This window comes from Dietzia aurantiaca, from assembly GCF_021033825.1.
Classification (GTDB): domain Bacteria; phylum Actinomycetota; class Actinomycetes; order Mycobacteriales; family Mycobacteriaceae; genus Dietzia; species Dietzia aurantiaca.
The window spans coordinates 55966-281067 of record NZ_JAIFXZ010000003.1; the positions used below are offsets into that span (position 1 = coordinate 55966).

Consider the following 225102-nt stretch of genomic DNA (forward strand, 5'->3'; position numbering starts at 1 on the left):
GTCTCGAGCTGGAGCGAGCTCTCCACGGCGTCGAGCGCCTGTTCCGTCCGCCCCGGGTCACCGCCGGCGCGGCCGACCATGAGGTTGAGGCGTCGGTAGACCTCGAGCGCGGCGCGCTGCTGCTCCTCGAGGAGTTCCAGGCGCCTGGTCTTGGTGGCCAGGTTCGCCTGGAGTCGGCGCAGCTCGGTCATGTCCCGGCCGACGCCCTGCCGGCCGACCAGCCGGCCGTCGCGGTAGATGTTCCCGGCGTGGATCTCCAGGTCGCGGAGCTGGCCGTCCGGCTGCAGGATCCGGGTCTCGAAGTAGCGTCCCGGGTCGGCGCTGGCCATCCCCAGTCGGAAGTGCTCGACGGTCTCCGCGAGGGCGTCGGGGTCGATGACCTTGGAGAAGTGCTCGCCGATCAGATCCGCGACGTCCCAGCCGAAGATCCGCTCGCCGGCGGGGTTGATGTAGGTGAACCTGCCGTCGGTGTCGACGGCGTAGACGATATCCGCCAGGCGGGCCAGGAGGTCCCGATAGTCGAGGGACGGATCGTCGTGCATCAGCCCAGGCTACGGCAGCGTGCGTGTCCGACCCGGCCTGCCGGGGCCGGCACCCGTTCGGGTGCTCTTCCACGACCTCCGGGGGTGTCGCCGCGCCCGCGAACTGGCCGAGAATGTGAGGCAGACGACACTGCGACGACCCCGACGACCCCGACGACCCCCAGGAAACCACCGTGACCTCCACCGCCACCCCGTCCGTCTCCGCTATCGCCACCCGCCTGGCGGAGTCGGGCACCCTCGCCGACCTGTTCCTCGCCACGGCCGCCGCCCACCCGGACGCGTTCGCGCTCCGCTCCCACGAGACGGGAGCCGAGGTCACGTACGCACAGGCCCGGGCGCGGGTGGGGGCGATCGCCGGCACGCTCCGCGAGCTGGGTGTGGCCCCGGGCGAACCGGTCGCGCTGATGCTGCGCAACCGGCCGGAGTTCCACCTCGTGGACACCGCCGTGATGATGCTCGGCGCCGTGCCGTTCAGTCTCTACAACACGTCGGCGCCGGATCAGCTCGCCTACGTTCTGGCGGACGCCGGTGTGAAGACCATAGTGACCGAGTCGGCGTTCGTCGAGGTCCTCGAGGCTGCGCGGGGCAATGCCCTGACAGTGGAGCGGCTCGTCCTGGTGGACGAGAACGCGGACGACCACGACGACCTGCTGGGCGAGTTGGCCGCCGAAGAGACCGGTTTCGACTTCTCCTGCGCCGAGGCGATCCGCCCCGACGACCTGCTGACGCTCATCTACACCTCCGGCACCACGGGACCTCAGAAGGGCGTCGAGCTGACCCACGAGGGCATGCTCACGCAGCTTCGCGGGGTCCATGCCGCGGTCCCGCTGCCGGGACACGGGCGTCAGATCTCGTTCCTGCCCGCGGCCCACGTGGCCGATCGCTGGACCTCGCACTACTCCGGCTTCATGGCCTACGCCAACACGGTGACGTGCGTGGCCGACATGGCGGAGCTGCCGGCCGCGCTCGCGGCCACACGCCCGACCCTGTTCGGCGCCGTCCCGCGGGTGTGGGAGAAACTCAAGGCCGCGCTCGAGGCGGGCTACCCGGGTGACGCGGTGGCCGACTCCGTCGCGAACCCGCAGGTAGCCGAGGCGCTGCGGGTCAAGATCGGACTCGACGAGGCCCGCTGGGTCGTGACCGGGGCGGCGCCGACCCCTCGCGGTGTCCTGGAGTTCTTCACAGCTCTGGGTCTCCCACTGTGCGAGATGCTGGGCATGTCCGAGGTCTCGTGCTGCGTGGCCACCAACACCCCGGACGCCATCAAGCTCGGGAGCGTCGGAAAACCTCTCGACACCGTCGAGGTCCGGATCGCCGAGGACGGCGAGGTGGCGGTGCGCGGCCCGCAGGTCATGCGCGGGTACCGCGGTGCGCCGGAGAAGACCGCCGAGGCGATCGACGGCGACGGGTGGCTCCACACGGGCGATATCGGCCGGCTCGACGAGGACGGGTACCTGTGGATCGTCGACCGCAAGAAGGAGCTGATCATCAACGCAACCGGCAAGAATATGTCCCCGGCCAACATCGAGATGGCCGTCCGCTCGGCGGGCAACGCGATCTCCCACGTGGCCGTGATCGGCGATCAGCGCCCCTACAACGTCGCCCTGATCGTGGCGGACCCGCAGCGGGCGGGCGACCCGGGACTCGAGGAGACGATCCGGGCGCAGGTCGATCGCGCCAACGCCACGCTGTCGCGGGTCGAGCAGATCAAGAAGTACACGGTGCTGCGGCAGGACTGGCGCCCCGGTCACGAGCTCACGCCCACGATGAAGCTGCGGCGCCGGGTGGTCGACGATCTCTACGCGGCGGAGATCGAGCAACTCTTCGCCTGAGCGCGGCCTCCGGCCTCCGGTGGCGCGCCGCCGCGGCGCATCCACACAATGGGGCCATGCGTGAGAAGCAGCGAACGATCATCGACGCCCTGAGGGTCCGGCCCGAGATCGACCCGGCCGCCGAGATCGAGCGGCGGATCCGGTTCCTGGTCGACTATCTGCACGCGAGTGGGGCCCGCGGCTATGTGCTGGGCGTCTCCGGCGGCGTCGACTCCACTCTCGCCGCCCGCCTGGCGCAGCTGGCCGTGGAGCGCGTGCGCGCCGACGGCGGCGAGGCGTGGTTCGTCGGGATGCGCCTGCCCTACAAGGTGCAGCACGACGAGGCCGACGCGGCGGCCGCCGTGGAGTTCATCGGCGCCGACGAGGTGCTCACCGTCAACGTGGCGCCCGGCGTCGACGCCCTCGACACCGAGATCGCCCGGGCCGCGGGCGCAGAACTGACGGACTTCACCAAGGGCAACGCCAAGGCCCGCCACCGGATGGTCGCCCAGTACGCGCTGGCCGGGGACCGGGGGCTGCTGGTGATCGGCGCGGACCACGCGGCGGAGAACGTCACCGCGTTCTTCACCAAGTTCGGCGACGGCGCCGCGGACGTCCTGCCGCTGTCCGGCCTGGACAAGCGCCAGTGCCGAGCGCTGCTCCGGCACCTGGACGCCCCGCGCCAGCTGTGGGCCAAGGTCCCCACCGCCGACCTGCTCGATGAGAACGTCGGGCAGACCGACGAGGACGAGCTCGGCCTGCGTTACGACGACATCGACGACTACCTCGAGGGCCGCGACGTCCCGGACGCGGCGGCCGAGCGCATCGAGGCGGCGTGGGACCGGGGCCGCCACAAGCGCACCATGCCGGTCGCCGCGTCCGACACGTGGTGGCGCCCCGGGCCGCCGACCGCGCTCGCGGTGATCGACATGCAGAACTCGTATTTCGAGTTCCCGGACCTGGCGAAGGTGCGCGACGAGCTGGTCGCGCGCGTCAACGAGCTCATCGCCGCCGCCCGCGGCGCCGGCCGGCCCGTGGTGTTGGTGCGGACCGAGCACGCCCGTGACGGTTCCACGTGGACCCTCAACATGTGCGACGACGACGAGGGGTTCGCTTTCCCGGGAACGGAGCAGGCCCAATTCCTGGACGGCCTGGACACCGGCGAGCATGTGGAGGTGGTCAAGACCCGCGACAGCGCGTTCTTCAAGACCTCGCTCGCCGCCGAGTTGGCCCGGCTGGGGGTGGACCACCTGCTGCTGTGCGGCGTCTCGACGCACAGCTGCGTGTCACAGACCGCGATCGACGGGTTCGCGGAGAACGTCCACATCGCGGTGGCGCGCGACGCCATCGCCTCGGATGACGCCGCGCTGTCCGCCGCGCTGCTGGAGTTCCTGGCCGACCAGATGCGCCAGCCGATCATCGATCAGTCGGCGGCCCTGGAGCTGCTCCGGACCGGCGACTGGCCGGACTAGCTCGCGTCGGCCGGCCGCTTCTCCGTGCCGTCGGGGTAGCGGGCGAAGCGCGTCTGGCCGTGCGGGTGGACCGGCCCGTTGCTCGGCAGGTCCCACTGCCCGAACACCCCGGCGCGGTACTCGTCCATCGCGGTGATGATGTCCTCGCGGGTGTTGCCGACGAACGGCCCCTGCTGGACGACGGGCGCGCCGATGGGCCGGGCCTGGAGGATGAGGAACGCGGCGCCGTCGTCTCCGGCGGTCACCGTGACCGGCTCCGGCGCGAGGACCGCGGCGTCATAGCCGATCTCCTGCCCGTCGACGGTGACCCCGCCGCCGTAGTTGTAGAGCACCCGCCCGGCCGAGGCGTCGAACGCCGGGAGCTCGGTACTCACGCCGGGGTCGAGAGTGACGATCCAGATGGCCAGGTGGTTCTCCGGGCGGGCGGCCCACGAGTTCGGTGGCGGGTCCAGCGCGCGTACGCCGTCGAGCTCGCCGGCGATCACGCGGAACCTCGCGGCGGTGCCCTCCTCGCCGCGCACGACGACCGGGGTCTCCTCGGCCCAGAACATGTCGAAGTGCGGCTCGGCCGCCTTGTCCTCGGGGGCGAGATTGAGCCAGATCTGGAACAGCTCGAGCGGGTTGGGTGCGTCGTCGTTGAGCAGCGGCATCATCTCCGAATGGGAGATGCCGGCGCCGGCGGTGAGCCACTGGGTGTCGCCGTGGCCGAAGCGCGCGGCGGCGCCGAGCGAGTCGGAGTGGTCGACGATCCCGTCGAGCACCACGGTGACGGTCTCGAAGCCGCGATGCGGGTGCTGGGGGAAGCCCGGAACGGTGTCTCCGTGGTACATGGACCAGCCGTCCTTGCCGGAGAAGTCCTGGCCGATCGACCGCCCCTCGAGCGAGGCGGCGGGCCGCATGGTGGTGCCGTCGGCGGCCGGGAACTCGTCCCGGTGGTGAGCGGTGAACAGGAACGGGTCGATGCCCGGCCACTGGGCTCCGAGCGGAACGACCTGACGGATGGCGGACATGGGTTCCTCCTACGACGGGACACTTTTGCTGTCACATCATCCAACTAGCGGCCAAGCCGTGTTATTCCTCGGGCCGCCCGTCGGACTCCAGCCTGGCCTGCGCACGCTCCTGCAACCACCGGCGCACGAGGAACGCCACCACCAGGACGCCGATCACCGCCACCACGGCGTTGGAGAACCAGCCGGCCACCGCCTCGATCCGATGCCACTGACCACCGAGCAGGTAGCCACCCACCACGAAGATCGAGTTCCAGATCAGACTGCCGGCGAGGGTCAGCACCAGGAACAGCAGGAAATTCATGCGCGCCACCCCGGCCGGGATGGAGATGAGGCTACGCACCACCGGCACCATGCGACCGAAGAACACCGACGCGGCGCCGTGGCGGTGAAACCACCCCTCGGCCTTGTCGAAGTCCTCGACCTTCATCAGCGGGACGCGCCCGAAGACCGCGCGCACGCGGTCGGCCCCGAGCCAGAAGCCCAGGGCATAGGCGAGGATCGCGCCGAGCACCGAGCCGAGTGTGGTCCAGAAGATCGCCCCGGCAAGAGTGAAGGCCCCCTGCGCGGCGCTGAACCCGGCCAGCGGGAGGATGACCTCGCTGGGAATGGGCGGGAAGACGTTCTCCAGCCCCACGATGATGGACGCGCCCGGGCCCCCGAGCGCGTCCATCAGGCCCACGGCCCAGCCGGCGATGCCGCCGAGTTCGCCCTCGGCCGCGAGGACCGACGACGGGGAGCCGGGGACGGGTATCAGCCCCGCGCCACCACGCCGGTGACGGGGATACGACCGTCGACCGCCTGACGGAAGTTGAGGACCGCCCGGTTGAGGTGGAAGTCGTTGGTCACCACCACGGCGCCCGTGGTGCCGCGCTCACGGAAGATCTGGTCGGTGAACTGGGCGTTCTGCACCGTCGAGTTGGAGTTGCCCTCCTCGGTGATCCGCCACGGGGCGATGCCGGCACCGCGCAGCCAGTCGCCCATCGCGCGCGCCTCGGTGAGACCGTTCTTCGGCACGCCACCGGTGACGATGATCCGCGAGGTCGGGTATTGAGAGGCGAGCCGGAAGCCCGCACGCAGCCGCTCCTCGAGAATCGGCGGGATCTGCCCCTCGGGGCTCAGGCCGGCGCCGAGGATGACGATGTCGGTGGTGAACGGGTTGATCGTGAGCACCGCGGGGTCATCGGTGCCGAAATTGTCGAGATCGCCGCACGACGGCAGCAGCGCCTGGTCCACGAACTGGCACCCCAGCATCACGGCGCCGTTGTACAGCGCGGTGGTCGACGGCATCTCCGCCGACCCGGCCGACGCGGTGCCGGCCCCCAAGCTCATCGCCATGGCCGCGGTCGCGGCGACTGCAGCGATACGCTTTTGTGTCTTTCCCACGAATTCGGTCCTCTCCCAAGCAAAGTTGTGACCCATCGGTTATCGGCGCTGCCAGCCGAGGCGTTACCTCCGAACTCGGATCGATCACGAATGCGCGCGTAACGTGCACGTCATGACGAAAGGATACGACAGAGTAACGGCTGTACAACACCTCCGCCGGGCAGATTTTCTCCTTAGTGCCCATATCGATTCTGTCGGCCCCTGCACCCTCAACCCACCCCCGGATGCGGGAACCCACATGCTTTTCGACCGCTTGGCATCGTCGATCCTGTCCCAGCAACTGTCGGTCAAGGCCGCCGCGACGATCGCCGGACGCCTCCGCGACCGCGCCAGCACCACAGGCCACACTAGCCCCACCAGTGCCCGCCCGCTTCTCGCCCCGGACCTTGTCGCCGCCCTGTCCGACGAGGAACTGCGCGCGTGCGGGATCTCGCGGCCGAAGATGGCCGCCCTTCGAGACCTCGCCGACGCGGTGCAGTCGGGGCGGATCCCCACCCTCGAGGTGCTTCGCGGATATGACGACGACGCCGTCATCAACGCCCTGACCGCCGTCCGCGGGATAGGCCGCTGGACCGCCGAGATGCAATTGATCTTCCTGCTGGACAGACCCGACGTCTTCCCCCTGGCCGATGTGGGGGTCCGCCGCGGCTTCGAACAGGTGCTGGGCCTCGAGACCAAGGCCACGCCCGCCCAGATGGCCGAGCACGCACAGGCCTGGGCGCCGTACCGGTCGGTCGCGTCCTGGTATCTGTGGCGCGCGGTGGACCAGACCGGGGAATCCGTGCCGCCGGCCTGAGCCCGGCACAGCCTCCCACCTGGGGCGCCCTGCTCACCCCGTTCAGGGCACCCCAGGTCAGGACCGGGGGCACCCCGCGCCGACGGGCCACGTCCTAGTCTCGTCCCATGACCACGTCCGCCGAGGGGCCCACTCCCGAGCCGCGACCGGAACCGGAGCCAGAGCCGGAGAACCAGCCGGCACTGCCGGCCGAGCGCTGGGCCCGCGTACGTGCGGCGGCGACCCGGGTGGCCACGGGTGCCTATGACGCCAACCGGCACCCGACGTCGGTCGAGATGGCCCGGCGGGTCCGGCGGGTGCTGCCCGGGGACTCGGGGTTCGGGGACCCGCTCTCGGCGGCGGGACGCGACGGCGCCGGGACCATCGCACGGATCGCCGGCCGACTGTTCGACGAGCGCCCCACGGCCACACGCGAGGTGACGCTCGGAGGCCTGCAGCTGTGGCACGCGCTGCGGGAGCGGGCCGGCCGGGGCGTCGGCGAGCAGGAGGTGACCATCGTGTTCACCGACCTGGTGGGTTTCTCGAACTGGGCGATGCGCGCCGGCGACGAGGACGCCCTGCGACTGCTGCGGCGGGTCGCGACCGCCACCGAGCCCGAGGTCGTGGCGCACCGCGGGGCCGTGGTCAAGCGGCTGGGCGACGGGATGATGGCCGTGTTCCCGTCCCCGCAGCTCGCGCTCGACGCGGTCGCCGCGTGCCTGGACGGAGTCGCCCGGATCGAGGTCGGCGGCTGGCGGCCACGACTGCGGGTGGGGGTCCACACCGGGCATCCGCGGCGGATCGGCGACGACTACCTGGGCATGGACGTCAACATCGCCGCGCGCCTCGGCGAGAAGGCCGGAGCGGGAGAGATCCTCATCAGCGAGGCGACGCGCGCGGGCCTGGATCCGGCGCGGGTGGCGACCCGCCCCAAGCGGACGTTCCGGCTCGGCGGGGTCAAGGGAGTGCCCGACGACGTGGTGGTCCACGTGGCGACTCCCCACCGACACTGACGCCCGCCGTGCGGTAGAACGGACTCATGGCAACCACCGCATTCAAGGGCAACCCCGTCACCACGTCCGGCGAGCTTCCCGCCGTCGGCTCGACCGCGCCGGCCTTCGACCTGGTCGGCTCCGACCTGTCGGCCGTCACCTCCGAGTCGCTGGCCGGCAAGAAGGTCGTGCTCAACATCTTCCCGAGCGTCGACACCGGCGTGTGCGCGACCTCCGTCCGCACCTTCAACGAGAAGGCCGCCGGCCTGGAGAACACCGCCGTGGTCTGCGTGTCCGCCGACCTGCCGTTCGCCGCCGCGCGCTTCTGCGCCGCCGAGGGCATCGAGAACGTCTCCACGGGCTCGACCTTCCGCAGCACCTTCTCCACCGACTACGGCGTCAAGATGATCGACGGCCCGCTGGCCGGCCTCAACGCCCGCTCGGTCGTCGTACTCGACGCCGCCGGCAAGGTCCTCTACACCCAGCTCGTCGACGAGATCACCACCGAGCCGGACTACGACGCCGCGCTCGCCGCCCTGAACTGACATACACCACCGCGGCCCGCCCCCTGCACAGGGAGCGGGCCGCTGTCATGCTCGCGGCTCAGCGCTCATGCGGCGCGTCGCGCTCTCGAGCTGATCGAACACGGTCGCGATCTCCCGGGTGCGGCGCTCGTCCGGCGCCACGCCGTCGTCGTCGAACTCGGCGAACGTGCTCAGCGAAACCTGCTGGCGCACGCCGAACATGCGGAAATTGACGACGATCTGGCGCCAGTGCTCGACCGCGCGGACGCCGCCCTCGGCGCCGTAGGACACGAAGGCCACGGCCTTGTCGGCCCACTCGCCGCCGAGCGAGTCGAAGGCGTTCTTCAGGCCGCCCGGCACGCTGTGGTTGTACTCGGGGGTGACAAAGACGAAGCCGTCGTAGGAATCGATCGCGGTGCTCCAGCGGGTCACGCGCTCGTCGTCGTACTGCTTGTTCGCCGCGCCCGGCACGGTGGCCGAGGTGAGCAGCGGGACGTCGAAAGTCTTGAGGTCGACCAGCTCGTAGGTCACGCCCTCGCGCGACGCGGCCTGCTCGGCCACCCACCGCGCGACGGACTCGCCGGCGCGCCCCTCACGGATGCTGCCCAGGATGATGCCGATCTTCACGTCTCGTCCCCTCTCGTCGGTCGGTCCGGCCGACCCTACCGCCGCCCGTAGACGGTGACCGATGCCACCGCGCACACGCGACCGCGCTCGTCGAGCGTGGCGGCCCGCGCGATGCCCCAGCTCCGGCCGTCGTGAACGACCTCCGCGCGCACCGTGACCGGCTCGGCCAGGGGGACCTGCCGGACGTAGTGGACCTCGAGCGACGACGAGCTGACCTCGCGCTCGTGCGGGAACACGGCCGCACCCGCGATCTCCGCGACCGCCGCGAACACTCCCCCGTGCAGATTGCCCAGCGGATTGGCCAGCGCGGGCTCCGGGGCGATCACGGCCTCCACCGCGCGGGTGCCGCCCGGGCCGTCATCGCGCTCGTCGAGAGTCAGGCACAGCACCTCCGGCAGCGTTCCCGGCGCGAGCAGGGAGGGCCACGGGGGCTCGTCGTCGAACTCGTCCGGGTCGACGCCGATCGAGAACTCCATGGACTTGACCAGTGCGGCGGCGACCACCTCGTCGTCGTCGTCGACGATCTCACCGCGCGTGGTGAGGACACGGCCGTCCCCGCCCAGGTGGTCCGTGCGCACGCCCAGGCCGGTCGAGCCCTCGCGCGGCGGCGAGACGAGGTCGATGCGCAGCTCGGTGGTGACCGTCCACATCCCGCTCGGCCGGCGGCGGTGGTTCTCGGCGCCGAGCCCCGAGTCCACCAGGACCGCCAGTCCGCCCGTGGCGAAGCGTCCGCCGGGGCCGATGAACTGGTCACCGACCGGCTGGTGCCAGGTGATGGATCCGTCCCCGGCCTCGTCGAAGGTCACGCCCAGGCGCGGCTCGGGGCCTCTGTACTGCGATTCTCTCACCCCGCGACGCTAACACGCGTTCTAGTTCCCGCCGGGCACGCACAATGGGACCGTGCCCCTGAACCGCGACGTCCTCACGACCCCCCACCGGTGGCCGATCCGCGTCGCGACCACCGTGATCGCCACCGCGATCGTCATGCTCGTGCTGGCCGCCGCGGCCGGCGGCGCGTGGCTGATGCTGCGCTCGGCCGTGCACAGCACGATCGACACCCTGAACCGCAACCGCGCCGCCGAGGTGGCCGGGCAGCTCGCCACCCGCGGACCCCAGGCCTCGCTCGAGATCGTCGCCGAGCCACTCGCGGGCGTCGACATGGTGCGCATCATCACCCCCGACGAGACGATCCTCGCCGGTCAGGTCATGCACGGGCTGGAGAACGTCCCCGTGCTGACCTCGCCGGCGGCGGGGGAACTGGTCCGGCACCGGTTCCGGGCGCCGAACGGCGACGACGTGCGGGTCACCTCCGTCGGGGTGGACGTCCGCGGGACGACGTTCGTCGTGCAGGTCGGCGCCGGCACGGACCGCTACGACTCCCTGCTCGACACCGGCGCGATCCTGTTCCTGTCGTTCGTACCGGTCGCGGGCCTGGCCACCGCGGTGTTCGTCCACTACGCGATGGGCCGCGTGCTGCGCCCGGTCGAGGCGATCCGCTCACGGGTCGCCGAGATCTCCACGTCCGGCCACGGCGAGCGGGTCCCGGTGCCGGAGGCCGAGGACGAGATCGCCCGCCTCGCCGAGACCATGAACGCCATGCTCGCCCGCCTGGATTCCGCCCGCACCGCGCAGGTTGCGTTCATCGGCGACGCCTCCCACGAGCTGCGCAGCCCGCTGTCCACACTGTCGACGATGCTCGAGCTGTCCTCCACCTCGGGCACGCCGGTCGACGTGGAGACCGTCGACGAACTGCTGCTGCCCGAGGTCGCACGGATGCGCTCGATGGTCGAGGACCTGCTGCTGCTCGCCAAGAACGACGAGTACGGGATGCCGCTGCGCCGCGACGACGTGGATCTCGACGACATCGTGCTCTCCGAGGGCACGCGGGCGCGGGGCCTGGGCACGGCGGCCGGCGCCGGCCTGCAGGTGGCGGTGTCGGTGGAGCCGGCGCGCCTGTGCGGTGACCCCGACGCGCTGCAGCGCGTGGTGCGCAACCTGGTGGACAACGCGCGCCGGCACGCGCGCGAGCGGATGTCGCTGGGGCTCACCGTCGACCGGTCGGTCCCCGGGTCGCCACGCGCGGTGATCGTGGTCGACGACGACGGCGACGGCGTCCCCGCGGACCAGCGACATTCGGTGTTCGATCGCTTCGCCCGCCTCGATGCCGACCGCGCGCGTGGCAAGGGCGGTTCGGGGCTGGGGCTGGCGATCGTCGCGGAGATCACGCGTTCCCACGGCGGCAGCGTGCGGGTCGAGGACGCGCCCGACGGAGGCGCCCGGTTCGTGGTGGAGCTGCCGGTCGAGGAGCTCGGGGAGTTCGGGGACTAACCCGCCGTGCTGTCCACGAGCCGGTAGCCCTGGCCGCGGACCGTCTCGATCGAACGCGCCTTGAACGGCGTGTCGATCTTGCGGCGCAGATAGCCGACGTACACCTCGACGATGTTGTCGTCGCCGTCGTAGGCCGAGTCCCACACGGACCGCATGATCTGCGCCTTGGACACCACCTGGTTGCGGTTGCGGATCAGGTACTCCAGGACGGCGTACTCGCGCGAGGTCACGGTGATCCGCTCCTCGCCGCGGCGGACCTCCCGCGCGGCCGGGTCCACCACGAGGTCACCGGCCTCGAACACCGCGGGGCGCTCGGGGGCGCCCCGGCGGACCAGCGCGCGCAGGCGCGCCTCCAGCACCACGAACGAGAACGGCTTGACCAGGTAGTCGTCGGCTCCGAGGTCGAACGCGTCGGCCTCGTCGTACTCGCCGTCCTTGGCGGTGAGCACGAGCACGGGCGTCCAGATCTCGCGGCGGCGCATCTCGCGCACCACCTCATACCCGTTGCGGCGCGGCATCATGATGTCGAGCACCACGACGTCGTACTCCTCGTCTGCGGCCATCGCGAGACCGGCCTCGCCGTCACCGGCGGTGTCGACGGCCCAGCCGCCGGCGACCAGTCCGCGGCGCAGGCTCTCCCGCAGCGCAGGCTCGTCGTCGACGACCAGGACTCGCATGCGCTCTCAGGCCTCGGAGTCGATCTTGTGGTCCATCTGCTCGGCCGGGACCACCGACTCGGCGTGACGGCGCACCACCTTGGCCGGCACCCCGGCGACCGTGGTGTGCGGCGGCACCTCGTGCAGAACCACCGAGCCGCCGGCCACCCGCGCGCAGTCGCCCACGCGGACGTTGCCCAGCACGATCGAGCCGGCGGACAACAGCACGCCGGAGCCGATCTTGGGGTGGCGGTCACCGTCCTCGTTGCCGGTACCGCCGAGGGTGACGCCCTGCAGGATGGACACGCCGTCGCCGATCACGCAGGTCTCGCCCACGACGATGCCGGTGGCGTGGTCAACCAGAATGCCCGAGCCCACGCTCGCGGCAGGATGGATGTCCATCGCGAACACCTCGGAGATGCGGCTCTGCAGGAACGAGGCCGCCATGACGCGTCCGGAGTGCCACATCTCGTGGGCGACCCGGTGCACCTGCAGGCCGAGGAACCCCTTGGCGAACAGGTACGGCACCAGATAGTTGGGGTAGGCGGGGTTGCGCTCGTAGCTCACCACGAGGTCCGCCGCGACCGCCTCCAGGACGCGCGGGTTCTCCGCCAGGACGGCGCGGATCTCCTTCTCCAGCACGTGGCGGCCGATCTCCGGCGTCGCGATGCGGGAGGCGGCCAGCCGGGCCAGGGATTCACCCAGGTCATCGCAGCCGTCGATGAGGTCCAGGACGAGGCCGGCGATCAGCGGCTCGGTCCTGCTGGAGGCCGCGTCGAGCGACAACTGGTTCCAGACCGCACGCACGGAGGAGTCGGCCTCCGCCTGCGGCACGCACGGGTTCTCGATGCTCAGCTCGATGGTCACCCCACCCAGGGTAGGCCCGCGCCGTCGCGGGGGTCGAGTCGCACCGCTCGGAGAACGCGGCATCATGGGGGCATGATGCTCATCAACGTCCGTTTCGACGTCAAGCCCGAACACGCCGACTCCTGGCTCGAGATCACCCGCGAATTCACCGAGGCCACTCGCGCCGAGCCGGGCAACCTCTGGTTCGACTGGTACCGCTCCACCGAGACGCCCACCGAGTTCCTGCTGTGCGAGGCGTTCCGCGACGGCGACGCCCCCGCCGAGCACGTGGGCTCCGCCCACTTCCAGGAATTCACCGGCTCCGCGGCGCAGTACCTGCAGCGCACCCCGCGGATCATCAACACCACGCTCGAGGGCGAGGAGTGGGGGACGATGGGCGAGATCACTGTCGAGTGAGTTGCCGAGCCGCGCGGCCCGGGTCATCCTCCGCCTGCAAATAGGCCCTGACCTGGGGTGCCCTGCACGCATCGTGCAGGGCACCCCAGGTCAGATGCCTTCGTGGGTCGGTGTCGGTGGTGCCGGGTCAGCTCTGGCTGCCGAGCGCGGACTGAGCCAGGGTCAGGTAGTCGGTGGGCCACCACTGGCCGTAGTCGAGGGCGTAGACGCGGTTCAGGTCCGACACCACACCACCCACGGTCACCTGCTGCTTGACCGGCAGCTGGTGGATGGTGGCATGCGGGTTGAGTCGCCCGTTCGAGCCCCAGTCGTGCTGCCAGAAGTACTCGCCGAGGTTGCGGCCACGGCACCAGTCGATGGTGGGGGCGTTGGCGTACACGCCGAGCTTCATACCGGCGCCGCCCAGGTGGTGCCGCCACCGCTCGAGGTACGGGGCGATCTGGTTCTCGAACTGCCACCACGTCGGGTTGTCGTCGATCGCGACGTACATCGGCACACCGCCCGGGCCGCCGGCCTCCCGGTGGATCCGGATACCGACGGGCGCGTGGGTGTCCGCGCCGCCGGCCCCGCCCTTCCAGTCTGCGGTCTCGGCGCGACCGTACTGGTAGCAGGAGACCATGCTGAGGCCGTGGGCGCGGAAGTCGTCCACCTCGCGGCGCAGCAGCGGCTTCCCGCTCATCCACTCGGCGCCGGGACGACGGTTGGAGCAGTAGCGGACCGCGCCCATGTGGCCGGCCGCGCGGATCGCCGCTGCCGACGGAGGGCCCGAAGCGTAGTCGAGCAGGGTCCCGATCGGGATCCCCGCACCGGCGCCGGGGAGGCCTCCGAGCCCGGCGGGGACGGAGGACTGGGCGCCGACGGCGGGCGTGATGCCCGCCGCGAGGGCGCCGGCCCCGGCCACGCCGATACCGGCGCGACGGAGGAAGGTTCGGCGGTCGAACGTCATGGAGGTACTCCGGGTTCTCGGTCAGTGAGGGTGGCGCGTGTGGCGGATGGGGCTCGCGCCCCCGACGAGTGTGACACAAGATCATCGCGGATGATATCCCCGCGTTACCACACGGGTGGGCGCCCGCAGGCCAGGCGCGGCTGGTTGACTGACGTTCATGACCCGCTCGCGCAGATGGCACACCGCCGACATCACTGATCAGACCGGCCGCACCTTCGTCGTCACCGGCGCCAACGCGGGGATCGGTTTCGCCACCACCAGGGCCCTCGCCGAGCGGGGCGCGCGCGTGATCATGGCCTGCCGGAACACCGAGAAGGCCGAGGCCGCGCGCGCCGCCCTGCCCGCCGTCTCGCGGGCGCTCACCGAGGTCCGCCGGCTCGACCTGGCGGACCTGGACTCGGTGGCCGCGTTCGTGGCCGACGCCACCACCGGCGAGGGCGCGCTCGAGCGGATCGACGTGCTCATCAACAACGCCGGCCTGATGAACATCCCCCACGGCCTCACCGCCCAGGGCCACGAGATGCAGTTCGGCGTCAACACGCTGGCCCACCATGCGCTCACGATGGGACTGGCGCCGCTGCTGACCGACCGCGTCGTCTGGCTCGGCTCGCTGGCCCACCTGTGGGGCCGCATCGACACCGACGACCTGGACTCGGAGCGCCGCCGCTACCGCCCGCTGGGCGCGTACGGGAACTCCAAGCTGGGCTGCATCATGCTCGCCTACGAGTGGCAGCGCCGCTTCGACCGTGAGGGCCGGGGTCTGCGCTCGGTCGCCGCGCACCCCGGGTACACGGCCACCGAGCTCATCCGGCAGAGCGGCCGCCCCCTCGCCGACCGGTTCTTCGAGCTCGGCAACTCGATCCCGGGCGCAGGGCTCAGCCCGGAGCAGGGCGCGCTGCCGGTCCTGTACGCGGGCACGGTCCCGGGCATCGCCGGCGGCGCGTTCGTGGGTCCCGACCGGGCCGGGGGGCTGCGTGGCTACCCGCGGATCACCTGGTCGACGCGCCGCTCACATGACGCCGCCGTCTCGGCGGATCTGTGGCAGCGCTGCACCGATATGGCGGCGTTCCGCTAGCCGAGCAGGCCGGCGGCGGCGAGCCCGGTCCGGAGCTTCTCCTGGTGCTCGGCCGGCCCCTGGAGCAGCGGCATGCGCAGCCGATCGGAGTCGATGATGCCCTGCATCTTCAGGGCCGCCTTGACCTGGATCGCGCCCTGCGAGGTGTGCATGATCGCGTCCACGGCCGGGATTAGGCGGGCGTGGATCTCCCGGGCACGACCGAGATCACCGGCATCGACCGCGTCGACCATCGCGCGGTAGTCGTTGCCGGCCATGTGGCCGACGACCGAGACGACGCCGGTCGCCCCCAGCGCCAGGAACGCGAGGTTGAGCACGTCGTCGCCGGAGAACCACAGCAGGTCGGTCTCGGCCATGAGGCGACTGGCCTCGAACAGGTCGCACTTGGCGTCCTTGACCGCGCGCACCTGAGGGATCCTCGCGAGCTGACGGATGGTGTCCGTGGCCAGGGCGGTGCCGGTACGGCCGGGGATGTCGTACGCCATGACCGGCCGGTCGGCGGCCTCGGCGATCATCCGGAAGTGCTCGACGATCCCGTGCTGCGTGGGCTTGTTGTAGTACGGGGTCACCACGAGCAGCGAGTCGGCGCCACGGGCGACCATCTCGCGGGCCGCGCGCATCGAGTGCTCGGTGTCGTTGGTGCCGCAGCCGGCCATCACCTTGACCCGGTCCCCGACCGCCTCGACGACGGCCGCGACCGAGTCATAGTCCTCGTCGTCGGTGGTCGTCGCGGACTCGCCGGTCGTGCCGTTGACCAGCAGGCCGTCGTGGCCATGGTCGGCCAGATGGACCGCGAGCCGCTGCAGGCCGTTGAAATCGATCGAGCCGTCGTCATGCATGGGGGTCACCATCGCGGTGATGACCCGACCGAAGGGGTTGTCGGACATGCGCACCAGACTAGGCCACATCAGTGGTGATGCGCGCCCGGGCGGGGGCCGGTGCGGCGCACATCACCTCCGCGGGGGCCGCCGTACTAGCGGACCTTGTCGGGATCGGTGTTGAGGAATCGGCCGAGCGTGTTGTCCACGACGATATGGGCCACCTCGTTGGTGGTGGCGACACCCACGCGAAGGGTGGTGATCAGCGCGTTCTGCAGCATCGGACGTACCTCCTACATACTGTGACGCTCATCACCGTACGTCGCCCGGTGACACGGCATCAAATATTCGGCAAACTTTCTGGACGGACGTATTGGACGAACGTACTAGACGAGGAGGTCCCCGTGTCAGTGAAGATCCGACGCTCGCTCTCGCGCTCCCACGACGGCGGCGGCTGGCTGGACTCGCGCCACTCGTTCTCGTTCGCCCGCCACCAGGACCCGATGAACACCCACTTCGGGCGGCTGCTCGTGAACAACGACGACCGCATCGCCGCCGGCTCGGGGTTCGACACCCACGGCCACCGCGACATGGAGATCGTCACCTGGGTCCTGTCCGGCTCGCTCGTCCACCAGGACTCCGAGGGCCACAGCGGCATCATCTACCCGGGCCTGGCCCAACGCATGAGCGCCGGGAGCGGCATCCTCCACTCCGAACGCAATGACACCCCGACCGATCCGGTCCATCTGGTGCAGATGTGGGTCGTGCCGGACGAGACCGGAGGGGACCCCGGATACGAACAGCTCGAGATCGACCCCGGGGAGCTGGAGAACACCCTCGTCGTCGTCGCCGGAGGGCTCCCCGCCTACGCCGACCGGGCGGCCATCCGGATCCGCAACCGCACGTCGGCCCTGCTCGCCTCCCGCCTGGCGCCGGGCCGCTCCGTCCAACTCCCCGACGCCCCCTACCTTCACCTCTACGTGCCGGTGGGCTCCGTGGCGCTCGAGGGCGAGGGCGTGCTCGCCACCGGCGACGCCGCCCGCATGACCGCCTCAGGCGGGCGGCGCGTCACCGCCGGGGACTCCGGCGCCGAGATCCTCGTGTGGGAGATGCACGCCGGCATGACCATGCTCGACGTGCGCGGGCACTAGCTGGTCGGTAACAGCTAGGCCCCGTCGTCCTCCTCCGGGCGGGTGTCCTCGCCGTCCGGGAGGGAGTGCAGCGGATGGACCGGCTCGGGCGAGGGCGCCTCCTCGTTCTTCTCGAGCTCGTCGGCCGAGTAGGCGCGGTCCCACTGGCGGGTGACCGTGGGCAGCCGATCGCCCATGTCGTCACTGATGCCGCGCACGAGGCTGTACATCATCACGAAGCCCATCACGAAGAACGGCAGACCGATAACCGTGATGACCTGCTGCAAGGCGGTGAGGCCGCCCTCGCCGGTGCCGACGAGGATCGTGGCGCCGACCGCGCCCATGAGCACACCCCAGATGACGCGCTGGTGGGTGGGTGAGACCTGGACATCGTCGTCCTTGCCCGAGGCCATCATGTCGACGACCATCGCCGCCGAGTCGACCGACGTGGTGAAGAAGATCACCACGAGCACCACGGCGAGGCCGGAGACGAACGTCGCGAGCGGGTAGTGCGACAGGAACTCGAACAGTGCGCCCGGGATGTCGCCCTCGATGGCCACGCGTTCGGCCAGCCCGCCGTCGCCGTTGAGCTCGATGTCGAACGAGGCCATGCCGAAGATCCCGAACCACAGGACCGAGAAGGCCACGGGCAGGCCGAGGACGCCGAAGACGAACTCGCGGATCGTGCGGCCCTTGCTGATGCGGGCGATGAAGATGCCCACGAACGGCGACCAGGTGATTGTCCACGCCCAGTAGAAGACGGTCCAGGTGTTCTGCCACGAGGCCAGGTCGTCACTGGCCGGGAAGACGTTGTTCCACAGTGCCAGCTCCGGCAACGACGTGAGGTACACACCGAGCGACTCGACCGTGCCCTTGAGCAGGAACAGCGTCGGGCCCGTGATGAGGATGAAGATCAGCAGTCCGACCGCCATCGCGATGTTGAGGTTGGACAGGCGCTTGATGCCCTTCTCCAAGCCCAGCGCGACGGAGATGCACGCGATCGTGGTGACGATCGCGATGGTGAGCACCTGCACGAACGGCGAGATCGCGATGCCGAACAGCTCGTTGAGCCCGGCGTTGATCTGCAGGGTGCCCAGGCCGACCGAGGTGGCCACGCCGAACACGGTGCCGATGAGGGCCACCACGTCGATGGTCTTGCCGATGGGGCCGAAGATCTTGTCGCCCAGCACGGGCGCGAAGATCGAGCTCACCCGTGGCGGCATCTTGCGCTTGTAGATGAAGTACGCGAACGCCAGCGAGGGCAGCGCGAAGATCGTCCAGGTGTGCAGGCCGAAGTGGTACAGCGTGAAGGCCATGGCCTGGCTGGCCGCGTCCGTGCTGCCCGGTTCGACGCCGCCGCGGGGCGGGTTGGCGAAGTGGGAGATCGGCTCGGCCACGCCCCAGAACATGAGGATCGAGCCGATGCCGGCCGCGAACAGCATGCCGAACCAGGTGGCGGTGGAATGCTCGGGCTTCTCGCCGTCGGCGCCCAGGCGTACGTGGCCGAAGCGGCTCAACGCAATCCAGATCAGGAAGAACAGGAAGGCCGTGACGCCGAAGATGTAGAACCAACCCAGGTTGGTCATGATCCAGGTCGAGGCGACGCCGAAGACCTCTCCCACCCAGCCACCGAAGAGGATCGTGATGACGACGAACGCCACCATGATCCCGACCGTGGTGAGGAAGATCCCCGGGTCCGTCTTGAGCCTCAGTGCTCGTGTGATCCGTTCGGACATGGTCTCCCTCGTCGCCTACTACATCAGTACGCGAAGTTGTGTACCACGAAAACTTTCCCGGCTCCGTAGGCAATGCCCATGCCCGCCGAACGGTAATCGGGATCGAGCAGGTTCACGTTGTGGCCGGGCGAGCGCTTCCACAGGTCCACGAGACAGGCTGCGCCGCAGAAGGTCCCGGCGGAGACGATGTTCTCGCCGTGCCCGCGGTTGATCAGCGCGTCGTTGTGCACCACCACATCGCGCGCCGCGAGCCACTCCGCCCACGCCTGGGCCTCGTGGTCGAGTCCGGGGTTCGGCGCGAGCGTGCCGAGGCCGTGAGCCAGGCGGTAGCCGTTGATCTCCGCGATGATGCCCTCGCGCAGCCCGCCGGAGACGTCCTGGTAGGTCATGCCCGTCGATCCGGCCGCCGCCCACACCTCGGGGGGCAGCGCCGCGCGCACCTGGGAGAGCACCTGCTCGGCCTGGGGGACAAGGTGCGGCGGGACGAACGACGGCACCGCCTGAGCGGACGCCGTCGCCGCACCGCCACCCCCGATCAGAGCGGCGGAGGTGACGGCAACGGTCGCGAGTGACGTGATGAGCCTGGAGCGCATGGTGGTGATCATGCCGCCTCGGCGAGCCTGAAGCGAACCGTTTGACAGATGATATAGCCGATTCGGAAACGCCTGTGACCTGCAGTTATTGGTGGGGCTTGTGTGACTGGAGTGACCGCGGCACGAGGAACCGACCCGCGCCCGGCAGCACCTCGACCGTGACCGGAAGCGGCGCCACCGGATCGCCGTCGGCGAACGCCTCGACGTCCGGGGCCTCGAGCCGGACCGTCCGGCAGCGCCGCGTCACGACCCGGTCCAGGTCCACGTGCCGCCCCGAGTAGATCTTGGGGAAGTGCCACGCGAACCGGAGCTTGGGGATCCGGCCCACGTACACCACGTCGAGCAGCCCGTCCGAGCGGTCCGCGTCCGGCGCGATCCTCATGTCGCCGCCGTAGCTGCGAGTGATCGCGAAGGCACTGAGCAGCACCTCGGTCTCGACGACCTCCTCGGTCGGCAGCCCGGCGTCGAACGTCATCCGGAAGCGGCGCGGCCGGTAGAGCGGGAACTCGATCACCGACGCGAGGACGTACCGCAGCGGCCCGCCGAGCACCCGCATCTCGTTGACGCGCCGGTTGACCTTGGAGTCGAGCCCTGCGCAGAGGATCGACCCGAACACCTGCGGCTGGTCGCCGTCGGGCGTCGCCTGCCCCAGGTCCACGCACTCGACGCGCCCGCCGGCCACCACGTCCGCGGCCGCCTCGGGATCGCCGAGCGGGATGCCGTAGTCGCGGGCCAGGTCGTTGCCGGTGCCGGCGGGGATGATGCCCACCGGGACCTCGGAGTGGGCCTGCGCCTTGACCGCGAGCGAGACCATGCCGTCGCCGCCGCACACCGCCAGCGCGTCGACGCCCTCGGCCACCGCGGCCCGCGCCAGCTCGAGCGACTCCTGCGCGCTCGCGCCGATCAGCCGGGTCACCGTGATCCCGTGGTCCCGCAGCCGCGCCTCGGCCCTGTCCGCGACCTCCCCGACCTTACCCCCGCCCGCGGCCGGGTTGACCAGCAGGGCGACGGTGTGGATCTCGCGGTCGATCAGCTTCGCGCTCATGGGATGAGTGTCCCCGGGTTGCACACGCCGTGCGGGTCGACGGCGGCCTTGACCGCGCGCAGCATCCGCACGCCGACCTCACCGATCTCCGCCGCGAGGTACGGGCGGTGGTCCACGCCGACCGCGTGGTGGTGGGTGATGGTGCCGCCGTGGGCACCGATCGCCTCGGACGCGGCGCGCTTGGCGTCCATCCACTGCGCGATCGGGTCCTCGCCGCGCTGCCCGGCCACGATGGTGAAGTACAGCGACGCGCCCGTGGGATAGACGTGGCTGATGTGGCACATGACCAGCGCGGGAGTGCCGCTCGCCTCGAGGGAGGTGGTGAGGGCGACGACGACGGCGTCGCGCAGCGCCGGGATCCCCGACCAATCGGTGGCCGTCTCCAGCGTCTCCACCAGTGCGCCGTTGTCCAGCAGTGAGTCGCGCAGCACGGGGGCGCCGAAGCGGCCGTGCTCCCACGACTCGGCCGGGCCCGCGCCGAGGGACGTCCCGCCGTGGGCCAGGAGCACCGCGCGCGTCTCGGCCTGCCGCGACTCGGCGTGCTCGGGCGTGCCCTCGAACAGGCACAGGCACAGGCAGCCGCCCTGCTCCTCACCCTGCTCCTGCTGGCCGATCGACTCGGTGGCCGTGGCCAGGTTGACCATCGTCTCCGTCTCGTCGGACAGGCGGATGACGGTGGGGCCGGCGCCCTGCTGCTCGACGGCCCGCAGCGCGGCGGCGCCGGTGGCGAAATCCGGGAAGCGGAACGCCTCGTGGCGCACGACCTCCGGTACGGGGTGGATGCGCACGCGCACGCGGGTGCACACGCCGAACGCGCCCTCGGAGCCCATCAGCCACTGCCGCAGGTCCGGGCCGGCCGCCGACGCGGGCGCGCGACTGGCCTCGATCACGCCGACCGGGGTCACCACGGTCAGGCCGCGGACCATCTCGTCGAACCGTCCGTAGCCGGCCGAGCTCTGCCCCGACGAGCGGGTCATGGCGTACCCGCCCAGCGAGGCGTACGGGAAGGACTGCGGGTAGTGCCCGAGAGAGAACCCGTGCTCGGCCAGCAGCTCCTCGGCGCGGGGACCGGTGACGCCGGCGCCGAACACGGCCTCGCCGGACTCGGTGTCGATCGACTCGAGCTCGTCGAACCGGATCAGGTCGACGCTCACGACGGCCCGGTGGGCGCCGGCGTCCGGGGTGAGACCGCCGACCACCGAGGTGCCTCCGCCGAACGGGACCACCGCGACCGACTCGCGTCCGCACCACTCCAGCAGGGCCGCCACGTCGTCGTCGCTACCCGGGGCCACCACCGCGTCAGGGCAGTCCACCTCGGGGCGCAGGCGCCATGCGAGGAGGTCGGGGGTCGACTTGCCCCGGGCACGGGGCAGGCGCTGGGCGTCGTCGACGGACACGTTGCCGGCACCTACGAGGCCGGCCAGCGCGGCGATGTCGTCGTCGTCAAGCCTGGACGGCGAGGCCGTCACCGCAGCGGGGTCGAACGTGACGGCGGTCTCGGCGGTCACGCCCAGCACGTCGCTCAGCAGGCCCCGGATCCCCTCGTTCAGGTCCTTGGCCTCGGCCGCGGTGCCCCAGCGGGACAGGGCCATGGGCGGCAGTGGGAGCCCACCGCCGGCATTGTCGGGATTGTCTACAGAGGAGAAGTCGCTCATACTGGAACAGTAAAGCACAATCTGTTCCGTTTCCGCCCGCCTATCAGGAGGACCGGTGGCCGCCTCGACCTCGACCCGTGACCGCGCGCTCGACGCCGCCCACGCCGCGATCCTCGAGCTCGGCACCGAGCGCACCACGATGGTCGAGGTCGCCCGCCGCTCCGGCGTCGGCCGCACCACCCTCTACCGGCACTGGACCGACATCACCGCGCTGTTCGCCGACCTGCTCACCCGCGAGCTCACCGCGGCCGTCACGCGCGTCGGCCCGGGCCTGGCCGACCCGACCCTCCTGCGCGACGCCGACGAGATCGCCGACCAGCTGTGCGGCATCGCGGACCAGATCCGCACAGACCCGCTACTCGACGCGATGCGCCGCCACGAGGCCGGCCTGCTCGCCGAATACCTCCTGCGCCGCCTCGGCGCCTCCCAGCACGCCCTCATCGCGATGCTGACCGGCGTCCTCGCCCACTCCCCCGACCCGCGCCTGGCCGGCCGCGACCCCGAGACCGTCGCCACCATGCTCTACCTGGCCGTTCAGGGCGCCGTCCTGTCCGCACCGCTCGCCGACCCACCGCTCGACCCCGTCACCTGGCGGGCCGAGCTCCACCGACTCATCAGGGGGTACCTGATCCCATGAACGCGCCCACCACGCCCGACACCGCCCTGTCCGCCGCCCGCCGCGCCCGCGAGCTCGCCGACCTGCGCGAGCGCACGACCCCCGTCGACCTCGTCGTGATCGGCGGCGGCATCACCGGCACCGGCATCGCCCTGGACGCCGCCTCGCGCGGGCTCGAGGTGGTGTTGCTCGAGGCGCACGACCTGGCGTTCGGGACGAGTCGCTGGTCGTCCAAGCTCGCCCACGGCGGGCTGCGCTACCTGGCCACCGGCAACGTCGGGATCGCGCGCAGCTCGGCCGTCGAACGCGGCATCCTCCTCGACCGCACCGCCCCCCACCTGGTGCGCCCGCTCGCCCAGGTGGTGCCGGTGTTCCGCGACACGCCGCCGCTCGGCGCGGTGCTGCCGGGGCTGGGGTTCGTGGCGGGCACGCTGCTCTCGCGCCTGGCGGGGACCGGCGCCGACCGCCTCCCGGGCGCGAGAATCGTCGGCCCGCGGCGCGTGGCCGCCTATGTGCCGGGCGTCCGCCGCGAGGGGCTGCGATTCGGCCACGTGAACTGGGACTGCCAACTCGTCGACGACGCCCGCCTCGTCACCGCCGTCGCGCGCACCGCCGCCGGCCACGGGGCTCAGGTCATCACGCGGGCGCGGGTGGTCGAGGCGTCGGGGACACGGGTCACCGTGCGGGACGAGGCCCCGATTCACGACGACGACGCCGCCGCCGGTGCCCGCGAGTTCACCCTCTCCGCCCGGGCCGTCATCTCGGCGACCGGCGTGTGGGCCGGCGAGACCGCACCGGAGGTGAGGGTGCGCCCGTCGCGGGGTACGCACCTGGTGATCGACGCGGCCGCCCTCGGTCACCCGGAGGGCGCGCTGACCGTGCCCGTCCCGGGCGAGACCAACCGGTTCTGCTTCGCCCTGCCCGCCGGGTTCGGGCGCCTGCACGTCGGCCTGACCGACGTCGACGCCCCCGGCCCGATCCCCGACGTCCCCGAGTCCTCCGACGACGAGATCGACTTCCTCCTCGACGTCGTCAACCGTGCGCTCGCCACCGCCCTGACCCGCGACGACGTCCTGGGCACTTTCGCCGGGCTGCGACCGCTGGTCGATTCGGGGGCTTCCGGCGAGACGGCCGACCTGTCCCGCGAGCACGCCGTCCTGGAATCCGAGAACGGACTCATCACGATCACCGGCGGGAAGCTCACCGAGTACCGGCTCATGGCCGAGCAGGCGGTCGACCTCGTCGTCGACCGGACCGGACTGCCCGCCTCGCCGTGCCGCACCGCCGACCTGCCGCTCGTCGGTGCGCCCGGGCATCCCGTGGCCGTTGGGCTTGGCGGGGCCGGCGGGGCCACGTCCCCCGGCCGACTGCCCGCGTCGCTCGTGGAACGCTACGGGCAGGAGGCCGCCGCGGTGGTGGCGGCGAGCCTGCTGGACCGGCCACTCGAGCCGGTCGCGGAGGGCCTCGACGTGACGCGCGCCGAGTTCTCCTACGCCGTCACCCACGAGGGGGCGCTGACCGTGGACGACATCCTCGACCGACGCAGCCGTGTGGGGCTCGCGCCGGCCGACCGCGCGGCCGCCGAGGCCGCCGCGCAGGAGGCGGTCGGGCTGATCAGCTGACGGGCGCCGGGGCGGGGAACTCGGCCGTGAAGTTCTCGAAAGAGAACGTGGCCAGGGCCCGCGCGCGGGTCAGTCCCAGCTCGCGGACGGCCCCGGCGAACCGGGCGACGTGGGCGTCGCCGTCCCCGGCACCCGCGACGACCGAGATCGTCGCGCCACCGGCCGGTCGGATGCGTCCGCCGCCGACCTCGGCCTGCGCCCCCACCAGGACGGGCTCGCCGCCGAGGACCTGGATGCAGTTCATGCCGATCGACTGTTTTCCCGGCAGCGGGATCCCGCGGCGGGTGTCGAGCCTGATGTCGATGCCCGAGGCGCCGCCCGAGCCGACCGCACCGAGGCGGGCGTCATCGAGCGCGCCGCCGGCCGTGCCGACCATGTCGCCCTTCCACTTGGGAAAGCCCCACAGCTCGTTGCCGGCGGCCAGCGTGAAGTCCTGGTCGACCGGCAGCTCGTGGATGTGGACCCGCGTCCCGACGCCCGGGACCTTGACCTGGAACGCCAGCCCCACCTCGTGATACGCGCCCAGCACGTTGCCCGGGACGTCGTGGTAGCGGACGTGGATCACGACCACCGGCGTGCGACCGCCGGGCAGGGCGACGGGCTCGGCGCCGGCCGCGTCGAGCACCGCCGACTGGGCACCGCCGGCGATCAGTCGGCGGGCGACCGCGGCCTTACCGAGAAAGGCCGCACCCGAGATCGAGGCGGACACGACGGGAACGGGAAACGTGATCTCACGGCCCGCGACGACCTGCGAAGTGGAAGAACTCATACCCAGACGGTAGCTGGTCAGGTGACCAGTATCACTATGTTGCGAGGCTAAATTCTCGAGCGTTTCCGCTACTCCGGCAGCGCGACACCCGGAGGCGCAATGCGGCCCTTGTATTTCGGCCGCAGGAGATTGGCCGGGGACAGGATGTCGTCGAGTTCCGCCTCCGTGAGCAGACCCATTTCCAGCACCACGTCCCGCACGCCGCGACCGGACCGCGCACACTCGCGGCCCACGAGGTCGCCGTTGTGATGGCCGATGACCGGGTTGAGGTAGGTGACGATCCCGATCGAGTCCATGACGTTCCGGCGCGCGATCTCCACGTTCGCGGTGATGCCCCGCACGCACTTGTCGGTGAGGGTCTCCATGGCCGAGGTGAGAAGCGAGATGGACTCGAACATCGCCTGGGCGATCACCGGCTCCATCACGTTGAGCTGCAGCTGGCCCGCCTCGGCCGCCATCGTGACGGTGACGTCGTTGCCGATCACTTTGAAGCACACCTGGTTGACCACCTCGGGGATCACCGGGTTGACCTTGGCCGGCATGATCGACGATCCCGCCTGCAGCTCCGGCAGGTTGATCTCGTTGAGCCCGGCCCGCGGCCCGGAGGACAGCAGCCGCAGGTCGTTGCAGATCTTGGACAGCTTGGCGGCGGTCCGCTTGAGGGCGGCGTGGACGTTGACGTAGTCGCCGGTGTCGCTGGTGGCCTCGATGAGGTTCATCGCCCCGGAGACCGGCAGCCCGGTCACGGCCCGCAGATGACTGATGACGGACCGGCGGTAGTCGGGCGGGGTGTTGACCCCGGTGCCGATCGCCGTGGCGCCGAGGTTGACGGCCAGCAGCATCCGCGCGGCCGAACCCAGCACGTGTAGCTCCTCGTCGAGGGTCACGGCGAAGCCGCCGAACTCCTGGCCGAGCGACATCGGGACCGCGTCCTGCAGCTGGGTGCGGCCCATCTTGAGGACCTCGCGGAACTCCTCCGACTTGTCGTAGCAGGCCTCCCGCAGCGCGACGATCGTCGGCTCCAGCCGCTCGAGCGCGTGCCACAGCGCGATCCGGAAGCCGGTCGGGTAGGCGTCGTTGGTCGACTGCGAGCGGTTGACGTCGTCGTTCGGACTGACGAACTCGTAGGCGCCCTTCGGGTGGCCGAGCCGCTCGAGCGCCAGGTTCGCGACCACCTCGTTGGCGTTCATGTTGACTGACGTGCCCGCGCCGCCCTGGAACACGCAGGACGGGAACTGGTCCATGCAACGGCCGTCCACGAGGATCTCGTCGCACGCCCCGACGATCGCCTCCGCGACCTTCTCGTCGAGGACGCCCATCTCGAGGTTGGCCAGCGCAGCGGCCTTCTTCACCATGACCATCCCGCGGACGAAATCCGGGATGTCGCTGATCGTGGAGGAGCCGATCGGGAAGTTCTCCACGGCCCGCACCGTGTGGACGCCGTAATAGGCATCCGCCGGCACCTCCCGTGTTCCGAGCAGATCCTCTTCCACACGTGTCCGGCTCATTCGTCCTCCCTCTCTCGGATCTGGGGATCGCGGTGCGTCCCGCCAACAGTAACCGCGCCGCCGTACCTTCCGTCACGATCCACGGCGGTTCACCGCACTCGCTGCATAGTGTGGATTCATGTCGCCCCAGACGACCCACAGCCCCGGCCCCGGCCCCGGCCCCGGCCCCGGCCGGATCCTGCCCCCGGCGCGAGATCTCGTCGGCAGCATCGTCGATCGCCAGGAGGTGCCGCTCCCCCGTGGGACATGGCGGGTCTTCGGGCTCGCGTTCGCCGGATTCGCGACGCCGGTGATCGGCTTCGTCGAGCTGGCCCAGCGCATCCAGGGCGAGGCAAAACTGCCGTTTGATCGCGCACTCATGATGTGGGCCCGCCGCCGACATTCGCCGCGTCGGACCCGGATCGTCCGGGCCGTCACCGAACTCGGCGGTGTCACGGCGGTGCCGGTGGTCGCACTGTCCGCGGCCGGCTATCTCGCCGCCGTCCGGGGCAGCCGCCGACCGGCGACGCTGCTCACGGTCTCACTGGTGGGATCGACGGTCATCAACTCGATCCTCAAGGTGATGTACCGGCGGGCGCGCCCGACCTTCTTCCCCCACATCGTGCAGGAGAAGAGCTACTCGTTCCCCAGCGGGCACGCCATGGCCAGCGCCGCCCTGGCCGGCTGCGCGTGTGTTCTGGCCTGGCCGACCAGGTGGCGCGCTCCCGTCATGGCGGGCTCCGCCGTCTACGTCCCCACCATCGGCGCCACCCGCGTCTACCTGGGCGTGCACTTCCCCAGCGACATCCTGGCCGGCTGGTGCGTGAGCCTGGCCTGGGTCGGCGAGGTCGCCACCATCATGTGGCTCGCGGACCGGTTCGACCGATCCGCGAGCCACTGAGCCGGGTCCGCCGGATCAGATCCGGTCGACCAGCAGCTTGGCGAACGCCGCGGGATCGGCGAGCGTACCGCCCTCGGCCAGGACCGCCGCACCGGAGATCAGCCGCGCCGTGTCCACGAGCCCGTCCGCCGACGGATCCTCGGCGTGCTGGCGACGCAGCCGCTCGACCAGCGGGTGCGACGGGTTGAGTTCCAGAATCCGCTTGCTCGTCGGTAGCTCCATTCCGGAGGCCCGGTACATCGCCTCGAGCTGCGGGGTCATGTCGAACTCGTCTCCCACCATGCAGGCCGCGGACTCGGTGAGCCGGTGCGACAGCCGCACCTGCTTGACCTCGTCTTCCAGCTCCTCGCCGAGCCAGGTGAGCAGGTCGGTGAACTCCGCCGCGTCCGGCTGATCCTCACCGTCCTGCGTGTCCGCGCCGATTCCCGACAGGTCCACGTCGCCCTTGGCCACGGACCGCAGCCGCTTGCCCTCGACCTCGCCGACCGCGTCCACCCAGACCTCGTCGACCGGGTCGGTGAGGACCAGCACCTCGACGCCGCGCGCGCGGAACGCCTCCAGGTGCGGGGAGCTCTCCACCGCGGCGCGCGACGTTCCGGTCAGGTAATAGATCTCCTCCTGCCCGTCCACCATCCGGGAGACGTACTCGGCGATGGTGGTGCCCGCCTCGGCGTCCGCAGCACCGTCGGCACCCTCCGCACTCTCGACCGACGGCCGCGTCGAGGCGAACGTGCTGACCGCAAGCAACTGATCACGCGCGTCGACATCCGCGATCAGGCCCTCCTTGAGGACCGCGCCGAAGTTCGCCCAGAAGCTCCGGAACTCCTCTGGACGATCCCGCTTGACCTGCTCGATCGCCTGCAGCACCCGCTTGACCAGACGCTTGCGGATCGCGCGGATCTGACGGTCCTGCTGCAGGATCTCGCGGGAGACGTTCAGCGAGAGGTCCTGCGCGTCGACGATGCCCTTGACGAAGCGCAGGAACGGCGGAACCAGCTCCTCACAGTCGTCCATGATGAACACCCGACGCACGTAGAGTTGCACACCCCGCTTGACGTCCGGCGAGAACAGGTCGAACGGCACCTGCGAGGGCAGGAACAGCAGCGCCTGGTACTCGAACGTGCCCTCCGCCTTGAGCGTGATGGTCTCGAGCGGCTCATCCCAAGCGTGCGAGATATGCCGGTAGAACTCCGCGTACTCCTCGTCCGAGACCTCGGACCTGGGGCGCGTCCAGAGCGCCTTCTGCGAGTTCAGCGTGACGGTCTCGGTGATGGAGTTCTCGGCCGAGGGATCGTTGGCCTCGTCGTCATCCCCCGTATCGCCCTCCGGCTCCGGCGCGGGGCGCTCCACCTCCATCCGGATCGGCCACGCGATGAAGTCGGAGTACGTCCGGACGACACGCCGCAGCGTGTTCTCGTCGGCGTAATCCGGCAGCGCGGCGTCCCCACCGGCAGGCTTGAGCTGGAGGATCACCGACGTGCCCTGGGGCGCGTCCGCGTCCTCCTCGATCGTGTACGTGTCCTCGCCACTGGAGACCCAGCGCGTGCCGACCGACTCCCCGGCCTTGCGGGTGACGAGCGTGACCGAGTCCGAGACCATGAACGTCGAGTAGAAACCGATGCCGAACTGCCCGATCAGGTCGGCCGTGGCCTGCTCCGAGATCTCGCCCGATTCCTGCGCCGCCCGCGCGGCCGACAGCGCCTCACGCATCTGCCCGGTACCCGACTTGGCGAGGGTGCCGATGAGATCCACGACCTCCTCACGGGACATACCGATGCCGTTGTCCCTGATCACGAGGGTGCGGGTCTGCTCGTCCGGGATGAGCTCGATGTGCAGATCGGACGTGTCCACGCCCAGCGTCGAGTCCTGAAGCGCCGCCAACCGCAGCTTGTCCAGCGCGTCGGAGGAGTTGGAGATGACCTCGCGCAGGAACGTGTCCGGATTGGAATAGATCGAGTGGATCATCAGATCCAGCAACTGTCGGGTCTCCGCCTGGAACTCCCTGGTCTCGGCATTCCCGGTGTGCTGACTCATCGCGACATCCATTTCCTTCCGCGCGTAAACGCGCCGCTGTTATCGGCCACTGCACTTATCGGCCACTGCACATCCCCTGCGGGCGTGGTCTGACGAGGACAACCTATCCGGCCGGTCCGACATTCCCGGCTGGGCGGTCCTCGTCGTCGTCATCCCCCGCCCCTATTCTCCCGCCTCTCGCCCCGCCGCCCACCTGGGGCGCCCTGCGTGATGCCTGCAGGGCACCCCAGGTCAGACGCCGTTTCGAGCGACTTCGCTGCCGAGGACCGTCCCGTGCCGCGCACCGACGACCGCCCGCCTATCGCGCCAGCGGAGCCCACCCGCCCCAGGGCGTCGCACCGCCCTGACCTGCGGTGCCCTGAACACGCCGAGCAGGGCACCGCAGGTCAGGAGGACCGAGCGCGCGTGGCAACACCGACGTCGACGACCACACCATCGCACCAATGTCGTACCTCGAACATACTGTCGAGCCATGACCGCTACCCGGACCTCCTCCCGCACCGATTCCCCGTTCCCCGGCCCGCAGCCCGGCGGGCACTTCGAGGCCCCGCCCGGCTTCACCACCACGACCGGCCCGGCGGCCGATGTGCTGGTCCCCGAGGCCTACGCCAGGTGGGATCCAGGGCAGCGCCGCGGCTATCTCGCCAGGCGGCTGGTCAATGCAGCCGAGGGCGGCACGCTGCTCTACGCCTATGACTGCGTCCGTATGTCGCGCGAACGGGATGGTGTCCGCGACCCGTGGGAGACGGCGGCCACCATGATCGGGGCGTCCATGTCGATGTCGCGGCACGGGGCGACGCGGCTCATCTCCACCGCCGTGGAACTCATCGACCGGCTGCCGCGGACGGCGGCCCTGTTGCTGACCGGGTGGATCGGGCTGCTCGCGGCGCACACCATCGCCGAGGAGACCGCGTTCGTCGCGGACGAGATGATGCCCGAGATCGACCGTCGCATCTGCGAGGGGCTCGCCCCCACCCGGCGGCGCATCCACCCACCCCGGCTCGGACCGCTGCGGAAGATGCTGACCAAGACCATCAACAAATACGACCCGGTAGGCGCGGACGCCCGCGCTGAACAGGCACGACGTGGGGCGGACGTGGAAATGGTCCCGCTCGGGAACGACCGCGGGATGATCAGCGCCACGCTCAAAGCAGAGGACGCGATCGAGATCTTCCAGCGCCTGGACGGCCTCGTACGCAGCGCCGATCCTGAAGATCCGCGCACGGCCGGGCAGCTCCGCGCCGCCGGACTGCTCGCGATGAGCCGCGGCTGGACCTGCCTGCCCGATCCCGACGGCGAACATCCCGCCGACCCCGCCGCGCAGGACGCCGCGAGACGAGTGGTGATACACGCGTACGACGACGGCAGCGCCGACAATCGCGGGCTCAGTCTCTACGGGTACGGACCGATAACCCGGCATACGGCGGATCAGCTCGATCGCAGCGCCCGGCGCAGGCTCGACAAGCTCGCGCACCTCGCCGACCCGCACAGCGACTCCGCGGGCCGGTACCGCCCCTCCGAGGCGCTGGCCCGGTTCTGTCGCGGAAGGGACGGGACCTGCGTGTTCCCCGGCTGCCAGACCCTGGCCGAGCATGCGGACCTGGACCACATCATCCCGTTCGACCACGACGATCCGGCCCGGGGCGGGCGCACGACGAGTGACGATCTGGGCTGCCTGTGCCGGACCCATCACCGGCTCAAGACCGACGGCGTGTGGGCGTACTACCGCGACGTCGACGGATCGTACGTGTGGCTCCACGGGCCCAACCATCCCGAACCCGACCGCGGCACCCGCGTGATCACGGGTCCGACCGGATCCTTGGCGCACCTCTCCGCCCCGCGGCATCCCGACGCCAGCCGACGCCAGATGGCCGCCGCCGAATCCGGGCGTACCGGCGGGCGGGGCGCGGATGAGGGGCGCAGGCACCGACCGCACCTCGCGGAACGGCGTCGGGCGGACCGTCGGATCCGCCGCGAACGGGCTGAACAGCGTCGGGCGGACCGGTCGACGCCGGTGACGCCGGTGATGCCGGTGATGCCGGTGATGCCGGACGACGAGCCGCCATTCTGATCCGCGAGACCGAGGGTGCATAACCGTTGCCGACGACAGCTCCGGGGATTAGCGTCGCTGTGGAGGAGACGCCACACGACGCCCCCTGGCCCCTACCCAGCGAAAGGTGCCGTCATGGCCCTGACCACCAGCCCGTACCTCTCTTTCCCCGGCAACGCCGCGGAGGCGTTCCCGTATTACCACGAACTCTTCGGCGGAGAGCTCGAGGTGCAGACCTACGACGCGATGCCGTCCCTGGAGGGCTTCCCGTTCACCCCGCCGCCCGGGGCCGTGGCCCACGCGACGCTGACGGCGCCCGGGATCACGCTCGCCGGAGGCGACGGAATGGGCGACCATCTGCCGTCGCTGTCCAGTGATGTCTACTCGTTCCTGCTCACGTTCGACTCCGTCGACGAGGCCCGCGGGTTCATCGACAAGGTCGTCGGGGGCGGCGGCGCGGCGGGCATGCCGTTCGAGGAGGCCCCCTGGGGAGATATGTACGGACAGGTCACGGACCGGTTCGGGATCCGGTGGGACGTCAGCGTGCCGGCCCGACGGTGATTTCGCTACTTAAGAACACGTAGCCCCCGTCGCGATCAACTCTGCTTGTTACTGTGCGGTCATGGATATTTCTGGAGCAAGTGCGATCGTCACGGGCGGCGCGTCGGGCATCGGCGCCGCCGTCGTCCGTCAGCTCGCCGCGAAGGGCGCGAAGGTCGTCATCGCCGACCTGAACGCCGAGAAGGGTGAGGCCCTCGCCAAGGAGGTCGGCGGCGCGTTCGTGTCCGTCGACGTGACCAAGACCGACCAGAACGAGAAGGCCGTCGCGGCCGCTCTCGAGCTGGGCCCGCTGCGCTACCTCGTCAACTCGGCTGGCATCGGCTGGGCGCAGCGCACCATCGGCCGCGACGGCGAGTACTCCTCGGCGTTTGACTTGGACTCGTTCCGCAAGGTCATCGAGATCAACCTCATCGGCTCCTTCGACATGCTGCGTCTGGCCGCCACCAAGATGAGCCTCAACGAGGCCGACGAGGACGGGCAGAAGGGCGCCATCGTTAACATGGCCTCCGTCGCCGCGTTCGACGGCCAGATCGGCCAGGCCGCCTACTCCGCTTCCAAGGGCGGCATCGTGGGACTGACCCTGCCCGTCGCGCGTGACCTGTCGGCCGCCGGCATCCGCCTCAACACCGTGGCCCCCGGGCTGATCGACACCCCGATCTACGGCGAGGGCCCGGATTCGGAAGCGTTCAAGGCCAAGCTGGGCGAGAGCGTCCTGTTCCCCAAGCGCCTCGGCTCGGGCGACGAGCTCGCCTCCATGGTCATGGAGCTGCTCGGCAATCCGTACATGAATGCGCAGACCATCCGTGTCGACGGCGGTATCCGGATGCCACCGAAGTGACCTGACCCGGTCAGCGCACAGCGAAGGGCCCCACCGGAACGGTTTCCGGTGGGGCCCTTCGTTGTGTGGGTCCCATGGGTGTGTGGGTCCCGTGGCTGTGTGGCGTCCCGGGTCAGGACCTGGCGCGCCGCTTCTTGAGACGACCTTCGAGGTACACGGCGAGCCTGGTGAGCGAGTAGTTGATGATGATGAACAGGATGCCGGCGACGATGTACGCCGGCACGGTGTTCGCGTACGCCGATCCCAGTGTCTTGGACCAGGTCAGCAGCTCGAGGTAGGTGATGCCATAGCCGAGCGCGGAGTCCTTGAGGACCACGACCAACTGACCGACGAGCGCCGGGAGCATGGCCGTGAGCGCCTGCGGAAGCTCGATCGACCGGAGCACCTGCCCGGGCGTGAGCCCGACCGCCAGCCCCGCCTCGGTCTGGCCCTTGGGCAGACCGTGCACGCCGGAGCGCACGAGCTCGGCGATCACGGCCCCGTTGTAGAGCGTCAGCGCGGTGACTACCGCGGCGAGCGGGGCGTGCACGTTGGGCACCAGGTCGGAGGTGGCGAAGTAGCCGAAGTAGGCGAACACCATCATCAGCAGCACCGGGACCGCGCGGAAGAACTCGACGATGACGCTGCAGAACCAGCGCACCGGACCGATCGGCGAGAGCCGGCCCATGCCGAAGAGCAGTCCGAAGATCACGGCGAGAACGATCGAGATCCCCGCGGCCATGAAGGTGCCCTTGAGGCCGGGGATGAGATAGGACGTCCAGACCTCGGGGTCGGTGACGAACGGCTCCCACATCGAGGCCTTGAGCTGGCCGGCCTCGTCGAACTTCAGGTAGACGAAGTAAGCGATCGCGATGGCGATGAGCGCGCCGATCACGGTGAGGATCCGATGCCGCGCGCGAGCCTTGGGGCCGGGGGCGTCGAACAGTACGGTCTGGGTACTCATCGCTTCACCGCCAGCTTCCGGGACAGAGAGGTGGTCCCCAGGCCAATCGGCAGCGTGAGGACCACGAAGACCATGGCGAAAAAGAAGAACATCGGCAGGCTGGCGCCCTCGTTCTCGGTGATGATCTGCATCAGTCCGGCGGAGTCGCCGACGCCGATCACGGCCGCGACCGTCGAGTTCTTGATGAGCGCGATGACGACCGAGCCGATCGGGGCGACGGCCCCGCGGAACGCCTGCGGCAGGATCACCTCGCGCAGGGACTGGCCGAAGCCCAACCCGATCGAGCGGGCCGCCTCGGCCTGGCCGACCGGCACCGTGTTGATGCCCGAACGCAGGGCCTCGCAGATGTAGGCCGCGTGGTAGACCGACAGCATGATCACGGCCCACCAGAAGGCATTGCGGGCGAAGTCGTCCGACATCGACAGCTGCATGATGAAGGACAGGCCCAGGATGCTGAAGACCATCAGCAGGGTCAGCGGCACGTTTCGGAACGTGTTGACGTACGAGGTACCGATGCCCCGGAGGACCGCCACCGGGGAGACGCGGAGGATCGCGACGACCGTCCCCAGGATGAACGCGCCGATGATGCCGAGCACCGAGAGCTGGATCGTGACCCAGACGGCCCCGAGGACGTCATACTCGGCGAACATATCGCCCATGGTCAACCTTCCTTAGGAAGAGCCTCAGCCTCCACGCACCCGGGCTGGGGTCGCCGGCCGGGGTGCGTGGAAACGAGGAGTACCGGATCAGATCAGGAGCAGGTGTCCGGCTCCGGCGGGTTGCCCGGCCCCGGAACGAAACCGGCGGTGCCGAGCGTCTCGTCGAACGCGGTCTGCCAGCTGCCGTCGTCGATCATCTCGGTCAGGGCCTCGTTGATCTGCTCGCACTTGTCGACGTCACCCTTCTGGATGCCGATGCCGTACAGCTCCTCGGTGAACGAGGCGCCGACGACCTTGAGCTGGCCCTGGTACTGCGGCTGCGCGGCGTAACCGGCCAAGATCGTGTCATCGGTGGTAACGGCGTCCACGGCGTTGGACTGCAGCGCGGAGACGCACTCGGAGTAGGTGCCGAACTCCTGCAGGTTGACGCCCGGGACCTGCTCCTGGAGCGTCTGCGCCGAGGTCGAGCCGGTCACGGAGCACAGACGCTTGCCGTCGAGGGACTCCGGGCCGGTGATGGACTCGTCGTCGGCCCGGACCAAGAGGTCCTGACCTGCGATGAAGTACGGGCCGGCGAAGCTGACCTTCTCCTTACGGGAGTCGGTGATGGAGTAGGTGGCGACGATCATGTCGACCTGGCCGGTCTCCAGCAGCGTCTCGCGCTGGGCGCTCGGCGCCTGGACCCACTGGATGTCGTCCGCGGAGGTGCCCATCTTCTCGGCCACGTAGCGCGCGACCTCCACGTCGAAGCCCGTGTAGTCGTTGCCCTCCTTGAGGCCGAGGCCGGGCTGGTCGTACTTGATGCCGATCTTCAGCTTGTCGCCGCCGTCATCCGAGCCACAGGCGGCCAGGCCGAGTGCCAGAGTCACGGCCGCAGCAGCGGCACCGATCCGTCGGATTTTCATCTTTACTCCTCGTGGGGTGGGTGGATGAGTCGCGTACGGGTCCGCGTGCGGTCCCTGGGGGTCTAGTTGGTGAGGATCTTGGACAGGAAGTCCTTGGCCCGCGAGCTCTGCGGGTTGGTGAAGAACTCGTCGGGGGTCGCCTGCTCGACCAGCTCACCGTCGGCCATGAAGACGACGCGGTCGGCGGCCTTGCGGGCGAAGCCCATCTCGTGGGTCACCACGACCATGGTCATGCCGGACTTGGCGAGTCCCGTCATCACGTCGAGGACCTCGTTGATCATCTCCGGGTCCAGGGCGGAGGTCGGCTCGTCGAACAGCATGACCTTCGGGTCCATGGCCAGGGACCGGGCGATCGCCACGCGCTGTTGCTGGCCACCGGACAGCTGGGCCGGGTACTTGTCGGCCTGATGGTCAACGCCGACCCGGGCGAGCAGTTCCCTGGCCCGCTTCTCCGCCTCGTCCTTGCGCTGCTTACGGACCTTGATGGGCCCGAGCGTGACGTTCTCGAGGATCGTCTTGTGCGCGAAGAGGTTGAACGACTGGAACACCATGCCCACGTCGGCCCGGAGCTTGGCCAACGCCTTGCCTTCTTCGGGAAGCGGCTTCCCGTCGATGGTGATACCCCCCTCCTCGAAGGTCTCGAGGCGGTTGATGGTGCGGCAGAGCGTTGACTTGCCGGAGCCCGAAGGCCCGATCACCACCACGACCTCACCTTGCTCGATGGACAGGTTGATGTCCTTGAGGGCGTGGAAGTCACCGAAGTGCTTGTTGACGCCTGAGATCTCGACCAGAGCCATGAGAGGAGCATAAACGCCACATGAGCCGCAGACCTCCAACTCGCCACACAAGTATCCGGTCGACATGCATGCGTTTCGGCCGTACCGTTTTCCCATGGCGGTATCTGACGTGAAGGACTACGCCCATCTCAGCGCCGAGGACGTCGAGGCGATCGGCGCCGAACTCGACGCGATCCGCAAAGAGGTCGTCGACTCACTAGGCGCGGACGATCGCCGGTACGTGCGCAACACGATCCGGCTCCAGCGCGGACTGGTCGCCGGGGGCCGCGCTGTGCTGCTGTTCTCCGGGCACCGGCCCGCATGGGCGCTGGGCACCGGCCTGCTCGCGGCGGGCAAGATCATCGAGAACATGGAGCTCGGGCACAACGTCATGCACGGGCAGTGGGACTGGATGAATGACCCGGAGATCCACTCCACCACCTGGGAGTGGGACATCGTAGGTACCTCCGAGCACTGGAAGGCCACCCACAACCACCACCATCACACGTACACCAACATCATCGGCATGGACGACGACGTCGGCTACGGCGTCGTCCGCGTGACCCGCGACCAGCCCTGGCACCCCGCCTTCGGGCTCAACATCCTGTGGAACGCCGTACTCGCGTTCGCCTTCCAGTGGGGCGTGGGCGTGCAGCACCTGGAGATCGCGCCGGGCACCATCAACTCCTCGGGTTGGCCGGAGCAGAAGCGCCGCATCGGCCAGTTCCTTCGTAAGGCCCGGCGGCAGGTCGGCAAGGACTACGTGTGGTGGCCGATGCTCTCCGGTGACGACTGGAAGACGACCCTCACCGCGAACGCCACGGCGAACGTCATCCGCAACCTGTGGTCCAACGCGGTGATCTTCTGCGGCCACTTCCCGGACGGTGCCGACAAGTTCACGCTCGAGGACCTCGAGAAGGAGACGCAGGCCCAGTGGTACCTGCGTCAGATGCTGGGCTCGGCCAACTTCACAGGTAGTCGACTCACGCACTTCATGTCCGGCAACCTGTCGTTCCAGATCGAACACCACCTCTTCCCCACCCTGCCCTCGAACCGCTACGCCGAGCTGTCGGAGAAGGTGCAGGACGTGTGTCGGCGGTGGGATCTGCCGTACACGACGGGCCCGCTCTACCGGCAGTACTGGCAGTCCTGGCGCACGATCGCCCGGCTCTCGCTGCCGGACCGGTTCCTGCGGGCGACCGCGGATGACGCGCCCGAGACCAGGTCGGAGCGCATGTTCGCCGGGGAGCCCCGGACCTACGACGACCACATTGGTCCGCGATCCGGCCTCGTCACCGCCCTGCGGCACCACCGCGCCAGGAAGGAACACGCACTGTGAGTGACGCCTACCCGGTGCGGTGTCGGCCGGCGATCCGGTGCCGTTCGGCCTCGGTCAGGCCACCCCAGACTCCGTAGAGCTCCTTGGTCTCCAAGGCGAAGGTTCTACAGGTGTCGAAGACCGGGCAGGTCGCGCAGACCTCTTTGGCCTCGTCCTCCTTCTTTCGCCGCTCACCCTTCACCTCGTCCTCGAGACTGTAGAAGAGATCCTCGTGTCCGATACAGGCGGCGGCGTCTCGCCACGACCAGAAGTCGGCCGTGGGTTCGAGGTTCCTGTACCTGGGCATCATGCCTCCGTTTCCACGAGCCAGAAGCACCCTGTCGTGGGCGCTGGAATTCCAGCTCGAAGTCCACGCTGTCATCCTGTCAGCGTCCGTCGGACTGTCGACCGCAAAGCGGTGCGGACGGACGCATGTTGAAGGCTCGATCAGGGCGATAACCAGGGAAAACACCGCCGCCACGGGCGAAAGTGAGAATAGACCAATCTGCTCAGGAGGCGGTGCGATCAGTGCGTGACGGCGGTCCTCGTGGTCGTCGTCGTCGTCGACCTGATGACCTCTGCGGCGCGCGAGGCCGCGCCGTCCACTCCCCACCTGTCGCGGATCCCCCCGGACGCCTGATCCAGGGAGCGCGCCACCTGGTCGCACACCGCATGCGCTACAGCTGTAGGGCCGTCGCCGTAGCGCAGCACGGCCGCCCCGTCGAACGCCCCGAGTGCGTCGGCGGTGGCGTCCTGCTCGCCGTATTCGTGACGACGCGGGACCACCACCATCGGCACGTTGGAGCAGGCCGCGTCCGCGACAGACGCCTGTCCCGCGCATGTCACCACTACATCTGCAGAGGTGAGCTCGTCCCACGGGTCCTCGCGCCACACGCCGTCCGGGCCGCCCACCTCGACCCACTCGGCGACGCCCAGTCGCTGCGCCGTGGAGCGCACCGCCCGCCAGAAGCGATGGTCACCGCTCGGGCCGGCACTGTTGAGATGGACCACCCGGGGTCGACGACGACGAGGATGCTGCTCCCGGTCGCGCCGCTCGAACCGGGAGATCCCCCCGACCTCACGCACCCGTCCCCGCGTGCCCGCGACGGTCGCCGGATGCACGCCCGGCGGCCAGGCCGCCAGCAGCGTCTCGGCGGCGCGGCACCGTAGTACATGCGGCTCGTCGTCACGTAGGCCCGGCGGCAGCGTGCTCACCACTGGCGTCCCGGTCATGCGTGCGGCCAACGACATGGCGGGGGGGCCGTCCACCCAGACCGTCCTGGGGCGCATCCGGTCGATCCAGGTCACGGCGGCGCGGCGGGCGGACAGATCGATGTCGTCGGGGTCCGGCCCGACCTCTGATCGGGTCGCGGGCAGGTGAACCACACTGGAACCGCGCGGCCGGGTCCGCTCGTCGAACGGGCCGGCCAGCAGCATCGTCACCTCTTCCCCGCTGTCCCGGAGAGCGGCGACGACCGGCAGCACCCGGTTCAGGTGTCCCCGCCCACGATTGTGGACATAGACGCCGATCATCGAAAAGGCCCCCTCGCTGGTCCCTTGCCTAGTCTGCGCCCCGGATCGCGCCGAGGAGGGCGTCGCAGAACGCCGGGAGGTCGTCGGGATTGCGGCTGGTGGAGATGCCGTCGTCGGTCACGAGTTCGGCGTCGACCCACTCGGCGCCCGCGTTGGTCAGGTCGGTGCGCAGGCTCGGGTACGAGGTGATGCGGCGGCCGCGGACGACGTCGGCCTCGATGAGCACCCACGGCGCGTGGCAGATCGCGAGCACCGGCTTGCCGGCCTCGACCATCTCGCGGACGAGGGTCAGGGCGTGCTGGTCCTGCCGCAGCGCGTCCGGGTTGGCCACTCCGCCGGGCAGGACCAGGACGTCGAACTCCGCGGCGGAGACGTCGGCGGTCGTGCGGTCCACGGGGTGGGTGCCGGCTGGGCTGAGATGGTCGACGAGGCCGACCTCCCCGTCGTCGGTGCTCACCAGCACGGCCGTGTGGCCGGCGTCGGTGACGGCCTCCCACGGCTCGGTGAGTTCGACGCGCTCCACGCCTTCACCGGCGACGAGGAAGGCGACGGTACGGGTCTCGGTGGTTGCTTCCTGTGTCTCGGTCATGCCCCGAGGGTGCGGGCGGCGGGATCGTATCGCAACCGGACGACGACGGGTGGACCCCGGCGCGCGGGTCCGGCACGATACCGGCATGGGACGTGGAGCGCGGACGGGACGAGGCAACCGGGGCGGCGGGCGTGGCTGCGGCTGCTCGTTGATCCTGCTGGTGTTGGTGCTGGTCGGACTGGTGGCGGCCGCCGAGTTCGGCGCGCGGTGGTACCTGGCGGACCGCGCCGAGCGGGAGGTGTCGGCCCGGATCGACGCGCCGACGGACGTGTCCTTCGGCCGGGGGCTGCTGTTGTGGGAGCTGATCAGCTCCCGTGCCGCGGGGGAGGTCCACCTGACCTCGCCAGGCTCCGACACCGTGCCGCAGCTCGACGTGACCGCCCACTCGGTGACGCTCGTCGACGGCGCGCTGCACGCGCAGACCATTGACGGCACCGCCGTGCTCGACGAGCAGCAGATGGTGGCAGCCGCGGCTCAGGGCGGCCCGGAGGGCTCACCGATCGCGGGGCTGACCGAGGTGCGTTCGGTGCGACCCGACGCGACGGCGGGTCTCCTGCGCGCGGACCTCGGTGGAATCGCCGAAGTCGGGGTGGCGCCCAGCGTCACCGACGGGCGCCTCACGCTGCGGCCCGAGCAGACCGCGCTGCTGGGCTTCCCGCTGCCGGACGGCCTGTTCTCCGGCATCACCACGGTGGTCGACTCGGCGGTCGCGGATCTGCCACAGGGCGTCGTGATCGAGGGCACCCGGGTCGTGCCCGAGGGGCTCGAGGTGAGCCTCGGCGGACGAGACGTGGTCCTGCAGACGAACTAGGCGGTTCGCGGAACGCAGAGCTCGGTCGGCTCGTCGCGGCCCCGGACCACCTCGGAGCCCGTGGACTCCCAGCGGCGCGCCTCGGCGGGGTCGGAGGCGGAGACGGCGGCGCCGGAGGCCAGGACCAGCCCGTCGCGGTCCTTGGCCAGGTCGCACAGGCGCGAGGCCTCGTTGACCGCGTCGCCGATCACGGTGTACTCGAAGCGGTCGTCGGAGCCCACGTAGCCGGCCACCACGTCGCCGTAGGAGGCACCGATGCCGGCCCGGCAGCCCGGGACCCGCTCGGGGAGCCGCTCGGCCAGCGTGCGGGCGCACGCCACCGTGGCCGTTGCCGGGTCCGCCATCGATCTGGGCGCGCCGAACACCACGAGCGCGGCATCGCCGAGGAAGCTGTCGACGATGCCGTCGTACTCCTCCACGGTCTCCACCACCACGGCGAAGAACCGGTTGAGCACGTCGACCACCGCCGCCGCCTCGGACCGGGTGGCCATCTCGGTCGAGCCGATGAGGTCCACGAACACCACCCCGACGCGGGAGTCGCGCCCGCCCAGCTCGGGGTCGTGCAGCTCGGCGGCCTCGGCCACCTCCCGCCCCACGTGGCGGCCGAAGAGATCGCGCAGCCGCTCGCGCTCCTGCAGCCCGGCGGCCATCTGGTTGAAGCCGCGCTGCAGTTCGCCGAGCTCGGTGCCGTCGTACACCACGACGCGCCGCGACAGGCGTCCCGCGGTGACATCCTCCATCGCCCAGCGCACGCTGCGCAGCGGGCCGAGCATCGAGCCCGTCGACAGGGAGACCAGCAGGAATCCGGCCAGGAGGGAGGTGGCGGACAGGACGATGATGACGACGACGAGGCGTTCCAACGTGAGTGCCCGACCGGCCAGTGTGTAGATCGCCACGATGATCAGACCCGCGATCGGCACGCCGCTGCCCAGGGCCCACGCCACCCGGACCCGCGTCATGGCCCCGAGGAAGCGGGCCCGCGGCGCCGTTCCCGTGGACAGCGCGACCGCGGCGACCGGGCGGAGCCCGAAGTCGGTGAACAGGAACGCCGCACCGCACACGACCATCCCGGAGAAGACGATGGTGAAGCCCACCACCGGGATCGCCGCCGGGTCGATCACGCCGAAGGCCGTGGTGATGAGCGCGGCGCCGAGGATCCACAGGAAGCCCTGGATGAGCGTCACCCGTCCGGGCAGGCGCAGTGTCCGGGCCCGCTCGCGGTCGGTGGGGTCGCGGCCGTCGAGGAACCAGCGCACCCGGCGGAAGACCACCGCGCGCACCCATACCAGGCCGAGGACCGTCGCCAGCCCCACGTAGACGGGCACGATCACCGCGTTGGGCCACAGGAACCGCGAGGACAGCAGGTGGGGCCCGGGCAGCACGAACAGGATGAGGACCGCCGCGACCGCGATGCCGACCAGGTTCGAGCCCAGCAGCGTCAGGACCAGCAGGATCCGGACCCGGAGCGAGCGTAGACGGGCGGACTCGCGTTCGCGTCCGAGCAGCACCGAACCCAACTCCGGGCGGCGCAGCAGGGACAGGTCGAGGCGCATGATGACTCATCGTGCCACCGCGCGGCACGCGAGGCGACGGTCTCGTGATGCTCTCCGTCACACATGTGGGAAGCGGGGGCGCGCGACGAGTAGGGTGTGGGCAGTCGGTCCGCACCACGCTTGCCTCGGACCGAGCGGCTGGTCGACCTCCCGTGGTCGCGCACCGGGCGCATCCGTCGATACGGCGGTGCGACATCCGCGAGCGCGCCGGGCAAGACGCCCCCATCTATGTACGGAGCTTTCTCCTTGTCACGTTCTTTCGCCGATCTCGGCGTTCCCTCCCCCCTGCTCGACGTCCTCGGCGGCGCCGGCATCGTCACCCCTACGCCCATCCAGGACGCCACGCTCCCCGACGCACTAGCCGGGCGGGACGTGCTGGGCCGCGGCCGCACCGGCTCCGGCAAGACCTACGCGTTCTGCATCCCACTGGTGGCCCGCCTGGCCGCCTCCGGCGGTAAGCGCAAGAAGGGCGCCCCGCGCGGGCTGATCCTCGCGCCCACCCGCGAGCTGGCCCGCCAGATCGACGAGACGCTCGCCCCGCTGGCCGCCGCGATGGGCATGCGCACGACCGTGATCTTCGGCGGCGTCTCGCAGGGCCGTCAGGTCGATGCGCTCAACCGCGGCGTGGACATCGTCGTGGCCTGCCCCGGCCGGCTCGAGGATCTCATGGGGCAGAAGCACTGCAGCCTGGCGTCGACCGAGGTCACCGTCCTCGACGAGGCCGACCACATGGCCGACCTCGGCTTCCTGCCGGGCGTCACCCGCATCCTGTCGGCCACCCCGAAGGGTGCCCAGCGGCTGCTGTTCTCCGCGACCCTCGACGAGGGCGTGAGCAAGCTCGTCGACCGGTTCCTGGTGGACCCGGTCGACCATTCCGTCGACGACGGCTCCGCCACCCCCGGGCCGACCTCCCACTACGTGCTGCGCGTGACCTCAGACGACCGTGTCCGTGCCCTGGCCGACCTGGCCGGCGCCCACGAGCGGACCGTCATGTTCACCCGCACCAAGCACGGCGCCCGGCGGCTGGCCAAGCAGCTCACCGGCCGCGGCGTGGCGAGCGTGGACCTGCACGGCAACCTCTCGCAGAACGCCCGCGTGCGTAACCTCGACGCCTTCTCCTCCGGTGAGGCGACCGTGCTCGTGGCCACCGACATCGCCGCGCGCGGCATCCACGTCGACGACGTGGGGCTGGTCGTCCACTCCGATCCGCCGGCCGAGCACAAGGCGTACGTCCACCGCTCGGGCCGCACGGCCCGCGCCGGCGCCGTGGGCACCGTCGTGACCGTGGCGACCCAGGACCAGGTCGGCGAGGTGCGCGGCCTGCTGCGCGCTGCCGGTGTGACCGCCGGGGAGATCGTCCTACCCGAGGGTGACGACGCCGGCGTCGCGCTCGCCGACGCTCCCGAGCCGCCCCCGCACGTGCCGGGTGGCGCCGGTGGTGCCGACAGCGCGGCCGAGCCGCCGTCCCGCCGGAACCAGGCCCGGCGCAGCCGTGGCCAGAACCGGCAGCAGCAGGGCGGGGAGCGCGGCCAGGGCCGCGATCAGAATTCAGGCGGGCCGGGCGGTACGGGTGGCGCTCGTCGTCGTCCTCGTCGTCCCCAGAACGGCGGCGGCCAGGGATCGGCACGTCAGGGCTCGGGCCGTCAGGGTTCCGGCGCGCAGCAGTCCGTCGGCCAGGCCTCGGGCCAGGGCCGCGGTGGCGCCGGCGGCGGTTCAGGCAGCGGACGTCGTCGCTCCACGCGCGCGGCGGGCTGAGCCTGCGGATCGCGTGTGGTCCGCGGCTACCGCGGCCGTCAGCCGAAGATCGTGATGGACTGACGGCTGATCGCGGCGAGCTCGCCGCCGGGCAACCAGAGCATCGCGTGCGTGTGCGCGTAACCGTCGCGGGCCGAGTCGGTCGTGGCGCGGTAGGCGAAATCGGTGGTGCCGGGGACGGACTGCGGGCCGATCTCGGCGATCAGCTCGAGGGTCCAGGTGAGACTGCTGCCGGGCGCGAAGCCGTCGAGCATCTGCAGGGGCGCCGGCGGCCAGGCGTCGGCGAGCAGTACCAGATGCTCCTCGGCGAGGTGCTGCGGCTTCTCGCGCAGACCGGTCCAACCGGAGATGTCATGACTGTCCGAGCCGCTGAACGGCATCTGGCCGCCGACCTGGCGTAGCTCGACAAACTGGTAGAACTCGGGCGTGAGCTTCTCGATGTAGGGGAACGCCTCGATCGACGAGGGCTCGGGCAGCGTCGGGGCCCCATGCGTCGGTGCGACCGACAGCGCCGACTCGCGGTGCTTGCCGAACGCCGCCAGCGCGGTGGCCACCACCTCGCCGGACTGGCGCAGCGTGGCCTGGCACTGGGTCACGTTCGAGCCGACGCGCAGGACCTCGGCCGCCAAGTCGACCGGGCCGGGCGTGGCGGGGCCGACGAAGGACACGGTGATCGATCGCAGCGGCGGCACGGTGTCGGGCTTACCGGTGGTGGCGGACAGCTCGGCGATCCGGCCCTTCATCGCCGCCAGCAGCAGCGCCCCCGTGAGACCCCCGAAGATGGCCCGGCCCTGGGTCCAACCGGACTCGACCTCGATCGTCCCGCCGTGAGCGGCGGCCTCCAACATGCTCGTCAGCGACATGCGGCCCAGTCTGCCAGTGCCGACTCAGCGCGCCGCTCGGGCCCGTCGTTTACGCAGACCGGCGAGCGCCGTGGCCAGGCCCGGCATGGGCGGCCCCGGGGCGAACATCTTCTCGCTGCGGGTTTCCGGGGCGTCGTCGGCGGTGCGGCGCAGGTAGCGGTCCGGCAGGGACAGTCGCGCGATGGTCCGCCACGCCTGCAGGTACTGCTTCCACAGCGGGCCGGTCACGTACGGCAGGTCGTAGCGCTCGCACAGGTCGCGGACCTTGAGCGAGATCTCCGAGTACCGGTTGGACGGCAGGTCGGGGAACATGTGGTGTTCGATCTGGAACGACAGGTTGCCCGACATGAGGTTCATGACCGGGCCGCCGTCGAGGTTGGCGCTGCCGAGCATCTGGCGCAGGTACCACTCCGCCCGGGTCTCGGTCTCTACATCTGTCAAGGTGAACTTCTCGGCACCGTCCGGGAAGTGCCCGCAGAAGATCACCGCGTTGGTCCAGATGTTGCGAATGATGTTGGCGGTGACCGCCGCGGTGAGGGCCTGGCGGCCGCCCGGCCCGGCGAGGACGGGAAAGAGGATGTAGTCCTTGAGGATCTGCTTGCCGGCCTTCACGATGAAGCGGCGGGCGCGGCGCCGCTCCTCCGGGGCTTCGGTCGAGCCCGGCAACGCGGCGCTCAGACTCACCGCCTGCAGCCCTATGCCCCATTCGAAGCCCGCCATGAGAAGGGTGTTGACCAGCACGTTCGCGGAGTACCGCGGCTTCCACGGCACGTCGCGGGTGACGCGGAGGACGCCGTATCCCACGTCGTCGTCCATCCCGATGATGTTGGTGAACTTGTGGTGCAGGTGGTTGTGGGTGTGCTTCCAGTCGGCCGCGTTGCCGACGAGGTCCCATTCCCAGGTGGTCGAGTGGATCTCGGGGTCGTTCATCCAGTCCCACTGGCCGTGCATGATGTTGTGGCCGAGTTCCATGTTCTCGAGGATCTTGGCCACCGCCAGCACGCCGGTGCCCAGCGCCCACACGGTCCGATTCCGGGCCCCGAAGTACAGCAGCGCGCGCGAGGAGATCTCCAGCCCGCGCTGCAACCGGATGATGCTGTGGATGTACCGGTAGTCGCGATCCCCGCGGGATTCCAGGACCTCGGCGCGGATCGCGTCGAGCTCCCGTCCCAACTCCTCGATCTGTGCCTGATCGAGGTGGGCGTACTCACCTACTTCGGAGATCGCCATGACCTGAGCCTAAGCCTCCCCGGAGTCCACGGCTACTGCTATGGCCTCTGGGTGGGGCCGTTCGTGACGACCCTCACGCGGGCGGGCCACTTCAGTCACTCCAGGCCCGCCGCAGCACCTCGAGCGAGCCGTGCGCACGCTCGGGCGACGAGCCGATCGGGGCGATCATCAACTCGTCGGCGCCCGCGCGGTGCGCGAACTCGGTGAGGTAATCGCGCACAGTCGCGCCGTCGCCGCACGCGGTGTAGCTGATCATGTGGAGGATCTGGCGGCCGCCGGCCGACTCCATGACCATGTCGAGTTCCTCGTCGGTGAAGTTGCGACCCCGCCCGGCCATGAGCTTGACCCGCTGGCGGCGGTACCAGTACAGCTCCTGCTCGGCCCGCGCGGCGTCGTCGTCGGCAACTACATTGACCGCGGCGATCATGTACGGCTCCGACAGCTGCTCGCTGGGCTGGAACCGCTCACGGTAGACCGCGGACGCCTGTTCCAGGGCGTCCGGCGCGAAGTGCGAGGCGAAGGCGTACGGCAGCCCGTACGCCGCGGCGAGCTGGGCGCCGAACAGCGAGGACCCGAGGATGTAGAGGGGCACCTTGGTGCCGCGGCCGGGCACCGCCACGATCCCGCGCGTGCGGGCCATGTCGCTGGGCGAGTCGCCGAGGAAGGCCTGCAGTTCGCGCACGTCGTCGGGGAAGGTCTCGGCGGCGGACGGCTCCCGGCGCAGTGCGCGCAGGGTCTGCGGATCGGTGCCGGGCGCGCGGCCCAGGCCCAGGTCGATGCGGCCCGGGTGCAGCTCGGCGAGGGTGCCGAACTGCTCGGCGATCACGATCGGCGAGTGGTTGGGCAGCATCACGCCGCCGGAGCCCAGTCGGATGATCGAGGTCCGCGCGGCGATGTGCGCCATGAGCACCGCCGGCGCGGAGGAGGCGATCGACGGCATGTTGTGGTGCTCGGAGTACCAGACCCGCTCGTAGCCGAGCTCCTCCGCCTTCTGCGCCAGCGCGACCGAGTCCTGCAGCCCCTCCCCGACGGTCTGCCCGGGGCGGACGGACGCGAAGTCGATGACGGACAGGGGCAGGGCGCGGAAGTCAGAGGCGGGCATACCCCGTGCAACCCGCCCCCTCGGCCGGCTATTCCGGGGAGCGGTGGTGCCGCACGGCACACTGGGGGCATGCCTGATGCAACCGAGCAGAGCCCCGCCGATCCCGCCGCCACGGTCGCCCGTCTGGTGACGCTGCTGCGGGAGTCGAGTCCGCTGGTGCACTGCCTGACCAACTCGGTGGTCCGCGAGATCACGGCCGACGTGCTGCTCGCGGCGGGTGCGGCTCCGGCCATGGTCGACCACCCGGCCGAGGCCGGCGACTTCGCGTCGATCGCCTCGGGCGTGCTCGTCAACGTCGGCAACCCGACGAGCGAGCAGATCAAGGGCATGCACGCGGCCATCGCGTCGGCGCGCGAGCACTCCACGCCGTGGGTGCTGGACCCGGTCGCGGTGGGCGGCCTGACGCTGCGCACGGACCTGGCCACCGGCTGGCTCGACCACTCCCCCGCGGCCATCCGGGCCAACGCCTCGGAGATCGTGGCGCTGGCCGGGGCGGGCGCGGGCGGCCGCGGCGTGGATTCCACCGCCACCGTCTCCAGCGCGCTGCTGCCGGCGCTCGAGTTGTCCGCCCGCACGGGCGGCACTGTCGCGATCTCGGGCGACAGGGATCTCGTCATCACCCAGACCGACGGGCCCACCCGGGCGACGTGGATCGACTCCGGCCATCCGCTGCTGCAGAAGGTCATCGGCACCGGCTGCGCGCTGGGCGCGTTGACGGCCGGCTATCTCGCGGTCGCGCGCTCGGCGGACATCTCCGATCACGACGCCGTGGTGGCCGCCCACGCCCACATCGGCGCGGCGGGCACGGCCGCGGGCACTGTGGCGATGGGGCCGGGCTCGTTCGCGATGGCGTGGCTGGACGCGTTGTACTCGCTGGAGCCGGAGCAGATCGCCGAGCTCGCGGTGCTGACGATCGCCGATGCCGAGTGAGCCCGCCGGCCGCGCGCCGCCGCGCCGCCGAGGCGACCGACTGGCGCCTGTACCTGGTCACCGATCCGCATCTGGGCGGCGGGCGGGACGCGGTGCCACAGATCGTCGCCGACGCGGTGCTGGGCGGGGTGGGCGTGGTCCAGGTGCGAGATAAGGAGTGTGACGACGACGAGTTCGCCGCCCACGCCGCCGCCATCGCCGCGGCGGCGGATCGCGCCGCGTCCGAGGTGGGTCGCCACGTTCCGGTGTTCGTCAACGATCGGCTCGAGGTGGCGCGCGAGCTGGGCCTGCACCTGCACATCGGTCAGCGGGACGAGCCGTTGGCGCGGGCCCGGGCGGCGCTGCCGGGCGAGCTGATGCTGGGCTTGTCGATCGAATCGGATGTGCAGTTGGTCGAGTCGCTCGCCGATCCGTCGGTGGCCCCGGACGTGATCGGGGTGAGCCCGGTGTGGTCGACCGCCACCAAGACCGACACCGCCCCTGCGCTGGGCGTGCAGGGCGCGGACCGGATCGCGCGGGTGGCCGCGGACGCCGGGGTGCGGTCGGTGGGCATCGGCGGGGTGGGGCCGGCCAACGTCGCAGATCTCGCGACCACCGCGCTGGACGGGGTGTGCGTGGTCTCGGCCATCATGGCCGCCCCGGACCCGCGCGCGGCCGCCGCGGATCTGCTCTCCCGCTGGGAGACCGGCCGCGGAACCCGCTGACCTGCGGTGCCCTGAACGGGATGAGCAGGGCACCGCAGGTCAGGGGCCCTGCCCATCAGGCGGCCGGCCCAGGCGGTGAGCGGGACGCGCGAATCGCAGCCGCCCCACCGACGGCACCCGTAGGTTCGGCCCTATGCAGACACCGTCGCCGACAGACCTTCCCGACGAGCCGTTGCCGATCCTGTTCGGCGCGAACATCGACCCGCTGTGGACCGAGGGCGCCGATCCGGTGGGCCGGGCGCTGGACGCCGAGAACGCCGGGTTCGACTTCGTCACCATTCAGGATCACCCGTACCAGCAGCGGTTCCACGACACGTGGACGCTGCTGACGTTCATCGCGGCCCGGACCGAGCGCCTCACCGTGGTGCCGACCGTGGCGTGCCTGCCACTGCGGCCGCCGGCGATGCTGGCCAAATCCGCGTCGAGTCTCGACAAGCTCACCGGCGGGCGCGTGCAGCTGGGACTCGGTGCAGGCGCGTTCTGGACGGCGATCGCCGCGATGGGCGGGCCCGAGCGTTCGCCCAGGGAGGCGGCGGATGCGTTGACGGAGGCGGTCGACGTGATCCACGCGATGTGGTCCGGCCAACGCTCGGTGAAGGTACCGGGCGAGTACTACCGCCTCGACGGCAGCAAACCCGGCCCGCCACCGAGTGGGGATCTCGGGATCTGGACGGGCGCCTACGGGCCGCGGATGCTGCGGCTGACCGGGGCGAAGGCCCGCGGCTGGATGCCCTCGCTGGGATTCCTGCCGGTGGACGAGCTTCCGGCGGTGGTGGCCCGCCTGGACGAGGCGGCACGGGAGGCCGGCCGGGATCCTTCGCGAATCCGGAAGGTGTACAACCTCAACGGCATGATCGGCGCCGAGTCCGGGACGCCGTTCGCGGGTTCGGCCGCGCAGTGGGCGGATCAGATCGCCGGGTTGGTGTCCGAGCAGGGCATGAACGGCTTCGCCTATTGGCCCGACGACGACCACGACCGTCAACTCGCGATCTTCGCCGACGAGGTGGTGCCGCGGGTGCGGGAGTTGCTGCCGTCAGACCGGCCCTGACCCGGATCCTCACTCCGTAAGTGGCCGTGGGCCTTCCTTGTTCCCTTTTCGGATTCGAGCGAGTCCCGACCCGGCTCAGCGTATTTTCGAGGTTATGAGCCGTAAGCCACTCGAGATCACCCTGGTCGAGTTCCCCAGCACGTCCATGTCCGCCACCTCCGACTTCCTGGAGAAGGTGTGCGGGTGGACGCCCACCGTGTACGGGCCGTCGTACAGCAATCTGGTCGGCGGCGGGATCGACGTGGGGGTGCAGGGCGACGCCCACGAACAGTCTCCGGCGCCGCTCATGGTGATCCGGGTGAGCGACCTCGACGAGGCCCGCGAGCAGGTCGAGGCCGCAGGCGGCGTGGTGACGTTCGGCCCGTTCGATTTTCCCGGCGGCCGGCGCTTTCACTTCCGCGAGCCCGGCGGGAACGAGATGGCGATGTGGGTGGCGGTGACGCGACCCGACCCGCCGACCGAGTAGGGCCCGCTCACCGCTGTTCACGTTCGACCGGCAACCACAGTTCGCACGTGGCCGTGCTGAAGTCGTCGGCATGCTCGAGCACGGTGAGGATCGACGGCCCGGGCCGCAGGCGCCACGGATTGGACGGGAACCACTCCGTGGCGGTGGCCGCCCACATCCGCTGCAGCGCGGCGGGGTGCTCGCCTGAGGAGCGGAATACCGCCCAGGTGCCCTCAGGCACGTCGATGGAGTCGAGGTCGGTGGGGATCGGGGTGTCGACGACGACGGCGACGCCGTGCAGATACGTGAGTTCGGCTCCTTCCGTGTAGTCGGGATCGACGTCGGCACTGACCTGCAGGATGCCGCCGGGTTCGGTGTCGGCGAGTTCTTTGAGTCGAGCGTGTTCTGCGGGCGGGATCGACTCGACGTGTGCGCGGATGTGCGGGTTCACGCCCTCGTGAATGAGTGGCACGCGGGCGGCATGGCCGATCAGGCGGAAGGCGTGGTGGTCGATGATGCGGGCGTCCATGGGGATGCTCCCTTCAACGGTCAGGCGGAACCTGAGTACGGGTTGGCTGCGAAGGGGGCCGCCGTCCCGGCGGACCGCACCGTGGCTGACGCCGTGGACGGCGCGGAACGCCCGGCCGAACGCCTCTATCGAGCCGTAGCCGTAGCGGACCGCGATAGTGAGCAGATCCTCCTCGCCCATCACGTCCGCCGTTGCGACGGTCATCCGGCGTCTGCGCAGATACTCGGAGACGGGCATCCCCGCCAGGGACGAGAACATGCGGCGCAGGTGATAGCCAGTGGTCCCGGACGCGGTGGCGATCGCCTCCACGTCGAGTTCGCCGGCCAGGTTGTCCTCGATCTCGTCGACGAGGCGGTTGAGGATCTCGATCACGTGTGACTCCCTTCGCCGTCGACTCTGCTCGGAATCGGTCCGGGGCGCCCGACTTCTCCGGACCGGTTCAGTCGGCCGGACGGAACCCCTCCGGCAGCTCCACGCGGGTGAGCTTGTCCGGGTTGGCGTGGAACCAGACCCGCGTGACCCGGCCGTCCGTCGCACCGACCTGACCGATCCGCAGGACGCCCCGCGAGAACACGACCAGCGCCGTCTCCCCGTTGACGTCGACGGGCGCGATCATGCCGTCGGCGAGCTCGGCGGCCTTGACCAGGAAGTATGCGGTCTTGCGCGCGCCCACGATGTCGCGGCGGGCGGCATTGACCTTGCCGTCGCTGTCCGAGACCACACGGGCGTCAGCGGTGAGCGCGGCGATGGTCGCGGTCAGGTCTCCTGACATGACGGCATCGACCAGCTGGCCGATGAGCTCGTCCGAGGCCCGCTCGGGCGGACGGAGGTCGGTGTCGAGCCGGTGCCGGGCCCGGCTCACCCACTGGCGGACAGTCGGCACGGCGGTCTCGAGGATCTCCGCGATCTCGGAGTACGGCAGCTCGTAGGCCTCCCGCAGGACGAACGCCGCCCGCTCGGTGGGCACCAGTTGCTCGTAGGCCAACAGGACCGCGATCCGCAGATCGTCCCGGCGCTCGACCGCGTCCTCGGGCAGCAGCCCGGTGTCGACGGGCTCCGGCAGCCACGCGCCCGTGTAGGCCTCACGCTGACGACGGCGCAGCCGGTCCAGGCACAGTCGCGTGGTGACGGTGGTCAGCCAGGCCTCGGCGTTGTCCGGGGCCCCACCGCCCGGCATATCCCCGGAGCCCAGCGCGACCAGCCGGGCCAGGGCCTCGTCGGCGGCCTCCTCCGCGTCCGCCCACGTGCCGGTGAGGCGATACCCGATCCCGAGCAGCCGGCCCCGCACGCGGTCGAACGCGGCTTGGTCGGGCAGCGCGGTCAGCTCGGGCGCACGGGATCGATGTCGCGCTCCTCGACGCCCTTCAGCGAGCGCGGGTCCAGCCTCGTGGCCACGGCGATCCGATTCCATGCGTTGATGGTGACGATCTCCATGAGCAGCTGTCCAGCCCCGGATTCCCCGCGGTGCCGGACGACCTCGGCCCAGAGCTCGTCCGGGACGGATTCCTCGCCGTCGATGTAGGTGACGGCGTCGGCGAACCGTGCCACCACCCGCTGGTCCTCGGCCAGGTCGTCCGCGCGGGAGCTCGTGAGTTCGGCCGCGAGGATCCGCGCGTCGTCCCAGCCGTCCTTGCGGGCGTCGCGGCGGTGCATGGCCGTGCAGTAGCGGCAGCCATTGACCGCCGAGACCCGGAGCCTGATGAGGTGACTGTCCGCCCGCGAGACGCGGGCCCTCGTGTAGGCCTCCATCGCCACCATGGGCGCCATCGCACCCGCGCTGATCTTCTTGCGCTTCATCCCGCCTTGCGGGCTGCTCTCGTGTGTACTCATATCCCTTCGACGCACGAGCGCCCCGAAACGTGACAGTCGCGCACCGGGGTGAGGGCTGTGGGCGCGGCTACGCTGGGAATCCACCGCCCCGACCGAGGAGCTCCAGTCATGACCGAGCCCAGCAGCCCCGACCCCACCGGCCCGGAGCCGGTTCCCGCACCCGACCTGCTGCTCTCCGACGCCGAGCGCCTGCACGCGTTGACGGCGCTCGGCGACCACTATGCGGCGGGCCGCCTGGACGACTCGGAGTTCCACGCCCGGTCGGGCGACGTGGCCGCGGCCCGCACTCTGCGCCAGCTCCGCGGGACATTCAGCGATCTGCCCGGCGGGATGCCCCTGACCTCGGTCGACGGTATGATTGTCCGGTCGGCCACGGTCGGCGATCAGGTGGGCGCGGGCGGGGTGGTGGCGTCGTCGTCGGGCGCTTCTTCCACCCAGGTGCCGGCGCACCGGGACGTCGACGCCGAGCTGGCGGAGCTGCGTAAGCGCGGCAAGACCATCGAGGCGCTGGACGGCGTCGTGGTGGGCGTGACGCTGGTGGCATTCCTCATCCTGCAGTTCGTGGTGGGCTGGAACTTCGCGTGGATCGTGTGGCCGTCGCTGGCGCTGACGCTCGGCATCCCGCGCCTGATCCTGCGCTACAACGACGACGACGAAGCCACCTACGAGAAGCTCAAGAAGGCCGACCAGAAGGCGCGCGAGGACCGGCTGCGCGCGGCGAACGACCGGATCCGCGAGCTGGGCGACGGGCGCGAGGGCCGGGGCTGACATCCTCGTTCAGGCCTCTGACCTGGGGTGCCCTGGAGGGGGCGAGCAGGGCACCCCAAGTCAGAGGGGGTCTCAGGTGTCCTCGAGTGCGACGCCCTTGCGCTCGGGGAGGGTGAAGGCCGCCAGGGCGGCGACGACGAAGGCCGCCGCGAACACCGCGAAGACCAGCACCGTGTCGCCCGCATCGAGCAGGAACGGCACGAGCAGTGGCGCGATGATGGAGGCGATCCGCCCGAATGCCGCGGCTGCGCCGGTGCCCGCGCCGCGGGCCTGAGTGGGGTAGAGCTCCGGGCCGATCGCGTACAGCGCGCCCCACGCGCCGAGGTTGAAGAACGAGAGCGCCATACCCGCGGCAATGATCGTGGCCGGGGAGTCGGCGAGGCCGAACAGACCGGCCGCAACGGCGGAGCCGGCGAGGAAGACCGCGAGCGTGATGCGTCGGCCCCACACCTCGATGAGCCAGGCCGCGACCGCGTAGCCGGGCAGCTGGGCCAGCGTGATGATGAGCGTGTAGCCGAAGGATTTGACCAGGTCGAAGCCCTGGGCCACGAGCAGGCTCGGCAGCCAGATGAACGCGCCGTAGTAGGAGAAGTTGATCCCGAACCACACGATCCACAGTGCGCCGGTACGGCGGCGCAGGCGCGGGGACCAGATCGACTCGAGTGGCTCCTCGGCGACCGATCCAGAAGCACGCTCCCGGTCGGCCGGGGCTGCGGACTCGACCCCGGCTGCCTCCTCGAATTCGCGGACCACGCCCTCGGCCTCGGCGTGACGGCCCTTCGACTCGAGGTAGCGCACCGACTCGGGCAGCCCGAACCGCACGACCAGCGCGTAGGCGGCGGGGACGAGGCCGATGGCCAGGGCCCAGCGCCAGCCGGCGTCGCTGGCCGGCACCACGAAGTAGCCGATCACGGCGGCCATGATCCAACCGACGGCCCAGAAGCCCTCAAGGATGACCACCACGCGGCCGCGGATCTTGCGGGGCGCGAACTCGCTGACCAGCGTGGACGCGACCGGCAATTCGGCGCCCAGTCCGAGGCCTACGATGAAGCGCAGCACGATGAGCATCGCGATGCCCGTCGACAGCGCCGCGGCGCCGGTGGCGATGCCGTAGACCAGCAGTGTGGCGGCGAAGACCTGACGGCGGCCGATCCTGTCGGCGAGCAGCCCGCCGAACGCGGCGCCCAGAGCCATGCCGACGAACCCGATCGAGCCGATCCACGACAGCTCGGTGGGAGTGAGCGACCAGTGGACGGCCAGCGCCGCCATGACGAAGGAGATGAGTCCGACGTCCATGGCGTCCAGGGCCCAGCCGAGGCCCGAGCCGAGCAGCAGCCTGCGATGCTTGCGGGTGAACGGCAGGCCGTCGAGCCGCTCCGTGCGAGTGGTCATGGTCGTGACGCTACTCCGCCTCTCGCACAGGTCGGCCGACCGTCCTGACCAGTCGAAGTCGCCAACAGATTCGTCCAGACACCAGGCGCGACGATCGGCTTTTCCGATACGGGCGCGCGCCGCGGGTCGGTTCCATGTCCGACCCGTCTGCGATGCTGCGCCGCGTGGACCGGGTCGATGGGTTGCGGATGTTCCGGCGGTTGATTCCCCGCCGGTGGAAGCGCGTCGTTGGGATCGCCGTGCTCATTGGAATGCTGGCGCGTCCGGACCTCGCGGCGCAGGCGGCATCGTGGGTCTGGGAAGAGCGAGCCCAGCGGATGGGCTCGATCATGACGGACACCTTCGGTCCAGTAGCCCCGCCCGGCTTCTGAGCGGCACACTGGAGACGGCAGGGCCAGCGTCACGCTGGTCACCGGTAACCCGATAGGAGTCACCATGCCCGCCACACCCCTCGCCGACGATGTCCGCGAACTGCTCCTCAAGCCCAACCCGGCCGTGATGGCGACGATCCGCAAGGACGGCTCGCCGGTCACCGTCCCCACCTGGTACCGGCTGGTGGGAGACCGGATCCTGCTCAACCTCGACAAGAGCCGCGTCCGGCTGCAGCACATCCAGCGGGACCCGCGGGTGGCGCTGTCGGTCATGGAGGCCGGCAACTGGACGACCCACGTGAGCATCCAGGGCCGCGTGGTGGAGATCGTCGACGACCCGAACCTGGAGGGAATCGACTCGCTCGCGCAGCACTACACCGGCCAGGACTACTTCAACCGGGAGGATCCGCGCGTGGACGCCTGGGTCGAGATCGACCACGTGCACGTGTGGGGCGATCTCGCCCGCTCCTGACGCCCGAGGCCGGCATCTAGGCCCGGTCCGCGACTCCGGAGTGCTCGGCGCAGTGCGCGCAACAGTAGACGGTGCCGTCGACCTCCACACCGTGGCCCAGGATCCGGCAACTGCAGTGCGAGCAGGTCGGCGCCATCGCGTGGGCCGCGCACTCGAAGCTGTCGAACGTTCCCGACCTGTCGCCCTGGGTGAGGGTGAAGGCCTTGTCGTAGTCGTTTCCGCACGTATCGCACTTGGCCATGTCCGCCTCCTCGGCTCGTTGGTTCGGCGCTTGGCGTCAACGTAGGCGCGGCCACCGCCCCTCACAACCGGTCGGGGGGACGTGGGTCGATCCCGATCCGGGACGACGACGAGCAGCCCTACCCTGTGAGCACGCTCACTCGCCTGGGCGCCATTACGTCGGTGCCGAGTCCGGCGCCCTGAAACCTCCGGAGCCCCGCATGTCCGATCGTTATCCCCTCGCCGAGCTCGACGACCTGCCCGAGGATCTGCGCGAGCGCATCCTCGCCGAACAGGAGAAGGCCGGGTTCATCCCCGAGGTGTTCCTGATGTTCGGCCGACGCCCGGCGGAGTCGCGGGCGTTTTTCGCCTATCACGACGCGCTGATGGAGCGTGAGGGCTCGAACATGTCCAAGGCGGACAAGGAGATGATCGTCGTGACCGTCTCCGGGCAGAACAACTGCCAGTTCTGCGTGGTCGCGCACGGCGCCATCCTGCGGATCGTCAAGAAGGACCCGTACATCTCAGACCAGTTGGCCGTGAGCTACCACAAGGCGGTTTTGTCCCCGCGTGAGCGCGCGATCTGCGACTTCGCCACGAAGGTCAATCTGCGCTCGGACGAGTTGTGCGATGCCGACTACGACGCGCTCTACGAGCACGGCCTCGACTCTGAGGACGCCTGGGACATCGCCGCCATCACGGGCTTGTTCGGACTCAGCAACCGTCTGGCCAACGCCTCGGAGATGCGTCCGAACCCGGAGTTCTACGTCATGGGCCGCATCCCGCGGCAGAAGTGACCAAATGCTGACGGCCGGCGCGCGGCACAATCACGAGCGCCGTCCGTCTGCGAATGTACTACCGAATGTGGTCGGCGTCAGCCGTTCTCGGCGACGACACCGCACGCGATGCGGCTGCCGCCGTCGCCGGCCATGTGCGTATCCTCGTCCGGCCCGTCGGGCGCGTAGCGCTCCGGGATGTTGGCCAGATTGTCTGACTTCTCGTGGATCATCACGGCCGATCCGTCGTCGTCGAGAAGCTGGTCGCGGTCCAGTCGATCGGTGAACGTGACGATCTCACCGGTTCCGTCGTCGGCCACGTAGAGGGGCGGCAGATCGCCGGCGTGATTCGGGTGGACGGCCTCGTCGTCGTCGCCCTTCAGGTGGCCCCCTGCGGACAGGAATGCTCCGCGCTCGCCGGGGTCACTGGGGTTCTCGCTGTCGGGTTCACACAATCCGGTGGTATGGATGTGCAGGCCGTGGAAGCCGGGCGGCAGGTCCATCGCCTTGGCGGTGACCATGGTGCCCCCGTCCACCTCGGCGAACTCGACAGTGCCGCGCGGCTCGCCCTCCGGAGTGACCAGGTCAGCGACGGCGAACTGCTCACCCTCGTCGGAGTCGGCGACCTCAGTGGAGGTGTCGCTCTGCGGCGTGACCTCGCCCTGGGCGGCCGGCGAGTCCTCTCCGGTCCCGCAGGACGCTGCCAGAAGAGCGGCCGCGGAGAGTGCGACAAACGTTGAACTGCGGCGGACTCGTCGTGCTGTGGTCGTGGTGCGTGGAGTCATCGAAGGGCCTCCTCGTCGGCGGTGCTGCAGCGCCTTCGAGGCGCCGGTGGCGGCCACGGTACCGACCGCATGTAGCGGCGCAACCGTGAACGCGGCCGAGTGGACGGGACCTCACCAGCGAGGCGAATTGTGGGGCTACCACAAAGTAAGGAAGCCTTACCTGAAATATCCCGCAAGTCGTACGTTCGCCCGACTACTAATCGGACCCATGTCCCACTAGATGGCCGCGGCGACGTCCGCTTCCATGCGGAAATCTCTTGTGCCACGTGCTGTCTCACCTGCACGAGGTCTACACACGCGTACACATCTCCCGCAGAGTGACGTTCGTTACAGAAAGTTTTCCAAAGGCTTGCGCTTGCGTGACCGGCCCTGCATACTCTTCTCAGCGCCAACTCAGAAAGAGCGAGGCGCATCCCCTCCCCTCGAGCCGCCTCGGCTCATTCCCTCGCAAGAAAGGGTTCATCATGAACCAGGCTTACTACGCCCTGCTCACCGTCCAGGCGTTCTTCAGCGACCGCCTCGACAACCGCAAGGACCGCGGCGCTACGGCTGTTGAGTATGGACTGATGGTCGGACTGATCGCCGTCGTCATCATTGCTGCTGTCACCCTGCTGGGCGGCCAGCTCGAAGCGCTTTTCGACAAGCTCACGGACGGACTGGCGAAGTCTTCCGGAAAGACTAGCTAAGGCAGCCACGCCACCCCTGGCGCAGCGACCCCACCTAGCGCTGCGCCGGGGCCAGCAAAGTCCCTCCCCTCGTCCCGAATCCACAAAACCCCTCTAACCCCTCAGGCGCCGCAATGCTCACGCCCTCACGTGAGCGCGGGGCCACGGCCGTTGAGTTCGCGATTCTCCTGCCGATCCTGTTGTTGCTCGTCCTGGGCATCATGGAGTTCGGCAGGGCGTTTCACGTGCAGACGACGCTCTCCAATGCGGCGCGCGACGGCGTGCGTGTGATGGCACTGCAAGACAACACCACAGCCGCGCGCTCGACGGCCAAGGCCTCCGCTCATGGTCTCCCCCTCACCGACGCGATGATCAGCGTCACCCCCACCACCTGTTCCTCCGATGCCGCCGCTCCCGGCATGGCGTCGGTGACCATCAGTTATCCGTTCTCGCCGGTCTCGGGCTTCCTGCCCATCGACGACCTCACCCTCACCGGCAAGGGGACCATGCGATGCTTCGGTTAAATGACGATCGAGGCGCGGCCGCGGTCATCATCGCGATCCTGATGGTGCCTCTCCTGGGGTTCGCTGCTATCTCCATCGACGTCGCAGCGATGCACGCCGAGAAGCAGCAGCTCCAGACCGGCGCGGATGCCGCCGCACTCGCGATCGCCCAGGACTGTGCCCGTGACACCTGCGGGTCGCCCCGGGTGACGGCGCAGACTCTTGCCACGGCGAACAGTAACTCGGGCAACGCCATTGCCACGCTGCCGACAGTTCCCACCGCGACAACCGGGCGCGTCACCGTGGAGAACTCCGCGGTACGGAAGCACTGGTTCGCACCGGTCCTGGGAGTCGATGAATCCGAGATCAATGTCCGCGCCAGCGCAAGCTGGGGCGCGCCCATCGGCGGCACCGCGGCTTTGCCGCTCATTCTCACACTGTGCGAATTCAATCGCTACGCCGTCAACGGATTCCCGGCCGGAGTTGAACAAACGATCATCACGACGCCGGCGGGAAATTGCCTGCAAACCGGCGCTGGGAACCAGCCACCACACTGGGTCCCAGGCGGCTTTGGCTGGCTGTCCCCCACCGCGCACAAGAGCTGTTACACCAAGACGCAGGTTGGGCAGAAGGCCACCAGCTCGCCAGGCAACAACATGAATCAGTGCGACATCTCGGCGATCAGGGACCGGACCATCCTGCTGCCACTGTTCGACTCGAGCAACCCGCTCAATTCCGGCGGAAATGGTGCCAACGCCTGGTACCGGGTCTACGGCTATGCGGCGTTTCACGTCACCGGGTACTACTTCTCCGGACAGAGCTGGGATGGCGGCAAGAGCGCCCCGTGTCGTGGGAACGAGCGCTGCATCCGCGGCTATTTCACCACGATGGTCCACACCGACCCCAACTTCGACTACGGCCCCGGCGCACCCAACCTGGGCGCCGCAGCCGTGTTCCTTCTACCCGATTAGCGAGTTCCCCATGAGTCGTCGCCTCATCGCAGGCCTGGCCGCCGGGCTGGTGGCCCTCCTCGGCGCCGTCCTTCTCATCACCTACGTCAATGCGGCGGATGAGCGGGCGATGGCCAATCTGGATCCGGTCGAGGTCCTGGTCGCTTCGGCGCCCATCGTTCAGGGCACCCCAGCCGAGGATCTGGCCACGCTGGTCGCGGTCGAGGAGATCCCGTCCGCCGCGGTCGGCCCGGCCCCGGTGCGGTCGCTGGCCGAGCTGGAAGGAATGGTCGCGGCCACCGACATCCAGGTCGGCGAGCAGCTCCTCGCCGGGCGCTTCGCCAGCCCCCTCGACATGCAGAAATTCGGAGGCATCCCCGTCCCCGAGGGCCTGCACCAGGTCACCGTTCCTCTGGATTCTGCACGGGTAGTCGGAGGAACTATCACCCCCGGAGACCTCGTCGGCGTTTTCGCCTCGTTTGATTTTGAGCCCCCTGTGACTCACCTCGTGCTGGACAAGATCCTGGTCACCCGCGTTCAGGGCGGCCTGAACCCATCGACCAACAGCTCCTCGAGTTCAAACGGAACTGACGACGAGGCCAGCACCTCCGCAAGCGACGATCCCTCCGCCGCCCCCGTCCATGATGGCGGTGCCATGGTGACCCTCGCAGTCCCTGCCCGCGCTGCCGAGACCATCGTGTTCGGGGCTGAGCACGGAACTATCTGGCTCTCCATCGTCGATCCTGAAGCGCCCGCTGACGGAATCCGCATCGTCGACCCAGGGAACGTGTACGAATGAACCGCCTCCTCCTCATCTCCGATTCCCCGGATCTCGGCGGTCACGTCGCCGATGCGATCCAGGCGCAGATCGCGCTGATCAGCGGCCTCGAGGTCCCCACCGGCCCCTCGCAGCTGTTCCAGCAGCTGGGCCCCGGCGCGCCGATCCCCCTGGTGGTCGTGATCGACACCGCCAGCCGCGAGGACGAGGCGCTCGGGCTCTCGGCCCGCCTGTCAGCGGAGTGCCCCGGGATGGCCGTGGTGCTGCTCAGCGAGCAGCCCGACGCCTTTGCCCTGTCCGCTCTGCGGGCCGGCGCCTGCGACGTGGTGCACCCCCACACCCCCCTCGAGGAACTCGGCCGGGTACTCCACCGCGCCGCGCAGGTCGCCCAGTCCTCCGCTTCTGCCCAGCCAGTCCCCGGCGACCCCGCGATCAGCGGAAACGCCGACGCCCGCGGGCGGGTCATCAGCGTCCTGTCACCCAAGGGCGGCGTGGGCAAGACGACCGTGGCCACCAACCTCGCCGTGGGTTTGGCCCGCTCCGCGCCGCTGTCGACCGTCCTGGTGGACCTGGACGTGCAGTTCGGCGACGTGGCCAGCGCCCTCAACATGCACCCCGACCACACCCTCCTCGACGTGACCCGTGGCCCGGCCGCGCGGGACTCGATGGTCCTCAAGACCTTCCTCACCCAGCACGAGACCGGCCTCTACGCGGTATGCGGCCCGACAAACCCTGCCGACGCCGACGCCATCACCCCCGCCGACGTCGCCCGCCTGCTCGAGACCCTGGCCGCCGAGTTCCGCTACGTGGTGGTGGATACCGCCCCCGGCCTGGGCGAGCACGCCCTCGCCGCACTGGACCACACCAATGACCTCGTGATCATGACCAGCCTCGACGTGCCCGGCGTGCGCGGACTCCGCAAGGAGCTCGATATCCTGCGCGACCTCGGCCTGGGCTTCGATCGCCGCCATGTGGTGATCAACTTCGCCGACACCCACAGCGGACTCACCAAGGCAGACGTCGAGGCCACCATCAACGCCGGCGTCGACCTGGTCCTGCCCCGCAGTCGCCCCACCGCCGCGTCGGTCAACCAGGGCGTGCCCATGCTGCAGAGCGAGGTCCGCGACCCGATGACCAAGAAACTCCGCACGCTCGTCGAGCGCTTCGTCCCGGCGCCCGCGCCCGCCGGCGCACCGGGCACGCCCGCCGCCCACAGCACCGTCGCACCGGGCGGCGCCACCACGAACACCGGCCGCACCAGCCGCTTCGCCCTTCCGGGCCTGAAGTCCGGCCGCGACCAGAACCAGAGCACCGAGGGCGGCCGCCACCGCTTCCTCCGTAAGAGAGTCGAACGATGAGCCTCACCGAGCGCCTGCGTGCCGCCCGCGGCGAACACCCCGGCGACGTCGTCGTCGACGCCACCGCGCCGACCACCGCCGTGGCGCCGGACGTCGCGGCCACCGTTCCCACCGCGGCGTCCGTGCCGACCACCGCAACGATGACCACGACGACGACGCCGTCGACCGCCGCCCCCACACCGGCACCATCGCAGTCGCCGGAGGGCACAGATCCCGCCGCCACCGACGCCCTGGCCACGCTCAAGGAGAACGCCGCCCACGCCCTGTTCGAGCGGATCGGCGCCCGCCTGAACAACCCCGCGCTCACCGAGGAGCAGCTGCACACCATGGTGCGCAGCGAGCTCAACAAGGTGGTCGAGGAACAGACCGTGCCGCTGACCAGCGACCAGCGCAAGCGCCTCATGATCGACGTCCAGGCCGACGTGCTGGGCCACGGACCGCTCGAGAAGCTGCTCGAGGACCCGGACGTCACCGAAATCATGGTCAACGGGCCCGACATGATCTACGTCGAGCGCGCCGGCCAGATCACCCGCAGTCGCGAGCGCTTCACCTCCGAGGAGCACCTGCGGCAGGTCATCGAGCGGATCGTCTCCCGCATCGGCCGCCGCATCGACGAGTCCTCGCCGCTCGTGGACGCGCGCCTGGCCGACGGCTCCCGCGTCAACGCCGTGATCCCGCCGCTCGCCGTCAACGGCTCCTCGCTGACCATCCGAAAGTTCTCGCGTGACCCGTTCCAGGTCCACGACCTCATCGGCTTCGGCACGCTGACGCCCGAGATGGCCGAACTGCTGCGGGCCTGTGTGCAGGCGCGGCTGAACATCATCGTTTCTGGCGGCACGGGTACCGGTAAGACCACGCTGCTCAATGTGCTGTCCTCGTTCATCCCGGAGGGCGAGCGGATCGTGACCATCGAGGACGCGGTCGAGCTGCAGCTGCAGCAGGACCACGTGGTGCGGCTCGAGTCCCGCCCGGCGAACATCGAGGGCAAGGGCGAGATCAGTATCCGCGACCTCGTCCGCAACTCCCTGCGTATGCGGCCCGACCGCATCGTGGTGGGCGAGGTCCGCGGCGGTGAGACCCTCGACATGCTCCAGGCCATGAACACCGGCCACGACGGCTCGCTGTCCACCGTGCACGCCAACTCCCCGCGCGACGCCATCGCCCGACTCGAGACCCTCGTGCTCATGGCCGGCATGGACCTGCCGCTGCGGGCCATCCGCGAGCAGATCGCCTCCGCCGTGGACGTGATCATCCAGCTCACCCGCCTGCGCGACGGCACACGCCGCGTCACCGCCGTCACCGAGGTCCAGGGCATGGAGGGACAGACCGTCACCCTGCAGGACGCCTTCCTGTTCGACTACTCCGCGGGCATCGGGCCCGACGGCAGGTTCCTCGGAAAGCCCCTCGCCACCGGCGTGCGGCCCCGCTTCACCGACCGGTTCAACGAGCTCGGCATCACCCTCTCGCCGCGGGTGTTCGGCGCCACCACCGACAACCCGGGAGGCATCCGATGAACACCGCGTTGACCGCCGGCGGGATCGGCGTGCTCGCCCTGACCCTGGCGCTGCTGGTGGGCACCTATCTCGTGCTCTCGCCCGCGCCCGGCAACATCCCCCGCGACCGCCGCAGGCCCGGCGTCTCCGCCGGCCCGGGAGCCCTCTCCCGTCTCGCGACAGCAGCCACCGAGGCGATCGACAAGATCCTGAGCAAGCGCGGGGCCCCCGGAGCCGGCGCGCTCGAACAAGCGGGTGTCCGCATGCGGCTCCAGGACTACGTCTTTCTCGTCGTCGTCGCCACCCTCGTCGCCTTCGCGGCAGGCCTCGTGGCCTCCGGACCGCTCTTCGGCATCTTCCTCGTGATACTCACGCCGATCGGCGCGGTCGGACTGCTGAAGATCCTCGCCGCGCGGCGGCGTGCCGCCTTCGCGGACCAGCTCGACGACTCGCTGCAGCTCATGGCCTCCAGCCTGCGCGCCGGGCACAGCCTCCTCCAGGCGCTCGCCTCCGTCGCCCGCGAGGCCGAGGAGCCCACCTCCGAGGAGTTCGCGCGCATCATCAACGAAACCCGCGTCGGCCGCGACCTCGGCCCCGCACTCGAGGAGACCGCCGGCCGAATGGGCAGCCAGGACTTCGTCTGGGTCACCCAGGCCATCGCCATCAACCGCGAGGTCGGCGGCAACCTGGCCGAGGTGCTCGACGGCGTCGGCCAGACCATCCGCGAGCGCAACCAGATCCGGCGGCAGGTCAAGGCACTGGCCGCCGAGGGCAAGCTCTCGGCCTACGTACTCATGGCGCTGCCGTTCGGCATCGGCGGGTTCCTGTTCATCTCCAACCCGTCGTACATCGGCACCCTCACCGAGAGCCCGCTCGGGTGGGGGATGATCGGCGCCGGTGTGGTGATGCTGATCGTCGGCGGATTCTGGTTGTCCAAGGTCGTCAGCATCAAGTTCTAGAGGTGCCGGGCGTCCCCTCCGCCCGCCCCTCGACCGTCGTACCCCGCCCGTCCCTCGCACAGCCCCCTCCCGCCCCGCGCCCCTCGAGCGCGTCACACAGATAAGGAGCACCCCGGATGTCGCTGACCGCCGCATTCGCCGTGTTCGTCCTCACGGTCTCGGTGTTCCTACTGGCCTACGTCGTGTTCACCGGCCGCGACACCGCGCGCGCCCGCACCCTCGACAACCTGCGCAGCGGATTCGACGACGGCTACGCAGCCGCGCCCGCCCTCGACGCTGCCGATGACGACGCCTCCGGCAGCTCCGTGGTGGCGCTCGCCCGTCGGCTCACACCTGCCCGCACCGTCCAGCGGCTCGAGCGGCTCATCCTCCGCGCCGGTCGACCCGACGGCTGGACCATCGACCGGCTGCTCGTGCTCAAGATCGCCGCGCCGCTGCTCGTGGTGGTGCTCGGCCTGCTTCTGGTCAGCACCAACCCGGCGCCGCTTCTGATCCTGCTCATGCTGGGCACCGCGGTGGTCTGCTACTTCCTGCCCGAACTGCTGCTCAAGAGCCGCAGCCAGGAGCGCAACGAGGAGATCGCGCTCGAGCTCGCCGACACGCTCGACCAGATGACCATCGCCGTGGAGGCCGGACTCGGATTCGACTCCGCCATGGCCCGCGCCGGACGCAACGGCACCGGGCCGCTCGCCCAGGAGCTCATCCGGACCCTGCAGGAGATCCAGGTGGGCCAGCTGCGCCGGACCGCGTACGAGCAGCTCGCCCAGCGCACCGACGTGCCCGACCTCCGCCGCTTCGTCCGCGCCCTCATCCAGGCCGACGCCTACGGCATCTCCGTGGCCGACGTGCTGCGCACGCAGGCCGCCGAGCTGCGGCTCAAGCGGCGGCAGCGGGCCGAGGAGAAGGCGCAGCAGGTTCCGGTGAAGGTGATCTTCCCCCTCCTGGTGTGCATCCTGCCCGTACTGTTCATCGTGCTGCTCGGACCGACCGTGATCAACATGATGGAGGCGTTCTCCTGACCGTGCGTTCTCATCTCCAGCTCGTACTGCTGCCCTGCGCTGATCGGCTGCCGTCATGCTGTTCGTGATCGCCGTCGCGTCCGGGCTCGTGTGCGCGGTGACCGCGGCCGCGCTCGGCCGGTGGATGCGTGACCTCGCCGACTCCGACTCGCGCTGGCTACGTATCGGGCTGCACGTCGTACTCGCCGCCGGCGGCGGCTTCGGGGCCGCCTACATCGCGCGGGGCTGGGCTGATCTCGCGACGTTCGCCGCGCTCGCCGTGGCCTGCGCGCTGCTGGTGACGATCGACCTGGCCGTCTTCCGGCTGCCGGACAAGATCGTGCTCCCGATGTACCCGGTGGTGTTCGGCGGGCTACTCGTGGCGGCCGCGGTCTCTAACGAGTGGGGCTCTTTCGGCCGGGCCGCCGCCGCTGCCGCTGTGCTGCTGGCCTTCTACTTCATTCTGGCGCTGATCAACCCCTCCGGGATGGGGCTGGGCGACGTCAAACTGTCCGGGCTGCTGGGCGCGTTCCTCGGCTGGTTGGGCTGGCCTGCCGTGATGGCGGGCACGCTGGCCGCGTTCGTCATCAACGCCGCCGTGGCACTGGTGCTGCTGGCCGCGCGGCGGGTGGGCGCCAAGAGCGGGATCGCCTTCGGCCCGGCCATGGTGATCGGCGCGGTGCTGGGCGCCGCCTACTTCGCGGTGCGCTCCGGCGGGGCGGCCTTGCTGGGTGCGGCCTGAGCGGGGTGCCTGGCCTGGTCGCGGTGACGGGCGCTGCTGCGCCTATGCGCTCGAGCGCGAGCGCGCTGTCACGTTCGCGGCGACGGCGATGAACAGCACCACGACCACCGCGAGTACGGCGGTCCACACCAGTTCGGGCGATTCGAAGGCCCCCTCGGTGCGTCCAACCGAGACCCAGGCCAGGCCCCAGCTCGTGGCCAGGGCGGGAGCGATCCGTCCGCCGCTGAGCAGGGCGGTAGCGATGCCTATCCCGGCGGCCACCACGATGCCCACCACGCCGAGTTGGATTCGTGTGAAGATGTCGATCCCGGCGTCGGCGAGCCACGCATAAGTGTTGGCCAGGAACGCCACAGACACCCAGCCCAGGTAGAGCCCGAACGTCCAGTCGGCCACCACCTTCTCGACGATCCCGCCGGTACGCGGCGCTCCGAGGAGGAACATCAGGCGGATGATCACGGCCAGCAACACCACGATCACCAGCACGGAGACCGCCAGCCAGCCGAGCTGAACGGTCCATATCCAGAGCGGGTTGAGCACCGCGGAAGCCAACGCCCACGGTCTGACCGCCTCCTGCCGCGGCGAACGCCGGGCGGTGGGGGTGAGCTGCCAGATCGCGTAGGCGGCCAGGCCCAGGTAGATTACGCTCCAGATGCTGAATGCCGTGCCCGCCGGGGCGATCGGTGTGGCGTCGGCGGACAGCGCTCCGCCGGCGGCCTCGTTGATCGGGGTGCCGCCCAGTGCGCCACTGCCGATGAAAGCGGCCACAATCGCGGCGGCGACCCCCAGCAGGGTCACGATCGGCAGGAACCAGCCTGTTGCCGCGGAGGGGACCCCGCCGGGGTGGGTCGAGGTTCTGTCGGACGCGGGAGTGCTTCTCTGTGACCTCATGGCCCCACCAAACCACGAAGAGGCACTGGACGGAACCGTGACCAGGTGTCGAGGTCGTTCACGGTGCAGTGGCCGGGCCGAAGCCGTTGGCTCTGCCTGTGAACACAGCGGCGCTGTTACACCACCGGCCTTGCGCTACGCCCTCATGATGGACACATGACCGACACCTCCGACCGTCTAGTGCCGCCCCCGCTTCCCGACCCGGCCACCCCTCCGAGCCTCCCGGACATCGCGATCGAGCGCGACAGCGAGATAGCGATCATCCGCCTCGAGAAGCCCGACAAGCTCAACGCGGTGACCGACCGGAACCTGCGCGACCTGATCAGGGCCTTCGACGCCGTCGACGCCGATGACTCGATCCTCGCCGTGGTCCTCACCGGCACCGGTCGGGCGTTCTGCGCGGGCGCGGACCTGTCCGGTGGGGTCTCCACCTTCGTCGCCGAGGCCGGGGCCGCCGGAGAGGTCCCGGCCGACACCGGCGGGCTCGTCTCGCTGCGCATCTACCGCATGTCGAAGCCAGTCATCGCCGCGATCAACGGTCCGGCCGCCGGGGTCGGGGTAACCATGACGCTGCCGGCAGACGTCCGGATCGCCGCCGAGAACGCCCGCTTCGGATTCGTCTTCACCCGCCGCGGGCTGGTGCCGGAGGCGTGCTCGACGTGGTTCCTCCCGCGGATCGTGGGAATCTCTACCGCTGTCGAATGGACGATGGGCGCCCGCATGGTCCCGGCGGACGAAGCACTCGAACGTGGCCTGGTCCGCGAACTCGTCCCCGCCGGGAACGCGCTGGCCAGGGCCATCGAGGTGGCCCGCGACATGGTCGCCGGAACGGCGCCGGTCTCCGTGGCACTGACCCGCGCGCTGATGTGGCGCATGCTCGGCGCCGCCGGCCCCGAGGAGGCGCACGCCGCGGAGTCTGTCGGCATCTTCACCCGCGGCGCCTCGGCCGACGTCCGCGAGGGCGTCGAGGCCTTCCTGGTCAAGCGCGAGCCGGCATTCCCGGACCACATCGCCGACGGTCTGCCGGATCTCTTCGGATAGCCACCACACAGCCGAACCAGACGTCACTCCGCCGGGCCGGGTATCCGCTCAACCCACCCTGGCGGCCGCCAACCCCACGGAGTGCTGCGAGATCTAGTCGGCGAGGGTGGTCACGTGCGTCTGCCAGAGCACCGTCACCCCGCCGCGGCTTCACGCCCTCAGCCCGCGGTTGCAAGACATAGCCCCGGGGCTGCAAGACGTCTCGTGCGAGATCCGGCAAGAAATTCGCACAGTTTGTCGTGCGACCGGAGGGGAGTGTCTTGCAACCGGGGCCATCTTCTCCGCGGGCAGTTCTTCAGCGATGACAGTCCCGAGCCCCGGACCAATCCTGCGCGCGGCCACAGGTGTCGTCCGTCGTCCAGGGCCCCGACGACAATGCCGCCATCACCCGCGACCGGTTCAGTAGCCGGGTGGAGCCGAATCGTCGCGCCACAGCTCGCCGCGTAGACGCTGAGTGCGGTCACTCGCATCCGTACCCGGTGGGGCAGCTCCTCAGCTGCCCGACCGGGTACGCAGTTGCTCAGACTGCGGCGCGGAACCTCCGCAGCCGCAGGCTGTTCGCCACCACGAACACCGAGGAGAACGCCATCGCGGCGCCCGCGATCATCGGGTTGAGCAGCCCGGCCGCGGCCAGCGGGAGCGCTGCCACGTTGTAGGCGAACGCCCAGAACAGGTTGCCGCGGATCGTGCCCAGGGTCCGGCGGGACAGCCGGATGGCATCGGCCGCCGAACGAAGGTCGCCGCGGACCAGCGTGAGGTCGGAGGCCTCGATCGCGGCGTCGGTGCCGGTACCGATCGCCAGCCCTAGGTCGGCGGTGGCCAGGGCGGCCGCGTCGTTGACGCCGTCGCCGACCATCGCCACCACCCGGCCCTCGGCCTGCAGCCGGCGTACCTGCTCCACCTTGTCGGCGGGCATGACCTCGGCGATCACTGTCTCCGGCCCGGGGTCGATCCCCACCTGCTCGGCCACCGCGGCGGCCACCTTGGCGTTGTCGCCGGTCAGCAGGATCGGGGTGAGCCCCAGCTCGCGGAACCGACCGATCGCCTCGGCGGAGGTCTCCTTGATCTGGTCGGCCACCACCAGCACGCCGCGGGCCCGGCCGCCCCAGCCCACTGCAACAGCGGTCTGGCCGCGCTCGGAGGCGGCGTCCATGGCCCGCTGCAGGTTCTCTGACAGCGGCATGGCACGGTCCGCCAGCAACGCTGGCCGGCCGACGATGATCTCCTCGGCGGCGTTGTCGTCGTCGCCCCCATCACCGGGACCGGCGCCTGCGGCGACGCGACCGGAGACGCCCAGGCCCTCGTGGTTCCGGAAGCCCTCCACGGCCGGCAGGTCACCGGCCTTCTCGCGCGCACCCGCGGCGATCGCGCGGGCGATGGGGTGCTCGGAGGCGTCCTCCACCGCGCCGGCCAGACGCAATACCTGCGCCTCGTCCTCGCCGTCCGCGACAGTTGTAGAGACCAGGGCGTGCTTGCCGGTGGTGACGGTGCCGGTCTTGTCCAGCACGATCGTGTCGACCTTGCGCGTGGACTCCAGCACCTCCGGGCCCTTGATGAGGATGCCCAGCTGGGCGCCACGGCCGGTGCCGACCATCAGCGCCATCGGCGTGGCCAGACCCAGCGCACACGGGCAGGCGATGATGAGCACGGCGACCGCGGCGGTGAACGCCATGGCCGCGCCGACGCCGGTGATCATCCAGAACACGAACGTCGCCACGGCCAGCACCAGCACGACGGGCACGAAGATGCCCGAGATGCGGTCGGCCAGACGCTGCGCGGCGGCCTTGCCGGACTGGGCGTCCTCCACCATCTGCGCCATCTGCGCGAGCTGCGTGTCCGAGCCGACGCGGGTGGCGCGCACGACCAGGCGGCCGCTCGCGTTGACGGTGCCGCCGACCACGGCGTCACCCTCGGACACCTCGGCGGGCACGGACTCGCCGGTCACCATGGAGGTGTCGACAGCGGACGCGCCGTCGACGATCTCACCGTCGGTGGCGATCTTCTCACCGGGGCGGACGACGAACCCCTCGCCCACCTGCAGCGCCTCGACCGGGATACGGGTCTCGACGCCGTCCCGCAGGACCGACACCTCCTTGGCCCCCAGCTCGAGAAGCGAGCGCAGGGCGGCGCCGACGGTGCGCTTGGACCGGGCCTCGAAGTAGCGGCCGAGCAGGATGAACGTGGTGACGCCGGCCGCGGCCTCGAGGTAGATGTCGCCCGCGCCGTCACTGGGCGAGAGCGAGAACTCGAAGCCGTGCGTCATGCCCGGCATGCCGGCGTGGCCGAAGAACAGCGCGTACAGCGACCAGGCCAGCGCGGCGAGCGTGCCCATCGACACCAGCGTGTCCATGGTGAACGTGCCGTGCCGGAGGTTGATCCAGGCCGCGCGGTGGAACGGGTACGCGCCCCACACCACGACGGGCGCGGCGAGCGTGAGCGAGAGCCACTGCCAGTAGGTGAACTGCAGTGCCGGGATCATGGCCATCGCGATCACCGGGATCGACAGGACGGCCGAGATGATCACGCGCTGCTTGAGGCTCTCGACGCGGTCGACGCCGGCGGCGTCGTCGGTGGAGTTGCCCGCGTTGCCCATCGCCACTCCGGAGCCCGTGGCGCCGGGCGTCCCGTCGGCTGTCGGAGCGGCGGCGCGCGGCTTCGGCAGCCGCGCCGAGTAGCCGGCCTGCTCGACGGTGTCCAGCAACAGCTGCGGCTCGATCCCGGCGGCGATCTGCACGCGCGCCTTCTCGGTGGCGTAGTTGACCGCCGCCGAGACGTTGTCGAGCTTGTTGAGCTTGCGCTCGATGCGGTTGGCGCACGACGCGCAGGTCATGCCCTCGATCTCGAGCTCGAGTTGCGTGGTGGCGGCGTCCTCACGCGCGGTGGCGGTGTCCTCACTCGTGGTCACGGTGCACTCACTCCTCTGCTGTGACGGTGTATCCGGCCTCGTCGACCGCGGCGCGGACCGCCGCGGGATCGACCGGGTCGGGGGAGACGACGACGAGACGGCCGGACTCCAGCTCGACCTCAACGCTGGACACCCCGGGGATCTCCAGGACCTCCTCCTCAACGGACTTGACGCAGTGGCCGCAGGTCATGCCCGAGACGGTGTAGGTGGCGGTGTGGTTGTCGGCGGCAGACATGGTTTCTCCTCTGGTTTCGGGTGCCCCGCGACACGAGGCCCGGCGTGGTTTGTCAGGACTTGACCAGGCGCGCGATGGCCTCGTTGGCTTCCTTGAGCTTGGCTTCGGCCTCGGGGCCGCCGTGCTCGATGGCGCCGGCGACGCAGTGCCCGAGGTGCTCCTCCAGCAGGCTGAGCGAGACGGACTGCAGCGCCCGCGTCATGGCGGAGACCTGCGTGAGGATGTCGATGCAGTACTTGTCCTCCTCGACCATCCGCTGCAGGCCGCGGGCCTGCCCCTCGATGCGACGCAGCCGCTTGAGGTGGGCTTCCTTGTTGTGGGTGTATCCGTGCTCAACCATGGGTCATACGGTACCCCCCTAGGGTATCTAAGGCAAGGGGGTTCGCCCGCGCCCCAAACGGGCGGCACCTCAACGGGGGTCGGACCGGTTCCCGTTCCCCTCACCCCGGCTTAGGGTCGGCCTTGTACCGGGTCGCAGACGACGGAAGGAGCCACCATGCCGAAGACAGGCAAGGACGGACACGCCAAGGAGGGCGAACTGCCCTCGACGCTGCAGCGCAGCGACCAGAAGGCCAAGGACACCTTCGCGAAGGCCTACGACTCCGCGGAGGAGGAGTACAGCGACGAGTCGCGGGTGGCCCGCACCGCGTGGGGCGCCGTCAAACACACGCACGAGAAGGTCGGCGACCACTGGGAGCCCAAGGATTCCGCCGGTCCGTCCGACTCGCAGTCCGCCAGCGGCGGCCCGAATCCGTCCGGCGAGTCGAAGGGCGGCGTGGACGCCAACGCGACCAAGGAGCACCTGTACGAGCAGGCCCAGAAACTCGACATCGAGGGCCGGTCCGACATGACCAAGGACGAACTCGTCGAGGCGCTGCGCAAGGCGAACGATCGGAAGACCAAGAAGGCACGCGAGAAGAGCGACTGACGGCCCCTCTTCCGGGCGGGGCAGTCTAGAGCGAGTGGTCGGCGGGGTCGGTATCGTCCGACGCCAGGGATTCGATGCGCTGCAGGTCCTCCGGGAGCAGGTCGGTCTGATCTCCTGCCGCCTCCAGGAGCAGCCGCATCTGCTGCTCGAGGGCGCCGGCTCGCTCCGGGTGGCCTTCCTCGTTGACATGGGTGATGAGCATGCGCAGCACGCGCAGCAGCGCGGCCACCACCTCCGTCTGGTTCAGGCTCGCCTGACGCAGCTGGTCGAAGGCGTGCTCGACGTACTCGTCGTGGTCGAGATTCCACGGCTGGACCAGCACCCGGCCCGCGTCATCGCGCAGCGCCGGCGGGGCCAGTGGGCTGGTGAGGACCGTGCGCAGCACGGTGCCCAGACGCAGCAGGACCTCCACCGCGGTGGTGGGGTCGTTGATCGCCGAGCTCAGGGCCCGCAGGCCGATGTCGACGAGCTGGCGGATCGCGAAGTCCGCATCTTGGAGCATGGTCCGCATCTCGGATATCGCGACGGCACCTGCGATCTTCTGCGTGCGCGACGGAGGCGGCCACGCCGTAAACAACGGCTCCCCCTGGTGGATGTACGCCCCGACCCTGGTCTCCAGCCGCAGCACCGTACCCGGGGAGACCGCGCCGAGCAGCCGGCCCATGTGCACCTGGCTGACCCACCCACTGCGGCCGGCCGGGATCACGATGGCGTCCGCCGGGGCGGGGAAGTCCTCGGGGTCGACCGTGCTGAGGCCGGCGGGCAGTCGCCCGAGACGCGCTGCCACCACCTGCCCCTCGTCCGCGATGCTCCGCGCGAGGTTGCCGACCTGCAGGCCGCGCGCAAGGTGATCCAGGTGGACGATGATCCCCACCACGGTGACCAGTGTCAGACCTATGGCGATGGTCAGCGAGATCCGTGGCGCCGGGGCCGTGGCCTCCCCGCTGAAGCTCGGCAGGATCAGCACGCAGTAGAAGAACGTGCCCACCAGTAGTCCGATCACGCCCTGACTCAGCCGGTCGCGGATGAACGAGCGCATCACACGGGGCGAGAACTGGTTGCTGGCCAGCTGCAGACTCACCACGGTGAGCGAGAAGACCACTCCCACGGTGGTGATCATGGCCCCGGCCACGGTCGAGACCAGCCAGGTGGCGGCGTTGCTGCTCATCGCCAACGTCCACGGGATCTCGGCGTTGTGCCCCAGGCGGTTGTCGATCACGGTCGCGCCGACCGCCAGCAGGACCCCGCCCAGCATCACCAACGCCGGGAGGAGGAACAGGCTCTCCTTGAAGCGGTAGCGCGCCGCCGACAGGCGCAGCCTCCACGCCAGCCCGCCGCTCCCCGTCATCGCGCCCCTCCCACCGGCCATACCCGCAGACATTACGCGTGCGGGCCGGGCCGGGGCGGTACTCAGCTCTGGCGTGACCGGCCGGCGCGGGCCAACCATCGCCCCTGTCGGTGATCGACCTCGATCGGATACTCGAAGGCCTCCGTCACCAGCTCCGAGGTGAGCACGTCCCGGGCGGGACCGGAGGCGTGGATCCGGCCCTGGGCGATCAGCATCGCGTGGGTCGTCGACGTGGGCAGCTCCTCGAGGTGGTGCGTGACGAGCACGGTCGCCAGATCGGGCTGCGTGTCGTGCAGCTGGTCGAGGGTCAAGAGGAACTGCTCCCGGGCCGCCACGTCGAGGCCGGTCGACGGCTCGTCGAGGAGCAGCAGGGCGGGGTTCGGCAGGAGCGCCCTCGCGATGAGCGCCCGGCCGCGCTCGCCCTGCGACATGGTGGGCCACACGGCGTGCCGGAGCCCGTCCAGGCCGAGCATCTCGATGAGGTGGTCGGCCCGGTCGAGCGTGGGCTGATCCGGCTCCCACCGGCCCATCAGATCCGTCGTGCCGGTCGCGCCGGTGAGCACGACCTGCCGCACCGTCAGCGGCGAGCGCAGCGGATGCCGGGGATTGACGTGCCCGATCGACTCCCGCAGCTTGCGGATCTCGACCCGACCCAGCTGGTGGCCGAGGACGTGGACCGAGCCGCGGGTCGGGTGGGCCTCGGCGCCGCACAGGCCCATGAGCGTGCTCTTGCCCGCCCCGTTGGGGCCGATGAGCGCCCACCGCTCGCCGGCCCGGACCGTGAGGTCGATGCCGGAGAGGATCTGCTCGGTCTGGCGGACGAAGTCGACGTCGCGAAGGCGCAACACCTCGGCCGCCGCCCCGTCGGCCCGGCCGGAGCCCAGGCCAGGGCCTGCTGCCCTGCCGCCCAGGCCAGGGCCTCGCTGCCCGCTCACGACAGCGCCTCCCCGAGCTCGCCCAGGTGCGCGCGGGAAAGGCGCGACGCGGCCGCGGCGTCGCGGTCCGCGATGGCGTCGGCCAGCTCGGCGTGGGCCCGCTGGTCGGCGTCGCTGCCGAAGTCCTGACGGAGGCGGAGCATGTCGATCATGGCCGCGCGGACCCTGGGCGTGAAACTGTCGAACATCTCCACGAGGACCGGGTTGTGGGCGGCCACCACGATCGCCCGGTGGAACTGCGTGTCCACGTCCACATGGCGCTCGATGTCGGAGCGGTTCTCGGCCCGCCGGGCGAGCGCGCGCCGGATCGCCCGCAGGTCGGCGGGGGTCCGCCGTGCGGCGGCGAGCGCAGCGGCCTCGGCCTCGATAGCCACACGCGCCTCGATCACCGAGACGATGTCCGCACGCCGGAGCACGGCATCCCAGTCTTCCGGCACCTCGAGCGCGGTGACGAACACGCCCGCCCCCTGCCGGGACGTCAGCACCCCGCGGCCGGCGAGTTGGCGGATTGCCTCGCGGACGGTCGAGCGCCCCACGCCCAGCTGCGGCGCGAGCGTCGTCTCGCCGGGAAGCTTCTCACCCAGCGCCCATTCTCCGGACCGGATCCGCTCCAACAGCAGCTCGGCGGCCTGATCCGCCAGCGATGCCCGTCTCACCCGCGTCACACGTTCCATGCCGACAACTCTACTTGTCTGAGGAGTTGTGATAGTTTTCGCCCATGCGTTTTCTCGAGTGCCTTCTCCTTAGTCGCCACGGCGGGGCGTAGTCGGACCGGCTCCCGTCGTGGAGCCCGAACCTGCGCCGGTCACCCGACCCGAGAAGTGAAGGACCCGCTCAACATGACCGCATCATTTCCCCGCATCATCACGCCCGACGGGCCGGTGCCCGGCCACGCCCCCGCGTGGAACCGGCAGCGGCACTCGCGGATGCCGTCCCACCGATATTCAGACGTCCACTCCCGCGTGGACGTGCCCGTGACCCGGCCGGAGTGGCCGACCCGCCGCCTCACCGCGGCGCCCCTGTGGGTGCCGGTCGACCTGCGCGACGGCAACCAGGCGCTGGCCGAACCGATGGACCCGGCCCGCAAGCGCCGGTTCTTCGAACTCATGGTGGCGATGGGCTACAAGGAGATCGAGGTCGGTTACCCCTCGGCCTCGCAGACCGACTACGACTTCGTCCGCCTCATCGCCCAGAGTGAGATCGCCCCGGACGACGTGACCATCGTCGTGTTCACCCCGGCCCGCCGCGACCTCATCGAACGCACGGTGGCCTCGGTCCGCGGCATCACCAACCCCGTCGTCATCCACATGTACACGGCGACCGCCCCCACCTGGCGCGACACCGTGCTCGGCTACGCGCCGGACGAACTCAAGGACCTCATCGTCGCCGGAGGCCGCGACGTGCTGGAGCTCGCCGGCGACCTGCCGAACGTGCGGTTCGAGTTCTCGCCGGAGGTCTTCAACCTCACCGAGCCGGACTACGTGCTCGACCTCTGCGACACCATGACCGCACTGTGGGACGCCACGACCGATCGCCCGGTGATCCTCAACCTGCCCGCCACGGTCGAGATCGCCACCCCGAACGTGTACGCCGACCAGATCGAGTACATGCACACCAATCTCGCCCGCCGGGACGCGGTGATCCTCTCGGTGCACCCGCACAACGACCGCGGCACCGGTATCGCGTGCGCCGAACTGGCCGTGCTCGCGGGGGCGCAGCGCGTCGAGGGCTGCCTCTTCGGCAACGGCGAGCGCACCGGCAACGTGGACATCGCCACGCTCGCGCTGAACCTGCACGCGCAGGGCATCGACCCGATGATCGACTTCTCCGATATCGACGAGATCCGCCGCACGGTCGAGTACTGCAACCGGCTCGAGGTCCCCGCGCGCCACCCGTACGTCGGCGATCTCGTCCACACGGCCTTCAGCGGTACGCACCAGGACGCCATCAAGAAGGGCTTCGCCGAGCACCGCGCCCGGGCCGCCGCGCAGGGCCGCCCCGAGGGTGAGATCGCGTGGAAGGTCCCGAACCTGCCGATCGACCCCGCCGACATCGGCCGCAGCTACGACGCCGTGATCCGCGTGAACTCCCAGTCCGGCAAGGGCGGGATCGCCTACCTGCTCGAGACCGAATACGGCATCGAACTGCCCCGTAGGCTCCAGATCGCCTTCGCCCGCACCGTGCAGCAGCACACCGACTCGACCGGCCTGGAGTTCACGGCGGCACAGCTGTGGGCGGTCTTCCAGGACGCCTACCTCCGCCGGGCCCCCGGCACCGAGTCGATCGTCCTCACCGAGTTCTCCACGTCCGAGACGGGCGGGCGGGCCGACACCCGGATCGCCCTGAGGATTGACGACGACGACGAGGTCAGCGTCCACACCGAGGTCGGCCCGGTCGAGGCGCTCACCAGAGCCCTCGCGGCGGGCGGCATCGACGTGGAGGTCCTCAGCCTCCACCAGACCAGCGTGGGGGCGGGCAGTCAGAGCGAGGCGCTCACCCTGGTCGAATTCCGTACCGGCGCCGACGTCCACTGGGCGGCCGGGAGGGATCGCTCCGTCCTCACTGCCACCCTGGCCGCGGTCATGGCCGCCGCGAACGACCTCTGGCGGGCCGGCTCACCGGCAGGAGTTCAGCCTCGGCCCATCCCGTAGAACTCGGGGTTGGGGCGCAGGCTGGCGACGTTGGCGATCCTGTTGGACAGGCCGAAGAACGCGGAGATGGAGGCGATGTCCCAGGCGTCGTCCCGGGTGAAACCGTGGCCTTCGAGGATGGCGAAGTCCTCGTCGGACACGGCATAGGCCTCGGCGGAGACCTTCAGCGCGAAGTCGAGCATGGCCTTCTGCCGATCGGTGATGTCCGCCTTGCGGTAGTTCGTGGCGATCTGGTCGGACACGAGGGGGTCCTTGGCCCGGATCCGCAGGATCGCGCCGTGGGCGACAACGCAGTACTGGCACTGGTTGGGGCCCGAGGTCGCGACGACGATCATCTCCCGCTCGGCCTTGGTCAGATTCCCCGGCCTGTCCATCAGGGCGTCGTGGTAGGCGAAGAACGCGCGGAACTCGTCCGGGCGGTGGGCCAACATCAGGAAGACGTTGGGGATGAAGCCGGATTTCTCCTCGACGGCCAGGATGGCCGCCCGGATGTCCACGGGCAGGTCGTCGAGCTCGGGTACCGGGAAGCGGCTGGGGGCCTTGATGTCGCTCATGGTGTTGGTCCTTCGATCAGTTGTCGGTGAGGGGGACGATGACGCGGCCGCGCACGGTCCCGTCGAGCAGTGTGTCGGCGACCGGGATGCAGTCGTCCAGGGCGATCTTCTCCGTCATCGACTCCAGCAGGGCCGGGTCGAGGTCGGTGGCGAGCCGCCGCCAGGCTTCCCGGCGCTCGTCCGCGGGGCACATCACGCTGTCGACGCCGGCCAGGGTGACCCCACGCAGGATGAAGGGCGCGACGGTGGCGGGGAAGTCCATCCCGGCGGCGAGTCCGCACGCCGCGACCACCGATCGGTACTTCATCTGCGCGCAGACGTTGGCGAGCACTCGGCCGCCCGCCACATCGATCGCACCCGCCCACTGCTCCTTGGCGAGCGGCTTTCCGGGCTCGGTGAAGTCCGACCGGGGCAGGATCCGGGTCGCGCCGAGTCCTGTGAGGTAGTCGGCTTCGTCGGGTCGGCCGGTCACGGCGACGACCCGGTAGCCGAGCGCGGCCAGCACGGCGATGGCGACGCTCCCCACGCCGCCGGCGGCGCCGGTGACCAGGATCTCGCCGGAGTCAGGGGTCACCCCGTGGCGCTCGAGCGCCATGACGCACAGCATCGCGGTGTACCCGGCGGTGCCGATGCTCATGGCCTGCTCGAACGTGAAGGCCTCCTCGAGCGGGATCAACCATTCGCCCTTCACCCGGGCGTATTCGGCGAGCCCGCCCCAGTGGCGCTCCCCCACGCCCCAGCCGTTCAGTACGACGCGGTCACCGGGCGCGAAGTCCGGATTCGTGGACTCCTCCACGGTGCCCGCGAAGTCGATCCCGGGCACCATCGGGAAGGACCGGACCACCGAGCCCCTGCCCGTGATCGCGAGTGCGTCCTTGTAGTTGAGGGTCGAGCAGGCTACCCGCACGGTCACATCGCCCTCGGGGAGCTGCGCCGGCGACACATCGGCGACCTCCGCCGAGTGCCCGCTGACGCCTCCACTGATCAGTACTGCTCTGAAGTTCTCGCTCATCGTTGCCTCTCATGGGTGTCGTCGGCGATCATCGCCAGGAACTGTTCTGCAAACGTGTCCAGCGCGGCGGGGTCGCGTTCGAGCTTCGTGCGCAGAACGGCCCCCTCCCACCCGATCCAGAAGAACTCGGCCAGTCGGACGCAATCCGTGTCTGCCGGGATCTCGCCGGCGTCTCGCGCTGCCGTCAGACACCGCGCGGTGCGCGCTTCCCAATCACGGAGAACCGCGGTGAGGCGGTCCCGGAACGAGGGCGGCAGGGCGCCCATCTCCTGGCCGAGATTGCCGACGAGGCAACCACGCCGGAACCCGTGCCGGGCCATGCCCTGCCGTGCGTCCGCGATGAACGCGCGGAGGCGGTCCAGCGGGGCGAGTGTCTGGTCCTCGAACCAGCGATCGAGTTTGGCCGCGAAGTAGTCGGCGTACTCGTCGATCAGGGCGAAACCGAAATCTTCTTTGCTGCCGAAGTAGTAGTAGAACGACCCCTTCGGCACCTCGGCCGCGGTGAGGACCTCCTCGATCCGCACGGCGCTGAAGCCCTTCTCCGTCAGGATCGCCACGCCCCGGCGCAGCAGCCGCGCCCGAGGGGCATCCGGCTGTGACTGGTCCTTGCGCGGACGACCCCGCCGCCGCGGCGCCACGACCGTCTCTCCCGTATCCATGAATTAATTAGTAGACCGGTCGACTATTAAAAGTCAAGGGTCGAACCGCAACACCGTGGCGGGGTGAACGGACTGCAGTCCACAACGTGCGCTTACACTCCCCACAGCTAGTGATCCGAAACACAAGTCCGGGGGGACCGTGCTACTTCGTCGAACCGCGATGCGCGCAGCCGCATTCGCCGCCGCCATCACCACCACCGTCGCCGGAGGGGCCCTCGTCGCCCCTGCCGCGTCAGCGCAGGGATCGTCCAACGACCCGGCGCCCGCGTTCTATCAGCCGCCGGTCGACCTCCCCGCGGACAGCGGCGCCCTGATCAAGACGGAGGCGTTCCCGCTCGCCGGCGCCCTCCCGGACGTTCCCGGCTCGGAGGCCCTCACCGCCGGTGCCGGCCCGCTGTCGACCGACGCGCAGCGCATCATGTACACCTCCGTCGGCTCCCGGGGCCAGCAGATCGCCGTGACCGGCACCTACCTGCAGCCGCGGGCCCCGTGGGCCGGCGCCGGTTCGCGACCGCTCGCCGTGATCGCGCCGGGCACGCAGGGGCAGGCCGACCACTGCGCGCCGTCGAAGACCTTCCAGAACGTGGCCAACGTCCAGACGGATCCGCCCGGCGTCGGGTTCGGCTACGAGATCATCCAGGCCTATGCCCTGCTGGCCCGCGGGTACGCGGTGGCCGTGACCGACTTCGAGGGCCTGGGCACGCCCGGCCTCCACTCGTATGTGCACCGCGAGGCCCAGGCACGCGCCGTGCTCGACCTCGCCCGCGTCGCCCCGTCCGTGCCCGGTGCGGACACCGGCCCGAACCCGCGCACGGTGTTCTCCGGGTACTCGCAGGGTGGCGGGGCGGTGGCGGCCGCGGCCGAGCTGCATCCGCAGTACGCGCCGGAGCTCGACCTGGTCGGGACCGCCGCGGGCTCGCCGCCGGCCGACCTGCTGGCCACGCTCGAGCAGGCCGACGGCTCCGCGATCGCGGGCGTGATCGGCTACGCCCTCAACAGCCTCTCCGACGCCTACCCCGAGCTGAGGGAGCGAATGGACGTCCACCTCAGCGACGGAGGCCAGGCGATGCTGACCTCGACCGCCGACCAGTGCATCGGCGAGACCGCCGTCCAGTTCTTCCAGCACCGCACCGCCAGCTACACCAGGACCGGCCGACCCGCCGTAGAGATCGTCCGCGAGGACCCGGTGGCCATGAAGTACCTGGAGATGCAGCGGGTGGGGCGGTTGAAGCCCACCACCCCCGTGCGCGTGCTCTCGCCGGTCAACGACGACGTGGTGCCGGGGCCACAGTCGCAGCAGCTCGGCCGCGACTGGTGCGCCCTGGGCGCCGACGTCGAGATGGTCATCGATCACACGCCGCCGATCGCCCCCGGCATGGTGATCAACCACGCGACACCGATGCTCGCCGGCCTGCCCGGGACCGTGCAGTATCTGGCCGACCGGATCGACGGGGTCCCCGCGCCCACCAACTGCGGGACGTACTGACGGAGCCACCGCGCCGCCGGCCCACCTCCATCGAGAAGAGCGTTTCGCACACCCCCTCTCGGGAAACGTGTGCGGAACGCTCTTCGCGATGCCCGGGCGGGCGACTGGCGGGCGCGGGCGGGGGCGGGCGGGGGCGCCGACTCCGCAACGTAGTTGCGCAACTTGGTTGTACAGTTGGGCGGGTGACCCTCCCCTCCGACCCGGATTCGCCCGCCGACCCCGCCGCACTGGCCGCGGAACTGCGCGATGCCCTGCGCCCACTGTGGAGACGGTTCAACGCCCACCGCACCCTGTCGCTCGGCAAGGTCGGCATCCTGTCGCACCTCGCCGGCCGCGGCCCGCTGACGGCGACCGACCTGGCGGGCCTCGAGCGGATCAGCCACCAGGCGATCGCCAACGCAGTTCGCGAGCTCGAGGAGCTCGGCCTGATCCGGCGCAGCCCGGATCCGGACGACGGCCGCCGCGTCCTGGTCCAGCTCACCGACTCCGGCCGCGAACGACTTCGCGCCGAACAGACCGCCGGGCAGGACTGGCTGGCCCGCTCGGTCGCCGACCATCTCGACGACGCCGACCGCGCCACCATCGCCGCCGCGATCCCGCTGCTACGCCGGCTGGACGCGGACGCCCCCGGCGCAGCGGACGCCCCCGATGCCGCCGACTCCCCCGGCGCCCGGCGATGACCGCCGTCGACCGCCGCCCCGCGCCCCGCTGGTTCGTCCAGGCCCTGGTGTACGCCGCGCTGACCAGCTCGGTCGTCAGCTCACTCGGCATGCTGCTGGTGCCGTCGGTGGCGACCCAGTTCGACATCCCGGTCAGCCAGGCGCAGTGGATGCTCACCGTGAACCTGCTGGTCGGCGCGGTGTCGACCCCGGTCATGGGTCGCCTCGCCGACGGCCCGCACACCCGGCGACTGCTCCTGATCAGCCTGGCCGTGATCTTCGTCGGCTCCGTCGTCGCCACGGTCGCGACGAACTTCACGGTGTTCCTCCTCGGCCGCGCGCTGCAGGGGCTGCTGTACGGGACGGTGCCGGTCACCATCGCCCTGGCCCGCCGGCACATGAGCTTCGCCGACTCACAACCCGCGATCTCGACCCTGTCGGTGACCGTGTCGATCGGCCTGGGACTGGGCTATCCGCTGACCGGGGTCCTCGCGGCGACGTTCGACCATCGTGCCGCGTTCGCGTTCGCGGCCGCCTTCGTCGTCACCGCCGCGGTCGGGGTGTGGCGCTTCGTGCCCGGCGGCCCCGACCCCCTCGCGCCTCGGACACCGTTCGACCTGCGCGGCGCGATCCTGCTGGGCGTCGGGCTGGCCGCGCTGGTGCTGTGGATCTCCGAGGCGCAGGACTGGGGTTGGGCCGCGCCGGCCACGCTGGCGGTGCTCACCGTGGCGCTCGTCGCCCTGGTCGCGTGGGGCCTGCACAGCGTCCGGACCCCGCATCCGCTGGTCAACCTGCGGGTCGTGCGCACCCCGGAGGTGCTGCTGGCCAATGCCACCGCGATCGGCCTCGGGGTGGCCATGTACATCGGGTTGTCCATCGCCAGCCTCGTCGCGCAGGCGCCCACCTCCACCGGCTTCGGCCTGTCGGTGCCCCTGATGTGGGCGGGCTTCATGATGGCCCCGCTGTCGATCGGCAGCCTGACCGCCAACCGCTCGGTGCGCGTGCTCTCCCGCCGCGTGGACATGGCGGTGTTCCTGCCGGTCGGTGCCGCGGTGATGACGGCCGCGTCGGTGCTGTTGTGGCTCAACCACGACCACATCTGGTCCCTCGCCCTGGGAATGTTCCTGTTCGGCGTGGGGATCGGCTCGGGCTATGCGGCCATGCCGGCGCTGATCGCCCGCAGCGTGGCGGTGCATCAGCTCGGCAGCGCGGTGAGCTTCAACCAGGTGCTGCGCACGGTCGGCGGTGCGTTCGGCGCCGCCCTCTCCGCCGCGGTGCTCGCCGCCCACCCGTCGGATTCGACCTACTCGACCGACGAGGGCATCACCGTCGCGTTCGGCGTGGGGGTGGTGTGTTGCGTGGTGGTGACGGCAGCGCTGCTGGTCCACGCGGCTGTCGGACGACGACGAGGACGACGACGAGGACGACGACGAGCCCGCCTGTAGCCCCACGCCCCGCATCTGCGGGCGATACCGTTCACCGCATGCGTCTGCTGAGCTGGATCCCCGTCGTAGTCGTGACCCTGGCCCACCTGATCGCGCTGGTGGCCGATGCGACGACCGCGGCCGCGTGGACACAGGTCCTGCTCATGCCGGCGCTGGCGGTGGCGCTGTTGACGTTGCCTCGCGACGACCGCGGGCCCGCCTGGCCGTGGGCCCTGGGCGCGTTGGCCGGCAGCTGGGTGGGCGACTCGCTGCCGCGGGTCATGCCGGAGGACGCGACGTTCCTGGCGATGGTCGGCGGCTTCGCGGTGGCGCAGGTGCTGTGGATCGTGGCCTTCACCCGCGTCGAGCGGGGCCGCCCGCCGATGGCGTGGACGCTGCTGCTCGTGGTTGTCGCGGCCGCGCTGCTCGCGGTCACGGTGCCGTCCGCGGGGATGCTCGCCCCGGCCGTCGTGGTCTACGGACTGCTGCTGCTCGCGGTGGCGTACCTGGCGGCGAGCCACGGCTGGGTGGGCGGCCTCGGCGGCGCGCTGTTCGTGCTCTCCGACGGGCTGATCGCCCTGGGCGCCTTCCGGCCGGAACTGGTCGACTGGCCGCAGCGCGATCTGGTGGTGATGGCCACCTACGTGGCGGCGCAGGCCCTGTTCGTGGCGGTCATCCTGCTCACCCGCTCGCCCGACCGCACCGCCGGCCGCTCACCACTGCGCCGAGACCGACCCGAACCCGTCACCAGCTGACGCGCTCCGGCCGGGCGTCGGCGAGGATCTCCTCGCGGTCGTCGGCCAGCAGAAACCCCTCCGCGATCAGCCGGTCGGTGGCCTCGGCGTAGGCGGCCAGGTACTGCGCCCGGCTCTCCCACCGATCGCGCAACTCCTGCTCGTCCACCTCCAGCGTCCGGCCCAACAGCATGCACATCGGCTGCGCATCCCGATCCGGCTCGCCGGTCAGATGCTCGACCGGAGCGTCGACCACCGGGGTGCGCACGCCGCCCCGACTGTTGCCGAGCGTCCCGGTGACGGGATGGCGAGTGGTGGCGTTGTCGTCGTCGTCGATCTCTACCGGCGGCGCGGCGGGTGGGCGCGCTCCCCCGCCAGCCCACGACACGAGGTGGCGCAGCCCGGCCCGCAGGACGAACACCTGTTGGCCGGAGTTGATCGGGCCGTGGCAGTCGACGAACTGCGCGAACTCGCCCAACTGGTACAGGTCCGCGTGCGCCTGACCGGCGATCTCCCACGTGGTGACCCACTCCGAATCGGGCTGGCGCGCCGGCAGCGAGCCGATCATCCCGATGAGATCGCCCTCCGCCTGCACGAGCAGCACCGGCACGCCGACGTCCTCGCGCAGTCGCGCCGGACCCGCACTGAGCGCCGCCCGGATGTCGGCACCGCGGCCGCGGTCGTCGAACGGCAGGAAGCCGGCTCCACGGCTGTGGAGGAGGAAGGCGTCGAACACCCCGGCGCGGGCGTGCACGCCGTTGACGTACGAGGTCAGCGCGAACGCCGACTGCGACTCGCCCACCGCGATCACCCGATGCGGCCGCAGGTCGCCGAGAGGACCCGCGGGCGCGGCTCCGGCCTGCGGATCGCGCGCGTACCGGCCGACCTGCGTGATGATGTCGTAGGCGTAGGCGTCGCCGGGGTGGTGCAGGTCGCCGTACCGCTCGGGTCGGGTCGCGCGCAGCCCCTGTGTCTGGCCGCCCATCCCCACGGCGGCGTCGCCACCCTCGACCGCGATGAACTGCGCGGACACACCCACCCACGCGTGCCCGGCGCGCAGGATCTCGTCGGCGAGGTAGGTGAAATCGGGGGCGGCGTCCTGGCCGCCACTGACGTTGAGCCACTCCACCAGCACCACGCCGCTGAACGCCGCCGGGTCGGCCGGGCGGCGCACGAGAGCGCGGGTGGCATACGGCGCGGTGTCGGCATCGGTGAGCTCGAACCGGCCGTCAGCCGGAGTGACCGTCGCGTCATAGGAGGCGGCCTCGCCGGACACGGCCCACTCCGACTCGACGAAGCCGGCGGCGGCCAGGTCGGCGGGCGCCCGGCCGGTCATGGGCGGGAACGGCCTGCCCTCGGTGAGTTCGGTGAACGTCGCGCGCGCGGAGTCAGCCATACCTGCGATTGTGCCTGTTGGTGAGTCGTCCAGTCCGCGTTTGCCCGGGCCCGCTGCGTTCGGCCCGTGCGCTTCGCTGTATGTGGTTACCGTCACACCATGACTGATCGCGGATACGGTTCCTGGCTCACCCAGCACGCGCTGCGCAACGGACAGCGGACGGCACTCGTCGACGACGTCGGCGGCGCCGTGACCACCTACTCCCAGCTCGAGACGCGGACCAACCAGCTCGCCGCAGCCCTCGATGCGAACGGGGTCCAGCGCGGCGACCGCGTGGCGATGCTCCTGCTCAACAGCCCGCAGATGATGGAGATCTATTTCGCGGTGGCCAAGCTGGGCGCGATCGCGGTGCCCGTCAACTTCCGCCTCCACGCCTCGGAGGTGGCCTACGTGCTGGAGGACTCCGGGTCGTCGTTCCTGTTCCACAGCACCGCATTCGCCGAGCTTGCTGCCGGCGCTACCGCCGACAACCGGCGGATCCAACGCTCCGTGACGGTGCCGACCCTCGCAGAGCGCGCCACCACCTCGGGGGGCGGCAGCGCCGGCGACTACGAGGAGTTCCTCGCCGGTGGGTCGCCGGAGCGGGTGGAGCGCGAGATCTCCCACGACGACATCTGCGTGCTCATGTACACCTCGGGCACCACGGGCCGCCCGAAGGGCGCCATGCTCACGCACGGGAACTTCTTCTACAACGCGGTCAACGGGATGGGGTTCGACTCGGGCCTCGGTCGCACCGACATCACCATCTCCGCCGCGCCGCTGTTCCACATCGGCGCCCTCGGCGTGCACACTCTGCCATTCCTGTTCATCGGCGCCCAGGTGGTGATCACGGAAGCCTTCGCGCCCGATGCCTGGCTCGAGGCGGTCTCCCGGCACAGGGTGACCAAGGCGTTCCTCGTCCCCGCGATGTGGGCGGCCGTCGCCCAGTCCGGGGCGCTCCAGACCGCGGACCTGTCCACGCTGCGCTCCGGCATCAGCGGCGGGGCGCCGTGCCCGATCACGGTGATCACCGCCCTGCGGGAGGCCGGCATGGAGTTCACCGAAGGGTTCGGGATGACCGAGACCGCCCCCATCGCGGCCTGCCTCCAGCCGGAGGACGTCGTCGCGCACGCCGGCTCCATCGGCCGGCCCGCGCAGTTCAACGACTTCCGCATCGTCGACGAGGAGGGCGTGCAGGTACCGACCGGTGAGGTCGGCGAACTGTGCGTCCGCGGACCCAACGTGTTCATCGGCTACTGGAACAAGCCCGACGAGACCGCCAAGGCGCTGCGGAACGGCTGGTTCCACACCGGGGACCTGGCCCACGTCGACGAGGAGGGCTTCTACACCCTGGTGGACCGCAAGAAGGACATGGTCATCACCGGCGGTGAGAACGTCTACCCCATCGAGGTCGAACAGGTGATGTACCAGCATCCGGAGGTTCGCGAGGTGGCGGTCATCGGCGTGCCCGACGCGAAGTGGGGCGAACGGGTGATGGCGGTGGTCGTCCGCACCGAGGGGGCGAGCGTCGACGCCGACGGGCTGCGGCAGTGGACCCGAGGCCGCATCGCCCATTTCAAGGCGCCGTCCGAGGTCTTGCTGGTCGACGAACTCCCCAGGACCGCCACAGGCAAGCTCCTCAAGCGCAACCTGCGGCAGGAGCTGGGCGGGCCGGACGCGGCGGTCAGCCGCTGACCGCACCCTGCTCGCCTCCGGCCGGGTCCGCCGCACCGGCCTTATTCGACCTCCACGAAGCGGGACGTGGCCCCGGCGGCTGCGGTCGTTGTCGTCGTCGGGGTTGTCGTCGTCGTACTCGTCGCGCCCGTCGAACCCGCGGGGGTGGACGAGGTCGGTGGGCTGGCCGGGGGCGTCGGGATCGTCGGCCTGGTCGGACTACCGGGAGGCGGCGGCGGGGTGGGCCGCACGCTCGGGCGCGTGATCGGCGTCGGGGGGTTGAGCGACGGGCAGGTGTTCAGATGTCTGTCCGCCATCCACGCCGGCGCGCCCTTGGCGATGGCCTCGTCGGGGCAGGTCATCAAGTACATCGAGATGTCGGGGACAGTGCGCCAGCGACCGTCGCGGAAGGACACCCAGTACGGATCGCCGGAGTGCTCGCTGGCCATGACGGCCCACCCGCCGCCGCAGTCGATGATGCGTGATCCGCTGCGCGGGTGGCCGAGGTCGGCGTTGATCGTGCGCGCGTCGCACGCGGCGGTGGCGCGGCGGGCGGTCGTCGTGGTGGCGGTGCCGGTCGTGGTGGACCGCGTGCTGCGATCCGGTCGCGTGACCGGGGTTCTCGTGCTGGTCGGTAGCGGGCCCGAGGCGACCTCCTCGCCCAGATAGCTGCCGCTGAGACGCAGGCCGACCACCACGGCGACGCCGATCACCAACAACGCGACCAGCACGACCGCCGCGGCGATCACACCCCGGGGCGGGCCCGGGCGCGATCCCCCGGCCTCCGCGGGGGCCTCGTCTGCCGGCCGCCCCGGCCCGGACCCGTCCACGACGTCAGCTCACCACGTCAGATGGTGATGCCGGGCGGCAGCGGCCCGATAGGGGTGGCGTCGCCGTCGCCCGCGAGGGGGTTCCAGACGTAGACGGTGGTGAGGTAGCCGGCTTCCGCGTTGGCCTCGCCCTGCGCGGGCGGCTGCTGGATGCGCAGCGCGACGTGGAAGTCGCTGTGGCCGCCGAGCAGGACGCGGGGCGTGTCGCCGGGCTGCGTCGCGACCTGCTCGCCGTGGTGGTACAGCAGGACCTTGGTGGGCGAGGAGACGGTGCCGCCCTCGGTCTCGAGGAACAGATAGCCGAGGTTGCCGCACAGGTTGCCGTGCTCGCCGACCGTCCATCCGACGCCGTCGAAGGGACCGGGCGTCTCCTCGGCGACCTGCTCGACGTCGACCTCGCACCCGGCCGGCGGGCCGCCGAGTGAGTCGGTGTTGATGGCGTTCGCGGCGGGCGCGACCGCAGCGATCAGGCCTGCTGCGCACGCCGTGGCGGTGAGTGTTCTGGTGGTCCGGGACATGAGGGCCGTCCTTTCCAAACATTCCACAAAGACTGTCTGCCTTCACAGGTCATATCCCCCGTGGCGACGATGGTGTTACCCGTCACATCGCCGTGTTGTGTCCTGCGTCTCACCCCGACCACCGGCGTGGGTACGGTGGATCCAGCCGGCGGCCCGCCCCTCCCGCGCCCCGTTCCGCCGCCCGCCAGGAAGGTGCACCGTGCCCGAGACCTCCACCGACGAGACCCCCACGCACGTCCTCGACCAGGTCGTCGCCCTGACGCCCGCCGGCGAGCACCGGTTCCGTGGCCGCACCCACGAGGCCTGGGCCAACATGGTGGGCCCGTTCGGCGGCACCACGGCGGCGACGATGCTCAACGCAGTTCTGCAGCACCCCGAGCGGCACGGCGATCCGCTGGCGCTGACGCTGAACTACGCGGGCCCGGTCGCCGACGGCGAGTTCCTCATCGAGGCCCGCCCCGTGCGCACGAACCGCTCCAACCAGCACTGGGTCCTGGAGATGCGCCAGGGCGACGAGGTGGTCACCACCGCCACCGCGCTGACGGGCCTGCGCCGCGAGACGTGGTCGGAGACCGAGACCGGCCCGCCGGAGGTCCCGGCGCCGGAGAAGCTGCCGCGCGCCTCGGAGGATCGCGGGGTGCGCTGGATCGGGAACTACGACATGCGGTTCGTCACCGGTGGGTGGGACGACGTCGCGGGAGAAGAAGGGACGACGACGACGTCGACCACGACCATGTGGATCCGCGACTCGCCGGAACGCGGTCTCGACCACCTCTCCCTGACGGCCCTGGGTGATTCGTTCTTCCCGCGCTCGTTCCTGCGGCTCGGACGCCCGGTGCCCGCGGGGACGGTGACGCTGTCGATCTATTTCATGGCCACGGTGGACGAACTCGAGGCGCAGGGCACGGATTTCGTGCTCGGGAGCGTCCACGCGCACCGCTTCCACGGCAGTTATCACGACGAGTCGGCACGCCTGTGGTCTCGCGACGGCACGCTGCTCGCCATCAGTAACCAGTTGATGTACTTCAAGTCCTGATTTTCACGCCTGTAGAGGGGCAGCACATGTCGACGACGCGCAACAGCACCACCCACGAGGTCCTCAACCAGGCTCCGCCGCGGGTCGGGGTGGACGAGTTCGCCCTCAACCCGGCACTGCAGGAGGCGCTGGCCGCGTTCGCGCCGAGCGCGAAGTCCGAGTGGTTCCACGAGATCGGTCGGCACGTGGGCACCGAGCAGTACCAGCACGATGCGGAGCTGGCCAACACGATCACCCCGGTGCATCACTCGCACGACCGGTGGGGCAACCGCGCGGACGAGATCGAGTTCCATCCGGCCTACCACCGGATCATGGAGTTCTCGGTCTCCCGCGGCCTGCACACGTCGGCGTGGGCGGACCCCGGTGTGGGCGCGAACGTCGAGCGGGCGGCCGGGTTCATGCTGGTCTCGCAGATCGAGGCCGGGCACGGCTGCCCGCTGTCGATGACGCATGCGGTGGTGCCGTCACTGCGGATGAGTCCCGAGCTCGCCGCGGAGTGGGAGCCCGCGCTGCTGTCGACGGTCTATGACCCCGAACTGCGCGATCCCGCCACCAAGTCAGGCGTGCTGTTCGGGATGGCCATGACCGAGAAGCAGGGCGGCTCGGACGTGCGCGCCAACACCACCACTGCCGAGCCCGTCACCGCGGAGTCCTCCGCCGCGGCCGCCGGCTCCGGCATGTACGCCCTGCGCGGCCACAAGTGGTTCTGCTCCGCACCGCAGTCGGACGCGTTCCTCGTGCTGGCGCAGGCCCCGGAGGGGCTGAGCTGCTTTCTCGTGCCGCGCGTCCTGCCGGGCGGCGAGCGCAACCCGTTCCTGGTCCAGCGGCTCAAGGACAAGCTCGGCAACAAGTCCAACGCCTCCTCCGAGGTCGAGTTCGACGGCACACTGGGCTGGATGGTCGGCGAACCCGGCCGCGGGGTGCGCACGATCATCGAGATGGTCGGCCGCACCCGGCTGGACTGCGTACTCGGCGCGGCCGCCGGCATGCGCCAGGGTGTGGCCGAGGCGGCGTGGCACGCCCGTCATCGCGCGGCGTTCGACGCCACCCTGATCGATCAGCCTGCGATGGCCGCGGTGATCGCCGACCTGCAGCTCGAGTCCGAGGCCGCGACCTGGACCGCACTGCGCCTGGCCGCCGCCCACGACGACGAGGACGCCGCCCCCTTCCGCCGCCTCGCCACCGCCGTAGCCAAGTACTGGATCTGCAAGCGCGGGCCGAACCACGCCTACGAGTCGCTCGAGTGCCTCGGCGGTAACGGATACACCGAGGCATTCCCATTGGCCCGCCGATACCGGGAGCAGCCGGTGCTCGCAGTGTGGGAGGGATCGGGCAACGTCATCGCCCTGGACGTGTTGCGGGCGATGGCCCGCGAGCCCGAGTCGGTGACCGCGTTCGACGCCGAACTCGACGCCCAGCTGGGCCGGAACGGGCTGTTCGACCAGCACGTCGAGCATGTCCGCGCCCTCATCGCCCGGGCCGCCTCCGATCCGGTCGCGGCGCCCGCGATCGCCCGCCGCCTGGTCGAGGCGATGGCGCTGGCACTGCAGGCCGCGACCCTGCTCGCCTACGCCCCGGCGCCGGTCGCGGCGGCGTTCTGCCTGGCCCGGCTCGGCCCCGATCGCTCGGCCGAGTACGGTGCCCTGCCCGACGGCGTCGACATCGCCGCCCTCGTCGCCCGCGCCTGAGCAGCGCCTGCCCGCGACCCGGCCTCGCCAGGGCCCGCCCGGCCTACCTCGCTCACCGACTTGGTCGCGGCTGTGGCGGACGTGGTCGTCATCGTTGCGGGGTGCGGCGGGGCCAGCGCAGCGCGCCTGACACGTGAGGCGATGACCGCCATGGGCCCGGGCGCGCCGCTTGGGCAGGGTGTCAGTTTTCAGCGTTCGCCCGGATCTGTTGCGCCGTTGTCTGCAGTAGTCCGGTCCATGCCGACTCGAACTTGGCGACACCCTCCGCCTCCAGCTTGTCGAACACCTCGACCAGATCCACGCCGACCCGCTCGAGGCTCCGGAAGGTCTCCGCAGACTGCTCGGCCCTACCGACGACCGGGTCCTTCTCGACCCGGCCGTGGTCCGCGAAGGCCTCCATGGTGGACGCGGGCATGGTGTTGACCGTGCCTGGGGTGATGAGACCGCTCACATAAAGGGTGTCGTCGTACTCCGGATTCTTGACGCCGGTCGACGCCCACAGTGGACGCTGTGGCCGGGCGCCCCTGCCGGCCAGCTCGGCGAAGCGGGCACCGGCGGAGAACACCTCGCTGTACTCGGCGTACGCGAGCCGAGCGTTGGCGAGGGCGGCCTTACCCTGGAGGTCGCGGGCCTCCCCGGTGCCGAGTTCTTCGAGCCGCGCATCGATCTCGGTGTCCACCCGGGACACGAAGAACGAGGCGACCGAGTGGATGGAACCCAGGTCGTGGCCCGCCTCGGCGGCGGCGGACAGCCCCTCCAGATAGGACTGCATGACCTGCACGTAACGATCGACGGAGAAGATCAGCGTGACGTTGACGCTGATCCCCTCGGCGATCACCCGGCGGATCGCCTCCAGCCCCGCTACGGTGGCCGGAATCTTGATGAGGAGATTCGGGCGATCAACGATCCGCCACAGCTCGATCGCCTGCGCGACAGTGGCATCCGCGTCGTGGGCGAGGCGCGGGTCCACTTCGATCGACACCCGGCCGTCGACCTCGTCCGACACCGCGAACACCGGTTCGAGCACGTCACAGGCAGCGCGGACGTCGTCGGTCGTGGTCGTCCGGATCACGGTATCGACATCAGCGCCCTCCGCGGCGAGTGCTGCGACCTGGGTGTCATACGCGGTTCCCGAGCTGAGCGCCGCCTGGAAGATGGACGGATTGGTGGTCACGCCGACGACCGAGCGAGTGGCCACCAGTTCAGCCAGCTCGCCCGAGGAGATGAGGTCGCGCGACAGATCGTCGAGCCACACGGAGACCCCGGCTTCAGACAGTGCGGACAGGTTCGGGTTCTGGTTCTGGTTCATGGGAACCTTTCTGCGGCGGCGTGCCGCCGCTCTCGGTGCGAGGGTTGCGTCTGTGGATGGTCGGGACGGGGTCAGCAGGACGGGCCGCGGAGGAAAGCCGGGCGAGAGCGGAAGCAGGCTGCGGGCACGGGTCAGACGTCGAGCTCCGCGATCTCGAACGCCGCCCCGTACTCGGCGACGCGGGCCGGGGCCAGCCCGGGGTCGGTGACCAGCACGTCCACCTCGTCGAGATCGGCGACCCTCGCCAGCGTGCGAGTACCGAACTTGGTGCTGTCCGCCACGACGACGGAGGTCGCCGACGCGGCGAGCATGGCCCTCTTGACCGGCACTTCCAGGGTGTTGGTGTTGGTGATCCCCGCCGCCGGGTCCACGGCATCGGCGCCGAGGAACGCCCAGGTCGCGGAGAAGTCCGAGAAGAAGTCCGTCGCGCGCGGACCGATCAGCGTGTAGACCGTGTTCAGCAGCTCGCCGCCGGCGAGGAAGAGCCGGACACCCGGCACCCCCGCGAGCAGGGTGGCGATCCGCAGGTCGTTGGTGATGAAGGTCAGATCCGGGACGTGCCGCAGCGCCACCGCCACCTGGAACGTGGTCGATCCGCTGTCGAGGATCACGCTGTCGCCCTCGTGCACGCGCCCGGCCGCATGACGGGCGATGGCCACTTTCTGCCGGCGGTGCTCGAACTCCTTGACCGCGTAGGGGACTTCGAACGCCGCACCGCCGACGGGCCTGGCTCCGCCATGTGTGCGCTCGGCCTGACCATCGCGCACCAGCCCGTCGAGGTCGCGCCGGATCGTCGATGCGTCGACCCCCAGCTCGACGGAGAGCTTCTTGGCCTCGACATACCCGTCCCTGTGCAGCAGTCGGACTATCTCTCGGCGCCTCTGCCGGACTGACACGTTTCCCCCTGTACGGGCGCCTCTCGCCTCGTCTGCGGCCACTCTAAACGATTGTGTGCAATCACCGGCGCGCTTTGCACACTTACTGGTAATTTCAGACTCTGATGCACGAATTCGTGCAGACCGCAGCGACGCGAAATGAGTAGACACGCATGCTCCGACTCGGACTCAAGGCCTCGGCGGAACAGTTCGCCCCACGCGAGTTGGTGGAGATCGCCGTCTCCGCCGAAGCGCACGGAATGGACTCGGTGACCGTCTCCGACCACTTCCAGCCGTGGCGACACAACGGCGGCCACGCCCCGTTCTCCCTGGCCTGGATGGCCGCGGTGGGCGAACGGACCGAGCGGGTCCAGATCGGCACCTCCGTCATGACCCCGACCTTCCGTTACAACCCCGCCGTGATCGCCCAGGCATTCGCGACCATGGCGTGCCTGTACCCGGGACGCATCATGCTGGGCGTCGGGACCGGCGAGGCCCTCAACGAAGTGGCCACCGGCGGGTTCGACGGCGAGTGGCCCGAGTTCCGGGAGCGCTTCGCCCGGTTGCGCGAATCCGTGCGCTTGATGCGTGAACTGTGGACGGGCGAGGAAGTGACATTCGACGGTGACTACTTCCACACCAAGGGCGCCTACATGTACGACGTGCCCGAACAACCCGTGCCGGTCTACATCGCCGCCGGCGGGCCGGTCGTGGCCCGCTACGCCGGCCGCGCCGGTGACGGGTTCATCTGCACCTCCGGCAAGGGCATGGAGCTCTACACCGACAAGCTCATCCCGGCCGTGCACGACGGCGCCGAGAAGGCAGGTCGGGAGCTATCCGCGATCGACCGGATGATCGAGATCAAGATCTCCTACGACACCGACCCGGAGAAGGCATTGGAGAACACGCGCTTCTGGGCGCCGCTGTCGCTGACCGCGGAACAGAAACACAGCGTCGGCTCCTCACGCGAGATGGAGGAGCTGGCCGACGAGCTGCCCATCGAGCAGGTCGCCAAACGCTGGATCGTCGCCTCCGACCCCGACGACGCGGTGGAGCAGATCACGCAGTACACCGACGCCGGCCTCAATCACCTGGTCTTCCACGCCCCCGGCCACGACCAGAACCGCTTCCTCACCCTGTTCGAACGCGACCTCGCGCCGCGGTTGCGCGCGCTCGGATGAAAGGGACCCGAACCATGCCGACCTCCCCTCAGCACGGCCCCTCCTGGAAAGCCCTCGCCGACCACCAGGACGACGCGCGCTCCCGGAGCCTGACCGACCTCTTCGCTGCCGATCCCGCCCGCGGATCGGACCTCACCGTGGCCGCGGCGAGTCTGTACATCGACTACAGCAAACACCTCATCACCCGAGAAACCCTGTCTCTACTGCTCGCCCTCGCCCGCGAGCGCGGCGTCGAGGCACGTCGCGACGCCATGTTCGCCGGGGCCCGAATCAACACCACCGAAAACAGGCCGGTCCTGCACACCGCGCTGCGACTGCCCGCCGATCACGAACTCGTCGTGGACGGCCGGAACGTGACCACCGACGTCCACGAGGTCCTCGGGCGGATGGCCGACATCACCGACAGGGTCCGCTCCGGCGAATGGACCGGGGCGACAGGCCACCCCATCCGCACCGTGATCAACATCGGGATCGGCGGCTCGGATCTCGGCCCGGCCATGGCCACGCGGGCCCTGCGGCATCACTGCGACGGCCCGCAGGTGCGCTTCGTCTCGAACGTCGACCCGGCAGACCTGACCTCCGTGCTCGCCGATCTCGACCCGGCCAGCACCCTCGTCGTCGTCGTCTCCAAAACCTTCACCACCCTGGAGACCATGACCAATGCCGCGGTGGCCAGGGCCTGGATCACAGGCGCCCTCGGCGCCGACGCGGTCCCCCGCCACTTCGTGGCGGTCTCCGCGAACACCGAACGCGCCGCCGAATTCGGCATCCCCGCGGACAACGTGTTCGGCTTCTGGGACTGGGTGGGCGGCCGCTACTCCGTCGGCTCCGCGGTGGGCCTGAGCCTCATGTTCGCGATCGGCTCCGAGCGGTTCGCCGAGTTCCTCGCCGGCATGCGCAGCATCGACGAACATTTCCTCGCCGCGCCCGCGCACGCCAACGCGCCCATCCTGCTGGGCCTGTTGGGGGTCTGGTACTCCAGCTTCTACGGCGCCGACTCCCGCGCCGTGCTGCCGTACTCCCACGATCTCGCGCGACTACCCGCCTACCTGCAACAACTGTCCATGGAATCCAACGGCAAATCGGTCCACACCGACGGTCGCCCCGTGGCGGTGGGCACCGGCGAGATCATCTGGGGCGAGCCCGGAACCAACGGCCAGCACGCCTTCCACCAGCTCCTCCACCAGGGCACCCGGCTCACCCCGGTCGACTTCATCGGCTTCGCACAACCCACCGACGACCTGCCGTCCCTCGGCGGGCAGGGGACCATGCACGACGTGCTGCTGGCCAACATGCTCGCCCAGTCCAAGGTGATGGCGTTCGGCCGCTCCGCCGCAGATGTGGCACGCGACGGCACCCCTGCCGACCTCATCGGCCACAAGACCATGCCCGGCGACCAGCCGTCCACCACGATCGTCGCCCCGCGCCTGACCCCCTCGACCCTCGGCCAGCTCATCGCCCTCTACGAGCACCAGGTGTTCGTCCAGGGCGTCATCTGGGACATCAACTCCTTCGACCAGTGGGGGGTCGAACTCGGCAAGGCGTCAGCACTCGAGTTCGGCGACGCGCTGGCCGGCGCCACGTCCGGCACGACCGGCGACAGCTCCAGCGACGGGCTCGTCGCAGCGCTGCGACGAGCCCGCACCGCCGCCTAGAACTCACGACCGCACCCCCCGCGATCACACATCACATCCACGATCAGACCCACCACGAGACCAACGAGGACATATGAACGACTCCACAGGCCGCGCCCACATCGGCGTCACCGGACTGGCGGTGATGGGATCCAACATCGCCCGCAACTTCGCGCGTCACGGCCACACCGTGGCGGTACACAACCGCTCGCGCGCCAAGACCGACGCGCTCATCGACACCTACGGCCACGAAGGCGACTTCGTGCCGGCCGGCACGATCGAACAGTTCCTCGACGCACTGCAGACCCCGCGCCGCGTCCTGATCATGGTCCAGGCCGGAGCCGCCACCGACGCCGTGATCAACGAGCTCGCCGACAACATGGACGCCGGCGACATCATCATCGACGGCGGGAACTCTCTTTACACCGACACCATCCGCCGCGAGGCCGCGATGCGCGAGCGGGGGCTGCACTTCGTGGGCGCCGGCATCTCCGGCGGCGAGGAGGGTGCGCTCAACGGTCCGTCGATCATGCCGGGCGGGCCTGCCGAGTCGTACCGGCATCTCGGCCCGCTTCTGGAGTCGATCTCCGCGCACGTCGACGGCGAGCCCTGCTGCACCCACGTCGGCCCAGACGGCTCCGGGCACTTCGTCAAGATGGTCCACAACGGCATCGAGTACGCCGACATGCAGCTCATCGGCGAGGCCTTCGACCTCATGCGTACCGCGCTGGGCATGCCGATCGCCGAGGTCGGCGAGGTCTTCCGGCAGTGGAACTCCGGAGACCTGGAAAGCTACCTCGTGGAGATCACCGCCGAGGTCCTCGGCCAGGTCGACGCCCGAACCGGCAGGCCCCTGGTCGAGGTGATCGTCGACTCCGCCGGCCAGAAGGGCACCGGGCGGTGGACCGTGAAGTCGGCCCTCGACCTGGGGGTGCCCACGACCGGCATCGCCGAGGCGGTGTTCGCCCGGGCACTGTCCAGTGCGACCGACCAGCGCGAGCGGGCACGCGAACTGCAGGGCGGCGCCACCGTCGCGGCTCCGGCGGACACGGCTGAGTTCATCGCCGCGATCAACCAGGCGCTGTACGCCTCGAAGGTGGTGGCCTACGCGCAGGGCTTCGACCAGATCGTGGCCGGCAGCCTCGAGTACGGCTGGAACATCGCCCCCGGTGACCTGGCGACGATCTGGCGGGGCGGCTGCATCATCCGCGCCACGTTCCTGGACCGGATCAAGGAGGCGTACGCCGAGGATCCCGACCTGCCGAGCCTGCTCCTGGCACCCTACTTCCGCACGGCTGTCGAGGACGCTGTCGACAGTTGGCGGCGTGTGGTGTCCACCGCGACGCTCATGGGGGTCCCGGTGCCGGCGTTCTCGTCGTCGTTGTCGTACTACGACGCGCTGCGCGCCGAACGGCTCCCGGCCGCGCTCACCCAGGGCCTGCGGGACTACTTCGGCGCCCACACCTACCGGCGAGTCGACATGGAAGGCGACTTCCACACCCTGTGGGGCGGCGACCGCAGCGAGCAGCGGGTCTGAGTACCGCGCAATTCGGACCGTTGTCCAGTTAGTTTCGCCATTCCGTTGACACGCTTGTGAACGCCGTCACACACTGGGGTCATCCGACAACGAGGTGCCCTATGTCGATCGCCGTCGATCCGCGCGAGAAGATCTACCAGCCCCCCGCCGCCCCGCTGGCGTCGTACCTGCCGGTGGTGGGCCAGACGCTCGAGTACGTCGACAGCCCCCTGTCCACCATGTTCCGCAGGTACCGCCAGTACGGCCCCGTGTCCGAGCTCAACTTCCTCGGACGGACCTGGACGGCATTGCTCGGCCCCGACGCCTGCCAGATCGCGCTGCAGAACCCCGAGAAGGCGTTCGCGAACGGCCCGGGCTGGGGCTACCTCGTCGGCCCGTTCTTCGACCGCGGCCTGATGCTGCTGGATTTCGACGAGCACAAGCACTACCGGCAACTCATGCAGGAGGCGTTCGTCCGGCCCCGTCTCGAAGGCTATGCCCGTACTCTCGCACCGCTGGTCGAGAGCGGCATCTCGGCCTGGCAACCAGACGCCGACTTCCAGATCTATCCCGCCCTGAAGTCACACACGCTGGATCTCGCGACAGATGTGTTCATGGGCGGCGCGGAACTGGCCGAGCCCGGCGAGCTCGAGCGCGTAAACGAGGCCTTTGTCGACTGCGTGCTGGCCGCCAACGGCTGGCTCCGCATCAACAAGCCGATGCCCTTCACCAAGTGGGGCCGCGCGACGCGTGGTCGTCGTCTTCTCGAGGACTTCCTCCGCCGACACCTCCCCGCGCGCCGCGCGAATCCGGGCGAGGACCTGTTCTCGGCGTTGTGCCAGGTCGCGGACGCCTCCGGCGGGATCGACGACGACGACATCATCAACCAGATGATCTTCCTCCTCATGGCCGCGCACGACACCACCACGAGCACGGTCACGTCGATGGTGTACGAACTCGGGCGCGACCCCCAGTGGCAGGAACGCTGTCGTCAGCAGTGTCTGGAGCTGGGACCGAACCCGACGATGGCCGAGATCGAGAAGGTGGCGGACCTGGATCTGGTCATGAAGGAGGCGCTGCGGCTGCACCCGCCCGTGCCGGTACTGGCCCGCAGGACCGTCAAGGACACCGAGGTGCTGGGCGTCCGCATCCCGGCGGGCCAGCTCGTCGCCGTGATGCCGATGCTCTCGCATCACCTGCCCGAATACTGGAGCGACCCGGAGATCTTCGACCCGGAACGCTTCTCGGACGAGCGCCGCGAGGACAAGTCGCACCGCTTCGCCTGGGAGCCGTTCGGCGGCGGGGTGCACAAGTGCCTCGGCATGATCTTCGCGAACATGGAGTCCAAGCTCGTACTCAGCGCGCTGCTGCGGCACTTCGAGTGGTCGGTACCGCTCGACTACACCCCGCCGATGCGCAACGACTCGCTGCCGTACCCGGCCGACGGGCTGCCCGTCGACCTGCGGCCGCTGGACCGCAGCCGGGCCCGCGCGAACTGAGCCCCGGCCTGCTCTCATGCCGCTGACCTCGGGTGCCCTGCACGAGGCGTTCAGGGCAGCCCAGGTCAGAGAGCTTTCCGCAGGGCGAGCGGCCCGCTCCCGCGCTTGGCCACTCAGCTCGACCCGGGATGCGCCGGCACTGCGAATCCGGTGGGAGCGGCGAGACGGGTATCCATCCGGGTACTCGCGAGTCGACGCTCCGCCACGGCCACGAGATCGAGCACCTCTCGCGCCAGATACCCGTTCGTCCGTCGTCCGATCGACTTCGTCCGCACAACGCCGGCCTCCACCAGAAGATCCAGCGCTTTGCGGGCAGAGTTCTCCGAGGTGCCGTACAGCTGTGCCGCGACCTTCGGCGTCAGTACCGGATGCTCTGGCAGGCCGTCGATGATCGCGGTATCGATCGAATCCGCCCGAGGCGTCGGACGCAGCCCCAATCGGGCCCTGTGCCCGCCGATTCTCTCGGCCCAGTCCTCTCGGAGTTCCGCGATGTCACGAGCGATCCGCTCAGCCTGGTCGACGGCGGCATCAGATGCCGCCGTGAATGTCGCAATCCATGTCGCCACTCCGGCGCGCAGGGCTTCCCTGTCTCCGGGCGCCGCCCGGAATGCCGTGAGTCCACCGACATAGTGATCCGACCAGGTGTGGAGGATCATGCTGATGGGCAGGACCGGGGCCAGGGTGAGACCCCTACGTCGGAGGGTCGCATGAATCAGAGCCCTCCCGATTCTCCCGTTGCCATCCCAGAACGGGTGGATCGTCTCGAACTGTGCGTGGACGAGCGCAGCCTGGATCAAGGGCCCATGAGTGGCTCCGTCGGCATAGGCGACGAGATCGTCCATCAGGGCGGGGACGGCGTCAGCTGGGGGTGGCACGAATTCCGCGTCAAGCGGGTGCCAGTCCGACCCTCCGATCCAATTCTGCGTCGACCTGAAACCTCTGGTCGGCCCACCGGGAAACAACGCCGAATGCAGATCCACGATGTCGCTCGCCTCGAGACCTGGCTTCTCCGCAAGGATCCCGTCGGCACTCTTCAGGATCGCGATGTTGTTCGCCACGAGCTCGGCGACATCAGAGAAGCCCCAAGGATAACTCTTACCCTTGGGCGAACTCGGCCGTCGCCGCCGGATATCCAGGATCCTTCGGCCCATAGACGCCACAAGCGTCCCGCGCATCCACCCTGATCAGATGGGTGCGCAGGACGCTCTCGGCGAGGGCTCGGCTACTTCTCCAGGGCGTTGACTACGGTCAGGTCGCCGTCGGCGTGCGAGGAGCGGATGCGCTTCTTGTCGAGTTTGCCGACAGAGGTCTTGGGGATCTCGTCGACAAAGGCGAAGCGCTCGGGCACCTGCCACTTGGCCATGCGCTCGGCGAGGTGGGCGCGCAGCTCCTCGACGTCCGGGTCGGCCAGGCCCTCCTTGATGACGACGGTGGCCAGCGGCCGCTCGTCCCACTTGGGGTCGGGCACGCCGATCACGGCCGCCTCGGCGACGGACGGGTGCTCGAGCAGGTAGTTCTCCACCTCGACCGACGAGATCCACTCGCCGCCGGACTTGATGATGTCCTTGGCGCGGTCGGTGAGCTGCAGGAACGCCTCCGGCTTGATGTAGCCCACGTCGCCGGTGCGCAGCCAGCCGTCGTCGAAGGAGTCCGAGGCGTCCACCTTGTAGTAGCTGCCGGTGATCCACGGGCCGCGCACCTCGAGCTCGCCCACGGACTCGCCGTCCCAGGGCAGCGTGTTACCCGCGTCGTCGACGATCCGGGCCTTGACGCCCGCGAGCAGCCGCCCCTGGGTCTGACGCAGCTCGAACTGCTTCTCCTCGGGCAGGTCCGCCTTGGGCCGGGAGAGCGTGCCGATGGGGGACGTCTCGGTCATGCCCCAGGCGTGGGTGATGTTGATCCCGTACTTGTCACGGAACTTGCGGATCAGCTCGGGCGGGCAGGAACTGCCGCCCACGACCACCGACCGGAAGCTCGACATGTCGATCGGGTGGTCGACCGAGTACGCGTCGACGGCCTGCCAGATGGTCGGCACGGCGGCGGCGAGGGTCGGCTTCTCGCTGGCGATCATCGCGGCCAGCGGCTCGGGCTGCAGGAAGCGCTCGGGCATGAGCAGCGAGGCGCCCACCAGGAACGCGGCGTATGGCAGGCCCCAGGACATGGCGTGGAACATCGGCACGATCGCCAGCACGTTGTCGTCGAGCGAGATGTTCATGCCGTCGGACATGCAGACCTGCATCGAGTGCAGGTAGATCGAGCGGTGCGAGTAGACGACGCCCTTCGGGTCGCCGGTGGTGCCCGAGGTGTAACACATCGCGGCACCCGTGTTCTCGTCCACCTCGGGCCAGTCGAATTCGGTGGGCTGCGCGGCGAGAAGCGCCTCGTAGTCGTGGACCTGCACGCCCTCAGGGGCCTCGAGCGTCGCGGCGGCGCCACCGGTGACGATCACGTGCTCGACCGTGGAGAACTTCGGCAGGAGCGGCTGGAGCAGCGGGACCAGCGTCGGGTCGACGATCACGACCTTGTCCTCGGCGTGGTTGGCCACGAACTCGAGCTGGTCCGGGAACAGCCGGATGTTCAGCGGGTGTAGGACCGCGCCCATCGACGGCACCGCGAGGTAGGCCTCCAGGTGCTCGGAATTGTTCCACTGGAACGTCGCCACGCGCTGGTCGCCGTCGACCCCGAGCGAACGCAGTGCGTTGGCCAGCTGCGCCGACCGCGCACCGATGTCGCCGAAGGTGACCTTGCGCGGCCCGGAATCGGTCCACGTGGTGACGACGGCGTCCTTGTGGACGGTCGCGCCGAACTGCAGGATCGTGCTGATGGTCAGCTGCTCGGGCATCATCGTGCTCAGCATGGGCGGGGCTCCTTAGCGTTGGGGAGTGCGCGGCGTCACCTGGGTGCCCCGAGACTACCCGGCGTCGAGGGCGTCGAAGACCTCCTGGACGGTCTTCATGGCCGACAACGCGGCCGGCGCCCCGCAATACCCCGAGGCGTGGATGACGGCCTCGGTGATCTCCTCGCGCGTGAGCCCGTTGGTGAGCCCACCACGCACGTGCCCGGCCAGCTCGGCGTTCGCGCGCAACGCCACCAGCATCCCGATGTTGAGCAGGCTGCGGTCCCGCCACCCGAGCCCGGGCCGGTTCCAGATGTTGCCCCACACGTTCTCGGTCACCACGTATTGGATGGCCTCCGAGGCGGTCCCGGTCGCCCGGCCCATGGCGCGGTCGACGAACTCGTCGCTCATCACCTCGCGCCTGGTCGCGAAACCCTGCTCGCGGAGATCCTGGGAGTGAGCGCCCTCGTCGGAAGAGCTCGTCGTCATCATCTCGTGGTCCTTTCCTGCTTCGAACGTGTCACGGACCATCCTGCCCGCGCCGGTACCGGTGCGCGTCGAGCCGCCCGGGGTCGACCTCGAGCGCCGCACGGTCCCACCCGGCCAGGTCGGCGGCGGCCTCGTAGGTCTGCTGCAGAAACGTCAGAACGGTGGCCTCGGGGTCGTCGGATTCGGCCGCCACCTCGTACGGGAGCACGAACTCGCCGAGCTCGGTGCTGTGCTCGCCCACGCTGACCGGCCGCTCGTCGAAGCCCTCCGGGGTCGGGTAGGCGTAGGCGTAGAACGCGCCCTCGTCCCCGCCACCGGGCCAGAACCCGCAGCTGCTGAGCTCCCGGTCGTAGGCCTCGACCATCACCCAGTCCGCGCAGTTCGGCGCGCCCCCGGGATGCGGAGGCGCCGAGCGGCCCGAGAAGCGGGTGCACGCCATGTCCATCGAGCCCCAGTAGAAGTGCACCGGCGAGACCTTGCCCGCGAACCGCGCGCGGAATTCCCCCAGGACGCGGTCCACGCGGACGAGCTGCTGCCAGAACAGGTGCGCGGCGTCGCGGGAGTACTCCCGGGCGGCGGTGTCCTCGGCGAACGGGACAGCCGGGTCGACCTCGTTGGGCGACGGCTGGAACACCGGGTCCACACCGAGCGCGGCGAGCACCTCCAGCGTCTGCTGGTAGAAGCGCGCCACGGACTGGCCCTCGAGCGCGAACCCGCGGTGGCCGCCGTTGCTCGACCGCGCGAGGAGCCGATGGTCGACCAGGTCCAACTCCACGTCGACCATTCCGGACCCCGCCGGGAACGTGCCCGTGGTCAGGCCCCGCGCGGACACATAGAGGGTGGAGTGCCACCAGTGGTTGACCAGCGGCGACTGTGCCATCCGGGCCTTTCCGACGATCTGCGTCCACATGTGCAGCGTGTCGCGGGTGGCGGCCCAGTCGTCCAGGCGGAGTCGGGGCCAGGGGGCGGGGGACGGCTCGGACATCGGGGCTCCTCGGGTCGGTGGTCCCGTTCTACCCGACCGGGCCGTGCCCCACAGCGGGATCAGCGGGCCGTTCGCGTCGCCGTGTCAGGGCCGGCCGTGCGGTCGGCTACCCTCGAGATGTCCCGGCCACCTGCGCCGGACACCCGAGGCACGCGGTGGAAGTCGGTGGGAAACCGGCGCTGTCCCGCAACTGTGATCCCGCCGGAGAGCGGGCAAGCCAGGTCGGCCGCTGCCGCGGTAGCCGTACGTACTGACCTCGGACGAAGGACGGTTGCGTGCAGCGGCCCTCCCGCCGCGGCCCGAGCTGCTTTCGTCCTCCGCGAATCGGAGGATGCCATGCACCACCCACGTGCCCGCGCGCTGCTGGCCGCACCCCTGGCGGCCCTGGTGCTCCTGGCCACGGCCTGCGGCGTCGGTGACGACGACGAGGCCGCCACGAACGATTCCGCCACCGGCGGCGACCCGCAGTCGATCGTGTCGCTGACCCCCACCACCACCGAGATGCTGTTCGCGGTGGGCGCGGGCGAGCAGGTGGTGGCCGTGGACGAGCGCTCGGACTTCCCGGAGGACGCGCCGGTCACCGAGCTGTCCGGCTACACGCCCAACCTCGAGGCGATCCTCGGTTACGGCCCGGATCTGGTGGTGCTGTCCGACGACAACGACGACGTCGTGGCCGGGCTCGAGCGTTCGGGAGTCGAGGTGCTGGTCCTGCCCGCGGCCGCGACCCTGGACGACACGTACAGTCAGCTCGAGCAGGTCGGCGCCGTCACCGGTCACGTCGGCGAGGCCGCGGAACTGGTGGCGCAGATGCAGGTCGACATCGACGAGATCGTGGCGTCGGTGCCGCAGCGCGAGACCCCGCTGACGTACTTCCACGAGCTCGACGACACCTACTACACCGTCACCGACGACACCTACATCGGCGAGATCTACTCGATGCTGGGCCTGACGTCCATCGCCACCGGCAGCGACCCGTACCCGCAGCTGTCCGAGGAGCTGATCCTCGAGGCCGACCCGGACGTGGTGTTGCTCGCCGACGGCCAGTGCTGCGGCGTGACCGCCGAGTCCGTCGCGCAGCGGCCGGGCTGGGACCAGATGACCGCGGTGCGCGAGGGCCACGTCTACGTGGTGGACGAGGACCTGGCCAGCCGCTGGGGCCCGCGCGTCGTGGACTTCATGCGCGAGGTCGCCGCGATCGTCACGGCCATCCCCGCGAACAGCCCGGCGCCCCAGCCCGCGCCGTGACCCGGCCGTCGTCCCGCAGCGCCCTGGTGCTGGGCGGGGCGACGCTGGTCCTGCTGGCGGCGCTCCTGGCCGGCACGCTCGTCGGGCCCGCCGGTCTCACCGCGGGCGGCGTGCTGCTGGAGCTGCTCGACCGGCTCCCGCTCGTGTCGGTCGACTCCGGCCTCACCCTGCGCCAGCAGGTCATCCTGTGGGAGATCCGCATCCCGCGCGTGGTGTTGGGCGCGATCGTCGGCGCGATGCTGGCGATCGCGGGCGCCACCTACCAGGGCGTCTTCCGTAATCCGCTCGCCGACCCGTACCTGCTGGGCGTGTCCAGCGGCGCCGGCCTGGGCGCCACGCTGGCGATCGTCGTGGGTGGGGCCGCGGCCTCGACGATGGTCCCGCCGGCGGCGTTCGCGGGCGGCATGATCGCCGTCCTGGCCACCTATGCGCTGGGCCGCAGTGTCGGCGGTGGCCGCACCGAGGTGGTGATCATCCTCGCCGGCGTGGCCGTGGCCGCGTTCGCCAGCGCCATCCAGACCTTCTTCATGCAGCGCCACGACGACACGCTGCGACAGGTCTACTCGTGGATGCTCGGCCGGCTGACCACCAGCGGCTGGGCCGACGTCACGCGGGTCCTGCCGTACGTGATCGTGTCGGTCGCAGTGATTTTCCTGTTCCGCCGCATGCTCGACGTGATGGCGGTCGGCGACGTGGAGGCCGCGACCCTGGGCATCTCCCCGTCGCGGGTGCGGTTGGTGCTCATCAGCGTGGCCACGCTCGGCACCGCCGCGGTGGTGTCCGTCTCGGGTCTGATCGGGTTCGTCGGCATCGTGATCCCGCACGCGGTGCGCATGGTGATCGGCCCCGGCCACCGCCTGCTCCTGCCGGTGTCACTGCTGGTGGGTGCGGCGTTCCTGGTCCTGGCCGACGTCGCGGCGCGCACCGCCATGAGTCCGGCCGAGCTGCCGATCGGCGTGGTGACCGCCGCGATCGGCGCCCCGTTCTTCCTGTTCGTCCTTCGCCGCAGCCGGGGGCAGATATGACCGACGACGAGGCGCCGCGCCTACCCGACGCCGCCACGCCCCGCGCCGGGGAGCCCGCCGTCGCCTGCCGTGACCTGCACGTCTCCCGCGACAACACGCCGGTCCTGCACGGCGTCGACCTGTCGGTCCCCGCCGGCGCGTGGGTGTCGCTGGTCGGTCCCAACGGTTCCGGCAAGACCACCCTGCTGTTCGCTCTGGCGGGCCTCATTGGTTCGACGGGCCATCTCGAGGTCGAGGGCGTCACCCCGCGGCGCGGCGGACGTCGCCGGGTCGCCCGCACCGTCGCGCTGATGCCGCAGCGGCCGGTCGTCCCCGAGGGCGTGACGGCCCGCGAACTGATCAGCCTGGGACGTACCCCCTATATCCCGCGGTTCGGGACGGAGTCGGCCCACGACGTCGTCGTCGTCGACACCGTCATCGACAGGCTCGACCTGCACGATCTCGCCGGGCGCATCGCCACCACCCTGTCCGGCGGCGAGCTCCAGCGGGTCGTCCTGGGCCGCGCGCTCGCCCAACAGCCGCGCGTCCTCCTGCTCGACGAGCCGACCAGCGCGCTCGACATCGGCCACCAGCAACAGGTGCTCGACCTGGTCGATTCCCTGCGTCGCGAGACGGGGCTGACGGTGGTCGCGGCGATGCACGATCTCACCTCCGCGGCGCAGTACGGCGAGCGCCTGGTGCTGCTCGACCGGGGGCGCGTGGTGGCCGACGGGCGGCCCGGCGAGGTGCTCACGGCCGAGCGGATCGCGCAGGTCTACGGCGCGCGCGTCGAGGTGGTGCGTCGCGCCGACGGGCCCGCGGTGCTGCCGGTGCGGGGGCCGGCGTGATAGAGGTCCTGCTGGTCGGCACGGGCGCGGCGGACGGGTGGCCGTCGCCGTTCTGCCGATGCGCCTCGTGCGAGGCGGCACGAGCGCGCGGCGTGGTGCGCGGCCAGACCTCCGCGCTTGTCGACGACGACCTGCTCATCGACTGCGGCCCCGAGACCCCCGGCGCGGTGGTGCGTCACGGGCGCACACTCGCCGGCGTCACGCACCTGCTCATCACCCACGCCCACTTCGATCACCTCGGACCCCAGGCACTGCTCATGCGGTCCTGGGTCGAGGGGCTGGGTGAGCTCGAGATCGTCGGGCCCGCGGACGCGCTCGAGGTGTGTCGGCCGTGGGTGGGGCCGGATGATCCGGTGCGCTTCACGCCGGTGGCCGCCGGGGATCGCGTGCGGGTGGGCCGGTACGACGTGCGCGTGCTGCCTGCGCAGCACCAGGTGTTCCGCCGGGGCGACGCGGTGCTCTACGACATCACCGGCCCCGACGGCGCGCGCCTGCTGTGGGCCACCGACACCGGGCCGTGGGAGCCGGACTGGTTCGAGACCGTGCGCGGTGCACGGTTCGACGCGGTGTTCCTCGAGGAGACCCTCGGCGACCGCGAGGAGATCTCGGCGTCCCACCTGGGGTTGCCGCGGTTCGGAGCGATGCTCGACCGGCTGCGCGAGGTGGGCGCGGTGGACGGGGTCACCGCGGTCGTGGGCGTGCATCTGGGCCACCACAATCCGCCGCCGGACGTGCTCGACCGGCGCCTCGCCGCGCTGGGCGCGCGGGCGGGTGCCGACGGCGAGGTGGTCGCCCTGCGGCCCCGGGGCGCTGACCGGCGGGGGCGTGCGGTCTAACCCGGGCTGTCCGCGATGGACAGGCGGATGAGACCGGCGAGGGTCGAGCCCATGAGCACGACGAGCCCCACCACGAGGACGGCCGATCCCGCGCCGGCGAAGGTCTGGAGGCAGATTCCCAGGTAGACCACCGTCAGGCCGGCCAGGACCCACACCATCATCCGTTCGCCCTCGCGGTAGATCCGCTGGGCGTTGGCCTCCGTGATCTCGCCGGGGTAGTTGAGCACGTCCGGCTTGGTGGACAGCCACGCCGTGAGAAGGCCGAGCGCCAGCCCGCCGCCCGCGAGCCACAGGAGGCTCGACCTGCTGCCGAAGTCGTCGGGCTGGCCGCGGAAATCGAAATGCGTCGGGACGACGTCCGGCAGCGCGGGGTACCGCACGAGGACGTAGGCGGTGAGCGCCACGATGCCGAGCAGCGACGCGATCCGTAGGACTCGCGTGACCGGTCCGGTCACATAGTCAGGGGTGGGACGATTCCGGGGCACTGCACCGAACCTACAGCCGCGGGCCGAGCGATCCCCCGCCGACGGCACGAATCCCCGAAAAAGGATAGGCTGCCCTAACTGTCTCTTTTTCAGCATGTCAGGAGTTCCGTTGGCCAGCGCCCCTCAGTCCACCAGCCCCAAGTCCCGCACCCCGGTCACCCTCACCGTTCTTCGCACCGAGCAGGTAAGCGACCACCTGGTGCGGGTGATTCTGGGAGGTGAGGGATTCGACGGGTTCGCGGCCCGCGAGGAGACGGACAGCTACGTCAAGCTCGAGCTGCCGCACGGCGAGGAGTCGGTGGTGCGCACCTACACCGTCCGCCGGGTCGATGCCGCGGCGCGCGAGATCTGGATCGACTTCGTGGTCCACGGCGACCAGGGCGTCGCCGGGCCCTGGGCTCGCACCGTCACGGCCGGCACCGAGGTCGCCGTGCGCGGTCCGGGCGGCGGCTACCAGCCCGACCCGGCGGCCGACTTCCACCTGCTCGCCGGCGACGAGACCGCGGTCCCGGCGATCGCCGCCGCGCTGGAGTCCCTGCCGGCCGACGCCAAGGGAGCGGTGTTCCTGGAGGTGGGCGGCCGCGCCGATGAACTGGCGCTGACCGCGCCGGCGGGCGTGGAGATCACCTGGCTGCACCGCGGGGCCTCCTCGGCGGACGCCGGCGCGGAGGTCATCGACGGCGAGGCACCGCTCGTCGACGCGGTCCGGGGCCTGTCCTGGCCCGGTGGTGACGTGCAGGTATTCGTCCACGGCGAGGCCGAGACCGTGATGAAGCACGTGCGTCCGTACCTGCGTCGCGAACGGGGCGTGCCCGCCGCGCGGGCCTCGATCTCCGGGTACTGGCGGCGGGGCCGCAGCGAGGAAGGTTTCCGCACCTGGAAGCAGGAACTAGCCGAGGCGGAAACCGCCGCGTCATAGGCGGAGCGGGCATCGCGCACGGCCGGTGAGGAGAGTCCGGCCATGCCGCGTCGTACCTACCGAGTACCCTGTGAGGCCAGTAAGTTCACGCATCCGGCCCCTCACGGTCACTCGTGAGACGTAGACAAGGCGTAGCACATGGCATTCTCACGCGCGAAGCTCCTCACCGGACTGGTGGCCACCTCGGCGCTCGTCCTCACCGGCTGCTCCGGTGGCGACGACGGCGGGGAGGGCGGCAGCTCCGAGAGCTACAAGATCGGCATCAACCAGCTCGTCCAGCACCCGGCACTCGACGCCGCGACGGCCGGGTTCATCCAGGCATTCGAGGACGCCGGGGTGGACGCGGAGTTCGACGAGCAGAACGCGAACGGCGAGCAGGCCACCGCGCTGACCATCTCGCAGCAGTTCGCCGGCGACGACCTGGATCTGGCGCTGGCCGTGGCCACCCCGGCCGCCCAGGCGATGGCCCAGAACATCACCGACGTCCCGCTGCTGTTCACCGCCGTCACCGACCCGGTCCAGGCCGAGCTGGTCGACTCGATGGAAGAGCCGGGCGCCAACGTCACCGGCACCTCGGACGCCGCCCCGATCACCGAGCAGCTCGAGCTGCTCAAGGAGATCGTGCCGGACGCCGAGAAGGTCGGCATCGTCTACGCCTCCGGCGAGGTCAACTCGCAGGTGCAGGTCGACCAGGCCGAGGAGGCCGCCGGGCCGCTGGGCCTGGAGATCTCCACCCAGACCGTCACCACCGTCAACGAGATCCAGCAGGCCGTCGAGGCCCTGGGCGACGTGGACGCGATCTACGTCCCGACCGACAACATGGTCGTCTCCGGCATCGCCTCGCTGGTCCAGATCGCGGAGTCCAAGCAGATCCCCGTGATCGCCGCCGAGGAGGGCACCGTCGAGGGCGGCGCCGTCGCCACGATCGGCATCGACTACACCGAGCTGGGTCGCCAGACCGGTGAGATGGCGCTGCGCATCCTGCGCGACGACGCGGACCCGGCCACCATGCCGGTGGAGACCGCCACCGAGTTCACCTACGTGGTCAACGAGGACGCCGCCGAGCGCCAGGGCGTGACCATTCCCGAGGCCATCCTCGCCGAGGCTGACCGCAAGTGATCGGCGCCGTCGAGGTAGGCCTCATCTACGGGGTCATGGCGCTGGGGGTGTTCCTCACCTTCCGTGTGCTCAACTTCCCCGACCTCACCGTCGACGGCAGTTTCACCACCGGCGCCGCCACCGCGGCGATCGCCATCCTCGCCGGCTGGAACCCGGTGCTCGCGACCCTCGCGGGGTTCGTCACCGGGTTCCTGGCCGGCACGGTCACGGGGCTGCTGCACACCAAGGGCAAGATCGACGGTCTGCTGGCCGGCATCCTCACCATGATCGCCCTGTGGTCGGTCAATCTGCGGATCATGGACGGGGCCAACGTCCCGCTCCTGCGGCAGGACACCGTGTTCACACCCCTCAAGGACGCGGGGCTCCTCGGTACGTGGGGCGGCGTGGGGATCCTGGCCGTGGCGGTCATACTGCTCGGCCTGGTCGTCATCTGGTTCCTCAACACCAACCTGGGGCTGTCCATCCGCGCCACCGGCGACAACGGCCCCATGATCTCCTCGTTCGGTGTCTCCACCGACTTCACTAAGACCCTCACGCTGGCCATCTCCAACGGCTTCGTGGGAATGTGCGGTGCCCTCATCGCCCAGTACCAGGCGTTCGCCGACATCTCCATGGGCATCGGTCTCATCCTGGTGGGCCTGGCCTCGGTAATCCTCGGCCAGGCCGTGCTGAGCCAGCGCACCCTGTGGCTCGCGGTGTTCGCCGTGGTCGTGGGCGCCGTCCTGTACCGCCTGATCATCTTCGCGGCGCTCGAGGTGGGTCTGAACCCCAACGATATGAAGGCCATCACCGCGCTGCTCGTCGTGATCGCGCTGCTGCTCCCCCGCTGGAGGGGGCTCCTGGGCCCGTTCGGGCGGGCCGTCGGGTCCCTGACCGGTACCCCGGGCTCCGGCCGCGAGCCGCGGGACACCCCCGGGGCCGCGGTCGCGGCGGGCTCGAGCCCAGCACGTACCGGGGCCGGTTCCGGCGCCGGGTCCGCGACAGGAGAAGGGTGACCCCGCCATGCTGACCGTCAACTCCATCTCCAAGACGTTCTTCCCCGGCACCGTCAACGAGCGCCGGGCCCTCGACAGGCTCGACCTCACGCTGGCCGAGGGCGACTTCGTCACCGTGATCGGTTCCAACGGTGCCGGCAAGTCCACCCTGCTCAACGCCGTGGCCGGGCGGCTGCCGGTGGACAGCGGGGTCATCGAGATCGACGGTGTCAACGTCAACCGGATGCCCGACTACAAGCGCGCGAAGTACGTCGGCCGGGTTTTCCAGGACCCGCTCGCGGGGACCGCGCCGAACCTCACCATCGAGGAGAACCTGTCCCTCGCGCTGCTGCGGGGGAAGCGGCGGGGGCTGCGGCCGGGCCTCGACAAGAAGCGGCGCGCCCGGTTCACCGAGGACCTCGCGATGCTCGAGCTGGGACTGGAGGATCGCCTCACCGCCAAGGTCGGGCTGCTGTCCGGCGGGCAGCGGCAGGCGCTCTCGCTGCTCATGGCCGGGTTCACACAGCCGCGGATCATGCTCCTCGACGAGCACACCGCTGCCCTGGACCCGCAGCGCGCCGAGCTGGTCACCACCATCACCGAGCGGATCGTCCGCGAGGGCGGGCTCACCACGCTCATGGTCACGCACAACATGGAGCAGGCGATCCGGCTGGGCAATCGGCTGATCATGATGCATGAGGGGCGGATCGTCTACGAGTCCGACGCCGCCACCAAGTCCAAGCTCACCGTGCAGGATCTGCTCAAGGAGTTCGCCAACATCAAGGGCGCCACGCTCTCGGACAAGGCGTTCCTCGGCTGACACCGCCCCGGGGTGCCCTGCTCGCGGCGTGCAGGTCGCCCCAGGTCAGAGCGCCGACGGGCCCAGCGGCTACCCGGCGTCAGTCGCCCGTGCGCACCCAGTCCTCACCGTCCCGGCGGACCAGCCCCCTCCGCTCGAACTCGGCGAACCAGCCGGGCGCCGGCCACTCCCCCCAGCGCCGGGCGTAGTGGGCGCCGTTCCGGAGCAGGTCGTCCAGGTGGTCGACCGGCGGCTCGGACACGGGGTGCCAGCGGTGATAGGCGTGCGCCCCCGCGACCAGCACCACGGGCACGCGGCGGTAGAGCAGTCGGCGCCCGAAGTCGGTGTCCTCGGCGCCGTAGCCGGTGAATGTCTCGTCGAAGCCGCCGAAGTCCTCGCGGATATACCGCCACAACCCGGGCCGCAGGGCGAAGGACAGTGACCAGAACATCCCGTACTCGTCCGGCTCCAGCGGACGCGTGCCCCGGGCCGGGAAATCGCGCGCAGGATGCGGGTCCGTGAGCCCGGGCAGGTCGGCCGGGTCGGGAGCGCCGGTGTACTCGGGCAGATAGGTGACCGGTCCCAGGCCCACGGCCCCGTCGGGGATCTCGGCGTAGCGGCAGCCGAGGTCCGGGCCGGGCATGCAGTCCACGTCCAGGAAGACGATCAGGTCCACCCCCAGCTCGGCCGCGCGGTCTCCGCCGAGGTTGCGTGATCGCGCCACGGGCAGGTCGGGCCCGGCCGGGAGTTCCACCGTGATGGCGCCGAGCTCGGCAAGTTCGGCAGCCAGCTCCGCGCTGCCGGGACGCTCCGGGAGCACCACCACGTGCCGGGCCTCCGGCAGGTTCGCCGCGAGAGCCTCGCGTTGGGAGCGCAGGTGGTCAATGCGCCCGGGAGTGCACACGGTCACCACGGCGATCGAGGCCCCCGCGCTCATCGCCCGGCCCCCTGCGCGACAAGCCCCTGCGCGACGGGCTCCAGCACGAAGGGCCTCGGCGCGTCGGGCTCCCGAGCGACAGACTCCAGCACCCCGGCCAGCCGTTGTGCTGCGCCGTCGACCTCCCATGCCTCCCGCAGACCGGACCCTGAGCCCGGGGTGGATCGGGCCCGCTCGAGCGCCCGTCGCACCGCGGCGACGAGGTCTTTCACGGAGTCCTCGCGTCGGACCACCGCGCCGAGTCCGACCCGCTCGAGGTGGGCCGCGGTGGCATCCTGTTCGTCGAAGGGCCGCGCCTCGGGCGCGGCCACCACGTGGGCGTCGGCGGCGGCGAGGTCGGCGATAGAGCTCTGCCCGGCAGCGCTGACCACCACGTCCGCGCGGCACATCTCGTCCCACGGGTCGGCGACCCATCTGCCGCCGGGCCCACCGAGCGACTCCCAGTCAACCTCCGTCAGCTGGGCGCGAACCGCGTCCCAACGCGGGTCCGCGGCGTCGCCGCCGGAGCCGCGCAGGTGCAGCACCCGGGGTCGGCCCCGCCCGCGAGCAACGGAGCGCGCGTCTGCCGGATCCCGGCCCGCGAATCGGGAGACCCCGCCCACCGGGACAAGGGGTCGGTCCGCGCCCGCGGGCACGGGAGCGCCGGCCGAGCGTGGCCAGCCCGCGACCAGGGCCGAACACACGCCGTGGGCCAGGGCGTGCGGGGCGTCGTCGCGGCGGCCCGGCAGAACCGTGGCGACGACAGGGGTGCCGGTGAGCCGGGCGGCCAGGGTGACCTCGACGGAGATATCGGTCCACAGCAGCGCCGGCTCGGTGCGGTCGATCCATTCGGCGAGAAGAGCCATGCGGCGGCGCAGACCCGGCTGGTGCACCGGCGCCCAGTGCAGGCGGCCCCCGGCGGTCGGGGCGACTCCCGTGGCCGACCCGTCGTGGTCCAGCGGCAACGGCAGGATGCGCACGCGCTTCGGGTCGGGGTTCATGCCGGGAGCGACCGGCGCCGAGGTGAGGATGGTGACCTCGTCACGGAGTTCGGCCGCCACCGCCAGGGCCCGCTGCAGGTGGCCGCTGCCCTGATGGTGGGCGTAGATACCTATCACAGGGCCGCCCCCACAGGCAGTCCGCGCAACCGGGCCTCGAGGGAGTCGATGCGGGCGTCGTGGGAGAAGGCCGCGGCCGCCGCCCGGGCGGTCGCGGTCCGGTCCATGGTCAGCGCGGCGGGGATGCCCGCGGCCAGCGCCGACGCCGGGTCGGGGCCCGGTTTGACCAGTACCACCCCGGGCTGTCCGCTGAGGATCTCACGGGTGCCGCCGCGGGCCAGCGCGACGACCGGGGTGCCGCAGGCCAGTGCCTCGACGGAGGTGAGTCCGAACGGCTCCTCCCAACAGGGGGTCACCAGCGCGACCGATGCCCCGGCCACCAGCGGGACCAACGCGTCCCGGCCGAGCGGTCCGTGGAAGCGGACGGCCTCGCCGGCCGCGTGCAGTCGTGGGGCCAGGATTCTGTTCATGTAATCGCGGTCGCCGACGCGGCCCGCGATATCGAGTTCCAGGCCTGCCCGGCGGGCCGCCTCCACGGCCAGGTGCGGCCCCTTCTCGGGCACGATCCGCCCCATCCACACTGCTCGGTGCGGACCGGGGCGCGCGGGTCGGGGCGACCAGATCTTCATGTCGACGCCGTTGGGCAGGACCTCGGCGCCGTGCGGGATCTGCCACGAGTTCAGCACCGAGCGGCTCACCGCGAGGACCTGCCCGGTCGCGGACCCGAGCCGGTCGAACGCCTCCTGCATCGCAGCCAGGGGCGGGCAGTGCAGCGTCGTGATCACGGGCGCGGGCATGTCGGCGGCCCGCACGAGCGGGACGTGACTGAGGCTGTGGTTGAGGATCACGTCGAACGTGGACCCGGCCAGGTGGTCCATCAGGCGGTCGAACTCGGCCGCGTCGGCCTCGTAGCCGCCGGGCGGATAGAAGCTGTCGCCGAAGCCGGTGGCCGCGGCCATGGTCGTGAACTCGAACCGCCGGTCGTGGTCCTCGCTGCCGGCCGCCGCGAACAGGGTGACGCGGTGCCCGCGGTCGCGCAGGGCCCGCACCTCCTTGGCCACCACCACCTCGAGACCGCCGGCGAACGGCTCGCGGATGGGGAACCTCGATGGGCCGATCACGGCGATGTCCAGCCGGTCCTCACTTCGGATGTCCACGATCCCCCTGCCGCTGACGGAGCTCCCCGGGCCCTCCGGGTGTGCCAGGTCATCGATCGTGGCCCCCCGGGGGGCCCTCCGCCACCGGAGCGACACCCCCGGCTCTCACCAGCCACCCACCACGCGTTCGAGTCGCACTCCTGTTCCGTCGTCGCGAGGTGGCCTGATCCCGAGGTCCCGCGCCGCGACCCACACGGGGTCGGGCGGCCGCTCACCCCACTCCTGCTCGCGCGCCAGTGCTCGCGACCTGCGCACGTAGGCGAGGGTGCGGCCCTCGTCGTCGTCGATCCTCACGCTCCCGACGGGTGGGCACAGTGCGCGCAACCGCTCCACGGGGAGATCCCCGAGCGCACAAGGGCGGTGGATGTCGACCAGGATGTCGGGACGACGACGAGGACCCGCCCCCTGCCCACCGCGCCGCCACCACCGGCCGCGCTCCCCCACATCGACCCGTGGGTCCTCGCCGAACAGGCCCGCGATCACCCCGGAGTCCGAGGTGGCGGGGTCGACGGTCACGACTACATCGCCCCAGCGCAGCAGGGAGACGCAGGTCGCGGCGGCGGAGCCGGCCCCGGAGAACGCAGACCCCGCGGCATGGACGTGGACCGCGATGGACGGGAGGGCGAAGATCCCGCCGGCGGGGCGCGTGTAGGGCGAGGCGATGAGCGGTGCCAGGCGGGCGGTCTCGGCATTCTTCTGGGCCAGGTGTCGGACGTCGTCCCGGCCGTCCGCGGCGTCTGCGCGGCCCGCCCAGTCCGGGCCGTCGTGCCACGCCACGGCGTCGGGGAGGTAGCGCAGACGACCGCCGGCCTGTTCGCAGCGCCAGGCCAGGTCCCAGTCCTCGCCGCCGTAGCCGATGATGCCCGGATCGAATCCCCCGGCGAGGTCGTAGAGGCTGCGGTGCAGGCCGCACACCGCGGACAGGACTCCGCGCCACAGGCCCTCGCCGCGGGTCAGGTTGTGGGTCTCGGTATAGAACGCGGCGGGCCAGGCGGGATCGGACAGGATCGCCTCCGGTTCCACTGCTGTAGTGGCCGGGCCGAAGCGCCCGTATCGGCGGCGGCCCACGACCAGCAGGTCGGGAGCGTCGGTCAGGGCGGCGGCCATCGTGGCGACGTAGTCGGGCCCGGGGACGGTGTCGCCGTCCAGGAACAACAGGAGCTCGCCGCTGCCCGCCTGCGCACCGAGGTGCCGCGCGGCCGACGCGCGAAAACCCCGATCGTCCTGGCGCACCACCGTGACCTCGGGCAGCACGGAGGGCGGGGTGGGTGACCCGTCGTCCGCGACGATCACCTGCATGGCCAGCGGCCCCGCCGGCACGAGCCCCGCCGGCACACGTCCAGCCGGGTCGTTCCCGACCGGTTCGCGCACCGCCTTCTCAAGCCCGACCCCGGAGAGTCCGCGCTGCCCGCTCAGGGCGGCGAGGATCCGGTCGAGCATCCGTTGGTCCCGGTAGTACGGGATCACCACGTCCACGCTCAGCGGGGGCCTGCCGTTCATGTGAGCCACCCCCGCCAGGCCCGCACGTACGCCCGCCCGAGCTCGTCCAAGCCCGGCGGCGGGATGTCGCGCACGGTGGGCGCGGGGTCGTCGAGGAGTGCGCGCAGCGTCGCGGCCAGGTCCGCGGCCAGATCGGCGCCGCTGGCCAGCAGCAGGGAGCCCGGCCGGATCTGCTCCATCTCCCGGGTGTAGTCCGAGTCGCTGACCAGGGGGCGGCGGCCCGCGGCGGCCCAGGTGTTGAGGGAGCCCGAGGCCGAGACGTTTCGGAACAGGGCGACCGGCACGGTCACCCCGCCGAGCGTGCCGGCGAGCTCGTCGTCGTCGATCCGCCCCGTCACCTCCGCCCGGCCGCCGGCGGCGCGCACGGTCTCCAGCGCGGCGGCCACGTAGTCCTCGTGCCCCTCGGCCGGCGCGCCCAACAGGCGTAAAGTCACGCGGTCGTCGCCGTCGGCCGCGAGCCGCGCGACGGCCTCCGCGACCACGTCAACCGCCTTGCCCGGGTGCAGGAAGCCGAAGACGCCCACCGAGCGAGGGTCGAGGGAGGGGGCGGCATGAGCGGTCGGCGCCGCTCCCGTCCGGGCCGGGGTGGGCAGCGCGGGAACAGGCAGCGGGACGACGACGTCGACGGCGATGCCCTCGTCCGCGCAGAGTCGGTGCTCGTGCTCGGAACTCACCATGACCAGGCCCGAAGCGGCCGCGATTCGACGATAGGCCCGGGCCCGGCTCCGGCATCGCTCGGCGCCCTCGGCCGGCTGCGGGACGTCGTGCAGGGTCACCGCGACGGGTCGGTCACGCGCCAGCGATTCGACCACTCCGGCGGCCTTGTCAGGTGTCGAGCCGAACAGCGGATCGGTGATGTGCAGGTGCACGGGCGTACCGGGGTGCCCGGTCAGGGCGGCGGGCAGGTCGTCGACGTGGGCGACCTCGATCAGCGTGGTCCCGGCGGCGCGGGCGCAGTCGACGGCGAAGCGGGTCACCCCGTGCTCGGGTGGCCCCAGGGCGACCGTGAGAGGTGGCCGGTCGGCCGGGACGTCGGCGTCGGTGTCGGTGTCGGCGCTGATCACGCGGGCATCAGCCCCAGTAATTCGATGCGGGCCGCGTGCCTGCGCAGGCCCTCGTCGACCACGCCCGGGGTGGCGGCGTACCAGGCGAGGTGGGCGTCCACGATCTCGCGCTCAGGTATCGGCACGCCGTCGACCAGCCAGTCGCGGGGCCCGGTCTCGGGCAGACCCAGCGCACGCTCCACCGCGGGATCGACGGGAGCGCGGGTGGCGCCCAGGGGTTCGCGGTCGCTGATCCGGGGCGGATCCGAGAGCAGGCCGGCGGGCAGGTGCCCGAGGATGCGGTCGAACACCGTGGCCAGCGCCTGCCGGTCGGGGTGGTTGATGGTGTGCCAGCGCGGGTAGCCCTCGAGGAGATCCGAGACGGACAGGGCACCGTGGGCATGCTCGCGGACACGCAGCGCCTCGACGGACTCACTCGCCGAGGCCCGGGCCTGCTCGGTGGTCGGAGCGGCCACGAGGAGATCGTGGTCGCCGGTCGCGGCAGCCACGAGGGTGCGCAGGTCGTGGTACGGCGCGATCGGTGGGACGAGCGAGCGATCCCGTGGTGGGCGCACCAGCACCTGGTACGGGTGCAGACCGGCGTAGCGCAGCACCGGCACCAGAGCCACGGAGGCCGACGTCGGGAGTCGCGCCGCGAGCTGGCGGTGGCCCAGGGGCAGGTCGCGGTAGTCGTCGCGGATCGGCTGGACGATCAGCACATCAGTGCGGGCAAGGTCTGCGTGCAGGCGCGGGAGGTCACGGGCCGTCATCTCGTACACCGGTCGGACATCGATCACGCCGACCTCCTGCGAGGTGCGCAGGAGGTCACGGTAGACGTCGGCCTGGCAGTTCCCGATCACCATGACCGTGGGCTGATCCGGAGTGCTCATCGGGGCGAGCGTAGGCAGGGCCGGGGGAGGCGGCAACCGGCTGACACGGCCAGCCGCGACGGCAAGCGGTGGCGACGGCGTGCGTCGGCGGGCACGGTGGCGGGGTGACCTCCGGCCCCTCCTCGACCCCACGGATCCGGGTCCTGTCCATCCCCGCCGGCCACGACTACGTCCGGCACGCCGTCGGCCCGGCCGCCGGCGTCGAGGTGCTGGCCGATCCCGTACTCGACCCCGCCGAGCCCGCGCGGTGGTGGCCGCACCCGGCGCTGGAGGCCGCGGAGCGCCCCGAGGTGCTCGACGGCGCCGACCTCGTCCACGTTCACTTCGGCTACGAGCACCGCACCCCCGGGCAGGTCGCGGAGTTCGTCGCCGCGGTCGGCGCGCGCGGATTGCCGCTGTTGGTGACCGTGCACGATCTGACCAACCCCCACGAGCCCGACCCCGCGGCGCACCTCGAGCGCACCGGACACCTGGTCCGCGGCGCGGATGCCGTCATCACGCTGACCGCGGGCGCGGCCGCCGAGATCCGCCGACACTGGGGCGTGGACGCGCACGTCATCCCGCATCCCCGGCTCATGCCGCCCGAGATCACCGAGCCGCACCGTCGGGGTCGGCTCGACACGCTTTGCGACCAGCACGCGCGTACCAGGGAACCAGCGCCTCGCGCGGTGGGCGTGGTGCTGGGCTCGCTGCGGGCCGGGGTCGCCGTCGAGGAACTGCTGCACCCGCTGGCCGCGGCCCTGCCGCCGGGCACGCGACTGGTCATGATGGTCCGATCAGATGCGCTGGCCGCGGCCCGCGAGCCCGGCCACCCCCGGCACGCCGCGGCGATCGAACTCGACCGACTCGGGCCGGCCGTCGAGATCCGCGAGCACGAGCACCTGTCCGATGCCGACCTGTGCGCGGCACTCGCCGGGTTCGACGCGCTCGTGCTGCCGCACCGCCACGGCACGCATTCCGGCTGGCTGGAGCTGTGCCGCGACCTGGGCCTCCCGCCGGTCATCCCCGCTATCGGCCATCTCGTGCAGCAGTGGGGCCCCGGAGCCGCGTCGTACGACCCGGCCCGCGTCAGCACGGAGGCGCTGACATCCGAGCTGCACGCCGCGCTCCCGGCCGCCCTCGAAGGCCCGCCGGTCCCAACCCGATCGCCCGATGCGGAGGACGCCGCCGTCGCCCGGGCCCATCACATCCTCTACCGCGAGGCCGTCCGGAATGCCGACCGCGATGCCGATCTCCACACCGGCCGGCCCCTCAGCAACCGCCGCTTGGTCAAACCCCTTCACGTTTTCCCAGGTGGCGATCACTGAACGCCGTGATCTCCGACCACTCGACGGCAGTGGGCGGCAGTGGGCGGCCGCGTCAGCCCTCCTTGCGGCGCACCATCTCGGTGATCCACTCCGGCGCGTACGGGGACGTGCAGTTGGCCGGCGTCGGGTAGTCCCGCAGGACGCCCAGCCGCTCGCCGATCTCCAGCGCGCGCGGCCGCAGGTCCGGGTTCTCGATCCCGATCTGCGCGAGCGTCGTGTTCATCTCCCACTGCAGTCGCTCGTGCGCCCCGGCCATCTCGGCCTCGATCTGGTCCAGCAACGCGGGCAGGTCCAGACCCTCGGGCTTCTTGACCACCCGGTCCGCGGTCAACGCCCAGCCGGCACTCGCCACGACCGGGTCCGCGTCGGCCAGCCACGCCACCCGCAGCTCCTCGGCGTGCGGGCCCTTCATCACGACGTAACCCACCAGCCAGTCGTGCACCTTGCGGGTGCGCGCCTCGCGGATCATCGCGTCGAGGTCGGAGGGCGAGAACTCCCGCGGCCGGCAGATGAGCAGCGCCAGCAGCCGCGCCGCCGAATCGCCGGTGCCCCACAACTCGACCGCCAGGGGATGGTTCTTCTTCACCCTCTTGGCCACGGCACGCAGCTTGGTGAGGTTCACCGCGTGATCGTCGCCGTGACGCTCGTTGACCTCCCGGATCCGGGCATCGGCGAGCTCCGCGAGCTCGGCCATCACGTCGTCGAGTGTGGGCGTTGTCGTCGTCGTCATGGCCCGTCGCCTCCGTCTCGCACCGTCACCGAACCGATCCCACCACCATACGAGCGCAGCCTCCGACGCCGCGGCGTGCGCACACGCGCGGTCACCGTGCCGCGCGCCCTATACTCACCGGGTGCGCCTGTGGAGTATCCACCCCGACCTCCTCGACCGCTCCGCGCTGGTCGCCGGGTGGCGCGAGGGCCTGCTGGCGCAGAAGGTGCTCCGCGGGCTGACCACCGGCTATCGCAGCCACCCGCAGCTCGAGCGGTTCCGCACGCTGCCCGATCCGGTCGAGGGCATCGCCACGTGGCTGCACGCGCTGGCGGATGCAGCGGACGCGCGCGGATACCGGTTCGACCGCACCCGCGTCGTGGCACCGGCGGGCGCCGAACGGCTCGAGCTCACCGACGGTCAGCTCGCGCTGGAGTGGGCACACCTGCGCGGCAAGGTCACCGCGCGCGACCCGGCGTGGCTGGAGCGGCTCACGGAGCCCCGCCCGCACCCGATGTTCGACCTGGTGCCGGGCCCGGTGGCCGACTGGGAACGCGCACCCCGGCCGGAGGCCTGACATGACGCCGCTGATCCCCCGCCCGCCGCGACGCCCGCTGCCGGCCGTGCTCGCGCCCGCCGCGGGATCGACGCTGCTCGCGCTCACTCCGATCCGCCGCCCCTTCGCCGCCGCCACCGCCGGCTGGGTGCTGAGCCTGCCGGCGCTGGAGCTGCCGCTGCACGTCGGCGTGCTCGTGGGTGCGGCGACAGCCCCGGCGCTGGCCCGCCGCAGCACGCGCCCGTCCGACGTGATCGGCGTGGGGATGGCGGTACTGACCTGCGCGGGACTGGGTCTGGTGTTGGCTCGGCAGCTCGCCGCCGGGCGCGTGCTCGACCGGGCCCTGGCGGAGCCGCACGACGTGGTGGGAGAGACGGCGGGAAAGTCGACGACGACGACACCGCCCTCGCCCCGCCACCGCACGCCCTGGCCCGCGGTACTGCTCGCGCCGTGGCCGAGCGTGCCGCGCGGCGTCCGCGCCCGCCGGGGCATGGTCTACGGCCCCGACCCGGCGGCCAACCGGTTCGATCTCTACACCTGTGCCGACGGAGCCCCGGCGCGCGGCGTGCTCGTCCACATCCACGGCGGGCACTTCCGGGCGGGCGCCCCGAGCCGCGAATCGCGGGCGATGCTGTTCGACCACGCGCGCCGCGGCTGGGCGGCGATCAGCGCCACCTACCACCTCTCGCCCACCCCCGAGTCGGGGTTCCCGCAGCACCTGGTGGACATCAAGCGGCTCATCAAGTGGATCCGCGCCGAGGGGCCGGACCACGGCATCCCGGCGACCACGCCGATCGTGGTGGCCGGCAGCTCGGCGGGGGCACATATCGCGATGATGACCGCGCTGACGGCGGGCGACGCGGAATACCAGCCGGGCTTCGAGGACGTCGACACCTCGCTGGCCGGCGCGATCGGTCTGTACGGCTACTACGGCCGGCTGGGCCCGGCGACCAAGGAGACGTCCGTCCCGGTGCGCCGCCAGGCAACCGGCGCGCCGCCGGTCGCGATCATCCACGGAACCCTCGACACGTACACCCCGGTCAAGGGCTCCCGGCGGCTGGTCAGGCACCTGCGCGCCGCCTCGACCAACCCGGTGGTCTACGCGGAGTTGCCCGGCGCCCAACACGGCTTCGACGCCGTACGGTCGCCGCGCTACCTCGCGGTGGTGGCGGCGATCCGCCGGTTCACCGAACCGCTTGCCGGGTGATCGGCGCTACCGTTAAACATCACTAACCACACGACGATCCACCCGATCACCCCATCACCCCAGGAGGGACCCCGGATGAACCGAACCGCCCTCGTCATCGGCTGCGGTGGGACGATCGGCGCAGCGTGGACGATCGCCGCCCTCCACGCGCTGGCCGAGCAGACCGGCTTCGAGCCCCGCGACGCCGACGTGCTGCAGGGCACCTCCGCGGGCGCCGAGCTGGTGACCATGCTGGGCGGCGGCGTCGGCATCGACGAACTGGTGGACATGCAGCGCGGCGAGGCCGAGGACCCCCGGCTCCGCAGCCACATCGCGGCCACGCCGCCCGGCGTCCCGCCGCTTCCCGGGCCGCCACTGCTCAATCCCGGACTCCTGCGGACCCAGTCCGGTCTGGCCGCCCTCACCGGCCTGGCCCCCACCGGGCGCGGTGACATGACGTGGCTGCAGCGGCTGGCCGACGGCTTCGAGGTGGGCTCCTGGCTGCCCCATCGCGCCGCCCGGATGATCGCCTATGACGTGCGGGCCGGCGAGCGGGTCGTGTTCGGCGCACCGGGCTCGCCGATCGCCACCGTCGGCGAGGCGCTGCGGGCGTCCTGGTCGACCCCCGGGTGGATGCCTCCGGTCGCCATCGGAGACCGGATCTTCGTCGACGGCGGTATGGGCTCGTCCGCCTCCGTGGACCTGATCTCGCCCGAGGACGCGGATCTGATCTACGTCGTCGCCCCCATGACCTCGGCGCCCGGCGTCCGCGTCCCCGGCTTCGGCGGCGCGGTCGAGTACCGACTCCTCCGGCGTCCGATGTCCGCGGGCCTGGCCGCCGAGGTCGCGGCGGTCCGGGCCCGCGGGACCACCGTCATCCCCATCCTGCCCACCGCCACCGACCTCTCCGGTCTGGGCGCCCACTTCATGAGCGCGTCCCGGCGGGTGGCGGCGTTCGAGCACTCCATGAGGACCGCGCCGGAGACCGTCCGCGCCGCGCTGTCCGCGAACGGGGCCGGCGTATGAGTCCTGCCCACCGGCGCGAACCGCGCGTGGTGATCATCGGGGCGGGGGTCGCCGGCATCACCGCCCTGCACGTCTTCCGCGAGCAGGGCTTCACCGACGTCACCGTGCTCGAGAAAGGCTCCGACGTGGGCGGGGTCTGGCACTGGAACCGCTACCCGGGCCTGACCTGCGACGTGCCCTCGCAGCTCTACCAGTTCGGGTTCGCCCCCAAGCCGGACTGGTCGCACGTGTGGGCCGACGGGCGACAGATCCAGCGCTACCACCGCCGGGTGGTCGACGATCTCGGCCTGGACCGGTTCATCCGGACGAGCACCGAGGTCGTCGCCGCCCGCTGGCACGAGGACGACGCCGCCTGGGAACTGACTACAGCCTGCGACGAGACGCTCCACGCCGACGTGGTGGTGTTCGCGACCGGGGTGCTCCACCACCCGTCGGTGCCGTCGATCCCCGGGCTCGAGGACTTCGCCGGCGAGGTGGTCCACACCGCGCGCTGGCCGGACGGGCTGGCCACCGCCGGACGGCGCGTCGCGGTGCTCGGTACCGGCTCCACGGGCGTCCAGGTGGTGTCCGCCCTCGTCCGGGACGCCGCCTCGGTCACGCATCACGTCCGATCGCCACAGTGGATCCTGTGGGCCCCGATGGGAGTGCGCCAACTCATCGTCGTCGGATCTGTCCTCCGGCGGTTCCCGACCGCCCACCGCGCGCTGTACGCGGCGCTGCAGTGGGGGTCGGGCATCCTCGCCGACATCACCACCCGGCCGTCGTGGCGACGACGCGCGGTGCAGGCTTACGCGCGGTTCTCACTGCGCTTACAGGTCCGCGACCCCGACCTGCGCGCGCGACTCACCCCGGCCGACGAGCCGCTGTGCAAACGTCAGGTGGTCTCGGGGACCTACTACCGCGCCATCCAACAGGACCACGCCGAACTGGTGACGGCGCCGATCGCCGAGGTGACACCCGGCGGGATCCGGACGGCCGACGGCGTCGAGCGCCCGGCCGACGTCATCGTGCTGGCGACGGGATTCCAGGCGCACAACTACATGTTGCCCATGAAGATCGTCGGCCGCGACGGACGGACTCTGGACGACGAGTGGCGCCACGGCCCGCGCGCCTACCGGATGACGGCGATCCCGGGGTTCCCGAACGCCTTCACCGTCCTCGGCCCCAACTCCCCGACCGGCTCCATCTCCCTGCAGCACACCGCGGAGCTCACCGCCCGCTACATCGCCCACTGGTTGGGGTTGCTGCGCGGCGGCCGGATCTCCTCGGTGGAGGTGACCGAGGAGGCGACCTCGGACTTCAACGCCGAGGTGGCCGACGCGATGGGCCCGACGGTCTGGAACACCGGGTGCAACTCCTGGTACTTCCACTCCGGCGGCGCGATCGATCTGTTCCCGTTCGACCGCGCCCGTCTCGCTGAGTTGCTCGCCGAGCCCGACCGCTCCCACTTCCGGGTGCGGTGACCGGTCGCGCCGAGTGTGACGGTCGGGGCGCGGTTCAGCGGCTGGAGCGTGGTTCAGCGGGCCGCGCGCCGGTAAACGGGCCGCGTCCCGTCCCCGAGATCCGGGTCGGGTAGTCGCCGGCCCGGGTCGGCCAGGCCCACCGTATGACCGTCCGCGGCCAGGCGGCGCATCCCGTCGAGCAGCATCCGGCGGGCGCTCGTGTTAACTGAGGGCACCCGGCTCAGGTCGATGGTCACCTCGCCCGGGCCGGGCGGGATCTCGGCGAGGCGGCGCAGGACGAGTTCGGCGCTGGCGAAGGTCATCGCGCCCTGCAGCCGGAACGTGCGCCGATCGGTGGCCTCGTCGTAACGCACCGAGCGGACCACCTCCACGTCGGTGACCGCGGTGTTCATCAGGTGCAGGTCGAGGTCACGGGACATCCGCTCGAACGCACGCACCCCCTCGACGCTGTGCCCGTGTGCGTCCAACCGCGGGGAGAACACCCCGAGGCCCACCTGGGCGGGCAGCGCACCAAGGATCCCCCCCGACACCCCGCTCTTGGCCGGGATACCGACGGTCGACATCCAGTCTCCGGCCGCGTCGTACATGCCGCAGGTGGCCATAACTGCCAGCACCTGCCGGGCCACCTCGTCCGAGACCACTCGTTCGCGGGTGACTGGGTTGACTCCCCCGGTGGCGAGGGTCACCGCCATCACCGCGAGATCTCGGACTGTCACCGTGTAGGCGCACTGCCGGGTGTACCCGCGGACCGCTTCGTCCGGGTCTCCGTCGATGATCCCGCCGGCCCGCACCAGGTTTGCCATGGCACGGTTACGGAACGCGGTGCGCAGTTCTGAATCGAGGACCGTGATGTCCACGTCGAGCGGGCGGCCCGCGAACGCCGAGAGCCCCTCCTGGACCGCCGTGTCCCGCTCGATCTCGGTCGCGTCCAGCGGCCCGACCAGGGTGTGCGTGGTGATGGCGCCGATGTTGATCATCGGGTTCTCCGGGCGGCCGGTCTCCGGCTCCAGCGAGATTTCGTTGAACGCGTCGCCCGACGGTTCCACGCCCACCTTCTCCAGCACGCGCCTGATCCCGCGGTCACGCAGCGCGAGAGCGTAGATGAACGGCTTGCTCATCGACTGGATGGTGAACTTCGCGTCGGCGTCGCCGGCGGTGTAGACGACCCCGTCCAGGGTGCAGGCCGCCACGGCGAACCGATCTGGGTCGACAGCGGCGAGCTCGGGGATGTAATCGGCCAGTTGGCCGTCGTCACCTAGGGAGCAGGCGTCGCGGATCTCGAGCAGATATTCGGGTACCGGCGTCTTCACGTCATCAGCGTGTCATGCCGGGGGCCCGGCGGCGGCGAGGACGCCGCCACAGGACCCCCGGGTCAGGTGCGTGAGTCGATCAGTGGTCGTGGTGGTCGTCGGCCTTGGTCGGGTGGACGGTGCCGTGAGCGTGCTCGGGCGGGGCGTAGAGCGAGTACACCTTGAGGTCCTCGTCGCCGATGTTGGTGACGTTGTGCCAGGAGCCGGCGGGCACGAGGATCACCCAGTCGTCGCCGACCTCACGCTCGAAGTCCAGCTGATCCTTCGCCGGGCCCATCTGCACGCGGCCCTTACCGGCCTCGACGCGCAGGAACTGATCGTGATCGTCGTGGACCTCCAGCCCGATGTCGTCACCCGGCTTGATGCTCATCACCGTGAGCTGCATGTTCGATCCGGTCCACAGGGTGGTCCGGTAGTTGTCGTTCTCGAGGGTGGCCTCCTCGATGTCGACGACATACGGGTTCGGACCATGATCGGTGGGGCTCATCGCTGTTCCTGTCCTGTCGAGGGGAGCACATGGCAGCCGGTCGGCCACCACCGCCGGGTTCCGGCGACTCCCGCGCTTCTGTCCGGTTCCAGACTGCCCGAAACGACCCGTTTCCGTGGCCCCTACCGGTCGCGGGGTTGACAGCCGGGCACCGGGCCCGGTCAGGAGACCAGGATCTGCGTGGCGTGGGACTTGAGCTGTGCTTCCGCCCACTTGGCCTGGCGGTGGGTCTCCGGCTGGCACTCCTCGGCCAGCTCGAGCAGTCGCATGTGCCGCACCCCCTGGGCGGCCTGCGCGAGGAGCAACCAGTCCATCTGCACCCCGGAGGCGTCCACATACACGTTCCGCAGGTCCTCGAGCATGAGTAGCTCCGGCGCACGCAGCCGGCCGATCAACTCCGAGCCCTTCTCGCGGATTCGGGCGGCCGGCCCGGACTCCAGCCGGGGAGCCGGGTCGAGGTCGAGCCCGTAGTCGACGCCGACCTCCGCCATCCGCCGCAGGTGGCGGCGCGACCATTCGGCGATGTCCCGGGCGACGTGGTGGATCTCGTGGTCGACGGCGTGCCGCTCGGAGACCAGCAGAAGCTGCCGACCCAGCCGCACCTCGGAGTGGTGGAGTTCGTGCAGAACGGGTGCGAGTTTCATCGCGCGCCTTCCTTCCTGGACTCCCGGTGCCCCGGCCCGTGGGCCTTTGCCGCAGTGGCCGAGTCCGCGACCCGCGTGATCCGGGCGGCCGCGGTCTTGAAGATCGGCTGCTTGGACACCGGGTCCCAGTCGGTGAGGGTGAGCTCGTTGGCGGCCCGACCGGCCGCGTCGTGAGCCGGGCCGTCGCCGGTCGGGGTGTCCCAGTAGCCGTAGTGGAACGGCAGGAACAGCACTCCGTCGCGGATGTCGGTGATCCGCACCGTCGCCCGGACGCGGCCGCGAGGGGTGGAGATCTCGGCGTAGTCGCCGGCGGTCAGCCCGGCGGCCGCGGCGTCGCCCGCGCTGATCTCCACCCACACCTCGGGCGCGGCGGCGTCGAGCTCCGGTGCCCGACCCGTCTTGGTGCGCGTGTGGAAGTGATAGAGCGTGCGTCCGGTGATCAGATGCAGCGGGTGGTCGTCGTCAGGTCTCTCGTGCGCCGGGAGGTACGGCGCGCCCTTGAGCATCGCCCGTCCCTCCGGGTTGAACACCTTGTATTCCCGCGCGTTCTTCGGGGCGCCCGTGACCAGGTCGCGGCCGTAGTTCTCGCACACATCGGGGTGGGCCCAGAACCGGCCGTCGGTGTAGAGGCGTTCGGTCCCGTCCGGGTTCTCTTCGTTGCACGGCCACTGCACACCGGACTCGCCGCGCAGCTTGTCGTAGGTCAGGCCGGTGTAGTCGCACAGGCGCCCGCGGCTGCACTCCTTCCAGGCGTCGAACGCCGACTCCGGATCGTGCCAGTGCACGAGCGGGCTGCCATCCTTGCCGCGCAGATCGAGGCGGCGGGCGTAGTCGAGGAAGATGTCCAGGTCGGCCCTGGCCTCACCGGGCGGCTCTACGGCCTTCTCGCACAGGTGCACGGTGCGGTCGACGTTGGTGAACGTGCCGGTCTTCTCCCCCCAGGTGGCGGCGGGCAGCACGACGTCGGCCAGCTGGGCGGTCTCGGTGAGGAAGATGTCCTGGACCACGAGCGTGAGCCGCTCCTGCGACAGGATCGAGCGGATCCGGTGCAGCTCGGGCAGCGACACCGCCGGGTTGGTCCCGCTCACCCACAGCAGTCGCAGCGAGCCGTCCTCGACGTAGCGCATCATCTGCATGGCGTGCGTTGGGGCGGTGTAGTGCGGGATCGCCATCGGGTCGACGTTCCACACCGACGCCAGGTCGTCGATGTGCGACGGGTTGGACCAGTTCCGGAAGCCCGCCAGGTCGCCGTCGGCGCCGCACTCGCGGGTGTTCTGCGCCGTGGGCTGGCCGTTCATCTGCAGCACGCCGCAGCCGGGCCTGCCCAGCATGCCGCGCAGGAGGTGGATGTTGTTGACCTGGATCGACGCCGCCGCGGCCTGATGCGACTGGTAGAAGCCCTGCAGCACGGTCGACATCAGCTTCTCCGCGCCCGCGAGCAGCCGCGCGGCCTCCCGGATCCGCCCGGCCGGGACGCCGCAGATCTCGGCGGCCCACTCGGGCGTGCAGTCGGCGACCTGCCCGGCCAGCGAGTCGTAGCCCACCGTGTGCGAGTCCACGTAGTCGCGGTCCACGGCGCCGGACTCGATGAGCTCGTGGATGAGCGCGTTCATCAGCGCCATGTTGGTGCCGGGCAGCGGCGCCAGGTGGAGGGTGGCGTGCGCGGCCACCGGGGTCCGGCGCGGGTCCACGCACAGGATCGCGGGTGGGTTGGGCCCGGCCAGCCGGTCGAGGATCCGCATCCACAGGACGCTCTGCGTCTCTGCCATGTTGTGGCCGTACAGGGCGATCACGTCGGCGTGGTCGATGTCGGTGTACGAGCCCGGTTGCCCGTCGCAGCCGAAGGAGGCCTTGAGCGCCGCGGCGGCGGTGGCCGTGCACAGCCGCGTGTTGCCGTCGACGTGGTTGGTGCCGATCCCGCCGTGGGCGATCACGCCCAGCGTGTAGTACTCCTCCGCGAACAGCTGGCCGCTGGTGTAGAAGCCGATCGCACTGGCCCCCTGCTCGTCCAGCAGCTCCCGCGTCCGGCCGACGACCCGATCCATCGCGGTGTCCCAGTCCGTCTCGACCAGCTGGCCGTTCTCCCGCACCAGCGGCCGGGTCAGTCGGTCCGGCGAGGAGTTGGCCTGCCAGCCGTAGAGGTCCTTGACGCCCAGGCGACCGTGATTGACGCGGTCGCCGGCCCGCCCACGAACCCCCTGGATGCGTCCGTCGACCACCGCCATGTCCATCGCGTCGCCGTTGGAATGCAGGATGGAGGCGGTCCGGACCCAGCGGTCCACGGCCTCCTCGCGCACGCCGTCCGCCAGGTGGGTGTCCACGCGGACCGGCCAGTCCTCGCCGGGCCCGTAGGCGGTGCGCTCGCCCCACGGCTGATCGATCCGCGTGGGCCGTGGTGTGCTGCTGTCGGGATGTGCGGGGCTCATCCCGTCCTCCCTTCGTGGTGGGCGTCGTACCTCGTGAGTCCGCGCGCGGCCGGCCCCTCGAGCAGCTCGCCGCACGCCGAGAAGCGCGACCCGTGCCACGGGCAGTCCCAGGACCGCTCCGCTTCGTTCCAGCTCAGTACGGCTCCCAGGTGGGGGCACAGCAGTCCGACGCGGCAGGTCTCGTCGTCGTCGCCCCTGGCCTGGCCCATCGGCCGGATGCTCGGCCGTGGCGGCCGTACGACCGCCTGCGCCGCGGTCGCGGCGAGTTGCGCCGGTAGCCCCGCCGCGAGTGGTACCGCGCCGCGGACGGTGCCGGTGATCGTGGGCCGACCGAACGATGTACGCGGTTCGCGCCCCTCGAGGCGGTCGACCATGACCCCCGCGGCCGCGGGCGCCGCCGCCAGTCCCCACTTGCTGTAGCCGCCGGCGAAGTGGACCCGCCCGCGTCCCCACGGCAGTGGTCCGGAGCGGGGCAGCATCGTCACCGGGTGGTAGTCCTGCGCGGACCAGCCGTGCGTGAGGCGCGCGCCCGGGAAGTGCTTCTCCGCGTACTCGCGCAGGGAGTCGAGCTTGTCGGCGGTCCCGGCGGCCGAGCCGGTGCGGTGGCCGTTGCCGCCGACGAGCAGCACCTCGCCGCCCGCGGCCGGGACCGCGCGCAGCGACCGCGCCGGGCTCTCGACGGAGACGTACATGCCCCCCGGTAGCCCTCCCGGGTAGTCGAAGGCGCACAGGTAGGAGCGTTCGGCCTCCATCGTCGCCACGGACGGGCCGCGGTCGAGCGCCGGCGTCGCCGTGGCCAGTACCACGTCGCGCGCGGTGAGGGTGGAGCGGCGGGTGGCGCCGCGCGCGGTCGTGGTGTCCGAGGCGTCGGAGGTGTCGACGACGACATCGCCCGCCACCGCGTCGACGGTCACGTCGACGAACGCCTCGTCCCCGCTGCCCCGCGCATCGAGGCCGGTGACGCGCGCGCCCTCCACGATCCGCACGCCGAGCGCCTCGACCGCCCGAACCAGCGCGGCCAGCGCCTCGGCGGGGTCGAACTGCAGCTGCTCCGGCAGCTCGACCGCCGTCTTGGCGGGGAACGGCACGTCGATCCGGTCGTACCACCGCGCGGGCAGCCCCAGGTCGCGAAGGGTCCGCATCTCCTGGCCCAGCGCGGACCCGCCTAGCAGGCCGCGCGAGAACGTCACCGCCCGCGGGCGCTGCACGGCCACGTCGTGGGTCTCGCAGAACTCTGCCCACCAGTCGAGGCCGTACTGGTTGGCGTCGGCGTAGGCGCGGGCGGTGTCCAGGCCGTGGCGTGACCGGATGGCGGAGAGCCGCGTGCCCTGCAGCACCGACACCTTGGCCGTGGTCGCCCCGCTGGCGCCCGCGCCGACGGTCCGCGCTTCGAGCACCACCACCGAGTGGCCGCGCGCCGCCGCCATGAGCGCGGTGATCAGGCCGGTGAAGCCCGCGCCCGCGACCACCAGGTCGACATGCTCGTCGGCGGGGATGTCGACTGCGGGGACGTCGATGGTGCTGCGCTGCCAGTACGAAGTGCCCATGGTGGCTTACCGTAGGACTGCCCAACCGCTGACGCATCCGCTCGACTTCCACCCCGGGACCGGACCAGGGCATTGCGGTCGTCGCACGACGATGTTGGCACAGTGTTAGGTGAGGCTTACCATAACGACGTGGATGGTGACCAGAACGACGACGACAACCCCGGCGCGTTCGGCGACAGCGGCCGGTTCGGGGCCGTGAGCCGGGGTGGCCGGGAGATCAACTGGCCGACCGTCCTGGTCTCCGGAGCGGTGGCCGCGATCGTCTCCTCGCTGTTCCTGGCCCTGGGAGTGGCCGGCCTTCACCGCAGCGATGCCCCGCCGGCCGAGATCGTGGTGGCCGTGGACCCGCGAGGGTCGGTGAGTGTCGACGGCCAGACCGTGGTGGACGGCGATGCGGCGGCGTTGTCGTCGTCGTCAGGCCTTCCGCCCGGCACCACGGCTACGGGCACCCCCACGGCTGCCCCGGCCGCGCCGGCCGAGGACGGCGGTGGACTGTCCCCCGCCACCGGCGCCGCCCCCGCGCCCTCGTCGGTTCCCACGCCCGGCGGCAGCCCCGCGGCCGTCGGTGACGCGGCTCAGGACGGCCGCTCGCAGGATGAGGCGCCTGCAGTTCAGGAGCAGGGCGAGGCGCGCGCCGCGGACGCAGGGCCCGCCGCAGGAGAGCGCGTGACCGGCTGGACGCCGCCCGGCCCACTGCCCGCCGATTTCGCGGTGACCACCGCCGACCCGACGCTCGACGACCTCAACGCGATCGTCCACCTGCTCGTGGCCACGCCCGCCGACGACGCCGCCAAGGCCCGCAACCTCGAGGCCGGCGCAGACGGGGTCGTGGTGCCGAAGACCGTCTACAACCTGGGGATCTTCCGCGCCCCGCAGGGCTGGAAGCGCATCACCGGGCCCGTCGAGCGCTCCGGCGACACCATCACCGCCACACTGCACAGCGAGTCCGCGGGGCGACCCAGCATCCGCACACGGGTGGTGTTCGTCCAGCGCGACGGCAACTGGAAACTGTCGACGCAGTCGGTGTGCGAGGGCGTGCGGACCGTCGGGTTGCCCGTCGCGTGCGGGGGCTGAGCGCGATGATCGAAGTGGCTGGGCTGACCAAGGCGTTCCGCGGCCGCGAGGTACTGCGGGGCCTCGACCACACCTTCGCCGACGGGCGACTGACCTACCTGCTGGGGCTCAACGGTGCGGGCAAGTCGACGCTGCTGCGCTGCATCGGCGGCGTGACCAGGCCCGACGCCGGCGCGGTGCGCATCGACGGCCGGGCCCCCGCCGCGTTCGAGGCGCCCGTACGACACCTGGGGATGCACCTGTCCGCCGACGCGTTCACCCCCGGCCACTCCGCGCGCCGGCACCTGAGGTGGCTCGCGGCACTCGGCGGGATCCCGGCCGGGCGGGCCGACGCACTGCTCGACGAGGTGGGCCTGGCCGCCGTGGCCGACCGGCCGGTGGGCGGATTCTCGCTCGGCATGCGACAGCGGCTCGGGATCGCGTCCGCGCTGGTGGGTAACCCGCGGACCCTGCTGCTCGACGAGCCGCTCAACGGGCTGGACGTGGCCGGCGTGCTGTGGATGCGCGGGCGCCTGCGGCAGTGGGCGGACGAGGGCAGGTGCGTGGTGGTGGCCTCGCACGCGTTGGCCGAGGTGGAGCGGACCGCCGACGAGGTGGTGATGATCGAGGACGGGCGTATCGTGACCGCCGGGACCGTCGCCGGGGTGCGGGGCTCCCACACCGATCTCGAGGAGGCGTTCGCCGCACACGTGCCGCGCGTCGCCCTCGGACACGCGGTGGTCGGATGAGTGCCCCGGCGGTCGTGGGCATCGCCCGCCCCGCCCGGGTGTTGTGGCGCAACATCTCCGGTGAGGCCGTCGCGATCGGCGGCCCCCGCAGCTTCCTGTTCCGGCTGACGCTGCCACTCGGCGTGCTGCTGCCCGTGCTCATCACGCTGGTCGTGGCGGCGGTGTCCGAGTCGCTGAACACCCGCGACGGACTGCTCGGCGTGACCGCGGTGAGCACCGCCAACTCCGTGTACTGGCTGCTGTGGATCGGCGTGACCGTGTTCGCGGTCTCGGCCGCCTACCGCCAGGCCGAGAGCGAGGCCGGGCCGGTCGCCGAGACCCGCCGGTACGCCTCCCCGAGGCTGTTGACCAGTATGTTCGCACGCTGGGTGGTGCTCGGCGGGCTGGCCGCGGTCCTGCTCGGGATCGCGACGATGCTCACCATGCTCGCGCTGCCCGTGTTCTTTCCCGGCGTCCACTCCGAGGTCGACGCGTTCACCCCAGAGGGCGTGCGCTTCCTGTGGGCACTGCCGGTCTACGCATTCGGCGCGGTCGGGGTGGGGCTGGGGATCGGCGCGCTGATCCTCTCCGCGCCGGCGGCGGTGGCGGTGTTGACCGTGTGGTCGCTGCTCGTGGAGAACGCGGTGATCCTGCTGCCGCGCGGCGACGTGCTCACCCGGTTCATGCCGTTCCTCAACGGCGTCTACGGCAGTGGGCAGGACCTCGCGCTCGACCCGGCGTGGGGCCGTGGCGGGGCGCTGGCCTACCTCTGCCTGATCGCGCTGGCGCTCGTGCTGGCCGGGTGGCTGCGCACCCGGGCCGCCCGCCGGCGCTGAATCGCCGCCTCCCGCTCAGGGGCCCACACCGTCCGCTCCCCATGATGAACTCCCGCCCCGGCCGCGCGACTCACGCCGAGCCGAGGGCTCCATCGAGAAGCGGAAAGCGCACAGACTCACTCGGGCGATGCGGGCCGAACCCTCTTCCCGACGCGGCCGGGTGGCGATGCGGCGAGGCGGCGGGGCGGCCAGGTGATCGGGCAGCAGGCGTCAGGCGCCGCAGAGGCCACGTGCACTACTTGCCGGTGAACCCGGCGTCCACGGGGAGCGTGATGCCGGTGATGTGCCGTCCCGACTCCTCCACCAGGTAGAGCACCGCGCGCGAGATGTCGATGGGGTCGAGCATCGGCACCGGCATCGCGTTGCCCATCGTGTGCCCGGCCGGGTTGCCGGCGAACCAGGCCTGCATCTCGGCGTGCGACACCATCGCGGTGGGCACGCCGGCCGGGTGGATGGTGTTGATGCGGATGCCGTGCGGCGCCAGCCAGATCATGAGACTGCGCATGATGCCCACCACGCCGTGCTTACTGGCGGTGTACCCGGTCACGGCGCCGCTGCCGTCGCCGCCGCGGCCGGTCAGGCCGTTCGTGGACGAGATGAGCACGATCGATCCGCCCTGATCCCGCTCGACCATCAGCGGCGCGATCGCGTGGACGGTGTTCCACACGCCGACCAGGTTGACCATGATCGTGTCGATGAACGCGACCTGCGCATCCGGCTCCTGCCCGCGCTGGAGGTTGATGCCCGCGTTGGCCACGACGATGTCCGGCACGCCGAACGCCTCGACACACCTGTCCACGGCCGCGGCGACGTCGGCGGTCTCGCGCACATCGCCCTTCACCGCCACGATCTCACCGCCGACCGCCTCCACCTCGGCGACGGTCTGATCGAGATCCGACTTTGTGGCCAGGGCATACGGCACCGACGCGATGTCGTCGCAGATGTCGAGGGCGAGGATGCGGGCCCCGCGCCGCGCCAGCTCCACCGCGTGACTGCGCCCCTGGCCCCGGGCCGCGCCGGTGATGAAGGCGACCTTGCCCGCGAGTGACTGCTGTTCCATGTGCTCCACGCTCCTGCTCACAATGCCCGGACGGCGATCTGCCGGGCCGCCGGGCGGCGACCTGACTACTGTCAGAATCTAAGCACCGAAACATGCCCGCGTCCCTCGGTTGCAAGACATTGCTCCCAGTTTGCAAGACCACAGGTGCGACGAACGGGGTCAGAATCGCACCGGGTGTCTTGCAGTCGCGAGGGCATGTCTTGCAACCGGGGAAAGGAGCGGCGATGCAGCGGTGGGCAGCGGTGGGCAGCAGCGACGCGGCGATGGGAAGCGCCCGCCGATGCGGATCAGCCCAAACTCGTCGCCGCCAGCACCTCGCGCAGCGCCACAGCGAACGAATCCGCATCCCGCGCGACCAGCCGCGAATAGCTCAGTACCAGCCCCGACACCGGATGCCGCGCGGACTGGCTACTCAGCGAGCGCGTCCGCCACCCGGCCCGCTCGAGTGCGTGCACCACGTCGTCGTCGTCATACCCAGGCAACATCACGCACAGGTGGAGCCCCGCCTCTACGCCTGACACGTCCACGGTCGGGCACTCGCGCGCCAGCGCCGCCACCAGGCGCGCGCGCCGATCGTTGTACACCCGCGCCGCCCGCGCCAGGTGCCGATCCATCGCGCCCGAGGCCATGAACCCGCCCAGCGCGTCCGCGGGCAGCGACGACGGCCCGCGCCGGTGCACCGCCAGCCACCGCCCGACCTCGCGGCGTAACCCGGCCGGCGGCAGGCACCAGGCGACACGCAGGTCAGGGGCCACGGACTTCGACGACGTGCCCACGTACGCCACGCACCCCTCGGCGCCCGGCAGCGTCGCGAGCGCGGGCAACGGGGCGACGCCGTAGCAGAACTCGCCGTCATAGTCGTCCTCGATCACCAGCGAGCCCGTCCGCCGCGCCCACTCCACCAGCGCGACCCGCCGCTCGACGCTCATCCGATGGCCGAGCGGGTACTGGTGCGCGGGCGTGGTGAACACGATCGCGGGCGTCTCGCCCAGGCACCCGGCGTCGAGGCCGTCCGGGTCGACGGGGTGAAAGTGCACGTCCAGGCCCTGCTCGCGCGCCATGAGCAGCGCGCCGCGGTAGCCGGGATCCTCCATGTGGAACGGGATCGCGGCGGGGCGCGACTGGCCGACACGCGCGCGCCCGGCGACGAACGCGGCGCACAGGGCGGCGATCGCCGAGCGCGACGAGTCGAACAGCAACGGGTCCGCGTCGGCGATCCCGCGATGCCGCCGCAGGTGCCCCGCCAACGCCGCGCGCACCGTCGGACTCGGCTCCTCCCACGGGTTGACCCCCGCGAGCCCCTGCGCCGCGGCCGCCCGCACCGCAGACCGCCACGCACGCTCCTCCACCAGCGCGGCGTCCGGGATCCCGGGACGCAGGTCGCGCGGCGATCGCCCCCGACGGGGCTCGGATAGGGGCGACGACGACGAGGCCTCAGCCGCAGCACCGTCACTCCGCCGGGTCCGGGCACCCGCGCGGGCGGCCTGCGCAGCGCCCCGGCTGACGCGGGTGCCGGAGCCGTGTTCGGAGGCCACGAAGCCGGCGGCGGCGAGTTCGTCGAACGCGCGGACCACCGTGCCGCGCGAAAGGCCCGTCTGCTCGGCCAGCGTGCGCGTGGACGGCAGGCGGTCGCCGTCGGCCAGGGCGCCGTCCGCGATGCGCTCGACGATCGCCTCCACCAGATCCGCGGCACCCGACACCGGCCCCAGGACCAGGGTGCCGGGGCGGGAGGTGCGGGACATGGACCAAGCGTAGGCGGCGACCGCGGTCACGAGGCCGGAGAAGTCGCCCGCCAGCGTGTAGCATTCACCGGCAGTGGGGGAGTATCCATCACGCTGTGGACGTCAGCACGCGGGCCCGAGGATCGGGTCGGCCGGGCACAGCGGCTCACACCAACGGTCAAGGCCCGGGTGAGCGGAGAGACTCACGGGGCTTTGTCGTCCCACGCCGTCTCTCACGAAAGGACCCTCCCCGTCCATGGAGATCACTCCGCTGCTCTGGGGCATCACGATCGCGGTGATCGTGGGCCTGTTGGCCTTCGACTATTTCTTCCACGTGCGCAAGGCGCACCTGCCGACCATCCGCGAGGCCGCGGTCTGGTCCGCGATCTACGTCGGTCTGGCCCTGCTGTTCGGTCTCATGTTCTTCGCCGTGGGCGACACCGCGCACGCCGTCGAGTACTACGCCGGCTACATCACCGAGAAGGCGTTGAGCGTCGACAACCTCTTCGTGTTCCTGGTGATCATGGCGTCGTTCAAGGTGCCGCGTGAGTTCCAGCAGAAGGTGCTGCTGTTCGGCATCACGTTCGCGCTGATCTCGCGCACGGTGTTCATCCTCCTCGGCGCCGCGATCATCGAGGCCTGGTCGGACGTGTTCTACCTGTTCGGCATCGCGCTCCTGCTCATCGCCGGCCAGCAACTCCGGGGCGAGCTCACCGGGGACAAGGAGGGCAAGGACGAGGCCGACAACGTCATGGTCCGGCTGGCCAGGCGGTTCCTGCCGGCCTCCGAGCACTACGACGGCGACAAACTGTTCACCCGCGAGAACGGCAAGCGGCTGCTCACGCCGATGCTGCTGGTCATGGTGGCGATCGGTGCCACCGACATCCTGTTCGCGTTCGACTCGATCCCCGCGATTTTCGGTCTGACGCAGGAGCCGTACATCGTCTTCACCGCCACCGCGTTCTCGCTGATGGGTCTGCGGCAGCTGTACTTCCTCATCGACGGCCTGCTCGACCGACTGGTGTACCTGTCCTACGGGCTGTCCGCGATCCTCGGGTTCATCGGCGTAAAGCTGATCCTGCACGCGCTGCACGAGAACAACCTGCCGTTCATCAACGAGGGCGAGAACGTCGCCGTCGTGGAGATCCCCACCAACCTCTCGCTGCTGGTGATCGTGATCATCCTGGCGATCACCGTGGCGGTCTCGCTGCTCAGCCCCAAGGGCAAGGCGCTGCGTGCGCTGCAGAACGCCGAGCGCTACGCCTACCGTTACTCCAAGCTCGCCGAGGACACGGACGTCCCCGACACCGACCGCGTGCAGGCCGAGCAGCTCATGGACGACTGGACCCGCAAGGCCGAGGCCGTGGCGCCGAAGTTCCGCGAGGAACTGCTCGAACACAAGGACAAGTACTCCGACATCATCCGCACCGCGCACGAGACCCGGTTGGCGTCCGCGCGGGCTGCGGGTCGCGAGGCCGGCGAGTCCGAGAAGATCGTCAAGCAGCGCGGCCCCACGGTCTGACGGCGCCGGGGCCCGGGGCCCGGGGCCTGGGGCCTGGGGCCTGGGGCCTGGGGCGGCGTGCCCGGGCCCCGCTGGCCCGGGCCGGGACAGCCGGCGCTGACCCCGGCCCCGCCGGACCTTGTCGACATGAGTGCGAAACTCGTCGGCATCACTGCGAACCCAGCCCGGAAAAATAGCAGTGACGCCACCAAAGTTCGAGCAACGCCGACACCGGACGACCGGCCGTCAGCGATCCCCGTATCGGCCGCCGCGAACCTTCGACAAAGTGGTCTCACCATTCAGTCCGAAGTGGACCTTCCCAGCCGTGCCACTTAGCGGATGGAATGGCCACATGCAGAACTCCGCGACCGTCACCAACCGCCCGGCGCCCACGTACCGCCAGTCCGCACGCCTCCGCGACGTCCGTTACGACGTGCGCGGCCCCATCCTCACCGAGGCGATGCGACTCGAGGCCGAGGGCCACGACATCCTGCGCCTGAACCTGGGCAACATGCGCCCGTTCGGCCTCGACGCACGCCCCGAGATCGTCGAGGCCGTGGCCCGCGACCTCGGCGACGGCCAGGCCTACTCGGATTCGCGCGGAATCCCGGTCGCGCGCGAGGCGGTCGCCGAGCACTACCGCCGCTGCGGGATCGACCAGATCTCGGCCGAGGACGTGTTCCTGGGCAACGGCGTCAGCGAGCTCATCACCCTCGTCCTGCAGGCCCTGGTGAACCCGGGCGACGAGATCCTGGTTCCCGCGCCGGACTACCCCACGTGGACGGGCGCCGTGAACCTCACGGGCGGTGTGCCCGTGCACTACCTGGCCGACGAGGACAACGGCTGGAACCCGTCGCTGGAGGACATCGAGTCCAAGGTCACCCCTCGCACCAAGGCGCTCGTCCTGATCAACCCGAACAACCCGACGGGCGCGGTCTACAGCGAGGAGACGGTCCGCGGGATGGCCGACATCGCTCGCCGCCACGGACTCGTCCTGCTCAGCGACGAGATCTACGAGGAGCTGGTCTTCGGCGACGCCGTGCATCACCACGCGGCGCTCGCAGCCGGCAGCGACGTGTTGTGTCTGACCTTCGGCGGCCTGTCCAAGGCGTACCGGGTGTGCGGCTACCGGGCCGGCTGGGTCGCCGCGACCGGGCCGCTCGACCACGCCGCGGACCTGCTCGAGGGCATCACGCTGCTGTCGAACATGCGGGTCTGCCCCAACGTGCCCGGCCAGTTCGCGATCCCGGTGGCGCTCGCCGCGGGCACGCCCGGCTCCGCGCTCCCGGCGGACGTCGTCGACCCGGGCGGCCGCCTGGAGTCGCAGCTGGCGATGGCGTCGGACGCCCTGAATGCGATCCCCGGGGTGAGCTGCGTACCGCCGCGCGGAGCCCTGTACTGCTTCCCGCGGATCGACCGGGAGATGTACGGGATCGACGACGACGAGGAGTTCGTCCTCGATCTACTGCGCTCGGAGCACGTTCTCGTCACGCACGGGACGGGCTTCAACTGGCCCGAGCCTGACCATTTCCGGATCGTCTGCCTGCCGGAGGCAGGCGTTCTGGAGCGGGCGATCGCCTCGATCGGCGACTACCTCGCCCGCCGCAGGCTCCGCGTCGCGGCGTGACCCCGGCCCCGCCCCGCAAGACGCGCCGTCTTATCGTCCAGAGGGTTCCGCTCACATCTCGCGAGTAGACGTGTGCGGAACCCTCTGGGCGATGGGCGCGAGCCGGTGACTTCGCGTATCTCGCCTGATCAGCCCTGGAGCGCGGGCTTGATGTAGTCCCACCCGGCGTCGAAGTTCTTCATGAAATTGACCCAGTTGTGGGCGCCGGTCGGGGTGTAGACGACCTCGTGCTCGACACCGGCCTGGTTGAGTGCCCGCTCGAACGCCGTGGTGCCCTCGAGAACTCCGCGCTCGAGAACCACGCCCACGGCCAGCGACTGCACGTCCCCCTTGTACGCCGCGAGGTCGTCGGGCCCGATGACTCCGCTCCCTGCCGAGAAGAACACGCTCTTGCCATCCAGGCCGCTTACATGGGAGATCGTGTCGTTCTCCCGCCACTGGTCACTGCCGTGCGGGCCCCACATGTTCTGGACGTCGGCGCCGCGCGTCTCGACGGTCATGCGCAACGTCTGGTAGCCGAGCGGGTCCATGGTGGAGTAGTTGCCACTGAACGACATCACGGCGTCGTACATGTCGTATGTCGCGGCGAGGTGCATCGCCGCCTGGCCGCCCATCGAGATGCCGCCGACCGCCGCCTTGTCGGTCACCTTCAGCTGCGACTCGACGATCCCGGGCAGCTCCTCGGTGAGGAACGTCTCCCACTTGTAGTTTCCGAGGAGCGGATCGTCGCTCTTCCAATCCGTCCAGTACGAGGCGTACGCCCCGGTGGGGGCCACGACGTGGACGTTGTCGTTCGCGAGCGGCCGCGTGTCGGTCTTGGCCATGGACCGCCATCCGGAGGGCTTCTCCGGGGAGTCGACACCGTCGAGCAGGTAGAGCACCGGGGCGGGCCCCTCCCCCTTGGACGGCATCACCTCGACGAGGACCTCCCGCTGCATCGCGAAGGAGTCGACGACCCAGTATTCGTAGTCCCCGACCTTCGTCTTGCTGACGAAGCCCGGTTCTGCGACGTCCTTGTGCGGGCGGGGCTCGCCGTACAGAGGAGTTTGCGAGCCCGTGCCCAGCGGGAAGTCCGCCGAGCCGACCGAGCCGATGACCCCGGCGGTCGATCCGACCGGCAGCGAGCCGATCACCTCGAGCGCCGTCTCCACTCCTCCCTCACCGAGGCTGGACACGTCGATGTCCTGGGCCGCGGCGGGGCCGGCCGAGCCGATGGTCAGGGCGGTGGCGAGAGCGCCGGCGGTGGTGGCCGCGAGGCGGCGCAGTGCGGGATTCATGTGTCTCCGATGGCGGATCGTGTCGCCGCCCGGTGACGACGAGAAAAGGTGGTGCAGAAAGAGCCGGCGGCTCAGTACAGCGCCGACTTGATGTAGTCCCAGCCGGGCTTGATCTTCGGCACAAAGGTATGCCAGTTGTGGAAGCCTGTGTCGGCGTAGTCGGCGAGATGCTTGATGCCCTCGCGATCGAGTACCCGCTCGAACTCCTCGGTTCCGGACCGCACGCCCGACTCCAGCAGGAGCCCCAGGGTCATCTTGAGGTAGTCGGTCCCGTACTCCTCGATATCCGCCTGCCCGACCCTGGGGCTGCCGGCGGAGAAGTAGACGGCGGTGTTCTCGAGGCCCTGCACGTGCGAGATCGTGTCGTGGTCCTTCCAGCGGTCGCTGCCGCGCGGGCCCCACATGTTCTCGAGCTCGCCACCCCGGCCCTCGATGGCGCCGCGGATCGATTGGTAGCCCAGTTCGTCCATGGTCGAGTAGTAGCCGGAGATGGACATGACGCCCTGGTAGAGCTCGGGGTGCGTGGCCGCGAGGTGCATCGCCGCCTGACCGCCCATCGATACGCCGCCGACGGCGTTGTTGCCGTTGGTCGGCGTCCCGCGCTCCGCGAGTTGCGATTCGACGATGCCGGGCAGCTCCTCGGTGAGGAACGTCTCCCACTTGTTGTAGCCCAGAGTCGGGTCCTCGGCGTTCCAGTCGGCCCAGTACGCCGAGTACGCGCCGGTGGGCGCCACGATGTGGACGTTCTCGTTCTGCATCATCTCGTCGATGTGCACCTGGTGTCGGTAGCCGGAATTGCCCTCCGGCGAGTCGACGCCGTCGAGCATGTACAGCGCCGGCGCCGGACCCTGGTCGGTGACCTGCGAGGGAACGACCTCGACGATCACCTCTCGCTGCATCGCCGCGGAGGTGACCAGCCAGTACTCGTACTCGCCGACGGTCTTGTCGATCTCGACGAACTTCGACTCGGTGATCGTGTCCTGGCGCGGGCGGGGCGGCTTCTTGAGCTCCTGCAGTGACCCGGCGCCGTCGAGCGGGAAGTCGGAGGATCCGAGGGCGCCCAGCGAGCCGAGGGCGGACCCGAGCGGCAGGGAACCGGCGACCGAGCCGATCAGCTCAACTTCTTCGAGTCCGAGCGAGGAGGTGTCGATGCCGTCGAGTTGGGCGTAGGCGGGCGTGATCGACCCGATGGTGAGGGCGAGGGTGAGGGCGCCGGCGGTGGCGGCCGCGAGGCGACGGAGTCCGAGGGACATGAGGCTCCAGATTCGAGGGGAGGGTGTGCGCGGAAAGCTTAATCGATCCTGAGCGCCGACGCGTTACGAGACCCTCGCACGATCACCCGCGCAGGGCCCCCTCAACCGCTCCGCCGAGGTCCTGCGGCTTCCGGTTAGGGCCGAAGCGGCCCACCACCCGACCGTCGCGACCGATGAGGAACTTGGTGAAGTTCCACGTGATGCGCCCGCCGAGCATCCCGGACTTCTCCGATCTGAGCCAGCGGTACAGCGGGTGGGCATTGGCGCCGTTGACGTCGATCTTGGAGAACATCGGGAACTCCACGCCGAAGTTCCGTTCGCAGAATTCCCCGATCTGTTCCTCGTCGCCCGGCTCCTGGTGCGCGAACTGGTCACAGGGGAAGCCGAGCACCACGAGCCCGTCCTCGCGGTAGTCCTCGTAGAGCTTCTGCAGGCCCTTGTACTGCGGGGTGAATCCGCACTTGCTCGCGGTATTGACCACCAGTACGACCCGGCCCGCGTAGTCCGAGAGCTCCTTCTCGCTTCCGTCGAGCAGGCGGGCCCGGAAGTCCGAGAGAGTGGGGGTGTCGGCCATGAGGACTCCTCGTTGTTCGCGTTGTCGTCGTCGTTCTGGTCTGTCCCCGACGCACGCGGCTCGGTCGCGCGCGGATCACGCTCCATTGTTCCCCGGCGACCGGCGCTCGTGGGGCCGCAGCGCCGCTACCGGCCGCGGGAGACGTCCGGCATCGTCAGCGCCGAGGCAGCGCCGATCAGGCCCAGCACGGCGAGGAAGACCAGCGCCCACTGGACGCCGAGCAACGCGAGTGCCGAACTGATGCCGCCGACCAGCAACAGGATGATCCCCATGCTGGTGTTGCCCACCGCTACATAGGCGGTTCGCGTGTCCCCTTCCGCGACGTCCACGACGTAGGTCTTGCGGCCGACCCGCACGCCGGAGTGCAGCAACGTGAGCAGGAAGTAGGAGCCCACGAACACGGCCGTGCCGGCGGCCGATCCGCCGTCGAAGCCGGGGACCGCGAGCACCACCACGACCAGCGCGATCGCCACGAGCGAGGCCGCCGAGGCCGCGCGCGCCATCAGCAGCCGGCTGGACCGGTCGGCCATGCGGCCGAAGATCCGCCCGCCGATCAGCGACGCCACGCCCGAGGCGAGGATGAACCCGCCCAGCCCGGTCAGGGCGTGGGTGCCCGCGGCGACCGAAATCGACACGATGAACGGCGGGCTCAGTGACGACACCAGCAGCAGCCCGCGCACGGAGATGAACTTCCGGAAGGTGGGGTCCTCGCGGAACAGGCGCGCGGCGTCGGCGAACCACGAGCCGGACGCGCCCTCGCCGCCCGAGCCCGAGCCCGAGGCGTCGGCCTCACCGGACTTCTCCGACCGCCCCTCCCCCGCGGGCTCCTTGACCTGGGCGTACACCGCCGCGGACAGGGTCCACATCACCGCGCCCGCCGCCAGCAGGATCGCGATCTGCCCGGCGTTGATGTCGTGTCCACCCACCAGCCGGATCGCCAGACCCAGCGTGACGGCCACGAGCCCCGCGGCGGAGGTGGCCAGCCCGATGATCTGCCCGCGTTCGCCGGACGGAATCGTGCGCCCCTGGACGTCCTTGGACGCGATCGAACACAGGCAGCGGCCCAGCGAGAACACGACGAGCGCCGCCAGGATCCCCACGCCCGCGGCGGTCCCGTGACCGAGCGCGGCGATCGCGGCCATCACCGCCACCGACGCCGCCTGCACGCCCGCGCCGGTGACGAACACCCACTTGCGCCGCCGCACCCGCACGACCAGCGGCGTGAGGAATGCCTGCGGCAGCATCGACCCCGACTCGCGGATCGGCACCAGCAGTCCCACCAGCGCGGCCGGCACACCGATCACGTGGAACAGCCACGGCAGGACGGTCGACGCGCTGACCATCTGGTCCCCCGACGACTGCAACGTGTTGGCCGCGACGAGCCGCAGCCCGTTGCGCGGCACGTCCCGCTGTACGTCGCGGGGCAGCGCCGTCTCGGCGGAATCGACCCGCGTGACAAGGCGGGTGTACAGGCGGTCGGGGGCGCTCACGTCTCAGGACAGTAGCCGCCCCCTCCGACACCACAGCCCGGAACCCCACAACCGCGGAATCCGCCACCCTCCGCCCGGGTCCGCTGCCCTCTACGGGGTAGCGGGCCCGGAACGCGGGTAGCGGATTCCGGGAGCGTTCGGCTGGACGGATTCACCCGGCCAGCCCGTCGGCTGTCGCGTCAGCCGAGCGGCCCGCCGCAGTTGGGCCACGCGCCAGCGCCCTGGCTGGCGAGCACCCGCTCGCCCACCGCGATCTGCTGCTCCTTAGTGGCCTGGTCGGCGGTGGCGGCGTACTCGCCGCCGCCGTGCGCGGTCCAGGTCTGCGCGGCGAACTGCAGGCCACCGTAGTAGCCGTTTCCGGTGTTGATCTGCCAGTTGCCGCCGGACTCGCACTGGGCGACCTGCTCCCAGGCGGCCGGTCCGGCGGCGTTGGCGGCCGGCGTGGCGAGGCTTGCGGCCCCGGCGGCGACTCCTCCCGCGAGGAAGGCGCCGGCGAGGGTTCGGACGAGGGTCTTCTGCATTCTTCGTGACCTCCATAGGGGTCTGGCGTGTCGTGCATCGGTCGTCGGACAGCCGCCGACCCTACGTACCCGGCCGGGGAGGTGCGCAAGGTCGGAGCCGGTGCGAACCGGGGATCGGGGGATCGGCGGGGGTCGACGACGACGAGGCGCGCCGCAGGTCACGGCCCCGAATCGCCGGGTGCGATCGCCGGGCATTCGAGCGGTGGTGACATCGCCCACATCAAGGCAGGCTGGGGCCATGAGTGCTTTCGCGAAGGGTGACCATGTCGAGTGGAACTCCGAGGCGGGGATGGTCAGCGGCGTGATCCGGGCGGTCCACACCAAGGACGTGGAGTTCAAGGGCCGGACACGGCGCTGCAGCCCGGAGGAGCCGCAGTACGAGATCAGCAGCGACAAGACCGACCACGTCGCCATGCACAAGGAGAGCGCCCTGCGGAAGATCAGTAAGTGACCGACAGCTCGATCGCCATCGAGGATCGGGCCACTGGCAGGCCTCGCTCGGTGGCGATCCACGAGTGCGGCGACCCGTCCGGCGCACCCCTGATCCACTTCCACGGCACCCCTGGCTCCAGGCTCGAGGCGGATTTCGGCCACGAGATCGCCGCCAGGGCGGGCGTACGGGTGATCGGCTTCGACCGGCCCGGCTACGGCGCTTCCGATGCCGCGCCGATCAGCGCGGTGGGCATCGCTCACGACGCGGAGTCGATCGCCGATCATTTGAGGCTGGAACGGTTCGCGGTGTCGGCGTGGTCAGGCGGTACCGCGTTCGCGTTGGCGACCGCCGCTGTGCTGCCTGAGCGCGTCTCACGTGTGGGGATCGCCGGCGGGTTGGCGCCGTTCGACCGGATGCCCGGTGCCCACGACTCGCTCTCGCCGAACGACCTCGAGGCGCTGGCGCAGCTCCCCGCCGATCCGGCTCGTGCCGCGGGGCTCTTCCGCACCGGGAACGCCGATACGCTCGGGGCGATGCTCTCGGTTCGCGACGACGAGGCAGCGCCCTGGATCGACTGGATGTTCGCGTCCAGCGACGCCGAGGTGGTCGCCCGCCCCGAAGCCCGCCGCGCGCTGGCCGTGAACTTTCGTGAGGCGCTGCGCCAGGGCACGGACGCGATCGCGTGGGACAACGTGGCGTTCGTGGGCCCGTGGGGGGTGCAGGTCGAGGACGTCGTCGCGCCGGTTCTGCTCTGGTACGGAGACCGTGACGAGATGGTCCCACCGACCAACGGGCAGTGGCTCGCCGAGCACCTCGCCCACGCCCACTTGACCGTCTACCCGGGCGAGGGCCATCTGGTACCGCTGACCCGCTGGGCCGAGATACTGCGGGCGCTGACCGTCGACCACCGACCCGCCGAATCACTCATGGAGGATCAGCTTCGCGGTACCGGACACAACGATCCCGTTGTGTTCCGGAATTGACACTTCGAGCAGGCTGGGGCGGCCGACATGGGCACCCTGGTGGATGTGCACTGCCCGGGATAGTGGGACCCGGCCGATCTCGCGCAGGTATGCGCCGGTGGCGGCAGCGGCGGATCCGGTTGCCGGGTCCTCGTTGATGCGGCCGACCGGAAAGATGTTGCGTGCGACGAACTCGTCGTCAGCGACGGGATGCAACACCGTGATGGTGCCCGCCCACCCGCGCTCACTCATCATCTCGGCGACGGGTGCCGGTGCGAATCGGAACTGGTTGAAGATCTCAGCGTCGCGCAGCACCAGCATCGGATGCCAGTTGCCGGCGAAGGCCTCGCGGGCTGGGAAGTCGGGGTGCAGGTCCCCGGCTCGCAACCCCAGTAGGTCGAGGGCTCGGTCGGTCACGTCGGACGGCATCGCGCGACCTTCGGGTTGCACACTGGTGAAACTCACCCGGACACCGTCATCCGTGTTCTCGACCGCCAAAGAGACCTCACCGACCTCGGTGTCGAAAACGATGCTCTCGACGCTGTATCGCTCTGCCAGCGCGACGCCGGTCGCCACGGTCGCATGGCCGCAGAACGGCACCTCCGCGGCCGGCGACCAGTAGCGAATGCCGACGATCAGACCGCGCAGCTCGGTGCTGATGTTCGTCACGAACGCTGTCTCCGGGTGGCCGACTCGTGCGGCGATGCGCAACATCTCCGCATCGCTCAGTTCAGCGGCATCGAGCACTATGCCCGCGGGGTTTCCCCCGCCTTCCGCTGCGGCGAACGCGGCGTACCGCAGGATCTCGGGCTCGACCAAGGAGTTCATGAGTCAAGGCTAAACATCGCGCGCTGCATCAGCCCGCGGCCGAGTGGAGGCTCAGGCAGTGGCCGCTCAGCCGGCGACGGCGGCCGCGAGGTTGCCCAGGGTGTCGGCGAGCTGCTTCTCCGACACCACCGGGAACGACAGTTTCTCCCGGAGCTTCTTGTCGACCGCGGACCAGTCGTAGGTGAGCCGGACCCTGGTCGAGTCGGGCCCCTCGGGCGTGAGCTCCCAGACCCACTCCCAGCCGGGGGGCTCAGTGCCGGCGGGGGCGGTCTTCCACGCGAGCAGCTTGTCGTCGACGAACCCGGTGACGTGGTTGTCGGTCCGGTACTCGCCGCCCATGGCCTCGGCGTACATGTCCATGGTGAACACGTCGCCCACCTGCTGGATGCGGTCGGTCTTGTAGTCGCCGCGGACCATGCCCGAGCCGTCCAACCGGGCGTGGTTCTCCGGGTTGGACAGGCACTCGAAGATCTCGGCCGCCGAGTGGTCGATCACTCGCTCGACGATGACGTTGGTGGAATCACTCATGCCCCCACCGTGCACGCTGACGGCCGAGCGCGCATCCGCTCCGGGGCCGAGATGGCCGAATGCTTGCCGGGTCAGCCGAGTCCGGGTAGGCACTGCGTATGGGAACCACACTCGAGATCACCACCGACGACGGAACCGCCGAGGCCTACCTGACCGGGTCCGGCCCGGGTGTGCTGTTCTTCATCGACGCCATCGGGCTGCGGCCGCGCATCGAGGAGATGGCCGACCGGATCGCCGGCTGGGGCTACACCGTCCTGGCCCCGAACGTCTTCTACCGGCTCGGCACCAGCGAGGAACTGCTCCCGCCGATGGATCTGACCGTCCCCGAGAACCGGAAGGCGTACGGGCCGGTGATCATGCCCCGCGTGCAGGGCTATACGCCGGACCTGTCCGACCCCGACACCGCGCGTTGGCTCGACGTCCTCGGCGAGCACGCGCGCCCGGGGCCCGTCGGCGTGACCGGCTACTGCATGGGTGCCCGGCTGGCGGTGCGGGCGGCGGCACTCCGGCCCGAGCATGTGGTGGCGGCCGCGGGCTTCCATGGCGCGGCCCTCGTCGACGGCTCCGAGGCGAGCCCGCATCTGCTGTTGCCGCACTGCCGGGCCGAGTTCGCGTTCGGGCATGCTGACGCCGACCCGGCCAACGACGCCGAGGCGATCGCCGAGCTGGACCGGGCGCTCGACGCCGCCGGGCTGACCGCGGTGAACGAGACCTATCCGGACGCTCCGCACGGCTTCAGCATGTCGGACACCGCCTCCTACCAGGAGGAAGGCGCCGAGCGGATGTTCCGCACGCTGGAGGACCTCCTCCAGCGCACGCTGGGCGGCCCCGCCCGGGGCTGACCCCCGCAGGCGGCCCCGCCCGGGGCTAGCTGACCCGGGACTGGCCGGCCCGGGGTTGGCCGACTCTGGAGGGCCGGCCCCGGGCGCGCCTCAGCCGCGGCGGGCCGTGAAGCGACCGATCAGGCGGGTGCCCGCCAGGAACGGGACTCGCGTGAACCGCTTGGAATACCAGGCGAAGGTCGCGAACGCGTCCGGGGTGATCACGACGCGACGCGCCTCTATGCCCCGGATCGCCCGGCGGGCGATGATCTCCGAGGTGAGGTGCGTCTTGGAGAGTAGCTTGCGCGCCATCTCGTCCGACTGCGCATCTTCCCCGGACAGCGAATCCGCGAGCCCGGACTGGAAGAACTGCGGGCAGATCACCGACGTCGACACGCCCCGGTGCCGCAGTTCCGCGTCGAGGGTCTCCCCCAACGCGACCGCCGCGGCCTTGGTGGCGTTGTAGGCGCTCATCTGCGGTGCGTGCACCAGGCCGGCCGCCGAGGCGGTGATGACGATCCGGCCGCCGTCCGGGATCCGGCCGGCGAAGGTGCGGCAGCCGCGCACGACCCCCAGCAGGTTGATCTCGACGATCCGCTGCCACGCGGCCATCGACGTGATCCCGATCGGCCCGCCCACCGCGATTCCGGCGTTGTTGACCAGTACGTCCAGTCGGTCGATATCCGCGGCCGCCGCCTCCCAGTCCGCGTCCGAGGTCACGTCCAGTCGACGGTACGTCCAGCGCCCGGTCAGCGCCCGCACCTCGGCCGGCGCCTCGGCGTGGACATCCGTGAGGATCACCTCGTCACCGAGCGCCAGGAACTCGCGCGTCAGCGCCAGCCCGAGCCCGGATGCCGCACCGGTGATGAGGACACGACGCGAGCCGGCCTCGGCCGCCGACGCCCCCGCGCGGCCACGTCGGGAAAGGAATCCGCTCATCGGGTCAGGCCCACCTTGTCGTCGTCGTTCTCGTCGTCGTACTCGATGCCCGCGCCCTCGTGGCCCGCGACCTCAGGGCTCGCGTCGGCACTCCCGACGCCTGGCCACCTGCCGGACAGCTCCACGTCCGGACCGAAGGCCATCCCGCGGCGCTGGTCGCCGAACGCGAGCTCCGGGATCTCCACCAGGTAGTTCTGCACATAGCGCCACGGCCGGGTCTCGCCCTGTTTGGGGAAGAGATGGCCGTCGCGCCGGATGTAGCCGGCGTCGAAGTCGAGCAACAGCCGGTCGGCGGGCTCCTCGGGCGCGGTCGGCGCGTATACGGTGTCGCCCCGCTTCCACAGTTTGACCATGTAGCGCGAGACCATGTCGGCGCGCAGGGTCCACGACGAGTTGATATAGCCGACGGTGAAGCTGAAGTTGGGCACGCCGGCGAGCATCATGCCCCGGTAGGTGACCTGGGACGGGCCGTCGAGCTCCCGGCCGTCGATGCTCAGGGTGCCGCCGCCGAACGCCTGGAGCCGCAGGCCGGTGGCGGTGACGATCACGTCGGCCGGGATCTCTTCGCCGCCTACTAGCCGGATGCCGTCGGGGGTGAACGTCTCGATGTGCCCGGTCACCACGCGCGCACCCCGCTGCAGCGAGCGGAAGATGTCGCCGTCGGGGGCCTTGCACACGCGCTGATCCCACGGGCGGTAGTCGGGCGTGAAGTGCTGGTCGATCATCTCGGCGGAGATGAACCGGCGCTGCATCGCGCGCAAGACCCGCTTGAACAGCCACGGGGCCCGCTGCGCCACCACGAACTGCCCCATGTCGCGCGCACCGTGGTTGAAGCGCGCGACCTTGTAGGCCAGCGGGCCCGGCAACAGGCGCTTCCACACCGCGCTGATGGTGTCCTTCTCCGGCAGCGGGCCGATGTAGCTTGGGGTGCGCTGCAGCATCGTCACCTCTGCGCCCAGCTGCTCCAGCGACGGCAGCAGTGTGACCGCCGTGGCGCCGGAGCCGATCACGACGATCTTGCGGCCCTCGTAGTCCATGTTCTCGGGCCACTGCTGTGGGTGGATGATCTCGCCGCGGAAGTCGGCCTCGCCCGGGAACTCGGGGCGGTAGCCCTCGGCGTGCGAGTAGTAGCCGGCGCCGTAGTGGACCCGGCGGGCCCACACGATGCGCTCGGTGGTGGTCGCGGCGTCATCGGCGGTAGTGCGGTCGGTGGAGGCGTCGCCGCCCACGTGACACGTAACGCGGTACAGCTGTAGAGCACTGTTCCAATCGGAGTCGGCGACCCACGACCGCAGATGTAGCCGGTCCAGCGCGCCGGCCTCGCGGGCGGTGTCGCGGATGTACTCCTTGATGTCGGCGCCGCCGCCGAGCGTGGAGTCGTGGGGCCACGGCCGGAACGGGAAGCCGAAGGTGGCCATGTCCGAGTCCGAACGGATGCCCGGGTAGCGGAAGGTGTGCCACGTTCCGCCGAGATCGTCATGGGCGTCGTGGATCTCCCATTCCCACTGCGGGAAGGTGCGATTGACGTGGTGCGCGAGATCGATCCCGGAGATCCCCGCGCCCACGATCAGCAGGTCCAGCGGGTTTTCTGGCGTCGCGCCGGGCCGCTGGCGACTGTCGGTGGAAGTACTCATGCCGAGTACCGTAGCCGCGCCTGGCGTCAGAAACCTTCCGTAATGCGCCAACAAGTTGAGAATTCGCGCCACCCGACGCAGGGTTACCCCATGGCTTTCATCCGATCGGCAGGCCTGCGCGGTGTCCGACAGGTGGTCACCGACCTGGGCGGGGACCCCGACGATCTGGCCCGGCGCTGCGGCCTGCCGACCGCCGCCCTGGACAGCGACGAGATCCTGGTCGAGGACCTGGCGATCGCCCTGCTGCTGGAGACGGCCGCCGCCGAGCTCGACTGCCCGGACCTCGGCCTGCGGGTGGCCCAACTCCAGGACCTGGACATGCTGGGCCCGGTCGCCGTGGCCGTGAAGAACGCGCGCAGCACCACCCAGGCGCTCGAGATGACCTCCAAGTACCTGTTCTTCCACTCGCGGTCGATCGAGATCACCGTGATCCCCGATCCCAGGGGCGACGACGACGTGCTGGGCGTGCGTTTCGGATACCGCGACGTGGACCAGGAGATCCCCCCGCAGTCCGTCGACCTGGTGCTCCTGTTCCTGCACCGCGCGATGCAGAGCGTGCTGGGGCCTGACTACGGACTCCTGTCGGTGGAGTTGCCGAACGAACTCGGCGCTGCGGAGCAGCAGTACCGGGAGCTGTTCGGCGCCCCGGTGGCGGCGTCGACCCCGGGCGCGGTGCTGCGCGTGCCGTCCGCGCTGCTCGGGCAGCCCATCCCCGGCGGCGACCAGACCCTGCAGCAGTTGGCGCTCCGATACCTCGACCAGCACGTCCCCGCGGACCGACGCGGGTTCGTCGACCACGCCCGCGCGGTGCTGCACCAGTCGCTGGAGACCGGCACCTCCTCGCTCGCGGACGTGGCCGGCCTGCTGGCGGTGTCACCGCGCACGTTGCAGCGCGAGCTCGCCAAGGAGGGCACGACCTTCGCCGCGATCCGCGACGACGTCCGTCGCGAAACGGCGCTGCGACTGCTCACCACCACGGAGATCCCGCTGTACCAGATCGCCTCCGCCCTCGATCTGGGCGATGCGACCACGTTCAGTCAGTATTCCCGTCGCTGGTGGGGGAAGACCGCTCGCCAGGTGCGACTCGGCGGCACGCCTGCCGCCGAGGTGGGAGACTGGAAACCATGAGCTCGATCCCGGCGTCCGACCCCCTGGCCATGCTCCGCTCCGGGCGGGGACTGGAGGACGGGGCCGAGCCGGACGACCCGATCCGCGAGCAGATCCTCGACGCCGCGACAGCGCAGTTCCAGAGCGTCGGGATCGCCCGGTCCACGATGAACGACATCACGCGGCGGGCCGGGTTGGCGCGGATGACCCTGTACCGGCGGTTCGCCAACAAGCAGGAGCTCGTCGAGGCGACGCTGCTGCGGGAGTCGGCGTGGTTCCTGTCCGACCTGCAGCAGGAGATCGACGCCCACGACACGGTGGAGGACAAGCTCACCGAGGGGTTCGCCTTCACCGTCGAGACGCTGCGGGATCATGACCTGCTCAACCGGCTCCTGGAGACCGAGGCGGAGGCGACCGTCCCGCACTTCACGGTCCAGGGGGCACCGCTGATCACCGCGGCCGCGCACTTCCTGGCCGGCGAGGTCTCCCGCAACGCCCCCGACTCGCGCAGCTACGAGGAACTGCTGGTCGTTGCCGAGGTGACCGTGCGGCTCGTGATCTCGTTCGTCCTCAGTCCGTCCATGGTCATCGACCTGGACGACCCCGAGGTCTCCCGGGCGTTCGCCCGCAACCACCTCGGTCCGCTGCTCGGCCCGTCGGCGTTCGCCGGCGAGGTCGGACCAGCGCATTCCTGAGTAATTCTTCGTGGGCGGTTGACGAAACACCCCTCCGTGTCTAGCGTCAGTTACAAATAGATCGCGGATGTCACTCTGTATCGATCCGCATCTGGCTCCCACGCTCCCGGCAACGGCCGGTGACCGGAAGGATGATCATGACTGCTGTCGCACCCGCCCCGTCGGCGACCACCGAGGAGTACGAGAACACGCTCCGGCGCCTGTCGGACGCCTCGGTCCACCGCAGCTTCGACCCGTTCAAGGACATCTCCTGGGATCACCCGGACTTCAAGGCGGATCCCACGGACAAGCGCTGGATCCTGCCCGCGGGGATCGACCCGCTGGGCGGGCACCCCTGGTACCTGTCGCAGCCCGAGGAGAAGCAGATCGCGATCGGCCTGTGGCGCCAGGCCAACATCATGAAGGTCGGCCTGCAGTTCGAGAACATCCTGATCCGCGGGATCATGCAGTACGTCTTCAAGTCGGAGAACGGCTCGGCCGAGTTCCGTTACCTCACGCACGAGGCGACCGAGGAGTGCCACCACACCCAGATGTTCCAGCAGGGTGTGAACGCCATCGGCGCTGACGTCCCGGGGATGCCCAAGTGGCTGCGCCGGATCTCGCCCATCATCCCGATGGCGGCCGGGCCGTTCCCGGTGGCCTTCTTCATCGGCGTCCTCGCCGGCGAGGAGCCGATCGACCACACGCAGAAGCAGGTCCTGCGCAACTCGGACAACCTCCCGCCGGTGCTGTCGCGGATCATGGAGATCCACGTCGCCGAGGAGGCCCGCCACATCTCCTTCGCCCACACCTTCGTCGCCCGCAACGCGCCGCGCATGTCCCGCCGCGAGAAGTTCTTGGTCTCGCTGGCGTTCCCGGTGATCATGCGGCTGCTGTGCGACGCGATCCTCAAGCCCACCAAGGAGTTCCGCGACGCCTTCGACATCCCGCAGGAGGTTGTCGACGAGTTGTACTGGGACGGCCCCGAGTCGCGCCGGTTCCTGTCGGACCTGTTCGGTGACGTGCGCATGCTCGCCGAGGATTCCGGGCTCATGAACCCGACCGCCCGCCGGGTGTGGAAGGCGCTGAAGATCGACGGCCGCCCCTCGCGTTTCCGCGGCGAGCCGCCGGTCGCGTTCCACGAGCCGGCCCCGGCCGCCGCCGCGAGCTAGGCTGCCATGCCCCACGTCATCACGCAGGCCTGCTGCGCGGACGCCTCGTGCGTCCACGCCTGCCCGGTCAACTGCATCCATCCCACGCCGGACGAGCCGGATTTCGGCACCGCCGAGATGCTCTACATCGACCCGGTGTCGTGCGTGGACTGCGGCGCCTGCGTGGGGGCGTGCCCGGTCGGGGCGATCGTGCCGCACACCGAGCTGGCCCCGGAGCAGCAGGACTTCCTGCGCATAAACGCGGAGCTCACCGGGGACAACCGTCCGTCCCGGCCCCAGGCCCGCGTGCCGGCGTTGGTGCGCCTGGGTCCGACCCGCACAACGCTGCGGGTAGCGGTGGTGGGCGCCGGCCCGGCCGCGCTGTACGCCGCGGACGCCCTGCTGCGACAGGACGACGTGCAGGTCACGGTCTTCGACCGGCTGCCGGTGCCGCACGGTCTCGCCCGCCACGGCGTGGCGCCCGACCACACCAGCACCCGCGCGGTCGCGGACCTATTCACCGCGATCGAGGACGAGCCCGGCTTCGACTACCGGCTGGGCGTGCGAATCGGCGAGGACGTCACCGCCGCCGAACTCGCCGCGCACCACCACGCCGTTATCTACGCGACCGGTGCGGGGACCGACCGGCCACTGTCCATCCCGGGCACCGACCTCCCCGGCAGCACGTCCGCGACAGAGGTGGTGGCCTGGTACAACGATCACCCCGACCACGTGGACGCGCACGTGCCGCTGGACCACGAGCGCGCGGTGATCGTCGGCAACGGCAACGTGGCGCTGGACGTCGCGCGCATCCTTGCCACCGACCCGGAGCGGCTGGCCGACACCTCGATCGCTCCGCACGCCCTGGACGCGTTGCGCCACAGCCGAGTGCAGGAGGTGGTGGTGCTGGGCCGGCGCGGCCCGCAGCACGCCGCGTTCACCCTGCCCGAGCTGGTGGGTCTGGCCAGGCGGGAGGACATCGACCTGCGCGTCGAGGCCCCCGACGGCATCGACGTGGACGCCGCGACCGACCGACAGACGCGCCTCAAGCTGGAGTATCTCGCCGAGCTCGCCGCGCGCCGGCCCGCCGCGCCCGGCGATCGCCGCCGGATCGTGCTGCGCTTCCAGGCCTCCCCCGTGGAGGTCGTGGGAACCGACCGTGCGGAGGGCCTGCGGGTGGTGCGCACCGAACTCGAGGTCGACGACGACACCGGCACCGCCCGCGCCATCCCGGTTCCTGGCTCCGAAGAGGTCATCGCGGCCGGACTCATCCTGGGTTCGGTCGGCTACCGTGGCGTTCCGGTGCCGGGAGTGCCGTTCGATCCGGCCTCCGCAACGATCCCCAGCTCGCAGGGCCGCGTGCTCGACGAGCCCGGCGGCGACGAGCTGCCGGGCCAGTACGTGGTGGGCTGGATCAAGCGCGGACCGCGCGGGTTCATCGGCTCCAACAAGACGTGTGCGGCGGAGACCGTCAACGCCCTGTTGGCCGACGCCAACTCGGGGACGCTGCCGTCGCCGCGGCCCGCGTCCGAGTTCGACGCGCTGCTACGCGGTCGCCGACCCGATCTCATCGATGGTGCCGCATGGCGTCGCGCTCGCCCCCGCGCGAAGGCGGCGGCCTCCGCTTAGTGGGCCCCGGCGACCAGGGCCTGATCGACGGCGGTCTCGACGCCATCGGTCCACGGGTTGCCGTGCCCCGGTAGGACCACCGAGGCACCGGTTGCGGCGACGGCCCGCAGTGAGTCGATGGCGCGGGCGGTGTCGGACGTGGCGGCCGAGGCCACGATCTGGGGGCCGGCCACTCCGGTGTAGGGGTCGAAGGTCACCAGCGCGTCACCGCTGAGCACCACGTTTCGGTCGGGGAGGTGCAGGATGCAGTGCCCGTCGGTGTGGCCGGGCGAATGTACCGCGACCGGCGCACCCGGGTACGGCAACGCCGACCCCACGGCCATCTCCTCCGTCCGGTCGACGCCCCGGACCGTGAGGGCGCCGCCCAGCGCCATCCGACCGAGCGTCGGCAGCGACCGCGGGTGCAGCAGCGGATAGAGCAGGCGGTTGCGCTGTGGCGTGTACTGGTACGGGTGGGCGGCCAATCGGATGTCCTGCGGGTGGACGAGCACCGGGACCCGCCACTCGTCGCGGACGCGGCGGGCGAACCCGACGTGGTCGAAGTGCCCGTGGGTCAGCACTAGTGCCCGCACGTCGCCGGGGCGCCGTCCCAGTTCCTCGAGTGCGTCCAGCAGCATCGGCCACATCCGCGGAAGGCCGGCGTCCACGAGCGTGACCCCGTCGTCGTCTTCCACGAGGTAGCAGTTGACCCGGGCGTGGGTGAGCAGATGTACGCCGTCGGCGACGGAAGTGATGCGCATGAGGCCTCCTCCGGTGGTGTCGGGCACTCGCCGCGCTGAGTCCGGGCGGTCGACCCCTCGGTGTGATCACGGTAGGCACCGGGATGCGGGACCGACACCGGTCCGCCAGGTGTCACATCGCGGTGGGATCGTCCCCCGTGACGGCTCCCGGACGACCGATCGCCGCGCCGACCCGGGGCCGGCCGAGTCCCGCGGCCATCCAGTCGACCAGGTCCGCGACGTACTCGCGGTGCGGTGGGAACGAGTCGGGGGCGGCCTCCGCGCGGACGGCGAGGTCGGAGGTGACGACGACGACGAGTTGCCGCACCCGGTGCCGTGCCATCTCCGTGCCGCACCGTCGCGCCGTCTCGCTGACCAGTACCTCGAGCTGATCCTGGAGCACGGTGCCGCCGACCGGCCCGGCGGTGACGGTCCGACCGACCTCGGTCAGCGGCCCCACCTGGGCGATCACCCGGAGTATGCAGCGTCCCTCTTCGTCGAGGAGCAGATCCGCCAGCGGCGCCACCACGGCGCGTACCGCCTCCGGCAGGTCGGGCGGGTCCGCGCGCCAGCGCGCCAGGTCGGCCCGGCGCTCGTCCTCCATCCGCGCCACGCCGTCGGCGAGGATCTGCGCGAGCAGCCCGCGGCGGGAGCCGAAGTGATAGTTGATCGCCGAGTCGTTGCCCTGCCCGGCGTCGGCGACGATGTCCCGGACCCGGGCCGACTGCCAGCCCTCGTCCGCGAATCGGCGCAGTCCGGCCAGGTAGAGGGCCCGGCGGGTGTCGGCGGAGGTGCGCGGCATGGGTCGAGTCTAGACGGATTCGACCCGACCCCTTCCCTCGCATTAACAGTAGGTGTTAAATGGCGCCATGTCCGCCCAGACGCCTTCCGCAGCCGCTACCCCGCCCGTCCCTCCCACGCCGACCACCGCGACGGCCGACGTGTTCGACCCTTTCGATCCCGCGCACCTCGCCGACCCCTACCCGGCCTACCGGGTCCTCCGCGAGACCGACCCTGTCCACCACCACGTCGGCGACGGCTCCGCTGCCCGCCCCGACTTCTGGGCTCTGTCCCGCTACGCGGACATCGACGCCGCGGTCACCGCACCGGACCTCTTCTCCTCCGCCAGCGGTCTGACCTTCTACGCGGACGAGATCGCCGCGCTCGGCCTGGCCCCGACCATCGTGATGATGGATCCGCCCGAGCACTCGACCAAGCGCCGCCTGCTGGCCAGGGCTTTCTCGCCGAAGCGGGTGGCGGCCACCGAGCCGGTCATCCGCGAGTTCGTGCGGGGCCGCCTCACCGACCTCGGCGCGCGCTACTATGCCGGCGAGTCCGTCGACCTGCACCGCGACTTCTCCTCGCAGGTGCCGACGTTCGTGCTCGCGCACCTGTTTGACCTTCCGGAGGCCGACCGTCCGCTCTTCGACCCGTGGGTCACCGCGCTCACCTCACTCCAGGAGGAGGGCTTCCGCCCAGCGGGACTCGCGGGCGATGCCGTCTCGGCGGTCGCGGCGATGTTCGAGTACTTCGGGGCGCTCATCACGGAGCGTCGTGCGGCCCCCGGGGACGACCTCATCTCGGCGCTCACCCGGGCCGAGATCGATGGCCATACCCTCACCGACTGGGATGTCCTGGGGTTCTGCTTCGTGATCGTCGCCGGCGGCAACGACACCACCGGCAATCTCATCTCGCACACCGCCGCCCTGCTCGACCGGCACCCCGACCAACGCGCGATGCTCGCCGCGGACCCTGGCCTCATCCCCGGCGCGCTCACCGAATGTCTGCGCTTCGAGTCCAGCGTGCAGGCCCTGGCGCGGACCACCACTCGTGAAGTGACGATCGACGGCACGACGATCCCGGCCGAGGAGAAGGTGATGATGCTGTACGGATCGGCCAACCGCGACGAGCGCCACTACGGACCCACCGCCGACCGCCTCGACATCACCCGCGAGGACACCGGTCATCTCGCGTTCTCGCGCGGCCCGCATTTCTGCATCGGCTCCCACTTCGCCCGGTTGCAGGCCCGGCTCGCGGTCGAGGAACTCTATGCGGCCCACCCGCGCCTGGGCGTCGACCACCACAACGCCGTCCGCGCGCTCTCGCCCTTCACGCGCGGCTACGTGTCCCTGCCCGCCACGAACCTGTCCGCCACCGCCTGACCCCGCGCGTCAGGTGCCGCAGTAGGTGACGTGCGGGGCGGCGCCCGCCGGGGACGGCTCGGTGAACCGCTCGAGGCCGGGGTGCTCGGTGTAGGGATCGGCGACGACGACGAGGAGCTGCTCCACCAGCCCGAGATCCCCTGCCGTGGCCGCGTCCAGCGCTTCCTCCACCAGGTGGTTGCGCGGGATGTAGACGGGATTGGCGAGCGCCATCTCCGGAGCCGAGGGATCGAGAGCCCGCCAGCGCGCGAGCCAGGCGTCGACCGGGCCCTCCCCGGCGCCGGGGTCGGCCTCGGTGCAGGCGCCCGCCGGTGCCGCGGCGAACAACTCGCGCAGGCCGGCCTCGTCCCCGCGGGCGGCGGCGGTCAGGTGCCGGAAGAAGTTCGTGAAATCGACGCGCGTGGTGGTCAGCAGCATCAGCAGGTCATCGATGAGCATGCGGATCGTCTCGTCGCCGGCTGCGCTCTCGCCGAGCCCCAGCTTGGCGCGCATACCCGCGGTCCACGCCCGCTGGTACTCGTCGGGGAAGGTCGCCAGCACCTCGGTGAGCTGGCGGACCGCCTCGTCCTGATCGGGATCGATGAGTGGGATGAGGGTCTCGGCGAAGCGGGCGAGGTTCCACTGCACGATCCCCGGCTGGTTGCCGTACGCGTAGCGGCCGCCGGTGTCGATGGAGCTGAAGACCGTGGCCGGGTCGTAGGACTCCATGAACGCGCACGGTCCGTAGTCGATGGTCTCGCCGGAGATCGTGGTGTTGTCCGTGTTCATGACGCCGTGGATGAATCCCAGCAGCATCCAGCGGGCCACGAGGTCGGCCTGCCGGCGCAGCACGGAGGCGAACAGTTCCAGGTACGGGTTGTCCGAGTCGGCGGCGTCCGGGTGGTGCCGGGCGATCGCGTGGTCGGCCAGTCGGCGCAACACGGTGTCGGCGTTGTCGTCGTCGTGATCTTCGCCCGCACCGCCGGGCGCGGCACTGTTCCCGCCGTCGCGCGCGGCGGCCTTCTCGCCCTCGTGCGCGGCGAGGGCGCGCGCGAACTGGAACGTGCCCACCCTCTCGTGGCCGGCCGCGACCCTGGCGAGCACTGCGCCCGGGAGCGGCTGCTCGCGGTAGACGGTGTTGCCGGTCGCGGTCACCGCCAGCGAGCGGGTGGTGGGCACGCCGAGCGCATGCATGGCCTCGCTGATGACGTACTCGCGCAGCATCGGGGCGACCGCCGCCAGCCCGTCCCCGCCGCGGGCGAACGGGGTGCGGCCCGATCCCTTGAGGTGCAGGTCGCGGCCGTCGGGGAGCTCGCCCATCAGCAGAGCCCGCCCGTCGCCGAGGCGCGGCGAGTAGCCACCGAACTGGTGCCCGGCGTAGGCCTGGGCGGCCGGCGTCGCGCCGGCGGGTACCTGGTTGCCGACCAGCAGGCGGGTGCCCTCGTCGCTACGCAGATACGCGGGGTCCAGGCCGAGCTCGGCGGCGAGCGACTCGTTGAGGAGCAACACCTCCGGCGCGGCGGCCTCCGCAGCACGCCAGGGCACGACCAGCTCTGCGAGCTCGGTGGCGTAGCGGGCGCCGAGGTGAGGCGCGGCGGACTGCGGGGTACTCATACCCCGACGATACGGATCACGGCGCCCGCGAACATCCGCGGCGACGGGCGCACGCCGAGCACATGTCGCCCCAACCTGGGACTTCAGTCGATTAGCCTCACTGCGCATGCCGACTCGTACCCGCCTCGCCGCCGCCCTGATCCCGCTTCTCGCCCTGTCCGCATGTTCCGGAGGGGACGATTCCGAGAACGCCGAGACCCGGGCGTCGAGCGCCTGCGCGGCCGCGGAGGGCGAGCTCCTCGCCGCTGATTCGCAGGAGGGCGAGCCGACGCTGGAGGTCCCGCTCCCGGAGGGCTGGGAGACCAACACCTCGATGAACTCCGAGCTCATCCGTCTCGCCGTGATCAACCCCGCGCTCACCAAGGACGACTTCGCGCCGAACATCGTGGTGACCGCCGAGACCTCCCCCGCCGACGAGCAGGCCGCCTTCGACCGTCAGCTCGCCGGGCTGGAGCAGGTCGCAGGCACCTCCGAGGTCACGCCCGAGCGCGGCGAGATCTGCGGCTACAGCGCCTGGACCCTCGGATACGACCTGCCGGCGATGGGGGCCATCCCGGTGCGGCCCGCGGAGGTGCAGGTCATCGTGGTCCCGCACGAGGACCGGTCGATCACCTACACCATGACCGCCCAGTCGACCGCGCCCGTCGACCCCGCCTTCGAGGAGGCGGTGGAGGAGATCTTCACCGGAGTGCAGATCACCGACTGAGCCCGCGAGGGCTTCCCGCGTCAGAGCAGACCGGAGAGCAGCCGGAAGGCGTTGTCCAGGTACTTCTCGTACCAGGGGCGGGCGCGCCACCGGGCCAGGTCGAGTTCGTCGGAGCGGGACGCGTAGTCCGCGAGGACCTCGTCGGTTGCGCGCACGACCTCCGGGTCGAGCACCATCAGGGTGACCTCCCCGTTCTGGCTGAACGAACGCATGTCCATGTTGGAGGAGCCGATGGCCAGGAGGTCGCGGTCGACCAGCACGAACTTGGAGTGCAGCACGTCCGGCGCCGGGTAGCGCAGGATCCGCACCCCCGCCTCGAGCAGCTCCTCGAGATAGGACTGCTGGGCGTGGTGGATCATCACCTGATCCGCCTTCTGACAGATCATCAGCGTGACGTCGACGCCGCGTTTGACGGCGCTGGTGACCGAGTACAGCAGCGAATCGTCCGGCACGAAGTACGGCGTGCAGATCGCCACGCGGTCGACCGCCCGGTAGATCAGGTCGTTGAACAGCCGCAGGTTGTTCTCGTCGGGAAAGCCCGGCCCGGACGGCAGTACCTGTACCGGCGATCCCGTGAGCTCGTGCCGGGCCGGGTCGATCTCGGCGCGCACGACGTCGCGCAGGTCGTCGCTGGTCTCCATGTACCAGTCGGAGGCGAACACCAGGTCCAGCGAGGTGACCATCGGCCCGGTGCCCACGACGTTGAGTTCCACCCAGCGTCGGCCCATGCGGATCGCGGATCGCCGTCGGTAGTGCGGCTCGATGAGGTTGGTGCTGCCGGTCAGTGCCTGCCGACCGTCCACGACGAGGATCTTGCGGTGGTTACGCAGGTCAGGCCGCGACGGGCGCCAGCGGGTCACCCGCAGCGGCAGCGACGGCGAGAACTCGATGTCCGAGCCGTCCAGCCGCCGACGCAGTGCCCGGTATCCCCTGACCTGCGCCGTGCCGACGTGGTCGTAGAGGACCCGGACCGCCACGCCCCGCTCGGTGGCCCGGTCGAGGGCGTCCCACACCGGTCCGGCGTAGTCCGGGTCGTCGGAGACCATGTAGAAGAGCATGTGGACGTAACTCTCGGCGGAGTCGATGGCCTCGACCATCCACCGGAACGTCTCCTCGTAGTCCGAGATGAGCGTCAGGTCGTTGCCGAGGTGGACGGGGAACGCCCCGAGCCTACGGTTCATGTCCACTGTCGCGCGAAGCCGCCGGCTGTGTGCCAGCACGAGGTCGCCGTCGTCGGTGCCGGCCAGCAGTTCGGCCAGCTCCTCGTTGATCTCCCGCTGCAGTTCCTGCCGCCGCCTCGACAGCCGGTTGGTACCGAGCACCGCGAACAACGGCAGGGCGACCACCGGCACGAGGAAGACGCCGAGCAGCCACGCCATGGCGGTGCTCGGGCGACGCCCACCGGGGATCACGCCGATCGCGACCAGCCGGATCACGACCTCCACCACCAGGGCGGCGATCGCGACCCAGGCCGGGATCCAGCCGATGCTGTACCCGGTCAGTGGCCAGATCATCGTCCTGCTTCCTGCCCGCCGACCGGGCTCCGGGATGTGGAGCTCAGAAGTGTAGCGGTCAGAAGTACTGGGAGCCTCCGTCGACGCTGATGTGCTCGGCGGTGATGAACGCCGACTCGCCGGAGGCCAGGAAGGCCACGACGTTCGAGATCTCCTCCGGCTCCGCGTAGGTCTGTTCGAGGAACGTCGAGCCCATGAGATTGAGCGGCGGGTTGGATTCCCCCACCTTCTCGAGCTGGCCCACCATGTCGCCGCCACCCATCGGGGTCGCGACGCCGCCGGGATGGACGCTGTTGACGCGCACGTTGCGGGGGCCGAGTTCGGCGGCGAACGCGCGGGTCATCCCGACCAGCGCGTGCTTGGAGGCGGTGTAGTGGACCATGAACGGCTGGATCTTCTTGCCCGCGTACGAGCTGATCAGGATGATCGAGCCACCGCCTGCCGCGATCACGTGGTGGGTGGTGGCCATGACCGTGTTCCACACGCCGGTCACGTTGATGTCGATGGTCGCGGCGAAGTCCTCCGGCGCGATGGCGTCCCACACCTGCGGGGTACAGATCCCGGCGTTGGCCACGACCACGTCGAGGCGTCCGAGCTCGGCCACCGCGTCGTCGACGATCTTCTTCATCCCGTCCAGGTCCCGGACATCCCCGACGGACAGCAACGCCCGGCGGCCCTGCGCCTCGACCAGCCGGCGCGTCTCCTCGAGGTCCTCCGGCGTGGCCGGGTCGTAGGGCACGGCGGCGGGCAGCGGACCGGCCAGATCCAGACCGACGATGTCCGCGCCCTCCGACGCCAGCCGGACGGCGTGTGCCCGGCCCTGCCCCCGCGCGACCCCGGTGATGAACGCGACCTTGCCCTCGAGCCTGCCTGCCATGACGGCCTCCCTGCCGTGGTGTGGACCCATGTATCCCTCGTCGCCACCCTAGGCCGATCGGGAGGCTCTAGAGTCGGAAGCCACACGGGACCGGGAGGCGGACATGGCCGAGAAGAAGTGGAAAGATCTGACCGACGGGCAGCGGGCCGGGCTGATGGCGCTCGCGGCCGTCCAGGTTTCGCTGGCCGTCAGCGCGTGGGCCGACCTCGCCTCCCGGAACCCCTCGCAGGTGCGGGGCAGCAAGAGCCGGTGGGCTGCGGTGATCGCGATCAACTTCATCGGGCCGGCCCTGTACTTCACCCGGGGACGCCGGTGATTGTTCCCCGGCGGGCGATGATGACGACGACTATGACGACGCTGTCACCGATCATGCCGCTCACCCGGAGGCCGGCACCGCGTTCGCCGGGGGCCCTCCTCGTCGTCGTCGCCTGATGCGGGTTCTCGTCACCGGCGGTGCACGGTCCGGAAAGTCCCGGCACGCCGCGCGCCTGCTCGAGGACCGGACGCACACGGACCCACCGCGCCCGGGCGACCCAGGCCACAACCCCGCCCCAGTCACGTTCATCGCCCCCGGCCGCCCCGCCGACGAGCTCGACGACCCCGACTGGGCCGCCCGCGTCCGGCACCACCGCGCCCACCGACCCGCCGAGTGGCACACGGTCGAGACCGCGGACGTCGCCGCGGCGCTCCGCGCGACCCCCGGCCCCGTGCTGGTCGACTGCCTGGGCACCTGGCTGACCGGGTGTGTCGACCGGCTCGGGCTGTGGGACGCCCCCGTCGACGAGGCGCGCCCGGCCGTGGACGCCCGCGTCACGGAGCTGTGCGAGGCACTGGCCGGCCACGACGACGTGGTGCTGGTGACCAACGAGGTCGGTTCCGGCGTGGTGCCCGCCCACCGCGCCGGCGGCGTCTTCCGAGACCTGCTCGGCGCGCTCAACCAGACCGTGGCCGCGCAGTGCCACGAGGTACACCTGGTCGTGTGCGGGCGCGTGCTGGTGTTGTGACCGCCACGGGCCCCGCGGCCCCATAGGGTGGGAGGCTGACCGGCCCCGGCGGCCGGAAGCACCCTCACCTGAAGGCGGAAGGAACCCGTGAGCACCGACAAGGTCGCCGAAAGCACCGACGAACCCGCCGCGCCCACCCCACCGTCCCCGCTGGCCCGGGCGGGCGGACTGGTCGTGACGGCCGCGCGGCGTCTGCCCGTCACCGCCGCATTCGTGGCGGCGCTCATCGTCACCGGCGTCGTGTTCCAGGCCCTGTGGCGTCACGCCTTCCGGGCCAGCTGGTTCGAGGGCGTCGCCTACGGCCTGCCCGCCCTGGAGGGCGGCCGGTGGTGGACGCTCGGCGCCGGGCCGTGGTTCGGACTCACGCCACTGCAGCACGCGTCGCTGATCGTGCTGGTGGCGGTCGGTATCGGTGTGGGTGAGTGGCGGCTCGGGCCGGTGCGTGCCCTGATCGCCGCGATCGGTGGGCAGCTCATCGGGGTGCTGGGGGCGTTCGCGGTGATCGTCCCCGGCCACGCCGTGGGATGGGCCTGGGCCACCGAGCTCTCCCTGGTGCTGGACGTGGGTTGTTCTACCGCGGTGGTCGCGGTCCTGGCCGCCGCCACCGCCACCCTCGTCTCGCCGTGGCGACTGCGCGCCCGGGCCATCCTGTACGGCTACGTGATCGTCTCGTTCCTGTTCGTCGGGAGCCTGGCGGACCTCACCCACCTCATCTCCTTCGCGGTGTTCTTGGCTGTGGGCGAGAAGTTCTTCTCGAGCGGCGAGCGCGGGCTGCGGCCCCGGACCCGCCGCGAGACCCGGCTCGTGGTCTCGGCGGGCATGTGGTTCATCGCCGCGGTCCACGTGGTGGTCTACTTCATCCCCTCCGACGGCCCCCTCGGTCCGACCGAGGCCGACGACGTGAGCCTGGCCAGCATGCTGCTGTCGGTCCTGGTCGCCGCCGTGACCGCCGAACTGCTGCGCCGCGGCTACCGGGCCGCCTGGGCGGTGGCGCTCGCGTACGCCGTGCTCACCACCCTCAGCACGTTCGTGATCACCGGGTTGGTCGTCGCCGCCGACTTCGAGTCCATCGGCGCCGTCACCCTCGGCACCGGTCTGCTGTGGGCCGGCGAGGCGATCCTGCTCATCGCCGGCCGCAACGCGTTCGGTGTCCGCCTGCGCCGCCGCGTCACCGGATCCACCGTCCACCCCGACGACGTGGTGAACCGCGTCCGCGCCCTCATCCGGCGATACGGCGGCAGCACCATGTCGTGGATGATCACGTGGCAGCCGATGAACTACTTCTTCGGCCCCGGCGGCGACGACTCCGCGGGCGTGGTCGGCTACCGCATGCACGTCGGGACGGTCATCGGCCTGGCCGACCCGGTCGCCGACCCCGCCGACCGCGAGCGGCTGCTCACCGAGTTCGTGGACTTCGCCGAGTCCCAGGCCGCGGTCCCCTGCCTGTTCTCCGTCTCCGGCGACACCGCTGAGACCATGCGCGGGAAGGGCTGGCGGGCACTGCAGATCGCCGAGGACACCCTCATGGACCTGCCGGACCTGGAGTTCGCCGGCAAGAAGTGGCAGAAGATCCGCACCGCCATGAACAAGGCGCAGAAGAACGGCACCACCTACATCTCGGGTCTGCTGCGTGACCAGCCGGCGGAGATCCTGATGCAGGTGCGCGAGATCTCCGAGCAGTGGGTGGGCGAGAAGGAGCTACCCGAGATGGGCTTCACCCTCGGCACGGTCGAAGAGGCGCTCGACGACGACGTCCGCATCGCCCTCGCGGTGGACGCCGAGGGCATGGTCCAGGCGGCGCTGTCGTGGCTGCCGGTCTACCGCGGCGGGCCCTCCGGGGGCGCGCGCGGCTGGACCCTGGACCTCATGCGCAAGCGCAACGGGCCGGGCGCGAACAACATGGTCGAGTTCCTCATCGCGCGTTCGGCGCTGGAGTACAAGGAGGAGGGTGCGGACTTCCTGTCACTGTCGGGCGCGCCGCTGGCGCACAGCGGGGACGACGACGACAACGCCGACATGGCCGTCCTCGACCGGGGACTCGACCTGCTCGGTCAGGCGCTCGAGCCCTACTACGGTTTCCGGTCACTGCATCACTTCAAGGCCAAGTTCAATCCGCGGATCGACCCCGTCTACCTGTGCTTCCGCGACGAGGCGGACCTGCCGCGCATCGGGCTGGCCATCGGCCGGGCCTACCTGCCGGGGGCCACGACCCGTCAGCTCGCGGCGCTCGCGCGCTCCGGCTCCTCGGACACGATCGACGTCTGAGTCGGCGCCCGCGCCTCGCACCCTGCCTCGCGCCGACCGCCCGTTACCGCCCCGCCGACCGCCCCCTGCCCGCAGTTGCCAGACATGGATCTCCGGTTGCACGACGTCAGGTGCGATCCGAGCTGAAATTTCGCACATTATGTCCGGCAATCGCGGGGCGGTGTCTTGCAACCGATTGGCGGGCGGCACGTCGAGAGCTAAGCCGTCGAGTGAGTCTGCTCAATCCCGGGCTGCGGCGATCACAGCGGCCCGGGCCGCGTCGGCGGTGTCGGCGTCCAGCGCGAGCGCAGCGAACGCGCAACACTGCTCGAGGGTGACCTCGGCCAGCGCGGCGCCCACGAACGGCAGGGCCGCCGGCGCCACCGAGAGCGAACTGACGCCGAGCCCCAGCAGCACCATCGCCAGGTGCGGGTCGGCCGCGGCCTCGCCGCAGACACCGACCGGCACGATCCGGCCGGTCCCTCCCGCGGCGGAGGCAGCGGCGGTCTCGACGACCCGGTGGATCAGCCGGAGTACGGCGGGCTGCCACGGGTCGTTCAGCGCGGCGAGCCCGGAGGACATGCGGTCGGCGGCCATCACGTACTGGGTGAGGTCGTTGGTGCCGATCGACAGGAAGTCGACGTGCGGCAGGAAGCGATCCACGGCCACCGCCACCGCCGGCACCTCGACCATGATGCCGGGCGTCAGGCCTCGCTCCCGGCAGCGTTCGCCGAAGTCGCGGGCCTCGTCGACGGTGGCGATCATCGGGGCCATGACCCATGGCGACTCCTGGGCGGCGCCCACCCGGCGGCCCGCCTCGGCGATGGCGTCGAGCTGCCGGTCGACGAGCCCGCGGTCGAGCAGGTCCACGCGGATCCCGCGCACCCCCAGGGCCGGGTTCTCCTCGTCCGGCATCCCGGTGAAGGCCAGCGGCTTGTCGGAGCCGGCATCCAGTGTTCGGGTCACGACCTTGGCGCCCGGGAACGCCCCGAGGACCCGGGCATAGAGCTCCGCCTGTTCCTCCACGCCCGGTTCGCTGGGCTGCGAGAGGAACGCCATCTCGGTGCGGAACAGTCCGATCCCGCCGGCCGGCCCCCGTGCCGCGTCCTCCGCGCCCTCCCCGTCCTTGACGTTGGCCAGCAGATCGACCCGGTGACCGTCGGCGAGGGCGGCGGGCCCGGTCCAGGCGGCCGCCTTGTCCCGCAGTTCCCGGTCCGCGGCGGCGGCCGCGGAGGCGGCCTGCGCATCGGGCTCCGCCTGGATGGTGCCGCTACCGCCGTCGACGAGCACGGGGGTCCCGTCCTCGATCGCGGTGAGGCCGGACGCCCCGACCACGCACGGGATCCCCAGGTCACGGGCGATGATCACGGTGTGCGAGGTGGGCCCGCCGAACTCGCACACGATCCCGAGCACCATCGCCGCGTCGAGCCCCGCCGTGTCGGCGGGGGCGAGGTCGTCGGCGAACAGGACCCCCGGTTGGTCGAAAGCCGGAATCCCCGGCTCGGGCAACCCGCGCAGCTCCGCGATCACCCGTGCACAGACGTCCCGCAGATCGGTGATCCGCTCGGCCTGACGGCCGCCGACCCTGGTGAACATCTCCACGAAGGTCTCGGTGGCGGCGAGAGTGGCCGCCTCCACCCCGAGCCCCTTCGTCACCTCCTTGCCCACGGCCTTGGCCCAGCCGCGGTCCCGGGCCAGCACGGCGTTGGCGGCGAGCACCTCGGCAGAGACCCCGGTGGCGGCCGTCGCCCGCGCGTCGAGCCGCGCGCTCACCGTGCCGGCGGCGTCGACGAAGCGCTGCCGCTCCCGCTCGACCTGCTCGGCATCCGGCGCGGCGGCGGTGGCGGTGGGGGCGGTTCCGTCCGCAGCCGCGCCGTCGCGGGGCGTGCCCGAGCTGACCAACTCAGCGCGCTGCACCCATCGCGCCACCCCGTAGGCGAGGCCCGGCACCCTTCCGTTTCCTCGGATCGTCGCTCCGGTCTGCGCGTCAAGGGCCATAGGGCTCTCCTTAGGAGATCGGGCACGGCTACCCACGTCGAATACTAGGATTGTGACGAGCGTAACTAAAACAACTTGACTTTCCAACTGAATCGGGCAAACATCAACACAAACGGTCACTAGTGGAGGGTGGAGCCCGATGTACGGCAGCGAGCGACGACGCCACATCGCCGAGTCCCTCGCCGCCACCGGCCGGGTCACCGTCGCCGAGCTCTCGACCCAGCTCGATGTGAGCGCCGAGACCGTTCGCCGTGACCTGTCCGCACTGGAGTCCGAGGGCCTGCTCGAGCGGACCCACGGCGGCGCCGTCCCCGCGGTCCCCGGCGGCCGCATGGAGCGCACGCTGGCCGCCCGCCGCGCCGAGAACGTGGACGCCAAGTCGGCGATCGGCCGGGCCGCCCTCCCACTGCTTCCAGGCGTGGGCGGGACGGTCCTGCTTGACGCCGGATCCACCGCCGCATGTCTCGTCGAGGCCATGTCCGGCGGCCCCGCCGAGGGACGCGAACTCACACTCATCACCAACTCCGTGCCGTTGGCCGACGCCATCCACCGCGCCGGGCGCGAGACCTTGCACCTGCTCGGCGGCACCGCCCGCGGCCTGACCGGTGCCTGCGTCGGCTCCCAGACCCTCCGGGCCCTCGACGCGATCCGCGTGGACGTGGCCTTCATCGGCACCAACGGCCTCGACGCGGAACGGGGCCTGACCACCCAGGACACCGAGGAGGCGGCGGTGAAGTCGGCGATCTGCCGGGCCGCCCGCCGCGTCGTCCTCCTCGCCGACTCGAGCAAATTCGGCCGCGACTTCCTGGTCTCATTCGCCGACCTCGACCGCATCGACATCCTGGTCACCGACACCCGTCCCACCGGCGCACTGGCCGCCGCGCTCGACACCCGCGGAATCGAGGTCCTGCTGCCATGATCGTCACGCTCACCATGAACCCGTCCGTCGACCGCACGGCCACGTTGCCGGCACCGCTCCAGGTCGGTGGGGTGAACCGCATCGCAGAGATCGACGACTCCCCCGGCGGCAAGGGCGTCAACGTGGCCCGGGTGGTGGCCGCCGGCGGCACCGCGGCGCGCGCGGTCTTTCCGGCCCCGGCCGAGGACCCGTTCGTCGCGATGTGCGCCGCCGCCGAGGTCTCGACGACCGTCGTGCCGGCCGACGGGGCGGTGCGGGTCAACCTCACCGCCGTCGACCCCGAGGGCACCACCACCAAGATCAATGCGCCCGGACCCGAGCTCGACGCGGCGACCCTCGACCGCGTCCTGACCACCGTCGCCGATCTCGCGCGGGAGGCCTCGTGGGTGGTGCTGTGCGGGTCACTTCCGCGCGGCGTGTCGGACGACTTCTACGCGGGCCTGGTCATCGAACTCCGTTCGGCCGGCGTCCGCGTCGCCGTCGACACCTCCGACGCGCCGCTGGCGGCCCTCGCCGCGCGCTTCCCCGACGCCGCCCCGGACCTGGTCAAACCCAACGGCGAGGAGCTCGGCCAGCTCGCCGGCGTGGACGGCGTCGGCCTGGAGCAGCGCGCCGAGGCGGGCGACCTCGCGGCGGTCGTGGAGGCCGCCCGCGCCCTGCGCGACAAGGGCGTGGGCGCGGCGCTCGTGACGTTGGGCGGTGCCGGCGCGGTCCTCGTCGACGACGACGAGGCCTGGTTCGCCCAGGCCCCCGCCGTGCGCGTTCGCTCGACCGTCGGTGCCGGCGACTCCTCGCTGGCCGGCTACCTGCTGGCCGAGGCCCGCGGGCTCGGACCAGCGGAACGTCTCGAGTGGGCGGTCTGCCACGGCAGCGTCGCCGCGTCCCTGCCCGGCACCGGGCTGCCACTCGGCCTCGACCCCGCAACCCTCCGCGCGACGCTGCGCCGACTCGACTGAACGGCGCGTCCCGCCCGGCATCCGGCCCACCCACCCCGACCCGACAAGACCCCCCTCGCCCTACCAAGGACACGGAGTACGGCCATGAACAACCCGATCATCGAGACCGCCACCGTGCGGCTCGACGCGGATCTCGGCGGCAGCAAGGAAGAGGTCATCCGGTCGCTTGCCGGGGCCCTCGTCGACGCCGGCCGCGCCCACGACCTCGACACGATGGTCACCGACCTGCTGGCCCGCGAGGCCAAGGCCGCCACCGGGATGAAGGGCGGGATCGCGATCCCACACTGCAAATCCGAGGCCGTGGATCAGCCCAGCCTCGGGTTCGCCCGGCTCGACCCTGCCGTGGACTTCGGCGCGAAGGACGGGCCCGCCGATCTGGTGTTCCTCATCGGCGCGCCGGCCGGCGGCGGGAAGGAGCACCTCAAGCTGCTGGCCACCCTCGCCCGGAACCTCGTGCGCTCGGAGTTCGTGGCCGCGCTGCGGGCGGCGGCGACGCCGGAGGAGGCAGTCGACGTGATCCAGGGGGTGCTGACTCCGGCGGAGGAGGCCTCGTCGTCGTCATCTTCGACACCGACCACTTCCCACCAGTCCGGCGCCGCCGCGGGTGCGGCAGGCGCGGCGGCCACTACAGGTGTTGCGACGGCAACTTCCGGCGGCTCGGGCGGTGGCGGATCCACCACCCGGCTCGTCGCGGTGACCGCCTGCCCCACCGGCATCGCCCACACCTACATGGCCGCCGACTCGCTGGCCCAGGCCGCCACGGCGCGCGGCATCGACCTGCAGGTCGAGACCCAGGGCTCCGCCGGTGCGACCCCGCTCGACCCGGCGGTGATCGAGGCCGCCGACGCCGTGGTGTTCGCCACCGACGTCGGCGTGCGTGACCGCGGCCGGTTCGCCGGCAAGCCCGTGGTCGAGTACGGCGTGAAGAAGGCCATCGACGCGCCCGAGGAGGTGCTCGACGACGCCGTCGCCGCGGCCCGCAACCCGAACGCGCGTACCGTCACCGGCGACTCGGGTGGCTCGGGCGCCGAGGCCGGCGGTTCCGGCGCGAACGAGCACTGGGCGCGCGGCCTGCAGCGGGCCGTGATGACCGGCGTGTCCTACATGATCCCGTTCGTCGCGGCCGGCGGCCTGCTCATGGCTCTCGGCTTCCTCTTCGGCGGTTACGACGTCGCCTATGTCTGGCAGTCGCTCGCCACCGATTTCTCGCTGACCGATCTGCCCGGGGAGATCTGGGCTCTCGACGGCGAGATCGTCACCGCGGGCACCGCCGGGGCCGAGGTGCTCTCGCGCACCGGGCTGAGCCTCTACATCGGTGCGGTGCTGTTCGCGATCGGGCAGGCCGCGATGGGCTTCATGATCGCCGTCCTGTCCGGTTACATCGCCTACGGGCTGGCCGACCGGCCCGGGCTCGCCCCCGGGTTCGTGGGCGGCGCGATCGCGGTGTCGCTCGACGCCGGCTTCATCGGCGCACTCATCACCGGTATCGTCGCCGGCTACCTCGTGCGCTGGATGACCTCGTGGAACGTGCCGCGCTGGCTGGCCGGGCTCATGCCCGTCGTCCTGATCCCGCTGCTGGGCTCGCTGGTGATCGGCCTGCTCATGTTCCTGTTGCTCGGCCGCCCGCTCGCCGCCGTGTCCGAGGGGCTGGAGTCGTGGCTCAACGGCATGACCGGCTCGTCCATGATCGTGCTGGGCGTTGTGCTGGGCCTGATGATGTGCTTCGACCTCGGCGGGCCCGTCAACAAGGCGGCGTACACGTTCGCCACCGCCGGGCTGGCGATCGACAACGCCGCGTCGCTCAAAATCATGGCCGCCGTGATGGCCGCGGGCATGGTCCCGCCGCTGGCGATGGCCCTAGCCACGGTCGTGCGCGCGCGGCTGTTCAGCGAGGCCGAGCGGGAGAACGGCCGGGCCGCCTTCCTGCTGGGCGCCAGCTTCATCACCGAAGGCGCGATCCCGTTCGCGGCCGCCGACCCGCTGCGGGTGATCCCGTCGATGATGGCCGGTGGCGCCGTGACCGGTGCGCTGATCATGGCGTTCTCGGTCGAGTCGTACGCGCCGCACGGCGGCATCTTCGTGCTGTTCGCGATCAACCCGGTGTGGGGCTACCTCGTCGCGATCGGAGCGGGCATGCTGGTCTCGTGCGCGGCCGTGGTGATCGCCAAGTCCGCCCGCCGCGCGCCGGCGCCGGCGGTCGCCCCGGCCACCGTGGCCGCCTGACCTTTCCCTCCCGGCCGGAACCCGGCCCCACCGAAACCCAACCCGCTTGACCCCGAGTCATCCCAGAGGAGACACCATGCCCAGTCAGACCGTGATCGTCGGATCCGCCGAGGGCCTGCACGCCCGCCCCGCCGGGATCATCGCCGAGGCCGCCGAGAAGTACGACGACGACATCGTCATCACCTTCGGCGACGACGAGGCCGACGCGGACTCCGCGATGCTCATCATGGCGCTCGGCGCCGAGAAGGACGCGGAGGTGACCGTGAGCGGCGACAACGCCGACGCGGTGGCCGAGATCGCCCGGCTCGTCGAACAGGATCTCGACGCGTAGTAGCGCGAGGCCTCTGTTTCCCTCCGCCGCCTCCTCGGCCCTCCCCCGCCCGTGGCATCCGGGTGGCCCCGGCAGACGACGGGTTGCCCGCCGGCGGCACGCACGTACGCTGAGCACTGTGCTGGACGTCCTGACCACTGCTGATGACGGGCCGGCGGTGCAGCCGGGCCGGCCGTCAGAGTCCGCGGCGCCTGCGGGTCCGGCTGCGACGGCGATCGCGACGATCATCGCGGCAGACGGGTCGGCGCCCCTACCAGTCGGCACGTCGATGCTGGTGGAGTCCGGTGGCAGGATGCGGGGATCGCTCACCGGCGGGTGTGTTGAGGGCGCCGTGCTCGTCGCCTGCCAGGAGGCCCTCGAGACGGGGCGCTCCGCCGTCCACCGGTTCGGGTACAGCGACGAGGACGCGTTCGCGGTCGGTCTCATGTGCGGCGGCACGATCGACGTCCTGGTGCAGCCGCTCGACGCGCGGTCCGCGGCGGCTCCTGCGGCACCAACGCCGACCCCGGGCCAGGCCCTTGCCCCGGCCGAATCACCTGCCGCTTCGGCGCCCGCCCCGCCCGCGGCGATGGTCGCCCGCGTGCCCGGCACGCAGCCGGCCCCCTTGCCCGGCGTCGCCACGATCGCCACCTGCGAGGACGCCGCCGTCGCAGCGGCGCTGACCCCCCTCGTGCCGCGGACCGCGCTCGCCAACGCCACCCACCAGGTCGCCGCGATGGTGCGGCGCGGGCATACCGGCCTCGTGCGGGTCGCGGCCTCCAGCGAGTCAGCGGAGCCGGTCGAGTTGTTCGTCGAGTCGCACCGCCCACCCGCGCACCTGGTAATCTGCGGTGCGAACGCCTTCGGTCAGGCGCTCGTCGAGGCCGCCCGCCCGCTGGGACACCGCCTCACACTGTGTGACCCACGGCCCGCTTTTGCCGATCCCGCCTCGTTTCCCGGCGCCGAGGTCGTCCGCGCCTGGCCCCATCTCTATCTCGCCGACGCAGCGGAGTCCGGTGACGTCGACTCACGCAGCATCATCTGCGTGCTCACCCACGACCCGAAGATCGACGTCCCGACGCTCAGTCTGGCGCTGCAACTCGACGTGGCCTACGTCGGCGCGATGGGGTCGAGGCGCAGTGACCGCGACCGCCGGGCCGCGCTCCGCGATGCCGGGGTCGACGACGAGTCGCTGGCCCGTCTGCACTCCCCCATCGGCCTCGGGCTGGGCTCCGTGACTCCCGCCGAGGTCGCGGTCTCGATCCTCGCCGAGGTCATCGCCGTCCGCGAGCGCCGGCCCCGGGTCACATCACTGAGCGACGACGACGCACCCCTGCATTCGCCGAAGGCCTGATCAGGGACCCGGGTCAGGGCGCCAGTCGCGTCAGATCGTCGGGGGTGTCCACGTCGGCGCCGTCATCGAGGTCCGAGCAGTCCACCAACCGGACGAGTTCGTACTGCGTGCTGAGCAACCCGCGCGCCCCGACGTCGCCGTGCGCGGCGGCAGCCGCGTCGCCGGTCCAGCGGGCGTCGAACAGCACCGGGTGCCCGCGTCGCAGGCGCCCGCCGGGGTCGCGGTGGGCGGCCGCGGTGATGCCGCCCGGGCCGTGCGCGTGAATAACCCGCTCGACGGCGGTGGCGCTGACGCCCGGCCGGTCGACCGGCATCACCAGCACGTTCACCCCGGCACCGAGGTCCTCGAGACCACACCTGAGCGATGTGCCCATCCCCGCCGACCAGTCAGGGTTCTCGATGCACCGCACGTCCCGGAGCGACTCCAGCGCCTCCGCGACCTCGCGAGCGCCCGCCCCGGTCACCACGGTCACTCGGCCGCACCCGCCGGCGAGCATCGCGTCGGCGACGTGCTCGGCCAGCGTCACACCGCCGTGCCGCAACAGTGCCTTGGGTCCCCGGCCGAGGCGGCGGCCTTCACCGGCGGCGAGGAGAAGTCCCTCCGGCTGCTCACGCCGGATTGGCCCTGCCCCCGGGCCTGTCTCCGGCCGGGAATTCACGCCCGCAGGAACGCGTCCCCGAAGGCGGGCAGCTCCCGCACCCGCACCCCGGTCGCGTGATAGGCGGCGTTCACGATCGACGCGGCCGCGCCGACGATCCCGATCTCGCCGATGCCGCGCGCGCCGAGCGGCCCGGCGTGGGGATCGGACTCGTCGAGCCACTCCACCTCGATCTCGGGGATGTCGGCGTTGACCGGCACGTGGTACTCGGCGAGGTCGTGGTTGACCACGTGGCCGAACCGCGGATCCATCTCGCCCTTCTCGTGCAAGGCCATCCCCACGCCCATCGTCATGCCGCCGATGAGCTGTGAGCGCGCGGTGCGGGGGTTGACGATGCGCCCGGCGGAGAAGACCCCGAGCATGCGATCGAGCCGGATCTCCCCCGTCAGTTCGTTGATGCTGACCTGCGCGAAGTGCGCGCCGAACGAGTGCATCGCGACCTCCTCCTCGGCGGGGTTCTCCCCCGCCTCGGCCTGCGACTCGGCCCCGGGCGCGGGGTCGGCGCCGTGCTCGCGACGGAACTCCTCGGCGGCCAGGAGGATCGCGGCGCCCCAGCTCGCCAGACCGGTCGATCCACCGGCGACGGTGGCGTTCGGCAGGTCCGTGTCGCCGATCCCCAGATCGATCTGCTCGACCGGCACGCCCAGCCCGTCCGCCGCCACCTGGGCGAGCACGGTCCAGGTGCCGGTGCCGATGTCCGCGGCGCCGATGTCGACCCGGTAGCCGTCGTCGGTGCGGCGGATGCGCGCGATGGAGCCCGGCTGCCGCAGGGCCGGGTACGTGGCGGCCGCGACTCCCGTGCCGATCAACCACCCGTTCTCCCGGCGGGACCGCGGTGCCGGGTCGCGGCCTGACCACCCGAAACGGTCGGCGCCCGAGCGCAGGCAGTCGATCAGACGTCGCTGGTTGAAGGGCAGCCCGGTGTCCGGGTGCCGGTCGGGCTCGTTGCGGACGCGCACCTCGATCGGGTCGAGCCCCGTGGCCACGGCGAGCTCGTCCATCGCGATCTCCAGGCCCACCATGCCGGCCGCCTCCCCCGGCGCGCGCATCCAGGACGGCACCGGGGCGTCGAGCGGGACCACCTTCTGCGTGAGCCGCCGGTGCTCGGCGGCGTACATCATCCGGACCGGTTTGATCGCCAGCTCGGGGAACTCCTTGGTGTGCGAGGACATGGACACGGCGTCGAAACCGATCGCGGTGAGCCGGCCTTCGCGATCCGCACCGAGCCGCACGTGCTGCGACGTGGCGGGGCGGTGACCCGTGAGTGCGAACATCTGCTGCCGGGAGACCGCATAGGTGACCCGACGCCCCGGGACGGCCCGGGCCGCGAGTGCGGTGAGCATGAGATCGGCGTGGGGCATCCCCTTGGATCCGAACCCGCCGCCCACATGGGGGTTGATGATGCGGATCTGCTCGCGGTCGAGGCCGAGGATCGGCGCGATCATGTCGCGCGCGGGGTGTGCACCCTGAGTCGAGAGCCAGAGCGTGAGCTCGTCGTCGTCCCATCGGGCGACGGTGGTGTGCGGCTCCATGGGGTTGTTGTGCTCCATGGGGGTGTCGTAGACGGCGTCCACCACGATGTCCGCGTCCGCCAGTGCCGCGACGACGTCCCCGAGGATGTACTCGGCCGAGTCCGGGTCCTCCGGGAGCCGGGCGGACGGGTGGTCGCGCCGGAAGTCCGCGTCGTGTGGCTCGGTCTCGTAGGTCACCTCGACCACGTCCGCGGCGCGCCGTGCCTGTTCGGGCGTGGTGGCGACGACCGCACCCAGATACTGCCCCCGGAACCCGATCTCCGCGTCGCGGAGGATCGCGAGTTCCCGGTCGTCGGTCTCCGCCAGCGGCGGGGCGTTGTCCGGTGTGAGGACGTGGACGACCCCGTCCATCGCCTCGGCCGCGGAGGTGTCCAGCACCAGGGCCCGGCCGCGCGCGATCGTCGCCTGGAGGGGAAAGAGGTACAGCGGGTCGGGCCCGGGGTGTTCGTAGGCGTAGCGGGCCCGGCCACGTACCTTGTCGGCGCCGTCGGATCGGACCCGGTCGGTGCCGATCGCGGAGGCGGGCAGGAGTTCGGCCATCGTCTACACCTCCGTATCCGTGAGCTCGCCGAGCACGGTCATGATCGCCCCGCGCGTCATCGGCACCTTGAACTCGTTGCCCTCCAGCGGCGCGGCGGCCTCGAGCTCGGCGTCGGCCGCCCGGCGGAAGGTCTCCGGTGAGGGCCGTGCGCCCCGCAGCTCGGCCTCGGCGCGGCGTGCGCGCCACGGTTTGTGCGCGACCCCGCCGAGTGCGATCGATGCCTCGCGGATCACCGGTTCCGGCCCCGAGTCGTCGAGGTCGACCACCGCGGCCACGGAGGCCAGCGCGAACGCGTATGAGGCGCGATCGCGGATCTTGCGGTACGTCGACCGGCCCGCCGGCGGCGGCGGGAGCTCGACCGCGGAGATGAGATCGCCGTGGTCCAGCACCGTGTCCTTGTCCGGCCGGTCCTCGGGCAGCCTGTGCAGGTCCGTCACCGGTATCCGGCGCTCCCCGTCGGAGGAGAGGACGACGACGACGGCTTCGAGGGCCGCGAGCGCTACCGCCATATCGGAGGGATGGGTGGCCACACAGGCCTCGGATGCGCCGAGTATCGCGTGATAGCGCACATATCCGCCGATCGCCGAGCAGCCCGACCCGGGTTCGCGCTTGTTGCAGGGCGTGGTGACGTCCTGGAAGTAGACGCAGCGCGTGCGCTGCAGGAGATTCCCGCCCGTCGTGGCGGCGTTGCGCAGCTGGCCGGAGGCACCGGAGAGCAGCGCGCGCGACAGCACCGGGTAGTCGCGACGGATCCGTGGATGGGCGGCCAGGTCGCTGTTGCGGACCATGGCGCCCACGCGGACCCCGCCGTCGCCGGAGTCCTCGACCGCATCCAGCTCCAGACGCCCGATGTCCACGACGGTGTCCGGCGCGGCGACCCCGAGCTTGAGGTGGTCGACGAGGTTGGTGCCGCCGGCGAGGAACACGGCGCCGGGCCGGTCGGCGACGGCGGCCACGGCGTGCCCGGGATCGGTGGCCCGTTCGTACTCGAATTGCTTCATCGGTCCTCCCGGGCGGCATCGCGTACGGCGGCCACGATGTTGACGTAGGCGCCGCACCGGCACAGGTTTCCGCTCATGCGTTCGCGGATCTCGTCGTCGTCGTCGGACAGGTCGACACGCGCCTCGAGGTCCTCGGTGACCACGCTGGGCGCGCCGTCGGCCGCCTCGCGGATCGCGCCCACCGCGGAGCAGACCTGGCCGGGCGTGCAGTATCCGCACTGGAAGGCGTCCCGGTCCAGGAAGGCGCGATGCACCGGGGCGAGGTCGTCCGCGGCGGCGAGGCCGTCGGAGGTGGTGACCTCCGCGCCGTCCTGGCTCAGCACCAGCAGGAGGCAGGAGTTGAGCCGCCGACCGTCCACCAGGACAGTGCACGCTCCACACTGACCGTGGTCGCAGCCCTTCTTCGGGGAGAAGTTCTGCAGGTGGTCGCGGAGGGCGTCGAGAAGAGTGGTCCGTGGGTCCACGCTCAGCGAGTGTTCGTGGCCGTCGACCACCAGGTTCACAGATCGGTCCATGGGCCCTCCACACCTGTCACGGGGCCGACCCTGCGGGCGGCGCCTCGTCGTCGTCGTGTGGCGCCACCCTCCTCCCCCGCACAGGAACCCCGCAACCGGTCGGGCCTCGCCGCGGCCACACCTCGCGCCAATCAAGCATTTGCTTGGTTAGGTGGACAAACCTATGCTCGACGGAGACGGCACACCGCTGACGACGGACCGGCGCCGAGCTCCGGAACCGTCGCCGCACGAAGAGATGAGAGGTCGCGCGATGACCCAGTCGGTCGCCCCAGGTCGGGAAGCACTGTTCCAGCCGCTCGAGATCCGTTCCCTGCAGCTCGCCAACCGCCTGGCGATGTCGCCGATGACGCGCATGGGCTGCCCCGACGCGCTGCCGGACGAGGTCAACCGCGCGTACTACGCCTCCCGCGCGGCCGGTGGAACCGGGCTCGTGGTCACGGAGGGCATCGGCGTGGACCACCCGACCTCGGTGGACCATTCCTGGATTCCGCGCCTGGACACGCCGGAGTCGGTCGAGGCCTGGCGACTGGTGACGGACGCGGTGCATGCGGCGGGTGGCAGCATCATCGCCCAGCTCTGGCACGTGGGCCCGCTCTGGGGAGCCAACGCCCGCTTCGACAAGCCGAACCGCGACCGCCTGATGGAGATGCGGCCGATGCGGCCGTCGGGACTGTGGGGCACCCCGGGCGTGACCACCTACTCCGAGCGCAGCGTCGCACGGTGGTCGCCGGAGATCGAGCCCATGACCGAGGCCGAGATCGCCGAGACGATCGAGGCGTACGCGCGGTCGGCGAGGCTGGCGATGGAGGCGGGCTTCGACGGCGTGACCCTCCACGGCGGCCACGGCTACCTGCCGGACGCGTTCGTCTGGGCCGACACCAACCGCCGCACCGACTCCTGGGGTGGCGATCTGGCCGCGCGCGTCCGCTACCCGGCGGCCGTGGTGGCGGCGGTCCGCGAGGCGATCGGCCCCGACGCGCCGCTGTTCTACCGCTTCTCCCAGCACACGCAGCAGGACTACACGGCCCGCAAGGCCGAGAACCCCGAGGAGCTGGGCATCTACCTGGGCGCGCTCGCGGAGGCCGGCGTGGATCTGTTCGACGCGTCGACGCGCCGGTTCAGCGATCCTGCGTTCCCCGACCTCGAGGGCGACGACGGCAAGGTCACCCTGGCCGGTTGGGCCCGCCGACTCACGGGCAAGGCGTCCGGCGCTGTGGGCGGGGTGGGCATCGGCACGTCGCTGCGCGAGCAGAAGTCGGGGGCCGAGGTCCGGGCGTCGGACAACGTGGATTCGGTCGTGGAGCTCATGAACCGCGGGGAGTTCGATCTCATCTCCGTCGGTCGCCTGCACCTGGCCGATCCCGCTCTCGCCGGGATCCTGCGCTCCGCCGGCCCCCTGCCCGAGTTCATCCGCGAGGAGCACGAGGCGCCGCTGCGCGCGCCGCAGCCCTGATCCGCGGTCGGCCAGTCCGGGGCAGCAGCCGACCACCGAGACCGGGAAATTTGGTGGTCGCACACCCCTTGACTTGACAGGTCTGTATACATAATCTGAAACCGAGGTTTACAGACCTGTATACCCGCCTCCTGGCCCGACCCCTCAAGGAGGGAAATCATGTCGCCGTTCCGTCCCTTCATCGACCTTCTCGCCCAGCTGTGGTTCGCCCTCGACACCGCCAGTGCTGTCCGTCACGGCAAGCCCGTCTCCGACCGGGCCCGCGCGTACTGCATGACCGACCACGCGCCCACCCGGGCGCACCTCAGCTCCGTCGCCGCGTAGGTCCCGACATCTGCCGCTGTACCTACTGCGGACCCGCCGACGCGCGCACTCCCGGTCCGCCGTTGATCCGCGACCTCGCAGATCAACGGCGGGCCGCGGCCTTCACGGCCAACCTGCGGACATGACTGTCACAGAGGAACTCTCCGACACCGGCCTGCGCCCCCGCTGGGCAGCGGAGTCCTTCCCGGAGCCCGAGACCGACGTCAAGCAGTCGATCGCCCGCGTCGAGGCCGACCCCTTCCTGCTCCACACCACCACCGTGCGCGGGTTCGTCTACGACGTCTCCAGCGGCGAACTGCGCGAGGTCACCCGCGACTGACGGCAGCATCCACTGCGCGGGGGCTCCGCACTGCACGTGATCGGCGTCACGAGGCAATGAGCTCGATCCGGCGCTTCCAGCGACCGGAGTGACTAAGTTCTTATTGAGCACAATCGTGCTCGCCCGCTCCCACACACGAGGTCCCACATGACCACTTCCACCTTCACCCCTGTCGCCAAGGGCATGCGCCTGGCCCTCATAGCCGGCGGCCTCATCGCCATCGCCTTCGGCATCGCCGTTCTCGTCTGGCCGGGCAAGACCGCCGTCGTCATCACCGGCGTCATCGCGGTCTGGGCCATCGTGGCGGGACTCATCTACATCGCCATGTCGTTCGCCACCACCGGCCATTCCACCGGCAGCCGGGTGGGCCACGGCCTGCTCGGCGTGCTCTACATCGTCGCGGGCATCTACGCGTTCGTCTCACTGCAGCAGTCGGCGGCCTTCCTCGCGATCTTCGCCACCGTGCTGATCGGCGTCATGTGGATCTTCGAGGGCTTCACCGCCCTGTTCAACCTCGGCGAGGCCAGCTCGAAGGGCATCACGATCTTCTTCGCGGTCATCTCCGTGCTCGCCGGCATCTCGCTGGTGAGCACTCCCCTGTGGGGAGCCGGCTTCCTGTGGTGGCTCGCCGGCATCGCGCTTCTCGTCCTGGGCGTCCTCAACGTGATCCGAGGCTTCTCGATCAAGGCCTGACGCGCCGACCGGCCGTGGTGGGGATCAACATTCGGCCAGGTGGGCGACGGCGGAAACGTACCGCAGTGACGGCTGGTCAAGAGGTGGGCGAGCCGTCGCAGAGGGTGCGGCAGGTCTCGCCGTTGACCTTCCCGGGGCCGGCGATCGGGATTCCCACGGCTGCCCGCGGGGCAGGGATCGCGGTCTGACCGTGTTAGATTCGACTGGCCAGCGAGACCGACAGGTCGCGGGAATCCGGTGCGAATCCGGAACTGACGCGCAGCGGTGAGGGTGATGGCAGGAGCACGATGCCACTGGGTCGGACGATCCGGGAAGGCGCCCCTGACCAGGTGAACCCGAGTCCGAATACCGGCTGGCCCTCGCGGTGACCACCGCCAGGTCATGATCGGGCTTCGCGTTTCAAGGCCCGCGACCTCGAAGGCCCCACGATGCGTGTACCCGCCCTCCTCCTCACTGCCTCCCTGTGCCTGGTGGCCTGCGCCCCAGCCGACGAGTCGACCTACGTCGCCGGCGCGGACCCGATCGAGAACTGCGGCGAGCAGGTGACGGTCGAGGCGACCCCCGAGCGGATCGTCTCGCTCAACCAGGGATCCACCGAGATCCTGCTCTCCCTCGGACTCGGCGACCGGATCGTCGGAACCGCCACCTGGACCGACCCCGTCCTCGAGGAGTTCGCCGAGGAGAACGCGGCCATCCCCCGGCTCGCGGACAATGAGCCGTCCATGGAGGCCGTCCTCGACACCGAGCCCGACTTCGTCACCGCCTCTTTCCGCAACACCCTGGGCGAAGGCGGGGTGGCCACCCGCGAGCAGTTCCACGAGCTCGGCGTGGGCACCTACATGTCACCGGCGGAGTGCGAGGGCAAGGTCGCCGACGCGGGAGACGGCGTGCGTGAGACCCCGTTCACCGAGGACATGCTGTTCCGGGAGATCACCGAGCTCGCGCAGATCTTCGACGTGCAAGAGGCGGGCGAGGAGCTCGTCGCCGACCTCCGCGGCCGCATCGACGCCGCCGGGCAGGTCGACGCGTCCGGGGTGACGGCGATGTACTGGTTCGCCAACTCCGAGTCCCCGTACATGGCCGGCTGCTGCGGCGCCCCGGGATTGATCTCCACCACACTCGGGCTGGAGAACGCCTTCGACGACACCACCCAGGAGTGGCCGCAGATCAACTGGGAGGTCGTGGCCGAGCGCGATCCCGACTTGATCGTCGTGGGGGACCTGACCCGCAAGAGCCAGACCGCCGAGACCGCGGACGCCAAGATCGCCTACCTCGAGTCCAACCCGGTGACCCGCGAGATGACCGCCGTACGCGAGAAGCGGTTCATCGCCATCACGGGCGCGGAGATGAACCCCTCGCTGCGCACGGTCACCGGCGTGGAGACCGTCGCCACGGGGCTCGGCGAGCTCGGGCTCGTCGACGGACAGACCACGGCGGGCTGATCGGCGTGACCGCCCCCTCCACCACGGAATCCGGGGTCGGCGACACGCGCTCGGTCTCGCCGCCCTCCCCGCGGAGACCGCGTTGGCGACCCACCCGACGAGGGCCGCGGCCCGCCGCCCGGCCGGCTCTGCTCCGGAGCCCCGGGGCGCTGGCCGGACTGTGGCTCATCGGCCTTCTCGTACTGGCGGTGTCCTCGGCCCTGGTCACCACCATCGGCCCGTCCGGGCTGACGTCGGGCGATGTGTTGCAGTCCGCGCTTGCCCGTGTCACCGGCGGGGATTCCGGTCTGAGCCGGATCCAGGAGGGCATCATCTGGAACCTGCGCCTGCCCCGCACCGTCATGGCGGCACTGGCCGGGGCGGGCCTCGCACTGTGCGGAGTCATCCTCCAGTCGCTCCTGCGCAATCCCCTCGCCGACCCGTACATCCTGGGGATCTCCTCCGGCGCCTCGACGGGCGCCGTGCTCATCGTGGTGCTGGGGATCGGGGCCGGGGCCGTGGGCCTGACCACGGGCGCGTTCGTCGGGTCGCTGGTCGCGTTCGGTTTCGTCCTCCTCCTGGCGTTCGCCTCGGGCGGCACCACCGACCGTGTGGTCCTGGCGGGCGTCGCGGCGACACAACTGTTCTCCGCGATGACCTCGTTCGTCGTCTACATCGCCGCCGACGCCGAGCAGACCCGAGGAGTGCTCTTCTGGCTCCTGGGGTCGCTGGCGTCGGTCAGATGGTCGGACGTCGTCGTCTGCGCCGTCGTGGTGCTGGCCGGCCTCGTGGTGTGCCTGCTGCACACGTCCGAGCTGGACGCCTTCACGTTCGGTCAGGATGCGGCGGCGTCCCTGGGCGTCAACGTCGCCCGCATCCGCCTGGTGCTCATGGTGGTGACGGCCCTGGTCACGGCGGTCATCGTGAGCACCTGCGGCGCCATCGGATTCGTGGGACTCGTGCTCCCCCATGCGGCCCGGGCCCTGGTCGGCAACCGCCACCGCGTCCTCGTGCCGACCGCGGCGCTGATGGGTGCGGTGTTCCTGGTCTGGATCGACGCCGCCTCGCGGACCGTGATCTCGCCCCAGGAGCTTCCGGTCGGGGTGGCGACCGCCCTGATCGGCGTCCCGGCCTTCGTGGTCCTGCTGCTCCGACGGGGCAGGACCCGATGACGGACACGGCGGAGAGCGCCGTCCTGGAGGCTCGGAACGTCTCGTGGTCCGTCCGGGACCGGCCGATCATCACCGACCTCAGCCTGGCTCCGAAGCCGGGTTCCATGGTGGGGGTGCTCGGGCCCAACGGGTCGGGGAAGTCCACGCTCCTGCGGGTGATGACGGGGCTCCGCTCGCCCTCCGCCGGCCAGGTACTACTCGATGGCGCCGATGCCCGCCGGATATCCCGCAAGCGGTTCTCCCGGCGCGTTGCCTTTGTCGAGCAGGAGGTCAGCACCGACCAGAACCCGACCGTGCGGGACGTGATCGAGCTCGGCCGCATCCCGCACCGGGCGGCGTGGTCGGGTCCACTTCCCGACGACGACGAGGCCGTGGCCCGGGCCGCCGCCACCACGAACCTGACCGACCGACTGGATCAGCGGTACGGAACGCTGTCCGGCGGCGAGCGACAGCGCGTCCAGATCGCGAGAGCCCTGGCGCAGGAGCCCGACGTACTCGTCCTGGACGAGCCGACGAACCATCTGGACATCCGGCACCAGTTGGATCTGCTCGCCCTCGTCCGCGGGACCGGCGCCACCGTGATCGCCGCCCTGCACGACCTCAACCTCGCCGCGACGTACTGTGACCATCTGCTGGTCCTGGCGGGCGGCCGCCTCGTGACCAGCGGTCCGCCGGCCGAGGTGCTCACCGCCGCGATGATCGCCAGCGTCTACGGCGTCAGCGCCGAGGTGAGCCGTGACGAAAGAGGGGTCCATGTCCGCTATCTCGCCGGCTGACCGCGCCCGGGCCGCCCGCCGGCGCGTTCGCGTCCGGGCCTCCACTACCGGACTGCCCGCCCGGGCCGCCGGGCTCGGCCTGGGCGTCGCGCTGGACCGCGTGGTGGGGGATCCCCGGCGGCTGCACCCCGTCGCCGGGTTCGGACGGGTCGCGCTGGCCGTCGAGCACCGGCTCCTGGACCCGCGCCGATCCGTGACCGGGCAGCGGGCGGCGGGTGTGCTGTTCACCGGCATACTCGTCGGCGGGAGCGCCGCGGCGACCCACGCCGTGGGCCGGCTGGTGTCCCGCAGCACCGCCGGGACCGTCGCGTGGAACGCGGCCGTCGCGTGGGCCTGCCTCGGCGGGAGCTCGTTGCTCTCGGTGGCACGCCGGCAGGACGCCCTCCTGCGCTCCGGCGATCACGACGGCTCGCGGGCACTCCTGCCGTGGTTGTGCGGCCGCGACCCGGACGCCCTCGATCCCGACGACCTGGCCCGCGCGGTCGTGGAATCGGTCGCGGAGAACACCTCCGACGCGGCCGTGTGCACGCTGTTCTGGGCAGCGATCGCGGGCCCAACCGGCGCCGCGATGCACCGGACCGCCAACACGCTGGACGCGATGGTCGGTCACCGCTCACCGCGGTACCAGCACTTCGGCACCGCGGCGGCCAGGCTCGACGACGTCCTGGGATTCGTTCCCGCCCGCCTCGCCGGGCTCATCGGCGTCACGGTCGCCGGCACCATCGGCGGCAGCCCGTCAGGTGCACTGCGTGTATGGCGTCGGGACGCCCGAGCGCACCCCAGCCCGAATGCCGGTGTGGTGGAGTCGGTGTGCGCCGGCGCGCTCGGGGTCCGGCTCGGCGGCCCCACCCGGTACCCGTACGGCGTGCAGCAGCGCGCGGTCCTCGGGGACGGGCGGCAGGTTCGCGCCGAGGACATCGGCCGGGCCGTTCGCCTCCACGACCGGGTGCAGTTGGTCACCGCCGGCCTGATGATCGCCGGGCTGCTCGTCGTCCACGCGAGGGCGGTGAGGCGCGATGGCTGAGGACCTCGACAAGCTACGGATCCACGGCGACACCCAGGTCGGCCCGGGCGCGATCGACTTCGCGGTGAACGTCCATGGGGACCGGCCGCCCGCATGGCTGGCCGACCGGCTGCGGCAACGCATCGACGATCTGGCGGCCTACCCGACCGCCGCCGACGAAGGCCGGGCCCGCCGGGCCGTGGCCGAGAGACACGGGGTCGACCCCGGCCGGGTGCTCCCGCTCGCCGGGTCGGCGGAGGGCTTCCATCTGCTGGCCGACCATGCCGCGCGCCGCGGGCTGCGCGCCGCCGTGGTGCACCCGTCGTTCACTGAACCCGAGGTGGAACTTCGGCGGGCCGGGGTGCCCGTCACCCGGGTGATCCTGCGCGAGCCGTACACCTTCGACCCCGGCCTCGTTCCGGAGTCGGCCGACCTCGTCGTCGTCGGCAATCCCACCAACCCCACGTCCGTCCTCCACCCACGGGCGACTCTCGCGGCGCTGTGCCGCCCCGGGCGGGTCACCGTGGTGGACGAGGCGTTCTGCGACGTGGTCGACGACGAGGGGGGCTCGACGCTCGCCGGCGCCGACCTGCCCGGGCTCGTGGTCCTGCGCTCGGTGACCAAGACCTGGGCGCTGGCCGGGCTGCGCGCCGGATACGCCGTGGGCGACGCGGCGGTCCTCGCCGACCTGGCGGCGCACCGGGTCCACTGGCCGCTCGGGACCCTCCAACTGGAGGCCGTGGCCGCGTGCTGCTCGGACGAGGCGTCGGCCCACCTCGACCGGATCCGGCGGCAGCTCGCCGCCGACCGCGCGGCGATGTGTGGGGCACTCACCGGCGCAGGGATCGAGATCGCCGTCCCGCCCGCGGCGCCGTTCCTCCTGGTCAGGACGCCGAAGGGGCACGATCCCCATGAGTTCCGTGCCCGGCTCGGCGCGCGCGGCGTGGCGGTCCGTCGCTGCGACACCTTCCCCGGACTCGACCCGCGGCACGTGCGCCTGGCCGTCCGCGACGCCGCCACCGTGAGCCGTCTCATCACCGCGTGGGAAGAAGCCCGGGACCAGGCGCCGACGGGTTCAGACGGGGGGTGACGACCCTCCTGTGAGAGTCCTGTGCTTACCCTGTCCCTGTACTGCTGACATCCGGAACACGCAGGGGAAGACCGGTGAGAATCCGGCGCTGACCCGCAACGGTATGCGGCCACCCAGGTGGCCGCGAGCCCGATTACCTGCCCGGATGTCCGCGACTCCGAGTACATCGCCGAGGTCTGCGAGCCGGGGTCCTGCAGGTGATGCGGCGTCGCTGACGCCTACCCACCCACAGGTCTCTCGTGTCGTCTCACCTCATGACACGATCCGAGGTCTGATCATGTTCCGTCGCACGTCCCGAATCGCCCTGTCCACACTCCTCGTGGCCGGCGTCGCACTCACCGGCTGCTCCCGCGGGGAGGCTATCGAGAGCAGCGGCGGGGGTGAGGCGTTCGCCGAGCCGGTGACCATCACCAACTGCGAGCGCGAGGCCACCTTTGAGGCGCCGCCGCAGCGCATTATCTCCATGAACGACCACGTCACCGAGTCACTGATCCAGATGGGCGCAGGGGACCGGATCGTCGGCATGGGCTACGGCGAGCAGAATGATGTGCTGCCCGAGGTGGCCGAGCAGTTCCACGCCATCCCGTCCCTGGCCGAGGAGTACCCGACCTGGGAGCAGATCATCGACCTCGAGCCGGACTTGGTGGTCGGCGGTATGCGCAGCGCCTTTGACGAGAAGGAGGGCCGCAGCCGCGACGCCCTCGAGGCCCAGGGGATCTCCACGTTCCTGTTCTCGGAATACTGCGGCGAGGGTTTTCCCGACCTGTCGCTGCTCGAGACCGACTTCGAGCAACTGGGCCGCGTGCTCGGCGTCGAGGAGGGGGCCGAGGCCCTGACCGAGCGGATCACCGAAGAGATGAACGAGGTCCGCTCGACGCTGGACGACGCCGGAGTATCGGGTACTCCGACCTTCTTCTACGACAGCGGTGAGGACGTGCCGATGACCATCGGCGGTGTCGGCATCGGGCAGCTGGTCGGCGAGTATGCGGGCGCGGACAACATCTTCACCGAGGGCGAGAAGCCCTACGTCAAGACGACGTGGGAGATCCTCGGCGAGCGCCAGCCGGAGGCGATCGTGGTGCTGGACTATGGCGCCACCAGCGCCGAGGACAAGATCGCCTACCTCAAGCAGCAGCCCATCATGTCCACCACGCCCGCCGTGCGCGAGGACCGGATCGTGGTGGTGCCACTGTCGGACTTCTTCGAGAGCTCCCGGATGGTGACGTCTGCAGTGACCATCGCCCGTGGGCTGCACCCGCAGGCGTTCGGGGGCTGACATGACCACCGTCGCTGAACCCAAGCCCGGGGCCGTCGACCGTGGCACCCGGCCCCGCACGGCCGAACCGTCGGCGCCTCCGCGCCGGCGCCCGCTGTGGCTCATCCTGATCCCGCTGGTGGCGCTCCTGCTGATGTCGATCGCCGCCGGCGTCTCGCTGGGGTCGGTGTCGATCCCGATCGGGGACGTGTGGGCGATCGTCGCCCACCGCATCGCCCCGGGTTCATTCACGCCGTGGTGGACCCAGGCGCGCGAGGCGATCGTCATCGAGTCCCGGCTGCCCCGGTCGCTCATGGCCGCCGCCGTCGGAGCGTCGCTGGCGGTGGCCGGTGGCGTGGCGCAGGCGGTCACCCGCAACCCGCTGGCCGACCCGTACCTGCTGGGCGTGTCCTCGGGCGCCGGGTTCGGCGTGGTGGTGCTCACCGTGCTCGGGATCGGCGCCGGTGTGTGGGGCGTGTTCACCCTGCCGATGGCTGCCTTCCTCGGCGCGCTGCTGCCGCTGGCCGGCGTCATCCTGGTCGCGCGCCGCGCCCACGACACCACCGCGATCGTCCTGGTGGGCGCCGCCATGACCATGGTGTTCGGCGCGCTCAACACGTTCGTGCTCCTGGTGCTCGGCGACGATCACCAGCTCGGCACCGTCATGCGCTGGCTGGCCGGCGGCTTCGGTGACGCCGGCTGGACCATGCTGTGGGCCCCGCTCGGCATCCTCGCGGTGGCCGGGACGGTGGTCCTGCTGTGCAGCCGGCACCTGGATCTGCTCCTGACCGGCGACGACGGCGCCACCGCCATGGGCGTCAACGTGCCCCGCTTCCGCATCCTCATGCTGCTGCTGGTCTCGCTGCTGACCGCAGGCGCCGTGGCCGTGTCCGGGACCATCGGCTTCATCGGCCTGCTGATCCCGCACCTGGCCGGCTACCTCACCGGGCGAACCTCGGTCCGGCTACTGCCCACGGCCGCCGTGCTCGGCGCCGTGGCGCTGGTGCTCGCGGACCTGGCCGCCCGGTCCGTCTCCGACGGGGCCGAGCTCCCGGTCGGCGTGGTGACCGGGGTGATCGGCGGCCCGGTGTTCCTGCTGATGTTGTGGCGCCGCTACGGGAAGGCCTCGGTATGACCACGTTGACCGCACTCGATGTCGACGCCCGCCTCGGAGGTCGACAGATCCTCGACGGGGTGGGCCTGACCGTCACACCCGGCCGGGTCACGGCCTTGGTCGGCCCCAACGGCAGCGGCAAGACGACCCTGCTGCGCACCTGCTACCGCGCGCTGCCCACCACGGCCGGCCTCGTCACGATTGACGGCGCGGACATCACCTCACTGCGCCGCCGCGCCCTGGCCCGCACCGTGGGGGTGAGCACACAGGAGCCGGTCTCGCTCGGTGGGATCACGGTCCGCGAGTCGGTCCGACTCGGCCGCACCGTCAAGCGGGGCATGTTCGAACCGTTCGGGGCGGACGACTCCGACGTGGTCGACACCGTCCTGGCGCAGGTCGGGATGACGGCGCTGGCCGAGCGCGATGTCCTGGCCCTGTCGGGCGGCGAGCGGCAGCGGGTCTCGATCGCGCGCGCCCTGGCCCAGCAGCCGGAGGTCCTCCTGCTCGACGAGCCCACCAATCACCTGGATCTGCACCAGCAACTTTCCGTCCTGGCGCTGCTCCGCAGGCTGGCCGAGGACGGCCTGGCCGTGCTGCTGACCCTGCACGACCTGCGGATGGCCACCGAGTACTGCGACGCGATGGCGGTCCTGCAGCGCGGCCGGGTGGTGGCCAACGGCCCGCCGGAGGACGTGCTCTCCCCGACCCTGCTCGCCGACGTGTTCGGCATCCGCGGCGAGGTGCGCCCCGGGCGCGCTGGTGGCCGCACCCTCGACGTCTGGGGGCTCGCCGGTGAATAACCACGACGACGAGGGCCGCACGACCGGGGCCGTGACCTCGGCATACGAGCGCGTCTCAGGCCCGCTCGGGGATTTCGCCCGCACGATCGAGCACGGGCCGCAGGTCCTCCCCGGATCGGTGCTGACGGACCCGGTGTGGCTGGCCCGGCGGGTGGCCGACACCGGCCGACGATGGAGTCACGACGATCCGCGGGTCAACGGCACCCTGTGGTGGTATTCGGCCAGCTCCTCACTGGTCGCGGCGCCGCTGACCATGCTGCTCACCGCCGGCCTCGCCCCGGATCCGCGACCGGAGCGGCTCACCGTGTCACTGCAGCCCAACGGCTATCTCAAGGCCGCCCGGTCGGACCGGCTGCTCACCTCCGTCGAGGAGTTCGCGGACGCGCTCAGTCAGGCTCATGCCGAGGTGATCACCGTCCTGGCGGAGGTCTCCGGGGCGACGCCGCGGGCCCTGTGGGCGATCGCCACTGACTCCATCGGTAACCGGGCGTTGGAGGCGGGCCGCGCGGTGGGCGACGGGGACCGTGTGGACGGCGCCGAGGGCGGCGGCGCAGACAGGGGCGCCGCCCTGGCCCGGACCGTCTGCCGCCCACCTCTCCTGCCGGTGCGGTACGTGGACGTCGACGGGCCGCAGCGCTCCCGACGCTTCGTCCGCCGCAGTTCCTGCTGCCTCATCTATGTGGCCACGGATGGCGACAAATGCGCCAGCTGCCCCCGACGCGCGCCGGAAGATCGGCAATACCATCTGCTCAGCCGGTTATGAACGGTATCGCCGTACCCAGCAATAACGCGTTCTAGGCGTTGTATATCTCTGGGGCGTGTCTTGTCAGCGCAGCGTCTCCGCCTCCGGCGGCCGTCCCCAGGAGTTCCATGCCCTCGTCCTCTTCACTCTCCCGCCGCTCGTTCCTCATCGGAACCGGAGTGGCCGCGGGTGCGGCCGCAGTCGCCGCGGCGTCATCGTCGTCGTCACTCGCCTCAGCGGCGCCACGCCGGGCCCTCACCGGCGGTGACCGCGTTCCCGCACTGGTCATCGGTAGCGGGTACGGCGGCGCGGTGGCGGCGCTCCGGCTGACCCGCGCCGGCATCGCGACCCACATCGTGGAGATGGGCCGCGCCTGGGACACCCCCGGCCCCGACGGCACGGTGTTCTCCGGGACCATCTCCCCTGACAAGCGCTCGACCTGGCTGTCCGATACCACCGATCAGCCGGTCAGCAACTTCATGGGCTTCGGCATCAACAAGAAGATCGACCGGTATGTCGGCGTTCTGGAGTCCGAGAAGTTCGCCGGGATCAAGATCTACCAGGGGCGCGGCGTGGGCGGCGGCTCGCTGGTCAACGGCGGGATGGCGGTCACCCCGAAGCGCGACTTCTTCGAGCAGATCCTGCCGTCCGTCGACTCCGAGCAGATGTACTCCACGTACTTCCCGCGGGCCAACTCCGCGCTCGGAGTCAATCACATCGACGAGGCATGGTTCGAGACCACCCCCTGGTATCAGTTCTCCCGCGTCGGCCGGAAGACCGCCCAGCGCTCCGGCTACACCACGACCTTCGTGCCCAACGTGTACGACTTCGAGTACATGAAGCGCGAGGCCGCCGGAACCGTCCCCAGATCCGCACTGGCCGGAGAGGTGATCTACGGCAACCACGCGGGCAAACGCTCCCTCGACAAGACCTATCTCGCGCAGGCTGCGGCCACGGGACGCCTGACCATCACCACGCTCCACCGGGTCACCGCGGTCGAACCCGCCGCGACCGGAGGCGGCTATCAGGTGACGATGGAGCAGATCAACGAGCAGGGCGGGGTGATCGCCACCAAGACCGTGAACGCCGATCGCGTCTTCTTCGCTGCCGGCAGCGTGGGCACGAGCAAGCTTCTGGTGTCCATGAAGGCGCAGGGCAAGCTGCCCAACCTGTCATCGCAGGTCGGTGAGGGCTGGGGCAACAATGGCAACATCATGTTCGCCCGCGCGAACCACATGTGGGACGCCACCGGCCGGCAGCAGTCGACCATGCCCGCCATGGGCATCGACAACTGGGCCGACCCCACCGCGTCGATCTTCGCCGAGATCGCGCCCCTGCCCGCGGGGCTGGAGACGTACGCGAGCCTCTACCTGGCGATCACCAACAATCCCGAACGCGCCCGGTTCCGCTACAACCCGGCCACCGGCAAGGTCGATCTCGACTGGCAGGCCTCACAGAACCAGATCGGCATCGACATGACCAAGCGGGTCTTCGACAAAATCAACAAGAAGGAGGGGACGATCTACCGGACCGACCTCTTCGGCTTCTACAAGACCTGGGGCGATCACCTCACGTACCACCCGCTGGGTGGCTGTGTGCTCGGCCGTGCCACCGACGACCACGGTCGACTCCACGAGTACCCGGGGCTGTACGTGATGGACGGCGCGCTGGTGCCCGGCAACGTGGGTGTGAATCCGTTCGTGACCATCACGGCGCTCGCGGAGCGGAACATGGAGGCCGTCATCTCGGCTGATCTGGGCTGACCCGGCCCGCAGGTCCTGCCGGCCCGCCGGTCGCAGATCCGCGCCTCACAATGAACTCCCGCCCTCACTTCGGCGGGGGTGGGAGTTCATCGACGGTGGCCGCTGGTGAACGACGCGTGGTCAGCGCCGTCGATTGCGCATCTTCTCCGCGAACTCGCGGGCCTTGCGCTGGTTCTCGGGTTTCGCGGCCTCGCGCCGGACCACGTCAACGGCCTTGAGGGCGATCCCGCTCTTGACTGCCTTGCTCAGAAATCCCATCGTGCACCTCCGTGTGTCGGGAAGCCAGCGTAGGCCCGGCGCCCGCGGCCCGCGACCGGCCGCCGGTGACTGGTTCAGCCGGCCCCGGTTATGAGCATGTCCGACAACCCGGCGACTGCTCCGATCACCGTGATCGCCGGCGGCTCGATCCCCGCCTCGGCGCAGGCCGCGGCGATCGTGGCCGCCGTCCCGTGCAGGATCCGCTGCGTCGGCATCGACCCGTCGGCGACGGTCACCGCCGGGGTGTCGGCAGGCAGGCCCTGCACGAGGAGTTCGGCGGTGATCGCCTCGAGGTTCGTCACGGCCATGAGCAGTACCAGGGTGGTCCCCGACCGGGCCAGCGCGCCGTAGTCGAGGGTCGACTGCGGGCTGCCCGGCGGGACGTGCCCGGAAATGACCGACACCCCCTGAGACAGGCCGCGATGGGTCGCGGGAACACCGGCGAGGGCCGGGACCGCCAGCGCCGAGGTGACGCCCGGGATCACTCTCACCGGCACCCCGGCGGCCGTGCACGCGAGGTACTCCTCGCCGCCGCGGCCGAACAGGAAGCTGTCGCCGCCCTTGAGGCGCACGACCGTCCGTCCGCGCCGTGCCTGGTCGACGAGGATCCGGTTGATCTCCTCCTGCGGGGTCGCCCGGCCGAAGGGGACCTTGCCCACGTCGATCACCTCGATGCGTGCGTCCAACTCCTCGAGCACCGCGACTGGGCCCAGACGGTCGGTCACCACCACGTCGGCGGCGAAGAGCGCCTCCCGCCCGGCGACGGTCATCAGCCCGGGGTCTCCGGGCCCACCGCCCACCAGCACCACCTGACCGGTGATTGCCTCCGCCTCAGCAGTCACGTCGTCGTCCTCTCGTCACGCTCAGTCTCACGCCCGTCCCCGCGTCGGAGCAGGTACACGTCCATCACCCAACCGTGCTCGGCGCGCAGCCGGTCGCGTTCGGCCCGCAGCTCATCAAGCACGTCACCGACCCGCCCGGCGACCAGCGTCTCGCCGGTATCGCCGAGATTGCCGCCCCACCAGATGTGCCACTCGTCCAGACCGTCGAGCGGCAGGTCGGAGTTGAGCATCACCACCACGTTGTCCGCGCCGGCGGCCACGACCTCGCGCAGCCGCCGGCCGGTGGTGACGGTGATCGTGGCGCCGATCTCGTGCAGGACGAGCCGATGCCGCGCGGCCAGGACCTGCAGCGCGGAGATGCCCGGCAGCACCCGGACGTCGATCGGCACCCGTCCGCGCTCGGCGATCCGGTCCAGGATCCGCAGCGTCGAGTCGTAGAACGCGGGGTCTCCCCACACGGGGATCGCCACGTCCCCGGGCCGTTCGGCGAGGATCTGCTCCCAGGCCAGTGCGCGGGCCTGGTGCCAGTCCAGGACCACGCCGCGGTAGTCGCCGTGCGTGGAGGTCGACGACGACGAGCGGTCCCTCTCCGGATCCTGTACCCCCACCAGCTCGAGCCCCGGGGCGTGCCGGCCCAGGAGCTCGACGCGCCTGGTGAACAGCGGATCGCCCGGCCGCTTGAGGGCGGCCACCGCATAGTCGGACGCCTGCAGAGCCCGCACCGCCTCCACGGTGATCTGGTCGAGCCCCCCGGAACCGATGCCCACCACGTGGATCCGCCGTCGCCGGCCCTGTGGCGGGCCCGCCACGATGGGTCCGTCAGTCACCGTGGGCATCCTCGAGGTCGCCCTCGACGTCCAGGTAGAGCTGCCGCATCTGATCCATGAGCGCGGCGTCGGGCTCGGCCCAGAGTCCGCGGTCGGCGGCCTCGGACAGCCGCTCGATCATGCCGCGCAGCGCCCACGGATTGGACCGTCGCAGGAAGTCCTGGTTGGTCTCGTCCAGCACGTACTCGCGGGTCAGCGTCTCGTACATCCAGTCGTGGACCACGCCGGCGGTTGCGTCGAACCCGAACAGGTAGTCCACGGTCGCGGCGAGCTCGAAGGCGCCCTTGTAACCGTGCCGCTGCATGGCCGCGATCCACCGCGGATTGACCACCCGGGCGCGGAACACCCGGACCGTCTCCTCGGCCAGCGTGCGGGTGCGGACCGCGTCGGGCGTGGTGGAGTCGCCCACGTACGCCCTCGGCTCGGCCCCGGTGAGCGCGCGCACGGTGGCGATCATGCCGCCGTGGTACTGGAAGTAGTCGTCCGAATCGGCGATGTCGTGCTCACGGGTGTCGATGTTCTTCGCGGCCACGGCGATGCGCCGGTAGTTCGTCCGCATGTCGTCGGCCGCCGGTACGCCGTCGAGGTCGCGGCCGTAGGCGTACCCGCCCCAGCGGGTGTAGACCTCCGCCAGGTCACGGTCGTCCCGCCAGTTACCGGCCTCGATCGTCTGCAACAGGCCCGCCCCGTACGAACCGGGAGCGGAGCCGAAGATCCGTGTGGTGGCCCGCCGCTGATCGGTGTGCTCGGCCAGATCGGCGCGGGCGTGGGCGGCCACGAAGTTCAACTCGTCGGGCTCGTCCAGACCAGCGACCAACTGCACCGCGTCGTCGATCATGGCGATGACGTGCGGGAATGCGTCCCGGAAGAAACCCGAGATGCGGACGGTCACGTCGATGCGCGGGCGTCCCAGCTCGTCGGCCGGGATCACCTCGAGGCCGTTGACCCGCCGGGAGGCCTCGTCCCACTGCGGCCGCACGCCGAGCAGGGCCAGCACCTCGGCGATGTCGTCGCCCGAAGTGCGCATGGCGGAGGTACCCCAGATCGACAATCCCACCGAGGCCGGGTACCCGCCGGTCTCGGACACGTGGCGCTCGAGCAGCGAGTCGGCCATGAGCTGACCCGTCTCCCAGGCCAGGCGCGAGGGGATGGCCCTCGGGTCAACGGTGTAGAAGTTGCGGCCCGTGGGCAGCACGTTGACCAGGCCACGCAGCGGCGAGCCCGACGGCCCGGCCGGGATGAAGCCCCCGTCGAGGGCGTGCAGGACCGCGTCCATCTCGTCCACCGTGGCGGCCAGGCGCGGGACGACCTCGCGGGCGGCGAACTCCAGAACGCGACCGACCTCGTTGTCGTCGTTGTCCTCACCGAGCCCCGCGGCGGCGAGCACCTCGGACACTGTGGCCTCGTCCCAGTCGCGGGCGTCCATCGCCACGACCAGCTCGCGGGCCAGCGCCTCGATGCGGTCCACCTCCTCGGTCGGCGCGCCCTCGGCCAGCCCCAGCGCGCGGCGCAGGCCCGGCACCGCGGCGGACTCACCGCCCCACACCTGCGAGGCCCGCAGGATCGCCAGCACCAGGTTGATGCGCGCCTGCCCCTCGGGCGCCTGGCCCAGGATGTGCAGTCCGTCGCGGATCTGGACGTCCTTGATCTCACACAGCCAGCCGTCGACGTGAAGGATGAAGTCGTCGAACTCCTCGTCGCCCGGCTGCTGCTCCAGCCCCAGATCCTCGTGCATGTGCGCGGACTGCATGAGGGTCCAGATCTGGTCGCGGATGGCGCCGATCTTGGCCGGGTCCATCGCGGCGATGTTCCCGTACTCGTCCAGCAGCTGCTCGAGGCGGGCGATGTCGCCGTACGACTCCGCGCGGGCCATCGGCGGCACCAGATGGTCGACGATCGTGGCGTGCGCCCTACGCTTGGCCTGCGCACCCTCGCCGGGGTCATTGACGAGGAACGGGTAGATCAGCGGCATCTCGGCGATCGCCGCGTCGGTCGCGCAGTCCGCCGACAGGGCAGCGTTCTTGCCCGGCAGCCACTCCAGTGAGCCGTGCTTGCCCAGGTGGACCAGCGCATGCGCGCCGAAGCCGCGGGACAGCCAGCGGTAGGCGGCCAGGTAGTGATGCGACGGCGCGAGCTCGGGGTCGTGGTAGATCGCCACCGGGTTCTCGCCGAACCCGCGGGGCGGCTGGATGAGCAGCACCACGTTGCCGGCCTGCAGCGTCGCGAGGACGATCTCACCGGCGTCGTTGACGAACAGCTCGCCGGGTGCCTCACCCCACGCCTCGACCATCTCGTCGCGCAGCGCGTCTGACAGGTCCTCGGTCCAGCGCAGGTAGTCGGAGGTGCTGATCCGCACGTGGGAGTCGGTGAGCTGAGCGGTGGTCAGCCACTCCTCGTCCTGACCGCCCGCCTCGATGAGCGCGTGGATGAGGGCGTCGCCGGCGGCGGTGTCGTCGGCGAAACCGGCGTCCGCCCCGCTGCCGGCGCCGTCCGCCGCACCGTCCCCGCCGGTGCGGGTGAGGAAGCGGGCGATCGGGCCGTCGTCCGGCCCCAGGTCGTAGCCCTCCTCACGCATGCGGCGCAGCAGCCGGATGGTGGAGACGGGCGTGTCCAGGCCGACGGCGTTGCCGATGCGCGAATGCTTGGTGGGGTACGCCGAGAGCACGAGCGCGATCCGGCGCTCGGCCCGCGGGATGTGCCGCAGCCGGGCGTGGGCCACGGCGATCCCCGCGACGCGCGCGCAGCGTTCGGGGTCGGCGACGTAGCGGGGCAGGCCGTCGGCGTCGATCTCCTTGAACGAGAACGGGGCGGTGATGATGCGGCCGTCGAACTCGGGAATCGCGATCTGGTTGGCCGAGTCGAGCGGGTTCACACCGTCGTCGGAGCCCTCCCAGTCATCGCGACCCCAGGTCAGGCACAGCCCTTGCAAGATAGGGATGTCCAACGCGGCGATGCGCTCCACGTCCCAGCTCTCGTCATCGCCCCCGGCCCCGGCGGCGCCGGGCGTGGTCCCGCCGGCGGCGAGCACCGTGACGACCAGCGCGTCGAGCGTCCCGAGCGCGTCGAACAGCTCGTCCGGCGCCGCCCGCAGCGAGCCGGCGAACACCGGCACGCCCACGGCCTCGCCGGTGGCGTCGATCGCGTCCGCCAGCGCGTGCGCGAAGCCCGCGTTCCCGCTCACCTCGTGGGCACGGTAGTAGAGCACGCCGACGCGCGGCAGGTCGCCCGCCGGGGCGCCAGGCCGTTCGGGGAGCCCCCACACTGGTACGGCCACAGGCGGTTCGAACCCGGTTCCGGTGAGCAGGACCGTGTCCGAGAGGAAGGCGTGGAGCTGCGCAAGGTTGGCGGGCCCGCCCTCGGCGAGGTAGCGGTGCGCCTCGGCGGCGGTGCCGATGGGGACGGTGGAGACCTCCATGAGGTCCGCGTCCGGGGACTGTTCGCCGCCCAGGACGACGACGGGCACGCCGGCACCCAGCACCGCCTCGAAGCCGTGGTCCCACGAGCGCCTGGATCCGAGGATCCTGACGACGACGAGGTCGGCCCCGGTGAGCAGGTGCGGGAGGTCGGCCTCCACGTCGATGCGTGACGGGTTGCCGAGCGTGAACGCCGCCCCGGATTCCCGCGCGGAGAGTAGGTCTGTGTCGGAGGTGGACAGCAGTGCGATGCGGGGAGCACGCGAATCGGACGACTCGGGTGTTGCCGCGGCGTCGTCAGGGGACGCCGAACGCCGGTCATGGCGCATGTTCTTCTCCAAACCCTCGTGGAACATGTCGCCGTGGCCGGTCTCCTGGCTTTCGCATCGACGCCACGCGACCGACCTTCCCGGGCTGGTGAGCCCAGTGGCCTCCACCCCGTGAGGGACGGACGAGGGCCGCGGAACTCCGCGACTACAGTGGCGAGGGCCGCGCCGGCTTTCCCTCCGGCTTCCCGAACACCACGGCACCACCGAGACTATCGGCCGCCTCCGGAGCCCGGCCCGCCGCCCTGGGTTCGACGGCGTCCGCGTAGGCTCCAGGGGCATCCCACGGCGAGGAACCCGGTGCGATTCCGGGGCGGTTCCGCCACTGTGAAGCCCTGACCAGGGCCGTCAGCCAGATACTGGCCGGGGGATGGACGTGCGGTCACTCCCGCGCCGACGTCGACTTTCTGACCGGGGCGAGAACCCCGAGGAGGACCCATGCCTGGTGCCGTCCGGCCGCCGCGTCGCTATGACTACATCGACGACGGCTCCGCCATCTACCTGGATTCCTTCGCCACCATCCGGCGGGAGACCGACCTCTCGCGGATCCCCGGGGACGCCGAGAAGCTCGCGGTCCGCATGGTGCACGGCACGGGTCAGACGGATCTGACCGGGGACCTGCAGGTGCATCCCGGTCTCGTCGGCGCCGCCCGATCGGCCCTCGACGCCGGCGCGCCGATCCTCTGTGACGCCCATATGGTCGCCTCAGGCGTCACCCGCGCGCGGCTGCCGCGGGCCAACGACGTGGTGTGCACTCTGAACGACCCGCAGGTCCCCGAGCTGGCCCGGCAGATGGGCACCACCCGCTCCGCGGCCGCGCTGGCACTGTGGGGTGACCGGCTCGACGGCGCCGTGGTGGCGATCGGCAACGCCCCCACCGCCCTGTTCCACCTGCTCGAGATGCTGCTCGACGGCGCACCCCGGCCCGCGGCGGTCATCGGCTGCCCGGTCGGCTTCATCGGAGCGGCCGAATCCAAGGCGGCACTGGCCGATTTCGCCAGCGACCACGGGATCGACATCCCGTTCGTCACCGTGCACGGCCGCCGCGGCGGCTCGGCGATGACCGCCTCCGCCGTCAACGCCCTGGCGCAGGACGCCGAGTGAGCGCGGGCCGCCTCTACGGCGTCGGCGTGGGACCGGGAGACCCCGAGCTCATGACCCTCAAGGCCGCCCGACTCATCGGAGCCGCCGACGTGGTGGCCTTCCACGCCGGGCGCGGCAAGCAGTCCAACGCCCGGCGCATCGCCGCCGACCTCATCCCCGCCGGCGCGATCGAGGAGGTGCTCGAGTACCCGGTCACCACGGGCCTGACCGAGCATCCCGGTGGGTACGCGGGCGCGATCGCCGACTTCTACGAGCGCAGCGCTCAGCGTCTCGCCGAGCACCTCGCCGCGGGACGCGACGTGGTCCTGCTGGCCGAGGGAGACCCTCTGTTCTACGGCTCGTTCATGTACATGCACGACCGGCTCTCGGAGCGATTCCTCACCGAGATCGTCCCCGGGGTGCCGGCCTTCGCCGCCGCCACCGCCGCGGCCGCGACCCCGCTGGTCAGGCAGACCGATGTGCTCACCGTGCTGCCCGGCACGCTGCCCGAGCCCGAGCTCGCCCGGCGACTGGCCGACACCGACGGCGCGATCATCATGAAACTCGGGCGCAACTTCCCCGCCGTGCGCCAGGCGCTCGAGTCCGCCGGGCGGCTTGAGGGCGCGGTGTACGTCGAGCGCGCCTCGACGGATGCAGAGGCGCATCACCCGGTTCGCGAGGTCGACCCGGAGACCGTGCCGTACTTCTCCCTCGTCGTCGTCCCCGGGGACTCCCACCACCACGACCCCACCGGCCGCCGGCCCGCACAACTGACCGCTTCGGCCTCCGACCCCGCCGCTCCCGGCGCCCGCGGCGTCGTGCACGTGGTGGGGCTCGGACCCGGGCCGGACGACTGGCTCACGCCGGAGGCCGCACGGGTACTCGCCGAGGTGGACCACGTCGTGGGCTACGCGCCGTACGTCAGCCGGGTGCCGCAGCGGCCCGGGCTGCGGCGGCACAGCTCCGGCAACACCGTGGAGGTCGACCGGGCGGGTCTTGCCCTGGAGTTGGCGGCCACGGGCGAGCAGGTGGCCGTGGTCTCGGGCGGTGACGCGGGCGTGTTCGGCATGGCGTCGGCGGTGTTCGAGGCCGCCGAGGACCCGCGTCACGACGGGGTCGACATCCGCGTGGTGCCCGGCGTCTCCGCGGTGCAGGCGGTGGCCGCGCGGGCCGGGGCGCCGATCGGCGCGGACTTCGCGGTGGTGAGCCTGTCGGACCGACTCAAGCCGTGGGAGGTGATCGCCCGCCGGCTCGACGCGATCGCCGCCGCCGACCTGGTCCTGGCCGTCTACAACCCCGCGTCCCGCTCGCGCACCCACCAGGTCGCCGACGCCCGGGACGTGCTGCTACGCCATCGTGATTCCGCCACGCCGGTCGTGGTGGGTCGGGACGTCGGCCGCACCGGGGAATCGCTGACCGTCACCACACTGGGCGAGCTCGACTGCGACGCGATCGACATGAAGTGCCTGCTCATCGTGGGCGCGTCCGGGACCCGGGTGACCGACTCCGGCCGCGTGTGGAGTCCGCGTTTCGTGCGAGCATGACGCTCGTGAACCACGAGGAGCTCGAAGCGGCCGACGCGGACGCGCTGTGGCGGGTGCTCGCCACCAGGCGTGACCACCGCCATTTCCATCCGACGCCGGTGCCGCGGGAGCTGATCGACCGGCTGCTCTCGGTCTTCTCGGTCGCTCCGAGCGTAGGGCTCAGCCAGCCGTGGCACGTGACCGTGGTGCAGGACCGCGCTGTTCGAGAGGCCGTCCATGCCGGTTTCCGGGACGTACGCGCCGCCGAGGCCGAGCGCTTCTCCGGCGAGCGGCGCGAGCTGTACGACACGCTACGGCTCGAGGGCATCCTCCAGGCCCCGGTCGGCCTGGTGGTGAGCCACCTGCCGCCGGACGGGCCGGTGTTGGGGACGACGGCGATGCCCGCCGCGTCGGAGTACAGCGTCATCTCGGCCATCACGCTGCTGTGGCTGGCCACCACCGCCGAGGGCCTGGGCATGGGCTGGGTGAGCCTGCTCGACCCGGACCACCTCAGCGACGCTGTGCCGATCCCCGAAGACGCCCGACCGCTGGCCTACCTGTGCATCGGTTACCCGTCCCTCGAGCTGGGCGAGCCGCTGCTGCAGACCGTCGGTTGGGGCCGGCGTAAGCCGCTGCCGGTCGACTGGGTGTGAGGATTCCCGGTGCGTGACGGGATCGTGCCTGACGGCGTTGATCCGCTACCGGCGCCTACCCACTACCAGCGGTGAAGTCCGCCCGGTGATCTCGCAGAGCCTGCGCCAGGTCGCGCGTGGCACGAGTGGGTGCTCGGCGGGTCGCCAGGGCAAAGACGACGTCGGGCATCGGCGGCAGCTCCGGCTCCTCCAGCAGCGCCAGCCCGCCCGGGATCAGTGATTCGGCGAACGGCATGATGCCGATACCGCTGAGCGTGGCTGCGCGCAGTCCGGCGAGGCTTGTCGAGGTCGCCGCCGTGCGGTAGGCGACGCCGTGGCTCTCGAGCGCGCCGACGGCCGCGTCTCGCGTCACCGAGGGCCTCGGATAGAGAACCAGCGGCAGTGGCTCGTCGAGAGGCGGTTCGTAGCCAGCTCGGGCCGCCCAGACGAGTCGATCCGAGAACAGCGGCTCGACCTCGAGCGCGTCCACACCGCGCGACGGACCCGGGCGCATGGCGAGGATGATGTCCAGCTCCGCGGACCTCAACCGTCGATGCAGCTCGACGCTGAGATGGATCGACAGCTCCACGTCGAGAAACGGATGCTCCAGCCGTAGTCGCTCGAGGAAGGTCGGCAGATGGGTGAAGGCGAAGTCCTCCGAGACCCCGAACCGCACGGTGTAGCGACGATGATGAAACCCGCTCTCGTCCAGCGCTTCATCAGCCAGCGCGAGAATGCGATGGCCGTAGGTCAGGAAGCGCTCCCCCGCCGGCGTGAGCCGGACGGAGTGGGTGTCCCTCTCCAGGAGCGGGTGTGAGAAGTGCTCTTCGAGCTGACGCACGCGTGCACTGATCGTTGACTGACTCAGACCCAGCCGGCGCGCGGCTCGGGTGAAGCTCAGTTCCGACGCCACGGCGAGAAAACTCCGCACGAGTCGAAGGTCCAGATCGCGCTCCATGGTCATCGGTTCTGATGATAACAATGACCACGGCGATGGGGTTTCCCGTTGTTCGCGCCGGTGGCAACCTCGCAGCGTGGCTTCACTACTCAGGTTCCGTCTCGATCCGTTCCTCACCGCACTGGTCGCGCTGCCCGTCATCGCGACGCTTCTCCCGGCGCGGGGCGGCGTGGCCGAGGCGCTGGACACGGCGACCATCGCGGCGATCTGCCTGCTCTTCTTTCTCCACGGCGCCAAACTCGCCCCGTCGCAGACGATGGCGGGCTTCGCGAGGTGGCGGTTCCAACTCCTGGTGCTGGGAAGTACGTTCCTCGTGTTCCCCATACTCGGACTGCTCATCACTCTCGCCCCGGAGTCGGTGCTCAGTCCGGTTCTCGCCACGGGATTCCTGTTCCTGTGCATCCTCCCCTCGACGGTGCAATCATCGATCGCGTTCACCTCGGTGGCGCGCGGCAACGTGGCCCTGGCGGTGAGTTCGGCGTCCATCTCCAACGTGCTGGGCGTGGTCATCACCCCCGTCCTGGCAGCACTCCTCATCGGCTCGCAGGTGCACATCACCCCGGAATCGATCCTCGGCATCATCGGCCAGCTCGTCGTACCCTTCGTCGCGGGTCAGTTGCTCCACCGCCGAATCGGCGCCTGGCTAGGGCGGCATCGGATACTGGTGTCGATCGTCGACCAGGGGTCCGTGCTCCTGGTGGTCTACGTGGCATTCAGCACCGGCGTGACCCAGGGGCTGTGGACAGTCGTGCCGCCGGCACAGCTCCTGACGGTGGTGGGCGTCTCCGTGATTCTCCTGGCCGTGGTGATGTCCTTGTTCGCGGGCGCCGGGAAGGTGTTCAGTCTCCCCCGCGCCGACCGCGTCGTCCTGTTCTTCTGCGGGTCGAAGAAGAGCCAGGTGAGCGGGTTGCCGATGGCGTTTCTGCTGTTCCCGGCCGCGCAAGTCGGGATCATGGTTCTGCCGTTGATGGTGTTCCACCTCATCCAACTGCTGGTCTGCGCTGTGATCGCCAAACGCGTCGGCAGGGCCTATATCGAGCCCGAGCTGCAGCCCCAACCGGCCTGATCACACAGGCGAACGCCCGCCGACCAGCCACTCGGGTAAGCTCCTTCACGGTCATCTCAGGGAACCCGGTGCGAATCCGGGACTGTCCCGCAACGGTGAGAATCCGAAACCGCGCTCCGCCTATCGCGTATCGCCCGGCTGGACTCGAGTCCGATACCTGACGACCCGCCGGACGCAACCGCGCCCGGAGAGATCGTGGCCGAGGAGCCCTAAACACATGAATATCTTCCCCTCACGCGCATCCACGTCGCGTATCGCCGGGTCCCGTCGTGCGGTGACCGCGCTGCTCACCGCGGCGAGTCTCGTCGTCGTCTCCGCCTGCTCCGCTCCAGAGCAGCCCTCCGAGGAGGCCGACGTCCAGACCATCACGGTAGTCGATGACGCCGGCCGCACGGTCGAACTGGACGGCCCCATCGAATCGGCCGTCGTGGCCAACCGCTACAACAGCGAACTCATCCGCGCGATGGGCGAGATCGACAAGGTCATCTCCGTTGACACCAACACGGCGCAGGACCGCGCATACTGGCCCCAGTTTGATCCAGGCAACGTGATCGGCAAGGGCCAGAGCGAACTGAATGTCGAGAAGATCATCGAACTGGGCCCTGAGGTCCTGATCCTGCCGCGCAACGGCAAGGTCGACGAGTACGCGGCCGCCCTCGAACCCGTCGGGATCGAGGTCCTCACCGTGACCGGCTGGGACAACGGCAACTTCGCCGACCAGCTGGAGATCCTCGGCACCGCCTTCGGCAACGAGGAGGGCGCGCAGCAGGTCACCGAGTTCTTCGAGACCACCAGGTCGGATATCGCCGACCGCGTGGGCGGCGTGGAACCGGCCAAGACCGTGTACTGGGAATACGGTGACCCCTTCACCACCGCGGTCCCGGGCACGTCCAACGACGGTTGGCACCAGATGATCGTCGCCGCCGGCGGGATCAACATGTTCGGCGACCCGAACCTCCAGGGCGACACGGTCGACCCGGAGCGCATCCTCGAGGAGGACCCGGATCTCATCCTCAAGACCACCTCCGGCGGCGCGCTGAAGAACACCGGCGTCTACACCCCGCCCGCTGACGGAGAGTTCGCGACAGTCGGCGAGGAGATGGTGGCCCGTCCCGGCTGGTCCGACCTGCAGGCGGTGCGTGACGGCAACGTCCACATGATCACCGGCTTCGCCGGCGGCGGGCTGGGCAAGATCATCGGCTCGGTGTACCTGGCCAAGTGGCTCTACCCGGAGGAGATGGCGGACATCGACCCGGACGAGGTGTTCACGCAGTGGCTCGACCTCCAGGGCGTCGACTTCGTCCCGGGCCACACCTACACGGTCCCCGCCGCCGGGTGAGCATGACCGTCTCCACGGAGGGACGGGACACCGCAGCAGGCACGACAGCCGGGAGCGGTCAGGCGGACGGCGACCGCCGGGTCATCCTCCGGACCCGGCGGTCACGGCGACTGATCCTGGCCGCCTCGTGCGTGCTGGTGCTCGTCCTGGCGTGGGCGGGGGTCGTCAACGGCGTGACCGACATCAGTTCGGCGCGACTGCTGGCCACGCTCCTGCCCGGCGGCGACAGGCTGGCCACGCCACTGGAGTGGAACGAATGGGTGGCGGTGGTGCAGCTGCGGCTGCCGCGGATCGCCTTGGCCGTGGTCGCCGGGGTCGGCTTGGCGCTGGCCGGTGCCACCATGCAGGTCATCACCGCCAATCCCATGGCCAGCCCGTTCACCACCGGCATCTCCAACGCGGCCGCCTTCGGTGCCTCTATCGCGATCATGGCGGGCCTGACGGTCGCCGGATCGAGGACGTTGGGGACCATTGCGTTCGCGTTTATCGGCGCCGTGCTGTGTTCGCTGCTGGTGTTCGCGATCGCCGCGGTCACACGGATGGGGTCGACGGCCATCATCCTGGCGGGTATCGCGCTGAGCTACCTGTTCTCCGCCCTGGCCGCGGCCCTGCAGTACGTGGCCGACGAACAGCAGCTGTCCTCGATCATCCACTGGACGTTCGGTGACCTGGGGCGGGCCACCTGGTCGCAGATCGGGATCGCGGCGAGCGTCGTGGCGGTGGCCTGCCTCCATGCCCGGTTCAACACGAGCAACTATCAGCGCTTCGCCGCCGGCGACGACGTGGCCCGCTCGCTGGGTGTGCAGGTGACCCGGCTGCGTCTGGAGACTGGCCTGTCGATCACCGTGGTCGCGGCGACGGTGATCAGTGTGACCGGCGTGATCGGCTTCGTGGGCCTGGTCGCACCGCATATCGCATCGATGCTCGTGGGCGCGGACGAGCGTTACCGCCTTCCGCTCACCGCGACGGTCGGGGCGAGCGTGATCCTCGCGGCCGACCTGCTGGGGCGCCTGGTGCTGAGCCCGATCATCGTGCCGGTGGGGATCGTGGTCTCGCTCGTGGGCGTGCCGGTGTTCCTGTGGTTGATCCTGCGCGAGGGGCGGTGGTCGCGGTGAGCAACGGCGATTCGGCCACGACTGGCCTCCGGGTGCGTGGCCTGGCAGCCGCACACCGACGCCGCGGGGACGCCGTGATCGCCGGCATCGACCTGGACCTGAATCCCGGTGAAATGGTGGGGGTCCTGGGTCCCAACGGGTGCGGCAAGTCTACCCTGCTCAAGACCGTGTGCGGCGTGATCACGCCGCGCTCGGGCACCATTGTGGCCGACGGGAACGATCTGGTCAGGGTTCGCCCGCGCCATCGCGCGCAGATTCTCGGCTACGTCCCCCAGCACGACGACGGAGTGGGCCGCGCCCTCACCGTGGCCGAGTCCATGAGTCTCGCACTGGATCGACGGCGCCTCGGCGAGGAGGCCGCCCTCGACATCGTCCTAGGCACAGCCGAGCGGCTCGGGCTCGAGGGTATGACGTCCCGCCGCGCCTTCGAGCTCAGTGGCGGCCAGCAGCAGCGCGTGCTGATCGGCCGAACCCTTGCCGCCCGGACCCCGTACCTCCTGCTCGACGAACCGGTCAGTGCCCTGGATCTGCGATACCAACTGGAGATCATGCAGATCGTGTGGGACCTGGTCCACACCGACCGCGTCGGGGTGCTGGTCGTTCTCCACGACCTCAATCTGGCAGCTGCGTTCTGCGACCGCCTACTCGTCCTCGATCAGGGACGCGTCCACTCGCAGGGACGGCCGGACGATCTCATCACAACCGAATTCGTCGAGTCCCTGTACGGCACCGTTGCCGATGTGGTCGACCTCGACGGGGCCAGGTACGTGGTCCCGGCCACGAGAAGAAACCCAGAGAAATGACCGATATCAACTCAGTGCTGTCCGACATCGACGCGCTCGGCTCGCCATTTCGCGTAGTCCACCCGGCCCTGGTCGACACGGTTCCGGGCAACACGGCTGCAAGCACGCAACTGTTTCACAGCTCGAAGTTGTGCGACCAGGGCTCCGGGGAGGCCCGCAGGATGGTGCATCTACACGCACGATCCCGAGGGATGGAGACGGGACGTCACGCCGGGTCACTGGTGTTCCAGCGCTACTGCCACCGGGTCTGCGGTGTCGCGGTCGCAGCGTGGTTGCTTTACGGGGTGGCACTCGACCTCCGAGCGGCGGAAGTGTCGGTTCTGTTCACCGACGGGTCGCCCGACCGACTCGTGTTGCATTCACCGCGGGCGCTGGCAGACGCCACACCTGAACAGGTCCTCACCGCCACGGTCGATGTACACCTGCACCCGCTCGCCCGGGCGGTGAGTGCGGAGACGGGGCCTGGTATGGGCAACCTCTTCGGGAACATCGCGGCAGGGTTCGCTGGCGGGTTCCGGGGCCTCGCGAACCGACCCGGCACCGGTCTGAGCACCGTCCATGTCCACGAGCGTGCGGACCTGCTCTTGTCGGCACGGCCTGAACTGCACCGGGGAGGCGACTTCCGATTGCTTCCCGGTGTCGCCGGGCCACACCTGTTCTACGATCGCCGATCCTGTTGCCACTGGTACGCCGCCCCCGACGGACGGTACTGCTCATGGTGCTCACGGTTGAGCCGGGACGAGCGGACGCAGCGCTTCAAAGAAGCGACGGGGCGCGGATGAGCTCACTGAATCACGTCCCCAGAAGGCTTGGGCGGGGTGTGATCTGCCACGTCAGCGGCACCGACGGGGCCGCCACGGCGTTCGACCGCACGATCCGCCTCGCCCAGGTGGCCGAAGAGGCTGAATATGACTCGTTCTGGGTAGCCCAGCACCGCTTCGGAACAGACGACGCACACCTGCCTGCGCCTCTGGTCCTGCTCGCCGCCCTCGCCCGCGAAACCGATCAGATAGCCCTTGGCACTGCATCCGTCGCGGCGGCCCTCGAGCATCCGCGTCGACTCGCAGAAGACTCCGCCGTGGTCGAAGTGCTGTCCGGCGGACGCCTGGAACTGGGACTCGGGAGCGGATCAGACCCGATCGCCTCTGCGGCGTGGGGACTGGACCATGACCACAGGCACGGTCGGTTCTGGGACGTGGTGGACGAGTTGAGGGAACTACTCGTGGGCGCGGGTAGCCCACGACTGCACCCTCCCGTTCCCGGCCTGGCCGACCGTCTGTGGATCACCGCGGGCAGCGGCGACACGGTGATGACCGCGGCCGATCGTGGCCTGGGGCTCATCGCTGGTCGGCGGCGTGTCCGGCCCGGTGGTACCCCGGCGGAGGAGGATGTCAGGGTTGCTGCGCTGTTCGACTCTTTCACGGCCGCCGGCGGGAGGCAGGTCGCGGTCTCTCGACCGATCGTGGTGACAGAGGAGCCGTCCGTCGCCGATTGGGTGGCCGCCGAGGAGCGCCGGGTCCGAGGCCCCGGGGCTCCGTTGACAGTTCATATCGGAACCGCGCAGGAGATCGCGAGCGGCCTCGACGGGGACCCTGGCGTACGACGCGCGGATCACCTATTGGTCCATACACGCCCTGTCGACGTACCTCTTCGCGTCGAGGAGACGAGCCTGCGGCTGCTCGCTCGACAACAGGCCGGTGGGGTTGCCTCCTCGACGTTGACGTGACCACGTTGCCAGGCTGAGTGAGAGTGGCTCTCCTATCTGCTCGCTTTGCGTAGGGCTTGGCGGGTGCGAGTCGACTATGCCTGCTCAGGTGTGTTAGACAAAGCAGTGCAGTAGGTTCGCGACCGACGGAAGCCTGCCCTGGTGGGCCGATGGTCGCGTCGAAGCGCTCCGTCTAGGAACGCGAGAGGGAATCCGGTGTGAATCCGGAACTGTCCCGCAGCGGTATGAGGGAACGACCGCCGTCATCACAAGCACTGGGAGAGATCCTGGGAAGCGACGGCCAGTAGGAATGGCCCCGTGGCCTGTGCCCTTCGAGTCCGAATACCTGCCGACTGTGCCGGGTGCGCCGCACCCGGCGGTAGGCCGCCTCGTGGACCGGGCGCGCGACCGATCACGGCGCCGACGCGACATCAGATTCGTCGCGCTCCTCGGGCGATGCCTGTGGGGGCCGGGGCCACTATCGGATCCGCGTCCTATCGGGCGGCGTGCACTCCGATTCGCACAGGAGGACGTCCTCGTGACCCCCACCGCATCCTCGGCTCCGCGTACCGTGCAGCCCATCACCGCCACCGCGCTCGGCGCGGCCCGCATCGGACCTCAGCGTGAATTGAAGAAAGCCGTCGAGGGCTACTGGTCCGGCACCCTCGACCGGCCGTCTCTTGAAAACGTCGCAGCCGGGCTGCGGCGCGATGAACGCGCCCGCATGGCACAGGCAGGCTTCGACTCCGTGCCGACCAACACGTTCTCCTATTACGACCAGATGCTCGACACCGCAGCGATGCTCGGCGCGCTACCTCCCCGTGTGGCGGTAGTTGACGATCCACTGGATCGATACTTCGCTGCGGCCCGCGGCGCCGAGGGGATCCGGCCACTTGAGATGACCAAGTGGTTCGACACGAACTACCACTATCTCGTTCCGGAGATCGCCGACGACACGGCGTTCTCGCTGCACCCGGAGGCAGTGCTCTCCGATCTGGCAGAAGCAGTCGCTGAGGGCGTGCCGGCGCGCCCCGTCGTCATCGGACCGATCACGTTCCTCGCGCTGTCCAAAGCTGTTCCGGGATCCGCTTCACCACTGGACCGTCTCGATGACCTGACGCCGCTCTACCAGCAACTTCTCACGCTACTGCGGGCCGGTGGGGCAGACTGGGTCCAGTTCGACGAGCCTATTCTCGTCACGGATCTGTCCCTCGCACAGCTGGAGAAGGTAACCGAAGTCTATGGCGAGCTGTGCGCGACTGAGGACCGCCCCGCCTTGTGTGTGGCCACCTACTTCGGTGACGCCGGGCCGGCGCTGCACGCGCTCGGTGCGACCGAGATCGATGCCGTCGCGGTCGATCTCGTGGCCGGCGGCTTGGAAAGCCTTGCAGCGAGTACCGCGTTCCATGACCGTGTGGTACTGGCTGGGGTGGTCGACGGGCGAAACGTCTGGCGCACGGACTTGGACAGGGCGCTGGCCGCCCTGGGGACCGTGATTGGTTTTGCGGGGCAGGTCGCCGTGTCCACGTCGTGCTCAACGCTGCACGTTCCGTACTCCCTGGAGTCAGAGACCGATCTGGACCCGACCGTGCGGCAGTGGTTGGCTTTCGCACAGGAGAAGTTCGCGGAGGTCGGCATCCTCGCTGCCGCGTTGCGCGATGGCCGTGCCGCCGTTGAGGGCGAATTCGAACTCCGTCGGGAGGCGCTGGTCTCGCGCCGGTCCGATCCTCGGGTAAAAGACGCGAGCGTGCGCGGTCGGGTCGATGCCGTGCGCTCCGGCGGAGCGAGCCGGGCGTCCGCACACGAGCGAGCGAATCGCCAGAAGGAGCGCCTTGGTCTGGCTGCCCTGCCTACCACCACCATCGGCTCGTTCCCCCAGACCGCCAGGATTCGCAACGCGCGAGCGGCCCACCGCAGTGGCGCACTGTCGGATGTCGACTATGTCGGGGCCATGCAAGAAGAGATCCGACGGGTCATCGAGCTACAGGAGCGACTCGGCCTGGACGTGCTCGTCCACGGCGAGCCCGAGCGCAACGATATGGTGCAGTACTTCGCCGAGCTGTTGGAGGGGTTCGTCACCACCGCGTCAGGGTGGGTCCAGTCCTACGGCAGCCGGTGCGTTCGCCCACCGATTCTGTACGGGGACGTCCGCCGTCCCGCCCCGATGACGGTCGAGTGGGCAAGTTACGCCCAATCACTGACCTCTAAACCCCTCAAGGGAATGCTCACAGGCCCTGTAACCATTCTGGCCTGGTCATTCGTCCGCGACGATCTACCCGTCGCCGACGTCTCCGATCAGGTCGCCCTGGCCATCCGGCAGGAGACAATCGATCTCCAGGGTGCGGGCATCTCGATCATCCAGGTCGATGAACCAGACCTGAGGGAAATGCTGCCGCTTCGCGAGAATGACCGTCAGGCCTATCTGGAATGGTCAGTCAACTCCTTCAGGCTGGCCACCTCAGGGGTGTCTGACGCCACCCAGATCCATACGCATCTGTGTTACTCGGAGTTCGGGACGGTGATCGACTCCATCGCGCGGCTGGACGCCGACGTCACCTCGATTGAGGCCGCCCGCTCGCACATGGAGATCCTGGCCGATCTGGACGCGGCGGGCTTCGGGAACCAGGTCGGACCGGGCGTCTACGACATCCACTCCCCCCGGGTGCCGTCTGTCGAGGAGATCGTCTCACTGTTGCGTGAGGCCGTTGCGGCGATGCCCGCCGACAGGTTGTGGGTGAACCCGGACTGCGGGTTGAAGACGCGTAGTGAAGAGGAAGTCGAAGCGGCGTTGGCTGCCATGGTGGAGGCCGCCAAGATGATCCGCGAAGAACTCGGCTGACGTCGATCCTTGAGCCCACACACGTCGGGCCCTACTCCCCGATCGGAGTAGGGCCCGAAGTGAGCTGCGCGGTGGGCGATCGCGGTGTCAGCCCGGGTTCACGGTCAGCAGGAGGTCTCCGGCCTCAACCTGGCGCGGTCCCGAGACCAGGAGCTGGCCCACAACCCCTGCGGCATGGGCGGTGATGGGGGCCTCCATCTTCATCGCCTCGATCGTGCCCACCTGGGCACCCGCCTGGACGGGGTCTCCTGCCTTCACGGTGAGCGTCACCACGCCGCTGAAGGGCGCCCCGACGTGGTCGGCTCGGGCTTCGTCTGCCTTCTGGGCGACGGGGCCTGTGGAGTCGGCCGCGCGGTCACGAACCGTCACGGTGCGAGGTTGCCCATTGACAGTGAGGTGGACGGTGCACAGGCCCTTCGCGTCGGGCTCGCCGATGGCCTCGAGTCGGATGAGGACCACGACCCCCTCCTCCAGCGAAACGCGATGCTCCTCGCCCTGCCGGAGCCCGTAGAAGAACTGGTTCGCCGACAGTCGAGAGGTGTCGCCGAACCGGCGGCGGTGTTCGGCGAACTCTGCGGCGGGCCCCGGGAAGAGAAGCCGGTTGAGTGCCTCGCGGCGAGGCGCTCCCGACACGGCGAGATCCAGGCTGTCTTCGCGGGAGACGGGGTCCGGGGCCGGAGAGCCGTCGAGCGGCTCGACCCCCCGAGCCGACAGAATCGCCGAGCGCAGTTCCTCCGGCCAGCCCCCGGCCGGCGTTCCGAGCTCTCCCCTGAGGAACTCGACCACCGAATCGGGGACATCCATACGACTCGGGTCGGCTTCCAGCTCCTCAGCGGTGATCCCTGCCCCGACCATGGCCAGCGCCAGATCTCCGACGACCTTCGAGGACGGTGTTACCTTGACCGGTCGGCCGAGGATCCGGTTGGCACCGGCATACGCAGCTTCCACGTCCTCGAATCGCCCTGCCAGCCCGAGTTCAGTCGCCTGGGCCCTGAGATTCGAGAGCTGCCCCCCGGGGATCTCGTGGGTGTAGATTCGTCCCGTCGGCCCGGGCGGGGCAGCTTCGAACGGTCGATAGACGGACCGCAGCGCCTCCCAGTAGGGCTCAAGGGCGAGCACTGCGTCGAGATCTAGGCCCGTATCCCGGTCGGTGTGGGCAAACGCGGCGACAATCGCGGACAGCGCGGGTTGACTGGTTGTTCCCGCCATCGGCGCGCTGGCCCCGTCCACCGCATCCGCTCCGGCTGTCACCGCAGCGAGATAGGTCGCGAGCTGCCCACCGGCGGTGTCGTGGCTGTGGACGTGGATTGGGACGTCGAACTCGCGCCGGAGCGCGGTGACCAGCGTGGTGGCTGCTGGAGGCCTCAGCAGCCCGGCCATGTCCTTGATCGCCAGGACATGAGCCCCGCTGTCAACGATCTGCTCTGCCAACCGCAGCCAGTAGTCGAGGGTGTAGAGACGCTCGGCGGGATCGGAGAGGTCTCCGGAATATGCCATGGCCACCTCGGCCACCGTCGTGCCGGTCTCCAAGACCGCCTCAACGGCGGGCCGCATTGCCTCGACATCGTTGAGTGCGTCGAAGATGCGGAACACATCGATGCCGGTCCGCGCCGCCTCGTCGACGAACGCCCGGGTGACAGTCTCCGGATAGGGCGTGTAGCCGACCGTGTTCCGGCCACGCAAGAGCATTTGCAGCGGGATGTTGGGTACCTCCTCGCGGAGCCTCTCCACCCGCTCCCACGGGTCCTCCGCCAGGAAGCGGAGTGCAACGTCGTAAGTGGCCCCTCCCCAACACTCGAGGCTCCACAGCTGTGGGGTCAGACGACCCACGTGGCCGGCAACCGCTGCGAGACCTGAGGTCCGGACCCGTGTCGCGAGCAGCGACTGGTGCGCATCCCGGAAGGTGGTGTCGGTGACGGCTAGCTGTGGTCTGTCACGAAGAAGCCGGGCGAACTCCCCCGGGCCGACCCTGAGTAACTCCTGCCTACCACCAGCGGGTGCAGGGGCATTCGCGGTCTCCGGTGGCAAAACCGGCAGCTTGTCCCGGGGATACACCTCGGTGGGCCGCGCCCCGTGGGGACGGTTGACGGTGACGTCCGCAAGATAGTCCAGCAATCGACCGGTTCGGTTGGTACTCGAGTGGCCGGTCAGCAGATGGGGCCGGTCGGCGATGAAGGAGGTGGTAACTCGTCCGGACACGAAGTCTGGATCGGTGAGGACCCCGCGGAGGAAGTCCAGATTGGTTGATACCCCGCGGATCCGGAACTCCGCCAGGGCCCTCCGGACACGCCGCAGGGCCGTCTGGTGGTCGGCTCCCCGACAGGTCAGCTTGACCAGCATCGAGTCGAAATGCCCACTGATCTCCGCGCCGAGGTGCGCTGCTCCGTCAAGGCGGATACCGCCACCACCCGGAGACCGGTAGACGGTGATCCGACCGGTATCGGGCCGGAACTCCGCAGCGGGGTCCTCGGTGGTGATGCGACACTGCAGGGCTGACCCCCGTAGCGATACCGACTCCTGCGAGAGCCCGAGGTCAGCGAGGGTCTCCCCGGCCGCCAGACGTAACTGGGAGGAAACAAGATCGACGTCGGTGACTTCCTCGGTGACCGTGTGCTCGACCTGGATGCGCGGGTTCATCTCGATGAAGACGTGCCGACCGTCCGGGTCCACGAGGAACTCCACCGTGCCCGCGCAGGTGTACCCGACATGGCGCGCGAACGCGACGGCGTCCGCGCAGATTCGGTCACGCAGCCTCGGATCCAGCGCTGGGGCAGGCGCGATCTCGATGACCTTCTGGTGACGACGCTGGAGCGAACAGTCCCGCTCGAAGAGGTGAATGACCTGACCGGTGTGATCGGCGAGGATCTGCACTTCGATGTGTCTCGGGTCGGTCACCGCCTGCTCGAGGAACACCCGACCGTCACCGAATGCGGCCTCGGCCTCTCTCGATGCGGCGGAGATGGCTTCGCGCAGCGCCGCGAACTCGTGGCCCGGTTCCACCACCCGTCGCATGCCACGACCGCCGCCGCCGGCCACTGCCTTGACGAAGAGCGGAAAGTCGAGTCCGGATGCCGCCTCGACGAGCATGTCGACGTCGTCGGACGGAGAACTCGAGGACAGGACCGGCACCCCGGCGGCTCTGGCCGCCGCCACGGAGCGGGACTTGTCACCGGTTAGCTCGAGAACGTCAGCCGAGGGGCCCACGAAGATGATCCCGGCCCGCTCGCAGGCCCGGGCGAGCTCCGCGTTCTCCGCCAGGAACCCGTACCCCGGGTAGACCGCGTCCGCCCCGGTTGATTCGGCGACGTCCACGATGGTGTCGACGTCGAGGTAAGCCCGCACCGGATGCCCCGGTTCACCGATCTGATACGCCTCGTCAGCCTTGGTCCGATGCACCGCATGGCGGTCCTCGTAGGGGTAGACCGCTACCGTGCTCGCCCCGAGCTCGTACGCCGCCCGGAACGCCCGCACTGCGATCTCGCCCCGGTTTGCCACCAGGACCTTGCGCAGACTCACGACGCCTTCACCGGTCGCTGCTCGACGCCGGAGTAGGCGCTCAGGGGACGAATCAGCGCGTTCGACTCGGTCTGCTCGATGATGTGAGCGGTCCACCCTGTCACGCGTGAGGCGACGAAAAGCGGCGTGAAGAACGGGATATCGAATCCGAGCAGGTGATAGGTGGGGCCGGCGGGAAAGTCAAGGTTGGGCTTGATCCCTGTACGTGCCGTCATGGTACTGGCCATCGCGTCATAGATCTGCACCCACTTTCTGCCATCACGATGCCCGGCTACCTGCTTGAACGCCGCTTCCATCGTCGGCACGCGGGAGTCGCCGTTGCGGTAAACGCGGTGGCCGAATCCCATGATCTTCTGCTTGGCATCGAGCTTTGCGTGGACCCAGTCGACCGCCGATGCCGCGTCGCCTATCTCCATCATGTGGTGCATCACGGCTTCATTGGCTCCGCCGTGCAGGGGGCCCTTGAGGGCGCCGATCGCCGCGGTGATGGCGCTGAAGTAGTCAGAGGTGGTGGAGGTGACCACCCTGGCGGTGAAGGTCGAGGCGTTGAACGAGTGCTCGGCATACAGGATCATCGAGATGTCGAACGCCGTGACGTCCTGCTCGGTGTAGTCATCGCCGAAGCACATGGCGAGGAAGTTCTCGCTGTATCCCTTGGTGTGATCGGGCATGATCGGCAACAGTCCTCGCCGCCGCCGCAGGTCAGCGGCGATCACGGTCGGCAGTAAGGCCAGCAGTCTGACCCCGTGTTCACGAAGCACCCGGGGGCTGTGCGCTTCCTCCTCCATGTCGCGGGCACCCAGCCAGCTCACGACCGTCCGCAAGACGTCCATCGGGTGGGCCGAGAGCGGCATCTGCGCCACCAGGTCGAGCAGACCTCGATCCGCTCGGCGAGCTGCTCGTTCGCGTTGCGTGAACGCCGCCAACTCGGCCGGGGTGGGAAGATCGCCGTAGAGGAGGAGGTAGGCGACCTCGTCGAACGAGCAGTTGGCGCACAACTCCTGGACTGCGTAACCACGGTAGGTCAGCGAGTTGGTCTCCGGAACGACCTTCGACACAGCGGTGGTGTCCACCACCACGCCCGCCAGTCCCTTCCTGATCTCAGTGGTACTCATAGCCAGCTCCCGAAGGTGAATAGGGCGGAATCGAACTGATTGAACTCCGCGTAGCGGTTGAGCTCGTACAGCCTGGAACGGTGCTGCATGCGGCCCAGCAGCCCGACCTGGGTGCCGTGGTTGGCAATCTCGTGCAGGCCCTCTTCGACGGCGTGCATCGCGATCCGCAGGGTTGTCACCGGGTAGATCACCGCGTCGTACCCAATCTCCTGGAGCACATGGGCACCGACCAGCTCTGATTTGCCGAACTCGGTGAGATTGGCCAGTAGCGGCACATTGATCGCTGCGCGGAACGCCTCGAACTCTCCGGCATCCGCGAGTGCCTCGGTGAAGATCATGTCCGCACCTGCGTCGACGTAGGCCTTTGCCCGTCCGATGGCGGCATCCAGTCCCTCCAGGGCCCGGGCATCCGTCCTGGCGCAGATGACGAAACCGGGATCCCGGCGGGCCGCGACAGCGGCGCCCAGGCGCCGGACCATGTCCGAGGTGGGTACCACCGCCTTGCCGTCGAGGTGGCCACACCGCTTGGGGTTGACCTGGTCTTCCAGGTGACACCCGGCCAGGCCCGCGTCCTCTAGTTCACTGACCGTGCGGGCGGCGTTCATCGGTTCACCGAACCCCGTGTCGGCGTCGACGAGCGTGGGTAGGTCGGTTGCACGGGCGATCTGCCGGCTGCGATCGACCACCTCCGAGAGTGTGGTGAGCCCGATGTCCGGCAGCCCCAGGTCCGCGGACAGTACCGCCCCGGAGACATACACTCCCTCGAAGCCGACGTCCTGAACCAGGCGAGCGACCAGCGGAGAGAACGCACCGGGCAGTCGGCAGATCTCAGGCGCCGCCAGGGCGGCACGGAAAGCATGCCGCTTCTCGGTGGCTGTCGTGACCGTGGAGAACAACCCGGAGGCGGTGCCAGCTGCGTTGTGCCCTGTCATAGAAGTCCGCCGTTGATCTGCGGCGCCCCGGCGAGTGCCTCGTCGGTCAGATTGACCGTTAGACCGCCCAGCTCATCAGGGGCGAGTTCCGGCGCTCGCTGGACGGTGTCCAGGAATCGGTCCTGCTCGGCGTCGCTGACCAGCCCCTCGGCGAGGACGCGGAACTTCTCGATGTACTGCTGCCGTGCGAAGGGGCGGGCGCCCAGCGGGTGGGCATCGGCCACGGCAATCTCGTCGATGATGACCGTTCCATCCGTGAGAGTGATCTCAGCTCGGCAGCCGAATGCCTTTTCCGAAGGATCGGTGGAGTGGTAGCGCCGGGTCCATTCCGCGTCCTCGACGGTGGAGATCTTCCGCCACAACTCGACGGTCTCGGGCCGGCGTGCCCGATCAGGCGCGTAGGAACGTTCGTGATGCCACGTTCCGTCCTCCAAGGCCACCGCGAAGATGTACATCACGGAATGGTCGAGGGTCTCGCGGCTGGCTTCGGGGTCGAACTTCTGGGGGTCTCCCGATCCGGTGCCGATCACCACGTGGGTGTGGTGGCTGGTGTGCAGGACGATCGACTCGATGGCAGTGAAGTCGGAAATCCGCTCCCTCATCCGGCGGGCCAGATCGATCGGGGCCTGACTCTGGTACTCGGCGGAATGCTCCTTGGTGTAAGTGTCCAGTATCGCGCGCTTGGCTTCGCCTACGCTCGGTAGTGGCACCGTGTACTCGTGATCCGGGCCCGACAGCAGCCAGGCGATCACGCCGTCCTCTCCCTCCCAGATCGGGGACGGGGCGCCCTCGCCGCACATCGCGCGGTCGACGGCCTCCACGGCCATCTTCCCCGCGAATGCCGGGGCGAACGCCTTCCAGGAGGAAATCTCGCCCTTGCGGGACTGGCGCGTAGCCGTGGTGACGTGAAGCGCCTGGCCAACGGCCTGGTAGATGGTCTCGGTATCCAGCCCCAGTAGGGTCCCGATACCGGCTGCGGCGGAGGGTCCCAGGTGGGCCACGTGGTCGATTTTGTGCTCGTGGAGGCAGATGCCCTTGACCAGGTTGACCTGGATCTCATACCCAGTTGCAATTCCTCGAACCAAATCGTGTCCGCTGGCACCCGTGTGCTGGGCCGCGGCGACGATAGCCGGGATGTTGTCTCCAGGATGCGAGTACTCGGCGGCGAGGAACGTGTCGTGGAAGTCCAGCTCACGGACCGCGGTGCCGTTCGCCCAGGCCGCCCACTCGGGCGAGACCTTTCCGGGGACCCCGTAGAGGGTGGCTCCGTTACCGTTCCGGCTCGCTGGATGCGCCTGCGCCTGTGCCCTGGCGACACTCGGCGGGCGGCGCAGCACCGAGGCAACCGCCACCGACGCGTTGTCGATGAGCCGATTGATCACCATCTCGGTGGTATCGGCCGGAACCGCCACGGGGTCGGCCGCGACTTCGGCGACCTTCCAGGCCAGATGCTCGGAACGGGCGAACTCTTCAGCGCTGCGGCGCGTGTACACAGAGTGGTTTCTCATGATTCGCACCGTATTCGCAGCGCGGCCCTCACCGATAGGTGCTGCTCAAGCGTAGTTTTGTGGCATTCCTAGACGATTTTTGCGAAACGTGCGAAAGGGTACGGTGCCGATATGGCAAAGCAGTTCGCTGGTGCGCGAATCAAACGGCTCCGCGCCCAGCTCGGGTTGAGTCAGGTCGAGATGGCTCGTCGTGTGAACCTCTCCGTCAGCTACCTCAATCAGCTGGAGAACGACCAGCGTCCCCTGACGGTCACCGTGCTCCTCAAACTGACCGATACGTTCGACGTGGAGGCCGGGTTCTTCTCCGGGGACTCGGAGGCGCGGATGATCGCTGACCTCCGATCCGCCCTGGCTGACGCCTCGGCACTTTCCGGGACGGGCGTATTCGACGATGCGGTTCCGGTCGAGATCGTAGCCCGGTTCCCCGAGGTGGCCACGCACCTGATCGCTCTGACGCGCCGACTTACCGAGGTGGAAGCCCGAGACGATGGCACCCCCCTGGACGGGCAGATGGCCTATGAACGGGTGCGGGACTTCTTCTACGCCAGGCGCAACCACATTCCCGAGCTTGACGCGCAAGCCGAGATCCTGGCATCCCGGTTCACCGCTGTGGGAGCCGACGCCGAGCCGGAGGCCCGGACGTGGCTCTCAGACGAACTCGGCGTTCGCGTCGAGATAGTCGGGCACCAGACTCCCTGGGGAGATGGCCGGGCCGGCTTTTCGGAGATCCCTCGGCGGCGCTATGACCGCGAGCGTAAGGTACTGGAAATCCCCGGCTCAGCGTCGCCGGGTCGGCGGTACTTCCAGATCGGGGTCCAGACCGCATTTCTCAGACATAGTGACCTGATCGATCGGATCGTGGCCTCCGAGCCCGGTATGGACGAGCAGACCCGGGCGTTGGCACGAGTCGGGCTGGCCCAGTATTTCGCCGGCGCGCTGCTCCTGCCCTACGAACGATTTCTCGCGGTCGCGAGGCAGGAACGCTACGACGTGGAGCTCCTTGCCCAGCAATTCGGAGTGGGCTTCGAGACAATCTGCCACCGTCTTTCCACTCTTCAACGGACCGGTTCTCGTGGGGTTCCCTTCCTGTTCCTCCGAACCGACAGGGCAGGCAATATTTCGAAGCGGCAATCCGCCACGGCGTTCCACTTCTCCCGGGCGGGCGGGAGCTGCCCTCTGTGGGTGGTGCACCGTGCCTTCGAGTCGCCGAACAGAGTCGTCCGTCAGGTCGCCGAGATGCCCGACGGCCGGCGCTATCTGTGGATCGCGAAATCCGTGGCGGGGCGCACTCGAGGCTTCGGTGCACCCACACCCGAGTTCTCGGTAGCACTCGGTTGCGCGGTCGAGGATGCAGACGCCCTGGTCTACGCCGACGGCCTGAATCTCGGCTCGGATGCGCGGGCCACCCCTATCGGCGCCGGATGCCGGGTCTGCGATCGAAGCGATTGCGTTCAGCGGGCCTTTCCCCAGTCCGGAGCCGTGATCGAAGCACCGGAGAACTCGCAGGGCGCCTCTCCGTACGCAACCTTCGTGGCCGGGGGCCGACGGCTCCTCGCCTGACGGCAGGAGTCGCCGGCCTCATGCGCGACGCCGGAATCAGAGCCAGTCGTTGCCCCCGAGCTGCAGCTCGGCCACGTCCAGACGAGGCGTCAGGCCCGTCTCCGGGGCGAGCCCGTGCTTTTCCAGGACGGCTCGGATCGTCTCGGCCGCGTCGATGTTGAGCGGGCTTGACACCCACATTCCGTAGGGCAGGTTGACGAATCGGTTCTCACGCACGGCCCTGAGGTCCCGGCTGGCGGGGTGGGCCTTGAGTGCGGCGATCTTGTCTTCCACCGTCTGCTCGCCGTATTCGACGAAGGCGATCATGTCCGGGTCTTCGGCAGCGAGGCGTTCCCAGCTGACGCTGGTCCAGGTGTCTGCGACGTCCTCTGTTGCGCTGCGGGCGCCCGCTGCGTCGATGATTCCCTGGGGGCCGCCGAACGAGCCGGAGGACAAGATGGTGTCGCTCGTGCTGTCGACCAGGAAGATGGTCGGCTTCTTTTCCGGGGCGGGCAACGCCCGGATGGCCTGCAGTCGCTCGGCCACGTCGTCTGCGGCTGCCGCGCCGGTTTCGGCGTTGCCGGTGATGGTGCCGATATTGCGCAGGTCAAAGTCGAGCGCCTCCCACGGGTCCATGGTTCCGCGTTGGACTTCACCCTCGTTCTGGCGGCAGGCCTCTGAGAGTTGGTAGACGCCGATGTCATGACCGGCGAGAACTTCCGGAGTAAGGCCACGTGACTCGGAGAATCCGTAGTTCCACCCGGCGAAAATGACGTCGGGCTCCGCGGCGACGACGTTCTCCAGAGTCGGGCCCTTGTCGGTGACCTCATTCAGGTCGTCGATCTGGTCGCCGTAGGCCAGCCGCAGCAAGCCCTCGTCTTTGGACGCTGCGGCCACAGCAGTGATCTGGTTTCGAGCTCCGGCCGACAGGGCGATGGAGATGATGCCCGAGTCGTAGGCGAACAGCTCGTCCACCGTCTCGGGGTAGGTGACCTCCTGTCCGCAGTTGATCACGGTCACTTCCCCTCCAGTCCCCCCGTCGGCGCTCTCCGTGGCATCGGACCCGCAGGCGGAGACGAGGGCGAGGGTTGCCGCGAGCGCGGGTCCTGCGGTGAAGATCGAGCGTTTCATAGGTGTTTGCTGCTTTCTGTGGTGGTGACCGCGTCCCCGATGAGTAGGTGGGGCCGTCCGGTTCGGGGGTGGGCGACGATGTCGCCGTGGACGCCGAATACCTCGTTGAGGAGATCGGCGGTGAACGTCTCGACAGGAGGCCCGTAGGCGACGATTCGTCCGTCGTCGACAACGGCGACCGAATCGAAGTACCGCAGAACCAGGTCGAGGTCGTGGATAGCGGCCACGACTGTGGATTGCAGGTTGTCGAGCGCATCCATCAGTCGTAGCCGCCAAGCGGCGTCGAGGTGGTTGGTGGGTTCGTCGAGCATGAGCAGCGGAGTGCGCTGGGCCAGCGTCCTCGCTAGGACCACTCGGTGGCGTTCACCGCCGGAGAGCCGCGTACAGGATTGGTCACCACGGCCGTCCAGGCCCACGGCCTGCAGCGCTTGATCGACGATGTCCTGCTCGCCTTCCTCCCCCAACGCCCACGGTGTGCGGTGGGGCGTCCTACCGAGAGCCACGGCCTCGGACAGGGTGAGCTCGGCCGACGGTGCCTCCTCCTGGCCCTGGACGGCGATCAACTGCGCACGTCGCCGGTACCGCATACGGTGCACATCCATTCCGTCGACGGTCACTGAACCCGACACCGGTGCATCCAGCCCCGCCAGCACCCTCAGCAGTGTCGACTTTCCCGCGCCGTTCGGGCCGACCAGCGCGAGCCGGGACCCAGGGGGAACATCGAGCTCAACGCCAGAAACGATGACTCGTTTTCCCCTCGCGCACGACAGTTCATCGGCGATCAGGCGCACTCCGTTTTCCTGCCTCATGACGCGTTCCCGAATGTGTAGGCACGACGACCCATGAGCAGAAGGAAGATCGGGGCGCCGATAATCCCGGTCACGATGCCGAGAGGCATTTCCTGCGGGGCAGCGACCATGCGGGAGGCCACGTCCACCCAGACCAGAAAGAGCGCACCCGCCGCGGCAGCCACGGGGAGCATGGCGCGGTGAGTGGCACCCACGACCAGGCGTGCGGCGTGGGGAATGATCAATCCGACGAACCCGACGCCTCCGGCCACCGCCACGAGTACGCCCACCAGCAGGCCTTGGGAGAGGAAGAGCCCGATTCGCAGGGCACGTACAGGCACGCCGAGCGAAGCCGCCGTGTCCGAACCCGTCGCGTAGGCGTCAAGCCACGAGTGCAGCAGTAGTCCAGTCACCAGAGCCACCGCAATGACCACTGCCGCGAGAGGCACCTTGGCCCACGTCGCCCCGGCGACGCTGCCGAGCATCCAGTGCATAACCGTCTCCGCTGAGCGTGAGTCCGTGGCCATGAAGACAAGGAACGACGACACAGCGGTGAATGCCGACGAGAGAACGACCCCGGCGAGTATCAGCCGCAGGGCGGTGAGCCCTCCGGTGGCGCTGGCCACCGCGTAAACGAGGACGGTCGCGCCCAACGCGCCGAGTAGCGCCCCGCCCGACAGAGCCCATACGCCGAGTCCGCCGAGAAACCCGAGAGTGATCACGGCTGTCGCACCCACCGCCGCACCCGCAGACACCCCGAGGAGATACGGTTCGGCGAGCGGATTGCGAACCAGGGTCTGCATTGCGGCCCCGGCGAGAGCAAGACCCGCCCCCACCAGCGCGGCGAGCACCGATCTGGGCAATCGCAGGTCGAGGATAATGATGGAGTGCGCGCGCTCAGCCTCGCCGCCGGTGACTGCCGCCCACACCGTCCGCCACACATCGCCAACCGGAATGTGTTCAGCACCGAACGCGACCGAGGTGACGACACTGACCACCGTCAACACGGTCAGCACGATCGCCAGCGGGATCGGCGGGAGCCTACGTGCCGAGCGGAACGACGAGGAGCCACCTCTGTCAACCGGCCGCGATCGGGTGCGTGCCGCAGCGCCGGTCATCGAGCCCTCTCCGTGACGGCCCGACCGTGTTCGTGCCGGACCCGTTGCCGGGTGCGCTTCTGCTTTTCAAAGACCCGGGGGCACGAGTCACACTCGGACTTCTGCGATCCCAGTCGGATGAGACAGCACGTATGACGCGCATGCACCAACGCAGGCGGGTCGTCTCGCCGGATCATCGTCACCAGAGGTCGATCGGCAAACGCGTCGGAAACAATGACCGCCGCTGTCTCGATCGTGCGTCTCCGTTGCACGGACGCGGTCCGGTATGCGGACCCGAACGCGCCGGCACACGAAGCCGCGGCTCCTCCAAGAGCGGCCCGCCGGGTGACGTTGCCAGCCTCCACACAAGCGTCTACCAACGGATCTACATGACCTCGGATGTTGTCGACCAGTGCGCTCGGGTCGTTCTCACGCCCTACAACCGGGGCGTCGGGCAGCGACACTTCGAGCGTGGCACCTGTCTGGTCAATGAGGACCCACCATCGGTCATGACCCGGGTGCAGTAGCGTCCCGTCCGCACACCAGGCCGCGACCATGAGGCCCAGGGCCCGGCCGGCGTAGTGCTGAAGTGAACACAACCGTCCGGGCGCCGCATGGGGAGTCCCCAGACTGTGCGAATAGCGCCGGCCGATCTCCCGCCACGCCACGGAACTACCGAGCTCGGTGACGGACCGCCAGCCCGGGTCACCGGGATCGGGTTGCGGGCGATGAGGCACGGGCGATGCCGCGATCGCCCACTCGGCCCGGGTGCTGATCCCATCGCCGAAGGGCGCAAACGTGTGGGGCACGTGTGACCTTGTCTCTTGAAAACCTGTGCGCGAGGTTTACTCGGATGTCGCGGAACCGACAGGTATTCGGACTCGGGATCAGTCCTCCCCGGCGCCTTCCCGGAACATCGTCCAGTGGCATCCTGCCGGTTCGGTACCCCACACCGCTGCGCGCCAGTCCCGGAATCTCACCGGGTTCCCTGGCATCCGCCCATCTCAGTTAAGGACGACGGATGCGGTCGGTTCCGTTGTCGACGTTAACAGACGAGCTGGTCAAGCCCCACCTGAGGACTGCATGTCCTCGAACCGACCAGCCAACAAGAGGTGAGCGGATCGCAACGGGCCGCTATCTACGACCGAACTGCCCATTCTGCGATCACGTCATCCAGAAGGCCGATCGGCGCTGTCGATTCGCTCAGCGGCGTCCTCCAGATGAAGCTCTGCATCTCATGACTGGCCTGCGGTCGCGCATCAGGGAGCAGCGCGCCATAGACTGCCGCGAGTTCTTCGCGTCTTGGCGCGTTGAGTTCGAATCGCGCATACCCGATGAGCTCAGGGGTCTCGATCCGGATCGAAGTTTCCTCTTCGAGTTCGCGAGCTGCCGCGGCGATGAACGACTCGCCCTCCTCGATCATTCCGCCGGGCAATTCGTACTCGCACCGCCACCGGTTCAGACCGAACAACACGCTGCGCGATGACGCATCGGCCACAACCATGAGCGCGAGAGGACATCGGGTACGTAGAGCAGCCTCAGCGAGTTGTTCGTTCGTCGCCACAGTCAGGTCGATCAGCGCGTTCCCGGCTCGATCCGTTGCTAGAGGCATTACCATCGGCGAAGGATACTGCGAACACGAGTCACCCGGTCGGTTCACATGACTTCACTGGGTCTCGTGAATTCGCTGACCAACCCTGCGACACTGAAATGATCATTGTGGTCGATCCGTCCCGTACCAGTGTCGGTATCTCGGTGAGAGCCTTGTCGTCGTCGACCTTCTCGTGTCCCCGCGCATCACCCGATCCGGGCCCTGCGGGGGTACGGCGATCGGCGGCCGCTTCACCCGAGCCGCACTCCTCCCTAACCTGGATCTATGACCCCCCTCGATGCGGTACTCGCGTTTGCCGTGGTCGCGGGCCTGCTCACGCTGGTGCCCGGGCTCGATACGGCACTGGTCCTCCGTTCCTCACTGACGCGCTCGCGCCCGTACGCCTGGGCCACGGCTGCGGGGATCGCCACCGGCGCGATGGCCTGGGGCATCGCCGCCGCCGTGGGGGTCTCGGCGCTGCTCACCGCCTCGGAGTTGGCGTATCGCGTGCTCACGACCGCCGGCGCGGTGTACATGTGCTGGCTCGGCGTCTCGATGATCCGGCGATCGATCCGCGAGGGCGCAGTGTCCTTTCCCTCCGCGGATACGGGCGAGGTGGCGGAGGGATCGCCCTGGCGGGGTTATCTCGTCGGGACCGGCACAAACCTCCTCAACCCCAAGGTCGGCGTGTTCTACATCGCCACCATCCCGCAGTTTCTCCCCGACGGCGTCGCACCGCTACCGATGGGCGCCACCCTGGCCGGCGTCCACGGACTGCTGACCCTGGCCTGGTTCGCTCTGCTCATCACCGCGGGATCGTTCGCGCGCCGACGGCTCATGAATCCGCGGACCCTGAAGATGATCGATCGCGGGACGGGGCTCGTCCTGATCGGCTTCGGCGCGAAACTGCTGTGGGACGCGCTGCTCTCCGCTCCGAGCGCGGCGGCCATGGCGCTCAGCCCGACCAGGTCCCCGACCCTGGCGTAGGGCCGGCCGGGCCGTGAAGGCGGGCCGGGCGACGTAAAGGCGGGCGAGCCGTCACTTCGGTCAGCGAATCCCCTGGTGCGCGGCGGGGAATGCGTACCGGAGTGACGGCTCGCTGGTTGTGCCTAGTCGCGCGGTACGCTCAGCCGGTGTCCCCGACCCGCACCGCCCAGGGCTTTCCCTGGGTAGTGGCCTCGCTGTGCGGGTTCGTCGTGGCGATCGTCAGCGGCGCGACGGGAGTCGTCGCGCACTGGCTCGCCTCGACCGGCCCGATGCCCGTCACCGCCGATGCGGTGATCGCCACCGTCGCCGCTTGCACCGGGGTCGGGATCCTCACCACCGCCGGCGTAGGCAGATTCCACCCCGGCCTGATCGTGCCCGCCGGACTCGTCGCGGCCCAGGGTTCCGTGCACCACGCACTCGAGTGGACGCACCGGCTCCACGGCCCTGCACACGGGGCCGGTGACGTCTCCGGGCACGCCGCGCACCTGCTGTACACCCCGGCCGAGCAGGCCGCGATGACCCGCGAGGCGATGACCGCGGGCACCCACATCGCCGCTGGCGCAGCAGGCCACGGCGCCCCGAGTTGGTCGATGCTCGCCGCCCACGCCGTGGCGACGGTGGTCGCCGCCGGGGCCCTCGCGTTGGTGGCCGGCGTGCTGGGGTGGCTGGTCGCCCGCGCCGAGCAACTGACCATCGGGCACC

212 protein-coding genes, 1 pseudogene and 7 riboswitches (2 of these 220 cut by a window edge) are annotated in these 225102 nt (G+C 70.4%); of the genes and pseudogenes, 113 read left to right on the forward strand and 100 right to left on the reverse strand.

The annotated features are described in order from the left end of the window. A protein-coding gene (locus tag K3888_RS05030) for a PAS domain S-box protein (protein WP_230929153.1) crosses the window boundary here: on the reverse strand, positions 1-542 show its 5' portion. 211 nt of this gene lie to the left of the window's left edge; the window shows 542 of its 753 coding nt (coding positions 1-542); the start codon lies at positions 540-542; the stop codon falls past the left edge of the window. Between the two features lie 173 nt (positions 543-715). Between K3888_RS05030 and K3888_RS05035 the strand changes: the two genes are divergently transcribed. The 3 genes and pseudogenes from K3888_RS05035 to K3888_RS05045 all read left to right on the forward strand — a co-directional run bounded on the left by K3888_RS05035 (position 716) and on the right by K3888_RS05045 (position 3825). Further along, entirely contained in the window at positions 716-2374 is a 1659-nt protein-coding gene (locus K3888_RS05035; RefSeq protein WP_230929154.1) for an AMP-dependent synthetase/ligase, read from the forward strand. A 56-nt stretch (positions 2375-2430) separates the two neighbouring features. Then, positions 2431-3249 (forward strand): annotated as a pseudogene (gene nadE, locus K3888_RS05040) (NAD(+) synthase); the annotation flags it as partial. Between the two features lie 24 nt (positions 3250-3273). After that, a complete protein-coding gene (locus tag K3888_RS05045; protein WP_308281905.1) occupies positions 3274-3825 on the forward strand; it encodes a cysteine hydrolase family protein in 552 nt (183 codons plus the stop codon). On the opposite strand, the gene K3888_RS05050 is transcribed toward K3888_RS05045, so the two are convergent. From K3888_RS05050 to K3888_RS05060, 3 genes are all read right to left on the reverse strand, one after another. Continuing rightward, positions 3822-4835, reverse strand: coding sequence for a pirin family protein (locus tag K3888_RS05050; protein WP_230929155.1), 1014 nt, complete (start codon positions 4833-4835; stop codon positions 3822-3824). The two genes, K3888_RS05045 and K3888_RS05050, sit on opposite strands and share 4 nt — an antisense overlap. Before the next feature lie 61 nt (positions 4836-4896). After that, entirely contained in the window at positions 4897-5505 is a 609-nt protein-coding gene (locus K3888_RS05055) for a DedA family protein (protein ID WP_230929156.1), read from the reverse strand. Between the two features lie 80 nt (positions 5506-5585). Continuing rightward, positions 5586-6218: a YdcF family protein gene (locus K3888_RS05060; RefSeq protein WP_230929157.1), complete on the reverse strand. Its 633-nt coding sequence runs from the start codon at positions 6216-6218 to the stop codon at positions 5586-5588. Positions 6219-6456: 238 nt separating this feature from the next. Here K3888_RS05060 and K3888_RS05065 point away from each other — a divergent pair, with 238 nt between their 5' ends. The 3 genes from K3888_RS05065 (at position 6457) to tpx (ending at position 8530) form a co-directional block, all read left to right on the forward strand. Further along, positions 6457-7014, forward strand: coding sequence for a DNA-3-methyladenine glycosylase family protein (locus K3888_RS05065; RefSeq protein ID WP_230929158.1), 558 nt, complete (start codon positions 6457-6459; stop codon positions 7012-7014). Between the two features lie 107 nt (positions 7015-7121). Beyond that, positions 7122-8006, forward strand: coding sequence for an adenylate/guanylate cyclase domain-containing protein (locus tag K3888_RS05070; RefSeq protein WP_230929159.1), 885 nt, complete (start codon positions 7122-7124; stop codon positions 8004-8006). Positions 8007-8032: 26 nt separating this feature from the next. Then, positions 8033-8530: a thiol peroxidase gene (gene tpx, locus K3888_RS05075; RefSeq protein WP_230929160.1), complete on the forward strand. Its 498-nt coding sequence runs from the start codon at positions 8033-8035 to the stop codon at positions 8528-8530. A gap of 45 nt (positions 8531-8575) precedes the next feature. On the opposite strand, the gene K3888_RS05080 is transcribed toward tpx, so the two are convergent. After that, the gene (locus K3888_RS05080) at positions 8576-9136 is read right to left on the reverse strand and encodes an NADPH-dependent FMN reductase (protein WP_230929161.1); all 561 of its coding nucleotides are present in this window, start codon (positions 9134-9136) and stop codon (positions 8576-8578) included. A 35-nt stretch (positions 9137-9171) separates the two neighbouring features. After that, positions 9172-9984 (reverse strand): PaaI family thioesterase, encoded by an 813-nt coding sequence (locus K3888_RS05085; RefSeq protein WP_230929162.1) that lies wholly within the window; start codon positions 9982-9984, stop codon positions 9172-9174. Positions 9985-10036: 52 nt separating this feature from the next. Here K3888_RS05085 and K3888_RS05090 point away from each other — a divergent pair, with 52 nt between their 5' ends. Beyond that, complete coding sequence (locus K3888_RS05090; RefSeq protein WP_230929163.1) at positions 10037-11464, forward strand: sensor histidine kinase; 1428 nt, start codon at positions 10037-10039, stop codon at positions 11462-11464. On the opposite strand, the gene K3888_RS05095 is transcribed toward K3888_RS05090, so the two are convergent. Both K3888_RS05095 and K3888_RS05100 read right to left on the reverse strand, forming a co-directional pair. Then, entirely contained in the window at positions 11461-12141 is a 681-nt protein-coding gene (locus K3888_RS05095; RefSeq protein ID WP_230929164.1) for a response regulator transcription factor, read from the reverse strand. The two genes, K3888_RS05090 and K3888_RS05095, sit on opposite strands and share 4 nt — an antisense overlap. Before the next feature lie 6 nt (positions 12142-12147). Beyond that, entirely contained in the window at positions 12148-12987 is an 840-nt protein-coding gene (locus K3888_RS05100) for a serine acetyltransferase domain-containing protein (RefSeq protein ID WP_230929165.1), read from the reverse strand. A 72-nt stretch (positions 12988-13059) separates the two neighbouring features. Between K3888_RS05100 and K3888_RS05105 the strand changes: the two genes are divergently transcribed. Continuing rightward, complete coding sequence (locus K3888_RS05105) at positions 13060-13383, forward strand: putative quinol monooxygenase (protein ID WP_230929166.1); 324 nt, start codon at positions 13060-13062, stop codon at positions 13381-13383. Between the two features lie 127 nt (positions 13384-13510). Here the strand turns inward: K3888_RS05105 and K3888_RS05110 are convergent, their stop codons facing one another. Beyond that, positions 13511-14329, reverse strand: coding sequence for a DUF1906 domain-containing protein (locus tag K3888_RS05110; RefSeq protein WP_230929167.1), 819 nt, complete (start codon positions 14327-14329; stop codon positions 13511-13513). Between the two features lie 157 nt (positions 14330-14486). Between K3888_RS05110 and K3888_RS05115 the strand changes: the two genes are divergently transcribed. Next, positions 14487-15404: an oxidoreductase gene (locus K3888_RS05115; protein ID WP_230929168.1), complete on the forward strand. Its 918-nt coding sequence runs from the start codon at positions 14487-14489 to the stop codon at positions 15402-15404. On the opposite strand, the gene dapA is transcribed toward K3888_RS05115, so the two are convergent. Together dapA and K3888_RS17590 are read right to left on the reverse strand one after the other, a co-directional pair. After that, the gene (dapA, locus tag K3888_RS05120; RefSeq protein WP_230929169.1) at positions 15401-16291 is read right to left on the reverse strand and encodes a 4-hydroxy-tetrahydrodipicolinate synthase; all 891 of its coding nucleotides are present in this window, start codon (positions 16289-16291) and stop codon (positions 15401-15403) included. The genes K3888_RS05115 and dapA overlap by 4 nt on opposite strands. An 86-nt stretch (positions 16292-16377) precedes the next feature. Next, a complete protein-coding gene (locus tag K3888_RS17590; RefSeq protein WP_269074846.1) occupies positions 16378-16503 on the reverse strand; it encodes a hypothetical protein in 126 nt (41 codons plus the stop codon). Positions 16504-16626: 123 nt separating this feature from the next. Here K3888_RS17590 and K3888_RS05125 point away from each other — a divergent pair, with 123 nt between their 5' ends. Beyond that, entirely contained in the window at positions 16627-17373 is a 747-nt protein-coding gene (locus tag K3888_RS05125; RefSeq protein ID WP_230929170.1) for a pirin family protein, read from the forward strand. Positions 17374-17387: 14 nt separating this feature from the next. Here the strand turns inward: K3888_RS05125 and K3888_RS05130 are convergent, their stop codons facing one another. From K3888_RS05130 to K3888_RS05145, 4 genes are all read right to left on the reverse strand, one after another. Next, positions 17388-19088: a BCCT family transporter gene (locus K3888_RS05130; RefSeq protein ID WP_230929171.1), complete on the reverse strand. Its 1701-nt coding sequence runs from the start codon at positions 19086-19088 to the stop codon at positions 17388-17390. 23 nt (positions 19089-19111) lie between these two features. Continuing rightward, entirely contained in the window at positions 19112-19693 is a 582-nt protein-coding gene (locus tag K3888_RS05135) for a CAP domain-containing protein (protein WP_230929172.1), read from the reverse strand. 73 nt (positions 19694-19766) lie between these two features. Then, complete coding sequence (locus tag K3888_RS05140; RefSeq protein WP_230929173.1) at positions 19767-20726, reverse strand: diacylglycerol kinase; 960 nt, start codon at positions 20724-20726, stop codon at positions 19767-19769. After that, the gene (locus tag K3888_RS05145; protein WP_372459537.1) at positions 20723-22318 is read right to left on the reverse strand and encodes an FAD-binding oxidoreductase; all 1596 of its coding nucleotides are present in this window, start codon (positions 22316-22318) and stop codon (positions 20723-20725) included. The genes K3888_RS05140 and K3888_RS05145 overlap by 4 nt, the downstream gene beginning before the upstream one ends. 118 nt (positions 22319-22436) lie before the next feature. Between K3888_RS05145 and K3888_RS05150 the strand changes: the two genes are divergently transcribed. Next, positions 22437-23018 carry a TetR/AcrR family transcriptional regulator gene (locus K3888_RS05150; protein WP_230929175.1) on the forward strand — a complete coding sequence of 194 codons (582 nt, stop codon included), beginning with the start codon at positions 22437-22439 and terminating at the stop codon, positions 23016-23018. After that, positions 23015-24619 carry a glycerol-3-phosphate dehydrogenase/oxidase gene (locus K3888_RS05155; RefSeq protein ID WP_230929176.1) on the forward strand — a complete coding sequence of 535 codons (1605 nt, stop codon included), beginning with the start codon at positions 23015-23017 and terminating at the stop codon, positions 24617-24619. The genes K3888_RS05150 and K3888_RS05155 overlap by 4 nt, the downstream gene beginning before the upstream one ends. On the opposite strand, the gene K3888_RS05160 is transcribed toward K3888_RS05155, so the two are convergent. Continuing rightward, positions 24612-25388 (reverse strand): acetoacetate decarboxylase family protein, encoded by a 777-nt coding sequence (locus K3888_RS05160; protein WP_230929177.1) that lies wholly within the window; start codon positions 25386-25388, stop codon positions 24612-24614. The two genes, K3888_RS05155 and K3888_RS05160, sit on opposite strands and share 8 nt — an antisense overlap. A gap of 68 nt (positions 25389-25456) precedes the next feature. Further along, positions 25457-26896, reverse strand: coding sequence for an aspartate ammonia-lyase (gene aspA, locus K3888_RS05165; protein ID WP_230929178.1), 1440 nt, complete (start codon positions 26894-26896; stop codon positions 25457-25459). 118 nt (positions 26897-27014) lie between these two features. On the opposite strand from aspA, the gene K3888_RS05170 reads away from it, so the two are divergent. Then, complete coding sequence (locus K3888_RS05170) at positions 27015-27776, forward strand: phosphatase PAP2 family protein (RefSeq protein ID WP_230929179.1); 762 nt, start codon at positions 27015-27017, stop codon at positions 27774-27776. Between the two features lie 15 nt (positions 27777-27791). Here the strand turns inward: K3888_RS05170 and htpG are convergent, their stop codons facing one another. Continuing rightward, entirely contained in the window at positions 27792-29810 is a 2019-nt protein-coding gene (gene htpG / locus K3888_RS05175; protein WP_230929180.1) for a molecular chaperone HtpG, read from the reverse strand. A 472-nt stretch (positions 29811-30282) separates the two neighbouring features. On the opposite strand from htpG, the gene K3888_RS05180 reads away from it, so the two are divergent. The 3 genes from K3888_RS05180 (at position 30283) to K3888_RS05190 (ending at position 33259) form a co-directional block, all read left to right on the forward strand. Beyond that, a complete protein-coding gene (locus K3888_RS05180; protein WP_230929181.1) occupies positions 30283-31881 on the forward strand; it encodes an HNH endonuclease signature motif containing protein in 1599 nt (532 codons plus the stop codon). Positions 31882-31995: 114 nt separating this feature from the next. Then, positions 31996-32421 (forward strand): VOC family protein, encoded by a 426-nt coding sequence (locus tag K3888_RS05185; protein ID WP_230929182.1) that lies wholly within the window; start codon positions 31996-31998, stop codon positions 32419-32421. Between the two features lie 61 nt (positions 32422-32482). Then, a complete protein-coding gene (locus tag K3888_RS05190) occupies positions 32483-33259 on the forward strand; it encodes an SDR family NAD(P)-dependent oxidoreductase (protein ID WP_230929183.1) in 777 nt (258 codons plus the stop codon). Positions 33260-33371: 112 nt separating this feature from the next. On the opposite strand, the gene K3888_RS05195 is transcribed toward K3888_RS05190, so the two are convergent. The 4 genes from K3888_RS05195 to K3888_RS05210 form a co-directional block, all read right to left on the reverse strand. Continuing rightward, positions 33372-34202: an amino acid ABC transporter permease gene (locus K3888_RS05195; protein ID WP_230929184.1), complete on the reverse strand. Its 831-nt coding sequence runs from the start codon at positions 34200-34202 to the stop codon at positions 33372-33374. Next, the gene (locus K3888_RS05200) at positions 34199-34861 is read right to left on the reverse strand and encodes an amino acid ABC transporter permease (RefSeq protein ID WP_230929185.1); all 663 of its coding nucleotides are present in this window, start codon (positions 34859-34861) and stop codon (positions 34199-34201) included. The genes K3888_RS05195 and K3888_RS05200 overlap by 4 nt, the downstream gene beginning before the upstream one ends. Positions 34862-34953: 92 nt before the next feature. Further along, a complete protein-coding gene (locus K3888_RS05205; RefSeq protein ID WP_230929186.1) occupies positions 34954-35766 on the reverse strand; it encodes a glutamate ABC transporter substrate-binding protein in 813 nt (270 codons plus the stop codon). A gap of 62 nt (positions 35767-35828) precedes the next feature. Beyond that, entirely contained in the window at positions 35829-36563 is a 735-nt protein-coding gene (locus K3888_RS05210; protein ID WP_372459534.1) for an amino acid ABC transporter ATP-binding protein, read from the reverse strand. Positions 36564-36657: 94 nt separating this feature from the next. Between K3888_RS05210 and K3888_RS05215 the strand changes: the two genes are divergently transcribed. Then, positions 36658-37881 carry a fatty acid desaturase family protein gene (locus K3888_RS05215; protein ID WP_230929187.1) on the forward strand — a complete coding sequence of 408 codons (1224 nt, stop codon included), beginning with the start codon at positions 36658-36660 and terminating at the stop codon, positions 37879-37881. Between the two features lie 7 nt (positions 37882-37888). Here K3888_RS05215 and K3888_RS05220 read toward each other — a convergent pair whose 3' ends face one another. The 3 genes from K3888_RS05220 to K3888_RS05230 all read right to left on the reverse strand — a co-directional run bounded on the left by K3888_RS05220 (position 37889) and on the right by K3888_RS05230 (position 39982). Further along, positions 37889-38167 (reverse strand): WhiB family transcriptional regulator, encoded by a 279-nt coding sequence (locus tag K3888_RS05220; RefSeq protein WP_230929188.1) that lies wholly within the window; start codon positions 38165-38167, stop codon positions 37889-37891. Between the two features lie 218 nt (positions 38168-38385). Further along, entirely contained in the window at positions 38386-39393 is a 1008-nt protein-coding gene (locus K3888_RS05225; protein ID WP_230929189.1) for a glycosyltransferase, read from the reverse strand. Between the two features lie 28 nt (positions 39394-39421). Next, the gene (locus K3888_RS05230; RefSeq protein WP_230929190.1) at positions 39422-39982 is read right to left on the reverse strand and encodes a type 1 glutamine amidotransferase domain-containing protein; all 561 of its coding nucleotides are present in this window, start codon (positions 39980-39982) and stop codon (positions 39422-39424) included. Positions 39983-40067: 85 nt separating this feature from the next. Between K3888_RS05230 and K3888_RS05235 the strand changes: the two genes are divergently transcribed. After that, on the forward strand, positions 40068-40793 hold the full coding sequence (locus K3888_RS05235) for an LmeA family phospholipid-binding protein (RefSeq protein ID WP_230929191.1): 726 nt from the start codon (positions 40068-40070) through the stop codon (positions 40791-40793). Here K3888_RS05235 and K3888_RS05240 read toward each other — a convergent pair. Then, the gene (locus tag K3888_RS05240) at positions 40790-42346 is read right to left on the reverse strand and encodes an adenylate/guanylate cyclase domain-containing protein (protein ID WP_230929192.1); all 1557 of its coding nucleotides are present in this window, start codon (positions 42344-42346) and stop codon (positions 40790-40792) included. The genes K3888_RS05235 and K3888_RS05240 overlap by 4 nt on opposite strands. A gap of 228 nt (positions 42347-42574) precedes the next feature. On the opposite strand from K3888_RS05240, the gene K3888_RS05245 reads away from it, so the two are divergent. Beyond that, on the forward strand, positions 42575-44101 hold the full coding sequence (locus K3888_RS05245; protein WP_230929193.1) for a DEAD/DEAH box helicase: 1527 nt from the start codon (positions 42575-42577) through the stop codon (positions 44099-44101). Positions 44102-44139: 38 nt separating this feature from the next. On the opposite strand, the gene K3888_RS05250 is transcribed toward K3888_RS05245, so the two are convergent. From K3888_RS05250 to K3888_RS05260, 3 genes are all read right to left on the reverse strand, one after another. After that, complete coding sequence (locus K3888_RS05250; protein WP_230929194.1) at positions 44140-44964, reverse strand: thioesterase family protein; 825 nt, start codon at positions 44962-44964, stop codon at positions 44140-44142. A 24-nt stretch (positions 44965-44988) separates the two neighbouring features. Continuing rightward, positions 44989-46194, reverse strand: a complete 1206-nt coding sequence (locus K3888_RS05255; RefSeq protein WP_230929195.1) for a fatty acid desaturase family protein — start codon at positions 46192-46194, stop codon at positions 44989-44991. Positions 46195-46285: 91 nt separating this feature from the next. Continuing rightward, positions 46286-47296 carry an LLM class flavin-dependent oxidoreductase gene (locus K3888_RS05260; RefSeq protein ID WP_230929196.1) on the reverse strand — a complete coding sequence of 337 codons (1011 nt, stop codon included), beginning with the start codon at positions 47294-47296 and terminating at the stop codon, positions 46286-46288. A 69-nt stretch (positions 47297-47365) separates the two neighbouring features. On the opposite strand from K3888_RS05260, the gene thiM reads away from it, so the two are divergent. The 4 genes from thiM (at position 47366) to K3888_RS05280 (ending at position 50444) form a co-directional block, all read left to right on the forward strand. Beyond that, complete coding sequence (gene thiM, locus K3888_RS05265) at positions 47366-48226, forward strand: hydroxyethylthiazole kinase (protein ID WP_230929197.1); 861 nt, start codon at positions 47366-47368, stop codon at positions 48224-48226. Next, positions 48223-48930 (forward strand): thiamine phosphate synthase, encoded by a 708-nt coding sequence (gene thiE, locus K3888_RS05270; protein WP_230929198.1) that lies wholly within the window; start codon positions 48223-48225, stop codon positions 48928-48930. The genes thiM and thiE overlap by 4 nt, the downstream gene beginning before the upstream one ends. 133 nt (positions 48931-49063) lie before the next feature. Continuing rightward, positions 49064-49978, forward strand: coding sequence for an LLM class flavin-dependent oxidoreductase (locus tag K3888_RS05275; protein ID WP_230929199.1), 915 nt, complete (start codon positions 49064-49066; stop codon positions 49976-49978). A 94-nt stretch (positions 49979-50072) separates the two neighbouring features. After that, positions 50073-50444 carry a VOC family protein gene (locus tag K3888_RS05280; protein WP_230929200.1) on the forward strand — a complete coding sequence of 124 codons (372 nt, stop codon included), beginning with the start codon at positions 50073-50075 and terminating at the stop codon, positions 50442-50444. A 7-nt stretch (positions 50445-50451) separates the two neighbouring features. Here K3888_RS05280 and K3888_RS05285 read toward each other — a convergent pair whose 3' ends face one another. From K3888_RS05285 to K3888_RS05295, 3 genes are all read right to left on the reverse strand, one after another. Beyond that, positions 50452-51324 carry an AraC family transcriptional regulator gene (locus K3888_RS05285; protein ID WP_230929201.1) on the reverse strand — a complete coding sequence of 291 codons (873 nt, stop codon included), beginning with the start codon at positions 51322-51324 and terminating at the stop codon, positions 50452-50454. Between the two features lie 67 nt (positions 51325-51391). Then, complete coding sequence (locus K3888_RS05290) at positions 51392-52363, reverse strand: sigma-70 family RNA polymerase sigma factor (protein WP_230929202.1); 972 nt, start codon at positions 52361-52363, stop codon at positions 51392-51394. Next, positions 52273-52782, reverse strand: a complete 510-nt coding sequence (locus K3888_RS05295) for a carboxymuconolactone decarboxylase family protein (RefSeq protein ID WP_230929203.1) — start codon at positions 52780-52782, stop codon at positions 52273-52275. Before K3888_RS05295 ends, K3888_RS05290 begins: the two co-directional genes overlap by 91 nt. A 108-nt stretch (positions 52783-52890) precedes the next feature. Here K3888_RS05295 and K3888_RS05300 point away from each other — a divergent pair, with 108 nt between their 5' ends. Then, positions 52891-53550 (forward strand): DUF1707 SHOCT-like domain-containing protein, encoded by a 660-nt coding sequence (locus K3888_RS05300; RefSeq protein ID WP_230929204.1) that lies wholly within the window; start codon positions 52891-52893, stop codon positions 53548-53550. A 72-nt stretch (positions 53551-53622) separates the two neighbouring features. Here the strand turns inward: K3888_RS05300 and K3888_RS05305 are convergent, their stop codons facing one another. Further along, the gene (locus K3888_RS05305; RefSeq protein ID WP_230929205.1) at positions 53623-54942 is read right to left on the reverse strand and encodes an MFS transporter; all 1320 of its coding nucleotides are present in this window, start codon (positions 54940-54942) and stop codon (positions 53623-53625) included. Positions 54943-55076: 134 nt separating this feature from the next. On the opposite strand from K3888_RS05305, the gene K3888_RS05310 reads away from it, so the two are divergent. Together K3888_RS05310 and K3888_RS05315 are read left to right on the forward strand one after the other, a co-directional pair. After that, complete coding sequence (locus K3888_RS05310; protein WP_230929206.1) at positions 55077-55313, forward strand: hypothetical protein; 237 nt, start codon at positions 55077-55079, stop codon at positions 55311-55313. A gap of 64 nt (positions 55314-55377) precedes the next feature. Continuing rightward, on the forward strand, positions 55378-55785 hold the full coding sequence (locus K3888_RS05315; protein WP_230929207.1) for a PPOX class F420-dependent oxidoreductase: 408 nt from the start codon (positions 55378-55380) through the stop codon (positions 55783-55785). Positions 55786-55801: 16 nt separating this feature from the next. Here K3888_RS05315 and K3888_RS05320 read toward each other — a convergent pair whose 3' ends face one another. Next, a complete protein-coding gene (locus K3888_RS05320) occupies positions 55802-56026 on the reverse strand; it encodes a metallothionein (RefSeq protein WP_230929208.1) in 225 nt (74 codons plus the stop codon). 199 nt (positions 56027-56225) lie between these two features. Between K3888_RS05320 and K3888_RS05325 the strand changes: the two genes are divergently transcribed. Further along, positions 56226-56801 (forward strand): peroxidase-related enzyme, encoded by a 576-nt coding sequence (locus tag K3888_RS05325; protein WP_230929209.1) that lies wholly within the window; start codon positions 56226-56228, stop codon positions 56799-56801. Between the two features lie 77 nt (positions 56802-56878). Here K3888_RS05325 and K3888_RS05330 read toward each other — a convergent pair whose 3' ends face one another. Further along, on the reverse strand, positions 56879-57565 hold the full coding sequence (locus tag K3888_RS05330; RefSeq protein WP_230929210.1) for a superoxide dismutase family protein: 687 nt from the start codon (positions 57563-57565) through the stop codon (positions 56879-56881). Between the two features lie 464 nt (positions 57566-58029). Here K3888_RS05330 and K3888_RS05335 point away from each other — a divergent pair, with 464 nt between their 5' ends. The 9 genes from K3888_RS05335 to K3888_RS05375 all read left to right on the forward strand — a co-directional run bounded on the left by K3888_RS05335 (position 58030) and on the right by K3888_RS05375 (position 66011). Then, on the forward strand, positions 58030-58251 hold the full coding sequence (locus K3888_RS05335) for a Flp family type IVb pilin (protein ID WP_230929211.1): 222 nt from the start codon (positions 58030-58032) through the stop codon (positions 58249-58251). A gap of 113 nt (positions 58252-58364) precedes the next feature. Beyond that, entirely contained in the window at positions 58365-58754 is a 390-nt protein-coding gene (locus K3888_RS05340) for a TadE/TadG family type IV pilus assembly protein (RefSeq protein WP_230929212.1), read from the forward strand. Then, entirely contained in the window at positions 58742-59704 is a 963-nt protein-coding gene (locus tag K3888_RS05345; protein WP_230929213.1) for a pilus assembly protein TadG-related protein, read from the forward strand. Before K3888_RS05340 ends, K3888_RS05345 begins: the two co-directional genes overlap by 13 nt. Positions 59705-59714: 10 nt before the next feature. Next, positions 59715-60482 carry a Flp pilus assembly protein CpaB gene (gene cpaB / locus K3888_RS05350; protein ID WP_230929214.1) on the forward strand — a complete coding sequence of 256 codons (768 nt, stop codon included), beginning with the start codon at positions 59715-59717 and terminating at the stop codon, positions 60480-60482. Next, on the forward strand, positions 60479-61819 hold the full coding sequence (locus K3888_RS05355) for a CpaE/TadZ family protein (RefSeq protein WP_230929215.1): 1341 nt from the start codon (positions 60479-60481) through the stop codon (positions 61817-61819). The genes cpaB and K3888_RS05355 overlap by 4 nt, the downstream gene beginning before the upstream one ends. After that, positions 61816-63333: a TadA family conjugal transfer-associated ATPase gene (locus K3888_RS05360; RefSeq protein WP_230929216.1), complete on the forward strand. Its 1518-nt coding sequence runs from the start codon at positions 61816-61818 to the stop codon at positions 63331-63333. The genes K3888_RS05355 and K3888_RS05360 overlap by 4 nt, the downstream gene beginning before the upstream one ends. Continuing rightward, positions 63330-64271 (forward strand): type II secretion system F family protein, encoded by a 942-nt coding sequence (locus tag K3888_RS05365; RefSeq protein WP_230929217.1) that lies wholly within the window; start codon positions 63330-63332, stop codon positions 64269-64271. The genes K3888_RS05360 and K3888_RS05365 overlap by 4 nt, the downstream gene beginning before the upstream one ends. 116 nt (positions 64272-64387) lie before the next feature. Further along, the gene (locus K3888_RS05370) at positions 64388-65290 is read left to right on the forward strand and encodes a type II secretion system F family protein (protein WP_230929218.1); all 903 of its coding nucleotides are present in this window, start codon (positions 64388-64390) and stop codon (positions 65288-65290) included. Positions 65291-65345: 55 nt separating this feature from the next. Then, positions 65346-66011: a prepilin peptidase gene (locus K3888_RS05375; RefSeq protein ID WP_230929219.1), complete on the forward strand. Its 666-nt coding sequence runs from the start codon at positions 65346-65348 to the stop codon at positions 66009-66011. A gap of 42 nt (positions 66012-66053) precedes the next feature. Here K3888_RS05375 and K3888_RS05380 read toward each other — a convergent pair whose 3' ends face one another. Further along, positions 66054-66899, reverse strand: a complete 846-nt coding sequence (locus tag K3888_RS05380; RefSeq protein WP_230929220.1) for a TspO-related membrane protein — start codon at positions 66897-66899, stop codon at positions 66054-66056. A gap of 156 nt (positions 66900-67055) precedes the next feature. Between K3888_RS05380 and K3888_RS05385 the strand changes: the two genes are divergently transcribed. After that, the gene (locus K3888_RS05385; RefSeq protein WP_230929221.1) at positions 67056-67940 is read left to right on the forward strand and encodes an enoyl-CoA hydratase-related protein; all 885 of its coding nucleotides are present in this window, start codon (positions 67056-67058) and stop codon (positions 67938-67940) included. A 520-nt stretch (positions 67941-68460) separates the two neighbouring features. Here the strand turns inward: K3888_RS05385 and K3888_RS05390 are convergent. From K3888_RS05390 to K3888_RS05400, 3 genes are read right to left on the reverse strand one after another with little or no spacing between them, the layout of a single operon-like run. Further along, entirely contained in the window at positions 68461-70845 is a 2385-nt protein-coding gene (locus K3888_RS05390) for a heavy metal translocating P-type ATPase (RefSeq protein WP_308281892.1), read from the reverse strand. Between the two features lie 7 nt (positions 70846-70852). Further along, positions 70853-71080 (reverse strand): heavy-metal-associated domain-containing protein, encoded by a 228-nt coding sequence (locus K3888_RS05395; RefSeq protein WP_230929222.1) that lies wholly within the window; start codon positions 71078-71080, stop codon positions 70853-70855. Between the two features lie 52 nt (positions 71081-71132). After that, on the reverse strand, positions 71133-71420 hold the full coding sequence (locus K3888_RS05400; RefSeq protein ID WP_230929223.1) for a metal-sensitive transcriptional regulator: 288 nt from the start codon (positions 71418-71420) through the stop codon (positions 71133-71135). Between the two features lie 156 nt (positions 71421-71576). Between K3888_RS05400 and K3888_RS05405 the strand changes: the two genes are divergently transcribed. Beyond that, positions 71577-72008 (forward strand): ChaB family protein, encoded by a 432-nt coding sequence (locus K3888_RS05405; protein WP_230929224.1) that lies wholly within the window; start codon positions 71577-71579, stop codon positions 72006-72008. A gap of 25 nt (positions 72009-72033) precedes the next feature. Here K3888_RS05405 and K3888_RS05410 read toward each other — a convergent pair whose 3' ends face one another. From K3888_RS05410 to K3888_RS05420, 3 genes are all read right to left on the reverse strand, one after another. Then, positions 72034-73356 carry a DUF2254 domain-containing protein gene (locus K3888_RS05410; RefSeq protein WP_230929225.1) on the reverse strand — a complete coding sequence of 441 codons (1323 nt, stop codon included), beginning with the start codon at positions 73354-73356 and terminating at the stop codon, positions 72034-72036. A 62-nt stretch (positions 73357-73418) separates the two neighbouring features. Next, positions 73419-74240, reverse strand: coding sequence for an ABC transporter ATP-binding protein (locus K3888_RS05415; protein ID WP_230929408.1), 822 nt, complete (start codon positions 74238-74240; stop codon positions 73419-73421). A 47-nt stretch (positions 74241-74287) separates the two neighbouring features. Beyond that, positions 74288-74965: a FadR/GntR family transcriptional regulator gene (locus K3888_RS05420; RefSeq protein ID WP_230929226.1), complete on the reverse strand. Its 678-nt coding sequence runs from the start codon at positions 74963-74965 to the stop codon at positions 74288-74290. A gap of 165 nt (positions 74966-75130) precedes the next feature. Between K3888_RS05420 and K3888_RS05425 the strand changes: the two genes are divergently transcribed. Continuing rightward, complete coding sequence (locus K3888_RS05425) at positions 75131-76942, forward strand: 2-isopropylmalate synthase (RefSeq protein WP_230929227.1); 1812 nt, start codon at positions 75131-75133, stop codon at positions 76940-76942. On the opposite strand, the gene K3888_RS05430 is transcribed toward K3888_RS05425, so the two are convergent. From K3888_RS05430 to acuR, 3 genes are read right to left on the reverse strand one after another with little or no spacing between them, the layout of a single operon-like run. Then, on the reverse strand, positions 76921-77496 hold the full coding sequence (locus K3888_RS05430) for a peroxidase-related enzyme (protein ID WP_230929228.1): 576 nt from the start codon (positions 77494-77496) through the stop codon (positions 76921-76923). The genes K3888_RS05425 and K3888_RS05430 overlap by 22 nt on opposite strands. Before the next feature lie 16 nt (positions 77497-77512). Beyond that, positions 77513-78508, reverse strand: a complete 996-nt coding sequence (gene acuI / locus K3888_RS05435; RefSeq protein ID WP_230929229.1) for an acrylyl-CoA reductase (NADPH) — start codon at positions 78506-78508, stop codon at positions 77513-77515. Further along, positions 78505-79167 (reverse strand): acrylate utilization transcriptional regulator AcuR, encoded by a 663-nt coding sequence (acuR, locus tag K3888_RS05440; RefSeq protein WP_230929230.1) that lies wholly within the window; start codon positions 79165-79167, stop codon positions 78505-78507. The genes acuI and acuR overlap by 4 nt, the downstream gene beginning before the upstream one ends. Before the next feature lie 160 nt (positions 79168-79327). Between acuR and K3888_RS05445 the strand changes: the two genes are divergently transcribed. From K3888_RS05445 to K3888_RS05460, 4 genes are all read left to right on the forward strand, one after another. Next, positions 79328-80653, forward strand: a complete 1326-nt coding sequence (locus K3888_RS05445) for a lipase family protein (protein WP_230929231.1) — start codon at positions 79328-79330, stop codon at positions 80651-80653. A gap of 182 nt (positions 80654-80835) precedes the next feature. Beyond that, positions 80836-81333 carry a MarR family winged helix-turn-helix transcriptional regulator gene (locus K3888_RS05450; protein ID WP_230929232.1) on the forward strand — a complete coding sequence of 166 codons (498 nt, stop codon included), beginning with the start codon at positions 80836-80838 and terminating at the stop codon, positions 81331-81333. Next, the gene (locus tag K3888_RS05455; RefSeq protein ID WP_230929233.1) at positions 81330-82757 is read left to right on the forward strand and encodes an MFS transporter; all 1428 of its coding nucleotides are present in this window, start codon (positions 81330-81332) and stop codon (positions 82755-82757) included. The genes K3888_RS05450 and K3888_RS05455 overlap by 4 nt, the downstream gene beginning before the upstream one ends. 38 nt (positions 82758-82795) lie before the next feature. Then, positions 82796-83491 carry a lysoplasmalogenase family protein gene (locus K3888_RS05460; RefSeq protein WP_230929234.1) on the forward strand — a complete coding sequence of 232 codons (696 nt, stop codon included), beginning with the start codon at positions 82796-82798 and terminating at the stop codon, positions 83489-83491. Here K3888_RS05460 and K3888_RS05465 read toward each other — a convergent pair. Then, positions 83481-84866 (reverse strand): alpha/beta hydrolase domain-containing protein, encoded by a 1386-nt coding sequence (locus K3888_RS05465; RefSeq protein ID WP_230929235.1) that lies wholly within the window; start codon positions 84864-84866, stop codon positions 83481-83483. The two genes, K3888_RS05460 and K3888_RS05465, sit on opposite strands and share 11 nt — an antisense overlap. A 99-nt stretch (positions 84867-84965) precedes the next feature. Between K3888_RS05465 and K3888_RS05470 the strand changes: the two genes are divergently transcribed. Continuing rightward, positions 84966-86540 (forward strand): acyl-CoA synthetase, encoded by a 1575-nt coding sequence (locus tag K3888_RS05470; RefSeq protein WP_230929236.1) that lies wholly within the window; start codon positions 84966-84968, stop codon positions 86538-86540. A gap of 66 nt (positions 86541-86606) precedes the next feature. After that, positions 86607-87188, forward strand: coding sequence for a hypothetical protein (locus K3888_RS05475; RefSeq protein ID WP_230929237.1), 582 nt, complete (start codon positions 86607-86609; stop codon positions 87186-87188). A gap of 178 nt (positions 87189-87366) precedes the next feature. Here K3888_RS05475 and K3888_RS05480 read toward each other — a convergent pair whose 3' ends face one another. Beyond that, positions 87367-87867 (reverse strand): LppP/LprE family lipoprotein, encoded by a 501-nt coding sequence (locus K3888_RS05480; protein WP_230929238.1) that lies wholly within the window; start codon positions 87865-87867, stop codon positions 87367-87369. A gap of 199 nt (positions 87868-88066) precedes the next feature. Between K3888_RS05480 and K3888_RS05485 the strand changes: the two genes are divergently transcribed. Both K3888_RS05485 and K3888_RS05490 read left to right on the forward strand, forming a co-directional pair. Continuing rightward, entirely contained in the window at positions 88067-88903 is an 837-nt protein-coding gene (locus tag K3888_RS05485; RefSeq protein ID WP_230929239.1) for an acyl-CoA thioesterase, read from the forward strand. A gap of 26 nt (positions 88904-88929) precedes the next feature. After that, positions 88930-90591, forward strand: a complete 1662-nt coding sequence (locus tag K3888_RS05490) for an acyl-CoA dehydrogenase family protein (protein WP_230929240.1) — start codon at positions 88930-88932, stop codon at positions 90589-90591. A 181-nt stretch (positions 90592-90772) separates the two neighbouring features. Here K3888_RS05490 and tal read toward each other — a convergent pair whose 3' ends face one another. Together tal and K3888_RS05500 are read right to left on the reverse strand one after the other, a co-directional pair. Beyond that, entirely contained in the window at positions 90773-91900 is a 1128-nt protein-coding gene (gene tal / locus K3888_RS05495) for a transaldolase (protein ID WP_230929241.1), read from the reverse strand. Between the two features lie 131 nt (positions 91901-92031). Next, entirely contained in the window at positions 92032-92796 is a 765-nt protein-coding gene (locus tag K3888_RS05500; RefSeq protein WP_230929242.1) for a DeoR/GlpR family DNA-binding transcription regulator, read from the reverse strand. Positions 92797-92948: 152 nt separating this feature from the next. On the opposite strand from K3888_RS05500, the gene fgd reads away from it, so the two are divergent. The 4 genes from fgd to K3888_RS05520 all read left to right on the forward strand — a co-directional run bounded on the left by fgd (position 92949) and on the right by K3888_RS05520 (position 98605). Beyond that, a complete protein-coding gene (gene fgd, locus K3888_RS05505; protein WP_230929243.1) occupies positions 92949-93956 on the forward strand; it encodes a glucose-6-phosphate dehydrogenase (coenzyme-F420) in 1008 nt (335 codons plus the stop codon). Positions 93957-93970: 14 nt separating this feature from the next. After that, a complete protein-coding gene (gene pgi, locus K3888_RS05510) occupies positions 93971-95611 on the forward strand; it encodes a glucose-6-phosphate isomerase (RefSeq protein ID WP_230929244.1) in 1641 nt (546 codons plus the stop codon). Positions 95612-95684: 73 nt separating this feature from the next. Then, positions 95685-97127: an NADP-dependent phosphogluconate dehydrogenase gene (gene gnd, locus K3888_RS05515; protein WP_230929245.1), complete on the forward strand. Its 1443-nt coding sequence runs from the start codon at positions 95685-95687 to the stop codon at positions 97125-97127. A 101-nt stretch (positions 97128-97228) separates the two neighbouring features. After that, positions 97229-98605: a cytochrome P450 gene (locus K3888_RS05520; RefSeq protein ID WP_230929246.1), complete on the forward strand. Its 1377-nt coding sequence runs from the start codon at positions 97229-97231 to the stop codon at positions 98603-98605. A 113-nt stretch (positions 98606-98718) separates the two neighbouring features. On the opposite strand, the gene K3888_RS05525 is transcribed toward K3888_RS05520, so the two are convergent. The 4 genes from K3888_RS05525 to K3888_RS05540 all read right to left on the reverse strand — a co-directional run bounded on the left by K3888_RS05525 (position 98719) and on the right by K3888_RS05540 (position 102915). Further along, positions 98719-99756, reverse strand: coding sequence for a Fic family protein (locus tag K3888_RS05525; RefSeq protein WP_230929247.1), 1038 nt, complete (start codon positions 99754-99756; stop codon positions 98719-98721). 71 nt (positions 99757-99827) lie between these two features. Beyond that, positions 99828-101462 (reverse strand): long-chain fatty acid--CoA ligase, encoded by a 1635-nt coding sequence (locus tag K3888_RS05530; RefSeq protein ID WP_230929248.1) that lies wholly within the window; start codon positions 101460-101462, stop codon positions 99828-99830. Positions 101463-101516: 54 nt separating this feature from the next. Next, positions 101517-101930 (reverse strand): carboxymuconolactone decarboxylase family protein, encoded by a 414-nt coding sequence (locus tag K3888_RS05535; protein WP_372459535.1) that lies wholly within the window; start codon positions 101928-101930, stop codon positions 101517-101519. Between the two features lie 31 nt (positions 101931-101961). Then, positions 101962-102915, reverse strand: a complete 954-nt coding sequence (locus K3888_RS05540; RefSeq protein WP_230929250.1) for a DUF5996 family protein — start codon at positions 102913-102915, stop codon at positions 101962-101964. 161 nt (positions 102916-103076) lie between these two features. Next, a riboswitch (cobalamin riboswitch) is annotated at positions 103077-103137 on the forward strand. A gap of 114 nt (positions 103138-103251) precedes the next feature. Here K3888_RS05540 and K3888_RS05545 point away from each other — a divergent pair. Genes K3888_RS05545 through K3888_RS05560 form a run of 4 tightly spaced genes read left to right on the forward strand, consistent with a single transcriptional unit; the run spans position 103252 to position 106848 of the window. Further along, on the forward strand, positions 103252-104160 hold the full coding sequence (locus K3888_RS05545; RefSeq protein ID WP_230929251.1) for an ABC transporter substrate-binding protein: 909 nt from the start codon (positions 103252-103254) through the stop codon (positions 104158-104160). Next, complete coding sequence (locus K3888_RS05550; RefSeq protein WP_230929252.1) at positions 104157-105185, forward strand: FecCD family ABC transporter permease; 1029 nt, start codon at positions 104157-104159, stop codon at positions 105183-105185. The genes K3888_RS05545 and K3888_RS05550 overlap by 4 nt, the downstream gene beginning before the upstream one ends. Then, a complete protein-coding gene (locus tag K3888_RS05555; RefSeq protein ID WP_230929253.1) occupies positions 105182-106012 on the forward strand; it encodes an ABC transporter ATP-binding protein in 831 nt (276 codons plus the stop codon). The genes K3888_RS05550 and K3888_RS05555 overlap by 4 nt, the downstream gene beginning before the upstream one ends. After that, entirely contained in the window at positions 106009-106848 is an 840-nt protein-coding gene (locus K3888_RS05560; RefSeq protein ID WP_230929254.1) for an MBL fold metallo-hydrolase, read from the forward strand. Before K3888_RS05555 ends, K3888_RS05560 begins: the two co-directional genes overlap by 4 nt. Here K3888_RS05560 and K3888_RS05565 read toward each other — a convergent pair. After that, on the reverse strand, positions 106845-107303 hold the full coding sequence (locus K3888_RS05565; RefSeq protein ID WP_230929255.1) for a DUF1648 domain-containing protein: 459 nt from the start codon (positions 107301-107303) through the stop codon (positions 106845-106847). The genes K3888_RS05560 and K3888_RS05565 overlap by 4 nt on opposite strands. 139 nt (positions 107304-107442) lie before the next feature. Between K3888_RS05565 and K3888_RS05570 the strand changes: the two genes are divergently transcribed. The 4 genes from K3888_RS05570 to K3888_RS05585 all read left to right on the forward strand — a co-directional run bounded on the left by K3888_RS05570 (position 107443) and on the right by K3888_RS05585 (position 111165). After that, positions 107443-108252 carry a siderophore-interacting protein gene (locus K3888_RS05570; protein WP_230929256.1) on the forward strand — a complete coding sequence of 270 codons (810 nt, stop codon included), beginning with the start codon at positions 107443-107445 and terminating at the stop codon, positions 108250-108252. Between the two features lie 138 nt (positions 108253-108390). Continuing rightward, positions 108391-109371 carry an ABC transporter substrate-binding protein gene (locus K3888_RS05575; protein ID WP_230929257.1) on the forward strand — a complete coding sequence of 327 codons (981 nt, stop codon included), beginning with the start codon at positions 108391-108393 and terminating at the stop codon, positions 109369-109371. Beyond that, positions 109368-110366 carry an ABC transporter permease gene (locus K3888_RS05580; RefSeq protein ID WP_230929258.1) on the forward strand — a complete coding sequence of 333 codons (999 nt, stop codon included), beginning with the start codon at positions 109368-109370 and terminating at the stop codon, positions 110364-110366. Before K3888_RS05575 ends, K3888_RS05580 begins: the two co-directional genes overlap by 4 nt. A gap of 7 nt (positions 110367-110373) precedes the next feature. Further along, on the forward strand, positions 110374-111165 hold the full coding sequence (locus tag K3888_RS05585) for an ABC transporter ATP-binding protein (protein WP_230929259.1): 792 nt from the start codon (positions 110374-110376) through the stop codon (positions 111163-111165). Between the two features lie 79 nt (positions 111166-111244). Here K3888_RS05585 and K3888_RS05590 read toward each other — a convergent pair whose 3' ends face one another. From K3888_RS05590 to K3888_RS05615, 6 genes are all read right to left on the reverse strand, one after another. After that, positions 111245-112081 carry a glycosyltransferase family 2 protein gene (locus K3888_RS05590; protein WP_230929260.1) on the reverse strand — a complete coding sequence of 279 codons (837 nt, stop codon included), beginning with the start codon at positions 112079-112081 and terminating at the stop codon, positions 111245-111247. Next, on the reverse strand, positions 112078-113178 hold the full coding sequence (locus K3888_RS05595) for a glycosyltransferase (RefSeq protein WP_230929261.1): 1101 nt from the start codon (positions 113176-113178) through the stop codon (positions 112078-112080). Before K3888_RS05595 ends, K3888_RS05590 begins: the two co-directional genes overlap by 4 nt. After that, positions 113175-114275, reverse strand: a complete 1101-nt coding sequence (locus tag K3888_RS05600; RefSeq protein WP_230929262.1) for a glycosyltransferase — start codon at positions 114273-114275, stop codon at positions 113175-113177. The genes K3888_RS05595 and K3888_RS05600 overlap by 4 nt, the downstream gene beginning before the upstream one ends. A gap of 105 nt (positions 114276-114380) precedes the next feature. After that, positions 114381-115775: a glycosyltransferase gene (locus K3888_RS05605; protein ID WP_230929263.1), complete on the reverse strand. Its 1395-nt coding sequence runs from the start codon at positions 115773-115775 to the stop codon at positions 114381-114383. Further along, positions 115772-116839 carry a glycosyltransferase gene (locus K3888_RS05610; protein WP_230929264.1) on the reverse strand — a complete coding sequence of 356 codons (1068 nt, stop codon included), beginning with the start codon at positions 116837-116839 and terminating at the stop codon, positions 115772-115774. Before K3888_RS05610 ends, K3888_RS05605 begins: the two co-directional genes overlap by 4 nt. Then, positions 116836-117708, reverse strand: a complete 873-nt coding sequence (locus K3888_RS05615) for a WcbI family polysaccharide biosynthesis putative acetyltransferase (RefSeq protein WP_230929265.1) — start codon at positions 117706-117708, stop codon at positions 116836-116838. The genes K3888_RS05610 and K3888_RS05615 overlap by 4 nt, the downstream gene beginning before the upstream one ends. A 104-nt stretch (positions 117709-117812) precedes the next feature. Between K3888_RS05615 and K3888_RS05620 the strand changes: the two genes are divergently transcribed. Beyond that, positions 117813-119015 carry a glycosyltransferase gene (locus K3888_RS05620; protein ID WP_230929266.1) on the forward strand — a complete coding sequence of 401 codons (1203 nt, stop codon included), beginning with the start codon at positions 117813-117815 and terminating at the stop codon, positions 119013-119015. 52 nt (positions 119016-119067) lie between these two features. On the opposite strand, the gene K3888_RS05625 is transcribed toward K3888_RS05620, so the two are convergent. Next, on the reverse strand, positions 119068-119745 hold the full coding sequence (locus K3888_RS05625; RefSeq protein WP_230929267.1) for a DNA alkylation repair protein: 678 nt from the start codon (positions 119743-119745) through the stop codon (positions 119068-119070). A 121-nt stretch (positions 119746-119866) separates the two neighbouring features. Here K3888_RS05625 and K3888_RS05630 point away from each other — a divergent pair, with 121 nt between their 5' ends. The 4 genes from K3888_RS05630 to K3888_RS05645 all read left to right on the forward strand — a co-directional run bounded on the left by K3888_RS05630 (position 119867) and on the right by K3888_RS05645 (position 123955). Beyond that, positions 119867-120301, forward strand: coding sequence for a pyrimidine dimer DNA glycosylase/endonuclease V (locus tag K3888_RS05630; protein ID WP_230929268.1), 435 nt, complete (start codon positions 119867-119869; stop codon positions 120299-120301). 1 nt (position 120302) lies between these two features. Beyond that, positions 120303-121487, forward strand: coding sequence for an alpha/beta hydrolase (locus K3888_RS05635; RefSeq protein WP_230929269.1), 1185 nt, complete (start codon positions 120303-120305; stop codon positions 121485-121487). Positions 121488-121562: 75 nt separating this feature from the next. Beyond that, positions 121563-122492, forward strand: coding sequence for a patatin-like phospholipase family protein (locus K3888_RS05640; protein ID WP_230929270.1), 930 nt, complete (start codon positions 121563-121565; stop codon positions 122490-122492). Then, positions 122489-123955, forward strand: a complete 1467-nt coding sequence (locus K3888_RS05645; protein WP_230929271.1) for a flavin-containing monooxygenase — start codon at positions 122489-122491, stop codon at positions 123953-123955. The genes K3888_RS05640 and K3888_RS05645 overlap by 4 nt, the downstream gene beginning before the upstream one ends. A gap of 53 nt (positions 123956-124008) precedes the next feature. Here K3888_RS05645 and K3888_RS05650 read toward each other — a convergent pair whose 3' ends face one another. The 5 genes from K3888_RS05650 to K3888_RS05670 all read right to left on the reverse strand — a co-directional run bounded on the left by K3888_RS05650 (position 124009) and on the right by K3888_RS05670 (position 130369). Continuing rightward, a complete protein-coding gene (locus K3888_RS05650; protein WP_230929272.1) occupies positions 124009-125265 on the reverse strand; it encodes a glutaminase in 1257 nt (418 codons plus the stop codon). 79 nt (positions 125266-125344) lie between these two features. After that, complete coding sequence (locus tag K3888_RS05655) at positions 125345-125752, reverse strand: cupin domain-containing protein (protein ID WP_230929273.1); 408 nt, start codon at positions 125750-125752, stop codon at positions 125345-125347. Positions 125753-125913: 161 nt separating this feature from the next. Further along, positions 125914-126396 carry a hypothetical protein gene (locus tag K3888_RS05660; RefSeq protein WP_230929274.1) on the reverse strand — a complete coding sequence of 161 codons (483 nt, stop codon included), beginning with the start codon at positions 126394-126396 and terminating at the stop codon, positions 125914-125916. Continuing rightward, positions 126393-128822, reverse strand: coding sequence for a molybdopterin oxidoreductase family protein (locus tag K3888_RS05665; RefSeq protein WP_230929275.1), 2430 nt, complete (start codon positions 128820-128822; stop codon positions 126393-126395). The genes K3888_RS05660 and K3888_RS05665 overlap by 4 nt, the downstream gene beginning before the upstream one ends. Next, positions 128819-130369, reverse strand: coding sequence for an FAD-dependent oxidoreductase (locus K3888_RS05670; protein WP_230929276.1), 1551 nt, complete (start codon positions 130367-130369; stop codon positions 128819-128821). The genes K3888_RS05665 and K3888_RS05670 overlap by 4 nt, the downstream gene beginning before the upstream one ends. Before the next feature lie 129 nt (positions 130370-130498). Here K3888_RS05670 and K3888_RS05675 point away from each other — a divergent pair, with 129 nt between their 5' ends. From K3888_RS05675 to K3888_RS05685, 3 genes are read left to right on the forward strand one after another with little or no spacing between them, the layout of a single operon-like run. Further along, the gene (locus K3888_RS05675) at positions 130499-131443 is read left to right on the forward strand and encodes an MTB12 C-terminal domain-containing protein (RefSeq protein WP_230929277.1); all 945 of its coding nucleotides are present in this window, start codon (positions 130499-130501) and stop codon (positions 131441-131443) included. A 5-nt stretch (positions 131444-131448) separates the two neighbouring features. After that, the gene (locus K3888_RS05680; protein WP_230929278.1) at positions 131449-132171 is read left to right on the forward strand and encodes an ABC transporter ATP-binding protein; all 723 of its coding nucleotides are present in this window, start codon (positions 131449-131451) and stop codon (positions 132169-132171) included. Beyond that, positions 132168-132986, forward strand: coding sequence for a hypothetical protein (locus tag K3888_RS05685; protein ID WP_230929279.1), 819 nt, complete (start codon positions 132168-132170; stop codon positions 132984-132986). The genes K3888_RS05680 and K3888_RS05685 overlap by 4 nt, the downstream gene beginning before the upstream one ends. 235 nt (positions 132987-133221) lie before the next feature. On the opposite strand, the gene K3888_RS05690 is transcribed toward K3888_RS05685, so the two are convergent. Both K3888_RS05690 and K3888_RS05695 read right to left on the reverse strand, forming a co-directional pair. Further along, positions 133222-134046 (reverse strand): mycofactocin-coupled SDR family oxidoreductase, encoded by an 825-nt coding sequence (locus K3888_RS05690; protein WP_230929280.1) that lies wholly within the window; start codon positions 134044-134046, stop codon positions 133222-133224. A gap of 287 nt (positions 134047-134333) precedes the next feature. Beyond that, on the reverse strand, positions 134334-135788 hold the full coding sequence (locus K3888_RS05695; protein ID WP_230929281.1) for an aminotransferase-like domain-containing protein: 1455 nt from the start codon (positions 135786-135788) through the stop codon (positions 134334-134336). Between the two features lie 235 nt (positions 135789-136023). On the opposite strand from K3888_RS05695, the gene K3888_RS05700 reads away from it, so the two are divergent. Together K3888_RS05700 and K3888_RS05705 are read left to right on the forward strand one after the other, a co-directional pair. After that, positions 136024-137289, forward strand: a complete 1266-nt coding sequence (locus K3888_RS05700; protein ID WP_230929282.1) for a TerC family protein — start codon at positions 136024-136026, stop codon at positions 137287-137289. A 331-nt stretch (positions 137290-137620) separates the two neighbouring features. Next, the gene (locus K3888_RS05705) at positions 137621-138895 is read left to right on the forward strand and encodes a pyridoxal phosphate-dependent aminotransferase (protein ID WP_230929283.1); all 1275 of its coding nucleotides are present in this window, start codon (positions 137621-137623) and stop codon (positions 138893-138895) included. A gap of 128 nt (positions 138896-139023) precedes the next feature. Here K3888_RS05705 and K3888_RS05710 read toward each other — a convergent pair whose 3' ends face one another. The 5 genes from K3888_RS05710 to K3888_RS05730 form a co-directional block, all read right to left on the reverse strand. Then, positions 139024-140172, reverse strand: a complete 1149-nt coding sequence (locus tag K3888_RS05710) for an alpha/beta hydrolase (protein ID WP_230929284.1) — start codon at positions 140170-140172, stop codon at positions 139024-139026. Positions 140173-140243: 71 nt separating this feature from the next. Further along, positions 140244-141425 (reverse strand): alpha/beta hydrolase, encoded by a 1182-nt coding sequence (locus K3888_RS05715; protein ID WP_230929285.1) that lies wholly within the window; start codon positions 141423-141425, stop codon positions 140244-140246. An 82-nt stretch (positions 141426-141507) separates the two neighbouring features. Beyond that, a complete protein-coding gene (locus K3888_RS05720) occupies positions 141508-141999 on the reverse strand; it encodes a glutathione peroxidase (RefSeq protein ID WP_230929286.1) in 492 nt (163 codons plus the stop codon). A 125-nt stretch (positions 142000-142124) separates the two neighbouring features. Beyond that, positions 142125-143489, reverse strand: a complete 1365-nt coding sequence (locus K3888_RS05725; RefSeq protein WP_230929287.1) for an MFS transporter — start codon at positions 143487-143489, stop codon at positions 142125-142127. Positions 143490-143668: 179 nt separating this feature from the next. Next, entirely contained in the window at positions 143669-144010 is a 342-nt protein-coding gene (locus tag K3888_RS05730; protein ID WP_230929288.1) for a transglycosylase family protein, read from the reverse strand. 238 nt (positions 144011-144248) lie between these two features. Between K3888_RS05730 and K3888_RS05735 the strand changes: the two genes are divergently transcribed. Next, the gene (locus tag K3888_RS05735) at positions 144249-144461 is read left to right on the forward strand and encodes a hypervirulence associated TUDOR domain-containing protein (RefSeq protein ID WP_230929289.1); all 213 of its coding nucleotides are present in this window, start codon (positions 144249-144251) and stop codon (positions 144459-144461) included. After that, a complete protein-coding gene (locus K3888_RS05740) occupies positions 144458-145426 on the forward strand; it encodes an alpha/beta fold hydrolase (RefSeq protein ID WP_230929290.1) in 969 nt (322 codons plus the stop codon). The genes K3888_RS05735 and K3888_RS05740 overlap by 4 nt, the downstream gene beginning before the upstream one ends. Here the strand turns inward: K3888_RS05740 and K3888_RS05745 are convergent. Beyond that, positions 145364-146233, reverse strand: a complete 870-nt coding sequence (locus K3888_RS05745; RefSeq protein WP_230929291.1) for a PhzF family phenazine biosynthesis protein — start codon at positions 146231-146233, stop codon at positions 145364-145366. The two genes, K3888_RS05740 and K3888_RS05745, sit on opposite strands and share 63 nt — an antisense overlap. Before the next feature lie 66 nt (positions 146234-146299). Further along, complete coding sequence (locus tag K3888_RS05750) at positions 146300-146761, reverse strand: SRPBCC family protein (protein ID WP_230929292.1); 462 nt, start codon at positions 146759-146761, stop codon at positions 146300-146302. Between the two features lie 98 nt (positions 146762-146859). On the opposite strand from K3888_RS05750, the gene K3888_RS05755 reads away from it, so the two are divergent. Further along, complete coding sequence (locus K3888_RS05755) at positions 146860-147603, forward strand: dienelactone hydrolase family protein (RefSeq protein WP_230929293.1); 744 nt, start codon at positions 146860-146862, stop codon at positions 147601-147603. Positions 147604-147693: 90 nt separating this feature from the next. Here K3888_RS05755 and K3888_RS05760 read toward each other — a convergent pair whose 3' ends face one another. Together K3888_RS05760 and K3888_RS05765 are read right to left on the reverse strand one after the other, a co-directional pair. Beyond that, entirely contained in the window at positions 147694-148521 is an 828-nt protein-coding gene (locus K3888_RS05760) for an SDR family NAD(P)-dependent oxidoreductase (RefSeq protein WP_230929294.1), read from the reverse strand. Continuing rightward, a complete protein-coding gene (locus tag K3888_RS05765) occupies positions 148518-150155 on the reverse strand; it encodes a flavin-containing monooxygenase (protein WP_230929295.1) in 1638 nt (545 codons plus the stop codon). The genes K3888_RS05760 and K3888_RS05765 overlap by 4 nt, the downstream gene beginning before the upstream one ends. 90 nt (positions 150156-150245) lie before the next feature. Here K3888_RS05765 and K3888_RS05770 point away from each other — a divergent pair, with 90 nt between their 5' ends. The 4 genes from K3888_RS05770 (at position 150246) to K3888_RS05785 (ending at position 154716) form a co-directional block, all read left to right on the forward strand. Then, on the forward strand, positions 150246-151283 hold the full coding sequence (locus tag K3888_RS05770) for an AraC family transcriptional regulator (protein ID WP_230929296.1): 1038 nt from the start codon (positions 150246-150248) through the stop codon (positions 151281-151283). After that, positions 151280-151957 (forward strand): TetR/AcrR family transcriptional regulator, encoded by a 678-nt coding sequence (locus tag K3888_RS05775; protein WP_230929297.1) that lies wholly within the window; start codon positions 151280-151282, stop codon positions 151955-151957. The genes K3888_RS05770 and K3888_RS05775 overlap by 4 nt, the downstream gene beginning before the upstream one ends. 137 nt (positions 151958-152094) lie before the next feature. Continuing rightward, positions 152095-153108, forward strand: coding sequence for an AurF N-oxygenase family protein (locus K3888_RS05780; protein ID WP_230929298.1), 1014 nt, complete (start codon positions 152095-152097; stop codon positions 153106-153108). A 6-nt stretch (positions 153109-153114) separates the two neighbouring features. Continuing rightward, the gene (locus tag K3888_RS05785) at positions 153115-154716 is read left to right on the forward strand and encodes an FAD-dependent oxidoreductase (RefSeq protein WP_230929299.1); all 1602 of its coding nucleotides are present in this window, start codon (positions 153115-153117) and stop codon (positions 154714-154716) included. Here the strand turns inward: K3888_RS05785 and K3888_RS05790 are convergent. Together K3888_RS05790 and K3888_RS05795 are read right to left on the reverse strand one after the other, a co-directional pair. Further along, positions 154713-155456, reverse strand: a complete 744-nt coding sequence (locus tag K3888_RS05790; protein WP_230929300.1) for an MBL fold metallo-hydrolase — start codon at positions 155454-155456, stop codon at positions 154713-154715. The genes K3888_RS05785 and K3888_RS05790 overlap by 4 nt on opposite strands. A gap of 112 nt (positions 155457-155568) precedes the next feature. Continuing rightward, positions 155569-156237: a TetR/AcrR family transcriptional regulator gene (locus tag K3888_RS05795; protein WP_230929301.1), complete on the reverse strand. Its 669-nt coding sequence runs from the start codon at positions 156235-156237 to the stop codon at positions 155569-155571. 67 nt (positions 156238-156304) lie between these two features. Between K3888_RS05795 and K3888_RS05800 the strand changes: the two genes are divergently transcribed. Beyond that, positions 156305-157597, forward strand: a complete 1293-nt coding sequence (locus K3888_RS05800; protein ID WP_230929302.1) for a cytochrome P450 — start codon at positions 156305-156307, stop codon at positions 157595-157597. Positions 157598-157606: 9 nt separating this feature from the next. On the opposite strand, the gene K3888_RS05805 is transcribed toward K3888_RS05800, so the two are convergent. Continuing rightward, the gene (locus K3888_RS05805) at positions 157607-159190 is read right to left on the reverse strand and encodes a protein adenylyltransferase SelO (protein WP_230929303.1); all 1584 of its coding nucleotides are present in this window, start codon (positions 159188-159190) and stop codon (positions 157607-157609) included. 106 nt (positions 159191-159296) lie between these two features. On the opposite strand from K3888_RS05805, the gene K3888_RS05810 reads away from it, so the two are divergent. Continuing rightward, positions 159297-159896: a hypothetical protein gene (locus K3888_RS05810; RefSeq protein ID WP_230929304.1), complete on the forward strand. Its 600-nt coding sequence runs from the start codon at positions 159297-159299 to the stop codon at positions 159894-159896. 20 nt (positions 159897-159916) lie between these two features. Here K3888_RS05810 and cls read toward each other — a convergent pair whose 3' ends face one another. Both cls and K3888_RS05820 read right to left on the reverse strand, forming a co-directional pair. Then, positions 159917-161410, reverse strand: coding sequence for a cardiolipin synthase (gene cls, locus K3888_RS05815; protein ID WP_230929305.1), 1494 nt, complete (start codon positions 161408-161410; stop codon positions 159917-159919). A 58-nt stretch (positions 161411-161468) separates the two neighbouring features. After that, complete coding sequence (locus K3888_RS05820; RefSeq protein WP_230929306.1) at positions 161469-162287, reverse strand: mycofactocin-coupled SDR family oxidoreductase; 819 nt, start codon at positions 162285-162287, stop codon at positions 161469-161471. Between the two features lie 103 nt (positions 162288-162390). Here K3888_RS05820 and K3888_RS05825 point away from each other — a divergent pair, with 103 nt between their 5' ends. The 3 genes from K3888_RS05825 to K3888_RS05835 all read left to right on the forward strand — a co-directional run bounded on the left by K3888_RS05825 (position 162391) and on the right by K3888_RS05835 (position 165556). Beyond that, on the forward strand, positions 162391-162603 hold the full coding sequence (locus tag K3888_RS05825; RefSeq protein ID WP_230929307.1) for a PLDc N-terminal domain-containing protein: 213 nt from the start codon (positions 162391-162393) through the stop codon (positions 162601-162603). 115 nt (positions 162604-162718) lie between these two features. Further along, complete coding sequence (locus K3888_RS05830; protein WP_230929308.1) at positions 162719-163291, forward strand: bifunctional adenosylcobinamide kinase/adenosylcobinamide-phosphate guanylyltransferase; 573 nt, start codon at positions 162719-162721, stop codon at positions 163289-163291. Positions 163292-163378: 87 nt separating this feature from the next. Beyond that, a complete protein-coding gene (locus K3888_RS05835; protein ID WP_230929309.1) occupies positions 163379-165556 on the forward strand; it encodes a bifunctional lysylphosphatidylglycerol flippase/synthetase MprF in 2178 nt (725 codons plus the stop codon). A 219-nt stretch (positions 165557-165775) separates the two neighbouring features. Here K3888_RS05835 and K3888_RS05840 read toward each other — a convergent pair whose 3' ends face one another. Then, positions 165776-167533, reverse strand: coding sequence for a putative PEP-binding protein (locus K3888_RS05840; protein WP_230929310.1), 1758 nt, complete (start codon positions 167531-167533; stop codon positions 165776-165778). Between the two features lie 139 nt (positions 167534-167672). On the opposite strand from K3888_RS05840, the gene K3888_RS05845 reads away from it, so the two are divergent. The 5 genes from K3888_RS05845 (at position 167673) to K3888_RS05865 (ending at position 173295) form a co-directional block, all read left to right on the forward strand. Next, a complete protein-coding gene (locus K3888_RS05845) occupies positions 167673-168452 on the forward strand; it encodes a DeoR/GlpR family DNA-binding transcription regulator (protein ID WP_230929311.1) in 780 nt (259 codons plus the stop codon). After that, positions 168449-169408: a 1-phosphofructokinase family hexose kinase gene (locus K3888_RS05850; protein WP_230929312.1), complete on the forward strand. Its 960-nt coding sequence runs from the start codon at positions 168449-168451 to the stop codon at positions 169406-169408. The genes K3888_RS05845 and K3888_RS05850 overlap by 4 nt, the downstream gene beginning before the upstream one ends. Before the next feature lie 84 nt (positions 169409-169492). Further along, on the forward strand, positions 169493-171631 hold the full coding sequence (locus tag K3888_RS05855; protein WP_230929313.1) for a PTS fructose transporter subunit IIABC: 2139 nt from the start codon (positions 169493-169495) through the stop codon (positions 171629-171631). Between the two features lie 76 nt (positions 171632-171707). Next, complete coding sequence (locus K3888_RS05860; RefSeq protein WP_230929314.1) at positions 171708-171962, forward strand: HPr family phosphocarrier protein; 255 nt, start codon at positions 171708-171710, stop codon at positions 171960-171962. 118 nt (positions 171963-172080) lie between these two features. Then, complete coding sequence (locus K3888_RS05865; protein ID WP_230929315.1) at positions 172081-173295, forward strand: XdhC family protein; 1215 nt, start codon at positions 172081-172083, stop codon at positions 173293-173295. A gap of 13 nt (positions 173296-173308) precedes the next feature. On the opposite strand, the gene K3888_RS05870 is transcribed toward K3888_RS05865, so the two are convergent. Genes K3888_RS05870 through K3888_RS05885 form a run of 4 tightly spaced genes read right to left on the reverse strand, consistent with a single transcriptional unit; the run spans position 173309 to position 177542 of the window. Continuing rightward, positions 173309-173953 carry a nucleotidyltransferase family protein gene (locus K3888_RS05870; RefSeq protein ID WP_230929316.1) on the reverse strand — a complete coding sequence of 215 codons (645 nt, stop codon included), beginning with the start codon at positions 173951-173953 and terminating at the stop codon, positions 173309-173311. After that, positions 173950-176025, reverse strand: a complete 2076-nt coding sequence (locus K3888_RS05875; RefSeq protein ID WP_230929317.1) for a xanthine dehydrogenase family protein molybdopterin-binding subunit — start codon at positions 176023-176025, stop codon at positions 173950-173952. The genes K3888_RS05870 and K3888_RS05875 overlap by 4 nt, the downstream gene beginning before the upstream one ends. Positions 176026-176028: 3 nt before the next feature. Beyond that, positions 176029-177027, reverse strand: coding sequence for an FAD binding domain-containing protein (locus tag K3888_RS05880; RefSeq protein WP_230929318.1), 999 nt, complete (start codon positions 177025-177027; stop codon positions 176029-176031). Continuing rightward, positions 177024-177542, reverse strand: a complete 519-nt coding sequence (locus tag K3888_RS05885; protein WP_230929319.1) for a (2Fe-2S)-binding protein — start codon at positions 177540-177542, stop codon at positions 177024-177026. The genes K3888_RS05880 and K3888_RS05885 overlap by 4 nt, the downstream gene beginning before the upstream one ends. A 250-nt stretch (positions 177543-177792) precedes the next feature. Between K3888_RS05885 and K3888_RS05890 the strand changes: the two genes are divergently transcribed. The 14 genes from K3888_RS05890 (at position 177793) to K3888_RS05955 (ending at position 191467) form a co-directional block, all read left to right on the forward strand. Then, positions 177793-178995, forward strand: a complete 1203-nt coding sequence (locus tag K3888_RS05890; protein WP_230929320.1) for an oxidoreductase — start codon at positions 177793-177795, stop codon at positions 178993-178995. Positions 178996-179154: 159 nt separating this feature from the next. After that, positions 179155-179319: a hypothetical protein gene (locus K3888_RS05895; RefSeq protein WP_230929321.1), complete on the forward strand. Its 165-nt coding sequence runs from the start codon at positions 179155-179157 to the stop codon at positions 179317-179319. A gap of 121 nt (positions 179320-179440) precedes the next feature. After that, positions 179441-179638 carry a carbonic anhydrase gene (locus tag K3888_RS05900; RefSeq protein ID WP_230929322.1) on the forward strand — a complete coding sequence of 66 codons (198 nt, stop codon included), beginning with the start codon at positions 179441-179443 and terminating at the stop codon, positions 179636-179638. 147 nt (positions 179639-179785) lie between these two features. Then, a complete protein-coding gene (locus tag K3888_RS05905) occupies positions 179786-180331 on the forward strand; it encodes an HdeD family acid-resistance protein (RefSeq protein ID WP_230929323.1) in 546 nt (181 codons plus the stop codon). 191 nt (positions 180332-180522) lie between these two features. After that, a riboswitch (cobalamin riboswitch) is annotated at positions 180523-180702 on the forward strand. A gap of 57 nt (positions 180703-180759) precedes the next feature. Then, a complete protein-coding gene (locus K3888_RS05910) occupies positions 180760-181773 on the forward strand; it encodes an ABC transporter substrate-binding protein (RefSeq protein ID WP_230929324.1) in 1014 nt (337 codons plus the stop codon). 128 nt (positions 181774-181901) lie between these two features. Then, positions 181902-182924 carry a FecCD family ABC transporter permease gene (locus K3888_RS05915; RefSeq protein WP_230929409.1) on the forward strand — a complete coding sequence of 341 codons (1023 nt, stop codon included), beginning with the start codon at positions 181902-181904 and terminating at the stop codon, positions 182922-182924. Continuing rightward, positions 182921-183700: an ABC transporter ATP-binding protein gene (locus K3888_RS05920; RefSeq protein ID WP_230929325.1), complete on the forward strand. Its 780-nt coding sequence runs from the start codon at positions 182921-182923 to the stop codon at positions 183698-183700. The genes K3888_RS05915 and K3888_RS05920 overlap by 4 nt, the downstream gene beginning before the upstream one ends. After that, on the forward strand, positions 183678-184724 hold the full coding sequence (gene cbiB, locus K3888_RS05925) for an adenosylcobinamide-phosphate synthase CbiB (RefSeq protein ID WP_230929326.1): 1047 nt from the start codon (positions 183678-183680) through the stop codon (positions 184722-184724). Before K3888_RS05920 ends, cbiB begins: the two co-directional genes overlap by 23 nt. Continuing rightward, a complete protein-coding gene (gene cobC / locus K3888_RS05930; protein ID WP_230929327.1) occupies positions 184717-185793 on the forward strand; it encodes an Rv2231c family histidinol phosphate aminotransferase CobC in 1077 nt (358 codons plus the stop codon). The genes cbiB and cobC overlap by 8 nt, the downstream gene beginning before the upstream one ends. A gap of 35 nt (positions 185794-185828) precedes the next feature. After that, a riboswitch (cobalamin riboswitch) is annotated at positions 185829-185953 on the forward strand. Between the two features lie 117 nt (positions 185954-186070). Next, the gene (locus tag K3888_RS05935; protein ID WP_230929328.1) at positions 186071-187069 is read left to right on the forward strand and encodes an ABC transporter substrate-binding protein; all 999 of its coding nucleotides are present in this window, start codon (positions 186071-186073) and stop codon (positions 187067-187069) included. A gap of 1 nt (position 187070) precedes the next feature. After that, positions 187071-188183, forward strand: a complete 1113-nt coding sequence (locus tag K3888_RS05940; RefSeq protein WP_230929329.1) for a FecCD family ABC transporter permease — start codon at positions 187071-187073, stop codon at positions 188181-188183. Continuing rightward, entirely contained in the window at positions 188180-188962 is a 783-nt protein-coding gene (locus K3888_RS05945; protein ID WP_230929330.1) for an ABC transporter ATP-binding protein, read from the forward strand. The genes K3888_RS05940 and K3888_RS05945 overlap by 4 nt, the downstream gene beginning before the upstream one ends. Further along, complete coding sequence (locus K3888_RS05950) at positions 188955-189725, forward strand: (2Fe-2S)-binding protein (protein WP_230929331.1); 771 nt, start codon at positions 188955-188957, stop codon at positions 189723-189725. Before K3888_RS05945 ends, K3888_RS05950 begins: the two co-directional genes overlap by 8 nt. Before the next feature lie 107 nt (positions 189726-189832). Further along, the gene (locus K3888_RS05955) at positions 189833-191467 is read left to right on the forward strand and encodes a GMC oxidoreductase (RefSeq protein WP_230929332.1); all 1635 of its coding nucleotides are present in this window, start codon (positions 189833-189835) and stop codon (positions 191465-191467) included. 120 nt (positions 191468-191587) lie between these two features. Here K3888_RS05955 and K3888_RS05960 read toward each other — a convergent pair whose 3' ends face one another. The 4 genes from K3888_RS05960 to cobN all read right to left on the reverse strand — a co-directional run bounded on the left by K3888_RS05960 (position 191588) and on the right by cobN (position 197163). Further along, on the reverse strand, positions 191588-191725 hold the full coding sequence (locus K3888_RS05960) for a hypothetical protein (protein ID WP_230929333.1): 138 nt from the start codon (positions 191723-191725) through the stop codon (positions 191588-191590). Between the two features lie 74 nt (positions 191726-191799). Next, positions 191800-192567, reverse strand: coding sequence for a uroporphyrinogen-III C-methyltransferase (gene cobA, locus K3888_RS05965; protein ID WP_230929334.1), 768 nt, complete (start codon positions 192565-192567; stop codon positions 191800-191802). Continuing rightward, complete coding sequence (gene cobF, locus K3888_RS05970) at positions 192564-193394, reverse strand: precorrin-6A synthase (deacetylating) (RefSeq protein ID WP_230929335.1); 831 nt, start codon at positions 193392-193394, stop codon at positions 192564-192566. Before cobF ends, cobA begins: the two co-directional genes overlap by 4 nt. Further along, positions 193387-197163 carry a cobaltochelatase subunit CobN gene (cobN, locus tag K3888_RS05975; RefSeq protein WP_372459536.1) on the reverse strand — a complete coding sequence of 1259 codons (3777 nt, stop codon included), beginning with the start codon at positions 197161-197163 and terminating at the stop codon, positions 193387-193389. Before cobN ends, cobF begins: the two co-directional genes overlap by 8 nt. Beyond that, a riboswitch (cobalamin riboswitch) is annotated at positions 197155-197348 on the reverse strand. It overlaps the preceding gene by 9 nt. A 223-nt stretch (positions 197349-197571) precedes the next feature. Here cobN and K3888_RS05980 point away from each other — a divergent pair. Genes K3888_RS05980 through bluB form a run of 3 tightly spaced genes read left to right on the forward strand, consistent with a single transcriptional unit; the run spans position 197572 to position 200392 of the window. Continuing rightward, a complete protein-coding gene (locus K3888_RS05980) occupies positions 197572-198237 on the forward strand; it encodes a precorrin-8X methylmutase (protein ID WP_230929337.1) in 666 nt (221 codons plus the stop codon). 50 nt (positions 198238-198287) lie between these two features. Then, positions 198288-199760 (forward strand): precorrin-2 C(20)-methyltransferase, encoded by a 1473-nt coding sequence (locus K3888_RS05985; protein WP_230929410.1) that lies wholly within the window; start codon positions 198288-198290, stop codon positions 199758-199760. Next, positions 199757-200392 (forward strand): 5,6-dimethylbenzimidazole synthase, encoded by a 636-nt coding sequence (gene bluB, locus K3888_RS05990; RefSeq protein WP_230929338.1) that lies wholly within the window; start codon positions 199757-199759, stop codon positions 200390-200392. Before K3888_RS05985 ends, bluB begins: the two co-directional genes overlap by 4 nt. Before the next feature lie 55 nt (positions 200393-200447). On the opposite strand, the gene K3888_RS05995 is transcribed toward bluB, so the two are convergent. Further along, complete coding sequence (locus K3888_RS05995; RefSeq protein ID WP_308281897.1) at positions 200448-201335, reverse strand: LysR family transcriptional regulator; 888 nt, start codon at positions 201333-201335, stop codon at positions 200448-200450. A gap of 70 nt (positions 201336-201405) precedes the next feature. Between K3888_RS05995 and K3888_RS06000 the strand changes: the two genes are divergently transcribed. The 7 genes from K3888_RS06000 to metE all read left to right on the forward strand — a co-directional run bounded on the left by K3888_RS06000 (position 201406) and on the right by metE (position 210196). Continuing rightward, positions 201406-202395 (forward strand): bile acid:sodium symporter family protein, encoded by a 990-nt coding sequence (locus K3888_RS06000; RefSeq protein ID WP_230929339.1) that lies wholly within the window; start codon positions 201406-201408, stop codon positions 202393-202395. A gap of 58 nt (positions 202396-202453) precedes the next feature. Continuing rightward, positions 202454-202554, forward strand: a riboswitch (cobalamin riboswitch). 58 nt (positions 202555-202612) lie between these two features. Continuing rightward, positions 202613-203734, forward strand: coding sequence for an ABC transporter substrate-binding protein (locus tag K3888_RS06005; protein WP_230929340.1), 1122 nt, complete (start codon positions 202613-202615; stop codon positions 203732-203734). 2 nt (positions 203735-203736) lie between these two features. Further along, on the forward strand, positions 203737-204849 hold the full coding sequence (locus tag K3888_RS06010; protein ID WP_230929341.1) for a FecCD family ABC transporter permease: 1113 nt from the start codon (positions 203737-203739) through the stop codon (positions 204847-204849). Continuing rightward, positions 204846-205652 carry an ABC transporter ATP-binding protein gene (locus tag K3888_RS06015; RefSeq protein ID WP_230929342.1) on the forward strand — a complete coding sequence of 269 codons (807 nt, stop codon included), beginning with the start codon at positions 204846-204848 and terminating at the stop codon, positions 205650-205652. The genes K3888_RS06010 and K3888_RS06015 overlap by 4 nt, the downstream gene beginning before the upstream one ends. Further along, entirely contained in the window at positions 205649-206434 is a 786-nt protein-coding gene (locus tag K3888_RS06020) for an IucA/IucC family C-terminal-domain containing protein (RefSeq protein ID WP_230929343.1), read from the forward strand. The genes K3888_RS06015 and K3888_RS06020 overlap by 4 nt, the downstream gene beginning before the upstream one ends. 38 nt (positions 206435-206472) lie before the next feature. Further along, the gene (locus K3888_RS06025) at positions 206473-207378 is read left to right on the forward strand and encodes an LLM class flavin-dependent oxidoreductase (RefSeq protein WP_230929344.1); all 906 of its coding nucleotides are present in this window, start codon (positions 206473-206475) and stop codon (positions 207376-207378) included. A 133-nt stretch (positions 207379-207511) separates the two neighbouring features. Then, positions 207512-207725: riboswitch (cobalamin riboswitch) on the forward strand. A gap of 170 nt (positions 207726-207895) precedes the next feature. Beyond that, positions 207896-210196 carry a 5-methyltetrahydropteroyltriglutamate--homocysteine S-methyltransferase gene (metE, locus tag K3888_RS06030; RefSeq protein WP_230929345.1) on the forward strand — a complete coding sequence of 767 codons (2301 nt, stop codon included), beginning with the start codon at positions 207896-207898 and terminating at the stop codon, positions 210194-210196. A gap of 87 nt (positions 210197-210283) precedes the next feature. Here the strand turns inward: metE and K3888_RS06035 are convergent, their stop codons facing one another. Genes K3888_RS06035 through prpD form a run of 4 tightly spaced genes read right to left on the reverse strand, consistent with a single transcriptional unit; the run spans position 210284 to position 217267 of the window. Next, positions 210284-213712 (reverse strand): pyruvate carboxylase, encoded by a 3429-nt coding sequence (locus K3888_RS06035; protein WP_230929346.1) that lies wholly within the window; start codon positions 213710-213712, stop codon positions 210284-210286. Then, the gene (locus K3888_RS06040) at positions 213709-214827 is read right to left on the reverse strand and encodes a bifunctional 2-methylcitrate synthase/citrate synthase (RefSeq protein ID WP_230929347.1); all 1119 of its coding nucleotides are present in this window, start codon (positions 214825-214827) and stop codon (positions 213709-213711) included. The genes K3888_RS06035 and K3888_RS06040 overlap by 4 nt, the downstream gene beginning before the upstream one ends. Continuing rightward, the gene (prpB, locus tag K3888_RS06045; RefSeq protein ID WP_230929348.1) at positions 214824-215759 is read right to left on the reverse strand and encodes a methylisocitrate lyase; all 936 of its coding nucleotides are present in this window, start codon (positions 215757-215759) and stop codon (positions 214824-214826) included. Before prpB ends, K3888_RS06040 begins: the two co-directional genes overlap by 4 nt. Beyond that, positions 215756-217267 carry a 2-methylcitrate dehydratase PrpD gene (prpD, locus tag K3888_RS06050; protein ID WP_230929349.1) on the reverse strand — a complete coding sequence of 504 codons (1512 nt, stop codon included), beginning with the start codon at positions 217265-217267 and terminating at the stop codon, positions 215756-215758. Before prpD ends, prpB begins: the two co-directional genes overlap by 4 nt. A gap of 111 nt (positions 217268-217378) precedes the next feature. Between prpD and K3888_RS06055 the strand changes: the two genes are divergently transcribed. Continuing rightward, the gene (locus K3888_RS06055) at positions 217379-218827 is read left to right on the forward strand and encodes a short-chain fatty acyl-CoA regulator family protein (protein WP_230929350.1); all 1449 of its coding nucleotides are present in this window, start codon (positions 217379-217381) and stop codon (positions 218825-218827) included. A 36-nt stretch (positions 218828-218863) separates the two neighbouring features. On the opposite strand, the gene K3888_RS06060 is transcribed toward K3888_RS06055, so the two are convergent. The 4 genes from K3888_RS06060 to K3888_RS06075 all read right to left on the reverse strand — a co-directional run bounded on the left by K3888_RS06060 (position 218864) and on the right by K3888_RS06075 (position 223326). Continuing rightward, the gene (locus tag K3888_RS06060) at positions 218864-219937 is read right to left on the reverse strand and encodes an ABC transporter substrate-binding protein (RefSeq protein WP_230929351.1); all 1074 of its coding nucleotides are present in this window, start codon (positions 219935-219937) and stop codon (positions 218864-218866) included. After that, on the reverse strand, positions 219934-220746 hold the full coding sequence (locus K3888_RS06065) for an ABC transporter ATP-binding protein (RefSeq protein ID WP_230929352.1): 813 nt from the start codon (positions 220744-220746) through the stop codon (positions 219934-219936). Before K3888_RS06065 ends, K3888_RS06060 begins: the two co-directional genes overlap by 4 nt. Continuing rightward, complete coding sequence (locus tag K3888_RS06070; protein ID WP_230929353.1) at positions 220743-221843, reverse strand: FecCD family ABC transporter permease; 1101 nt, start codon at positions 221841-221843, stop codon at positions 220743-220745. Before K3888_RS06070 ends, K3888_RS06065 begins: the two co-directional genes overlap by 4 nt. 828 nt (positions 221844-222671) lie before the next feature. After that, positions 222672-222866: riboswitch (cobalamin riboswitch) on the reverse strand. A gap of 94 nt (positions 222867-222960) precedes the next feature. Next, positions 222961-223326, reverse strand: coding sequence for an NUDIX domain-containing protein (locus K3888_RS06075; RefSeq protein WP_230929354.1), 366 nt, complete (start codon positions 223324-223326; stop codon positions 222961-222963). A gap of 372 nt (positions 223327-223698) precedes the next feature. On the opposite strand from K3888_RS06075, the gene K3888_RS06080 reads away from it, so the two are divergent. Both K3888_RS06080 and K3888_RS06085 read left to right on the forward strand, forming a co-directional pair. After that, a complete protein-coding gene (locus K3888_RS06080; RefSeq protein ID WP_230929355.1) occupies positions 223699-224400 on the forward strand; it encodes a LysE family translocator in 702 nt (233 codons plus the stop codon). A 146-nt stretch (positions 224401-224546) separates the two neighbouring features. Next, a protein-coding gene (locus K3888_RS06085; RefSeq protein WP_230929356.1) for a hypothetical protein crosses the window boundary here: on the forward strand, positions 224547-225102 show its 5' portion. The gene runs 125 nt beyond the window's last position; the window shows 556 of its 681 coding nt (coding positions 1-556); the start codon lies at positions 224547-224549; its stop codon lies beyond the right edge, outside the window.

What these genes read in the sequence shown, in the direction of transcription:
- K3888_RS05050 (WP_230929155.1), bottom strand. Translation starts at nt 4,835, where the DNA reads ATGTCCGCCATCCGTCAGGTCGTTCCGCTCGGAGCCCAGTGGCCGGGC.
- K3888_RS05055 (WP_230929156.1), bottom strand. Translation starts at nt 5,505, where the DNA reads ATGGACGCGCTCGGGGGCCCGGGCGCGTCCATCATCGTGGGGCTGGAG.
- K3888_RS05065 (WP_230929158.1), top strand. Translation starts at nt 6,457, where the DNA reads ATGCTTTTCGACCGCTTGGCATCGTCGATCCTGTCCCAGCAACTGTCG.
- K3888_RS05070 (WP_230929159.1), top strand. Translation starts at nt 7,122, where the DNA reads ATGACCACGTCCGCCGAGGGGCCCACTCCCGAGCCGCGACCGGAACCG.
- tpx (WP_230929160.1), top strand. Translation starts at nt 8,033, where the DNA reads ATGGCAACCACCGCATTCAAGGGCAACCCCGTCACCACGTCCGGCGAG.
- K3888_RS05095 (WP_230929164.1), bottom strand. Translation starts at nt 12,141, where the DNA reads ATGCGAGTCCTGGTCGTCGACGACGAGCCTGCGCTGCGGGAGAGCCTG.
- K3888_RS05105 (WP_230929166.1), top strand. Translation starts at nt 13,060, where the DNA reads ATGATGCTCATCAACGTCCGTTTCGACGTCAAGCCCGAACACGCCGAC.
- K3888_RS05110 (WP_230929167.1), bottom strand. Translation starts at nt 14,329, where the DNA reads ATGACGTTCGACCGCCGAACCTTCCTCCGTCGCGCCGGTATCGGCGTG.
- K3888_RS05115 (WP_230929168.1), top strand. Translation starts at nt 14,487, where the DNA reads ATGACCCGCTCGCGCAGATGGCACACCGCCGACATCACTGATCAGACC.
- dapA (WP_230929169.1), bottom strand. Translation starts at nt 16,291, where the DNA reads ATGTCCGACAACCCCTTCGGTCGGGTCATCACCGCGATGGTGACCCCC.
- K3888_RS17590 (WP_269074846.1), bottom strand. Translation starts at nt 16,503, where the DNA reads ATGCTGCAGAACGCGCTGATCACCACCCTTCGCGTGGGTGTCGCCACC.
- K3888_RS05130 (WP_230929171.1), bottom strand. Translation starts at nt 19,088, where the DNA reads ATGTCCGAACGGATCACACGAGCACTGAGGCTCAAGACGGACCCGGGG.
- K3888_RS05135 (WP_230929172.1), bottom strand. Translation starts at nt 19,693, where the DNA reads ATGATCACCACCATGCGCTCCAGGCTCATCACGTCACTCGCGACCGTT.
- K3888_RS05140 (WP_230929173.1), bottom strand. Translation starts at nt 20,726, where the DNA reads ATGAGCGCGAAGCTGATCGACCGCGAGATCCACACCGTCGCCCTGCTG.
- K3888_RS05145 (WP_372459537.1), bottom strand. Translation starts at nt 22,318, where the DNA reads ATGGCCCTGTCCCGCTGGGGCACCGCGGCCGAGGCCAAGGACCTGAAC.
- K3888_RS05155 (WP_230929176.1), top strand. Translation starts at nt 23,015, where the DNA reads ATGAACGCGCCCACCACGCCCGACACCGCCCTGTCCGCCGCCCGCCGC.
- K3888_RS05160 (WP_230929177.1), bottom strand. Translation starts at nt 25,388, where the DNA reads ATGAGTTCTTCCACTTCGCAGGTCGTCGCGGGCCGTGAGATCACGTTT.
- aspA (WP_230929178.1), bottom strand. Translation starts at nt 26,896, where the DNA reads ATGAGCCGGACACGTGTGGAAGAGGATCTGCTCGGAACACGGGAGGTG.
- K3888_RS05170 (WP_230929179.1), top strand. Translation starts at nt 27,015, where the DNA reads ATGTCGCCCCAGACGACCCACAGCCCCGGCCCCGGCCCCGGCCCCGGC.
- htpG (WP_230929180.1), bottom strand. Translation starts at nt 29,810, where the DNA reads ATGAGTCAGCACACCGGGAATGCCGAGACCAGGGAGTTCCAGGCGGAG.
- K3888_RS05180 (WP_230929181.1), top strand. Translation starts at nt 30,283, where the DNA reads ATGACCGCTACCCGGACCTCCTCCCGCACCGATTCCCCGTTCCCCGGC.
- K3888_RS05185 (WP_230929182.1), top strand. Translation starts at nt 31,996, where the DNA reads ATGGCCCTGACCACCAGCCCGTACCTCTCTTTCCCCGGCAACGCCGCG.
- K3888_RS05190 (WP_230929183.1), top strand. Translation starts at nt 32,483, where the DNA reads ATGGATATTTCTGGAGCAAGTGCGATCGTCACGGGCGGCGCGTCGGGC.
- K3888_RS05195 (WP_230929184.1), bottom strand. Translation starts at nt 34,202, where the DNA reads ATGAGTACCCAGACCGTACTGTTCGACGCCCCCGGCCCCAAGGCTCGC.
- K3888_RS05200 (WP_230929185.1), bottom strand. Translation starts at nt 34,861, where the DNA reads ATGGGCGATATGTTCGCCGAGTATGACGTCCTCGGGGCCGTCTGGGTC.
- K3888_RS05205 (WP_230929186.1), bottom strand. Translation starts at nt 35,766, where the DNA reads ATGAAAATCCGACGGATCGGTGCCGCTGCTGCGGCCGTGACTCTGGCA.
- K3888_RS05210 (WP_372459534.1), bottom strand. Translation starts at nt 36,563, where the DNA reads ATGGCTCTGGTCGAGATCTCAGGCGTCAACAAGCACTTCGGTGACTTC.
- K3888_RS05215 (WP_230929187.1), top strand. Translation starts at nt 36,658, where the DNA reads ATGGCGGTATCTGACGTGAAGGACTACGCCCATCTCAGCGCCGAGGAC.
- K3888_RS05220 (WP_230929188.1), bottom strand. Translation starts at nt 38,167, where the DNA reads ATGCCCAGGTACAGGAACCTCGAACCCACGGCCGACTTCTGGTCGTGG.
- K3888_RS05225 (WP_230929189.1), bottom strand. Translation starts at nt 39,393, where the DNA reads ATGATCGGCGTCTATGTCCACAATCGTGGGCGGGGACACCTGAACCGG.
- K3888_RS05230 (WP_230929190.1), bottom strand. Translation starts at nt 39,982, where the DNA reads ATGACCGAGACACAGGAAGCAACCACCGAGACCCGTACCGTCGCCTTC.
- K3888_RS05235 (WP_230929191.1), top strand. Translation starts at nt 40,068, where the DNA reads ATGGGACGTGGAGCGCGGACGGGACGAGGCAACCGGGGCGGCGGGCGT.
- K3888_RS05240 (WP_230929192.1), bottom strand. Translation starts at nt 42,346, where the DNA reads ATGCGCCTCGACCTGTCCCTGCTGCGCCGCCCGGAGTTGGGTTCGGTG.
- K3888_RS05245 (WP_230929193.1), top strand. Translation starts at nt 42,575, where the DNA reads ATGTACGGAGCTTTCTCCTTGTCACGTTCTTTCGCCGATCTCGGCGTT.
- K3888_RS05250 (WP_230929194.1), bottom strand. Translation starts at nt 44,964, where the DNA reads ATGTCGCTGACGAGCATGTTGGAGGCCGCCGCTCACGGCGGGACGATC.
- K3888_RS05255 (WP_230929195.1), bottom strand. Translation starts at nt 46,194, where the DNA reads ATGGCGATCTCCGAAGTAGGTGAGTACGCCCACCTCGATCAGGCACAG.
- K3888_RS05260 (WP_230929196.1), bottom strand. Translation starts at nt 47,296, where the DNA reads ATGCCCGCCTCTGACTTCCGCGCCCTGCCCCTGTCCGTCATCGACTTC.
- thiM (WP_230929197.1), top strand. Translation starts at nt 47,366, where the DNA reads ATGCCTGATGCAACCGAGCAGAGCCCCGCCGATCCCGCCGCCACGGTC.
- K3888_RS05275 (WP_230929199.1), top strand. Translation starts at nt 49,064, where the DNA reads ATGCAGACACCGTCGCCGACAGACCTTCCCGACGAGCCGTTGCCGATC.
- K3888_RS05280 (WP_230929200.1), top strand. Translation starts at nt 50,073, where the DNA reads ATGAGCCGTAAGCCACTCGAGATCACCCTGGTCGAGTTCCCCAGCACG.
- K3888_RS05290 (WP_230929202.1), bottom strand. Translation starts at nt 52,363, where the DNA reads ATGGAATCGGATCGCCGTGGCCACGAGGCTGGACCCGCGCTCGCTGAA.
- K3888_RS05295 (WP_230929203.1), bottom strand. Translation starts at nt 52,782, where the DNA reads ATGAGTACACACGAGAGCAGCCCGCAAGGCGGGATGAAGCGCAAGAAG.
- K3888_RS05300 (WP_230929204.1), top strand. Translation starts at nt 52,891, where the DNA reads ATGACCGAGCCCAGCAGCCCCGACCCCACCGGCCCGGAGCCGGTTCCC.
- K3888_RS05305 (WP_230929205.1), bottom strand. Translation starts at nt 54,942, where the DNA reads ATGACCACTCGCACGGAGCGGCTCGACGGCCTGCCGTTCACCCGCAAG.
- K3888_RS05310 (WP_230929206.1), top strand. Translation starts at nt 55,077, where the DNA reads ATGTCCGACCCGTCTGCGATGCTGCGCCGCGTGGACCGGGTCGATGGG.
- K3888_RS05315 (WP_230929207.1), top strand. Translation starts at nt 55,378, where the DNA reads ATGCCCGCCACACCCCTCGCCGACGATGTCCGCGAACTGCTCCTCAAG.
- K3888_RS05320 (WP_230929208.1), bottom strand. Translation starts at nt 56,026, where the DNA reads ATGGCCAAGTGCGATACGTGCGGAAACGACTACGACAAGGCCTTCACC.
- K3888_RS05325 (WP_230929209.1), top strand. Translation starts at nt 56,226, where the DNA reads ATGTCCGATCGTTATCCCCTCGCCGAGCTCGACGACCTGCCCGAGGAT.
- K3888_RS05330 (WP_230929210.1), bottom strand. Translation starts at nt 57,565, where the DNA reads ATGACTCCACGCACCACGACCACAGCACGACGAGTCCGCCGCAGTTCA.
- K3888_RS05335 (WP_230929211.1), top strand. Translation starts at nt 58,030, where the DNA reads ATGAACCAGGCTTACTACGCCCTGCTCACCGTCCAGGCGTTCTTCAGC.
- K3888_RS05340 (WP_230929212.1), top strand. Translation starts at nt 58,365, where the DNA reads ATGCTCACGCCCTCACGTGAGCGCGGGGCCACGGCCGTTGAGTTCGCG.
- K3888_RS05345 (WP_230929213.1), top strand. Translation starts at nt 58,742, where the DNA reads ATGCTTCGGTTAAATGACGATCGAGGCGCGGCCGCGGTCATCATCGCG.
- cpaB (WP_230929214.1), top strand. Translation starts at nt 59,715, where the DNA reads ATGAGTCGTCGCCTCATCGCAGGCCTGGCCGCCGGGCTGGTGGCCCTC.
- K3888_RS05355 (WP_230929215.1), top strand. Translation starts at nt 60,479, where the DNA reads ATGAACCGCCTCCTCCTCATCTCCGATTCCCCGGATCTCGGCGGTCAC.
- K3888_RS05360 (WP_230929216.1), top strand. Translation starts at nt 61,816, where the DNA reads ATGAGCCTCACCGAGCGCCTGCGTGCCGCCCGCGGCGAACACCCCGGC.
- K3888_RS05365 (WP_230929217.1), top strand. Translation starts at nt 63,330, where the DNA reads ATGAACACCGCGTTGACCGCCGGCGGGATCGGCGTGCTCGCCCTGACC.
- K3888_RS05370 (WP_230929218.1), top strand. Translation starts at nt 64,388, where the DNA reads ATGTCGCTGACCGCCGCATTCGCCGTGTTCGTCCTCACGGTCTCGGTG.
- K3888_RS05375 (WP_230929219.1), top strand. Translation starts at nt 65,346, where the DNA reads ATGCTGTTCGTGATCGCCGTCGCGTCCGGGCTCGTGTGCGCGGTGACC.
- K3888_RS05380 (WP_230929220.1), bottom strand. Translation starts at nt 66,899, where the DNA reads ATGAGGTCACAGAGAAGCACTCCCGCGTCCGACAGAACCTCGACCCAC.
- K3888_RS05385 (WP_230929221.1), top strand. Translation starts at nt 67,056, where the DNA reads ATGACCGACACCTCCGACCGTCTAGTGCCGCCCCCGCTTCCCGACCCG.
- K3888_RS05395 (WP_230929222.1), bottom strand. Translation starts at nt 71,080, where the DNA reads ATGTCTGCCGCCGACAACCACACCGCCACCTACACCGTCTCGGGCATG.
- K3888_RS05400 (WP_230929223.1), bottom strand. Translation starts at nt 71,420, where the DNA reads ATGGTTGAGCACGGATACACCCACAACAAGGAAGCCCACCTCAAGCGG.
- K3888_RS05405 (WP_230929224.1), top strand. Translation starts at nt 71,577, where the DNA reads ATGCCGAAGACAGGCAAGGACGGACACGCCAAGGAGGGCGAACTGCCC.
- K3888_RS05410 (WP_230929225.1), bottom strand. Translation starts at nt 73,356, where the DNA reads ATGACGGGGAGCGGCGGGCTGGCGTGGAGGCTGCGCCTGTCGGCGGCG.
- K3888_RS05420 (WP_230929226.1), bottom strand. Translation starts at nt 74,965, where the DNA reads ATGGAACGTGTGACGCGGGTGAGACGGGCATCGCTGGCGGATCAGGCC.
- K3888_RS05425 (WP_230929227.1), top strand. Translation starts at nt 75,131, where the DNA reads ATGACCGCATCATTTCCCCGCATCATCACGCCCGACGGGCCGGTGCCC.
- K3888_RS05430 (WP_230929228.1), bottom strand. Translation starts at nt 77,496, where the DNA reads ATGAGCGACATCAAGGCCCCCAGCCGCTTCCCGGTACCCGAGCTCGAC.
- acuI (WP_230929229.1), bottom strand. Translation starts at nt 78,508, where the DNA reads ATGAGCGAGAACTTCAGAGCAGTACTGATCAGTGGAGGCGTCAGCGGG.
- acuR (WP_230929230.1), bottom strand. Translation starts at nt 79,167, where the DNA reads ATGGATACGGGAGAGACGGTCGTGGCGCCGCGGCGGCGGGGTCGTCCG.
- K3888_RS05445 (WP_230929231.1), top strand. Translation starts at nt 79,328, where the DNA reads ATGCGCGCAGCCGCATTCGCCGCCGCCATCACCACCACCGTCGCCGGA.
- K3888_RS05455 (WP_230929233.1), top strand. Translation starts at nt 81,330, where the DNA reads ATGACCGCCGTCGACCGCCGCCCCGCGCCCCGCTGGTTCGTCCAGGCC.
- K3888_RS05460 (WP_230929234.1), top strand. Translation starts at nt 82,796, where the DNA reads ATGCGTCTGCTGAGCTGGATCCCCGTCGTAGTCGTGACCCTGGCCCAC.
- K3888_RS05465 (WP_230929235.1), bottom strand. Translation starts at nt 84,866, where the DNA reads ATGGCTGACTCCGCGCGCGCGACGTTCACCGAACTCACCGAGGGCAGG.
- K3888_RS05470 (WP_230929236.1), top strand. Translation starts at nt 84,966, where the DNA reads ATGACTGATCGCGGATACGGTTCCTGGCTCACCCAGCACGCGCTGCGC.
- K3888_RS05480 (WP_230929238.1), bottom strand. Translation starts at nt 87,867, where the DNA reads ATGTCCCGGACCACCAGAACACTCACCGCCACGGCGTGCGCAGCAGGC.
- K3888_RS05490 (WP_230929240.1), top strand. Translation starts at nt 88,930, where the DNA reads ATGTCGACGACGCGCAACAGCACCACCCACGAGGTCCTCAACCAGGCT.
- tal (WP_230929241.1), bottom strand. Translation starts at nt 91,900, where the DNA reads ATGAACCAGAACCAGAACCCGAACCTGTCCGCACTGTCTGAAGCCGGG.
- fgd (WP_230929243.1), top strand. Translation starts at nt 92,949, where the DNA reads ATGCTCCGACTCGGACTCAAGGCCTCGGCGGAACAGTTCGCCCCACGC.
- pgi (WP_230929244.1), top strand. Translation starts at nt 93,971, where the DNA reads ATGCCGACCTCCCCTCAGCACGGCCCCTCCTGGAAAGCCCTCGCCGAC.
- gnd (WP_230929245.1), top strand. Translation starts at nt 95,685, where the DNA reads ATGAACGACTCCACAGGCCGCGCCCACATCGGCGTCACCGGACTGGCG.
- K3888_RS05520 (WP_230929246.1), top strand. Translation starts at nt 97,229, where the DNA reads ATGTCGATCGCCGTCGATCCGCGCGAGAAGATCTACCAGCCCCCCGCC.
- K3888_RS05525 (WP_230929247.1), bottom strand. Translation starts at nt 99,756, where the DNA reads ATGGGCCGAAGGATCCTGGATATCCGGCGGCGACGGCCGAGTTCGCCC.
- K3888_RS05530 (WP_230929248.1), bottom strand. Translation starts at nt 101,462, where the DNA reads ATGCTGAGCACGATGATGCCCGAGCAGCTGACCATCAGCACGATCCTG.
- K3888_RS05535 (WP_372459535.1), bottom strand. Translation starts at nt 101,930, where the DNA reads ATGACGACGAGCTCTTCCGACGAGGGCGCTCACTCCCAGGATCTCCGC.
- K3888_RS05540 (WP_230929250.1), bottom strand. Translation starts at nt 102,915, where the DNA reads ATGTCCGAGCCGTCCCCCGCCCCCTGGCCCCGACTCCGCCTGGACGAC.
- K3888_RS05545 (WP_230929251.1), top strand. Translation starts at nt 103,252, where the DNA reads ATGCACCACCCACGTGCCCGCGCGCTGCTGGCCGCACCCCTGGCGGCC.
- K3888_RS05555 (WP_230929253.1), top strand. Translation starts at nt 105,182, where the DNA reads ATGACCGACGACGAGGCGCCGCGCCTACCCGACGCCGCCACGCCCCGC.
- K3888_RS05575 (WP_230929257.1), top strand. Translation starts at nt 108,391, where the DNA reads ATGGCATTCTCACGCGCGAAGCTCCTCACCGGACTGGTGGCCACCTCG.
- K3888_RS05585 (WP_230929259.1), top strand. Translation starts at nt 110,374, where the DNA reads ATGCTGACCGTCAACTCCATCTCCAAGACGTTCTTCCCCGGCACCGTC.
- K3888_RS05590 (WP_230929260.1), bottom strand. Translation starts at nt 112,081, where the DNA reads ATGAGCGCGGGGGCCTCGATCGCCGTGGTGACCGTGTGCACTCCCGGG.
- K3888_RS05605 (WP_230929263.1), bottom strand. Translation starts at nt 115,775, where the DNA reads ATGAACGGCAGGCCCCCGCTGAGCGTGGACGTGGTGATCCCGTACTAC.
- K3888_RS05615 (WP_230929265.1), bottom strand. Translation starts at nt 117,708, where the DNA reads ATGAGCACTCCGGATCAGCCCACGGTCATGGTGATCGGGAACTGCCAG.
- K3888_RS05625 (WP_230929267.1), bottom strand. Translation starts at nt 119,745, where the DNA reads ATGACGACGACGACAACGCCCACACTCGACGACGTGATGGCCGAGCTC.
- K3888_RS05635 (WP_230929269.1), top strand. Translation starts at nt 120,303, where the DNA reads ATGACGCCGCTGATCCCCCGCCCGCCGCGACGCCCGCTGCCGGCCGTG.
- K3888_RS05640 (WP_230929270.1), top strand. Translation starts at nt 121,563, where the DNA reads ATGAACCGAACCGCCCTCGTCATCGGCTGCGGTGGGACGATCGGCGCA.
- K3888_RS05645 (WP_230929271.1), top strand. Translation starts at nt 122,489, where the DNA reads ATGAGTCCTGCCCACCGGCGCGAACCGCGCGTGGTGATCATCGGGGCG.
- K3888_RS05655 (WP_230929273.1), bottom strand. Translation starts at nt 125,752, where the DNA reads ATGAGCCCCACCGATCATGGTCCGAACCCGTATGTCGTCGACATCGAG.
- K3888_RS05660 (WP_230929274.1), bottom strand. Translation starts at nt 126,396, where the DNA reads ATGAAACTCGCACCCGTTCTGCACGAACTCCACCACTCCGAGGTGCGG.
- K3888_RS05665 (WP_230929275.1), bottom strand. Translation starts at nt 128,822, where the DNA reads ATGAGCCCCGCACATCCCGACAGCAGCACACCACGGCCCACGCGGATC.
- K3888_RS05670 (WP_230929276.1), bottom strand. Translation starts at nt 130,369, where the DNA reads ATGGGCACTTCGTACTGGCAGCGCAGCACCATCGACGTCCCCGCAGTC.
- K3888_RS05680 (WP_230929278.1), top strand. Translation starts at nt 131,449, where the DNA reads ATGATCGAAGTGGCTGGGCTGACCAAGGCGTTCCGCGGCCGCGAGGTA.
- K3888_RS05685 (WP_230929279.1), top strand. Translation starts at nt 132,168, where the DNA reads ATGAGTGCCCCGGCGGTCGTGGGCATCGCCCGCCCCGCCCGGGTGTTG.
- K3888_RS05690 (WP_230929280.1), bottom strand. Translation starts at nt 134,046, where the DNA reads ATGGAACAGCAGTCACTCGCGGGCAAGGTCGCCTTCATCACCGGCGCG.
- K3888_RS05695 (WP_230929281.1), bottom strand. Translation starts at nt 135,788, where the DNA reads ATGTCCCGCACCTCCCGCCCCGGCACCCTGGTCCTGGGGCCGGTGTCG.
- K3888_RS05700 (WP_230929282.1), top strand. Translation starts at nt 136,024, where the DNA reads ATGGAGATCACTCCGCTGCTCTGGGGCATCACGATCGCGGTGATCGTG.
- K3888_RS05705 (WP_230929283.1), top strand. Translation starts at nt 137,621, where the DNA reads ATGCAGAACTCCGCGACCGTCACCAACCGCCCGGCGCCCACGTACCGC.
- K3888_RS05710 (WP_230929284.1), bottom strand. Translation starts at nt 140,172, where the DNA reads ATGAATCCCGCACTGCGCCGCCTCGCGGCCACCACCGCCGGCGCTCTC.
- K3888_RS05715 (WP_230929285.1), bottom strand. Translation starts at nt 141,425, where the DNA reads ATGTCCCTCGGACTCCGTCGCCTCGCGGCCGCCACCGCCGGCGCCCTC.
- K3888_RS05720 (WP_230929286.1), bottom strand. Translation starts at nt 141,999, where the DNA reads ATGGCCGACACCCCCACTCTCTCGGACTTCCGGGCCCGCCTGCTCGAC.
- K3888_RS05730 (WP_230929288.1), bottom strand. Translation starts at nt 144,010, where the DNA reads ATGCAGAAGACCCTCGTCCGAACCCTCGCCGGCGCCTTCCTCGCGGGA.
- K3888_RS05735 (WP_230929289.1), top strand. Translation starts at nt 144,249, where the DNA reads ATGAGTGCTTTCGCGAAGGGTGACCATGTCGAGTGGAACTCCGAGGCG.
- K3888_RS05745 (WP_230929291.1), bottom strand. Translation starts at nt 146,233, where the DNA reads ATGAACTCCTTGGTCGAGCCCGAGATCCTGCGGTACGCCGCGTTCGCC.
- K3888_RS05750 (WP_230929292.1), bottom strand. Translation starts at nt 146,761, where the DNA reads ATGAGTGATTCCACCAACGTCATCGTCGAGCGAGTGATCGACCACTCG.
- K3888_RS05755 (WP_230929293.1), top strand. Translation starts at nt 146,860, where the DNA reads ATGGGAACCACACTCGAGATCACCACCGACGACGGAACCGCCGAGGCC.
- K3888_RS05760 (WP_230929294.1), bottom strand. Translation starts at nt 148,521, where the DNA reads ATGAGCGGATTCCTTTCCCGACGTGGCCGCGCGGGGGCGTCGGCGGCC.
- K3888_RS05765 (WP_230929295.1), bottom strand. Translation starts at nt 150,155, where the DNA reads ATGAGTACTTCCACCGACAGTCGCCAGCGGCCCGGCGCGACGCCAGAA.
- K3888_RS05770 (WP_230929296.1), top strand. Translation starts at nt 150,246, where the DNA reads ATGGCTTTCATCCGATCGGCAGGCCTGCGCGGTGTCCGACAGGTGGTC.
- K3888_RS05775 (WP_230929297.1), top strand. Translation starts at nt 151,280, where the DNA reads ATGAGCTCGATCCCGGCGTCCGACCCCCTGGCCATGCTCCGCTCCGGG.
- K3888_RS05780 (WP_230929298.1), top strand. Translation starts at nt 152,095, where the DNA reads ATGACTGCTGTCGCACCCGCCCCGTCGGCGACCACCGAGGAGTACGAG.
- K3888_RS05785 (WP_230929299.1), top strand. Translation starts at nt 153,115, where the DNA reads ATGCCCCACGTCATCACGCAGGCCTGCTGCGCGGACGCCTCGTGCGTC.
- K3888_RS05790 (WP_230929300.1), bottom strand. Translation starts at nt 155,456, where the DNA reads ATGCGCATCACTTCCGTCGCCGACGGCGTACATCTGCTCACCCACGCC.
- K3888_RS05795 (WP_230929301.1), bottom strand. Translation starts at nt 156,237, where the DNA reads ATGCCGCGCACCTCCGCCGACACCCGCCGGGCCCTCTACCTGGCCGGA.
- K3888_RS05800 (WP_230929302.1), top strand. Translation starts at nt 156,305, where the DNA reads ATGTCCGCCCAGACGCCTTCCGCAGCCGCTACCCCGCCCGTCCCTCCC.
- K3888_RS05805 (WP_230929303.1), bottom strand. Translation starts at nt 159,190, where the DNA reads ATGAGTACCCCGCAGTCCGCCGCGCCTCACCTCGGCGCCCGCTACGCC.
- K3888_RS05810 (WP_230929304.1), top strand. Translation starts at nt 159,297, where the DNA reads ATGCCGACTCGTACCCGCCTCGCCGCCGCCCTGATCCCGCTTCTCGCC.
- cls (WP_230929305.1), bottom strand. Translation starts at nt 161,410, where the DNA reads ATGATCTGGCCACTGACCGGGTACAGCATCGGCTGGATCCCGGCCTGG.
- K3888_RS05820 (WP_230929306.1), bottom strand. Translation starts at nt 162,287, where the DNA reads ATGGCAGGCAGGCTCGAGGGCAAGGTCGCGTTCATCACCGGGGTCGCG.
- K3888_RS05825 (WP_230929307.1), top strand. Translation starts at nt 162,391, where the DNA reads ATGGCCGAGAAGAAGTGGAAAGATCTGACCGACGGGCAGCGGGCCGGG.
- K3888_RS05830 (WP_230929308.1), top strand. Translation starts at nt 162,719, where the DNA reads ATGCGGGTTCTCGTCACCGGCGGTGCACGGTCCGGAAAGTCCCGGCAC.
- K3888_RS05840 (WP_230929310.1), bottom strand. Translation starts at nt 167,533, where the DNA reads ATGGCCCTTGACGCGCAGACCGGAGCGACGATCCGAGGAAACGGAAGG.
- K3888_RS05845 (WP_230929311.1), top strand. Translation starts at nt 167,673, where the DNA reads ATGTACGGCAGCGAGCGACGACGCCACATCGCCGAGTCCCTCGCCGCC.
- K3888_RS05850 (WP_230929312.1), top strand. Translation starts at nt 168,449, where the DNA reads ATGATCGTCACGCTCACCATGAACCCGTCCGTCGACCGCACGGCCACG.
- K3888_RS05855 (WP_230929313.1), top strand. Translation starts at nt 169,493, where the DNA reads ATGAACAACCCGATCATCGAGACCGCCACCGTGCGGCTCGACGCGGAT.
- K3888_RS05860 (WP_230929314.1), top strand. Translation starts at nt 171,708, where the DNA reads ATGCCCAGTCAGACCGTGATCGTCGGATCCGCCGAGGGCCTGCACGCC.
- K3888_RS05875 (WP_230929317.1), bottom strand. Translation starts at nt 176,025, where the DNA reads ATGGCCGAACTCCTGCCCGCCTCCGCGATCGGCACCGACCGGGTCCGA.
- K3888_RS05880 (WP_230929318.1), bottom strand. Translation starts at nt 177,027, where the DNA reads ATGAAGCAATTCGAGTACGAACGGGCCACCGATCCCGGGCACGCCGTG.
- K3888_RS05885 (WP_230929319.1), bottom strand. Translation starts at nt 177,542, where the DNA reads ATGGACCGATCTGTGAACCTGGTGGTCGACGGCCACGAACACTCGCTG.
- K3888_RS05890 (WP_230929320.1), top strand. Translation starts at nt 177,793, where the DNA reads ATGACCCAGTCGGTCGCCCCAGGTCGGGAAGCACTGTTCCAGCCGCTC.
- K3888_RS05895 (WP_230929321.1), top strand. Translation starts at nt 179,155, where the DNA reads ATGTCGCCGTTCCGTCCCTTCATCGACCTTCTCGCCCAGCTGTGGTTC.
- K3888_RS05900 (WP_230929322.1), top strand. Translation starts at nt 179,441, where the DNA reads ATGACTGTCACAGAGGAACTCTCCGACACCGGCCTGCGCCCCCGCTGG.
- K3888_RS05905 (WP_230929323.1), top strand. Translation starts at nt 179,786, where the DNA reads ATGACCACTTCCACCTTCACCCCTGTCGCCAAGGGCATGCGCCTGGCC.
- K3888_RS05910 (WP_230929324.1), top strand. Translation starts at nt 180,760, where the DNA reads ATGCGTGTACCCGCCCTCCTCCTCACTGCCTCCCTGTGCCTGGTGGCC.
- K3888_RS05920 (WP_230929325.1), top strand. Translation starts at nt 182,921, where the DNA reads ATGACGGACACGGCGGAGAGCGCCGTCCTGGAGGCTCGGAACGTCTCG.
- cbiB (WP_230929326.1), top strand. Translation starts at nt 183,678, where the DNA reads ATGTCCGCTATCTCGCCGGCTGACCGCGCCCGGGCCGCCCGCCGGCGC.
- cobC (WP_230929327.1), top strand. Translation starts at nt 184,717, where the DNA reads ATGGCTGAGGACCTCGACAAGCTACGGATCCACGGCGACACCCAGGTC.
- K3888_RS05935 (WP_230929328.1), top strand. Translation starts at nt 186,071, where the DNA reads ATGTTCCGTCGCACGTCCCGAATCGCCCTGTCCACACTCCTCGTGGCC.
- K3888_RS05940 (WP_230929329.1), top strand. Translation starts at nt 187,071, where the DNA reads ATGACCACCGTCGCTGAACCCAAGCCCGGGGCCGTCGACCGTGGCACC.
- K3888_RS05945 (WP_230929330.1), top strand. Translation starts at nt 188,180, where the DNA reads ATGACCACGTTGACCGCACTCGATGTCGACGCCCGCCTCGGAGGTCGA.
- K3888_RS05955 (WP_230929332.1), top strand. Translation starts at nt 189,833, where the DNA reads ATGCCCTCGTCCTCTTCACTCTCCCGCCGCTCGTTCCTCATCGGAACC.
- K3888_RS05960 (WP_230929333.1), bottom strand. Translation starts at nt 191,725, where the DNA reads ATGGGATTTCTGAGCAAGGCAGTCAAGAGCGGGATCGCCCTCAAGGCC.
- cobN (WP_372459536.1), bottom strand. Translation starts at nt 197,163, where the DNA reads ATGTTCCACGAGGGTTTGGAGAAGAACATGCGCCATGACCGGCGTTCG.
- K3888_RS05980 (WP_230929337.1), top strand. Translation starts at nt 197,572, where the DNA reads ATGCCTGGTGCCGTCCGGCCGCCGCGTCGCTATGACTACATCGACGAC.
- K3888_RS05985 (WP_230929410.1), top strand. Translation starts at nt 198,288, where the DNA reads ATGACCCTCAAGGCCGCCCGACTCATCGGAGCCGCCGACGTGGTGGCC.
- bluB (WP_230929338.1), top strand. Translation starts at nt 199,757, where the DNA reads ATGACGCTCGTGAACCACGAGGAGCTCGAAGCGGCCGACGCGGACGCG.
- K3888_RS05995 (WP_308281897.1), bottom strand. Translation starts at nt 201,335, where the DNA reads ATGACCATGGAGCGCGATCTGGACCTTCGACTCGTGCGGAGTTTTCTC.
- K3888_RS06005 (WP_230929340.1), top strand. Translation starts at nt 202,613, where the DNA reads ATGAATATCTTCCCCTCACGCGCATCCACGTCGCGTATCGCCGGGTCC.
- K3888_RS06010 (WP_230929341.1), top strand. Translation starts at nt 203,737, where the DNA reads ATGACCGTCTCCACGGAGGGACGGGACACCGCAGCAGGCACGACAGCC.
- K3888_RS06020 (WP_230929343.1), top strand. Translation starts at nt 205,649, where the DNA reads ATGACCGATATCAACTCAGTGCTGTCCGACATCGACGCGCTCGGCTCG.
- K3888_RS06040 (WP_230929347.1), bottom strand. Translation starts at nt 214,827, where the DNA reads ATGAGTACCACTGAGATCAGGAAGGGACTGGCGGGCGTGGTGGTGGAC.
- prpB (WP_230929348.1), bottom strand. Translation starts at nt 215,759, where the DNA reads ATGACAGGGCACAACGCAGCTGGCACCGCCTCCGGGTTGTTCTCCACG.
- prpD (WP_230929349.1), bottom strand. Translation starts at nt 217,267, where the DNA reads ATGAGAAACCACTCTGTGTACACGCGCCGCAGCGCTGAAGAGTTCGCC.
- K3888_RS06055 (WP_230929350.1), top strand. Translation starts at nt 217,379, where the DNA reads ATGGCAAAGCAGTTCGCTGGTGCGCGAATCAAACGGCTCCGCGCCCAG.
- K3888_RS06060 (WP_230929351.1), bottom strand. Translation starts at nt 219,937, where the DNA reads ATGAAACGCTCGATCTTCACCGCAGGACCCGCGCTCGCGGCAACCCTC.
- K3888_RS06065 (WP_230929352.1), bottom strand. Translation starts at nt 220,746, where the DNA reads ATGAGGCAGGAAAACGGAGTGCGCCTGATCGCCGATGAACTGTCGTGC.
- K3888_RS06070 (WP_230929353.1), bottom strand. Translation starts at nt 221,843, where the DNA reads ATGACCGGCGCTGCGGCACGCACCCGATCGCGGCCGGTTGACAGAGGT.
- K3888_RS06075 (WP_230929354.1), bottom strand. Translation starts at nt 223,326, where the DNA reads ATGGTTGTGGCCGATGCGTCATCGCGCAGCGTGTTGTTCGGTCTGAAC.
- K3888_RS06080 (WP_230929355.1), top strand. Translation starts at nt 223,699, where the DNA reads ATGACCCCCCTCGATGCGGTACTCGCGTTTGCCGTGGTCGCGGGCCTG.